At 41.1% G+C, this 228,724-nt stretch carries 252 protein-coding genes, 9 tRNA genes, 3 pseudogenes and 1 other annotated feature (2 of these 265 cut by a window edge); of the genes and pseudogenes, 155 read left to right on the top strand and 109 right to left on the bottom strand.

The window, feature by feature from the left end; genetic code table 11:
- The 6 genes from HBL79_RS08550 to hflC all read left to right on the top strand — a co-directional run.
- A protein-coding gene (locus HBL79_RS08550; protein WP_124994882.1) for an opacity family porin crosses the window boundary here: on the top strand, positions 1-327 show its 3' portion. It extends 216 nt beyond the left edge of the window; 327 of the gene's 543 nt are visible here — the last part of the coding sequence; the start codon falls outside the window, past its left edge; the stop codon is at positions 325-327.
- 156 nt (positions 328-483) lie between these two features.
- Positions 484-2,367 (top strand): molecular chaperone HtpG, encoded by a 1,884-nt coding sequence (gene htpG / locus HBL79_RS08545; protein ID WP_046097501.1) that lies wholly within the window; start codon positions 484-486, stop codon positions 2,365-2,367.
- Positions 2,368-2,435: 68 nt separating this feature from the next.
- On the top strand, positions 2,436-2,690 hold the full coding sequence (locus HBL79_RS08540; protein ID WP_035685533.1) for a DUF5339 family protein: 255 nt from the start codon (positions 2,436-2,438) through the stop codon (positions 2,688-2,690).
- Between the two features lie 39 nt (positions 2,691-2,729).
- Positions 2,730-3,464, top strand: a complete 735-nt coding sequence (locus HBL79_RS08535) for a 4'-phosphopantetheinyl transferase family protein (RefSeq protein ID WP_035685531.1) — start codon at positions 2,730-2,732, stop codon at positions 3,462-3,464.
- A 45-nt stretch (positions 3,465-3,509) separates the two neighbouring features.
- The gene (gene hflK / locus HBL79_RS08530; protein ID WP_370539152.1) at positions 3,510-4,754 is read left to right on the top strand and encodes an FtsH protease activity modulator HflK; all 1,245 of its coding nucleotides are present in this window, start codon (positions 3,510-3,512) and stop codon (positions 4,752-4,754) included.
- Entirely contained in the window at positions 4,754-5,641 is an 888-nt protein-coding gene (gene hflC, locus HBL79_RS08525; protein WP_035685527.1) for a protease modulator HflC, read from the top strand. The genes hflK and hflC overlap by 1 nt, the downstream gene beginning before the upstream one ends.
- 41 nt (positions 5,642-5,682) lie before the next feature.
- Here the strand turns inward: hflC and HBL79_RS08520 are convergent, their stop codons facing one another.
- Positions 5,683-6,315, bottom strand: coding sequence for a hypothetical protein (locus HBL79_RS08520; RefSeq protein WP_046097500.1), 633 nt, complete (start codon positions 6,313-6,315; stop codon positions 5,683-5,685).
- Positions 6,316-6,586: 271 nt separating this feature from the next.
- On the opposite strand from HBL79_RS08520, the gene rpiA reads away from it, so the two are divergent.
- Together rpiA and serA are read left to right on the top strand one after the other, a co-directional pair.
- Positions 6,587-7,246: a ribose-5-phosphate isomerase RpiA gene (gene rpiA, locus HBL79_RS08515; RefSeq protein WP_035685525.1), complete on the top strand. Its 660-nt coding sequence runs from the start codon at positions 6,587-6,589 to the stop codon at positions 7,244-7,246.
- 21 nt (positions 7,247-7,267) lie between these two features.
- Entirely contained in the window at positions 7,268-8,500 is a 1,233-nt protein-coding gene (serA, locus tag HBL79_RS08510; RefSeq protein WP_035685523.1) for a phosphoglycerate dehydrogenase, read from the top strand.
- A 291-nt stretch (positions 8,501-8,791) separates the two neighbouring features.
- Here the strand turns inward: serA and HBL79_RS08505 are convergent, their stop codons facing one another.
- The gene (locus HBL79_RS08505) at positions 8,792-13,651 is read right to left on the bottom strand and encodes a DEAD/DEAH box helicase (RefSeq protein ID WP_208743563.1); all 4,860 of its coding nucleotides are present in this window, start codon (positions 13,649-13,651) and stop codon (positions 8,792-8,794) included.
- Between the two features lie 56 nt (positions 13,652-13,707).
- Positions 13,708-13,854, bottom strand: coding sequence for a hypothetical protein (locus tag HBL79_RS08500; protein ID WP_167316900.1), 147 nt, complete (start codon positions 13,852-13,854; stop codon positions 13,708-13,710).
- A 244-nt stretch (positions 13,855-14,098) separates the two neighbouring features.
- On the opposite strand from HBL79_RS08500, the gene mltG reads away from it, so the two are divergent.
- The 6 genes from mltG to paeA all read left to right on the top strand — a co-directional run bounded on the left by mltG (position 14,099) and on the right by paeA (position 19,472).
- Positions 14,099-15,130, top strand: a complete 1,032-nt coding sequence (gene mltG, locus HBL79_RS08495) for an endolytic transglycosylase MltG (protein ID WP_035685521.1) — start codon at positions 14,099-14,101, stop codon at positions 15,128-15,130.
- A gap of 1 nt (position 15,131) precedes the next feature.
- Complete coding sequence (tmk, locus tag HBL79_RS08490) at positions 15,132-15,761, top strand: dTMP kinase (protein ID WP_035685519.1); 630 nt, start codon at positions 15,132-15,134, stop codon at positions 15,759-15,761.
- A gap of 5 nt (positions 15,762-15,766) precedes the next feature.
- Complete coding sequence (locus tag HBL79_RS08485; RefSeq protein ID WP_035685518.1) at positions 15,767-16,771, top strand: DNA polymerase III subunit delta'; 1,005 nt, start codon at positions 15,767-15,769, stop codon at positions 16,769-16,771.
- Positions 16,772-16,780: 9 nt separating this feature from the next.
- Positions 16,781-17,563, top strand: a complete 783-nt coding sequence (locus HBL79_RS08480; protein ID WP_035685515.1) for a TatD family hydrolase — start codon at positions 16,781-16,783, stop codon at positions 17,561-17,563.
- A 28-nt stretch (positions 17,564-17,591) separates the two neighbouring features.
- Positions 17,592-18,119, top strand: coding sequence for a DUF1523 family protein (locus HBL79_RS08475; RefSeq protein ID WP_017805123.1), 528 nt, complete (start codon positions 17,592-17,594; stop codon positions 18,117-18,119).
- 66 nt (positions 18,120-18,185) lie between these two features.
- Positions 18,186-19,472 (top strand): polyamine export protein PaeA, encoded by a 1,287-nt coding sequence (paeA, locus tag HBL79_RS08470; RefSeq protein ID WP_035685512.1) that lies wholly within the window; start codon positions 18,186-18,188, stop codon positions 19,470-19,472.
- An 84-nt stretch (positions 19,473-19,556) separates the two neighbouring features.
- On the opposite strand, the gene rpmE is transcribed toward paeA, so the two are convergent.
- Positions 19,557-19,769 (bottom strand): 50S ribosomal protein L31, encoded by a 213-nt coding sequence (gene rpmE, locus HBL79_RS08465; protein ID WP_035685509.1) that lies wholly within the window; start codon positions 19,767-19,769, stop codon positions 19,557-19,559.
- Between the two features lie 201 nt (positions 19,770-19,970).
- Between rpmE and priA the strand changes: the two genes are divergently transcribed.
- From priA to HBL79_RS08445, 4 genes are all read left to right on the top strand, one after another.
- Positions 19,971-22,157, top strand: a complete 2,187-nt coding sequence (gene priA / locus HBL79_RS08460; RefSeq protein ID WP_046097497.1) for a primosomal protein N' — start codon at positions 19,971-19,973, stop codon at positions 22,155-22,157.
- A gap of 189 nt (positions 22,158-22,346) precedes the next feature.
- Complete coding sequence (locus tag HBL79_RS08455; protein WP_046097496.1) at positions 22,347-23,009, top strand: SPOR domain-containing protein; 663 nt, start codon at positions 22,347-22,349, stop codon at positions 23,007-23,009.
- A 229-nt stretch (positions 23,010-23,238) separates the two neighbouring features.
- Positions 23,239-24,198 (top strand): protein-methionine-sulfoxide reductase catalytic subunit MsrP, encoded by a 960-nt coding sequence (msrP, locus tag HBL79_RS08450; RefSeq protein ID WP_046097495.1) that lies wholly within the window; start codon positions 23,239-23,241, stop codon positions 24,196-24,198.
- Positions 24,198-24,773, top strand: coding sequence for a protein-methionine-sulfoxide reductase heme-binding subunit MsrQ (locus HBL79_RS08445; protein WP_046097494.1), 576 nt, complete (start codon positions 24,198-24,200; stop codon positions 24,771-24,773). Before msrP ends, HBL79_RS08445 begins: the two co-directional genes overlap by 1 nt.
- Here HBL79_RS08445 and rlmC read toward each other — a convergent pair.
- The 4 genes from rlmC to hinT are packed head-to-tail and all read right to left on the bottom strand — an operon-like array spanning position 24,770 to position 27,715.
- Positions 24,770-25,942, bottom strand: a complete 1,173-nt coding sequence (gene rlmC / locus HBL79_RS08440; protein ID WP_046097493.1) for a 23S rRNA (uracil(747)-C(5))-methyltransferase RlmC — start codon at positions 25,940-25,942, stop codon at positions 24,770-24,772. The genes HBL79_RS08445 and rlmC overlap by 4 nt on opposite strands.
- Complete coding sequence (nagZ, locus tag HBL79_RS08435) at positions 25,942-26,988, bottom strand: beta-N-acetylhexosaminidase (protein WP_046097492.1); 1,047 nt, start codon at positions 26,986-26,988, stop codon at positions 25,942-25,944. The genes rlmC and nagZ overlap by 1 nt, the downstream gene beginning before the upstream one ends.
- An 8-nt stretch (positions 26,989-26,996) precedes the next feature.
- Positions 26,997-27,365, bottom strand: a complete 369-nt coding sequence (locus HBL79_RS08430) for a YcfL family putative periplasmic lipoprotein (RefSeq protein WP_017805113.1) — start codon at positions 27,363-27,365, stop codon at positions 26,997-26,999.
- Positions 27,365-27,715: a purine nucleoside phosphoramidase gene (gene hinT / locus HBL79_RS08425; protein WP_017805112.1), complete on the bottom strand. Its 351-nt coding sequence runs from the start codon at positions 27,713-27,715 to the stop codon at positions 27,365-27,367. Before hinT ends, HBL79_RS08430 begins: the two co-directional genes overlap by 1 nt.
- 314 nt (positions 27,716-28,029) lie before the next feature.
- On the opposite strand from hinT, the gene focA reads away from it, so the two are divergent.
- From focA to pflA, 4 genes are all read left to right on the top strand, one after another.
- Positions 28,030-28,884: a formate transporter FocA gene (focA, locus tag HBL79_RS08420; protein WP_017805111.1), complete on the top strand. Its 855-nt coding sequence runs from the start codon at positions 28,030-28,032 to the stop codon at positions 28,882-28,884.
- A 74-nt stretch (positions 28,885-28,958) separates the two neighbouring features.
- Positions 28,959-31,271 carry a formate C-acetyltransferase gene (pflB, locus tag HBL79_RS08415; protein ID WP_021723904.1) on the top strand — a complete coding sequence of 771 codons (2,313 nt, stop codon included), beginning with the start codon at positions 28,959-28,961 and terminating at the stop codon, positions 31,269-31,271.
- 124 nt (positions 31,272-31,395) lie between these two features.
- Positions 31,396-32,211: a 5'-nucleotidase, lipoprotein e(P4) family gene (locus HBL79_RS08410; RefSeq protein WP_046097491.1), complete on the top strand. Its 816-nt coding sequence runs from the start codon at positions 31,396-31,398 to the stop codon at positions 32,209-32,211.
- A 153-nt stretch (positions 32,212-32,364) separates the two neighbouring features.
- Positions 32,365-33,105, top strand: coding sequence for a pyruvate formate lyase 1-activating protein (pflA, locus tag HBL79_RS08405; RefSeq protein WP_017805108.1), 741 nt, complete (start codon positions 32,365-32,367; stop codon positions 33,103-33,105).
- 89 nt (positions 33,106-33,194) lie between these two features.
- On the opposite strand, the gene HBL79_RS08400 is transcribed toward pflA, so the two are convergent.
- The 4 genes and pseudogenes from HBL79_RS08400 to galT all read right to left on the bottom strand — a co-directional run bounded on the left by HBL79_RS08400 (position 33,195) and on the right by galT (position 37,181).
- Entirely contained in the window at positions 33,195-33,749 is a 555-nt protein-coding gene (locus HBL79_RS08400) for an autotransporter domain-containing protein (protein WP_158609868.1), read from the bottom strand.
- Positions 33,750-33,917: 168 nt separating this feature from the next.
- Positions 33,918-34,967: a galactose-1-epimerase gene (gene galM / locus HBL79_RS08395; protein ID WP_035685497.1), complete on the bottom strand. Its 1,050-nt coding sequence runs from the start codon at positions 34,965-34,967 to the stop codon at positions 33,918-33,920.
- A pseudogene (galK, locus tag HBL79_RS08390) lies at positions 34,961-36,117 on the bottom strand (galactokinase). Before galK ends, galM begins: the two are co-directional and overlap by 7 nt.
- 20 nt (positions 36,118-36,137) lie before the next feature.
- Positions 36,138-37,181, bottom strand: coding sequence for a galactose-1-phosphate uridylyltransferase (gene galT / locus HBL79_RS08385; RefSeq protein WP_017805106.1), 1,044 nt, complete (start codon positions 37,179-37,181; stop codon positions 36,138-36,140).
- 381 nt (positions 37,182-37,562) lie between these two features.
- On the opposite strand from galT, the gene mglB reads away from it, so the two are divergent.
- The 3 genes from mglB to mglC all read left to right on the top strand — a co-directional run bounded on the left by mglB (position 37,563) and on the right by mglC (position 41,155).
- Positions 37,563-38,552, top strand: coding sequence for a galactose/glucose ABC transporter substrate-binding protein MglB (gene mglB, locus HBL79_RS08380; protein WP_035685491.1), 990 nt, complete (start codon positions 37,563-37,565; stop codon positions 38,550-38,552).
- A gap of 98 nt (positions 38,553-38,650) precedes the next feature.
- The gene (gene mglA / locus HBL79_RS08375; RefSeq protein WP_046097519.1) at positions 38,651-40,126 is read left to right on the top strand and encodes a galactose/methyl galactoside ABC transporter ATP-binding protein MglA; all 1,476 of its coding nucleotides are present in this window, start codon (positions 38,651-38,653) and stop codon (positions 40,124-40,126) included.
- Positions 40,127-40,144: 18 nt separating this feature from the next.
- Positions 40,145-41,155, top strand: coding sequence for a galactose/methyl galactoside ABC transporter permease MglC (gene mglC, locus HBL79_RS08370; RefSeq protein WP_035685485.1), 1,011 nt, complete (start codon positions 40,145-40,147; stop codon positions 41,153-41,155).
- 302 nt (positions 41,156-41,457) lie between these two features.
- On the opposite strand, the gene ccmI is transcribed toward mglC, so the two are convergent.
- The 9 genes from ccmI to ccmA all read right to left on the bottom strand — a co-directional run bounded on the left by ccmI (position 41,458) and on the right by ccmA (position 48,316).
- Complete coding sequence (ccmI, locus tag HBL79_RS08365) at positions 41,458-42,351, bottom strand: c-type cytochrome biogenesis protein CcmI (protein ID WP_035685482.1); 894 nt, start codon at positions 42,349-42,351, stop codon at positions 41,458-41,460.
- Positions 42,352-42,354: 3 nt separating this feature from the next.
- Positions 42,355-42,846, bottom strand: coding sequence for a cytochrome c-type biogenesis protein (locus tag HBL79_RS08360; protein ID WP_017805102.1), 492 nt, complete (start codon positions 42,844-42,846; stop codon positions 42,355-42,357).
- Positions 42,846-43,391, bottom strand: coding sequence for a DsbE family thiol:disulfide interchange protein (locus HBL79_RS08355; RefSeq protein WP_017805101.1), 546 nt, complete (start codon positions 43,389-43,391; stop codon positions 42,846-42,848). Before HBL79_RS08355 ends, HBL79_RS08360 begins: the two co-directional genes overlap by 1 nt.
- A 10-nt stretch (positions 43,392-43,401) precedes the next feature.
- Entirely contained in the window at positions 43,402-45,360 is a 1,959-nt protein-coding gene (locus tag HBL79_RS08350) for a heme lyase CcmF/NrfE family subunit (protein ID WP_035685479.1), read from the bottom strand.
- Complete coding sequence (gene ccmE, locus HBL79_RS08345; protein ID WP_017805099.1) at positions 45,357-45,875, bottom strand: cytochrome c maturation protein CcmE; 519 nt, start codon at positions 45,873-45,875, stop codon at positions 45,357-45,359. Before ccmE ends, HBL79_RS08350 begins: the two co-directional genes overlap by 4 nt.
- Positions 45,872-46,069, bottom strand: a complete 198-nt coding sequence (gene ccmD / locus HBL79_RS08340; RefSeq protein WP_035685476.1) for a heme exporter protein CcmD — start codon at positions 46,067-46,069, stop codon at positions 45,872-45,874. Before ccmD ends, ccmE begins: the two co-directional genes overlap by 4 nt.
- 108 nt (positions 46,070-46,177) lie before the next feature.
- Positions 46,178-46,915 (bottom strand): heme ABC transporter permease, encoded by a 738-nt coding sequence (locus HBL79_RS08335; protein ID WP_035685474.1) that lies wholly within the window; start codon positions 46,913-46,915, stop codon positions 46,178-46,180.
- Positions 46,916-46,957: 42 nt separating this feature from the next.
- The gene (ccmB, locus tag HBL79_RS08330) at positions 46,958-47,623 is read right to left on the bottom strand and encodes a heme exporter protein CcmB (protein WP_035685472.1); all 666 of its coding nucleotides are present in this window, start codon (positions 47,621-47,623) and stop codon (positions 46,958-46,960) included.
- 45 nt (positions 47,624-47,668) lie between these two features.
- A complete protein-coding gene (gene ccmA, locus HBL79_RS08325) occupies positions 47,669-48,316 on the bottom strand; it encodes a cytochrome c biogenesis heme-transporting ATPase CcmA (RefSeq protein WP_035685469.1) in 648 nt (215 codons plus the stop codon).
- A gap of 525 nt (positions 48,317-48,841) precedes the next feature.
- Here ccmA and leuA point away from each other — a divergent pair.
- The 4 genes from leuA to leuD all read left to right on the top strand — a co-directional run bounded on the left by leuA (position 48,842) and on the right by leuD (position 53,892).
- The gene (leuA, locus tag HBL79_RS08320; RefSeq protein WP_035685467.1) at positions 48,842-50,395 is read left to right on the top strand and encodes a 2-isopropylmalate synthase; all 1,554 of its coding nucleotides are present in this window, start codon (positions 48,842-48,844) and stop codon (positions 50,393-50,395) included.
- An 11-nt stretch (positions 50,396-50,406) separates the two neighbouring features.
- Positions 50,407-51,483, top strand: coding sequence for a 3-isopropylmalate dehydrogenase (leuB, locus tag HBL79_RS08315; protein WP_035685465.1), 1,077 nt, complete (start codon positions 50,407-50,409; stop codon positions 51,481-51,483).
- 384 nt (positions 51,484-51,867) lie between these two features.
- Positions 51,868-53,280: a 3-isopropylmalate dehydratase large subunit gene (gene leuC / locus HBL79_RS08310; RefSeq protein WP_035685463.1), complete on the top strand. Its 1,413-nt coding sequence runs from the start codon at positions 51,868-51,870 to the stop codon at positions 53,278-53,280.
- A gap of 9 nt (positions 53,281-53,289) precedes the next feature.
- Positions 53,290-53,892, top strand: coding sequence for a 3-isopropylmalate dehydratase small subunit (leuD, locus tag HBL79_RS08305; protein WP_035685460.1), 603 nt, complete (start codon positions 53,290-53,292; stop codon positions 53,890-53,892).
- Between the two features lie 217 nt (positions 53,893-54,109).
- On the opposite strand, the gene hda is transcribed toward leuD, so the two are convergent.
- From hda to mtr, 18 genes are all read right to left on the bottom strand, one after another.
- A complete protein-coding gene (gene hda / locus HBL79_RS08300) occupies positions 54,110-54,889 on the bottom strand; it encodes a DnaA inactivator Hda (protein ID WP_199735581.1) in 780 nt (259 codons plus the stop codon).
- Between the two features lie 16 nt (positions 54,890-54,905).
- Positions 54,906-56,153: a nucleobase:cation symporter-2 family protein gene (locus tag HBL79_RS08295; protein ID WP_035685457.1), complete on the bottom strand. Its 1,248-nt coding sequence runs from the start codon at positions 56,151-56,153 to the stop codon at positions 54,906-54,908.
- Positions 56,154-56,253: 100 nt separating this feature from the next.
- Entirely contained in the window at positions 56,254-56,880 is a 627-nt protein-coding gene (gene upp, locus HBL79_RS08290) for a uracil phosphoribosyltransferase (RefSeq protein ID WP_035685625.1), read from the bottom strand.
- 260 nt (positions 56,881-57,140) lie between these two features.
- Positions 57,141-57,656 (bottom strand): chorismate--pyruvate lyase family protein, encoded by a 516-nt coding sequence (locus HBL79_RS08285; RefSeq protein WP_035685455.1) that lies wholly within the window; start codon positions 57,654-57,656, stop codon positions 57,141-57,143.
- Positions 57,657-57,665: 9 nt separating this feature from the next.
- On the bottom strand, positions 57,666-58,277 hold the full coding sequence (gene hisIE, locus HBL79_RS08280) for a bifunctional phosphoribosyl-AMP cyclohydrolase/phosphoribosyl-ATP diphosphatase HisIE (RefSeq protein WP_035685452.1): 612 nt from the start codon (positions 58,275-58,277) through the stop codon (positions 57,666-57,668).
- A complete protein-coding gene (locus tag HBL79_RS08275; RefSeq protein ID WP_017805084.1) occupies positions 58,267-58,878 on the bottom strand; it encodes a DUF2726 domain-containing protein in 612 nt (203 codons plus the stop codon). The genes hisIE and HBL79_RS08275 overlap by 11 nt, the downstream gene beginning before the upstream one ends.
- 8 nt (positions 58,879-58,886) lie before the next feature.
- The gene (gene hisF / locus HBL79_RS08270; RefSeq protein ID WP_035685450.1) at positions 58,887-59,666 is read right to left on the bottom strand and encodes an imidazole glycerol phosphate synthase subunit HisF; all 780 of its coding nucleotides are present in this window, start codon (positions 59,664-59,666) and stop codon (positions 58,887-58,889) included.
- Positions 59,648-60,397: a 1-(5-phosphoribosyl)-5-[(5-phosphoribosylamino)methylideneamino]imidazole-4-carboxamide isomerase gene (hisA, locus tag HBL79_RS08265; RefSeq protein WP_035685448.1), complete on the bottom strand. Its 750-nt coding sequence runs from the start codon at positions 60,395-60,397 to the stop codon at positions 59,648-59,650. Before hisA ends, hisF begins: the two co-directional genes overlap by 19 nt.
- A gap of 32 nt (positions 60,398-60,429) precedes the next feature.
- A complete protein-coding gene (locus tag HBL79_RS08260) occupies positions 60,430-60,915 on the bottom strand; it encodes a protein disulfide oxidoreductase (protein ID WP_035685446.1) in 486 nt (161 codons plus the stop codon).
- Positions 60,915-61,508 (bottom strand): imidazole glycerol phosphate synthase subunit HisH, encoded by a 594-nt coding sequence (hisH, locus tag HBL79_RS08255; protein ID WP_035685444.1) that lies wholly within the window; start codon positions 61,506-61,508, stop codon positions 60,915-60,917. Before hisH ends, HBL79_RS08260 begins: the two co-directional genes overlap by 1 nt.
- 15 nt (positions 61,509-61,523) lie before the next feature.
- Positions 61,524-62,537 (bottom strand): PDDEXK nuclease domain-containing protein, encoded by a 1,014-nt coding sequence (locus HBL79_RS08250; RefSeq protein ID WP_035685442.1) that lies wholly within the window; start codon positions 62,535-62,537, stop codon positions 61,524-61,526.
- 76 nt (positions 62,538-62,613) lie between these two features.
- Positions 62,614-63,708 carry a bifunctional histidinol-phosphatase/imidazoleglycerol-phosphate dehydratase HisB gene (gene hisB / locus HBL79_RS08245; protein WP_035685441.1) on the bottom strand — a complete coding sequence of 365 codons (1,095 nt, stop codon included), beginning with the start codon at positions 63,706-63,708 and terminating at the stop codon, positions 62,614-62,616.
- A gap of 48 nt (positions 63,709-63,756) precedes the next feature.
- Complete coding sequence (gene hisC, locus HBL79_RS08240; protein WP_035685439.1) at positions 63,757-64,812, bottom strand: histidinol-phosphate transaminase; 1,056 nt, start codon at positions 64,810-64,812, stop codon at positions 63,757-63,759.
- A 41-nt stretch (positions 64,813-64,853) separates the two neighbouring features.
- The gene (gene rhuM / locus HBL79_RS08235) at positions 64,854-65,825 is read right to left on the bottom strand and encodes a virulence protein RhuM/Fic/DOC family protein (RefSeq protein WP_035685437.1); all 972 of its coding nucleotides are present in this window, start codon (positions 65,823-65,825) and stop codon (positions 64,854-64,856) included.
- A gap of 45 nt (positions 65,826-65,870) precedes the next feature.
- Positions 65,871-67,169: a histidinol dehydrogenase gene (gene hisD / locus HBL79_RS08230; RefSeq protein WP_046097490.1), complete on the bottom strand. Its 1,299-nt coding sequence runs from the start codon at positions 67,167-67,169 to the stop codon at positions 65,871-65,873.
- A 41-nt stretch (positions 67,170-67,210) separates the two neighbouring features.
- Positions 67,211-68,110: an ATP phosphoribosyltransferase gene (hisG, locus tag HBL79_RS08225; RefSeq protein ID WP_035685433.1), complete on the bottom strand. Its 900-nt coding sequence runs from the start codon at positions 68,108-68,110 to the stop codon at positions 67,211-67,213.
- A 32-nt stretch (positions 68,111-68,142) separates the two neighbouring features.
- Positions 68,143-68,279: a sequence feature (His leader region), on the bottom strand.
- Between the two features lie 88 nt (positions 68,280-68,367).
- Positions 68,368-69,117 carry a class I SAM-dependent methyltransferase gene (locus tag HBL79_RS08220; RefSeq protein WP_035685430.1) on the bottom strand — a complete coding sequence of 250 codons (750 nt, stop codon included), beginning with the start codon at positions 69,115-69,117 and terminating at the stop codon, positions 68,368-68,370.
- A gap of 82 nt (positions 69,118-69,199) precedes the next feature.
- A complete protein-coding gene (gene mtr / locus HBL79_RS08215) occupies positions 69,200-70,450 on the bottom strand; it encodes a tryptophan permease (protein ID WP_174758207.1) in 1,251 nt (416 codons plus the stop codon).
- 204 nt (positions 70,451-70,654) lie between these two features.
- Between mtr and ppa the strand changes: the two genes are divergently transcribed.
- Both ppa and HBL79_RS08205 read left to right on the top strand, forming a co-directional pair.
- The gene (ppa, locus tag HBL79_RS08210) at positions 70,655-71,182 is read left to right on the top strand and encodes an inorganic diphosphatase (protein WP_035685425.1); all 528 of its coding nucleotides are present in this window, start codon (positions 70,655-70,657) and stop codon (positions 71,180-71,182) included.
- Between the two features lie 188 nt (positions 71,183-71,370).
- Entirely contained in the window at positions 71,371-72,141 is a 771-nt protein-coding gene (locus HBL79_RS08205; RefSeq protein ID WP_046097489.1) for a M48 family metallopeptidase, read from the top strand.
- Positions 72,142-72,215: 74 nt separating this feature from the next.
- On the opposite strand, the gene HBL79_RS08200 is transcribed toward HBL79_RS08205, so the two are convergent.
- The 8 genes from HBL79_RS08200 to HBL79_RS08165 form a co-directional block, all read right to left on the bottom strand.
- The gene (locus tag HBL79_RS08200) at positions 72,216-72,599 is read right to left on the bottom strand and encodes a hypothetical protein (RefSeq protein WP_035685419.1); all 384 of its coding nucleotides are present in this window, start codon (positions 72,597-72,599) and stop codon (positions 72,216-72,218) included.
- Position 72,600: 1 nt separating this feature from the next.
- Positions 72,601-73,656 (bottom strand): peptidoglycan DD-metalloendopeptidase family protein, encoded by a 1,056-nt coding sequence (locus tag HBL79_RS08195; RefSeq protein ID WP_035685416.1) that lies wholly within the window; start codon positions 73,654-73,656, stop codon positions 72,601-72,603.
- A 20-nt stretch (positions 73,657-73,676) separates the two neighbouring features.
- Entirely contained in the window at positions 73,677-73,865 is a 189-nt protein-coding gene (locus tag HBL79_RS08190) for a hypothetical protein (protein WP_035685414.1), read from the bottom strand.
- 12 nt (positions 73,866-73,877) lie between these two features.
- Positions 73,878-74,453, bottom strand: a complete 576-nt coding sequence (locus tag HBL79_RS08185; protein WP_035685411.1) for a YqaA family protein — start codon at positions 74,451-74,453, stop codon at positions 73,878-73,880.
- A 33-nt stretch (positions 74,454-74,486) separates the two neighbouring features.
- Complete coding sequence (gene surE, locus HBL79_RS08180) at positions 74,487-75,227, bottom strand: 5'/3'-nucleotidase SurE (RefSeq protein ID WP_035685409.1); 741 nt, start codon at positions 75,225-75,227, stop codon at positions 74,487-74,489.
- Positions 75,228-75,235: 8 nt separating this feature from the next.
- Positions 75,236-76,243: a tRNA pseudouridine(13) synthase TruD gene (gene truD / locus HBL79_RS08175; protein WP_035685407.1), complete on the bottom strand. Its 1,008-nt coding sequence runs from the start codon at positions 76,241-76,243 to the stop codon at positions 75,236-75,238.
- A gap of 3 nt (positions 76,244-76,246) precedes the next feature.
- Positions 76,247-76,723, bottom strand: a complete 477-nt coding sequence (ispF, locus tag HBL79_RS08170) for a 2-C-methyl-D-erythritol 2,4-cyclodiphosphate synthase (protein WP_035685404.1) — start codon at positions 76,721-76,723, stop codon at positions 76,247-76,249.
- 132 nt (positions 76,724-76,855) lie between these two features.
- Positions 76,856-77,233 (bottom strand): hypothetical protein, encoded by a 378-nt coding sequence (locus HBL79_RS08165; RefSeq protein ID WP_017805060.1) that lies wholly within the window; start codon positions 77,231-77,233, stop codon positions 76,856-76,858.
- 142 nt (positions 77,234-77,375) lie between these two features.
- On the opposite strand from HBL79_RS08165, the pseudogene HBL79_RS08160 reads away from it, so the two are divergent.
- The 4 genes and pseudogenes from HBL79_RS08160 to luxS all read left to right on the top strand — a co-directional run bounded on the left by HBL79_RS08160 (position 77,376) and on the right by luxS (position 79,766).
- Positions 77,376-77,977: pseudogene (locus HBL79_RS08160) on the top strand (beta-phosphoglucomutase family hydrolase).
- Complete coding sequence (locus HBL79_RS08155) at positions 77,978-78,586, top strand: sugar O-acetyltransferase (protein WP_035685399.1); 609 nt, start codon at positions 77,978-77,980, stop codon at positions 78,584-78,586.
- Positions 78,579-79,037 carry a YqaA family protein gene (locus HBL79_RS08150; protein ID WP_035685398.1) on the top strand — a complete coding sequence of 153 codons (459 nt, stop codon included), beginning with the start codon at positions 78,579-78,581 and terminating at the stop codon, positions 79,035-79,037. The genes HBL79_RS08155 and HBL79_RS08150 overlap by 8 nt, the downstream gene beginning before the upstream one ends.
- Positions 79,038-79,259: 222 nt before the next feature.
- Complete coding sequence (luxS, locus tag HBL79_RS08145; protein ID WP_035685396.1) at positions 79,260-79,766, top strand: S-ribosylhomocysteine lyase; 507 nt, start codon at positions 79,260-79,262, stop codon at positions 79,764-79,766.
- A 67-nt stretch (positions 79,767-79,833) separates the two neighbouring features.
- Here the strand turns inward: luxS and hemW are convergent, their stop codons facing one another.
- The 4 genes from hemW to HBL79_RS08125 form a co-directional block, all read right to left on the bottom strand.
- Positions 79,834-80,988 carry a radical SAM family heme chaperone HemW gene (hemW, locus tag HBL79_RS08140; protein WP_035685394.1) on the bottom strand — a complete coding sequence of 385 codons (1,155 nt, stop codon included), beginning with the start codon at positions 80,986-80,988 and terminating at the stop codon, positions 79,834-79,836.
- The gene (gene rdgB / locus HBL79_RS08135; protein WP_035685390.1) at positions 80,988-81,584 is read right to left on the bottom strand and encodes an RdgB/HAM1 family non-canonical purine NTP pyrophosphatase; all 597 of its coding nucleotides are present in this window, start codon (positions 81,582-81,584) and stop codon (positions 80,988-80,990) included. The genes hemW and rdgB overlap by 1 nt, the downstream gene beginning before the upstream one ends.
- A 137-nt stretch (positions 81,585-81,721) precedes the next feature.
- The gene (locus HBL79_RS08130) at positions 81,722-82,078 is read right to left on the bottom strand and encodes a ComEA family DNA-binding protein (protein WP_035685388.1); all 357 of its coding nucleotides are present in this window, start codon (positions 82,076-82,078) and stop codon (positions 81,722-81,724) included.
- A gap of 262 nt (positions 82,079-82,340) precedes the next feature.
- On the bottom strand, positions 82,341-83,654 hold the full coding sequence (locus HBL79_RS08125) for an NCS2 family permease (RefSeq protein ID WP_017805051.1): 1,314 nt from the start codon (positions 83,652-83,654) through the stop codon (positions 82,341-82,343).
- Positions 83,655-83,684: 30 nt separating this feature from the next.
- Here HBL79_RS08125 and HBL79_RS08120 point away from each other — a divergent pair, with 30 nt between their 5' ends.
- The 4 genes from HBL79_RS08120 to HBL79_RS08105 all read left to right on the top strand — a co-directional run bounded on the left by HBL79_RS08120 (position 83,685) and on the right by HBL79_RS08105 (position 87,202).
- Complete coding sequence (locus tag HBL79_RS08120; RefSeq protein ID WP_156127777.1) at positions 83,685-83,825, top strand: hypothetical protein; 141 nt, start codon at positions 83,685-83,687, stop codon at positions 83,823-83,825.
- Positions 83,826-83,860: 35 nt separating this feature from the next.
- On the top strand, positions 83,861-84,877 hold the full coding sequence (gene galE / locus HBL79_RS08115; RefSeq protein ID WP_035685386.1) for a UDP-glucose 4-epimerase GalE: 1,017 nt from the start codon (positions 83,861-83,863) through the stop codon (positions 84,875-84,877).
- 66 nt (positions 84,878-84,943) lie between these two features.
- Positions 84,944-86,212, top strand: coding sequence for an AmpG family muropeptide MFS transporter (locus HBL79_RS08110; protein ID WP_035685622.1), 1,269 nt, complete (start codon positions 84,944-84,946; stop codon positions 86,210-86,212).
- A 33-nt stretch (positions 86,213-86,245) separates the two neighbouring features.
- Entirely contained in the window at positions 86,246-87,202 is a 957-nt protein-coding gene (locus HBL79_RS08105) for a bile acid:sodium symporter family protein (RefSeq protein WP_035685383.1), read from the top strand.
- Between the two features lie 403 nt (positions 87,203-87,605).
- Here the strand turns inward: HBL79_RS08105 and HBL79_RS08100 are convergent, their stop codons facing one another.
- Complete coding sequence (locus HBL79_RS08100) at positions 87,606-89,486, bottom strand: ATP-binding protein (RefSeq protein WP_035685381.1); 1,881 nt, start codon at positions 89,484-89,486, stop codon at positions 87,606-87,608.
- A 119-nt stretch (positions 89,487-89,605) separates the two neighbouring features.
- Complete coding sequence (infA, locus tag HBL79_RS08095; RefSeq protein ID WP_005627617.1) at positions 89,606-89,824, bottom strand: translation initiation factor IF-1; 219 nt, start codon at positions 89,822-89,824, stop codon at positions 89,606-89,608.
- Between the two features lie 208 nt (positions 89,825-90,032).
- Here infA and HBL79_RS08090 point away from each other — a divergent pair, with 208 nt between their 5' ends.
- The 3 genes from HBL79_RS08090 (at position 90,033) to ndk (ending at position 93,117) form a co-directional block, all read left to right on the top strand.
- Positions 90,033-91,244, top strand: a complete 1,212-nt coding sequence (locus tag HBL79_RS08090; RefSeq protein ID WP_035685379.1) for a low temperature requirement protein A — start codon at positions 90,033-90,035, stop codon at positions 91,242-91,244.
- Positions 91,245-91,377: 133 nt separating this feature from the next.
- A complete protein-coding gene (gene pepB / locus HBL79_RS08085; protein WP_035685376.1) occupies positions 91,378-92,685 on the top strand; it encodes an aminopeptidase PepB in 1,308 nt (435 codons plus the stop codon).
- Between the two features lie 9 nt (positions 92,686-92,694).
- Positions 92,695-93,117, top strand: coding sequence for a nucleoside-diphosphate kinase (gene ndk, locus HBL79_RS08080; RefSeq protein ID WP_017805043.1), 423 nt, complete (start codon positions 92,695-92,697; stop codon positions 93,115-93,117).
- 81 nt (positions 93,118-93,198) lie between these two features.
- Here the strand turns inward: ndk and pfkA are convergent, their stop codons facing one another.
- The 5 genes from pfkA to ung form a co-directional block, all read right to left on the bottom strand.
- Positions 93,199-94,164: a 6-phosphofructokinase gene (gene pfkA, locus HBL79_RS08075; RefSeq protein ID WP_035685373.1), complete on the bottom strand. Its 966-nt coding sequence runs from the start codon at positions 94,162-94,164 to the stop codon at positions 93,199-93,201.
- A 113-nt stretch (positions 94,165-94,277) separates the two neighbouring features.
- Positions 94,278-95,201 carry a cation diffusion facilitator family transporter gene (locus HBL79_RS08070; protein ID WP_035685370.1) on the bottom strand — a complete coding sequence of 308 codons (924 nt, stop codon included), beginning with the start codon at positions 95,199-95,201 and terminating at the stop codon, positions 94,278-94,280.
- On the bottom strand, positions 95,201-95,791 hold the full coding sequence (locus HBL79_RS08065; RefSeq protein ID WP_046097488.1) for a hypothetical protein: 591 nt from the start codon (positions 95,789-95,791) through the stop codon (positions 95,201-95,203). The genes HBL79_RS08070 and HBL79_RS08065 overlap by 1 nt, the downstream gene beginning before the upstream one ends.
- Position 95,792: 1 nt before the next feature.
- Positions 95,793-96,569 (bottom strand): peroxide stress protein YaaA, encoded by a 777-nt coding sequence (gene yaaA / locus HBL79_RS08060; RefSeq protein ID WP_021723926.1) that lies wholly within the window; start codon positions 96,567-96,569, stop codon positions 95,793-95,795.
- Positions 96,570-96,589: 20 nt separating this feature from the next.
- Positions 96,590-97,258: a uracil-DNA glycosylase gene (gene ung / locus HBL79_RS08055; protein ID WP_035685367.1), complete on the bottom strand. Its 669-nt coding sequence runs from the start codon at positions 97,256-97,258 to the stop codon at positions 96,590-96,592.
- A 295-nt stretch (positions 97,259-97,553) separates the two neighbouring features.
- On the opposite strand from ung, the gene grcA reads away from it, so the two are divergent.
- The 8 genes from grcA to rlmB all read left to right on the top strand — a co-directional run bounded on the left by grcA (position 97,554) and on the right by rlmB (position 107,922).
- Positions 97,554-97,937 carry an autonomous glycyl radical cofactor GrcA gene (gene grcA / locus HBL79_RS08050; protein WP_017805037.1) on the top strand — a complete coding sequence of 128 codons (384 nt, stop codon included), beginning with the start codon at positions 97,554-97,556 and terminating at the stop codon, positions 97,935-97,937.
- 174 nt (positions 97,938-98,111) lie between these two features.
- Complete coding sequence (gene lepA / locus HBL79_RS08045) at positions 98,112-99,908, top strand: translation elongation factor 4 (RefSeq protein WP_035685364.1); 1,797 nt, start codon at positions 98,112-98,114, stop codon at positions 99,906-99,908.
- A 9-nt stretch (positions 99,909-99,917) separates the two neighbouring features.
- Positions 99,918-100,949: a signal peptidase I gene (gene lepB / locus HBL79_RS08040; protein WP_035685361.1), complete on the top strand. Its 1,032-nt coding sequence runs from the start codon at positions 99,918-99,920 to the stop codon at positions 100,947-100,949.
- A 5-nt stretch (positions 100,950-100,954) separates the two neighbouring features.
- Positions 100,955-101,638 (top strand): ribonuclease III, encoded by a 684-nt coding sequence (gene rnc, locus HBL79_RS08035; RefSeq protein ID WP_035685617.1) that lies wholly within the window; start codon positions 100,955-100,957, stop codon positions 101,636-101,638.
- Complete coding sequence (gene era, locus HBL79_RS08030) at positions 101,635-102,546, top strand: GTPase Era (RefSeq protein ID WP_035685358.1); 912 nt, start codon at positions 101,635-101,637, stop codon at positions 102,544-102,546. The genes rnc and era overlap by 4 nt, the downstream gene beginning before the upstream one ends.
- Positions 102,547-102,932: 386 nt before the next feature.
- Complete coding sequence (der, locus tag HBL79_RS08025) at positions 102,933-104,456, top strand: ribosome biogenesis GTPase Der (RefSeq protein ID WP_035685355.1); 1,524 nt, start codon at positions 102,933-102,935, stop codon at positions 104,454-104,456.
- A 235-nt stretch (positions 104,457-104,691) separates the two neighbouring features.
- On the top strand, positions 104,692-107,094 hold the full coding sequence (gene rnr / locus HBL79_RS08020; RefSeq protein WP_035685352.1) for a ribonuclease R: 2,403 nt from the start codon (positions 104,692-104,694) through the stop codon (positions 107,092-107,094).
- An 87-nt stretch (positions 107,095-107,181) separates the two neighbouring features.
- Positions 107,182-107,922 carry a 23S rRNA (guanosine(2251)-2'-O)-methyltransferase RlmB gene (rlmB, locus tag HBL79_RS08015; protein ID WP_035685349.1) on the top strand — a complete coding sequence of 247 codons (741 nt, stop codon included), beginning with the start codon at positions 107,182-107,184 and terminating at the stop codon, positions 107,920-107,922.
- An 80-nt stretch (positions 107,923-108,002) separates the two neighbouring features.
- Here rlmB and HBL79_RS08010 read toward each other — a convergent pair whose 3' ends face one another.
- The 7 genes and pseudogenes from HBL79_RS08010 to HBL79_RS07980 form a co-directional block, all read right to left on the bottom strand.
- Positions 108,003-109,529 (bottom strand): DHA2 family efflux MFS transporter permease subunit, encoded by a 1,527-nt coding sequence (locus HBL79_RS08010; RefSeq protein WP_035685346.1) that lies wholly within the window; start codon positions 109,527-109,529, stop codon positions 108,003-108,005.
- On the bottom strand, positions 109,522-110,694 hold the full coding sequence (locus tag HBL79_RS08005) for an EmrA/EmrK family multidrug efflux transporter periplasmic adaptor subunit (protein WP_035685343.1): 1,173 nt from the start codon (positions 110,692-110,694) through the stop codon (positions 109,522-109,524). Before HBL79_RS08005 ends, HBL79_RS08010 begins: the two co-directional genes overlap by 8 nt.
- Positions 110,694-111,191 carry a transcriptional repressor MprA gene (gene mprA, locus HBL79_RS08000; RefSeq protein WP_035685340.1) on the bottom strand — a complete coding sequence of 166 codons (498 nt, stop codon included), beginning with the start codon at positions 111,189-111,191 and terminating at the stop codon, positions 110,694-110,696. Before mprA ends, HBL79_RS08005 begins: the two co-directional genes overlap by 1 nt.
- A gap of 331 nt (positions 111,192-111,522) precedes the next feature.
- Positions 111,523-112,035, bottom strand: a pseudogene (gene glpQ, locus HBL79_RS07995) (glycerophosphodiester phosphodiesterase); the annotation flags it as partial.
- Between the two features lie 120 nt (positions 112,036-112,155).
- The gene (locus HBL79_RS07990) at positions 112,156-116,604 is read right to left on the bottom strand and encodes a YadA-like family protein (protein WP_167316919.1); all 4,449 of its coding nucleotides are present in this window, start codon (positions 116,602-116,604) and stop codon (positions 112,156-112,158) included.
- A 298-nt stretch (positions 116,605-116,902) separates the two neighbouring features.
- On the bottom strand, positions 116,903-117,334 hold the full coding sequence (locus HBL79_RS07985; RefSeq protein WP_081637509.1) for a MarR family transcriptional regulator: 432 nt from the start codon (positions 117,332-117,334) through the stop codon (positions 116,903-116,905).
- 185 nt (positions 117,335-117,519) lie between these two features.
- Positions 117,520-118,530: a YeiH family protein gene (locus tag HBL79_RS07980; RefSeq protein WP_035685325.1), complete on the bottom strand. Its 1,011-nt coding sequence runs from the start codon at positions 118,528-118,530 to the stop codon at positions 117,520-117,522.
- Positions 118,531-118,745: 215 nt separating this feature from the next.
- Here HBL79_RS07980 and HBL79_RS07975 point away from each other — a divergent pair, with 215 nt between their 5' ends.
- From HBL79_RS07975 to HBL79_RS07875, 21 genes are all read left to right on the top strand, one after another.
- Positions 118,746-120,506, top strand: coding sequence for a ShlB/FhaC/HecB family hemolysin secretion/activation protein (locus HBL79_RS07975; RefSeq protein WP_233570695.1), 1,761 nt, complete (start codon positions 118,746-118,748; stop codon positions 120,504-120,506).
- A 42-nt stretch (positions 120,507-120,548) separates the two neighbouring features.
- On the top strand, positions 120,549-127,835 hold the full coding sequence (locus tag HBL79_RS07970; RefSeq protein ID WP_052716803.1) for a two-partner secretion domain-containing protein: 7,287 nt from the start codon (positions 120,549-120,551) through the stop codon (positions 127,833-127,835).
- Between the two features lie 2 nt (positions 127,836-127,837).
- Positions 127,838-128,209 (top strand): Imm8 family immunity protein, encoded by a 372-nt coding sequence (locus tag HBL79_RS07965; RefSeq protein ID WP_046097487.1) that lies wholly within the window; start codon positions 127,838-127,840, stop codon positions 128,207-128,209.
- A 411-nt stretch (positions 128,210-128,620) separates the two neighbouring features.
- Positions 128,621-129,676 (top strand): VENN motif pre-toxin domain-containing protein, encoded by a 1,056-nt coding sequence (locus HBL79_RS07955; protein WP_051128144.1) that lies wholly within the window; start codon positions 128,621-128,623, stop codon positions 129,674-129,676.
- A complete protein-coding gene (locus HBL79_RS07950) occupies positions 129,660-130,073 on the top strand; it encodes a hypothetical protein (protein WP_035689312.1) in 414 nt (137 codons plus the stop codon). Before HBL79_RS07955 ends, HBL79_RS07950 begins: the two co-directional genes overlap by 17 nt.
- A gap of 227 nt (positions 130,074-130,300) precedes the next feature.
- The gene (locus HBL79_RS12545; protein WP_081637569.1) at positions 130,301-131,449 is read left to right on the top strand and encodes an HNH endonuclease; all 1,149 of its coding nucleotides are present in this window, start codon (positions 130,301-130,303) and stop codon (positions 131,447-131,449) included.
- On the top strand, positions 131,439-131,834 hold the full coding sequence (locus tag HBL79_RS07940; RefSeq protein ID WP_035689308.1) for a hypothetical protein: 396 nt from the start codon (positions 131,439-131,441) through the stop codon (positions 131,832-131,834). The genes HBL79_RS12545 and HBL79_RS07940 overlap by 11 nt, the downstream gene beginning before the upstream one ends.
- Before the next feature lie 147 nt (positions 131,835-131,981).
- Complete coding sequence (locus HBL79_RS07935) at positions 131,982-132,167, top strand: ribonuclease domain-containing protein (RefSeq protein ID WP_051128143.1); 186 nt, start codon at positions 131,982-131,984, stop codon at positions 132,165-132,167.
- Positions 132,158-132,448 (top strand): barstar family protein, encoded by a 291-nt coding sequence (locus HBL79_RS07930; protein WP_035689306.1) that lies wholly within the window; start codon positions 132,158-132,160, stop codon positions 132,446-132,448. The genes HBL79_RS07935 and HBL79_RS07930 overlap by 10 nt, the downstream gene beginning before the upstream one ends.
- A gap of 276 nt (positions 132,449-132,724) precedes the next feature.
- The gene (locus HBL79_RS07925; RefSeq protein ID WP_035689303.1) at positions 132,725-133,033 is read left to right on the top strand and encodes a hypothetical protein; all 309 of its coding nucleotides are present in this window, start codon (positions 132,725-132,727) and stop codon (positions 133,031-133,033) included.
- The gene (locus HBL79_RS07920) at positions 133,005-134,282 is read left to right on the top strand and encodes a hypothetical protein (protein ID WP_035689299.1); all 1,278 of its coding nucleotides are present in this window, start codon (positions 133,005-133,007) and stop codon (positions 134,280-134,282) included. The genes HBL79_RS07925 and HBL79_RS07920 overlap by 29 nt, the downstream gene beginning before the upstream one ends.
- Positions 134,283-134,367: 85 nt before the next feature.
- Positions 134,368-136,458, top strand: a complete 2,091-nt coding sequence (locus HBL79_RS07915; protein ID WP_046097486.1) for a colicin E3/pyocin S6 family cytotoxin — start codon at positions 134,368-134,370, stop codon at positions 136,456-136,458.
- Positions 136,455-136,703 (top strand): DUF7683 domain-containing protein, encoded by a 249-nt coding sequence (locus HBL79_RS07910; RefSeq protein WP_035688657.1) that lies wholly within the window; start codon positions 136,455-136,457, stop codon positions 136,701-136,703. The genes HBL79_RS07915 and HBL79_RS07910 overlap by 4 nt, the downstream gene beginning before the upstream one ends.
- Before the next feature lie 86 nt (positions 136,704-136,789).
- A complete protein-coding gene (locus HBL79_RS12490) occupies positions 136,790-137,002 on the top strand; it encodes an Imm41 family immunity protein (protein ID WP_306172456.1) in 213 nt (70 codons plus the stop codon).
- A gap of 125 nt (positions 137,003-137,127) precedes the next feature.
- Positions 137,128-137,229 carry a colicin E3/pyocin S6 family cytotoxin gene (locus HBL79_RS07900; RefSeq protein WP_241431808.1) on the top strand — a complete coding sequence of 34 codons (102 nt, stop codon included), beginning with the start codon at positions 137,128-137,130 and terminating at the stop codon, positions 137,227-137,229.
- A complete protein-coding gene (locus HBL79_RS07895; protein WP_241431807.1) occupies positions 137,226-137,474 on the top strand; it encodes a DUF7683 domain-containing protein in 249 nt (82 codons plus the stop codon). Before HBL79_RS07900 ends, HBL79_RS07895 begins: the two co-directional genes overlap by 4 nt.
- Before the next feature lie 262 nt (positions 137,475-137,736).
- Positions 137,737-137,934, top strand: coding sequence for a CDI toxin immunity protein (locus HBL79_RS12615; RefSeq protein ID WP_418883991.1), 198 nt, complete (start codon positions 137,737-137,739; stop codon positions 137,932-137,934).
- Between the two features lie 80 nt (positions 137,935-138,014).
- Positions 138,015-138,386 carry a hypothetical protein gene (locus tag HBL79_RS07890; protein ID WP_035688655.1) on the top strand — a complete coding sequence of 124 codons (372 nt, stop codon included), beginning with the start codon at positions 138,015-138,017 and terminating at the stop codon, positions 138,384-138,386.
- Between the two features lie 93 nt (positions 138,387-138,479).
- Positions 138,480-139,046, top strand: a complete 567-nt coding sequence (locus HBL79_RS12370; protein ID WP_051128124.1) for a hypothetical protein — start codon at positions 138,480-138,482, stop codon at positions 139,044-139,046.
- Positions 139,043-139,384, top strand: a complete 342-nt coding sequence (locus tag HBL79_RS07880) for an Imm8 family immunity protein (RefSeq protein WP_046097485.1) — start codon at positions 139,043-139,045, stop codon at positions 139,382-139,384. The genes HBL79_RS12370 and HBL79_RS07880 overlap by 4 nt, the downstream gene beginning before the upstream one ends.
- 70 nt (positions 139,385-139,454) lie before the next feature.
- Positions 139,455-139,832 (top strand): hypothetical protein, encoded by a 378-nt coding sequence (locus HBL79_RS07875; protein WP_046097484.1) that lies wholly within the window; start codon positions 139,455-139,457, stop codon positions 139,830-139,832.
- A gap of 280 nt (positions 139,833-140,112) precedes the next feature.
- Here the strand turns inward: HBL79_RS07875 and cgtA are convergent, their stop codons facing one another.
- The 4 genes from cgtA to rplU form a co-directional block, all read right to left on the bottom strand.
- Positions 140,113-141,285, bottom strand: coding sequence for an Obg family GTPase CgtA (cgtA, locus tag HBL79_RS07870; RefSeq protein WP_035688649.1), 1,173 nt, complete (start codon positions 141,283-141,285; stop codon positions 140,113-140,115).
- A gap of 8 nt (positions 141,286-141,293) precedes the next feature.
- Positions 141,294-142,214 (bottom strand): DMT family transporter, encoded by a 921-nt coding sequence (locus tag HBL79_RS07865; protein WP_035688648.1) that lies wholly within the window; start codon positions 142,212-142,214, stop codon positions 141,294-141,296.
- A 164-nt stretch (positions 142,215-142,378) separates the two neighbouring features.
- Positions 142,379-142,636, bottom strand: a complete 258-nt coding sequence (gene rpmA / locus HBL79_RS07860) for a 50S ribosomal protein L27 (RefSeq protein ID WP_017805010.1) — start codon at positions 142,634-142,636, stop codon at positions 142,379-142,381.
- A 20-nt stretch (positions 142,637-142,656) separates the two neighbouring features.
- Positions 142,657-142,968 (bottom strand): 50S ribosomal protein L21, encoded by a 312-nt coding sequence (gene rplU / locus HBL79_RS07855; protein WP_046097483.1) that lies wholly within the window; start codon positions 142,966-142,968, stop codon positions 142,657-142,659.
- A gap of 237 nt (positions 142,969-143,205) precedes the next feature.
- Between rplU and ispB the strand changes: the two genes are divergently transcribed.
- Together ispB and HBL79_RS07845 are read left to right on the top strand one after the other, a co-directional pair.
- Positions 143,206-144,177, top strand: a complete 972-nt coding sequence (ispB, locus tag HBL79_RS07850) for an octaprenyl diphosphate synthase (RefSeq protein ID WP_035688646.1) — start codon at positions 143,206-143,208, stop codon at positions 144,175-144,177.
- 24 nt (positions 144,178-144,201) lie between these two features.
- Positions 144,202-144,945 carry an epoxyqueuosine reductase QueH gene (locus tag HBL79_RS07845; RefSeq protein ID WP_035688645.1) on the top strand — a complete coding sequence of 248 codons (744 nt, stop codon included), beginning with the start codon at positions 144,202-144,204 and terminating at the stop codon, positions 144,943-144,945.
- A gap of 372 nt (positions 144,946-145,317) precedes the next feature.
- Here HBL79_RS07845 and trxA read toward each other — a convergent pair whose 3' ends face one another.
- The 3 genes from trxA to HBL79_RS07830 all read right to left on the bottom strand — a co-directional run bounded on the left by trxA (position 145,318) and on the right by HBL79_RS07830 (position 147,881).
- The gene (trxA, locus tag HBL79_RS07840; RefSeq protein WP_035688643.1) at positions 145,318-145,641 is read right to left on the bottom strand and encodes a thioredoxin; all 324 of its coding nucleotides are present in this window, start codon (positions 145,639-145,641) and stop codon (positions 145,318-145,320) included.
- Positions 145,642-145,758: 117 nt separating this feature from the next.
- Positions 145,759-146,754 carry a 2-hydroxyacid dehydrogenase gene (locus tag HBL79_RS07835; protein WP_035688641.1) on the bottom strand — a complete coding sequence of 332 codons (996 nt, stop codon included), beginning with the start codon at positions 146,752-146,754 and terminating at the stop codon, positions 145,759-145,761.
- 17 nt (positions 146,755-146,771) lie between these two features.
- On the bottom strand, positions 146,772-147,881 hold the full coding sequence (locus tag HBL79_RS07830; RefSeq protein WP_035688666.1) for a methionine biosynthesis PLP-dependent protein: 1,110 nt from the start codon (positions 147,879-147,881) through the stop codon (positions 146,772-146,774).
- Positions 147,882-148,196: 315 nt separating this feature from the next.
- Between HBL79_RS07830 and HBL79_RS07825 the strand changes: the two genes are divergently transcribed.
- From HBL79_RS07825 to HBL79_RS07815, 3 genes are all read left to right on the top strand, one after another.
- A tRNA-Gly gene (locus HBL79_RS07825) sits at positions 148,197-148,272 on the top strand.
- An 11-nt stretch (positions 148,273-148,283) separates the two neighbouring features.
- Positions 148,284-148,357, top strand: a tRNA-Cys gene (locus HBL79_RS07820).
- A gap of 30 nt (positions 148,358-148,387) precedes the next feature.
- Positions 148,388-148,474, top strand: a tRNA-Leu gene (locus tag HBL79_RS07815).
- Between the two features lie 40 nt (positions 148,475-148,514).
- Here HBL79_RS07815 and HBL79_RS07810 read toward each other — a convergent pair.
- The 21 genes from HBL79_RS07810 to HBL79_RS07705 form a co-directional block, all read right to left on the bottom strand.
- Positions 148,515-149,606, bottom strand: a complete 1,092-nt coding sequence (locus HBL79_RS07810) for a tyrosine-type recombinase/integrase (protein ID WP_035688611.1) — start codon at positions 149,604-149,606, stop codon at positions 148,515-148,517.
- A gap of 236 nt (positions 149,607-149,842) precedes the next feature.
- Positions 149,843-150,439, bottom strand: coding sequence for an N-6 DNA methylase (locus tag HBL79_RS07805; protein WP_052716802.1), 597 nt, complete (start codon positions 150,437-150,439; stop codon positions 149,843-149,845).
- 240 nt (positions 150,440-150,679) lie between these two features.
- A complete protein-coding gene (locus tag HBL79_RS12485) occupies positions 150,680-151,468 on the bottom strand; it encodes an antA/AntB antirepressor family protein (protein ID WP_244300904.1) in 789 nt (262 codons plus the stop codon).
- Between the two features lie 108 nt (positions 151,469-151,576).
- A complete protein-coding gene (locus tag HBL79_RS07795; RefSeq protein ID WP_046097482.1) occupies positions 151,577-152,077 on the bottom strand; it encodes a hypothetical protein in 501 nt (166 codons plus the stop codon).
- Positions 152,078-152,141: 64 nt separating this feature from the next.
- Complete coding sequence (locus tag HBL79_RS07790) at positions 152,142-152,360, bottom strand: hypothetical protein (RefSeq protein WP_046097481.1); 219 nt, start codon at positions 152,358-152,360, stop codon at positions 152,142-152,144.
- 16 nt (positions 152,361-152,376) lie between these two features.
- Positions 152,377-152,616 (bottom strand): hypothetical protein, encoded by a 240-nt coding sequence (locus HBL79_RS07785; RefSeq protein WP_046097480.1) that lies wholly within the window; start codon positions 152,614-152,616, stop codon positions 152,377-152,379.
- Between the two features lie 11 nt (positions 152,617-152,627).
- Complete coding sequence (locus HBL79_RS07780; RefSeq protein ID WP_046097479.1) at positions 152,628-152,933, bottom strand: Y16D family protein; 306 nt, start codon at positions 152,931-152,933, stop codon at positions 152,628-152,630.
- 1 nt (position 152,934) lies between these two features.
- Positions 152,935-153,279 carry a hypothetical protein gene (locus HBL79_RS07775; protein WP_017807489.1) on the bottom strand — a complete coding sequence of 115 codons (345 nt, stop codon included), beginning with the start codon at positions 153,277-153,279 and terminating at the stop codon, positions 152,935-152,937.
- A 14-nt stretch (positions 153,280-153,293) separates the two neighbouring features.
- The gene (locus HBL79_RS07770) at positions 153,294-153,503 is read right to left on the bottom strand and encodes a hypothetical protein (protein ID WP_046097478.1); all 210 of its coding nucleotides are present in this window, start codon (positions 153,501-153,503) and stop codon (positions 153,294-153,296) included.
- Entirely contained in the window at positions 153,500-154,396 is an 897-nt protein-coding gene (rdgC, locus tag HBL79_RS07765; protein ID WP_035689252.1) for a recombination-associated protein RdgC, read from the bottom strand. Before rdgC ends, HBL79_RS07770 begins: the two co-directional genes overlap by 4 nt.
- A gap of 59 nt (positions 154,397-154,455) precedes the next feature.
- Positions 154,456-154,851: a hypothetical protein gene (locus tag HBL79_RS07760; RefSeq protein WP_051128140.1), complete on the bottom strand. Its 396-nt coding sequence runs from the start codon at positions 154,849-154,851 to the stop codon at positions 154,456-154,458.
- Entirely contained in the window at positions 154,848-155,165 is a 318-nt protein-coding gene (locus tag HBL79_RS07755) for a hypothetical protein (protein ID WP_051128139.1), read from the bottom strand. The genes HBL79_RS07760 and HBL79_RS07755 overlap by 4 nt, the downstream gene beginning before the upstream one ends.
- 86 nt (positions 155,166-155,251) lie before the next feature.
- The gene (ssb, locus tag HBL79_RS07750; RefSeq protein WP_035689249.1) at positions 155,252-155,731 is read right to left on the bottom strand and encodes a single-stranded DNA-binding protein; all 480 of its coding nucleotides are present in this window, start codon (positions 155,729-155,731) and stop codon (positions 155,252-155,254) included.
- The gene (locus tag HBL79_RS07745) at positions 155,719-156,351 is read right to left on the bottom strand and encodes a YqaJ viral recombinase family protein (RefSeq protein ID WP_046097549.1); all 633 of its coding nucleotides are present in this window, start codon (positions 156,349-156,351) and stop codon (positions 155,719-155,721) included. The genes ssb (HBL79_RS07750) and HBL79_RS07745 overlap by 13 nt, the downstream gene beginning before the upstream one ends.
- A complete protein-coding gene (gene bet, locus HBL79_RS07740) occupies positions 156,348-157,127 on the bottom strand; it encodes a phage recombination protein Bet (RefSeq protein WP_035689246.1) in 780 nt (259 codons plus the stop codon). Before bet ends, HBL79_RS07745 begins: the two co-directional genes overlap by 4 nt.
- Before the next feature lie 10 nt (positions 157,128-157,137).
- Positions 157,138-158,364: a hypothetical protein gene (locus tag HBL79_RS07735; protein ID WP_233570690.1), complete on the bottom strand. Its 1,227-nt coding sequence runs from the start codon at positions 158,362-158,364 to the stop codon at positions 157,138-157,140.
- The gene (locus HBL79_RS07725; protein ID WP_051128138.1) at positions 158,294-158,968 is read right to left on the bottom strand and encodes a hypothetical protein; all 675 of its coding nucleotides are present in this window, start codon (positions 158,966-158,968) and stop codon (positions 158,294-158,296) included. Before HBL79_RS07725 ends, HBL79_RS07735 begins: the two co-directional genes overlap by 71 nt.
- The gene (locus HBL79_RS07720) at positions 158,958-159,233 is read right to left on the bottom strand and encodes a hypothetical protein (RefSeq protein ID WP_035689243.1); all 276 of its coding nucleotides are present in this window, start codon (positions 159,231-159,233) and stop codon (positions 158,958-158,960) included. Before HBL79_RS07720 ends, HBL79_RS07725 begins: the two co-directional genes overlap by 11 nt.
- Before the next feature lie 21 nt (positions 159,234-159,254).
- Positions 159,255-159,563, bottom strand: coding sequence for a hypothetical protein (locus HBL79_RS07715; RefSeq protein ID WP_046097548.1), 309 nt, complete (start codon positions 159,561-159,563; stop codon positions 159,255-159,257).
- A 93-nt stretch (positions 159,564-159,656) separates the two neighbouring features.
- Positions 159,657-160,322 carry a bactofilin family protein gene (locus tag HBL79_RS07710; RefSeq protein ID WP_035689268.1) on the bottom strand — a complete coding sequence of 222 codons (666 nt, stop codon included), beginning with the start codon at positions 160,320-160,322 and terminating at the stop codon, positions 159,657-159,659.
- A 651-nt stretch (positions 160,323-160,973) separates the two neighbouring features.
- Positions 160,974-161,195: a hypothetical protein gene (locus HBL79_RS07705; protein WP_035689240.1), complete on the bottom strand. Its 222-nt coding sequence runs from the start codon at positions 161,193-161,195 to the stop codon at positions 160,974-160,976.
- Positions 161,196-161,209: 14 nt separating this feature from the next.
- On the opposite strand from HBL79_RS07705, the gene HBL79_RS07700 reads away from it, so the two are divergent.
- Positions 161,210-161,380 (top strand): YegP family protein, encoded by a 171-nt coding sequence (locus HBL79_RS07700; RefSeq protein WP_017807323.1) that lies wholly within the window; start codon positions 161,210-161,212, stop codon positions 161,378-161,380.
- A 347-nt stretch (positions 161,381-161,727) separates the two neighbouring features.
- Here HBL79_RS07700 and HBL79_RS07695 read toward each other — a convergent pair whose 3' ends face one another.
- The 3 genes from HBL79_RS07695 to HBL79_RS07685 all read right to left on the bottom strand — a co-directional run bounded on the left by HBL79_RS07695 (position 161,728) and on the right by HBL79_RS07685 (position 163,868).
- The gene (locus HBL79_RS07695; protein ID WP_017807412.1) at positions 161,728-162,492 is read right to left on the bottom strand and encodes a DUF1828 domain-containing protein; all 765 of its coding nucleotides are present in this window, start codon (positions 162,490-162,492) and stop codon (positions 161,728-161,730) included.
- A complete protein-coding gene (locus HBL79_RS07690) occupies positions 162,489-163,028 on the bottom strand; it encodes a hypothetical protein (protein WP_017807413.1) in 540 nt (179 codons plus the stop codon). Before HBL79_RS07690 ends, HBL79_RS07695 begins: the two co-directional genes overlap by 4 nt.
- 174 nt (positions 163,029-163,202) lie before the next feature.
- Positions 163,203-163,868, bottom strand: a complete 666-nt coding sequence (locus HBL79_RS07685; RefSeq protein WP_046097547.1) for a LexA family protein — start codon at positions 163,866-163,868, stop codon at positions 163,203-163,205.
- Positions 163,869-163,967: 99 nt separating this feature from the next.
- Between HBL79_RS07685 and HBL79_RS07680 the strand changes: the two genes are divergently transcribed.
- On the top strand, positions 163,968-164,189 hold the full coding sequence (locus tag HBL79_RS07680; RefSeq protein WP_046097532.1) for a hypothetical protein: 222 nt from the start codon (positions 163,968-163,970) through the stop codon (positions 164,187-164,189).
- A gap of 48 nt (positions 164,190-164,237) precedes the next feature.
- The gene (locus HBL79_RS07675) at positions 164,238-164,678 is read left to right on the top strand and encodes a YmfL family putative regulatory protein (protein ID WP_017806454.1); all 441 of its coding nucleotides are present in this window, start codon (positions 164,238-164,240) and stop codon (positions 164,676-164,678) included.
- A 17-nt stretch (positions 164,679-164,695) separates the two neighbouring features.
- On the opposite strand, the gene HBL79_RS07670 is transcribed toward HBL79_RS07675, so the two are convergent.
- Positions 164,696-165,103 (bottom strand): hypothetical protein, encoded by a 408-nt coding sequence (locus tag HBL79_RS07670; protein WP_046097546.1) that lies wholly within the window; start codon positions 165,101-165,103, stop codon positions 164,696-164,698.
- A 113-nt stretch (positions 165,104-165,216) separates the two neighbouring features.
- Between HBL79_RS07670 and HBL79_RS07665 the strand changes: the two genes are divergently transcribed.
- The 9 genes from HBL79_RS07665 to HBL79_RS07625 all read left to right on the top strand — a co-directional run bounded on the left by HBL79_RS07665 (position 165,217) and on the right by HBL79_RS07625 (position 170,786).
- The gene (locus tag HBL79_RS07665) at positions 165,217-165,987 is read left to right on the top strand and encodes a phage antirepressor KilAC domain-containing protein (RefSeq protein ID WP_035689423.1); all 771 of its coding nucleotides are present in this window, start codon (positions 165,217-165,219) and stop codon (positions 165,985-165,987) included.
- A complete protein-coding gene (locus HBL79_RS07660) occupies positions 165,984-166,790 on the top strand; it encodes a helix-turn-helix domain-containing protein (RefSeq protein WP_035689420.1) in 807 nt (268 codons plus the stop codon). The genes HBL79_RS07665 and HBL79_RS07660 overlap by 4 nt, the downstream gene beginning before the upstream one ends.
- Complete coding sequence (locus HBL79_RS07655; protein WP_017807330.1) at positions 166,787-167,470, top strand: replication protein P; 684 nt, start codon at positions 166,787-166,789, stop codon at positions 167,468-167,470. Before HBL79_RS07660 ends, HBL79_RS07655 begins: the two co-directional genes overlap by 4 nt.
- 108 nt (positions 167,471-167,578) lie before the next feature.
- A complete protein-coding gene (locus HBL79_RS07650) occupies positions 167,579-168,214 on the top strand; it encodes a DUF1367 family protein (RefSeq protein WP_052716788.1) in 636 nt (211 codons plus the stop codon).
- Complete coding sequence (locus HBL79_RS07645; RefSeq protein WP_035689367.1) at positions 168,215-168,499, top strand: DUF1364 domain-containing protein; 285 nt, start codon at positions 168,215-168,217, stop codon at positions 168,497-168,499.
- Positions 168,496-168,828, top strand: coding sequence for an HNH endonuclease (locus HBL79_RS12365; RefSeq protein ID WP_051128145.1), 333 nt, complete (start codon positions 168,496-168,498; stop codon positions 168,826-168,828). Before HBL79_RS07645 ends, HBL79_RS12365 begins: the two co-directional genes overlap by 4 nt.
- Positions 168,825-169,175 carry a RusA family crossover junction endodeoxyribonuclease gene (locus HBL79_RS07635; protein WP_035689370.1) on the top strand — a complete coding sequence of 117 codons (351 nt, stop codon included), beginning with the start codon at positions 168,825-168,827 and terminating at the stop codon, positions 169,173-169,175. Before HBL79_RS12365 ends, HBL79_RS07635 begins: the two co-directional genes overlap by 4 nt.
- Positions 169,175-169,537: an antiterminator Q family protein gene (locus tag HBL79_RS07630; protein WP_035689371.1), complete on the top strand. Its 363-nt coding sequence runs from the start codon at positions 169,175-169,177 to the stop codon at positions 169,535-169,537. The genes HBL79_RS07635 and HBL79_RS07630 overlap by 1 nt, the downstream gene beginning before the upstream one ends.
- Before the next feature lie 244 nt (positions 169,538-169,781).
- Positions 169,782-170,786 (top strand): hypothetical protein, encoded by a 1,005-nt coding sequence (locus HBL79_RS07625; protein WP_035689374.1) that lies wholly within the window; start codon positions 169,782-169,784, stop codon positions 170,784-170,786.
- A gap of 296 nt (positions 170,787-171,082) precedes the next feature.
- Here the strand turns inward: HBL79_RS07625 and HBL79_RS07620 are convergent, their stop codons facing one another.
- Entirely contained in the window at positions 171,083-171,253 is a 171-nt protein-coding gene (locus tag HBL79_RS07620) for a YegP family protein (protein ID WP_017807323.1), read from the bottom strand.
- 14 nt (positions 171,254-171,267) lie between these two features.
- Between HBL79_RS07620 and HBL79_RS07615 the strand changes: the two genes are divergently transcribed.
- The 8 genes from HBL79_RS07615 (at position 171,268) to HBL79_RS07580 (ending at position 175,255) form a co-directional block, all read left to right on the top strand.
- Positions 171,268-171,489: a hypothetical protein gene (locus tag HBL79_RS07615; protein WP_017806446.1), complete on the top strand. Its 222-nt coding sequence runs from the start codon at positions 171,268-171,270 to the stop codon at positions 171,487-171,489.
- 256 nt (positions 171,490-171,745) lie between these two features.
- The gene (locus HBL79_RS07610; RefSeq protein WP_035660437.1) at positions 171,746-172,063 is read left to right on the top strand and encodes a hypothetical protein; all 318 of its coding nucleotides are present in this window, start codon (positions 171,746-171,748) and stop codon (positions 172,061-172,063) included.
- A gap of 3 nt (positions 172,064-172,066) precedes the next feature.
- Positions 172,067-172,324: a hypothetical protein gene (locus tag HBL79_RS07605; RefSeq protein ID WP_017807508.1), complete on the top strand. Its 258-nt coding sequence runs from the start codon at positions 172,067-172,069 to the stop codon at positions 172,322-172,324.
- Positions 172,305-173,012, top strand: a complete 708-nt coding sequence (locus HBL79_RS07600) for an HNH endonuclease signature motif containing protein (protein ID WP_051128146.1) — start codon at positions 172,305-172,307, stop codon at positions 173,010-173,012. Before HBL79_RS07605 ends, HBL79_RS07600 begins: the two co-directional genes overlap by 20 nt.
- Positions 172,992-173,067, top strand: a tRNA-Asp gene (locus HBL79_RS07595). The genes HBL79_RS07600 and HBL79_RS07595 overlap by 21 nt, the downstream gene beginning before the upstream one ends.
- Positions 173,068-173,244: 177 nt before the next feature.
- The gene (locus HBL79_RS07590) at positions 173,245-174,210 is read left to right on the top strand and encodes a tyrosine-type recombinase/integrase (protein WP_046097210.1); all 966 of its coding nucleotides are present in this window, start codon (positions 173,245-173,247) and stop codon (positions 174,208-174,210) included.
- Positions 174,210-174,872, top strand: coding sequence for an N-6 DNA methylase (locus HBL79_RS07585; protein ID WP_035688039.1), 663 nt, complete (start codon positions 174,210-174,212; stop codon positions 174,870-174,872). The genes HBL79_RS07590 and HBL79_RS07585 overlap by 1 nt, the downstream gene beginning before the upstream one ends.
- A gap of 149 nt (positions 174,873-175,021) precedes the next feature.
- Positions 175,022-175,255 carry a hypothetical protein gene (locus tag HBL79_RS07580; RefSeq protein WP_035688041.1) on the top strand — a complete coding sequence of 78 codons (234 nt, stop codon included), beginning with the start codon at positions 175,022-175,024 and terminating at the stop codon, positions 175,253-175,255.
- Between the two features lie 147 nt (positions 175,256-175,402).
- Here HBL79_RS07580 and HBL79_RS07575 read toward each other — a convergent pair whose 3' ends face one another.
- A complete protein-coding gene (locus tag HBL79_RS07575; RefSeq protein WP_035688045.1) occupies positions 175,403-176,380 on the bottom strand; it encodes a P63C domain-containing protein in 978 nt (325 codons plus the stop codon).
- A gap of 166 nt (positions 176,381-176,546) precedes the next feature.
- Here HBL79_RS07575 and HBL79_RS07570 point away from each other — a divergent pair, with 166 nt between their 5' ends.
- From HBL79_RS07570 to HBL79_RS07505, 14 genes are all read left to right on the top strand, one after another.
- On the top strand, positions 176,547-177,344 hold the full coding sequence (locus HBL79_RS07570; protein WP_046097211.1) for a hypothetical protein: 798 nt from the start codon (positions 176,547-176,549) through the stop codon (positions 177,342-177,344).
- Between the two features lie 101 nt (positions 177,345-177,445).
- Positions 177,446-177,706: a hypothetical protein gene (locus HBL79_RS07565; protein WP_021723952.1), complete on the top strand. Its 261-nt coding sequence runs from the start codon at positions 177,446-177,448 to the stop codon at positions 177,704-177,706.
- A gap of 249 nt (positions 177,707-177,955) precedes the next feature.
- Entirely contained in the window at positions 177,956-178,579 is a 624-nt protein-coding gene (locus tag HBL79_RS12480) for a BRO-N domain-containing protein (RefSeq protein WP_046097212.1), read from the top strand.
- Between the two features lie 92 nt (positions 178,580-178,671).
- Entirely contained in the window at positions 178,672-179,010 is a 339-nt protein-coding gene (locus HBL79_RS07555; protein WP_035688048.1) for a hypothetical protein, read from the top strand.
- Between the two features lie 218 nt (positions 179,011-179,228).
- Positions 179,229-179,495 (top strand): hypothetical protein, encoded by a 267-nt coding sequence (locus HBL79_RS07550; protein ID WP_046097213.1) that lies wholly within the window; start codon positions 179,229-179,231, stop codon positions 179,493-179,495.
- Entirely contained in the window at positions 179,485-180,432 is a 948-nt protein-coding gene (locus HBL79_RS07545) for a hypothetical protein (RefSeq protein ID WP_035688050.1), read from the top strand. The genes HBL79_RS07550 and HBL79_RS07545 overlap by 11 nt, the downstream gene beginning before the upstream one ends.
- Positions 180,433-180,441: 9 nt before the next feature.
- Positions 180,442-180,717 carry a hypothetical protein gene (locus tag HBL79_RS07540; RefSeq protein ID WP_046097214.1) on the top strand — a complete coding sequence of 92 codons (276 nt, stop codon included), beginning with the start codon at positions 180,442-180,444 and terminating at the stop codon, positions 180,715-180,717.
- Complete coding sequence (locus HBL79_RS07535; protein WP_156127741.1) at positions 180,707-180,862, top strand: hypothetical protein; 156 nt, start codon at positions 180,707-180,709, stop codon at positions 180,860-180,862. The genes HBL79_RS07540 and HBL79_RS07535 overlap by 11 nt, the downstream gene beginning before the upstream one ends.
- On the top strand, positions 180,859-181,083 hold the full coding sequence (locus HBL79_RS07530; protein WP_035688051.1) for a hypothetical protein: 225 nt from the start codon (positions 180,859-180,861) through the stop codon (positions 181,081-181,083). Before HBL79_RS07535 ends, HBL79_RS07530 begins: the two co-directional genes overlap by 4 nt.
- Positions 181,080-181,580: a siphovirus Gp157 family protein gene (locus HBL79_RS07525; protein ID WP_035688053.1), complete on the top strand. Its 501-nt coding sequence runs from the start codon at positions 181,080-181,082 to the stop codon at positions 181,578-181,580. The genes HBL79_RS07530 and HBL79_RS07525 overlap by 4 nt, the downstream gene beginning before the upstream one ends.
- 10 nt (positions 181,581-181,590) lie before the next feature.
- Positions 181,591-182,478, top strand: a complete 888-nt coding sequence (locus HBL79_RS07520) for an ATP-binding protein (protein ID WP_035688055.1) — start codon at positions 181,591-181,593, stop codon at positions 182,476-182,478.
- Complete coding sequence (gene ssb, locus HBL79_RS07515; RefSeq protein WP_035688057.1) at positions 182,478-182,957, top strand: single-stranded DNA-binding protein; 480 nt, start codon at positions 182,478-182,480, stop codon at positions 182,955-182,957. Before HBL79_RS07520 ends, ssb (HBL79_RS07515) begins: the two co-directional genes overlap by 1 nt.
- 8 nt (positions 182,958-182,965) lie before the next feature.
- Entirely contained in the window at positions 182,966-183,214 is a 249-nt protein-coding gene (locus HBL79_RS07510) for a hypothetical protein (protein ID WP_035688059.1), read from the top strand.
- Between the two features lie 42 nt (positions 183,215-183,256).
- Entirely contained in the window at positions 183,257-183,571 is a 315-nt protein-coding gene (locus HBL79_RS07505; protein WP_035688062.1) for a DUF6378 domain-containing protein, read from the top strand.
- A gap of 22 nt (positions 183,572-183,593) precedes the next feature.
- On the opposite strand, the gene HBL79_RS07500 is transcribed toward HBL79_RS07505, so the two are convergent.
- Together HBL79_RS07500 and HBL79_RS07495 are read right to left on the bottom strand one after the other, a co-directional pair.
- Positions 183,594-183,776 carry a ribbon-helix-helix protein, CopG family gene (locus tag HBL79_RS07500; RefSeq protein ID WP_035688065.1) on the bottom strand — a complete coding sequence of 61 codons (183 nt, stop codon included), beginning with the start codon at positions 183,774-183,776 and terminating at the stop codon, positions 183,594-183,596.
- A 309-nt stretch (positions 183,777-184,085) separates the two neighbouring features.
- Positions 184,086-184,295, bottom strand: a complete 210-nt coding sequence (locus tag HBL79_RS07495; protein ID WP_035688068.1) for a hypothetical protein — start codon at positions 184,293-184,295, stop codon at positions 184,086-184,088.
- A 514-nt stretch (positions 184,296-184,809) separates the two neighbouring features.
- On the opposite strand from HBL79_RS07495, the gene HBL79_RS07490 reads away from it, so the two are divergent.
- The 4 genes from HBL79_RS07490 to HBL79_RS07480 all read left to right on the top strand — a co-directional run bounded on the left by HBL79_RS07490 (position 184,810) and on the right by HBL79_RS07480 (position 187,559).
- Entirely contained in the window at positions 184,810-185,472 is a 663-nt protein-coding gene (locus HBL79_RS07490) for a P22AR C-terminal domain-containing protein (protein WP_035688071.1), read from the top strand.
- A gap of 243 nt (positions 185,473-185,715) precedes the next feature.
- The gene (locus HBL79_RS07485; RefSeq protein WP_051128099.1) at positions 185,716-186,312 is read left to right on the top strand and encodes an N-6 DNA methylase; all 597 of its coding nucleotides are present in this window, start codon (positions 185,716-185,718) and stop codon (positions 186,310-186,312) included.
- Positions 186,313-186,342: 30 nt separating this feature from the next.
- Positions 186,343-186,666: a helix-turn-helix domain-containing protein gene (locus tag HBL79_RS12475; RefSeq protein WP_081637542.1), complete on the top strand. Its 324-nt coding sequence runs from the start codon at positions 186,343-186,345 to the stop codon at positions 186,664-186,666.
- A complete protein-coding gene (locus tag HBL79_RS07480) occupies positions 186,552-187,559 on the top strand; it encodes a tyrosine-type recombinase/integrase (protein ID WP_244300938.1) in 1,008 nt (335 codons plus the stop codon). The genes HBL79_RS12475 and HBL79_RS07480 overlap by 115 nt, the downstream gene beginning before the upstream one ends.
- Before the next feature lie 49 nt (positions 187,560-187,608).
- On the opposite strand, the gene HBL79_RS07475 is transcribed toward HBL79_RS07480, so the two are convergent.
- Positions 187,609-187,684: transfer RNA gene (locus HBL79_RS07475), tRNA-Ala, on the bottom strand.
- Positions 187,685-187,764: 80 nt separating this feature from the next.
- Entirely contained in the window at positions 187,765-189,207 is a 1,443-nt protein-coding gene (gltX, locus tag HBL79_RS07470; protein WP_035688075.1) for a glutamate--tRNA ligase, read from the bottom strand.
- A 169-nt stretch (positions 189,208-189,376) separates the two neighbouring features.
- On the opposite strand from gltX, the gene HBL79_RS07465 reads away from it, so the two are divergent.
- The 10 genes from HBL79_RS07465 to glyS all read left to right on the top strand — a co-directional run bounded on the left by HBL79_RS07465 (position 189,377) and on the right by glyS (position 196,143).
- Positions 189,377-189,452 (top strand) — tRNA-Val (locus HBL79_RS07465).
- A gap of 39 nt (positions 189,453-189,491) precedes the next feature.
- Positions 189,492-189,567 (top strand) — tRNA-Val (locus tag HBL79_RS07460).
- Positions 189,568-189,632: 65 nt separating this feature from the next.
- A tRNA-Val gene (locus tag HBL79_RS07455) sits at positions 189,633-189,708 on the top strand.
- Positions 189,709-189,901: 193 nt separating this feature from the next.
- Entirely contained in the window at positions 189,902-190,807 is a 906-nt protein-coding gene (gene glyQ, locus HBL79_RS07450) for a glycine--tRNA ligase subunit alpha (protein ID WP_035688078.1), read from the top strand.
- Between the two features lie 30 nt (positions 190,808-190,837).
- Positions 190,838-191,101, top strand: a complete 264-nt coding sequence (locus HBL79_RS07445; RefSeq protein ID WP_035688080.1) for a hypothetical protein — start codon at positions 190,838-190,840, stop codon at positions 191,099-191,101.
- Positions 191,102-191,116: 15 nt separating this feature from the next.
- Positions 191,117-191,740 carry a glutathione S-transferase N-terminal domain-containing protein gene (locus HBL79_RS07440; protein ID WP_035688083.1) on the top strand — a complete coding sequence of 208 codons (624 nt, stop codon included), beginning with the start codon at positions 191,117-191,119 and terminating at the stop codon, positions 191,738-191,740.
- 39 nt (positions 191,741-191,779) lie between these two features.
- Complete coding sequence (locus HBL79_RS07435; protein WP_046097216.1) at positions 191,780-192,817, top strand: PDDEXK nuclease domain-containing protein; 1,038 nt, start codon at positions 191,780-191,782, stop codon at positions 192,815-192,817.
- Positions 192,818-192,866: 49 nt separating this feature from the next.
- Positions 192,867-193,250 carry an endonuclease domain-containing protein gene (locus HBL79_RS07430; protein WP_035688085.1) on the top strand — a complete coding sequence of 128 codons (384 nt, stop codon included), beginning with the start codon at positions 192,867-192,869 and terminating at the stop codon, positions 193,248-193,250.
- A 198-nt stretch (positions 193,251-193,448) separates the two neighbouring features.
- Positions 193,449-194,054 carry a hypothetical protein gene (locus tag HBL79_RS07425; RefSeq protein ID WP_035688088.1) on the top strand — a complete coding sequence of 202 codons (606 nt, stop codon included), beginning with the start codon at positions 193,449-193,451 and terminating at the stop codon, positions 194,052-194,054.
- A 25-nt stretch (positions 194,055-194,079) separates the two neighbouring features.
- Positions 194,080-196,143 (top strand): glycine--tRNA ligase subunit beta, encoded by a 2,064-nt coding sequence (gene glyS, locus HBL79_RS07420; RefSeq protein ID WP_035688090.1) that lies wholly within the window; start codon positions 194,080-194,082, stop codon positions 196,141-196,143.
- A gap of 118 nt (positions 196,144-196,261) precedes the next feature.
- On the opposite strand, the gene HBL79_RS07415 is transcribed toward glyS, so the two are convergent.
- Positions 196,262-196,690: an RrF2 family transcriptional regulator gene (locus HBL79_RS07415; RefSeq protein WP_017806833.1), complete on the bottom strand. Its 429-nt coding sequence runs from the start codon at positions 196,688-196,690 to the stop codon at positions 196,262-196,264.
- 138 nt (positions 196,691-196,828) lie between these two features.
- On the opposite strand from HBL79_RS07415, the gene hmpA reads away from it, so the two are divergent.
- Complete coding sequence (gene hmpA, locus HBL79_RS07410) at positions 196,829-198,028, top strand: NO-inducible flavohemoprotein (RefSeq protein ID WP_035688092.1); 1,200 nt, start codon at positions 196,829-196,831, stop codon at positions 198,026-198,028.
- A 243-nt stretch (positions 198,029-198,271) separates the two neighbouring features.
- Here hmpA and HBL79_RS07405 read toward each other — a convergent pair whose 3' ends face one another.
- Both HBL79_RS07405 and HBL79_RS07400 read right to left on the bottom strand, forming a co-directional pair.
- Positions 198,272-198,925, bottom strand: a complete 654-nt coding sequence (locus HBL79_RS07405; protein ID WP_035688094.1) for an IS1595 family transposase — start codon at positions 198,923-198,925, stop codon at positions 198,272-198,274.
- A gap of 266 nt (positions 198,926-199,191) precedes the next feature.
- The gene (locus HBL79_RS07400) at positions 199,192-201,741 is read right to left on the bottom strand and encodes a penicillin-binding protein 1A (RefSeq protein ID WP_035688097.1); all 2,550 of its coding nucleotides are present in this window, start codon (positions 201,739-201,741) and stop codon (positions 199,192-199,194) included.
- A gap of 158 nt (positions 201,742-201,899) precedes the next feature.
- Between HBL79_RS07400 and HBL79_RS07395 the strand changes: the two genes are divergently transcribed.
- From HBL79_RS07395 to HBL79_RS07360, 8 genes are all read left to right on the top strand, one after another.
- Positions 201,900-202,667: a type IV pilus biogenesis protein PilM gene (locus tag HBL79_RS07395; protein ID WP_035688099.1), complete on the top strand. Its 768-nt coding sequence runs from the start codon at positions 201,900-201,902 to the stop codon at positions 202,665-202,667.
- Between the two features lie 29 nt (positions 202,668-202,696).
- The gene (locus HBL79_RS07390) at positions 202,697-203,209 is read left to right on the top strand and encodes a PilN domain-containing protein (RefSeq protein ID WP_046097217.1); all 513 of its coding nucleotides are present in this window, start codon (positions 202,697-202,699) and stop codon (positions 203,207-203,209) included.
- On the top strand, positions 203,202-203,723 hold the full coding sequence (locus HBL79_RS07385; RefSeq protein WP_124994794.1) for a hypothetical protein: 522 nt from the start codon (positions 203,202-203,204) through the stop codon (positions 203,721-203,723). Before HBL79_RS07390 ends, HBL79_RS07385 begins: the two co-directional genes overlap by 8 nt.
- Positions 203,723-204,082 carry a hypothetical protein gene (locus tag HBL79_RS07380; RefSeq protein ID WP_017806828.1) on the top strand — a complete coding sequence of 120 codons (360 nt, stop codon included), beginning with the start codon at positions 203,723-203,725 and terminating at the stop codon, positions 204,080-204,082. The genes HBL79_RS07385 and HBL79_RS07380 overlap by 1 nt, the downstream gene beginning before the upstream one ends.
- A gap of 8 nt (positions 204,083-204,090) precedes the next feature.
- Complete coding sequence (locus HBL79_RS07375) at positions 204,091-205,413, top strand: type IV pilus secretin PilQ (RefSeq protein WP_035688106.1); 1,323 nt, start codon at positions 204,091-204,093, stop codon at positions 205,411-205,413.
- A gap of 200 nt (positions 205,414-205,613) precedes the next feature.
- Positions 205,614-206,174 carry a shikimate kinase AroK gene (gene aroK, locus HBL79_RS07370; protein WP_272487554.1) on the top strand — a complete coding sequence of 187 codons (561 nt, stop codon included), beginning with the start codon at positions 205,614-205,616 and terminating at the stop codon, positions 206,172-206,174.
- Positions 206,175-206,190: 16 nt separating this feature from the next.
- Positions 206,191-207,279 carry a 3-dehydroquinate synthase gene (gene aroB / locus HBL79_RS07365; protein ID WP_035688110.1) on the top strand — a complete coding sequence of 363 codons (1,089 nt, stop codon included), beginning with the start codon at positions 206,191-206,193 and terminating at the stop codon, positions 207,277-207,279.
- Between the two features lie 5 nt (positions 207,280-207,284).
- A complete protein-coding gene (locus HBL79_RS07360) occupies positions 207,285-208,175 on the top strand; it encodes a Dam family site-specific DNA-(adenine-N6)-methyltransferase (protein ID WP_035688112.1) in 891 nt (296 codons plus the stop codon).
- Here the strand turns inward: HBL79_RS07360 and HBL79_RS07355 are convergent.
- Positions 208,147-208,452 carry a DciA family protein gene (locus HBL79_RS07355; RefSeq protein ID WP_035688115.1) on the bottom strand — a complete coding sequence of 102 codons (306 nt, stop codon included), beginning with the start codon at positions 208,450-208,452 and terminating at the stop codon, positions 208,147-208,149. The two genes, HBL79_RS07360 and HBL79_RS07355, sit on opposite strands and share 29 nt — an antisense overlap.
- A gap of 105 nt (positions 208,453-208,557) precedes the next feature.
- Between HBL79_RS07355 and secM the strand changes: the two genes are divergently transcribed.
- The 4 genes from secM (at position 208,558) to mfd (ending at position 215,624) form a co-directional block, all read left to right on the top strand.
- Positions 208,558-208,869, top strand: a complete 312-nt coding sequence (gene secM, locus HBL79_RS07350; RefSeq protein ID WP_035688161.1) for a secA translation cis-regulator SecM — start codon at positions 208,558-208,560, stop codon at positions 208,867-208,869.
- Positions 208,870-208,958: 89 nt separating this feature from the next.
- On the top strand, positions 208,959-211,664 hold the full coding sequence (secA, locus tag HBL79_RS07345; RefSeq protein ID WP_035688117.1) for a preprotein translocase subunit SecA: 2,706 nt from the start codon (positions 208,959-208,961) through the stop codon (positions 211,662-211,664).
- Between the two features lie 80 nt (positions 211,665-211,744).
- Complete coding sequence (gene mutT, locus HBL79_RS07340) at positions 211,745-212,140, top strand: 8-oxo-dGTP diphosphatase MutT (RefSeq protein ID WP_017806821.1); 396 nt, start codon at positions 211,745-211,747, stop codon at positions 212,138-212,140.
- A gap of 46 nt (positions 212,141-212,186) precedes the next feature.
- Positions 212,187-215,624, top strand: a complete 3,438-nt coding sequence (gene mfd, locus HBL79_RS07335; protein WP_046097219.1) for a transcription-repair coupling factor — start codon at positions 212,187-212,189, stop codon at positions 215,622-215,624.
- Positions 215,625-215,628: 4 nt separating this feature from the next.
- Here mfd and HBL79_RS07330 read toward each other — a convergent pair whose 3' ends face one another.
- Complete coding sequence (locus tag HBL79_RS07330; protein ID WP_124994796.1) at positions 215,629-215,811, bottom strand: hypothetical protein; 183 nt, start codon at positions 215,809-215,811, stop codon at positions 215,629-215,631.
- Positions 215,812-215,881: 70 nt separating this feature from the next.
- On the opposite strand from HBL79_RS07330, the gene lpcA reads away from it, so the two are divergent.
- The 4 genes from lpcA (at position 215,882) to HBL79_RS07310 (ending at position 220,037) form a co-directional block, all read left to right on the top strand.
- Positions 215,882-216,463, top strand: a complete 582-nt coding sequence (lpcA, locus tag HBL79_RS07325) for a D-sedoheptulose 7-phosphate isomerase (protein ID WP_017806819.1) — start codon at positions 215,882-215,884, stop codon at positions 216,461-216,463.
- An 89-nt stretch (positions 216,464-216,552) separates the two neighbouring features.
- Positions 216,553-217,959 carry a membrane-bound lytic murein transglycosylase MltF gene (gene mltF, locus HBL79_RS07320; protein ID WP_035688121.1) on the top strand — a complete coding sequence of 469 codons (1,407 nt, stop codon included), beginning with the start codon at positions 216,553-216,555 and terminating at the stop codon, positions 217,957-217,959.
- A 568-nt stretch (positions 217,960-218,527) separates the two neighbouring features.
- Positions 218,528-218,617, top strand: a tRNA-Ser gene (locus HBL79_RS07315).
- Between the two features lie 208 nt (positions 218,618-218,825).
- The gene (locus tag HBL79_RS07310) at positions 218,826-220,037 is read left to right on the top strand and encodes a tyrosine-type recombinase/integrase (protein WP_035688123.1); all 1,212 of its coding nucleotides are present in this window, start codon (positions 218,826-218,828) and stop codon (positions 220,035-220,037) included.
- Positions 220,038-220,267: 230 nt separating this feature from the next.
- Here HBL79_RS07310 and HBL79_RS07305 read toward each other — a convergent pair whose 3' ends face one another.
- On the bottom strand, positions 220,268-220,417 hold the full coding sequence (locus tag HBL79_RS07305; RefSeq protein ID WP_156127747.1) for a hypothetical protein: 150 nt from the start codon (positions 220,415-220,417) through the stop codon (positions 220,268-220,270).
- Positions 220,418-220,696: 279 nt separating this feature from the next.
- Here HBL79_RS07305 and HBL79_RS07300 point away from each other — a divergent pair, with 279 nt between their 5' ends.
- The 14 genes from HBL79_RS07300 to HBL79_RS07235 form a co-directional block, all read left to right on the top strand.
- Positions 220,697-220,903: a helix-turn-helix transcriptional regulator gene (locus tag HBL79_RS07300; RefSeq protein WP_035688126.1), complete on the top strand. Its 207-nt coding sequence runs from the start codon at positions 220,697-220,699 to the stop codon at positions 220,901-220,903.
- A gap of 3 nt (positions 220,904-220,906) precedes the next feature.
- Positions 220,907-221,584, top strand: a complete 678-nt coding sequence (locus tag HBL79_RS07295; RefSeq protein ID WP_035688128.1) for a hypothetical protein — start codon at positions 220,907-220,909, stop codon at positions 221,582-221,584.
- Between the two features lie 11 nt (positions 221,585-221,595).
- Positions 221,596-222,561, top strand: a complete 966-nt coding sequence (locus HBL79_RS07290; RefSeq protein WP_035688129.1) for a P2 family phage major capsid protein — start codon at positions 221,596-221,598, stop codon at positions 222,559-222,561.
- 138 nt (positions 222,562-222,699) lie between these two features.
- Positions 222,700-222,960 (top strand): type II toxin-antitoxin system Phd/YefM family antitoxin, encoded by a 261-nt coding sequence (locus HBL79_RS07285; RefSeq protein ID WP_035688131.1) that lies wholly within the window; start codon positions 222,700-222,702, stop codon positions 222,958-222,960.
- A complete protein-coding gene (locus HBL79_RS07280) occupies positions 222,950-223,240 on the top strand; it encodes a type II toxin-antitoxin system RelE family toxin (protein ID WP_035688134.1) in 291 nt (96 codons plus the stop codon). Before HBL79_RS07285 ends, HBL79_RS07280 begins: the two co-directional genes overlap by 11 nt.
- Before the next feature lie 41 nt (positions 223,241-223,281).
- Complete coding sequence (locus tag HBL79_RS07275) at positions 223,282-224,382, top strand: hypothetical protein (RefSeq protein ID WP_051128101.1); 1,101 nt, start codon at positions 223,282-223,284, stop codon at positions 224,380-224,382.
- A 163-nt stretch (positions 224,383-224,545) separates the two neighbouring features.
- Complete coding sequence (locus HBL79_RS07270) at positions 224,546-224,761, top strand: helix-turn-helix transcriptional regulator (protein WP_035688136.1); 216 nt, start codon at positions 224,546-224,548, stop codon at positions 224,759-224,761.
- 10 nt (positions 224,762-224,771) lie between these two features.
- A complete protein-coding gene (locus HBL79_RS07265) occupies positions 224,772-225,077 on the top strand; it encodes a hypothetical protein (RefSeq protein WP_035688139.1) in 306 nt (101 codons plus the stop codon).
- Positions 225,078-225,180: 103 nt separating this feature from the next.
- A complete protein-coding gene (locus HBL79_RS07260; protein ID WP_051128102.1) occupies positions 225,181-225,753 on the top strand; it encodes an ash family protein in 573 nt (190 codons plus the stop codon).
- Positions 225,746-225,976 carry a hypothetical protein gene (locus HBL79_RS07255; protein WP_035688141.1) on the top strand — a complete coding sequence of 77 codons (231 nt, stop codon included), beginning with the start codon at positions 225,746-225,748 and terminating at the stop codon, positions 225,974-225,976. Before HBL79_RS07260 ends, HBL79_RS07255 begins: the two co-directional genes overlap by 8 nt.
- A complete protein-coding gene (locus tag HBL79_RS07250; RefSeq protein ID WP_035688144.1) occupies positions 225,969-226,238 on the top strand; it encodes a hypothetical protein in 270 nt (89 codons plus the stop codon). Before HBL79_RS07255 ends, HBL79_RS07250 begins: the two co-directional genes overlap by 8 nt.
- Complete coding sequence (locus tag HBL79_RS07245) at positions 226,228-226,467, top strand: hypothetical protein (RefSeq protein WP_051128103.1); 240 nt, start codon at positions 226,228-226,230, stop codon at positions 226,465-226,467. The genes HBL79_RS07250 and HBL79_RS07245 overlap by 11 nt, the downstream gene beginning before the upstream one ends.
- A complete protein-coding gene (locus HBL79_RS07240) occupies positions 226,467-226,808 on the top strand; it encodes a hypothetical protein (protein WP_035688146.1) in 342 nt (113 codons plus the stop codon). Before HBL79_RS07245 ends, HBL79_RS07240 begins: the two co-directional genes overlap by 1 nt.
- Before the next feature lie 54 nt (positions 226,809-226,862).
- Positions 226,863-228,724, top strand: partial view of a DUF927 domain-containing protein gene (locus tag HBL79_RS07235; RefSeq protein ID WP_167316918.1) — the 5' portion only. The gene runs 328 nt beyond the window's last position; the window shows 1,862 of its 2,190 coding nt (coding positions 1-1,862); its start codon is at positions 226,863-226,865; the stop codon falls past the right edge of the window.

Genomic DNA, 228,724 nt, shown 5'->3' with positions numbered 1-228,724 from the left:
GCTTCTCATAATAATGAATCCATTAGTTCTAAAGGTTATGGGATTGGTTTATCTGGGATTTATGATTTAGATTTTAATTTGCCAGTTAAACCTTACGTTGGAGTTCGTTTAGCAACCAACATTTTCCGTATTGAAAATTCTCTCCCTGGTGCGTTTGAAGAAAAAACTCAAACTAAATTTGGTTACGGTGCATTAGCTGGAGTTTCTTATGACTTAGCTCCTAATCTTATTTTAGACACTGGAGTTGAATATAATCGTTTAGGTTCTTGGGAAGATACCAAAGTAGACCAATACGGCGTAAAAGTCGGTCTTCGTTACGAATTTTAATTCCTCCTCGTTATTTTTATACCAAAGTGCGGTGCGTTTCAACCGCACTTTTTTATGAAAAAATTTGCATTTTTATTTAATAATGCGTTTTTCCTCTGTTGAAATTTCAAATTTAATTCCTATATAACATTTCATCTAAATTAAGAGGATAAGAATATGAACAAAAATCAAGAAACCCGTGGTTTTCAGTCTGAAGTAAAGCAGTTGCTTCAATTAATGATCCATTCCCTTTATTCCAACAAAGAAATCTTTTTGCGTGAGCTAATTTCTAACGCTTCTGACGCGGCGGATAAATTACGTTTTAAAGCCCTTTCTGCCCCTGAATTGTATGAGGGTGATGGGGATTTAAAAGTTCGCATCAGTTTTGATGAAGAAAAAGACACAATCACCATCAGTGATAATGGCATTGGTATGACGCGTGAGCAGGTGATCGATCATCTCGGTACGATTGCGAAATCAGGAACAAAAGAATTTTTAACCGCACTTGGGGCGGAGCAAGCGAAAGACAGCCAGCTTATCGGGCAGTTTGGGGTGGGCTTTTATTCCGCTTTTATTGTGGCGGATAAAGTGACGGTGAAAACCCGTGCCGCAGGTGTGCCAGCCGATCAAGGCGTGTTGTGGGAATCTAATGGCGATGGTGAATATACCGTAGCCGATATTGAGAAGAAAGATCGTGGTACAGAAATCACCTTGCATTTGCGTGAAGAGGAAAAAGAATTTGCCAATAGCTGGCGTTTGCGTGAAATCATCAGCAAATATTCCGACCATATTGGCTTGCCAGTAGAAATCTTGAGCAAGGAATACGATGACGAAGGCAAAGAAACGGGCGTGAAATGGGAAAAGATCAACAAAGCCCAAGCCTTGTGGACACGCTCAAAAGGCGAAATCTCTGATGAAGAATATAAAGAATTTTACAAACATTTAAGCCACGATTTTGCCGATCCGCTTTTATGGGCGCACAATAAAGTAGAAGGAAATCAAGAATATACCAGCTTGCTTTATGTGCCGTCTAAAGCCCCTTGGGATCTCTTTAACCGCGATCACAAACAAGGCTTGAAGCTCTATGTGCAACGTGTGTTTATTATGGACGATGCGGAACAATTTATGCCGAATTATCTGCGTTTTATGCGTGGTTTAATTGATAGCAACGATTTACCACTCAATGTTTCGCGTGAAATTTTACAAGATAACAAAGTTACCGCGGCGTTGCGTAAAGCCTTAACCAAACGTTCGTTGCAAATGTTGGAAAAATTAGCCAAAGACGATCCTGAGCAATATTTACAATTCTGGAAAGAATTTGGCTTGGTGTTGAAAGAGGGCGTTGGAGAAGATTTCGCGAACCGTGAACAAATTGCGGGCTTGTATCGTTTCGCCTCAACTCATACGGACAGCAGTGAGCAAACCGTTTCATTGGCAGACTATGTGGCACGAATGAAAGAGGGGCAAAAAGCCATTTATTACATCACCGCAGACAGCTACATTGCGGCGAAAAACAGCCCGCACTTAGAGCTATTTAATAAGAAAGGCATTGAAGTGTTGTTGCTTTCTGATCGTATTGATGAATGGATGTTGAGCTATCTCAGCGAATTTGATGGCAAACCATTGCAGCCAATCACCAAATCGGATCTGGATTTAGGCGACTTGGCGGACAAAGAAGCGGAAGAAGAGCAAAAAGCACAAGGTGAAGCCTTTGGCTCATTCATTGAACGCGTAAGCAGTTTGCTCGGTGAGCGAGTGAAAGCAGTGCGTTTAACTCATCGTTTAACGGATACACCAGCGGTGGTTTCAACGGATAACGATCAAATGACTACGCAAATGGCGAAATTATTCGCGATGAGCGGACAGCCTGTGCCAGAGGTGAAATATACTTTTGAGTTAAATCCAAACCACCCATTAGTGAAAAAAGTGGCAGATATGGCAGATGAAGATCAGTTTGCCAACTGGATTGAGCTTCTGTTAGAGCAGGCAATGTTAGCAGAGCGAGGTTCCTTAGAAAACCCAACCGCCTTTATTAAGCCTGTAAATGAGTTGTTATCTTAATAAATTCAGTTAGAATAGAAAGCGTTGTCTGTGGGCAACGCTTATTTTTTATTCAAAGAAGGAAGGGTATGAAAAAATTTATTGTCGTCATCAGCTTATTGTTATCGGCGTGTAGCTCAGTGGTTAATTCGCCGAAATTGGCGAGTAGCTGCCAAACGTATTTTCAGATTTTAGACGCAAATGTTGCCACTGCCAGCTTACCAGCGGAAAAATTGCAAGCATTGCAGCAAGATTTTTCCCAATATCACAAAGAATTTACTGGGCTTTCTTTAGAAAAACAAGAACAGTTTTGCCGCTCACGTTTAACCCGTTTTCTGCAATAGGGCTTTCCCCGCGTAATCCAAAGACAGAGTCATATCCGAATGAGTATTTTTATTGCGTGGGGAAATAGCCAACAGTCTTACCCTTTCCCACATCTTCCCGCTGAATTATTAACGGAAAAATTGCGTCAAATTCCGCCCGCTCAACCGCGTTTGCAACAACGTTATCGCTGTCGTTGGGTGGCACATTTTCTATTATGGCAATTAGCAAAAATGGCGAAAATTCCTACCGCACTTTTAGCGGACATCCAATACAGCTCAACGCAACGACCGCACTTTGCAACACCGAATATTGATTTTAATCTCAGTCATTCTGGCGAGTGGGTAGCCGTGATCTTGAAAGTCGGGGAAGGCACAAAAGAAAGTGCGGTGGGAATTGACATCGAATTTCCACAGCGAGAACGGGACTATACCGCCTTGCTCGCCCATTTTGCTTCCCCACAAGAACAGCAATGGTTCAGCCAACAGCCTGATAAGAAAACAGCGTTTTATCAAATTTGGTGCTTACGCGAAGCCTTGTTGAAATCGCAGGGCGTGGGCATTGCGAAATTATCGGAAGTGGAGCATCTCGCCGATGAACGCCGTTTGCACACCCTCCACGCACCACAGGGCGAAGCATTCTTCACCGCAGAATTGCCTTTTTATCTGGCTTGCTTCGCTAATGACCGCCTTGAGCCAAATCACACTTTTTGCTGGAATGGCGAAGCCTTGCAACCCAGCCAATTGCGACAAAAAATATCCTATCAAACCTACCACAAAGTGGTAAAACTGCCCTAGACTTCATTCGCTATTTTGTTTAGACTGGTAACTATCTTTTAACAAATGGAGAATAAAATGTCCTTTAACGGCTCAGATCAAGATCCTTGGGCAAAGCCAGGGAGTAACAGCAATCAGGCTGGTAACAAATCCGATCCTAATCATCAATGGAATGATCCCGCAAAGAAGAAAGAACAAACGCCCCCAGACCTTGAGGAAGTGTTCAGTAACCTATTGAAAAAGCTCGGTGGAAGCCAAAACGGTGGCAATCACAATGGCGGCAAAGGGCTATCAATGGGCTTTGGCAAACTGCTCCCTATTGCTGCGGTGATTGGGGCGATTATTTGGGGTGTGAGCGGTTTTTACACGGTGAAAGAAGCAGAGCGTGGCGTGGTGTTGCGTTTCGGCGAGCTAGAAAAAATCGTGCAACCTGGGTTGAACTGGAAACCGACTTTTGTAGATAAAGTGATCCCCGTGAATGTGGAACAAGTGAAAGAGCTGAAAACCCAAGGGGCGATGCTCACCCGCGATGAAAATATGGTGAAAGTGGAAATGACTGTGCAATATCGCGTGAGTGATCCCGCGAAATACTTGTTCAGCGTTACCAATGCCGATGACAGCTTAAACCAAGCCACCGACAGTGCGTTGCGTTATGTGATCGGCCATATGTCTATGGACGACATTTTAACCACAGGACGTTCTATTGTGCGTGAAGACACTTGGAAAGCCTTGAATAGCATTATCCAGCCTTATGATATGGGCTTAGAAGTGCTTGATGTGAACTTCCAATCTGCACGCCCGCCAGAAGAAGTGAAAGCCGCCTTTGATGATGCGATCAAGGCCCAAGAAGATGAGCAACGTTATATTCGTGAAGCGGAAGCCTATGCTCGCGAGCAAGAGCCTATTGCACGGGGGAACGCACAACGCATCATTGAAGAAGCCACTGCCTATAAAGAGCAAGTGGTGTTAAATGCGAAAGGGGAAGTGGAGCGTTTCCAACAACTCTTACCTGAGTTTAAAGCCGCCCCGCAACTGCTGCGTGAACGTTTATACATTCAAACAATGGAAAAAGTGATGTCGAACACGCCGAAAGTTTTGTTGGATAGTAATGGAAATAATTTGAGCGTATTGCCGTTAGATAAAATACTTTCGCAAAATAACGCGGCGAAAGCGGGGCAAACCAGCTCATCGCCAAATCAAAGTGCGGTCAATAATAAAGCCGTTTTTTCTGACAACCGCAGTTCTGACAATAAAACTGCGAGCGAGAGTTATTTGGAATCATCAGAAAATCGTCAAGGGAGATTTAACTAATGCGTAAAATTTTAACCCCTATTTTGCTGATCGCTATTTTGGTGATTTACTCAAGCCTTGTGGTGGTGAATGAAGGCTCACGCGGCATAATGTTGCGTTTTGGCAAGGTTCACCGCGATGCGGAGAATAAAGTGGTGGTGTACGAACCGGGTTTGCACTTCAAAATCCCATTCATTGACTCAATGAAAGTGCTAGACGCACGTATTCGCACGCTAGACGGCGCACCAGATCGCTTTGTAACCGTTGAGAAAAAAGATCTCTTGGTGGATTCTTATGTGAAATGGCGGATCAGCGATTTTGGACGCTTCTTCACTGCAACGGGCGGTGGCGATTACACCCAAGCCTCGAATTTATTACGCCGTAAAGTAAACGACCGCTTACGTTCTGAAGTGGGTTCTCGCACTATTAAAGACATTGTGTCTGGCACGCGTGGCGAGCTGATGGTTGGGGCGAGAAAAGCCTTGAATACTGGGCAAGATAGCACCTCAGAGCTAGGGATTGAAGTGGTTGATGTTCGGGTAAAACAAATCAACTTGCCTGATGAAGTGTCCTCTTCCATTTATCAGCGTATGCGTGCAGAACGTGATGCCGTGGCGCGTGAACATCGCTCACAAGGTAAAGAAAAAGCAGCATTTATTCAAGCCGATGTGGATCGCAAAGTTACTGTAATTCTCGCCACTGCGAATAAAACTGCACAAGAATTACGCGGAAACGGCGATGCGGCAGCGGCAAAACTTTACACTGACGCATTCAGCCAAGAACCTGAATTTTACAGCTTCATACGCAGTCTTAAAGCCTATGAAAAAAGCTTTGCAGAATCGAACAATATGTTGATCTTAAAACCTGACAGCGATTTTTTCCGTTTTATGAAGTCTTCTTCAAAATAGAAATTTATAAAATGGCACATATTGATGTGCCATTTTGTTTTTTACTTAACTAATTCACTGAATGTTAATTCATAATGATCCCCATCCTTATCGTAGGAAATATAACGAGGAAATTGTTCGCCTAGATACTTTTTTACCACAAAAGATTTTTCGCCTGTGCGGAATTGATAAGTGATTTCTGTTTGATTTCGATTATTTTCCTTGACCTGCTTCTCACTTTTTTTCACAAATACATTTTCCATCAGATAAAGTTTCTTGCCATTTGTAATTTGAAAGTTGTGTGGTAGTTTTCCGTAATAACTTAGTTGAAATGCTACAGTGAATAAATCAAAAATAGGCATAGTAAATGGCATATTATCTAAGCTATTTTTTACTTTTCCATAAAGGATTTCATTGCCATTAATCAGGGTTTTTGCATAGAGCTTGCCGTTACGTATATCTTGGTAGTCTAACATTGCAAATGTATTGTTCGTTTGTGTTCCTGAAGATTTAAATTCAATATTGTAGAAAGGGATATTAATGTTTGCAGTGATAGTATATTGTGAGCCATTAGCATTAAAATGCACATAAGCAGGCATTAGATAATTTGAGCTGTATTTGATTTGAGCATTTAAGTTTGCCCACGCATTTGGTAATGCAAAAAGGCTGACAAAAATTACTTTGAGTAACTTCATTACAATTCCTTAATAGTAAAATTCATAGTTTAATTGGCTTGTATTGTACAGTAATAATGTATATTGCTAAATGCCTTTATTGTTAGGGGCGTTAGCTTTCGAAATAAACTATTATCAATTTTCTTGTTTCCAGCGATTTTCTAAAACTAAACTCAATTCATATGATAGGGCTTGTATCTTCTTGTGATTAGCATTAAAGTATGAAACTCGTTCGCAAACGTTTACCTCCCATCATATTTCAATATCAGACTGATAAAAATAAGGAAAAAATATGGATCAACTCGCAATGAAAAAGCAAGCAGCACAAGCAGCATTGCAATATGTAAAACCCGATACGATTGTAGGCGTGGGCAGTGGCTCAACGGTGAATTGCTTTATTGAAGCCCTCGGTGCAATGAAAGATGAAATTAAAGGGGCTGTGGCGGCGTCTAAAGCCTCTGAAGAATTATTACGCCAGCAAGGAATAGAGGTGTTCAGTGCCAATGAAGTGTCAAGTTTGGATATTTATGTTGATGGTGCTGATGAAATCAACCCACAAAAAATGATGATCAAAGGTGGCGGGGCAGCCTTAACCAGAGAAAAAATTGTCGCCGCACTCGCGAAAAAATTTATCTGCATTGTGGATCAAAGCAAACAAGTGGATGTGCTAGGTTCAACCTTTGCCTTGCCAGTGGAAGTGATCCCAATGGCACGTTCACAAGTGGGGCGTAAATTAGTGAGTTTAGGCGGATCGCCAGAATATCGCGAAGGGGTGGTAACGGATAACGGCAACGTGATTTTAGATGTCTATAACTTCCCCATTTTAAACCCTGTGGAAATGGAAAAAACCTTGAATAACGTTGCAGGTGTGGTAACTAATGGTATTTTTGCCTTGCGTGGTGCAGATATTGTGATTGTCGGCACACCACAAGGTACAGAAATTATTGAATAATTTTTGATTATGGAGAGCAAAATGACAACCAAAGTTTCACTGGATAAATCTAAAATTAAATTTGTATTGCTCGAAGGCGTACATAAAAATGCCATTGAGGTGCTAAATGCCGCAGGCTACACTAATATTGAGTATCACAAAAAAGCCCTTGAGCCAGAAGAATTAAAAGAAGTGATCAAAGATGCTCACTTCTTAGGCATTCGCTCACGCACGCATTTAACCGCTGATGTATTGGAATGTGCCAACAAACTTATTGCTGTGGGCTGTTTTTGTATCGGCACAAACCAAGTGGATCTTGAAGCAGCAAAAATGCGTGGTATCCCCGTGTTCAATGCACCATTTTCTAATACTCGCTCGGTGGCAGAATTGGTGCTAGGCGAAATTTTGCTCTTAATGCGTAATGTACCGCAAGCCAATGCGGAAGTGCATCGTGGTTTATGGAACAAATCTGCATCAGGTTCTAACGAAGTGCGGGGTAAAAAATTGGGGATTGTTGGCTATGGACATATTGGCTCACAGCTCAGTATCATTGCGGAATCGCTAGGTATGAATGTGTTTTTCTATGATATTGAAACTAAACTACCACTGGGTAACGCACAACAAGTGGGAACATTGGAAGAATTGCTCGCCAATAGCGATGTGATTTCCCTGCACGTTCCAGAAAATGATTCCACCAAAAATTTAATGAGTGCGGAACGCATCGCACAATTAAAAGAGGGCAGCATTTTTATTAATGCAGCGCGTGGAACCGTTGTGGATATTGATGCCTTAGCTGCCGCAATTAAAGCAGGCAAAGTGCGTGGTGCTGCTCTTGATGTGTTCCCAACCGAACCCGCTTCAATCAATGAAGAATTTGTTTCGCCATTGCGTGGTTTGGATAACGTGATTCTCACCCCGCATATCGGTGGCTCAACGGCAGAAGCACAAGAAAATATCGGCACTGAAGTGGCGAGCAAGTTCGTGAAATATTCAGATAACGGCTCAACCCTTTCTGCGGTGAATTTCCCAGAAGTGTCCTTGCCTGAGCATAGCGGAACAAAACGCTTGTTGCACATTCACGAAAACCGCCCAGGCGTGTTAAACCAAATCAACCAAATTTTTGTCGGTGCAAATATCAACATCGCCGCCCAATACCTACAAACCGACCCGAAAATCGGTTATGTGGTTATTGACGTAGAAACCGATGACTGCTCACAACTCTTACAACAACTGCGTGAAATCGACGGCACAATTCGTGCGAGGGTGTTGTATTAAAACGCGTGAGTTTTTCAGCAATAAGTAAATATAAAGTGCGGTCAGAAAATAGTTTTTTGACCGCACTTTTTTTACTGGGATTTACCTCATTATTGCCATTCTTTTAATGATAGCTGTTTAAACCCCAAATCATACAACACAAAGAGCTGATAGTGGCAAAGATAGTATGGTAAAGCTAATCACTGGATTATGCTGAAACCAAAGAGCGGTAATGATTATTACGAGAAAATTACACCGAATAAATAGCTGTGTGGAAAACAAGAATATTTACCACACAGCTATTCGCATTGATTAAATCACCAATTTTGGCAAGTTATTGACAATTTTCATTGTTTCTAGGCTCACGGTGATCACTCTTAGGAATAATTCCAACGGGTATTTAGGGTTATTCATTGTTTCGTTTGCCCAGTCGTTGGCATCGTTTACCAAACCGCTGTCTTTATCCACTTTAACGGATTGACGTTCCATTACCCATTCTAAGGCGGATTTGCCGTTTACAATATAATCAAAGGTTTCTAGTGGGATATTTTCAATGGTGAATTTGTCATTATATTTCACCTTGCTTTTATCTGCTTTTTTCACAAATTTCATTTTTTCTACATAGAAATCTTCTGGTTTAAAAGCAATACCGCCACCGCTGAGCTTATCTTCAATAATTTTTAATCCACCAGAAAATAGCACGCCATCATACATTGGCACTTGATCATAATGTAAATGAAGTTCTGCTAATGCGCGTCCGGCTTGCACAAAATGCCAAAAATCTTTGATGTTTTTCACGCGTGGAATACGAGGAAGTTGTTTTTTCAAATTATCGGCATAACGTTGACGATATTCTTCGCTGTGTAATAAGCCATAAATATAGTAGAAAATATCCTCTTTCTGAATATTGAAATCAGCATAATATTCGGTGAAATAAGCCAAGCCTTGATCGGTAATAGCATCAGTGCGCTGGTATTTCCCTTGCTCTTTTTTATCCTCTTCGTATAAATAAATCGGGAAGCATTGAGAACCTGCTTTCATCATATTAAGATCAGGTATCACATTTGTTATTAGAGTGCTAAAAGCACTAGCACTCAGTCCAGTAACACAAATCACCTTATTTTCCACGGTTGGGGTTGGGAAGAGTTTGGGGATTTGGTAGGTCATGCTATTAAAATTTTTATCAAAATATAAATAGGATTTTGTAAATGGGCGATACATTGCGAAGTTAATTTTATTACTTATGAAAACATGGCTTTTATGTTTCATAAGATCTCTTTTTAACTCTCTATTCCAGCTAATTCTCTGAGGATTAAAAGTAATGATGTCATTTACATTTAAAGAAAGGTTTTCTGCAAGTTTATTTTTGTAGTTTAAAACCTCATCATTATAGAAATTAATCATTGAAGTCATATTGGTAATCAGTTTTTCAGTAGAAAAATTATAAACCCAAGTATCGCGTCCTGAAGCGACACCTAGAGAGTAAATATTAAATATAACTAATGGTTCATTGCCTGTTTTATCTCCTATAGCTATATTTTGAGTGAAACTAGTATCACGTTGATTTAACCAATCATTAAACTCATCGGGAATAATTTCTTGCCAAGCATTTTGTTGGGAAATGCCTTTAATACTTTTAAATTCAATAATTTTATTCAGCTTTTCTTGTTTTTTAAGATAATCACCAATATCACAAAAATAGATTTTGCCATTTTTTGTACTATCAGGGTTTTTTACCAAAATAGAGATAGCTGTTGGCGTCCGAATATCGAAAATATTTCCGCCTTCCTTTTTTGCTTCTTCACCTGAAGTACGAGAGTTTCCACGCATATGAAAAATATATAAACTTGAAAATTCTTCAGCGAGGCATTTACGCACCCCAGTTGCAGCATTGCTATCAATAAAGCTTGCATTAGTGATAAGACCAATAACACCTTTATTTTTTATTCGATCAGATGCCCATCGGATAGCTCGGATATAACTATCGTAAAGAGTCCTTCTACTTGTTGCATTAGAGAACTGAACATAAGTTTCACTAATGCGTTGATCCAACAATGGATAAGCGACATTCGCATTGTTATCATTGGCAGAAGTTTGTCCAGCTGAATAAGGTGGGTTACCTATAATCACCTGAATATCCAGTTTTTTCTGGCGTTTCCGGCGAGCGGAGTTTTCTTCTAAAATGGCATCAACCAAATCTTCTTTTTCATAGAGTTGGAAGGTATCGGTTAAGCAGATACCTTTAAAAGGTTGATAGCCTTGTTTTTTAGCCTTATCTGCCTGTGCATTTTGTGCTAATAAGGCATGATAAACCGATTCAATATTAATCGCAGCAATGTAATAAGCCAGTAACACAATTTCATTGGCGTGAATTTGCTGATATTTATTTGGCAGTTTATCGATTGGAATTAAGCCACTTTGCAATAAACGTGTGATAAATGTGCCTGTTCCTGTGAACGGATCGAGAATTTGCACGCCATCATCAGCTAAAGAGGCACTAAATTCTTGTTGTAGTACATCTTCAACACTGTGCAAGATAAAATCCACTACTTCAATAGGCGTATAAACAATGCCAAGACGCTCTTGCATTTTAGGGAATGCGTTATTAAAGAAAGATTCATAAAGTTCTTTGATAATGCGTTGTTTGCCTTCTGGGGATTGAATATTGCTGACTCGGAGCTGAATGCTTTCATAAAACTCTTGTAAGCGTTTAGTTTCCGCATTAGCAATGTTTTGTCCTTGTAATTTATCAATTGTTTCCTGTAATGCCATTGACATTGGGTTATGTGCACTGAAGTTATCATTGGCGAACAAAGCATCAAATACGGGTTTGGTAATTAAATGTTGTGACAACATTTCTACCACATCGCTGTCGCTAATGGCATTGTTGAGATCATCGCGTAATTCGTTTGCAAAAGCATTAAAGGCTTCACGTTGCACGGTGTTCTGTGGATTTTCTAAAATGGCATTGATGCGGTCAATATGAGTTTGTGCAATTTTTGCCACGTCAGCAGCCCAATCTTCCCAATGGGTTCGATTACCACATTTTTTTACGATTTTTGCTACTAAAGCCCGTTCAATTTCACCCACTTCAAATTGGAAGTCTAATTGTGTGGCATCGGCAAGGCTACTATCTTTTCCACCGATCGAATGTTGATTTCGTCCTGATTTATCGTATTTTTTCTTATTGGCTTGCTGTTTCTTGGTTGGCTTTTTAAAGATGTCATTAATCACTGAGATCACTTCAATCTTATCTTTTGCCGCACCATCAAATTCCATTTTATTCAGCATTGCGTCAAAGCGGTCATCGTGCGAGCGTAAAGCGTTTAATACTTGCCATACCACACGATAATTTTCGTTGTCATTCAAGGCTTCTTCCGGTGTTTTATTGGCTGGAATGACAACGGGTAAAATGACATAACCACGTTTTTTGCCTTCCGCTTTACGCATTACACGCCCAACGGATTGTACGACATCAACTTGCGAGTTTCTGGCGGTTAAAAATAACACCGCATCAAGTGCTGGCACATCAACGCCTTCTGAAAGACAACGAACATTCGATAAAATGCGACAGGTATTCTCTTCTGTTTCTGCTTTTAACCAATTAATTTTTCCTGCTTTCTCGCTGGCATTCATTGAGCCATCAACGTGTTCAGCCTTACATTTAAGCGTGAGCGATTGATCACGAGTAAGGTTAGGATCAATTGCTTTGAGCGCTTCAATTTCTTGTTCTTGATAGGCGGTTACCACCGTATCAAACATTTCAGCAATGGCTTTAGAGCTTACTTTATGCTTTGAGCCTCTATAATCTTTTTCAATAACTTGACAAAAAGCCACCGCTCTTTTCATTGGTTGGCTATCGTCAGTAAGTTCATCTTCAACCCCATATTTAGATAAGGCTTTCCAACAACCCACAATTTTTGCTGCATCATCTACTTGAATTTCATTGTTTTCTCGATTTAGTAAATATTCTAAGCGGCGATTAATATGGCTTTCTTCTACGGCTAAAACGAGAACTTTGTAATCTACAAGTAATCCTCTTTTTACCGCACTTGAAAAGTTAATGGTGTAAAGTTCATCTCCAAATAGATTTTTATCATCCATTGAATAAACCACAACACCCTCTGTTTTCTTCGCATCTTCGGTATAAATGCGAGGAGTTGCTGTCATATAAAGACGTTTATGGGCATTAATATAATCGTTGTTGTGAATGCGTACGAATGCAGATTCATTTTCGTCATCATCAAAACTTGCACCTGTTGTACGATGTGCCTCATCACAAATGACTAAATCAAAAGGAGGTAGCCCTTTTTGCTGAGCTTGATGAATAACATCTATGGAATGATATGTTGAAAAAACAACGCTCATAGCTTCATCATTGTGTCGAAATGTTACGGCTTTAAATAAGCTAGCAGCATTTGTAGTTGCGGGGTATTGCAATTCGTGAATTTGTGTTTGCACTAAGTCATTGTTATCTTTATTTTGTTTTCCTACATCACTGTCAGAGCATACTGCAAAACTATGTAATGGAATATCAGCTTCTTGAGTCCATTCTGTTAAGCTTTGAGAAAGTAAGGCAAGGCTAGGTACTAAAAAGAGTACACTTTTTCCTTTTCCAGCAATCTCTTCGGCAATTTTTAAAGAGGTGAAGGTTTTCCCCGTACCGCACGCCATAATTAATTTTCCGCGATCGGCGGTTTGTAATCCATCTTTTACAGCATTTAATGCAGAAATTTGATGTTCTCTTAATGTTTTTTTCTCACGAGTTTTTACCTCTTGGCTTGGTTGGAATGATGACCAGTCAATTAAGCTGTTTTCTAAAGCGGAGCGATCAATAACGGTTACAGGTGGTTGCTGATCATTCAGGGATTCAGCCGCATTTTCAGACCAGTGATCTGTGGTCGTAACAATCAAGCGATGAGAAAAGATTTTTTTACCTGAAGCTGTGAAAAAACTATCAATATCACTTTTTTGAATGCGGTGATCTGGAGAGTAATTTTTACATTGAATTGCAGTGAATTTTCCTTCAAAATCAATAGCAACTAAATCAATGCCAGTATCGGTTTTTCTTGTTCCTTCAGGTTGATATTTTTCCACCCAGTCGGCAAAGGTGAGAACTTCTTGATATAAATCGCGGTAAGCTGGTTCGTGAGTGAGATACTGAATAGTCAAATACTCAAAATAAGTACCTTTTTCACGTTCAGTTAAAGAAATGTCTTGATAGGTTTTTAATAGATGGGATAATCCGGCTGGCTGGCTGGCTGGCTGGCTGGCTGGCTGGCTGGCTGGCTGGCTGGCTGGCTGGCTGGCTGGCTGGCTGGCTGGCTGGCTGGCTGGCTGGCTGGCTGGCTGGTATTATGATCTAAATTTTTCATTTCACAATCCTTATTTTTAATTTAATGATCTAGATGAACTAAAATTTTCTGATTATATCAGGTTATGATAGTTTTCATAGTTCAATAAAACAGAGAGGTTTAATTTGTTGATGGCAAGTGCGGTGGAAATTTTATGAATTTTTCCACCGCACTTTGTTTTACCCTATTCTTGTTTTTCATAACATTCTGAAAATTTGCCCGTCTGTGATACACTTGCCATCAATTTTTTGATGATGGATCGATGATGAAAAAATTTCTCCTTTTTCTTTTGTTTTTGTTGCTCTTGATTGGTGGGGCGGCGCTTTGGGGTTATCAGCATTTAACGCAATGGGTGCAGCACCCTGTGAATGTGCAGGCGGAGCAGTTATTAACGGTGGATCGTGGCACAACAGGGGCGAAATTAGCCAAGCTGTTGGAGCAAGAAAAGCTGATTGATGATGCCACCTATTTGCCGTGGTTGTTAAAGCTCAAGCCCGAGTTAAATAAAATCAAGGCGGGGACCTATTCCCTTGAGGGTGTGAAGACGGTGGCGGATTTGTTGCAACGTTTAAACAGCGGCAAGGAAGTGCAACTGAATGTGCGTTTTTTAGAAGGGGATACCTTCAAAACGTGGCGTAAAACGCTGGCAAAAGCCCCTTATTTGCAACAAACTTTGGCAGATAAAACGGAAGAAGAAATTTATCAATTATTGGATTTGCCGGCGGATTTACCGCATAAAATTGAAGGCTGGCTGTATCCTGATACTTATAGTTACACACCGAGATCGAGCGATCTGGCATTATTGAAACGGGCGGCAGATCGTATGAAAGTCTTATTAGAAAAAACGTGGGCAGCGCGCGATGCCAATTTACCGCTAAAAAATGCCTATGAAATGCTGATTTTGGCTTCTATTGTTGAACGTGAAACCGCGTTGAATGATGAACGTGGCAAAGTGGCGTCAGTGTTTATTAACCGCTTGAATAAAAAGATGAAATTGCAAACCGACCCAACCGTCATTTACGGAATGGGTGAGCGTTACCAAGGCAATATTCGCCGTAAGGATTTGGAAGAAGCCACTCCTTATAACACTTATGTGATTGAGGGCTTGCCGCCAACCCCTATCGCAATGCCAACAGAAAGCGCCTTGCAAGCAGTGGCTCACCCTGAGAAAACCACATTCCTCTATTTCGTTGCGGACGGCACGGGCGGGCATAAATTTAGCCAAACTTTGCAACAACATAATCAAGCGGTGCAAGAATATTTGCGTTGGTATCGCCAACAAAAAAATGGGAAATAAAATGAAAGGAAAATTTATTGTCATTGAGGGCTTAGAGGGGGCGGGGAAAACCACCGCCCGCGAGGCAATTTTGGCAACCCTACAGCAATCGGGCATTGATGATGTGGTGTTCACCCGTGAACCAGGCGGTACGCCCTTAGCGGAGAAATTACGCCAATTAATTAAATATGAAACGGAAGAACCCGTGAGCGATAAGGCGGAATTATTAATGCTCTATGCCGCCCGTATTCAGCTGGTGGAGAACGTGATAAAACCCGCATTGGCAGCGGGAAAATGGGTGGTAGCCGATCGCCACGATTTATCTTCCCAAGCCTATCAAGGGGGCGGGCGGCAAATTGATGCACAATTGTTGCAATCCTTAAAGCAAACGGTGTTAGGGGATTTTTCCCCTGATCTCACGCTATATTTAGATCTTGATCCCGAAATCGGTTTGGCTCGAGCCAGAGGGCGTGGCGAGTTGGATCGCATTGAGCAACAGGAAATCGCCTTTTTCCAACGCACTCGCCGCCGTTATTTGGAATTGGTACAGCAAGATCCGAATGCGGTTGTCATCAACGCCGAACAGCCCATTGAGCAAGTGCGTGCCGATATTCAAAGTGCGGTGCAAAATTTCGTTAAAAATCATCAATAAAACTTATGTTACGTTATCCTTGGCTGCAACCTTATTACGACAAAATCATCAACGCCTTTGAACAGGGCTATGGTCATCACGCCTTGCTATTTAAGACTGAGCAAGGCATTGGTGGTGATGAGTTGGTTTATCAGGTGGCAGGCTGGTTGATGTGTCAATCGCCAGAAGATTATCAACCTTGTGGGCATTGCCATAGTTGCCAGCTTTTTAATGCGGGCAATCACCCTGATTTTTATGTCCTTGAATCCATTGAAAATAAAGACATCGGCATCGATCAAATTCGTGAGGTGAATGAAAAGGTTAGCCAACGCTCACAGCAAAACGGCAATAAGGTGGTGTGGATTAAACAAGCGGATCGCCTAACCGAAGCCGCCGCGAATGCTTTGCTTAAAACCTTGGAAGAACCCACAGATAGCACCTATTTTCTGTTGCAAGTGGATCTCTCCGCTCGCTTGTTGGCGACCATTTACAGCCGCAGTCAGCCTTGGCTCATTTCATTACCCTGTGAAGCCGAAGCGATGGCTTGGCTCGCGACGCAGGTAGCGGAAAAGACAGAGGAAAAAACAGCAGAAATTCGCACCGCACTTCAAGTCAGCCACGGTCGCCCGTTAGAAGCCTTGGCGATGTTGGAGCAAGGGCTATTGGAAAACCGCAAGCAATTATTACGCCAATTTTGGCTGTTTTATACTCGTCGTTCACCGCTAGAATTATTACCGTATTTTGAAAAAGAACGGGTATTTCAGCAGTTAGATTGGCTTTGTGCGTTTTTGGCTGATGCGTTAAAAATGAAATTAAACGTGCCAGCCACTTGGGTTCAAGCAGATTTTTTACAAGCTATTCAACAGTTTAACCAAAAACAAACCGCACAGGGGCTACTCAAAGCCAACCAAATTATGCAACAAGTGCGGTCTGATTTAATGCAAATTAATGCGGTCAATCAAGAATTAATCTTGCTTGATGGCTTAACCCGTTTAATTACTGAGGTGTTTGAACCTCAACAAAATCATTAGGAAAGTCAAATGTTTATTGTAGATAGTCATTGTCATTTAGACGCGTTAGATTACGAAAACTTACATAAAAATGTTGCCGATGTGGTGCAAAAAGCCAAGCAACGTGGCGTGCAACATTTGCTTGCGGTAGGCGTAACCTTGCAACGTTTTGAACAGGTGTATGACAGCCTCGCCCTGTTCCCGCAAATTTCCTTAGCTTGCGGTGTTCACCCGTTGAATTTGGAAGATGAGCCTTTTGATTATGAGCGTCTGCTCAAACTCGCGCAAGATGATAAAGTCATCGCCATTGGGGAAATGGGGCTAGATTATTATTACAGCGAGGAAAATAAAGCGGAGCAACAATCTGTTTTCGCACAGCAAATTGCCATCGCCAATGAGTTGGCGAAACCGATTATTGTACATACTCGCTCAGCAAGGGAAGACACTATCGCCCTGCTGAAAGCCCATAATGCAGAAAAGTGCGGTGGGATTTTGCACTGTTTTACCGAAAATTGGGAAATGGCAAAACAAGCCCTTGATTTAGGCTTCTATATTTCTATCTCAGGCATTATTACTTTTAAGAATGCGGTGGAATTGCGTGATGTGGTGCGAAAAGTGCCGTTAGATAGCCTTCTGGTGGAAACGGACAGCCCTTATCTTGCCCCTGTGCCTTATCGTGGAAAACAAAATCAGCCCGCTTACACCCGCGAAGTGTGCGACTATGTGGCGACCTTGAAAGGGCTGACGAGTGAGGAATTTGCTCAAATCACCACGCAAAATTTCGAGCGTTTATTTAAAATTCAGGTACAATAACTCACCACTTTAGCAGGAGAAAGAAACAATGCGACGTTTTTTTAACTATTTTTTCATCTTGGTGATATTGCTTTTTCACGGTTTTTTGTTCGCACTGGTGAACTATGTCACCCCGCATTATGATGTTACCCGCGTAACGGGCGTGGAAGTGAAGCGGGTGGATAAAGATGGCCCAATCACCAAATCCAACCCCGCTGACGGCCCAACCCGCGATGTGTATTATATTTACACGCAAAAGCCGAACGAGGATAAAGTGATGGTGTATCGCAACGAAGATACCCGCTGGAGCTTTCCATTTTATTTCAAATTTGGCTCGGCGGATTTACAAGCCAAAGCACAAAGTTTTGCGGTAGAACATAAATTGGTGCAAGTGAAATATTACGGCTGGCGTTTAGTGTTGTTTGACGAGTTCCGCAACGCCACTTCAATTAAAGAAGTTACGTTAGACGAAGGGGCTTCTTACCCGATTTTGTCTTACATCTTTTACTTCTTCTTGCTGATTACTTTATTTTTCTCAATCCAATTCGTGCGTGGTTGGTTTGATAGCGAACGATAAGCATCAAAAGTAAGGCGAAAGTGGTGTATCTTGTGATGCACCATTTTTTGTCTAAGGATAATAAAAATGGGATTATTTGAAGCAATATTAAGTTTGGCTGCCTTAATTGGCATAAGTGCGGTGATTTCTTCCGCAGAAATTTCCCTCGCAGGAGCAAGAAAATTAAAGCTACAAAGTTTAGAAAATGAAGGTGATGAGCGAGCAAGATTGGTGCTACAACTGCAAGCCCAACCGGGGCGATTTATCACCGTAGTGCAAATTGGCTTGAATATGGTGGCGATTTTAGGCGGGGTGATCGGCGAGCGTGCCATTAGTCCTGTACTGGAAAAATTACTTGCCCAATATAGCCACGCAGAATGGTTGCAAAGTGCCGCGTCTTGGTTGTCTTTTGCCATTGTAACCATTGCGTTTATTTTGCTGGCGGATTTAATTCCAAAACGCCTTGCAATGACCAATCCAGAAGCCGTCGCATTGCGCACCGTACGCATTATGCTATTCTGCATTTTCTTATTTAAGCCTATCGTGTGGCTGTTTGACGCTATTGCCAACGGCGTATTTCGCTTATTGCGTATTTCTACCGTGCGAGAAGATAACCTGACCCCTGAAGATATTGTGGCGTTGATGGACGCTGGGGCAGAGGCAGGCGTGCTAAAAGCGCAAGAACATTATTTGATCGAAAATATTTTTGATATGCAAGAACGCACGGTGACTTCCACAATGACCACGCGTGAAAATATCGTTTTTTTAGACCGCACTTTTGATCGCGAAAAAGTGTTGGCAACCATCAAAGCCAACCCCCATTCTAAATTACTTATTTGTGATAATGGGCTAGATAAAATTTTGGGCTATGTTGAATCGCATAACTTGCTTACCTTGTATTTGCAAGAACAGCAAGTATCCCTCACGGATCAGCGAATTTTACGCAAACTGCTGTTTATTCCCGATACCCTATCTCTTTTTGAAGTGCTGGAATTGTTTAAATCCGCTGGGGAAGATTTCGCCGTGATCGTGAATGAATATGCCTTAGTGGTGGGCATTGTTACCCTCAATGATGTGATGAGCATTGTAATGGGCGAGTTGGTTTCGAGCGAAGAAGAACAAATCGTCCGCCGTGATGAAAGTTCGTGGCTCATTGACGGAGCAACGCCACTGGAAGATGTAATGCGTGCCTTAGACATTGAAGCCTTTCCTGATGCGGAAAATTACGAAACCATCGGTGGGTTTATGATGTATATGCTACGCAAAATCCCGAAAAAAACCGATTTTGTGCTTTATGATAACTACAAGTTTGAGATCATCGACACCGAGAATTTTAAAATTGACCAGTTAATGGTGTCTTTGAGAAAAGAGTAATCTTCGCCAACAAAAAACCCTACCGAAGTAGGGTTTCTATCAATAATTTCGTTTTTCGCAATAATCTTGTTTTTCGCAACAATCTTATTTTGTGCTTGGAATGCTGAAACGTTTGTTGAAGCGTTCAACACGACCACCAGTATCAACAACGCGTTGTTTACCAGTGTAGAATGGGTGGCAGTTGCTGCACACATCTAGGTTTAAGTCTTTACCTAACGTTGAACGAGTTTTGATTACATTACCGCAAGAACAAGTTGCCGTAATTTCTTTATATTCTGGGTGAATACCTTGTTGCATAGAAAACCTCAATTTGAAGCCACTCCGCTCTCTAAAACTGAATTTAGCACCGAGTGTGGTTAATATTACGTTTATAGTGAATCACCATAAACAGGATCGTTTATTCAAGCCGCGAATTATACCGAAAAAAAAGGAATATTCAAGGGGCGTGAGAATTTCGCTATAATAGCCACAAGAAAACGAATAAAGGCTTAGCAATTAATGAATCTTGTCCGTGTCGTATTGGCAGTGCCGTTGTTTCAATTTTTTGATTATTTACTCCCCGAAGAGATGCAACCCGTGCGTGGTGGGCGGGTGCTTGTGCCTTTTGGACGACAACAACGGGTTGGCATTGTGGTGGATTTCCCCGCACAAAGTGAGGTCGCCTCCGAACAGCTCAAACCCATTTGCCAAGTGCTAGATGAAGAAAATCTCTTTAATGAACCCCTGTGGCAATTGATCCATTGGGCTGCGAATTATTATCAAGCCCCACTGGGTGAGGCGTTATTTCAAGCCTTGCCAGTGAAATTGCGACAGGGAGAAAGTGCGGTGGAAAATGACCGCACTTTTTTACGCATTACCCCGCAGGGCGAGCAGGCATTGCGGGAGAATTTGCTGAAACGGGCGAAAAAACAACAAGAAGCCTTGCAGTTGCTCGCTCAATCCTCGCAGGAAAAAGGGCAAACGCCGTTTGCTTCTAACATTTGGCATAGCCTCAAGGAAAAGGGCTATGTGGAGGAATACGAGCAAGCCAACCTTATTCGTCCTTGGCAAGCCCTTGAACAGCCGATCGTCAATGAAGAAAACAAACACCGCCTAAACAAAGAGCAAGCCCTCGCACTGGGGCGAATTTTGTTTCATCAAGGCTTTGCTGTGTGGTTGATTGATGGGGTTACGGGATCGGGCAAAACGGAAATCTATTTACAAACCATTGAAGAAACTTTGAAAAAAGGGCAACAAGTGCTGGTGCTTGTGCCTGAAATTGGCTTAACGCCGCAAACGGTACAGCGTTTTCAAGCACGCTTCAATGTGGAAATTGATGTGCTTCACTCCAATTTGAATGATACTCAGCGGTTGCGTGCGTGGCAGCGAGCGAAATCGGGGCAAAGTGCGGTGGTGATCGGCACAAGATCGGCGTTGTTCACCCAATTTTCTAATTTGGGCTTGATCGTGATCGATGAAGAACACGATGGCTCGTTCAAACAACAAGAAGGCTGGCGTTATCACGCGAGGGATCTGGCGGTGGTGTATGCCAAATTGCTGAATATTCCGATTTTATTGGGATCGGCAACGCCAAGTTTGGAAAGCCTGAATAATGTGAAGCTGGGCAAATATCAGCACCTTATTTTGCAAAAACGGGCAGGAAATAGCACCGCACTTCAACAATTTGTCATTGATTTGAAACATCAGCGGATTCAAAATGGGCTGTCTGATGCCTTGGCAAATAAAATGCAAGAACATTTGCAACAGGGCAATCAAGTGCTGTTATTCCTTAATCGGCGTGGCTTTGCCCCCGTTTTGTTTTGCCACGAATGCGGTTGGATCGCGACCTGCCAGCATTGTGAAAAGCCCTATACTTATCATCAACATCAGCGGGTGTTGCGTTGCCATCATTGCAGTTCACAAAAGCCGATCCCAATGCAATGCGGGCATTGTGGCTCAACCCATTTGATGACCACAGGGCTTGGCACGGAACAGCTTGAAGACACTCTCAAACAGCGTTTTCCTGATTATGTGGTTACAAGAATCGATCGCGATAGCACCGCTCGTAAAGGCACATTGGAGAAGCATTTGCAAGATATTCAACAAGGAAAAAGCCAAATTCTCATCGGCACGCAAATGCTGGCGAAAGGACATCATTTCCCCAATGTTACCCTCGTAGGGCTTTTGAATGTAGATAATGCCTTATTTTCGTTAGATTTTCGTGCGGAAGAACGGCTCGCTCAGCTTTATGTACAAGTGGCAGGGCGTGCGGGGCGAAGCGAAAAACACGGGCAAGTGGTGCTACAAACCCATTATCCCGATCACCCTTTGCTACGCTCATTATTGAAAGAGGGCTATGGCGAGTTTGCTCAGCAAGCCTTGCATTTACGCGAACAAATGGGACTGCCGCCGTACAGCTCGCAGGCGTTATTTCGCGCTCAAAGCCGTCATTCGGAGCAAGCAGAGCAGTTTTTGCAACAGATCGCCGCGACATTACAGCATTTATCCATTGAGGGCTTGCAAATTTATGGTCCAATGCCTGCCCCATTCAGCAAAAAGGCAGGGGCGTATCGTTGGCAATTATTGGTGCAACACTCATCAAGAGCGGTGTTACATCAGGCATTAAGCCAATTCCAAGCCAATATGCCGCAAAAATCCCACCAAGTTCGCTGGATTTTAGATGTCGATCCCCTTGATTTAACCTAATTACTAGCCAATTCAAGGATTTTTCAGTAGAATTGGGGCAATTTTTACTGTTTAATGCGGTGCGATGGCGAGGCGGTTTAGCAATTGAATGAAAGCAAAAGGGGCGTAAACTCAGTGTGCTGTTACGCGTAACGATTGAAAAAACGCTCAACATTCACACCGCACTTTTAACTAATAGGATTTTCGATTGTGGCTCAACGAGATTATGCAACTCGCCGTACGGGGAAAGCGAAGAAGAAAAAAAACAATACACCGCTGATTTTAACCGCGGTGTTAGTTATCATTGCCTTGTTTGCAGGCGGGCTTTATTTCTTGAAAGAAAAATCAACGGAAATCGCTCCAGTGGTGATCCCACAAGAGAAAAAAACGCCTAAAAGCGTTTTACCAAGCCCTCCAGAAGAAGTATGGAGTTATATTAAAGCCTTGGAAACAAGGACAGTGCCAATTGATAATGATCCCAAATCTTTAGAAAAAAATATGCGTTTGACTGCTGAGCAAAAAAAAGTATTACTAGAGATGGAAAAGGAACAAAAAGCTAACCATTTAAAACAAATAGAAGAACAAACTAAAGTTAGGGCAGTTGATGTCACAGATAATATGCAGACTAATTCTTTAGCGAATAAAGCATCTTCAAATGAAAAAAAATTTGGTTTGCAATGTGGTGCGTTCAAAAGCCGACAACAAGCCGAAAACATTCAAGCTAATTTAATTATGTCAGGGTTGAATGCACGAATTAATAGTACAGATAATTGGAATAGAGTTATGGTTGGTCCTGTTGGCAATAGGGATGAGGCTCAAGCAGTACTATCAAAAGTAAAAGCAATTACCCCTTGTGTTATTATTGGAATGTAAATAATGTCTATATATTTCATTATTCAGTACTGAGGCAATGTAGTAATAGCGTAGTTGTTCTATTCCAAAATGATTTGGTGTTGTTCCGTATTAGCTTCTCCTAACTGAACGTGAGAAAACAATAGTAAGCTCATCAGACCTCTTTTATTTTCACAACTATTGCCAAAAAAAGTTGTCTACCAATAAAATCGTTATTTATTTTTCCAACAAATAAAAGAGGTCACCGAAAATGAGAAAACGCATTTTAACTGAGAATGACATTACTCCCGAAGATATTTTTCTCAACCGTAGAAAATTTATCATTGGAATGAGTGCGGTGGGAGGTAGTGCCTTGTTGCCACACCTTAGCCACGCTGAAGAAACCTCTGACAGTCGCAAAGCATTGCATTTCACACCAAACACGCAAACCGAACTCCATTCTACCCCAGAGAATAAGGTGCTTGGCTACAACAATTTTTATGAATTTGGCGTGGATAAAGGCTCACCCGCACAATATGCCAAGCATTTTAAAACGGATCCTTGGAAGGTGGAAATTACGGGGGAAGTGGAGAATCCTTTAACCTTGGATTTAGATGACCTTTATAAGCGTTACCCGCTACAAGAGCGGATCTATCGCTTTCGTTGTGTAGAGGCGTGGTCAATGGTCATTCCTTGGATTGGTTTTGAATTAAATGCGCTTCTCAAGGAAGTGAAGCCTACCAGCCGAGCAAAATATGTTGTGTTTGAAACCCTTTATGACCCCGAACAAATGCCGGGGCAAAAAAATTATTTTTTCGGTGGTGGTATTGAGTATCCTTATGTGGAGGGTTTAACCATCGCCGAAGCAATGCACCCGCTAACATTACTTTCCGTTGGGTTGTATGGGAAAACACTTTCACCGCAAAATGGTGCACCAATCCGCCTTGTTGTGCCGTGGAAATATGGCTTCAAAAGTATTAAATCTATTGTGAAAATTCATCTCAGCGAAACACGCCCTTTAACAACGTGGCACAAATTAGCCCCGCAGGAATACGGCTTTTATGCCAATGTGAACCCCGATGTTGCACACCCTCGTTGGTCGCAAGCTAGTGAACGCGTTATCGGTAGCGGTGGTTTATTTGATAACAAACGCCAACCCACCTTATTATTCAATGGTTATGATGAAGTCGCCTCGCTATATAGTGGCTTAGATCTCAGGGTAAATTACTAATGAAAATGCTCCGTTTCGCTGTACATTTCGGTGCGTTTTGCCCATTTTTATGGCTGATTTATGAGATCCGCATAAATAATGGGGCTTATTTTGGTGCTGATCCCGTAAAAGAAATAATCCATTTCTTAGGCTGGTTATCGCTCAGTTTCTTTCTTGTGCTCTTCATTTTTCGGCTGATTACGCAATGGACGAATGCCAATTCGCTCCGTTGGTTACATCAGCCTTTAGGATTATGGGCGATCACTTGGGCATTTCTGCATATTTTAGCGTATTTATATCTTGAACTTGGCTTTGATGTGGGTTTATTTTTTAACGAACTGGCTACCCGCCCTTATTTATTATTCGGGGCGAGTGCATTTTTCTTATTTTGTCTTGCCGCTGGGGTGATGATCCCTGCTATCCGCCAACAACTACGGAAAAAAATCTTGCTTATTCATCAAGTTAGCTATTTTGCACTTGTTTTCGCCGCAATCCATTATTATTGGTCGATAAAAAGCTATGATCTCAATGCGGTTGTTTATCTGTTACTCAGCATCTTAATTTTTGGTTATTGGAAATATCAAAAACATCATTAAGTGAGCTTGAGCAAGGTTAAAACCTCATAATGCGAAGTATGCGGGAACATATCAAAAAGCTGGATTTTTTCCGCTTGGTAGTGGTGAAGCTCTGTTAAATCACGCCCCATTGATTCCGCGTTGCAACTGGAATACAAAATAAAGTGCGGTTGTAATTGGTTGAGAAATTGGGCGAGGGCTTTACCAATACCGCGGCGGGGTGGATTAACAATCAGTAAATCCGGCTTTTCCTCTTGAGCGAGAGCGAAATTCGCCGCATCTAAAGATTTAAATGTGATTTGAGGTAAGCCTAATTTTTCGGCGGATAGCGTGGCACAGGCAATGGCGGAGGGGGAGATTTCAATGCCCGTTAAGGCGACACTCTTTCCTTGCTCTTGCAAGATTTTTGCACAATGCAAACCAAAGCCACCCACGCCACAAAAGAGATCCCAAATTTTTTCAATCGGGAGATCCTTGATCCATTGCTGAGCTGTGCCGTATAAGCCTTCTGCCACCTTTGGGTTAGTTTGGAAAAAGCCTTGCGGGCGGATAAATAAAGGAATTTTATTAAAATTTTCTTCCATCTGTTTTTGCTTAGTGAGGAAAATTTCCTCTTCGCCCTCTAAAATTGCCGCGTGTTTAGGCTGAATATTCAGGCTCACTACCTTAATTTTTGGTAATCTGGCTAATAATTGTGGCAATTCTCGCTCAATCAGCGGTAATTTTACGCTGGAACGCAACACAAAACGTAACATTAATGTGCCGTTACTTTGGCTTTCCGTGAGCAAAATATACTTTAACTCGCCTTTGCGTTTGGCGATGTTGTAAGGCACAAGCCCCGCACGCCCGATAAATCGCTTCAATTCGGTAAAAATCTCGCCAAAATGGGGTGGGTACAGAAAGCAGTCTGATAAATCCACCGCACTTTGTGGATCATCAGGATCACGAAGAATGCCTAAAATTGGGCGTTCCACCGAACCACTTACTACCATTTTGGCTTTATTACGAAAATGTTGTAACGCCGATGTGTAGGGTGGTTGCCATTCCAATTTTTCTAAATTCAGCCCGTTAAGTTGCTGAATTAAATGGGCTTTTTTCGCCTCTAATTGCTCAGCATAGGGCATTTCTAACCATTGGCAGGAACGGCACTGATTTTGGCTAAAATGTGGGCAAAAAGGTTGGGCTGACATTACGCGTTACTCGCTAGCCAAGTTTGTTGAAGTGCGGTCAGTTTTTGCTGATTTTTTTGCCAACGTGATGATTTTTCTAAAGTTTTCCAATCTAATTGGCTACGCTTAAACAAACCTTGAAGACGTTGTTGGCGAAGGACATATTGCTCAGGGGATTCTTGCGGTTGGAAATGATCTAACACTTGGATCACGCCCTCACGCTCATTGCAAAGCAATAGTAAATCACAATCCGCATTAAGGGATTGCTGACAACGTGCCACAAAATCGCCCATAAAACCCGCACCTTTCATTCCTAAATCATCAGAGAAAATCGCCCCTTGAAAGCCGAGCTGTTGGCGTAACACCTGTTGTAACCAATAGCTTGATCCGCTTGCTGGTTGCGGATCGCATTGCGTATAAATGACGTGTGCGGGCATTACCGCATCGAGATAATTTTCTGCGATTAAACGCTGAAATGGCACAATATCTTGCGTGAAAATATCGGCTTTGGGGCGTTCATCATAAGGGGTTTCAAGATGAGAATCAGCCAGCACTCGCCCGTGTCCAGGGAAATGTTTGCCCGTGCTTGCCATTCCTGCCTCACGCATTCCAAGAATAAATTGGCGAGCCAGTTCAACAGTTTGCTCAGCTTCATCGTGGAAACTACGATCGCCAATGGCATGGCATTGATGACCTAAATCCAACACTGGAGCAAAGCTTAAATCAATATCAAGTGCGGTCATTTCTGCTGCCATTTGCCAGCCCGCTTCTAATGCCATTGCTTTTTGTTCAGCGGGATCGCGGATAAGCTGTGCGAAACTTTGCATTGCGGGCAGTTGGGTAAACCCCTCACGAAAGCGTTGTACCCGCCCGCCTTCTTGATCCACCGTAATAAGCAGCGGTTTCTTGACCTTGTGGCGTAAAGTGGCGATAAGATGTTGAATTTGCTCACGATCATAAAAGTTGCGGGTAAATAAAATCACGCCAGCGACTAAGGGGTGTGCAAGCAATTCTAATTCTTCTTGGCTAACGTCTTGTCCAGTAAGATCGATAAGTAAGGCTGACATTGAAATCCTTATTGCAATTTATTCAAACGAAGATATAAACGGTAATTGACGCTTTGTTCTGTTGGCGGAACAGGCGTTAAGTTGGTTTGTTGGCTTGGTTGCAGCAGCAAACTAGAAGGTGCGTTTAAATTCGGCTCTTCCCCTTGGGTTACGCCATTTTTGTCATACCAAAAGAAATAATAAGCCACATCAAGCTGCTGCTGACTTTTGTTTTTCAACCAAACATTGTTGTGGCGTAATTTTGTTTCAATCAACGGCGCGAGATTGGCCTCTACATTTAAAATAGGCTCATTTTCGCTCACAATATTTTGCGAAGGTGTGGAACTACAAGCCGCAAGAAATAGGCTTAATCCGCACAGAAAAAACAGTTTTTTCATTATTTTGCCAACATTTTTCCTAAAGCTTCACCACCAAGTAAGTGCATATGTAAATGATACACTTCTTGTCCACCGTGTTTGTTGCAGTTTACGATTAAGCGATAGCCATCTTGAGCAATTCCTTCTTGCTCAGCCAGCTTAGCCGCCACAGTAAATAAACGCCCTAATGCCACCTCATCTTGTTCGGTAACCTCATTCACGGTTGGGATCAGTTTATTCGGAATAATCAAAATATGCGTAGGGGCTTGCGGTGAAATATCACGAAATGCGGTAACCAGTTCATCTTGGTAAACAATAGTAGCGGGGATTTCTTTACGAATAATTTTGCTGAAAATGGTTTCTTCTGCCATAGGATAATCCTTCGTTTTCAAGGGAATGACAACGGAAAAATGAGAGTTTAGCACAAGGACTTTTGTGATAAACAGCAACTTATTTTTCCATTCAATAAAGTGCGGTTAGTTTTATCAGAAAAGGGAAAAAATAGCAATTCAGATTATTTTTGTTAAATTTATGCTAACAAAAAGTTCTTTTTTATTTCAATATATTACTTCTCTGTTACAAAGATTGATCTTGAACAAATTTTATAAAAAATAAACTTTTTTTTAGTTTAAAGTTGGATTTTTATCCCTTAGAATAAAGCCAGTTAATTTCCTTAGGGTGAATAATGAAAAAAGACGATTCAATCCGCCTTATGGCAACGCCAACAGAAATGGCTCAATTTGCCGAAGATGTCGGTACATATAAAGCAACGAAAAATCAATTCTATTCTTTTCTTTCCGCAATTTCAGCAGGGGCGTTTATTGCACTTGCTTTTGTCTTTTATACCACCACGCAAACAGGGCTAGCGAATGTGTCTTGGGGATTGGCTAAACTGGTTGGCGGTTTAGTATTCTCTGTGGGCGTGATTATGGTGGTTGTCTGTGGTTCTGAATTATTCACTTCATCAACAATGACGTTGGTGGCACGCGTAGGTCAACGAATTCATACCATTCAAATGTTACGCAACTGGGTTGCCGTTTATGCAGGCAATTTTGTGGGCGCGATCATCATTGCGGGCTTAATTTGGTTTGCAGGGCAAACAATGGCGGTGAATGGACAATGGGGCTTGACCATTTTAAAAACCGCACAGCACAAAATTCATCATAGCTGGTTTGAAGCCTTTAGCTTAGGCATTTTATGTAACATTATGGTGTGCATTGCGGTGTGGATGAGCTATGCAGGAAAAACCTTAACAGACAAAGCATTGATTATGATTTTACCGATCGGCTTGTTTGTTTCTTCAGGCTTTGAGCATAGCGTGGCGAATATGTTTATGATTCCCCTTGGGATCATTACAGCCCATTGCAGTTCAGCCGAGTTTTGGCAATCCCTTGGGCTAAATGCTGCACAATTTGCTGATTTAGATGTTTATCATTTTGTCGTAAAAAATCTTATTCCTGTTACGCTTGGTAATATCGTAGGTGGCGGGGTATGTATTGCATTAATGCAGTGGTTTACTAACAGACCACATTCACATTAGTTTGGCGTAAGAGCGGTTGTTTTTTCGCCGTTTTTACATAGTTAAAATTTTATTTACGTTAAAGGAAAATAGTAATGACTCAACTAACAGAAGCGCAAAAAAAAGCGTGGGAAGGTTTTACTCCAGGTGACTGGCAAACCGAAGTAAACGTACGCGATTTTATTCAAAAAAACTACACCCCTTATGAAGGTGATGAATCATTCCTTGCTGGCGCAACAGAAGCGACCACGAAATTATGGAATGATGTAATGGAAAAAATTAAGGTTGAGAACAAAACTCACGAACCTTATGACATTGATACAGATACGCCATCAACCATTACTTCTCACAAACCAGGTTACATTGAAAAAGACTTGGAAAAAATCGTCGGCTTACAAACTGATGCACCATTAAAACGTGCCATTATGCCTTACGGTGGGATCAAAATGGTGAAAGGTTCGTGCCAAGTTTATCGCCGCGAATTAAAACCTGAAATTGAACATATCTTTACAGAATATCGTAAAACCCATAACCAAGGGGTATTTGATGTTTACACCCCAGATATTTTACGTTGCCGTAAATCAGGCGTAATCACAGGTTTACCAGATGCTTATGGCCGTGGCCGTATCATCGGGGATTATCGCCGTTTAGCCCTTTACGGTGCAGATTTCTTAATGAAAGATAAATTCAACCAATTTAATTCATTACAAGAAAAATTAGAGCGTGGTGAAGATATTCAAGCGACAATTCAATTACGCGAAGAAATTGCTGAACAACACCGTGCATTGGGTAAAATTAAAGAAATGGCAGCCTCTTACGGTTTTGATGTTTCTAACCCAGCAACTAACGCACAAGAAGCGGTACAATGGACTTATTTCGCTTATCTTGCAGCGGTAAAATCACAAAATGGTGCGGCGATGTCTTTCGGTCGTGTTTCTACTTTCTTAGATATTTACATTGAACGTGATCTTAAAGCGGGCAAAATCACCGAGCAAGAAGCACAAGAATTAATAGACCACCTTGTAATGAAATTGCGTATGGTGCGTTTCTTGCGTACTCCAGAATACGATCAATTATTCTCTGGCGACCCAATGTGGGCAACTGAAACCTTAGCGGGTATGGGCTTAGACGGTCGTACATTAGTAACCAAAAACAGCTTCCGTATCTTACACACCCTTTACACAATGGGGCCTTCACCAGAGCCAAACTTAACCATTCTTTGGTCTGAACAGTTACCAGAAGCGTTCAAACGTTATTGTGCGAAAGTATCTATTGATACATCATCTGTACAATACGAAAACGATGACTTAATGCGTCCAGACTTCAACAGTGATGACTATGCGATCGCTTGTTGTGTAAGCCCGATGGTTGTGGGTAAACAAATGCAATTCTTCGGTGCGCGTGCGAACCTTGCAAAAACCTTGTTATACGCAATCAATGGCGGTATTGATGAAAAATCAGGGATGCAAGTTGGGCCTAAATCAGCGCCAATTACTGATGAAGTGTTAGATTTCGATACCGTAATGGCGCGTATGGACAGCTTTATGGATTGGCTTGCTACCCAATACGTTACTGCATTGAACATCATTCACTTTATGCACGATAAATATGCCTATGAAGCGGCATTAATGGCATTCCACGATCGTGATGTATTCCGCACAATGGCTTGCGGTATTGCAGGGCTTTCTGTGGCGGCAGACTCATTAGCTGCGATCAAATACGCTAAAGTGAAACCAATTCGTGGCGACATCAAAGATAAAGACGGCAACGTAGTGGCATCTAACGTGGCTATCGACTTTGAAATCGAAGGGGAATATCCACAATTCGGTAACAACGACAGCCGTGTTGATGATTTAGCGGTAGATCTAGTTGAACGCTTTATGAAGAAAATTCAAACGCATAATACCTATCGTAACGCAACCCCAACACAATCTGTACTTACTATTACTTCTAATGTGGTTTATGGTAAGAAAACAGGTAACACCCCAGATGGTCGCCGTGCTGGTGCGCCATTCGGGCCAGGTGCAAACCCAATGCACGGACGCGATCAAAAAGGTGCGGTAGCTTCATTAACTTCTGTGGCAAAATTACCATTTGCTTACGCAAAAGACGGGATTTCTTACACCTTCTCCATCGTACCAAATGCGTTAGGTAAAGATTATGAAGCACAAAAACGCAACCTTGCAGGCTTAATGGACGGTTACTTCCACCACGAAGCCACGGTTGAGGGCGGACAACACTTAAACGTGAACGTAATGAACCGTGAAATGTTGTTAGATGCAATGGAAAACCCAGAAAAATACCCACAATTAACTATTCGTGTTTCTGGTTACGCCGTGCGTTTCAACTCTTTAACTAAAGAGCAACAACAAGACGTGATTACGCGTACTTTCACGCAAGCAATGTAATTATGTTGTAGCATAAAAAGAAATTAAGGGAACATAGAGGAAATCTATTGTTCCCTTAAATTTATCTGTCATATAATAAGTGCGGTAGTTTTTTATCTCATTCCACTTTTCAACAGGAGGTGTTATGAAACACACAAAATCCAAATTAGCCGTATTGACGCTTTCCGCTCTTTTTGTACTCACAGCTTGTACCTCAAATCAACAACATGCTGAACAGCAATTACAAGAGCAAGCCGTGCTAGGCTTAAACTGGGTACAACAATCTGGTGAATATCAAGCCTTAGCCTATCAAGCCTTTAATATGGCAAAAATTGCCTTTGACCAAGCGAAAGCTACCAAAGGTAAAAAGAAAGCGGTTGTAGTGGATCTTGATGAAACAATGATGGACAACAGTGCTTATGCGGGTTGGCAAGTGCAAACAGGTCGCAGTTTTAATGGTGATGACTGGACACGTTGGGTGAATGCACGGCAGACCGCGGCTGTACCGGGCGCAGTTGAATTTAATAACTATGTAAACAGCCACAACGGTAAAGTTTTCTATGTTTCTAATCGCAAAGATGCCATAGAGAAAGCGGCAACCCTTGACGACCTGAAAACCCTTGGCTTTGTAGGTGCAAGTGAAGATGTGCTTTATTTGAAAAAAGAGAAATCAAATAAATTAGCACGTTTTGCTGAAATCGAAAAATTAGGCTACGACATCGTACTTTATGTGGGGGATAACCTGAATGATTTCGGTGATGCCACTTATCATAAATCGAATGCTGAACGTCGTGCTTTTGTACAACAAAACAGAAAACAATTTGGTAAAACATTCATCGTCTTACCAAATCCAAACTATGGCGATTGGGAAGGCGGTTTAGCCAAAGATTATTATAAAGGGGATTACCAAAACCGTATCAAAATCCGCCACGATGCGATTAAAGCGTGGAATGGAAAATAAATTTTTTCACCAAGATTAAGCGATAATATGAACAATCTGCCTATTCCCCAATAGGCAGATTAATTTCTATTTAATTCTCGCAGGGCGAGCTAAATGCTCAAGAGCATTAAATAGAAATTAACGAATTTACATTTTCTCTAACGAAGGAATATTATGTCTGTTTTAGCACGCTACCATTCTTATGAATCTTGTGGGACGGTTGATGGTCCGGGGATTCGTTTTATTCTTTTCTTGCAGGGCTGTCTGATGCGTTGCAAGTATTGCCACAACCGCGATACTTGGGATTTACACGGCGGAAAAGAAATTTCTGTAGAAGATTTAATGAAAGAAGTGGTGTCTTACCGCCATTTTATGAATGCCTCGGGCGGCGGGGTTACCGCTTCTGGCGGAGAGGCAGTGTTACAAGCGGAATTTGTGCGGGATTGGTTTCGTGCCTGTAAAAAAGAGGGGATTAACACCTGTTTAGATACCAACGGTTTCGTGCGTCATTATGATGAAGTCATTGATGAATTGTTAGAGGTTACCGATCTTGTTTTGTTGGATTTGAAAGAATTAAATGATCGCGTACATCAAAATTTAATTGGCGTACCGAATAAACGTACCCTTGAATTTGCCAGATATTTGCAAAAACGCAATCAACGTGTTTGGGTTCGCTACGTTGTTGTACCAGGCTGGACGGACAGTGATGAAGACGTGCATTTGCTCGGGCAATTTATTCAAGATATGAAAAATATTGAAAAAGTCGAACTGCTTCCTTACCACCGCCTTGGTGCGCATAAATGGGAAGCGATGGGGGAAAAATATGAACTTGAAGATGTTAAACCCCCGACAAAAGAATCTCTTGAGCATATAAAGCATATTTTACAAGGATATGGATTAGTAGTGAGCTATTAACTTATCACTCACTAGTTTTAAAGCGTAGCTTAATTTATAAAAAAACAGCCATTCTTGATTAAGAATGGCTGAGAATGACATAGTATGAATTAAAAATAATAACCTAACTGCACGGCTAGGCTTTTATCTACAATATCGTTATGTTGGCTAAATTGCCATTTTACTCCTGTTTGAATTGAAAAATCTTTTTTACGATAGCTAATACCAAGCTGAGAAGAATATCTTACTCGATCAAGCTCATAACTTCTCTCATTAAAGAACATTGATTGATCAAAGGTTTTACCATATTCCAAGGTTAAATTAGGTTCCCAATCCCCCCATTGGCTATGCCATTGATAACTCGCTTTTAATTGCATATTTGCAAAAGCATTATCTCTACGGTTTAGCCTCACATTTTTTGTTATTCCTTCGTGTTCTACTTGCACTTTTGGTGTTGTAATATGTTGAATACCTAGTTGAACAGATGGCACGATAAACCAATTATTTTTTTGGTAGCGATAACCACTTTCAATACTCGTTGCTAAGAAATTTTGCTGATAATGTTGTTGAGCAACAAGGTGTTTAAATTTCCCATAAGTCAATGCTCCTTCAACGAAAATTGGCATTTGGTGGATTTGATGAATGCCACTATAGGGTGATCGCATAACCGTTTGATTTCCCATTTTGAGGTTCAGTTTGTGCTTCACTGGTTGCACTCAAATAGTGAAATTGTCCCCCTCCCCCCACACACAAAAAAAGCAGATTGCTCTGCTAAGATGACTTAGAGCTAGTTAATATCACTATAGGTATCTTTTTATTTTCGGTTTAACTTGTTATTTCTTGCGGACACACTGAAATTTGTAATTAATCCATTGTTGATAACGCTGATGGGCTTTAGTGATGCCACCATAGCAATACCATTCAGGGTGGTTTGGGGTGTCGGGCAAACATTCTGGTTCAAGGGCGATGCCTTGATAATGCTGATAACAACCACCAATGTGATTTGGCGTGCCAGCGAGGAAATTTCCTGTATAAACCTGCAATGCAGGGTGAGAGGTGGAAACCTCAAGGGAAAGTTGCTGGTTAGCGGAAGTTAGCACAGCACAAGGTTGCGATTGTGAAGCTTGCGTTCGGTTGAGTAAGAAAGCGTGATCGTAACCCTGAGTGAGGTGTTGCTCTTGTTGTAAGAAATCCTGAGCGATCCGTTTCGCTTGGCGGAAATCAAAACTGGTTTTTTGCACCGCTTTGAGCGGTGCGTTGGGAATGCCTTGTTGATCCACTGGCAAAAACTGATCCGCGTTGATTTTTAACCAATGTTGGCGAATATCCGTGCCTTGTGTGGCATTATCCAAATTAAAATAGGCGTGGTTGGTTAAGTTTAGTGGCGTGTCTTCATCACATAGGGCATCAAATTCAATGCGAACTGTATTATTTTCCATTAAACGATAAGTTACGCGAGTTTGTAAATTCCCCGTAAATCCTTGATCGCCATCGGGGGAAAAAAGAAAAAATTGTACAAAATTATCACCGCACTTTTCAATCTGCCAACGGCGTTTGTCAAAGCCATTACCACCGTGAAGTTGATGCTTCCCTTGATTAGCATTTAAATAAACCGTTTTTCCATTAATGCGAAAGCGACTATTGGCAATACGATTGGCATAACGTCCCACCGTTACGCCAAGATAGGCTTGTTGTTCGGGGTAATCTTGCACTTTACAGCCCAGTAGCACTTCTTGTAAGTTGCCATTTACTGGCACTTGGCAAGAAAGCCACGTTGCCCCCCAATCCATAATGTCGATACACATTCCATTGCGATTGGTGAGCCTAAAACAGTGGAAGGGTTCACCATCAGGGGCAAGTCCTTGTTGATATTGTCTTAACATAGACTTACCCCCTCAGAAGCCTTGCAAACATAGAAATCTTCTTTTAAGCCGGTGGTTTTTTCGTAATTTTCAACGATGATGCTTCGCACCGCTTCGACTTTTTCCGTTGGGGCAACCACCACAACACAGCCACCGAAACCGCCGCCAGTCATTCTTGCCCCTCCTGTATTGCCGATGGCAAGTTGAGCCAATCCCACCAAATAATCAATTTGTGGCACGGTGATTTCAAAATCCTCTCGCATTGATTCGTGAGATTGTGCCATCAGTTTTCCAAGCCCTGCCAGATCGCCCTGTTTTAACGCTTCCACTGCAGCAAGCACGCGTGCATTTTCTGTGATGACGTGTCTGGCACGTTTCGCCACAATAGGATCAAGTGCGGTCAGTTCTTGCTCTCTTTTTTGAATTGTTCTAGCGACACATCACGCAAGGCTTTTACCCCAAAAAATGCTGCCGCTTGTTCGCATTGTTGGCGGCGGGTGTTGTATTCCCCTGCCACAAGATCGTGTTTTACTTTTGAATTGATGATCATCACTGCAACCTTGTCTGGCACGGGGGTCGGTTGGGTTTCAAGGGTGCGACAATCGATCATCAATAAATGATCTTTTTGTCCTAAAGCAGAAATGAGCTGATCCATATTGCCACAATTTGCCCCGACAAATTGATTTTCCGCTTGCTGACCGATTAAAGCGATCTGGGTATCCGTCAGCGGAAGCAGGGCGAGCTGTTGGCAGAATTTCCCAACTGCCACTTCAAGGGAGGCGGAAGAGCTTAACCCCGCCGAAAGTGGTACATTACCACTGATGACAAGATCTGCCCCTTGACGAAATTCTGGACATTGCATTTGAATAAATTTCACCACGCCACGCACATAGCCTGTCCATTTATGATCGGGGTTTGGCACAATGGGATCGGCAAGATCAAACTCGTCAAACGTATCAAGATCCGCTGCATAAACACGGAAAAGGCTATCATCACGCTTCGCTCCACACACCGCTGTACCATAATCAATGGCACAGGGCATTACAAAACCGTCATTGTAATCGGTATGTTCACCGATGATATTGACTCGCCCTGGTGCATAAACGCAGAGATCAAAAGTGCGGTGGTATTTTTCGTTAAATTTCTGCGTGGCGTGTTGTTGTGGGAGCATTCGTGTTCTCCTTTATTGAATTAGCGTAATTGGTAATGAATGTCGCTTAACGCACGCAATCTTTCCGCCGCCTGTTCGGCGGTGAGATCACGTTGGTTTTCAGCCAGCATTTCATAACCCACCATAAATTTTCGCACCGTAGCTGAACGTAATAATGGCGGGTAAAAATGGGCGTGTAGTTGCCAATGAGTGTTCTCTTTTCCATTAAAGGGAGCAAAATGAAAGCCCATTGAATAAGGGAAGCTGGTTTCAAATAAGTTGTCGTATTTGGTGGTTAGCTGTTTCAATGCTAATGCGAGATCCTGCTGTTGGGCTGGGGTGAGCTGAGAAAAATTCTTGCTATGGGCTTTGGGTAACAGCAAGGTTTCAAAAGGCCAAACCGCCCAATAAGGCACAAGGGCAACCCAATGTTCTGTTTCCACCACAAGGCGTTCTTTTAGGGCAAGCTCACGTTGTACATAATCCACCAGTAGCACAGTGCCATATTTTTCAAAATAGCGTTGCTGAGCTTGATCTTCTTGGGCTACTTCATTGGGCAGAAAACTGCTAGCCCAAATTTGCCCGTGCGGGTGAGGGTTGGAACAGCCCATTACCGCACCTTTATTTTCAAAAATTTGTACCCAAGGATAATGTTGCCCTAGCTCATTAAGTTGTTGTTGCCACACTTCGATCACCGATGTAATTTCTTCAATACTGAGTAGCGGTAAGGTTTTGCTGTGATCAGGTGAAAAGCAAATTACACGGCTTTCCCCCTGTGCGGGAGCAGTTTTGAATAGGGGATCATCGGAAAGTTCTGGGCTGGGCGTATTGTTGAGTAAGGCAGAAAAATCATTTTTAAATACGAAAGGTTTGCGGTAATTGGGATTTTGTTCACCGGTAATGCGTTTATTTGTTGGACAAAGATAGCATTGAGGATCATAACTTGGCTTTTGAACTGTTTCATTTTTCTCTTGTTGCCCTTGCCACGGACGTTTTGCTCGGTGAGGGGAAACCAGTATCCATTGTTCAGTTAGCGGATTGTAGCGACGGTGTGGGTGTTCTGTGGTGATGAATGATTCGAACATGATTGGCTCTCTTTTCAAACAGTGATAAAAATGAATCTTTCTATTTATTGCTTTCTGCGTAATGTGCTGTTTTATTTTTCACTTAAATGAGTATAACAGATTGCTAAAGATAAACTATTAACTTGATCACAAATTGAAAAAGAAAATCGAGTAAATGGAACTTCGCTTCGTCTTTTTTCGGTTAGATTTTGCATAGCCGTTCTCATTTATTTATGATCATTATCACATTTTCAATGATCTTCTTATGGATTCTTTTTCTAAATGTGAAAAGGATCACAGTCTTTCTCTGATTTTTTCGTTGTACTCAAATTTTGAATGAACATATGTATAACGTCGTATTTTTTCTTTTTATCTCACGTTAAGTTACTAAGGAGCAAGCTTATGAAAAAATCCCTACTAAAAAGTACCGCACTTACAATAGGTTTAGGTTTGGTAATATCTGCACAAGCATCAAATCGCATTGGCGTGACTATTTATAAATATGACGATAATTTTATGTCTTTAATGAGACAAGCTATTGAAAAAGAAGCTAAGCAGTTCCCAGATGTAGAGCTATTAATGAATGATTCGCAAAATGCTCAATCGGTGCAAAATGATCAAGTGGATGTGCTGATTTCTAAGGGAGTGAAGGCACTTGCGATTAATCTTGTTGATCCCGCAGCAGCTTCAACAATTATTGGTAAGGCAAAATTAGAAGAAGTACCCGTAATATTCTTTAATAAAGATCCAGGTGCAAAAGCCATAGGTAGTTATGAACAGGCTTACTATGTAGGCACAGATCCGAAAGAATCGGGGATTATTCAAGGGCAACTTATTGCGAAACATTGGAAAGCCAATCCTGATTTTGATTTAAATAAAGATCACAAAATCCAATATGTGTTGCTGAAAGGTGAACCAGGACATCCAGATGCTGAGGCACGAACAAAATATGTCATTGAAGAGCTAAACAAAAGTGGTATTGAAACCGAACAGCTTTTTATTGATACAGCAATGTGGGACGCTGCAATGGCAAAAGATAAAATGGATGCTTGGTTATCAAGCTCAAAAGCAAATGAAATAGAAGTTGTTATTGCAAATAACGATGGTATGGCAATGGGCGCTTTAGAAGCGGCTAAAGCTCACGGTAAAAAGTTACCTATCTTTGGGGTAGATGCTTTACCTGAGGTTTTACAGCTCATTAAAAAAGGGGATATTACAGGGACAGTATTACAAGATGGGGTAACGCAAGGTAAAGTTATCGTTCAATTTGCAGATAATCTTGCGAAAGGAAAAGAGATTACTCAAGGAACAAATTGGAAGCTTGAAAAGAAAGTATTGCGAATCCCCTATGTTGGTATTGATTCTGATAACTTAGCCACATTTTTAAAATAATAGCCATATCAGTGGGGAAACAATATTGTTTCCCCAAAGAATCAAGGGATAACATTGTGCAAGCTCAAACTGAAAAGAATAAAAAAGTTTTGCTTACAATGACAAATGTCAGCAAAACCTTTCCTGGTGTTAAAGCCTTGGATCGAGCAAATCTCACCGTTCATTCTCATTCTGTTCACGCCTTAATGGGGGAAAATGGAGCAGGAAAATCCACCTTGCTGAAATGTTTATTTGGTATTTATACAAAAGATGGAGGGGAAATTCACTTTTTAAATCAACCTGTTAATTTTAAGACCTCAAAAGAAGCCTTAGAAAATGGTATTTCTATGGTTCACCAAGAGTTAAACCTCGTGCGGCAGCGTAATGTGATGGATAATCTTTGGCTTGGACGTTATCCGTTAAAAGGTATTTTTGTTGATCACGCTAAAATGTATCGTGATACTCAAGCCATTTTTGATGAACTCGATATCGATGTTGATCCAAAAGAAAAAGTGGCGAATTTATCCGTTTCACAAATGCAAATGATTGAAATTGCAAAGGCGTTTTCTTACAACGCGAAAATTGTGATTATGGACGAGCCCACTTCGTCCCTTTCAGAAAAAGAAGTGGAACATTTGTTTAAAATCATCGAAAAACTGAAAAATCGTGGCTGTGGGATCATTTATATTTCGCATAAAATGGACGAAATATTCAAAATTTGTGATGAAATTACCATTTTGCGTGATGGAAAATGGATCAACACCGTTGCTGTCAAAGACACCACGATGGACGATATTGTCGCAATGATGGTGGGGCGTGAACTTACCCAACGTTTTCCAAAAAAAACCAATACACCACAAGAGGTGATCCTTGAAGTAGAAAATTTAACCGCACTTAATCAACCCTCTATTCAAGCGATCAGTTTTCAATTACGCAAAGGAGAAATTTTAGGTATCGCAGGCTTGGTTGGGGCGAAACGCACGGACATTGTCGAAACACTGTTTGGTGTGCGAGAACGCAAATCGGGGACAATTAAACTGCACGGAAAAACAATGAAAAATCGTACCGCACTTGAGGCGATTAACAATGGCTTTGCCTTGGTTACAGAAGAACGGCGTTCAACGGGTATTTATGCTAACTTAAATATTGAGTTTAACTCATTGATCTCAAATATGAAATCTTATCTTGGAAAATTAGGTTTACTAAGTGGAAGCAAAATGAAAAGTGATACGCAGTGGGTGATCGATGCGATGAATGTCAAAACCCCATCGCATAAAACCACCATTGGTTCACTTTCAGGCGGTAACCAACAAAAAGTGGTAATTGGACGTTGGCTACTCACTCAACCTGAAATTTTGATGCTTGATGAACCCACTCGAGGCATTGATATTGGGGCAAAATTTGAAATTTATCAGCTCATTATGGAACTCGCCAACAAAGGGAAAGGCATTATTATGATTTCCTCCGAAATGCCAGAACTTTTAGGCGTAACTGATCGTATTTTGGTAATGAGTAATGGGAAAATGGCAGGCATTGTGGAAACTGCCAACACTTTGCAAGAAGAAATTTTACAACTTGCCGCGAAATATCTCTAATTTGGAAGGAAATAAATTATGTCTGCTTTAAAACAAAATAAATCGCTGGATTTCCTGAAACAGAACGCCATTTACTTCGTACTACTCGTGCTACTTGGCATTATCATTATGCAAGATCCAAGTTTTCTCAGTTTAAGAAATTTCAGCAATATTCTTACCCAATCTTCTGTGCGTTTGATTATCGCTCTTGGGGTTGCGGGTTTACTGGTAACGCAAGGTACAGATTTATCTGCAGGTCGTCAAGTGGGATTGGCCGCGGTGATCTCCGCAACATTACTGCAAGCGATGGATAATATGAACCGTGTTTTCCCTGATTTAGGCGAAATCCCTATTCCTGTTGTCATTCTTATTGTTTGTGCTGTAGGGGCTGTGATTGGTTTAGTCAATGGGGTCGTGATTGCTTATTTAAATGTAACGCCATTTATCGCCACAATGGGAACAATGATCATCGTTTATGGTATTAATTCACTCTATTACGATGCAGTAGGTTCTTCACCCATTGCAGGTTTTAATGAACAATTCTCCAGTTTTGTACAAGGCTTTTTCCGTTTAGGCAACTTTAAACTTTCCTATATCACTATTTATGCGGCAATTTGTGCCCTTTTTGTTTGGATATTATGGAATAAAACCCGTTTTGGAAAAAATATCTTCGCCATTGGTGGAAACCCTGAAGCCGCTCGTGTGTCAGGGGTGAATGTAACGCGGAATTTAGTCGCCATCTATATGATCGCCGGCATATTCTATGCGTTCGGCGGAATGCTAGAAGCTGGGCGTATCGGCAGTGCCACGAATAATCTCGGCTTTATGTATGAACTTGATGCAATTGCTGCTTGTGTCGTCGGTGGAGTTTCGTTTGCTGGAGGTGTAGGAACGGTAATGGGGGTGATTACTGGGGTACTAATCTTCACCGTGATCAACTATGGTTTAACCTACATCGGTGTAAATCCTTATTGGCAATATATCATCAAAGGCAGCATTATCATTTTTGCCGTTGCCATTGATTCCCTCAAATATGCTAAGAAGAAGTGATTAAGAGGGATTTTTTGCAACAGTAAGAGATAAGTCAATATTATAGTCGTTTGATTTCAAAATAATACGGCGTTACATTGCCTTGCCGTACTATCTGTACTATCTGTACTATCTACGGTGCGTTGTTTAGTCTTATTTTGAACTTAAATGACTATACAATGAGGAGCTCCAAATAAAAGTCGATGAATGAAATCATCGACTTTTATTTAGTTGATAAACACCTTATGAAGTTTGTTTTAATAAGGAGCTATGCTTGGTTTGACCACCTAAGACTGTTAAAATCATTGCTTCGCCTCCGCATTTTATTTCTCGCTTTTTTCTTTTTCAGCTTGTGCATCACGAGCGGCACGGATACTTTTTTCTAGCAAGCCAACCCGTGGATCATTTTCAGGAATAAGGCGTAGCATCATCGCCCAAGTTACCGCTGCCATTTTGTATTCTTCATTTTCAAAATATTGAAAGGCTAACAAGCCTAAGGCTTGTAGATTGCTGTGATCTTTGCGTAACACGCCACGCAGCAACTCCATTCCTTTGTTCTTGTCGCTTTGATCTTCTGAGAACATTAATACTCTCGCATAGGAAAGCTGATATTCAATATTTTCAGGATCTAATTTCACCGCTCTTGCATAACTGTCATAGGCTAAACGGGCGTTATCCAAATTCATTGCGATTTGCCCAAGCGTCCACCAATCGGCTGGATTATTCGGCGATTGTTGCAATTTTAAACGCAAGGCGACGGCAAATTGTTGCAACTCCTGATCGCTCATCGGCTTGCTGTCTTCTTCTTTTAAGCGTTCATAAAAGTGCGGTAGTTTTTGCAAGGTGTTTTCCATCATTGCTTCTTGTTGCCACGCCCCCGCTTTCATATAGCCCAAGCCCGCTAAAATCGCCAATGTCAAGAAGCCCGATACAAACCAAATTTTGCCATATTGCTTGCGATCTTGTTGTTGTGGTTCGTTTTCGGGAATATCTTGTAATAAGGCTTGCTGTAATTCCGTGCGTAACGGGGCAGCATTTTCAATCAGCCCTTGTTGCTCATCATTTTCCAATTCCTTTAATCGATTGAAATAAAAGGCTTTGTTGAGTTTATCCCGCTTATGATTATCAAGAGTTTGGCGAGTAGAAAATAATAAGGGATAAAAACAAATCACCGCTACCACTAAGGTGATCCCCAAACTTGCGAGCCAAAAATTCATTGTTTATTCCTTATCTTTTAGCAACTGTGCCAAGCGTTGTTGCTCCGCTTGGGTTAAATTTTCATCATTTTTTTGCACCGCACTTTGTTCCCACACATTGGTTTTTTCCTGCGTTTTAGGCTTACGGCGTAGCACTAAAATGATCCCCAGTAAAATCAAGCCAATCGGCATCGCCCATAGGAAAAGGGTGGCAGGGGTCAATGGCGGGTTGTAGGTAACAAAATTGCCGTAACGTTGCACCATATAATCCACAATTTGCGATTTGCTTTGCCCTTGTTGCAAGAGTTCATACACCTTTTCTCGCATATCCACCGCAATGGTGGCGTTGGAATCCGCAATGTTGTTATTTTGACATTGCGGGCAACGCAATTCTTGTGTAAGGGATTGGTAATCCTTTTCTTGTTGCTCAGAGGCAAAATTTCGCACTTCGATCGCCCCATTACTATTCAAGGCAAAAAAGAAAAGTGCGGTTAGAAAATAAGCACGTTTTTGCATTATTGTTGTTCCATTAATTTTTGATAAATCGGCTGTAAGGTGGTTTTCCACACTTTTTCATTCACATCGCCAGCATAGCGATAATGAATGATCCCTTTGCCATCAATAATGAAGGTTTCTGGCGCACCATAAACCCCGAGATCTAGCCCGAACGAGCCTTTTTCGTCTTTAATCACGAGCTGATAAGGGTTGCCGAGATCCTTAAGCCATTTGATCGCTTTGTCGCTTTTATCTTTATAATCCACGCCAATAATGGTTACGCCTTGCGAATGAAGCTGGTTCAAATATTGATGTTCCGCATAGCAAGTGGGACACCACGTCGCCCACACATTCAACAAAATGGGTTTGCCTTGTTGGAAAATGCTTTGATCGTACGTTTTGTTTTCAAACAAATCTTGCAAGTTCGCTTGTGGCACAGGTTTTCCCACCAAGGCACTTTCCAATGCTTTTGGATCATCGCCGTTAGCGTTGCGTTGCAACTGTACGAAAAAAGCGAGGATCAACACTAAAAAAAGGATTAACGGAATGGCATATTTTTTCTTCATTATGACCTTCTTATTCTGCCTGAGTTTTGTTTAAAAGTTGTTTGAAACGATAGCGTCGGTCGAGCATACAGAGCAATCCGCCCAATGCCATCAATACGCCGCCGAACCAAATCCAGCGAATGAACGGTTTGTAATATAAACGCAACGCCCACGCCCCATTGCCGAGGCTTTCGCCTAAGGCGACATAGAGATCGCGACTAAAGCCCCAATCAATCGCGGCTTCGGTCATCGACATTTTGCTCACGGTGTAAAAGCGTTTTTCGGCGTATAAGGTGGTTTCGTATTTGCCGTTTTTGCTGATTTCAATTTCCGCTTTGCCGCCGAGATAGTTCGGCCCGTTGGCATCGCTAATGCCTTGAAATTTAAAGTCATAGCCTGCAATATCAATACTGTCGCCTACGTTCATTCGTACATCACGTTCAATGCTGTAGTTTTGGCTAAAGGCAATACCCCAAACAGTCATCGCTACGCCAAGATGTGCCAACACCATTCCCCAGTGAGAGCGAGAAAGTTTTGTCAGCCCAACTAAAAAGTGGTGGCGGTGGGTGGCACGTTGTTGCAATTCATACAACGCTAGCACGCTGATAATCACTGCCATCATCACGCCAAGCACTGAGGTGAGTGTAATGCGATCTTGAAGCCAATAAGGCAAGGCAAAGCCCGCAATCATCATCACTACAAGGCTGATAATGACAGGCTTTCTAATGGCAGAAAACTGATCACGTCGCCATTTCACTAAAGGCCCAATGCCTAGTAACAAGGCAAAAGGGATCATAATGTAGAGGAACATTTGATCGAAAAACGGCGCACCAATGGAAATGCTTCCCAAGCCGAGCTGTTTATGCACTAACGGCAATAATGTACCCAAAAACACCACGGAAAGTGCGGTCATTAAAAGAATATTATTGAGCAACAACATTGTTTCGCGGGAATAGCGTTCGGCATTATCGCGTGAGCGAATTTGATTGCCTTTGTAGGCATATAATGCCAGTGAGCCACCAATCACTACAATGAGATAGGCGAGAATATACAGCCCACGAGTAGGATCGGAAGCAAAGGCGTGTACCGAAACTAAAATCCCTGAACGCACAAGGAACGTGCCGAGCAAACACAGCGAAAAGGCCAAAATCGCCAGTAATACCGTCCACGCTTTGAACGAGCCACGTTTTTCCGTTACCGCGAGTGAGTGCAATAATGCCGTGCCTGCTAGCCAAGGCATTAAGGACGCGTTTTCTACGGGATCCCAGAACCACCAGCCGCCCCAGCCCAATTCGTAGTATGCCCACCAAGATCCAAGCACGATGCCGAGGGTTAAGAAAATCCAGGCTGCCATTGTCCAAGGACGCGACCATCTCGCCCACGCGGTGTCGAGCTTTCCTGTCATTAATGAGGCGATCGAAAAGGCAAATGCCACCGAGAAGCCCACATAGCCCATATAAAGCAATGGCGGGTGGAAAATCAGCCCCACATCTTGCAATAACGGGTTAAGTTCACGCCCCTCCACAGGGAAATCAGGAAAAGTACGGTCAAAAGGGTTGGAAGTAAACAAAACAAAAATTAAAAAGCCAATGGTAATCACGCCCATTACGCCTAGCACCCGAGCCACCGCTTCTTGCGGTAAGGGTTTGCTGAAAAAGGCAACTGCCGCACTCCATAGGCTCAGTAACCAAATCCATAATAATAGCGATCCCTCGTGCGATCCCCATACTGCTGATAAGCGATATGCCAGCGGTAAATTGGTGTTGGAATTATTCACCACATATTGCACGGAAAAATCATTGGTGGCGAATAAATAAAACAAGCACGCAAAGGCAAAGCTGAGGGTAAAAAACAGCCCGTAGGTCATTGGGCGAGCCAGTGCCATTAGCTGAGGGTTATTTTGTTCAGCCCCATAGAGCTGGAAAAAGGCTAATAATAGCGACACGCCCAATCCCAGTGCTAAGGCATAATTTCCTAATTCGGCGATCATTGTTTACCTTCTTGTTTTTCTTGGCGATCACGCTCGCTTTCGCCCGTTAAATCCGAAATTCCCATCGGTTTATGCACCTTTTTCATTTGTTCGCCCAGCTCTGGCGGCACATAGTTTTCATCGTGTTTCGCTAGTACTTCGCTCGCCTCTAGCACTGTCGGGGCTTTCAACACACCTTGTGCCACAATCCCCTGTCCTTCACGAAATAGATCAGGCAGAATGCCTTCATATTCTACGGTGATCGCAGGCCCAATATCGTTGAGATCAAACACCACTTTGAGGCTTTTATCATCACGTTTCACCGTACCAGCCACCACCATTCCGCCTACGCGGATACGTTGCCCCACTTTCGGCTTCGTATCGGCATCATCATTTTTGCCGTAGATCACTTCCGTTGGGGTATAAAACAAATCAATGTTTTGTCGCAACGCGTAAAGCACGAGGGAAAACGCCACTGCCACGCCAAACAGCACAAATAGCACGATTTTAAGGCGAGATTTACGTCTTGGGTTCATAGGCTTTCCCCCTGTGAAGATTGATATTTCACGCGTTGTTGCTCACGCTGAATTTCTTTGATGAGCGTTTTTTTGCGTAACATTCCTTGCACAATCAAGCCAGCCAAAGCCAAAAACGACAACCCGTAGGATAGCCACACATAAAAGCCATAGCCCCCCATATTGAGAAAATCAGTCACAGATTCAAAAAACATTTTCTTATCCTTCTAAAATCAAAAAATACGTTAAAAAACCACCGCACTTTATTTCAGCCGAACTCAATTTCAAACAACCTCAAAGTGCGGTGCTAATTTTCGCTAAATTTATTTCCCATTCACAAGGGCTTTAACCCAAGGGCGTTTTTTCTCATCATTCAGCAATGCCAAGCGATAACGCACGAGGGTTAAGCAAATGCTCAATGCCATAAAGCCAAAAATCGACAAAATCAGCGGGATTAACATCGGCGTGGCGATAGAAGGCTTTTCAAATTTAGTAATGCTCGCCCCTTGATGCAGGGTGTTCCACCATTCCACCGAGAAATGAATAATCGGAATGTTGATCACGCCCACGATAGCCAAAATCGCCGCGGCTTTCATTCCCGTGGTGCGATCTTGGAACGCGGAATACAGTGCAATCACCCCTAAGTATAAGAAAAATAAGATTAATGAGGCGGTTAAACGTGCGTCCCACACCCACCACGTTCCCCACATTGGCTTGCCCCAGATCGCCCCTGTAATCAAGGCGATAAAGGTAAACACTGTGCCGATCGGTGCCATTGCGATAATGGAAAGATAGGCTTGGCGAATTTGCCACACAAGCCCAATCACGCCAGCCACTGCCATTGACACATAAAGGCTCATTGACCAAATCGCCGCTGGAACATGGATATACATAATGCGAAAGCTGTTGCCTTGCTGATAATCCGCAGGGGCATAAGCCAGCCCCCACACCAGTGCTGTGCCGATTAACAAGGTTGAAAGCAGCACAAACCAAGGGATAAATTTACCGCATAAATGATACTGCGTTTCTGGTTTGGCATAAGGATGAAGCCATTTCCACATAAGATTGTTTTCCTTTAAAAATAAATTAAAAATCCTTCAATATTATTCAATACTAATGCGTAATGCCGCCGCAATCGCAAAAGGCGAGAGGGTTAAAGCCGCACATAACATTGCACCTAAAATCGCCAACTGTCCGTTGTAAGGAAGGGCTAACTCGGCGGCTTCTAGCACGGAAGCAGAAAAAATCAGCACGGGGATAAACAAAGGCAGCACGAGCAAACTCAGCAACACGCCCCCTTTGCGTAACCCCACCGTTAAAGCTACCCCAATCGCCCCAAGACAGCTTAAAATTGGCGTGCCAATCAACAAGGTTAGCACCAACGCCCACCAAATATGGCTATCCAAAGAAAGCAATAATGCCGCAATGGGTGAAAGCAAAATCAGCGGAAAGCCCGTTAAAAGCCAGTGAGCCACCACTTTCGCCAATGCGGTAAGGGCTAAAGGCTGCGAGCTGAGCATTAATTGCTCCAACGAACCATCAATAAAATCATCACGAAACAGGCGTTCAAAAGACAGCAAAGCAGAAAGCAAGGCTGCCACCCAAGCCACCCCTGGGGCAATTTCCGCGAGCAATTTTGGCTCAGGCCCGATAACCAGCGGAAACAGGGTAATGATAATCAAAAAGAACCATAACGGGTTAAGAATTTCCGTTTGTTTTCGCATTGCAATGCGAAGTTCTCGTTTGATGATTTGGCTAAATATTCTCATAAAAACTACTCTATTTTTCTACCGCATTTTTATCGCACTGTTGTTCTACTCGGCTGCGTTGGCTTTGTATTTTTCTAAATCAAGGCGTTGCAAGGCTTGGCTTGGGATTTCCTGATGGCTGGTTAAAATCACCATTCCCCCATTGGCAACGTGCCGTTCAAACAGTTGGGTTAAAACGCCCACGCCTTTTTTATCAATGGCAGTGAAAGGCTCGTCTAAAATCCATAGTGGTGCTTGCGACAGCCATAAACGAGCAAGGGCGATGCGTCGTTGCTGCCCTGCGGAAAGTTGCCCTGCAACAATGTCCTCACGCCCAATTAATCCCACTTTCTCTAACGCCTGCCATAATGCCTCATCGCCTTGCTGACATTGGCTAATGGCTTGATAAAACTGCAAATTTTCCCACGCGGTTAGCTCAGGTTTAATGCCCGCCTGATGTCCCAAATACAATAGCTGATAATCATATTCTTCACGGCATTGGGTGATAGGCTCACCATTCCAACACACCTGCCCCACAAGCGGTGAAGCTAAACCCACTAAAATTCGTAATAAACTGGTTTTGCCGATGCCATTATGCCCCTCAATCTGCACAAAATCACCACTTTGCCAAGAGTGAGATAAATCCGTAAATAAGGTTTTATCCCCCCGCTGACAAGTGATTTCTTTGAGTTGTAATTGATTGATTATTGACATAAAAATCCACTCCGTGCCGAAAATTCCCGAATTTTACCATAAAGCCGCGAATGAAGCGTAACGATTAACCCAAGAAATCATACTACTTTAGAAGTATTTGCGGCGATTATTGATTTAACGCAAAAACCTCTTTTATTTTACGCATAAGAATAAATTTTATAACAGGAATTTTACGAAAAGTGCGGTATAAAAAAATACCATTTTTTACCAATAAAGAACAAAACACTAACTATAATAAAAAATTCAAATTTTTCTGCTTTTTAAATCTTTCAGCAATCGTTTAATTAGGCATAAAATGCTAAAAAAGTATTTGACAGTACATTTTTAACAGGTAAGATAAACAGCGTTTTTAAGAAGGATTATGTTTTATGTTTATTCGTGTTTTACTCTCACTCCACCTGCTCCTCTCACATTTTTTGTGCGGCTAGCTTGTGGATGAAAAACACGAAATGTAACAGTTTCCCAAATTTTGCCCGCACTTTATAGTCGGGCTTTTTTTATTTCAAATTAACGAAAGGATAAATTATGACAGATCAAGTGATTATCTTTGACACCACATTACGCGATGGCGAGCAGGCATTGAAAGCCAGTTTGACAGTAAAAGAAAAATTACAAATCGCACTTGCCCTTGAGCGTCTTGGCGTTGATGTGATGGAAGTGGGCTTCCCTGTATCTTCAGCGGGGGATTTTGAATCTGTCCGAACCATTGCAGAAAACATTAAAAATAGTCGCGTTTGTGCCTTATCTCGTGCGGTGGATAAAGACATTGATGTGGCTGCGGAAGCCTTGAAAGTGGCTGAAGCCTTTCGTATTCATACTTTTATCGCCACCTCCGCCTTGCACGTTGAAGCCAAATTACGCCGCACTTTTGACGATGTGGTAGAAATGGCGATCAACGCGGTGAAACGTGCCAGACGCTATACCGATGATGTGGAGTTTTCTTGCGAGGACGCAGGGCGAACGGGGATTGATAATATTTGCCGTATTGTAGAAGCGGCGATTAATGCGGGGGCAACCACCGTGAATATTCCTGATACCGTGGGTTATTGCTTGCCGATGGAATATGGCAATATTATCGCCAATGTAATGAACCGTGTGCCGAATATTGATAAAGCGGTGATTTCTGTGCATTGCCACAACGATTTGGGTATGGCGACAGCAAATTCATTAACTGCGGTACAAAATGGCGCGCGACAAATTGAATGTACGGTAAATGGCATCGGTGAGCGTGCAGGTAATACTGCGTTGGAAGAAGTGGTGATGGCGATTAAAACACGTCAAGCCTTGTTTGGCGTGGATACGCGCATTAATACGCAAGAAATCCACCGCGTCAGCCAAATGGTTAGCCAATTATGCAATATGCCAATTCAGCCAAATAAAGCCATTGTTGGATCGAATGCTTTCGCCCATTCTTCGGGTATTCACCAAGACGGTATGGTGAAAAATAAAAATACCTATGAAATTATGTCGCCAGAAACCATTGGCTTGAAGAAAGAAAAATTGAATTTGACTGCCCGCTCTGGCCGCGCAGCGGTAAAAAATCATATGGATTCAATGGGTTATCAAGAGAACGAATATGATTTGGATAAATTATACGAAGCGTTCTTAAAACTTGCCGATAAAAAAGGCCAAGTGTTCGATTATGACTTAGAAGCCCTTGCCTTTATTGATATGCAACAAGGCGATGAAGATCGCTTAACCTTGGACGTGATTACGTCACAAATGATCAGCCATTTGCCTGCTTCCGCCTTTGTGCAAGTGGAGCTAGACGGTGAGAAATTAAGCCAAGTATCCAGCGGCGGTAATGGCCCTGTGGACGCAGTGTTTAATGCTATCTTGAAAATCACCAACATTGATTTAAAAATGTTGAACTATAACTTAACCGCGAAAGGGGAAGGGGCTGAAGCGCTCGGGCAAGTGGATATTGTGGTGGAACATAAAGGACGCCGTTTCCACGGTGTGGGCTTGGCTACGGATATTGTGGAATCTTCAGCGCGAGCGCTTATCCACGCCATTAATGCGATCTACCGCTCGCATAAAGTAGAAAATTTAAAATTAAGCAAAAATGCAATCAATTAAGGAGTGATGTGATGAAAAATTATAATGTCGCCGTATTAAGTGGCGATGGCATTGGCCCAGAAATTATGGCTGAAGCCATAAAAGTGCTTGATGCTGTACAGCAAAAATACGGCTTTCAGCTTAACTTTCGCCATTTTGATGTGGGCGGTATCGCCATTGATAAACACGGCACGCCATTGCCAGCAGAAACTTTAAAAGGCTGCGAAGAAAGCGATGCAATTTTATTTGGTTCAGTGGGAGGGCCTAAATGGGAAAACTTACCGCCAAATCAACAACCTGAACGCGGCGCATTATTACCGTTGCGTAAACACTTTGCCCTATTCTGCAACTTACGCCCTGCAACCCTATACAAAGGCCTAGAAAAATTCTGCCCATTGCGCGCGGATATTGCAGCGAAAGGCTTTGATATGGTAACGGTGCGTGAATTAACCGGCGGGATCTATTTCGGTCAGCCTAAAGGGCGTGAGGGCGAAGGAAAAAACGAAAAAGCCTATGATACGGAAATCTATCACCGCTATGAAATTGAGCGTATCGCCAAAGTGGCCTTTGAAACCGCAATGAAACGCACTAAACACGTTACTTCAGTAGATAAAGCCAACGTGTTGATCAGCTCTACCCTATGGCGTGATGTGGTGGAAGAAGTGGCGAAAGACTATCCTGAAGTGAAATTGGATCATATCTATATTGATAACGCCACAATGCAATTAATCAAACAACCTGAATTTTTTGATGTATTGCTCTGCTCAAATATTTTCGGCGACATTATTTCTGATGAATGTGCAATGATCACAGGATCAATGGGAATGCTTCCTTCCGCCAGTCTAAATGAACAAGGCTTCGGTTTATACGAACCCGCAGGCGGCTCAGCCCCTGACATCGCCGGCAAAGGCATCGCCAACCCAATCGCACAAATCCTTTCCGCCGCAATGATGTTGCGTTATAGCTTTGATCTCAATGACGCCGCCACCGCAATAGAAAGTGCGGTGAAAAAAGTGCTAGAAAATGGCTACCGCACCGCAGATCTTGCAGATAAAAGTGCGCCTGTTTCAACAGAAGAAATGGGTGATCTTATTGTGGCTGAGATTTAAAAATCTCCCCCTAGCCACCTCTTTATCAAAGAGGGGGAATTGATAAGTGAAATAGCTTAGTTACTTTCTATCAATAAGGGATAAATAAGAGAAATTGATGATGAAATCTCCCCCTAGCCCCCTCTTTATTAAAGAGGGGGAATTGATAAGTGAAAGAGCTTAGTTATTTTTTATCAATAAGGGATAAATAAGAGAAACTGATAATGAAATCTCTCACGAGATCCCCCCTCTTTGATAAAAAGGGGGAATTGATAAGTGAAATAGCTTAGTTATTTTCTATCAATAAGGGATAAATAAGAGAAACTGATGATGAAATCTCTCACGAGATCCCCCCTCTTTAATAAAGAGGGGGTTAGGGGGAGATTCTAAACAAGAGATAATAAAATGACTAAAAAAACCCTATACGACAAATTATTTGATGCTCACATCGTTTACGAATCAGAAGGCGAAACGCCGATTTTATACATCAATCGCCATTTAATTCACGAAGTAACCAGCCCGCAAGCCTTTGACGGATTGCGTGTCGCCAATCGCCAAGTGCGCCAAGTGGGTAAAACTTTCGGCACAATGGATCACAGCATTTCAACACAAGTGCGTGATGTGAATAAATTAGAGGGACAAGCCAAAATCCAAGTATTAGAACTTGCCAAAAACTGTGCCAATACAGGGATTGAATTGTTCGATATGAACACCAAGCAACAAGGTATCGTTCACGTTATGGGGCCAGAGCAAGGTTTAACCTTACCGGGAATGACTATCGTCTGCGGGGATTCTCATACTGCAACGCACGGCGCATTTGGCGCATTAGCATTTGGGATTGGTACATCAGAAGTGGAACACGTTCTTGCCACCCAAACCTTAAAACAAAGCCGTGCTAAAAATATGAAAATTGAAGTGCGTGGCAAAGTCGCCCCGGGAATTACGGCAAAAGACATTGTGCTTGCCATTATCGGCAAAACCACAATGGCAGGTGGTACAGGACACGTTGTAGAATTTTGCGGTGAAGCCATTCGTGATCTTTCTATGGAGGGAAGAATGACCGTTTGCAATATGGCCATTGAACTTGGTGCAAAAGCGGGATTAATCGCACCAGACGAAACGACTTTTGAATACTTGAAAGGCCGTCCTTATGCCCCGAAAGGCAAAGATTGGGACGATGCGGTGGCTTATTGGAAAACCTTGAAAACCGATGAGGGTGCAGAATTTGACACAGTGATCGTATTAGACGCGAAAGATATTTCACCACAGGTAACTTGGGGAACAAACCCAGGGCAAGTGATCGGCATTGATCAAACCGTGCCAAATCCCGCAGAAATGAATGATCCTGTAGTACGCGCCTCTGCCGAAAAAGCCTTGGCTTATATTGGGTTAGAACCGAATGCAGATTTAACTCAAATCCCTATTGATCAAGTCTTTATCGGCTCTTGCACTAACTCGCGTATTGAAGACTTGCGCGCTGCTGCCGCGGTGATGAAAGGGCGTAAAGTTGCTGATAACGTAAAACGCGTGTTAGTCGTTCCGGGATCGGGTCTTGTGAAAGAACAGGCTGAAAAAGAGGGCTTAGATAAAATCTTTATTGAAGCGGGTGCTGAATGGCGTAACCCCGGTTGTTCAATGTGTTTAGGAATGAATGATGACCAATTAGGCGAATGGGAACGTTGTGCTTCCACCAGCAACCGTAACTTTGAAGGTCGCCAAGGGCGTAATGGCCGCACTCATCTTGTCAGCCCAGCAATGGCTGCGGCGGCAGCGATGTTTGGTAAATTTGTTGATATTCGCCAAGTGGAATTATATTAAGGAGAAATTATGGCAGGCTTTAAACAGCATTCAGGCATTGTTGTGCCATTAGATGTGGCAAATGTGGATACCGATGCCATTATTCCAAAACAATTTTTACAAGCCATCACGCGTGTTGGCTTTGGCAAGCATTTATTCCACGAATGGCGTTATCTTGATGCAGAGGGCAAACAGCCCAATCCTGAATTTGTACTCAACTTCCCACAATATCAAGGGACGAGCATTTTGCTGGCGCGTAAAAATTTAGGCTGCGGATCATCTCGCGAACACGCCCCTTGGGCATTGGCAGATTATGGTTTCAAAGTGATGATTGCACCAAGTTTTGCAGATATTTTCTATAACAACAGCTTAAACAACCATATGTTACCAATCCGTTTAAGCGAAGAAGAAATCGAAGAAATCTTCCAATGGGTGTGGGTAAATCAAGGTGCGACCATTGATGTGGACTTAGAAAAAATGACCGTAACCGTAGGCGAAAAAGTCTATCCCTTTGAACTAGATGAATTCCGCCGCCACTGCCTATTAAACGGCTTAGACAACATCGGCCTCACCCTGCAACACGAAAACGCCATTGCGGAATATGAGAAAAATATTCCCGCGTTCTTACGTTAATTAAATCTAAGCTAGCATTATTTTATGCTAGCTTGTTTTCTCCTGTTCGTGGGATTGTGTAAGTTAAATATATGATAATGAATTGAGGATAATATGGGAAATATGTAATGTAGCGAAATGTGTTTTTCGAAATTAAAGAACGATAAGTTTTTGGATGATAGCATTACACGCTGTAGAACATAATAATTTGCTTTATTATCTTTAAAGATTAAATAATTTAGAGCTGTAAAATTTCTTTCACAAAAGGGATTGTGAGTTTTCGTTGTGCTTGCAAGGACGCCTTATCTAAATCAGCTAGTACTTGAAATAAAGTGTGCATATCACGATCGAGGCGTTTAAGAAGAAAATTCGCCGTTTCTTCTGGCAACTCAATGCCACGAGAATAAGCCTTTTGTTGTAGCACTTGGATTTTTTGTTCATCGCCTAGGGGCAGTAATTGATAGCTCTCTCCCCAAGATAAGCGGGAGGCTAAATCAGGCAGTTTCACTGCTAAGGCATTCGGCGATTGGTTCGCACTAATTAACAAAATCCCCTGCCCTTGTTCTCGCATTCGATTGATTAAATCAAAAATCGCCAGTTCCCATTCATCATTCCCGATCACGGCTTGAATATCGTCTAGGCAGACTAAATCTTGCTGCTCCAAATTCTCTAACACAGCAGGAGAAAAATATTGCGATTTGCTCAACGGCACATAAATAGAAAGCCGTTGTTGTTCTAAAAAGGCATTGGAACAGGCTTTCAAAAGGTGGGTTTTGCCGCTACTTTCCGCACCCCAAACATAGAAAAATTGCTGCTTTAACTCGGCAAAATTTTTATGCAAGGAATCGAGCAACAATAAATTATTGTCGGCATAAAAATTGTCTAAGGTTTCTTCATCAATTTGATGAATGGGAAGCGGTAACTGCAAATCTAATAACCAATGTGTTCGTAAATTAAAGTGCGGTAAGAATATACAAAAAAAATAGGGATAAATAAAGCCTACCCCTATTTTCTGCATTGAATTTGGTGGAATTTTATTCTTGAATTTCGACCTGATCTTTTGCTTTCGGTAAAATCAAGTTAAGAATAATCGCCACAACGGCACAGAGGCTAATCCCTTTGAGCGACACTTCGCCGAAGTTCACGAACATTCCGCCGATACCGAACGTCATCACCACAGAAATAATGCACAAATTGCGTGCTTCCGTTACATCAACTTTGCCACGAATTAATGTACTCATTCCCACCACGGCGATAGAGCCAAACACCAACATCATAATACCGCCCATCACGATGGTTGGAATGGTGGAAAGGAACGCACCCACTTTACCGCAGAAGGAAATGGCAATCGCCCACACTGCTGCCCACGTCATAATGTTTGGATTGAAGTTGCGAGTGAGCATTACCGCACCTGTTACTTCGGCATAAGTGGTATTTGGTGGGCCGCCTAATAAGGAAGCCGCCGTGGTTGCCACGCCATCACCCAACAAAGTGCGGTGCAAACCTGGTTTTTTTAGGAAGTCTTTACCCGTTACCGAGCTAATCGCCATAATGCCGCCAACGTGTTCAACCGCAGGTGCAATGGCGATAGGTAAGAGATATAAAATCGCTTCAAGTTTAAATTCTGGCGTGGTGAAGTTTGGCAGGCTGAACCAAGGTGCATCTAGTACAGGTTGGAAATTGATTAAGCCTAAGAATAAGCACAACACATAACCTGCGGTGATCCCAAACATAATCGGGATTAATTTCATAATGCCTTTCGCAAACACAGCCACAGCAAGGGTGGTGAGCAAGGTTACCATTGAAACCAGCACTGCGTCATTGTATTCGTAGGACGAGCCTTTACCCAGTGCCATATCCACCGCAACAGGCGCTAAGCCCATACCGATAATAATAATCACCGGTCCCACCACCACAGGCGGAAAAATGCGTTGTAAGGCTTCCGCCCCTTTCAATTTTACGAGGGTACTCAGGGCGAGATACACCAAGCCCGTACAAGCCAAGCCCCCCATTGTTACCGCAATGCCCCAAGTGGCAACGCCGTATTGGATCGGGGCGATAAAGGCGAATGACGAAGCGAGGAAAATCGGCACTTGTTTTCCCGTGCATAATTGGAAAAGTAATGTCCCTACGCCTGCGGTTAAAAGTGCGGTGTTGCTATCTAACCCCGTGATCAACGGCACGAGAACTAACGCCCCAAAGGCAACGAATAACATTTGCAAGCCCACAAAGGCTTGTTTGGCTTTGCTTTGCACCTCAGGTGCGGTTTGATTTTTTGTCATTTAAGTTTCAACTCTCTGTCTGAATTAACTTGAAAGTGCGGTCTGTTTTTTAGGCAAAAACGCACGGAAAAAAACGGCATTGCTGCCGTTGCGGTAAAAATTATTTTGTTCCAAAGATCTTATCACCCGCATCGCCTAAGCCCGGAATGATATAGCCCTGCTCATTGAGTTTTTGATCGATTGACGCGGTGTAAAGCTCCACATCAGGGTGGGCTTTTTCTAATGCTGCAATTCCTTCAGGGGCAGCTACAAGAACTAATACTTTAATTTGGTTACAGCCTTTTTCTTTCAAAAGATCAATGGTGGCAATCATCGAACCACCTGTCGCCAACATTGGATCAACCACAATGGCTAAACGTTCTTCTAAATCACTGGCTAATTTTTGGAAGTATGGCACTGGCTCAAGGGTTTCTTCATTGCGATACATACCTACTACGCTAATTCTAGCACTTGGAATATGCTCTAACACGCCATCCATCATTCCCAGCCCAGCACGCAAAATAGGCACAACGGTTACTTTTTTACCTTTAATGCGATCCACTTCCACTGGTCCGCACCAGCCATCAATAATCACTTTTTCCGTTTCTAAATCTGCCGTTGCCTCATAAGTTAGCAAACTACCCACTTCAGTTGCCAGCTCACGGAAATGTTTCGTGCTAATATCTGCTGCACGCATTAGACCTAATTTATGTTTGACTAATGGATGTTTGACTTCAACAATTTTCATCTGTAACCCCTTATCTTGACCCAATAAAATAAAATCGGCAAATTTTAAATCAAAGCAACCGAAATGAACAGCAAATTTTAGATAAAATATAGTCATTTGCTCTCAAAATAATCCAGCATTCTTTTATTTGGCTGTACTATTTATACTGTCTTCAGCTTGTTACTCTATCTTACTTATTTCGCACTTAAACTAAGATGACAAAAAAGTGCGGTACTTTTTTCAGTTATTTTTTACTAAAATCATTTGTTTAAATGTTTGAATTATGACGGAAAAGAAAAATATGGTAAAAATAACTCTTTGATTTGTAAAGGATAGCCGTTAAGTGCAAAGCTAGAGCAACGAGCATAAAGCCCCGTTATGGGATCTTGTCGCCAAAAGAGGGTGGTGCGTTGCATTGGTTGTTTAAACAGCCAAAGCCCAATAGGCTCATTGCCGAGTTGGAGTACATATTGAGCGGCATTTTCTACGGTGTGTTGTGGAAGCTCAGTTTGGGCAAAGATCCAAGCCTGCCCATCGCCTTTTAGTACCACTTCTCGCTGCCATATTTTGGCAGTTGGATTGTTAGAAAGATCGCAAAGTGCGGTGCTTTTTGATGGCAGTTTTTCTTGCCAGCCTTGCTCGATCACTTCTACACTCAACGTCTGGCAAACCTGCTGTAATTTTCGCGTTAATGAACCTTGATGTTCTAGCCATTGCTGAATATGAGGGGCGACAAAATGCCTTGAATGCTGCCAATCAGGGCTGGCGAGTAATTGACGATAATGCTCAAAATCCATTTTTTAAACTTATTTTTGATGGCGTTCTTTGAGCTTGCCGATCACATCAGCCCAGCTTAAATTCGCATCTTGTAACAAAACGGTTAAATGATAGGCTAAATCTGCCGCTTCGCAAATGGTCTCTTCACGATCTTTCACCGTCGCCGCCAATGCGGTTTCTACCCCCTCTTCGCCAACTTTTTGTGCGATACGTTTAGTACCACGCGAATAAAGATGAGCGGTGTAAGAGCTTTCAGGATCACCCCCTTTACGACTGGCAATCAAGCGTTCCAATTTGCTGAAAAAGATCCAATCCGGCTCGTTGTTATTTTCAAATTGATGAAAACAGCTTTCTGCTCCTGTATGACAGGTTTCACCGATAGGATCGGCAAGGATTAATAGCGTATCGTTATCACAATCCAAACTTATATCCACCACATTGAGGAAATGCCCCGAGCTTTCCCCCTTTGTCCATAAGCGTTGTTTGGTGCGTGAATAAAAGGTAACTCTCCGCTCTGCAAGGGTTTTCTCAAGGGCTTCCGCATTCATATAACCTAGCATTAACACTTCGCAGGTGGTTGCATTTTGTACGATAACAGGGAGCAAACCGTTCACTTTTTGCCAATCAATACTATTTTTCATTTTTTATTACTCCGATTAATTCCTTTGATAATAGCTTAAAATCTACGTCATCATAGTTTTCTTTAAATTCAATAAATGTAATGCCAGCTTTATCACATACTGTTTTTTTAACTGCATCTCTTTCATACGAGGTATTATCTTTATTGTGATTTCTCCCTTGAAACTCAATGACTGCGATAGGTGAATAAACTTCAAACAGATTATTTTCCTTATCTCGCCCTTTTTGTTTTTGAGCAATTAAAAAATCCACTCGTTTTGCGGCAATTGTGGGATAAGTAGAAGGATTTTTACACCAAATAAATTCACCTACCGAAACTTGAGCAAAAACCGCCAAGGATTGTCCTTGATGATGTTTTCTTATATGCTCAATTAATGCCCAATAAAGTGCAGTTTCGTCACCGTGCATTAACCACCTTTTTCTGAATTCATTATTAGCCACAGTGTGTAAATCACTTTCACTATTCACACACTTATTCGCTTGTAATACTTCATTAAATCTATTAATACGCGTTGCTTGTTTTGAAATAGAGCGTTCCTTATTTCTGTTCCCCAAAAACCAAAACACGCTAGCAACAACCAACAATAAAATAAGGTATTTCATAGATCTCCCTAAAGTGAATTTCTAATAATAATATCGCAATTTGCAAGATAAGTTTTCAATTCACCCATATCAATAATCCGCTTATGAAATACGCTTGCGGCTAATGCACCGTCCACATTGGCTTCAATAAAGGCATCGCGGAAATGGGCCATTGTGCCAGCACCGCCTGAAGCAATGAGTGGCACGTTGCATACATCACGCACTTTTTTGAGCTGTACTAAATCATAACCTTGACGCACGCCGTCTTGGTTCATCATATTTAGCACGATTTCACCTGCCCCGCGTTTTTGTACTTCTTGCACCCAATCTAGGGTTTGCCAGTGGGTTTGGCGGGTGCGTTTTTCATCGCCTGTGTATTGGTTCACCCAATATTTATCTTGTTCGGCATCATACCAAGTGTCGATCCCCACCACAATGGCTTGCACTCCAAAACGATCCGCCAAGCGAGAGATTAAATCAGGATCAGCAAGTGCGGGGGAATTTATGGAAATTTTATCCGCGCCAAAAGTGAAAATTTGCTCCGCATCGGCAATAGTCTTGATTCCCCCAGCCACACAGAACGGAATATTGATCTCTTTCGCCACACGTTCTACCCAGCTTTTATCTACGGTGCGGCCGTCTGACGAGGCGGTGATGTCATAAAACACCAACTCGTCCGCCCCTTCTTCCGCATAACGTTTTGCTAGCGGCACAATATCGCCGATAATCTCGTGATTGCGAAATTGCACGCCTTTCACCACCTGTCCATCACGAACGTCTAAACAAGGAATTATGCGTTTTGCCAACATTGGATTGCCTCCGCCACGTCAAATTTTCCTTCTAATAAAGCTCGCCCAACAATCACGCCAGCCACGCCAGTTTGTTTTAATGCCGCAATATCGGCAAGTGAGCCAATGCCGCCTGAGGATTGAAATTCAATCTGTGGAAAGGCGGTGCAGATTTCTTGATATAACGCCACATTCGAGCCTTGCAATGTGCCATCGCGAGAAATGTCAGTGCATAGCACGTGCTGTAATCCCACTTGGCTGAAATCTTCAATCACTTGCTCTAAAGTGAGCGAGCTAGTTTCTTGCCAACCGTGAATGGCTATGCGTTTTTCACCGTCCACGATATGAATGTCTAAGGCTAAAACGAATTTTTCCGCACCGTATTTTTGAAACCATTGCTTCACCATTTCAGGCTGTTTGATCGCTGTTGAACCAATGACCACACGGTTCGCCCCAACACGCAATAGATCCGCCACATCTTGTTCTGTACGAATGCCCCCGCCCACTTGAATATTGGCTTGCGTGGTGGCAATGATTTCGCCAATAAGTTTAGTTTGGCGTTGGCTCGGATCTTTCGCGCCTGTTAAATCCACTAAATGCAACTGCTTCGCCCCTTGTGATAAATAATGCTGAAATTGTGCGATGGGATTGTCGCTATATTGGGTTTGCTGGGCGTAATCCCCTTGATACAACCGCACAACCTTGCCGTCAATAAGGTCAAGTGCGGGGATAATTTGTGATGTTTTTTTCATTGTTGTGTTCTCTTTTGTTTTTATTAACTAAGCTATAAACGTAATTTCAACCCCCATGGGCTGCTTAATCCTGTGGTAGTGTGAACGATTTTACCGTTTTTAATAATGATAATACTTGGCGTAACCTGAATGTGCCATTGGGCGGAAAGTGTCCCCTGTGGATCATTTACGGTCAAAAAATCATATTGATGTTGCTGTAAATAGTCTTGTACCGCCTGATCATTGCCTGATTTTAACGCCACGCTCACCACTTGCACGCCATCGTTGGCAAGGCTTGCAATGCTTGGCGAAGTGAGCGAGCAAATGCTGCACCAACTGCCCCAGAAGTAGAGTAGGACAGGTTTCTCTTTGCTGAGCTTAGCTAACTGAACGCTTTCCCCATTCAATGCAAGCAAAGTCTGTTGCAAAGCATTTTCTGGAGCATTCGGTCGTCGCCAATAATCCATTGCGAAAGAAATCGCACCAAATAATAAGACAAAAATGAGCAGATTTTTCACCGCACTTTTGATTTTATTCATTACAGATTTTCCATAAAATTCCGCAATAATTGTTCGCCCACCTTGCCTGAACGCTCGGGGTGAAACTGCACGCCGTAGAAGTTATCTCTTGCAATCGCCGCAGAAAATGGCACACCATAATCACAGGTGGCAATCGTATTTTCATTCGGCAGCACCGCATAACTATGCACGAAATAGAAATAACTATCTTGCGGAATATCGCTAAAGAGCGGGTGATTATTCTGATAATGCACCTTATTCCAGCCCATATGCGGCAATGGCAGCCCTTTATTTGGCAAGCGTTGCGTGTTGCCATTAATTAATTTAAGGGTTTCTACTTCGCCTTCAGCGGAAAAATCGGTCATTAGTTGCATTCCCAAACAAATGCCTAAAACAGGTTGAGTGAGTTGTTGAATTGTTTCAATTAAGTGTCGAGATTGCATACTTTGCATTGCTGCTGACGCCGTTCCCACTCCCGGTAAAATAAGTTTTTTTGCACTTTGAATTTTGGCTAAATCATCGGTAATTTCCGCCTGATAGCCCAAACGCTCAAACGCAAATTTCACCGAAGAAAGATTAGCACAGCCTGTGTTGATGATAGTAATGGTTTGCATTGTTTTATGAATTTCCTAGCTTTCTTGTTGTTTTTGTTCAAAATTTTCGATTTCTTTGCGTATTTCTGTCAGCAATAATTCTTCTGACGGCAGATAAAGTTGATATTGGCTGGCGAAAATTTGCTGTTGATTTTCGGGTAAAGAAAATTTCACCACGCTATCATTTTTATCTGCACATAATAAGATGCCAATGGTTGGATTTTCTCGTGGCAGTTTTTCAACGCGATCAAAATAATTCACATACATTTGCAACTGCCCCAAATCCTGATGAGTTAATTTGTGGGTTTTGATTTCGATAATCACAAAGCATTGCAGCAGTCGGTTGTATAAAACGAGATCGACAAAAAAATCATCGCCATCAAGATGTAAACGTTTCTGACGAGCCACAAAAGAAAAGCCGTTGCCTAATTCAAGTAAAAATTCTTGTAAGTGAGTAATAATGGCTTGTTCAAGATCTTTTTCGTAATAAGCACTTTCACGTTGCAGACCAAGAAATTCCAACACCATCGGATCTTTAATAATATGTTTCGGATCACTGGGAACAAGCTGATTATTCGCCACTGCAAGCACGGTTTCTTTATCGTTACTCAATAATAAACGTTCGTATAAACTGCTGTTGATTTGGCGTTCTAACTGGCGAGAACTCCAGTGATTTTTAATGCTCTCCGCAATATAAAATTCGCGTTTATCAGGATCGTTAATGGAGATTAAACTTTTGTATTGCGTCCAATTTAATTGCGTCCGCAGTGCAGACGCAATTGGAAATGTACGATAAAACTGGCGGTAACGCTCTAATTGACGAGCAGAAAAGCCGCTACCAAACTCGGGCTGTAACTGCTGAGCAAGTGATTTAATCAAATAAGCACCATAATCCGCTCGCTCTTGCCCTTGCTGTTCTTCCTCAAAAATACGTTTGCCAATGTGCCAATACATCAGCACGCGCTGAAAATCCACCGCTCTCACCGCATTTTCACGGGATTGGGCGATGATTTGTTTGATGTCGGTGATGATATGGGTATCAGTTAGCATTTTATCTTCCTTGTTAAATTTGATTTCGATGTATTAAAAACATTTAAAAATCGCACCGCACTTTTCAATGCAGTGATTACAACACACCCTTACTACTCGGCATTTCATTGCCTTCAATACGAATGGCTTGTCTTAAGGTGCGTCCGAACACTTTAAACAGGCTTTCGATTTTGTGGTGATCGTTGTCGCCGCTGGCTTTTAAATGCAAGGTGGCAAGCATTGTAAAGGCGAGGGATTGGAAGAAATGTTCTGTCATTTCCGTGCTGAAATCGCCTACTTTTTCTCGTTTAAATTTGGCTTTAAATTTGAAATAAGGGCGACCAGAAAGATCCAACGCACATTCCGCTTTACATTCGTCCATTGGCAACACAAAGCCAAAGCGGGCGATGCCACGTTTATCACCGATAGCTTGTTTTAACGCTGTGCCGAGTGCAAGAGCGGTGTCTTCCACGGTGTGGTGTTCGTCAATGTGCAAATCCCCTTTGCAACTTATGTTTATTCTAAAGCCGCCGTGGGTGGCAATTTGATCAAGCATATGATCGAAAAATCCCACGCCCGTGTGAATGTGGTTTATGCCCGTTTCATCTAGCCACACTTGCACTTTGATGTCCGTTTCTTTGGTTTTGCGTTCCACTTCGGCATAACGTGGCGTGCGTTCGCCGATATTGGTAACAGGTTCAGCCAATAATTTTTCTGCGATCAGATCCCAATTCAGCTTTTCAGGGTGATATTGCAGGGCTTGAATACCCAGATTTTCAGCTAATTGTACATCAGTGGTACGATCGCCAATCACAAAACTGGTAGCAGGATCAAACAGCTGCTTTTCAATATATTTTTTCAGTAATTTTGTTTTGGGTTTGCGACATTGGCAGTTGTCTTCAGGCTTGTGCGGACAAATTAAAATATCATCAAATTCAATGCCTTGTGAACGGAAAAGATCAAGCATTGCATTATGCGGTTTATCAAAATCCTCTTTAGGAAAGGAATCCGTGCCTAAGCCATCTTGATTTGAAACCATCACAAAACGATATTTCTTTTTCAATTTCAATAGTGCAGGAATTACATTTTTTTCAAATTTTAATTTTTCTAAACGATCAATTTGAAAATCGGTTTTCGGTTCGTCAATTAATGTACCATCACGGTCGATAAATAAGATTGATTGCTGTGTCATTTTAGTTTTCCTTTTATTTTTAATAAATAAGTGCGGTGGCTTTTTTCATTATTTTTGCGAGCTAATCGCCTCAACCACCCGCAAATTTTCCTCTGCCGTTCCCACTGTAATGCGAATGCAGTTTTCTAACCCTAAGGCATTGTTTTGATTGCGTAAAATAATACCTTGATCCCACAGGGTTTTGAATATCTTTTGTCCATCTTTAAATTTCACTAAAAGATAGTTGGCTTCGCTGGTAAAAACGTGTTCCACTTGAGGTAGGGCTTGCAGTGCGTCAATCAAAAATTGGCGTTGCGATTTCACCTGTTCCACCTGTGCTTGCATTTGGCGTAAGCCTTGTTCAGATAAGGCTTGGGCTGCGAGATCTGAAACGGGTACGGGGATTGGGTAAGGGGCGATGACTTTTTGCAACACGCTGATAAGTTCCTCATTCGCTAGCGTGAAGCCACAACGCAAGCCCGCTAAAGCAAAGGCTTTAGAGAGGGTGCGAATGATGGCAAGGTGTGGATAGTTCACTAACTCCGTTACCATTGTACAATCAGGACAAAACTCAATATAGGCTTCGTCCACCACTACAATGGCACGGTCGCGGGTCATTTCTAATAATTGAATGAGATCTTCACGGCGTAACACATTGCCCGTTGGGTTGTTAGGGCTACACACGAAAATGACTTTTACGCCAGCAAGATTTTGTTCGATCTTGGCGAGATCAAGCTGGAAATCCGCAGTTAATGGCACGGTTTTGCACGCAATACCGCAGGTTTCTGCACTCACCGCGTACATTCCATAGGTAGGCGGGCAGTACAGCACGCTGTTGCCATTTTCGCAAAAGGCACGGATAATCAGCTCAATTCCCTCATCGCCCCCACGCGTAATCAGCACGTTTTCAGGTTGAACACCCGCATAGGTAGCATAAGCCTTCACCACGTTTTCGGGCTGAGCTTCGGGGTAGCGGTTAAATTGACGCTGGGTTAAATTGAAATCTGGTGAAAGCGGATATTCATTGGCATTCAGCCACACATCACCACTCCCCCCTAAACGGCGTGCGGATTGATAGGGCGTGAGTGCTTGAATGTTTTTGCGTGATAAGGTTGTGATTGTCATTTTTGTTCTCTCTAAAAATTTTTGTTTTTTTGACCGCACTTTTATTTAAGCAAAATAAAATGCTCGATCAGTTTTATCATTAATTCTTTTTGTTCGGGTAAACTTTCCGCGACTAATAATGCCAGTGCAACAAGTGTATTATCGTTAATTAATTGTTCTACTGACTTGGCAAGCAAATGCTGATTTAATCTCAAATACCAAAGGAATAGAAATGCTCCCGTTCGTTTGTTGCCATCAGTTAAAGGGTGGTTTTTAATGATGAAATACAACAAATGAGCAGCACGGCTGGCGATATTTGGATAAAACAGCTCATCACCAAAACCTTGTTCGATAGTATTTATGGCAGAAATCAATCCGTCATTGCGTGGGTTGGCGAAAAGTGGAGTGGCTTCTCCTTTTTCAATGAGCGTTTGCTTTAATTGTGCAATCGCTTTTTCTACATCTTGTATTAATAATGGACGCATTTCATTTTGTTTTTGCTGTTTAGAATTTAGGCTTTGTTCGTCATAAGCCTGTAATAAACTCCAGCTGCGTGCATATTCCTGTACGACATTAAGCACGGCTTTTCCTTCCTCATTTACTAAGGTTTGGTTGCTTAATGTGCGATCCAGTAAGGCGATCACTTGGCTAAATTCTACGCCCTTTTCTGTTAAACGTTTTTGGTTCAGCGTATAACCTTGAACCAGATATTCTTTAAGGCGTTGGGTTGCCCAACGGCGAAATGAAACACCTTCTGGTGATTTCACGCGGTATCCCACAGAAATCACGGTATCCAAATCATATAAGGTAATTGGTTTGTCAGAAGAAGCAATTTGCATTTTTTGCAAATTGCTTTTTTCTGAGATTTCTCCATCTTTTATTGCATTACGAATATGCCTTGAAATAACAGAAACATCACGCCCAAATAGGGATACCATTTGAGCTTGAGAAAGCCAAACGGTATCTTGATTAAATTGCACCTCGACTTGTGTTGAACCATCTTGCGATTGATAAATTTCAATTTGATTTTGCATATTCTCTCCGATATTTAACTGTATATAAAACCAGTAAATTATTCGTTATTTATACAAATTTTGCAACTTTTCTAACCGCACTAATACCGCATTTTTATGTGCATCAAGCTGTTCTGCTGCAGCCATTTGAATGACTGTTGGGGCAAGATCGCGGAAGCCTTGTGGGCTAAGTTCCTGCACAGTCATTCGTTTGCTGAAATCTGCTAAACCGAGGCTTGAAGTGGTGCGGGTGTAGCCGTAAGTGGGCAGAACGTGGTTGGTGCCGCTGGCGTAGTCGCCCATACTTTCAGGGCTGTATGCACCGAGAAAAATCGATCCTGCGTTATCCAGTTGATCGAGCAACGCACGGGCGTTTTCCACTTGCACCACCAAATGCTCTGGGGCGTATTCATTGCTGATTTCAATGGCTTGGCTCAAGTTTTCTGCGATAAAAATACGGCTGTGGCTAAGGGCTTGTCGTGCGGTTTCCGCACGCGGTAATAGGGCAAGTTGGCGTTCAATAGCAAGTGCGGTGTTTTTGGCTAAGGTTTCACTTGGGGTAACCAAAATCACTTGGCTGTCCGCACCGTGTTCCGCTTGGGAAAGCAAATCGCTGGCGACAAAATCGGGATCGGCATTTTCATCAGCTAACACTAATACTTCGGAGGGGCCTGCTTGCATATCAATGGCAGCACCGTTCAGTGCTTGGCTCACTTGACGTTTGGCTTCAGTAACAAAGGCATTGCCGGGGCCGAAGATTTTATCCACTTTAGCAACGGTTTCTGTACCGAATGCCATTGCGACAATAGCTTGTGCGCCGCCAACAGGGTAAATGGTTTCGACCCCGCAGAGATCTGCCGCATATAAAATCGCATCAGCGATAGGTGGCGGGGAGCAAAGCACGATTTTTTTACAGCCGGCGATTTTGGCAGGAATGGCAAGCATTAAGACGGTGGAAAAAAGCGGGGCAGAGCCACCGGGGATATACAAGCCCACCCGATTAATCGGGCAAGTTACCACTTGGCAACGCACGCCCGCTTGGGTTTCAATGTCCACCGCTTGGGGGATTTGTGCTTGGTGAAAGCGTTCGATGTTGGCTTTGGCATTTTGAATGGCGGTTTTTAATTCATCAGGTAAGCGAGCCGCTGCCGCTTGAATTTCTGCTTGCGAGATAACGAGGCTGTCTAGTTTGACTTTGTCGAATTTTTCAACTAATTCAAATAACGCTTTATCGCCTTCGCCTTGCACTTTTTCACGAATGGCGTCCACAGCGTCTTTAATGGATTGTGCTGCCGAAATGGCAGGACGCATTAAGGCTTGTTGTTTTTCTTGTTGGGTTAAGTTTTTCCAGATTAGGGTTTGCATTGTGTTCTTCCTTAAAATTTGTTGCAAAATTTCACCGCACTTTAAGCGAGCATTTTTTCAATAGGTAGCACTAAAACCGAGCTTGCACCCTGTGCTTTCAATTCTTCCATTGTTTCCCAGAATAAGGTTTCTTGGCTAACGGCGTGTAGCGCCACTTTGCTTTCATCGTGAGCGAGAGGCAAAATGGTTGGGTTTTCCACCCCAGGAAGCAGGGAAATAATGGTTTCCAGTTGGGCTTTCGGTGCGTGTAGCATAATGTATTTGGATTCACCTGCTTGTTGAATGCCTTGAATGCGGGTTAAAAGCTTATCCACAAGGGCTTGTTTTTCATCGCTTAATGGATCTTGACGCTGAATTAAGCACGCTGTCGAGCGGTAGATCACTTCCACTTCTTTTAAGCCATTGGCTTCAAGAGTTGCCCCTGAAGACACCAAATCGCAAATGGCATCGGCTAAGCCCGCAGAGGGGGCGACTTCCACCGAGCCGTTCAATAAGGTGCTTTTGAATGGCACGCCTTGCTCCGCCATATAGCGTTTTAATAAATTGGGATAGGAGGTGGCAATGCGAGAGTTGGCAAAGTCTTGCACGCCGTTGTAAGCCCGATCGCGATCAATGGCTAAGGATAAACGACAGCCACCGAAATCTAAGGTACGTAATTTCTTGTAAGCTACGCTTTCGCCTGTAGCAAGGCGACCGAGTTCTTCCTCTTCCAGCACGTTTTCGCCGATAATGCCGAGATCCACAATGCCGTCAAAAATTAAACCGGGAATATCGTCATCACGCACGCGCAGAATTTCGATGGGCATATTTTCCGCATAAGCGATTAAACGTTGTTCGTTCCAGTTAATTTTTACGCCACATTGTTTGAGCAGCTCGGAGCAATCTTTGCTGAGGCGACCTTTCTTTTGTAAGGCGATTCTTAAGCGAGTTGGGTTAGTCATTGTGTTTTCCTTCTAATTAAAAATATTGGGTATAAAAAAATCTCTCGAAAGAGACTTCCGAGAGATTTCCGTTTTTTAATTAGTCGGTTTAGCAATACTCGCTCGGAAGTCCTATCTTCCAAGCAATCGCCATCGCCTGAAAGATTATTCAGGGTGATGGTGATGATGAGTGTTGCGATTAAAATTCATTTTGTGTTTCTCCAAAAACTAACTGGTTATTAATCTATGCAAAAAAATTTTTTTATGCAAGCAAATTTTTAGCTTTTTTTCGCTTTAATAAACAGCAGCACGGGGCGATGTTGTAAATCTTTAAATTCTTGCTGCCATTGTGGCTGATCCGCTAGCATTGGTTCAAGCATTTTTTCCACTTGAAAGCCTCCATTGATGAGATCGTTGACAATGGTGGACAAGGTGCGGTGATAGGTTTTAAAAGGCTGTTTAAACCAATTTCGTTGCCGTTTGCCCTCATCGCGATAATAATTCAGACGATAGGCAAGTTGCTGTTTATTTTTATCTTTATCTTTTTCCCATCGCTCCCCGCCTTGATAGCAGGTAACGATCGGGTGTTCTTGCGAGAAAATAAGTGTGCCGTTAGTGTTGAGCTTGGTATAAATATCCGCGAGTAGCTGAGGATAATCCTGTACATAATGAAAGGCGAAAGAGCTGGTGATTACATCAAAATTGTCATCAGGCAGAGTGTTGAGTTGTTCCATTGCCAGTTGATATAACGCAAAGTGCGGTTGTTTTTCGGCGAGATTTTTTGCTGCCTGTTGCAACATTGCTTGCGATAAATCCATTCCCACTACAAACTTCGCCCCTTTTTCTAAATAAAGCTGTAAATGTTCGCCCATTCCACAGCCGAGATCGAGCAATTTTTTGCCTTGCAAATCGGGCAATAAGCTGAGCATTGTGGGCTTTTCCACAATTTCATTGAGGCTAATGGGGTTTTGGCGTAATTTTTGATACAGCTCGAAAAAGCCTTCTTTGTCGTAAACAGAGGTTTTCATTTTATTTTCTATAGAAAAAATTAGCACGGGAAAGCCCGTGCTAAAACGAGAAATAATGTGGCTTATTTTATGCTATTTGTGGCTATCTGCCAAATACGGGCAACCAGCCCACAAGATCGGCAAGCTGTACCAAAATATTGATCACGCCGAATAAAATCACGAAATAAATCATTCCACTGCCGCCATAAACTTGATAGCGTTGGTCTGGAAACCGCTTGCGACTTGCTTTTGCTAGCAGTGCGGGGGTAATCACCGCCCAAATGGTGGCAGCAAGCCCCGCGTAGCCAATGGCGATTACAAAGCCATAAGGGAAAAGCAGGCTTAAAATCAACGGTGGTAAGAAGGTGAGCAAGGCGGTTTTGGTTCTGCCTGCTCCGTTGTTATCAAATTTGCACAGATCCGCGAGGTAATCAAATAAACCAAGGGTTACACCGAGGAACGAGCTTGCGATCGCCATATAGGTGAAGAAGCGTAGCATTAAGCCAATATAATCCGTTTGAATTTGGGCGTTAAGGGCTTCTAATAAGAGGGCGATGTCGCCGCCTTTTTGGATCACAGGGATAAACTCATTGCGTGGCAAATTCCCTTGAATGGCTAACTGCCACAGCATATAGATGATGAGGGCGATGAATGTGCCGTAAATAATGGATTTGGTGACTTTGCCGCTATCGCGATCGTAATATTTCACCAAACTCGGGACATTTTGATGAAAGCCAAAGGACACCAAGCACACGGGCAACGCGGCGAGAGCGTAAGGCAAATATTGCTGTTCCCCTTGCGAGAGGCTATTGAGCAAAATATCTGTCTGCACTAAGCCGAGCAAATTGGTGATAGAGAGGAAAAACGCCACCACCATTCCCGCGATCAAAATCGCACTTAAACGATCAACGGCTTTGGTGGAAAACCACACGAAAAAGGCGAGTACTGCACAGAAAATCAGCGAGCCAAAAGTGCGTCCAATTTGCACCGCACTTTGATCTTGGCTGAAAAGTTGGTTGAGGAAACTTTCCGTTAAACCACCGCCAGAGGTGATATAGGCATAGGTGAGAATGTACAACACAAAGGCAACGGACAGCCCATTAATCACGTTCCAGCCTTTGCCGAGCAAATCTTTAACGATGGTGTCAAAACTTGCCCCAGTGGGGTAATGCAAATTGGCTTCCAACAGCATTAAGCCGGAGGTGGTCATACAAAACCAAGTGTAGCAAAGAATCAACATTGAGCCGATAAACCAAACACCCGCTGTGGAAATCGGATTGGCGAGCATACCCGCCCCAATCGTGCCGCCTGCGATAATCATCGCCCCGCCAAATAATGAAGGATTTTTTTTCATAATCTTGCCCTAATCAAAGATAAAATACGTTGAACTATTATAATAGTACAGTAATAAAAAACAATGGCTAAAAACGCCACCGCGAAAAAAATCCTAAACTCGACAATTCGCAATGAATAAGGCTATAATGACACCGATTATTTGTGATTGTTTGGGTTTAAACTCGAACAACAATACCATTCATAAACTAAGAAGGAATACAAAATGGGTTTAGAAACCGTTCCAGCAGGAAAATCGCTTCCTGATGATATTTATGTTGTGATTGAAATTCCAGCCAACTCTGATCCAATCAAATATGAAGTGGATAAAGAAACGGGAACATTATTCGTAGATCGCTTTATGGCGACAGCGATGTTCTATCCCGCAAACTACGGCTACATTAACCACACCCTCTCGCTTGATGGCGACCCAGTTGATGTACTCGTGCCAACCCCTTATCCATTACAACCGGGTTCTGTTATCCGTTGCCGTCCAGTGGGCGTGTTGAAAATGACGGACGAATCAGGTCAAGATGCCAAAGTGATCGCCGTGCCACATAGCAAATTAAGCAAAGAGTACGATCACATCAAAGACGTGAATGATTTACCCGCACTCTTAAAAGCCCAAATCCAGCATTTCTTTGAAAGCTACAAAGCTCTCGAAGCTGGCAAATGGGTGAAAGTTGATGGCTGGGAAGACGTGGAAGCAGCGCGTAAAGAAATCTTAGATTCTTTCGAGCGTGCGAAAAAATAATCCACCATTTAACTACCAAATACCGCATTAAAAGTGCGGTATTTTTCTAGGGGGAAATTTATCGCTGTTTCCGTTCAAGCGAAGGCAAGGCTTCGATCCGCAAACCGAAAAAATAACAAAATCACGCGGTATAATATTGAACGCCAACAGCGATATTTTTCTGATAGGGCTAAACCTAAGGAATTACGATGCTAAAAACACTCAAAAAACTTACCGCACTTTCGTTTCTCGCTTTATTTTTGAATGCCTGTGCGGATTCCGCTAGCATAAACCAACAATCCGCTGCGAGCTATATGCAAACGGTGAATAAAGCCAAACAGCAAGGAGTTGTGGACACCACCTCCCCCACCGCAAAACGCATTCACAACGTGTTTAACCAAATGCGTCCCTATGCCGCTCAAGAAAATCACACGGGGCAACCCTTTAATTGGCAACTCACCGTCATCAAATCCAACGAACTCAACGCGTGGTCAATGCCAGGGGGCAAAATGGCATTTTACACAGGGCTAGTGGATAAACTTCAGCTCAGCGATGATGAAATCGCCACCGTAATGGGACACGAAATGGCTCACGCCCTCAAAGAACACAGCAAGAAACAAGCAAACTTAGGTGTATTTACTAATGTGATGGCTCAAGTTGCTCAGGTTGCTCTTGCAACTCAAATTGGCTCAGAAGGAAGTGGATTCGTTGTTGGATTAACTAAAGATTGGGCATTGGACAAACCTTATTTCCGAAGTGCCGAAACGGAAGCAGACGAAGTAGGGCTATTTTTAATGGCAAGGGCGGGCTATAACCCACAAGCTGCTCCTAAATTATGGGAAAAAATGCAAAAAGTTTCATCTGGTTCACAAGGTGTGCTTGCTGCACTTTCTTCCACCCATCCAAGCGATAAAGATCGCCAACAAAATCTACTTCGCCTAATGCCAGAGGCAGTGGCGATTTATAAAGCGAGTAAATAATTATTTATAAATAGACAAAACAAAGTGCGGTGGAAAATTCGGAGATTTTACACCGCACTTATTTTTTACGTTTTCTAAGAAGGAGTTGGTTTTCTCAGTTCCCAGCCTGTTTGGGTTTTGATTAAATACAAGTTTTTATCTTTTGCCGCATAGCCGCCTTTTACCGCTTCTAAAATTAAATTTTTCGGTAAATTTGCTGAGAAAACTTCGGCTTTGCCTTGTTCTTCGGCAAGAATGACATATACCGCAAGAGGGGGATTTTCAGGATCGGTTAAACGAATGTCGGCAATTTCAAAAGGTTGTACGCATTGCTGTTTCAGTTCTGACCAAGTGTAGCCAGCAGAAGGAATACAACCTTTTTCATCACGGTCAGCACCAACTAAGGGCGTTGGCGAAGGAGAAGTACAGCCCATAAGCAGGGCTGTACTAAGCAGGGATAACGTTATGCGTTTTTTCATCTTAGCGTCTTGGTAAATAGTTTACAGGATCAACGGATTTACCTTTGTAGCGAATTTCAAAATGCAGTTTTACACTATTTGTGCCAGAGCTTCCCATTTTGGCAATTTGCTGACCTGCTTTTACTTCTTGTTGATCTTTCACCAAAATACTTTCATTGTGAGCATAAGCACTGAGGAAATCATCGTTATGTTTGATGATGATGAGGTTTCCATAACCACGTAAAGCGTTTCCAGCATAAACTACACGGCCTGCAGCAGCAGCATTAATTGCTTGACCGCGTGAACCACTGATGTCGATCCCTTTGTTGCCACCATCGGCGTTAGAGAAGCTTTGCACAATATTACCGCGGGTTGGCCATCGCCAAGCAATATTATTAACTCCAGTAGTTTGCTGTGTTTTGGTGATAACAGGTACGCTTGATTTTACTTTTTCTTGAACTTGATTATTCATTTGCGTAGGCATAGTTATGGATGGCTCAGAAATATAGGAACTGTTATTTGAGCGTTGATTGTAGGTGCTTTGTGTTGTTTGAGTAGTAGAAGCTGTTGCTATTTTATTTGATACTTTCAAGACTTGACCAACGCTTAAATTATAAGGTTCACTCATATGATTCATTGTTGCAAGTTCTTTAACATCAAGCCCACAAATGTAGGCGATTAAAAACATTGTATCGCCTTTACGTACGGTATATGTGCTACCTTTATAGAACCCTTTGCTAATCTTGCTATAATCGGGTGCGTTTGTTTGTGGATTGCGTGGAATAACAAAGTCTTGTGATACTTTTTCCATAGCGACAACGGGTTGATTTTGTTGTAACTGTTGTGCGTTCCCTTGAGATGTTTGGTAAGTTTGATGGGGTTGTGGGGTTACCATCGAAGCAGGCATATTCTGTTTTTGAATTTGAGGCTCCCAAGTAGTAGATAAATTATTATCTACAGCTCGCATCATTCCCGCAGGTAAAGCATTGTTTGCTTCTTCTACAGGAGCAGGGCTGGTTGATGAACAAGCCGTTAATACAGAGATTGCAATGGGTAACATAAAAAAAGATTTTTTCATAATGTATTCCTTATTATTTATTAATTCATTGATTCTGGCATAGGTATTGATTTGATTTTAGGTTGCCATTCTGCTCCGTCCGCTGCCCCAGAATTGGCCACAGGTTGCATTACCCCAGGCGAGAGTGCATTTTCATCGTTAGGCGATGGCGTGGTTGCACAGGCTGGCAAGAGCAAAATAATAGACAATAATGAAAGCCATTTATTCATAGTAAAACCCAATTATCTCATAATTAAGTAAATAATCGCAGCCAAGAGGAGTACCGCCCAGCCAATCCACTCAATGGATTGCCGTAGCCGATGGGCAAATTTTTGCCCGCCCCAAGCGGATAATTTCGCCACCAAGATAAACCTTGCCAGCCGTGAAACGAGGGAAATGAGCAAAAAAGGCACAAATGCCATATGCATTACACCCGCACAGATAGTAAAAAGTTTATAGGGTAACGGCGTAAAGCCCGCAAGAAACATCACCATAACGCCCCAGCGTTGAAACCAACTGAGCAGGGTGTCAAATTGTGCTTGATAACCAAGGCTAACGAGATAATGCTGAATACTATCAAAGGCATAATAGCCCAATGCGTAGCCCACAATCCCGCCAATTGCAGAAGCGACGCCCGCATAAACGCCAAAACGCACAGCACGTTTGGGTTGAGATATTGCCATTGGGATTAACATCACATCAGTGGGAACAGGGAAAAAAATGGATTCAATAAAGCTAGTAAAAATCAACCAACCCGTTGCATAGGGGTGGGTTGACCATTGCATCACTTTATCGTACAGCGTACCAAAAATTTTCAATCGACTATCCTCAAGCTGTTGTAAAACATTGCATTATTCACTTTTTAACCAATCTTGTAAAGATTGGAGTGAGTGATAAGCGGTCATATCTGCTTGGATTGGCGTAATGGAAACATAGCCATTTTTCACCGCGTGAAAATCCGTGCCTTCTTGCTCATATTCCGCCAAGCCTGCAGGGCCAATCCAATAGATTGTGTCGCCACGGGGATCTTGCTGTTTAATCACTTCCGCAGCCGCAGCGCGATAGCCTAAATGGCAAACTTTAATGCCTTTAATTTCTTCATAAGGTAAATCTGGCACATTAATATTAATGATTTCGCGGCTTTTCAGTAACTGATTATGCAATTTCGGCACAAGTTCGCACACAATGCGTGCAGCGGTTTCATAATGCTGACGTCCATCAAGGGATACCGCAATGGCAGGCAAGCCAAGATGACGGCCTTCAAAGGCGGCGGCTACCGTCCCTGAATAAAGCACATCATCGCCTAAATTTACCCCTGCGTTAATGCCGGATACCACCAAATCAATTTGCCCTGAAAGAAAACCGTTTAACGCCAAATGCACGCAATCTGCAGGTGTACCATTAATGCAATAATCGCCATTATCCAATTTCATTGGGCGTAAAGGCTCAACTAAGGTGAGCGAGCTTGAGGCGGCACTACGATTGCGATCGGGGGCGACCACCGTAACTTGTGCGATTTTACGCAATTCTTTGGCAAGGGCTTTGATGCCTTCGGCGTGAATGCCATCATCATTAGAGAGTAAAATATTCATTGCATTTCCTATTCAATAATCTGTACTAATTCGCGAACGAGCGCCGTGGCATAACTGCCAGCAGGCAAATAAAACGCCAGTTTTAGCCCTTCGGGTAAAAATTCCCAATGCAAATGCTGTGCTTGCATTAAGAGCGGGCGGCGGCTTGGCTTCATTCGTTCCTTTTGCATTAAATTTAAAATATCTTGATGTTGCTGCACGATCGCCATTTCACGCGGATTGGCTGGCTGAATGCTTTCCCCAACTAAAGGCGCGGTGAGCAAAATATCTTGATTTTCTAACCGCTCTTTTAAGGCGTTTAAATCTTCATTTTCATCAATTTGAAACCAACTGTGCGAACCGTTGAGCTGCACAATGTCGCCCAGTAAAATTTGCTGTGTGAGCTTTGTTTGAATGCGATCAGACACCACTAAATTAAAAATTTCACTGCGCGCGGCGGAAAGATAAAAACTCCGCTTTTTGCGATCTTTCACCTTAATTTCGCCTTGCGCCCAACGCATCGCCTGAGTGAGATTATGCCCATCACGCCCGAAACGTTGTTCGGTGAAATAATTGGGAAAGCCAAAATTTGCTAAATTTTCTAACCGCACTTTAAGATCGGCTGTTTCCGTTGCACCGCGTAGCAAAATCTCAAAATGATTGCCATCTAGGCTGCCTGTACGAATTTTGCGGTTATGCCGTGTTACGTTGAGAATTTCCACGCCCTCTAGCTGAAACTGGCTGAAATCGGGCGTGGGCTGGCCTGCCATATGTAAGCAGAACCATTGTTCCGTAACTGCTTTGCGATCTTTTAACCCCGCATAACTCATATTTCTCGGCGAAATGCCCGCAAACTCTGCCAATTTTTCCCCCACGAAAAGGGTGTTAGCATCGGTTTTCCGCACATACAGGGCGACAAATTCCCCCTCGCCTGTCATCTCATAGCCCAAATTTTCTTTAACGATAAAATCCGTACATTCCGCTTTCAAATGGGCTTGTTGAGTAGGCGGAGATTGCAAATAAGCCAGCTCCAGCATTGATTACCCCTTAACCAAAAGGGCAACCGCTTCGCACGCAATGCCCTCGCCCCGCCCTGTAAAACCGAGCTTCTCACTGGTGGTGGCTTTCACATTCACTTGCTCCACATCACAAGCTAAAACCTGAGCAATGGCAGCCCGCATCGCATCAATGTGCGGACGCATTTTCGGTGCTTGCGCAATGATCGTAATGTCCACATTGCCGATTTTATAGCCCTTGTCTTGCACTTGACGATAAGCTTCTTGCAACAACCCTTTGCTATCTGCCCCTTTATATTGCGGATCGGTGTCTGGGAATAATTTACCAATATCGCCCAATGCCACCGCACCCAATAGAGCATCTGTCAACGCGTGCAATGCCACATCACCATCGCTATGAGCGATCAATCCTTTTTCATAAGGAACAGCTACCCCGCCAATGATAATCGGCCCTTCGCCACCAAAAGCGTGTACATCAAACCCATGCCCAATTCGTATCATATTCTTTCCTATTATTAATAAAATGTTATTAATGAAATGGTCGAAAATTATAGCACCAATGCGGGTATTCAAAAATGAATAATTAACGCTATAGTGTTTCTCATTTTTTAGCCTATAGTGCAGAGCCTGATTTTAAAATGAATCTAAAATATGCGGTTGTGTAAGTGAAAGGGCGTAAATATTTGCAATAAGATGCGTTTGTTCATTCTCAGGTATTATTAAGGGGATAAGTGCTAGCAACTCAGAATGACGTTGAAAAATTTGGGGAAAAGAAACCGCACTTTGTATTTCTGATAATATTTCAGCATCTAATGGATTGGCGATATATCCTCGTTTAATACGTCCTAATGCCATGGCTAAATGATTAAAGAGCATAAAAACTTGGCGATTATCTACATCAGCGTGCCATTGTGTAATCAAATGTTCCTGAATGTGCAAGATCCATTGTACAATTTCTTCATCTATGAGTTTTCTCTGTAATAAAAACGTTAATTGTTGCTGTAATTCCATTTTTACCTTCTGTTATTTATTCGAAGATTTGGACGTAGTGATTATAATTCTATATATGCTAACTTTACTGGAATCTCAGAAAATAAAACAGTGCAGAGATCACAAATTTGTATCAAAATAATAAAATTTTAGGAGAGTAAAAATGATAGATTTTGAGTGTTTTTCAGGCTATGAAGGATTAATTTTTGATATGGATGGCACAGTGATTGATACTATGCCGAGCCATAAAAGTGCGTGGGATAAGGTGGGAGAGACTTTGGGATATCCTATTGATGGGCAAATGCTTTATGAATTAGGCGGTGCTTCGGTAAGAGAAATCGCGAAAGTAATGATGCAAAAAGCAGCGATGCCAATGAGTTTATTTGATGATGTTATAAGATTAAAACGACAATATGGTATTGAGTTAATTATGCAACATTCAAGCCTACTTCCTACTTTTGATGTTGTGCGATATTTTTCTGATAAAAAGCCTTTAGCACTGGGTACAGGTTCTCATCAAGCAATAGTAAATTTATTATTAACAAAATTTGATCTTTATTCTTATTTTGATGCTATTGTTACAGCTGATGATGTAGAAAAACATAAACCTGCTCCAGATACATTTTTACGTTGTGCGGAGTTACTCCACGTTAATCCAAAAATTGCTTGGTATTTGAAGATGCTGATCTTGGTATAAAAGCGGGACTTGCAGCCGGAATGGACGTATTTGATGTGCGTATCAATCAGCTAGTAAAGGGGAAATAAATGTTATCCAATAAACAAAAAATGCTAGCGGGATTTGCTCATAAGCCAAATGATCGTGAATTAGCCCAGCTTCGTTTAGAAAATAAAAAACGTCTTTTCCAATATAACACACAAATTTGTCCTTCCGAAATAGAAAAAAGGACAGCATTGATTCAACAGATTTTAGGTAAATCCAAAGGGATTCCACATATTAATGCACCATTTTTTTGTGATTATGGTTGTTTTATTGAAGTGGGAGAAAATTTCTTTGCCAATTACCACTGTACGATGTTAGACAGTGGAGGGATTAAGATTGGGGATAATGTGATGTTTGCTCCAAATGTGAGTCTTTATACCGTTGGGCATCCCCTTGATCCAGAATTACGTCAGCAAGATTGGGAGCAAGCTTTACCTATTATCATTGGTAATAATGTTTGGATTGGAGGAAATACGATTATTTTGGGCGGTGTAACTATTGGAGATAATTCAGTCATTGGGGCGGGTTCTTTGGTTAATAAAAATATTCCAGCCAATAGTTTGGCTATGGGAAGCCCTGCAAAAGTAATTCGACAAATCAACGAACAAGATCGAATTAATTATATGAATAAATATATGACAGATTATGTTTGATTTGGTTGATTACAAGTTGTTTGACCAACAACATAATAGCCTGTGGATAATGTTTATTAGTGCGTTTTTAAGCTCAACAGTATTGCCAGGCAATTCAGAAATTATGTTTCTCTTTTTGACCGCACCTTTTGATGAGACATTTTTTTCTGTTGATATTTTTAAATTAGTTATTGTTGCAGTAATAGGGAATACCCTAGGGGGGATGACAACTTATATTATTGGACGATGTTTCCCTCATTTAGAACAACGAAATTTGCAACATAGCTGGGCATTAAAGAAAATCCAACGTTATGGTATTTGGACATTATTGTTCAGTTGGTTTCCTATTGTAGGTGATGCGTTTTGTGCATTGGCAGGTTGGCTAAGATTAAATTGGTTTAACTCATTGCTATTAATACTGATAGGAAAATTATTTCGCTATTTTCTACTACTTATCTTTAACCAAGTTTAGGTGTAGCCATTTTAATAAACAGTGAAGGTTCGCAATGTCTATATTGATTGTGGACAACTAGCCATAAAAAAGCCATTCTAAATAAGAATGGCGAAATAATTAAGGAATCAAATTTATTAAAACAACTGCAAGTTGCTATATCGTATGACTCTTTAATAGCAAGAAAGTTCAAAAATACAGAGATTTTTTTACATAAATTTACATTTTATAAGGAAGGATATTATGCCGTTACTTGATAGTTTTAAAGTCGATCATACGAAGATGAATGCTCCCGCCGTGCGTGTTGCAAAAATAATGCGTACACCAAAAGGTGATGACATTACCATTTTCGATTTACGTTTTTGTATTCCAAATAAAGAAATTTTACCGCCGAAAGGGATTCATACTCTTGAACATCTTTTTGCAGGTTTTATGCGGGATCACTTGAATAGTGAGCAAGTTGAGATTATTGACATTTCTCCAATGGGGTGCCGTACAGGGTTTTATATGTCATTAATTGGTAGACCGAATGAGCAACAAGTCGTAACAGCTTGGCTTGCGGCAATGAAAGATATTCTACAAGTGCAAAATCAAAATGATATTCCTGAATTAAATGAATACCAATGTGGCACTTATACAGAGCATTCCTTAGATGAAGCTCATCAGATTGCACGCAATATTCTTGCTCGTGGTGTTGGTGTGAATAGAAATGACGATTTATTGTTAGATGAGCGTTTGCTTGCACAATAATTCATTATCACTAAATGAGTTCTACTTTCATACAAGCTGGTTGCTCCTGTATGAAAGTGGACTGGATTTAGTGATCTTCAGATAAAAATTCTGTTAATAACTCATTGAGAAATAATTTGCCTTGTTGCGTAATTTGCCAAGTGCGGTCAGTTTCTTGAACATATTTTTTCCTTTTTGCCCAATTCATTGGCTCTCTGATAACATCGGAGGAAAGCCCCGTTAATTGTTGAAATTCCGTTTTGGGAAAGGCTTCCAGCAAGCGAAAACGGTTCATAAAAAATTCAAAAGGACGATCCGTAAGTGTGATCGGTTTTTCTTCATATAAATATTCCCCTCGCATATAGCCTTTAGGGTGCTTGGTTTTACTAAAACGTATAATATCGCTATTTGTAAAGCTCAGTTTGCCGTGAGCTCCACAGCCTATCGCCAAATAATCGCCAAATCGCCAGTAATTCAAATTATGCTGACACTGATCGCCCGCTTTGGCATAGGCAGAGGTTTCGTATTGCTGGTAGCCTGCGGTGGTTAAAAGCTGATGGCCTTGCTCGAAAATATCCCATAAGGCATCGTCATCAGGCAAAGTCGGCGGACGGTAGGCGAACATTGTATTGGGTTCAATGGTGAGCTGATACCAAGAGAGATGGCTTGGTTCAAGGGCGATGGCTTGGCGTAAATCCTCAAGGGCTTGGGGTAAAGTTTGCTCAGGCAAGCCGTGCATTAAATCCAAATTAATGCGGTGAAATCCTGAATCTTTCGCCATTTGCACCGCACTTTGGGCTTCTCGAGAATTATGAATACGCCCTAAGCGTTGCAATTTTTCATCATCAAAACTTTGTATGCCTAAAGAAAGGCGATTTACTCCCGCCTCTACATAACCTGAAAAACGGCTCGCTTCTGCCGTACCAGGGTTAGCTTCAAGGGTGATTTCAATCTCAGGCTCAAAAGGAATTTGTTGTTCAATACCTTGTAAAAGCTGAGAAATCGCTGTTGCTGAGAACAAGCTTGGCGTACCGCCGCCGATAAAAATCGAATGCAGAGAGCGATGAGCAATGCTTTCTTGATAGCGTTCAAGATCTTGACGTAAATCTGCTAGCAAATGCTGGACATAGTCTTGCTCGGGAATATTGCCTTTTTGAGCGTGCGAGTTGAAATCGCAGTAAGGGCATTTTTGCACGCACCAAGGGATATGGATATACAAACTTAACGGAGGCAATACGAGCATTATTTTAACCGCTCTTTTAATACTGCTAACGCCCTTGCACGGTGCGAGATTTTTTTCTTTTCTGCGGTGTCTAGCTCGGCAAAAGTGCGGTCTTTTTCTGGATAGAAAAAGAGGCTGTCATAACCAAAACCATTTTCTCCCTTTTCAGCAAAGGTGATTTCGCCGGCACATTCCCCCTCCGCAATAATCGGAGAAGGATCGGTTTCGTGTTGCAATAATACAATACAACTAACAAATTTAGCTTGCCGTTCTTTAGCTGGCACGTTAGCTAATTTTTGTAATAACTTTTTACGATTTTCGGCATCGGCTTGCTCGCTATCAACCCCAGCATAACGTGCTGAATATAAACCCGGCTCACCATTCAATGCGTTTACCACTAATCCGCTATCATCAGCAATCGCCGGCAAGCCAGACATTTTTGCCGCATAACGAGCTTTTAATAAGGCATTTTCCACAAAAGTTAAGCCTGTTTCTTCGGGGCTTTCAATGCCCAAATCAGTCTGTGCAATGACATCGAAACCAAATTCCGCAAGCACATCAGCCATTTCTTTCACTTTGCCTTGGTTGCCCGTAGCAAGCACAATTTTTTGTTTCATTTTTCAATCCTGTAATATGAAAAAGGTAGCTTGCACTAAGCTACCTTATAAGGATAAAACAGAAAGTTATCGTTAAAATGTTCTGACGATAATCTTTGACTTAGCTCAAGTAGTATAGTGCATTTTTTAATTTGTCTCTATTGGCTATTACTATTAAATGAAGATAAATCTATGCGATCTTTATTTTTTTCAAAAATCGCTTTTCCAATTCCCTTTACTTCTAATAGTTGTTCTGGTGCGATAAATTTACCGTGTTGTTCTCGATATTCCACGATAGCTTCTGCTTTCTTCGCCCCAATGCCTACTAAGGCTTTTTGAATTTCACTTGCACTTGCCGTATTAATATTGAGCTTTTCGCCAATAAATGTGGTGGCGATAGTTTTATTATCCGTCACTTGTGTCGTGGCTGGTGGATTCACTGTTTCATCAGCATAAACCGAACCAATAAATGTTATTGCCAAAATGAGAGAAGATAAAATCGTCTTAATTTTCATTGTGAGTTTCCTTTTTTCATTCCATATTAAAGTATGTTTACTGAACAATTCAGTATTTCCTACTTTGCATTGTAAGGAAAGAATAGACAAGAAACACACCGCACTTTTGCGATCGAGATCGTAAAATATTCGTGACTGAAGTATTCAGCCTGTCGGTGAGGAGTTTGTTTAAAGGTTGTTTTAAGAACAATTTGAAATGATAAAAAAATCCTACGATAACTATCGTAGGACTGTCTGTATTTCGAATGCTATTGTCGTGTTTTTAAATATTCCACCCGCCCAAATAAAAAGCGATTAACGCAATCGCGATTAGCACTGTACCGAGGTTGAGTTTTTTCACATCACCGCTGATGAGTCGTCCGATGACAAGGCAAGCGAAACCAAGCATAATGCCAGTTACGATATTGGCGGTTAGCACGATGAATACCGCACAAACCAAGCCACTCATAGCACCGATAAAGTCATTGAAATCTAATTTGCTGACATTGCTGAGCATTAATAACCCCACATACATCAAGGCAGGTGCAGTGGCGTAGTTTGGTACGAGAGTAGCGAGTGGTTGGAAGAAGATCATTAATAAGAATAATACGCCCACGACAATGGCGGTGATACCCGTTTTCCCGCCCGCAGCCGTACCCGCAGCAGATTCGATATACACCGCCGCAGGGGCTGTGCCGAATAGACCTGAGAAAAGGCTACTGACAGAATCGGAAGTTAAGGCTTTGCCGCCGTTGATGATTTGCCCGTCTTTATCCAGCAAATTGGCTTGCCCTGCAACCGCTCGGATTGTCCCTGTGGCATCGAAAACGGCAGTCATCACTAAGGCGAAAACAACGGGCAGAATGGCAGGTTGCAATGCTCCTGTGAGGTCTAATTGTAAGAACAGCGATTGCTCGCCGAAACTTGGCATTTTGAACAATTCACCGTTGAAGGTAACGTTCGGATCAACCGCTAAGCCGATCAGCGTGATCGCGATAATCACCCACAAAATGCCGCCTTTGATTTGCATTTTTTCTAGCCCGATAATCGCCGCAAGCCCAGCAAGGGAAATCAACACGGGGAAGCTGGTGAAATCGCCGAGTTTGATCGGTAGCCCTGCTTGGTTGCCTACCACAATACCTACGCCGTTGGTGGCGATTAATAATAAGAATAAGCCGATACCGATACCTGCCCCTTGTGCAATGCTAGCTGGGAGGTTGCGTAAAATCCACGCTCGCACGCCAGTAGCAGAAATTAGGCTAAACACGATTCCCATTAAAAACACTGCCCCTAAGGCAACGGGAATGCTCACCCCTTGCCCTAAAACGAGGCTGAAGGCGGTGAAAGCGGTGAGGGAAATGGCACAGCCGATCGCCATTGGGGCGTTTGCCCATAAGCCGATTAAAATTGAGCCAAGCCCAGAAACTAAACAGGTAGCGATAAACACGCTTTCAGGCGGAAAACCTGCCGCCGCGAGCATATTCGGCACGACAATCACGGAATACACCATTGCTAAAAAGGTGGTTAAGCCCGCGATAATTTCTTGACGTAAGGTTGAGCCACGCTGGGTGATCTCGAAAAGTTTTTCTGTAAGCATAAATGTCCTTTACAAGTGAGGGAAAGAAAAATGGCGTTATTTTACAGAAAAGTACGCAATAGTAAACGTTTGCGGTGTCAGGAAAATCGGGATTGGCGAAAAAGTGCGGTGTTTTCTGGACGAGTTTTTTTCGCGATGATGAAAATCTGGCGAAAAAATGGTTTATACTAGCCAAATTTATGACAAGTAAGAAACTGAGGAACAAAATGACTATTTTAGTAACAGGCGGAGCAGGCTATATTGGATCGCATACGGTAGTGGAATTAGTAAACGCAGGATTTAACGTGGTGGTGTTGGATAATTTAAGCAATTCCTCACCAAAATCTTTGCAACGCGTAGAGCAAATTACCGGTAAAGCGGTGAAGTTTTATCAAGGCGATGTGTTAGATCGTGCGATGTTACAGCAAATTTTTGCCGAAAATGCGATCAACTCAGTCATTCACTTCGCGGGCTTAAAAGCGGTGGGCGAAAGCGTGCAAAAGCCAATGGCGTATTATCAAAATAACGTGGTGGGATCGCTGGTTTTGGTGGAAGAAATGAAAAAAGCGGGCGTGTGGAATTTGGTGTTTAGTTCTTCTGCCACCGTGTATGGCGATCCTGAAATCGTGCCAATCACCGAACAATGCAAAGTGGGCGGCACAACCAACCCTTACGGCACATCAAAATTAATGGTTGAGCAAATTCTCACCGATGTCGCAAAAGCTGAACCACAATTTAGCTTCACCATTTTGCGTTATTTCAACCCTGTTGGCGCGCATCACAGCGGTTTGATTGGCGAAGATCCAACAGGCATTCCGAACAATTTATTGCCTTACATCAGCCAAGTGGCGATCGGCAGATTACCGCAACTTTCTGTGTTCGGCAGTGATTATGATACCCACGACGGCACGGGCGTGCGTGATTATATCCACGTTGTGGATCTCGCCATTGGGCATTTAAAAGCTTTAGAACGTCATCAAAATGACGCTGGCTTGCACATTTATAATCTCGGCACGGGCGTAGGTTATTCCGTGTTGGATATGGTGAACGCCTTTGAGAAAACGAATGGCATTCAGATCCCTTACAAACTGGTGGATCGCCGCCCAGGGGACATTGCCACTTGTTATTCCGATCCGTCCCTTGCCGCCGAAGAGCTAGGCTGGAAAGCGGAGCGGGGCTTGAACGAAATGATGCAAGATACGTGGAACTGGCAAAAAAATAATCCTAAAGGCTATCGGGATTAGGCGTTTATGCGGTGGCATTGGCTGCCGCATAAATTTATCTGTTTTTCTCACCGCACTTTTATCGCTATGACAACGACACCACCCCTCTGGCAGCAGATTTTTAGTCGCAATATGCTCATTTGCGTGTTCACGGGTTTTAGCTCAGGGTTGCCGCTGTATATTTTGATTTCCCTGCTGCCAATTTGGCTGCGTTCTGAGCAAATCGACCTCAAGGCCCTCGGCTATCTCACCCTCATCACCTTGCCGTTTTCGTGGAAATTTCTCTGGTCGCCATTGCTTGATCGTTTTGTGCCACCGTTTTTAGGACGGCGGCGGGGCTGGATTTTTATCTCGCAAATTCTCTTACTCGTGAGCCTTGCCTTATTTGGCTTTATCGATCCCAAACAGCAAGGGGGCTTGAGTTTGGTCGCGGGGCTAGGCACGCTTTGTGCGTTTTTTTCCGCCACGCAAGATATTGTGCTTGATGCCTATCGGCGGGAAATTTTATCCGATCAAGAACTCGGGCTAGGCAATTCCATTCACGTCAATGCGTATCGCGTAGCGGGCTTAGTGCCAGGGTCGCTATCGCTGATTTTATCCGATCATTTTGCTTGGCAAACCGTGTTTATCATCACTGCACTGTTTATGTTGCCGGGCATTTTTATGTGCCTATTTTTAAGCACTGAGCCAAAAATTGAGCTGAAAAAACACCGCACTTTACAAGATAGCGTAGTCGAGCCGTTTCGCGAATTTTTTCAACGCAAAGGGATTTGGTCGGCATTGGGAATTTTAGCGTTTATTTTCCTCTACAAACTTGGCGACAGTATGGCAACGGCGTTGATTTCGCCATTCTATTTGGATATGGGATTCAGCCATACACAAATTGGCGTGGTGGTGAAAAATGCTTCCCTTTGGCCGATGATCGCCGCCAGTATCCTAGGCGGGGTGATAATGCTGAAAATCGGTATTAACCGTGCTTTATGGCTGTTCGGCGTGGTGCAAATGATCACCATTTTGGGCTTTGCGTGGCTAGCAAGCCAAGGGCCTTTTACGGAGGTGGACAGCACCGCGTTGTGGTCGCTTGGCGTGGTAGTGGCGGCAGAATATATCGGCATCGGCTTAGGTACAGCCGCCTTTGTCGCCTTTATGGCACGCGAAACCAACCCGCTTTACACTGCCACCCAACTCGCCTTATTCACCAGCCTCGCCGCCTTACCCCGTGCCACCTTAAACACCCAAGCGGGCACATTAATTGACTGGCTCGGCTACTATGAGTATTTCTGGCTTTGCTTCTGGCTCGCGATTCCCGGAATGTTATGCTTATTTAAAGTTGCCCCTTGGAAGCAAGCAAAGTAGCACGTTTATTGACGAAAAAATTAGGAGAAAGTAATGCAATTTCTGAAAAAACTCAGTTTTTTATTAGCAAAATTCACCGCACTTTTTATTATCGTGCTGGCGTTAATCACCTTTTATAAACCTGAATTATTCACTTGGGTAAAAGGCGATACGCAAGTGTTCATCATCAGCATTATTATGCTTTCAATGGGAATGACTTTAGGTAAAAAAGATTACCAAGTGTTAGCACAACGTCCGTTAGATATTCTTATTGGTACGATTGTGCAATATACCGTAATGCCTTTTGTGGCGATTGCGATTGCAAAAAGTTTTGAGCTTTCTCCAGCACTTACCCTTGGTTTGGTCTTAGTTGGTTCTTGCCCTGGTGGCGTAGCGTCTAACATTATGGCGTTTCTATGTAAAGGCGATGTGGCGTTTTCAGTGGGAATGACCACTGTGTCCACCCTGATCGCACCCGTGATGACCCCGCTCTTGCTCAATTATTTAGTTGGACAAAGTATCGAAATGAACGGCTGGGCGATGTTTAAATTTATGTTGCTTGTAACCGTCTTGCCTGTTGCTGTGGGGTCAATTTTGAATATGGCATTTCACCGCAAACAATGGTTTCAAGATATTAAAGCCTTAATGCCTGGTGTGGCAGTGATTAACTTTGCCTTTATCGTTGGCGGCGTGGTGGCGATTTATGGCAACTATTTTTTGCAATCTGGGCTGGTGATTTTGCTGTGTATTGTTGTGCATAATGTGATTGGCTATGCCTTGGGCTATTTAGTAGGCAAAGGCGTTGGAATGAGCCTCGCGAAAAAGAAAACCCTTTCGCTCGAAGTGGGCGTACAAAACGCAGGGCTTGCTACAGGGTTGAGTATGAAATTTTTCCCCGCGATTCCTGAATCTGCCGTAGTGTGTGCAGTGGCTTGCGTATGGCATTCTGTAGCAGGAACAGTGTATGCGAATTTTTTATTGTGGATCGATAAGTATCGGCAAGCAGAGTAATAATGAAAATATCGATTTAATCAAAACAAAATTATGTTGATACTTGTAGGGAGATGTGTTCACCTGAAAAATACAATATAGCGAAACTTCTTTCACTTTCCTACGGCGTTATAGTCGTTTGATTTCAAAATAATACGGTGTTATTTCGCCTTGCCGTACTATTTGTACTGTCTGAGACTTGTTGCCTTGTCTTATTTTGAACTTAAACGACTATATTTCTCCTCTCCGTATGCTTGTATTGTCATCGGAGCAGAGTGTTGTATAAAAGTGAACTCAATTGAGCTATATAAGCGAAAAAACGTAGATTAGTAAAATAGTAAAATAGTAAAAAGTGGGAAGGCGACGCTATTCATATTCTCTTAGGCGTTTCCCTAAAAGGGAATGCAAGGAGCCCAAATAATTGTCAAGCGACATCAGCATTACTTAACCAATCCATTAATGTTTTCAAATCTTGTTGCCAATATTCATTCAGTTGTGCGATCCAATCATCAATCTTCGCCTCCCAATCTGAAGATTGCCATTCTTGCACTGACGCGGCGAGGTGTTGAATGCGTTTTAAGCCCACAGACCCTGCGGCTCCTTTGATTTTGTGGGCAAGGTCGGCTAGGGGTTCTTTTGGGTAAGGAGCGTTTTTGTATGCCTTGTATGCGGTGTTCAGTTCTGCAATATAATCAGGCATTTGCTGTTCAAACAGTGCGGTGTTATTTTTCACTGTTTTTTTGCCTAAGAGTGCCATAAGCTCATTCAAAAATGGGAAATCCAGCGGGCTATCGTACGATGCGGATAGCCTTTCTGCCTGATAAGGCACAAAGCTCGGAGGCGGTGAGCTTGGCGTGAGGTCATCAGCAAAATACTGATACAAACATTGCGTTAGTTCGTCCAAGGAGAGAGGTTTGCGGAGAATGTCGTCCATTCCCTGTTGCAAATAATCTTGCTTATCGTGCATTACATTAGCAGTTAAGGCGATCAGCGGCGGGAGATAATCATAGTGATCATTTTCATAATTTTGACGCAACTGTTGGGCGATGTCGAAGCCAGACATATCTGGCAGTTGAATGTCGATCAGCAATAAGTCGTAGTCATTTTGTTCAAATTTCTCAATGGCTTGCTTGCCCGTCATTGCCACATCAACCTGATAGCCCAATTTTTCTAAAATAGATTTCGCCACCACGATATTCACTTCAATATCTTCAATCAACAAAATGCGTAGCTGATGAGGTAAATAATGCTGATATTCTAAAGGTTTACTCACAATTTCCGCTTGGATCTGTAATGTAAAAACAGAGCCTTTTCCCACCGCACTTTGCACGGTGAGATCGCCGCCCATTAGGTTGGCGATGGTTTTGGAAACTGCTAAGCCAATGCCACTGCCCGCGTGCTGATATTGTTTGGATTTCACGCGATAATACATCGCGAAAATATGTTCTAGCTCGGCTTGTGCAATGCCAATGCCCGTATCAGAAATCGCAAAAGCGAAAGTTTGTTCTGCTACTTGTGAAACACGGAGGCGAATCACGCCTTTTTCGGTGAATTTCACCGCATTATTAATTAAATTCCACAGAATTTGGCTTAATCTGGCGTTGTCGATGTAAATCCATTGCGGTAAGTTTGGCTCATATTGCAATTCAAATTTCAGGTGGTTTTGCTCTGCCATTAAGGTGGCAAAATTGGCGATGTCATTGAGAAAAGCGTAAAGATCCGTTTCTTTGCGGTTTAATTCGATTTTATGTGCATCAATTTTTTCTAGATCGATAATATCGCTAAAAATATGCCCTAAAGACACCGCACTCATATTGATGGTTTTGAGATAATTTTGTTGTTCGGGATTCAAGGGGCTGTCTAGCAAAATGCGACTTAAGCCGATAATGCCATTGAGCGGCGTGCGTAGTTCGTGGCTGATGGTGGTCATTAAAGCGGTTTTGTTACGGCTACTTTGTTCTAAATCATTTAACGCAACAGATAATTTTCGTTCCGCAATCATTCTTTCTGATACTTCACGACGTAAATTATCTACCAATTTTGCCAGTTCAAGGCGAGATTTTTCTAGTTTTTCTACTAATAAGGTGAAGAAATAAATCACAAATGGGGCGGAAATTAAGCCAAAAAATACAGAACGCCCTACATCGTGCCAATATACTGTGCCGACTACACATAAGCTCAACAAAAATTGCGTGCAAAGGGCAAGCACCGCCAAAATGACTACACCAAGCAAGGAAAATTTTACCCTGCCTAAGCGGATCACCCAATCTACATAGCGTTGTGCAAAGTGTTTGATATTCTTCATTTTATCGCCTTATTGTTAGCTAGAAATAACCGAACTATAATGAGAAATGGCAGAAAAAGGAAGTCAGAAAAGAAAAAATCTGCTTCATTTCGAAGCAGATCCTTAAGAAGGAAGCTAAATTAACGACTGCGGAAAATAATACGCCCTTTACTTAAATCGTAAGGTGTCATTTCCACCGTTACTTTATCGCCCGTTAAGATACGGATATAATTTTTACGCATTTTTCCTGAAATATGTGCAGTAACAACGTGTCCATTTTCTAATTCAACGCGGAACATCGTGTTCGGCAAGGTTTCTAAAATCGTGCCTTGCATTTCAATACAATCTTCTTTTGCCATTAATTCCTCTAATGTTAATAAAATAAGTCAAAAAACGGGCGAATTATACTCTTTTCACCCGCATTCACCAAGTTTTTTCTAGAAATTTAGTGAACTACTCAGAAAATCAAAAATTGTGATAGAATCCCCGCTGAAATTTTGCACCACAGGTTAATAGCTAAATTATTTTTCAACTTAGCTAAGTTTTTATTTGTATTCGGAGTTTTTAATGATTCATAAAATAATGCGTTCCCGCGACCACCACGAACCGCACCGTGTCGCTACCACCTTGGAGCTTTATTTTGATTTAGTTTTTGTTATCGCCATTGCTGCCACCGCGAGCGGTTTACACCACGCTTTAGCAGCTCATCATTTCAGTGACGGATTAATTCGTTTTGCCACCTCGTTTTTCTGCGTATGGTGGGCGTGGATGAACTTTACTTGGTTTGCTTCAGCTTATGATAACGACGATTTTCGTTACCGCATTGTTACAATGGTGCAAATGTTCGGGGCGATTATTTTAGCCATTGGCATTAATAATGTGTTTGAGCATAATGATTACACAATGATCCTCATTGGTTATACCGTAATGCGTATTGCTATGGCATATCAGTGGTTTCGTGCTGCCAAAAGCGATCCTGAGCGTCGAACGACCTGTTTACGCTATGCGTTCGGTATTATTATTGCACAGCTTTTTTGGGCAATTATTGTTATCTATATTCCTCATTTGTTTAATCAAATCTTCCTATTTGGTGCTTTACTCGAATTATCTGTTCCCGTTTGGGCGGAAAGTGCCAATAAAACTGCGTGGCATCCGCATCACATTGCCGAACGTTATGGTTTATTGGTGATTATCGTACTCGGCGAAGGTATTCTAGGGGCGACCAACGCCATCACGCCATTATTCCACAGTAATGAAGCGATACTTACTGAAGCATTCCCTTTAGGCTTAGGGATTTCAGCGTTAATGTTCTCTCTTTGGTGGCTTTATTTCAAAATGCCGTGGGGGGAATTTTTACATTCACAACGCACCTTAAATAACGCGTTAGTCTATGGCTACGGACATTTGCTAATTTTCATCGCCCTCACCGCCTTAGGTTCAGGCTTAGAATTGCTCGCCGATTCAGTAAAAGAATTTGGCACAATGGCGGAAGTCGCCGAACACAGCACAAACGCCCATTCAGTTTCGCCTTTATTTGCAATGACCGTGTTAAGCCTCTGCACTGCGATTTATCTCATCGCCTTAGCATTCTTGCGTTGGTATTTAGATAAAGATACCAATTACAGCGTAATTGGCTTTACCCTCGCTATTGCTGCCACTTTCCTCGGTGTGCTATGCGTATATTTAGGAATGCCATTGCAATGGTCAATTTGGTTCACCGTGATCGCCCCGATTGCGATGATTTCTTTTTATAAAACCAAGCCCATTCATTTAGACTAAATCACTTCTCGGGCGGGCAACTTGTCCGCCCTTTTCATTTGTGATAAAAACACACCTCTCATCATTATTCCGTTGGATTTTTCCTTTTCTTATATTAGGATACAGAAACCACTTTTTATAAAGGATAATCATTATGTTAGTTCGTCTTTCAACACAACCCGCGTCCCCCGTTTGGGGGGGAAATGCGTTGCTTAGCTTTGCCAATGAGGAAAGCATTATCCATCTGCAAAAAAATGCTTCAAATTCTGACCGCACTTTGATCCAACAAGCGGCACGCAAATTACGCAATCAAGGCATTCACAACGTGGAACTCAGCGGCGAGGGCTGGGATTTAGAAAACTGCTGGGCGTTTTATCAAGGCTTTTATTCCGCGAAACAAGATTATGCTATTGAATTTCCTCATCTTGACGATGAGCCACAAGCGGAATTATTTGCACGTATTCAATGTGGTGACTTTGTGAGAGAAATCATTAACTTACCTTCTGATGTGATTACTCCGAAAAAATTAGCTGAGCGTGCGGCTCAATTTATTGCCGAGCTTTCAGCCGACTACGCCAGTGAAAGTGCGGTCAGTTTTGACATCATTTCTGGCGAAGAATTGCTCGCAAAAAATTATCAAGGTATTTGGCAAGTGGGGAAAGGCTCGGCAAATCCCCCTGCAATGTTGCAACTCGATTTCAACCCAAGCCAAGATCCCAACGCCCCTGTATTGGCTTGTTTAGTAGGTAAAGGGATCACCTTTGACAGTGGCGGATACAGCATTAAGCCAAGTGATTCAATGTCCACAATGCGAACGGATATGGGCGGGGCGGCGTTGCTCACAGGTGCATTGGGAATGGCAATTGCCGGCGGGTTAAATCAACGCGTAAAACTTTATCTATGCTGTGCGGAAAATATGGTGAGTGCCAATGCCTTAAAACTGGGCGACATCATCACCTATCGCAATGGCGTAACGGCGGAAGTGTTAAACACGGACGCAGAGGGTCGCCTTGTGCTGGCAGACGGTTTGATCGAAGCGGATAAACAAAACCCACAATTTATTATCGACTGTGCCACCCTAACAGGGGCGGCGAAAGTGGCAGTGGGGAACGATTATCACAGCGTACTTTCAATGGATAACGAATTGGTTACCGCCTTATTGAATGCGGCACAGACCGCCAATGAGCCTTTCTGGCGTTTACCTTTTGAAGAATTTCATCGCGGGCAGATTGCTTCGCAATTTGCTCAAATCGCCAATATCGGCACCGTGCCAGTAGGAGCGGGGGCAAGCACCGCAACGGCGTTTTTGTCCTATTTTGTCAAAAATTATCAACAACATTGGTTGCACATTGATTGCTCAGCCACCTATCGCAAATCCGCTAGCAATTTATGGGCGGCAGGGGCGACAGGTATCGGCGTGCAAACACTGGCTCATCTTTTACTTAATCAAGCCAACTCATAGGAGGAAAATATGGAACGGACGTTGTCAATTATCAAGCCCGATGCGGTGGAGCGTAACCTTATCGGCAAAATCCTAACTTGTTTGGAAAATGAAGGCTTTCGCATTGTGGCGATGAAAATGGTTCATCTCACCCAAGAGCAAGCGGAGGGCTTTTACGCTGAACATCAAGGTAAACCTTTCTTTGCGGGCTTGGTGGAATATATGACTTCTGCCCCTGTGGTGGTTTCTGTTTTGGAAAAAGAAAATGCGATAAAAAACTACCGCACTTTAATGGGGGCAACGGATCCAGAACAAGCCGAAGCTGGCACAATTCGCAAACAATTTGCCTTAAGCAAGCGACAAAATTGCGTACACGGTTCGGACAGCCCTGAAAGTGCAGAACGCGAAATTGCGTATTTTTTTAGTGAAAATGAGCTTTGTCCAAGAAAATAGTCAATAAAAATGCCAATTATAAAAAATTGGCATTTTTATCATATTACTTGTTTGATTTTAGAACATTCAATATCACAAAAATTAATCTAAACGCTTAGCAACTTCTAACCATTCAGCTTTAAATTCGCGACGCATATTATTGATTGCATCAATAATATCATGATGAACAAGATGCTCATTTTGAATTCCTACGCAGTATCCACCTTTACCTTGTAATAAGAGAGCTACCGCATAAACACCCATACGAGAAGCTAAAATACGATCAAACGCACAAGGTGTTCCACCACGTTGAATATGCCCTAAAATCGTTGCTCGAGTTTCGTGTTTCACGCGAGCTTCAATTTCTTTAGCTAATTCATTTACATCACAAATATGTTCTGTGATAGCGATAATAGCGTGACGTTTACCTTTAATAATACTACGTTCAATTTGCTGAATTAATTCTTCTCGGTTAAATTCTACTTCGGAGGCGACAATATACTCACAACCACCTGCAATACCTGCTGAAATAGTTAAGTCACTACAATGTCTGCCCATTAATTCCACGATTGAAATACGTTGGTGCGAGCTTGAAGTATCACGCAAACGGTCAATGGCAGTTACAGCAGTTTCTAACGCGGTTTGATAACCGATAGTGTAATCTGTTCCAGCTACATCATTATCAATGGTGCCAGGAATCCCCACACAAGGGAAGCCGTGTTCTTCGGTAAGCAATTTCGCTCCCATATAAGAACCGTCCCCGCCGATAACTACGAGTGCATCAATGCCGTGTGAACGTAAAATTTCCGCACATTTCGCCCGCACTTCAGGTTTTTTAAATTCTGGGAAACGTGCTGAACCAAGGAATGTACCGCCACGATTGATTATATCTGATACGCTATAACGCGTTAATTGTTTGATTTTATTATGATAAAGTCCGTGATAGCCATCATAAATGCCATAAACTTCTAAGCCTTCTCCTAATGCAGCACGGACTACTCCACGAATTGCTGCGTTCATTCCTGGTGCATCACCACCACTGGTTAATACGGCAATTTTTTTGATCATAATGCAAATACCTTTATTGAAAGTTAGTAATATAGAAATTGTGCGTAGCTTACACTATTCCCAATTATCGCTCTAGAAAAATTTTGTGAATTACTTCACATTTTGATTTAGGTCTAAGTATTTTTTGATAAGTTACCCATTATTACTTTATCTTGCTCTTCATTTTTCACTACACTAGTAGGTTCGTGGTGAATCACAATATCGACTCGAGGAAAACATTGACGTAAACGCTGTTCAAGATGATCGGTGATTTGATGAGCTTCAATAAAAGAAAGGTGATCATCAAGTTCCAAATGAAATTGAATAAAGCGGATAGCCCCCGAGCGTCGAGTGCGGAGATCGTGAAAGCCTAAAATATTGGGTTGCGATTGGATAACTTGTTCAATTTGTTCGATTTCCTCTGGAGGCAAGGCTTGATCGAGCAATAATTGAATAGCATCGTAAAACATCTGTCCCGCATTAAACAAAATATATAAAGCGATCAAAATAGCAAAAATCGCATCAGCCCAAAGCACGCCCCATAGGGTTAGCCCGAGCGAGCATAAAATCGCGATATTCATCAGCAAATCGGTTTGATAATGCAGTCGATCCGCTTTGATTGCGGGGCTGTCCGTTTGCTTGATAATGTGGCTTTGATACAGCACCAATAGTAACGTCGCTGCAATGGAAATCAGGGTAACGATCACGCCTAAATAAGTTTGCGTTAAGGGCTGCGGGGCAGTGAGGCGATAAATGCCTTGAAGCAACAGGAAAATGGCACTGCCCGAAATAAACGCACTTTGAATTAAGGAAGCCAAAGACTCCGCTTTACCGTGTCCAAAGGAATGGTTGTGATCCGCAGGCATTAGGGCAAAACGCAAAATCAGCATATTCATAAAAGAGGCTAATAAATCCAGCGTGGAATCGGTGATTGAGGCGAGCATACTGACGGAATCCGTTTTCCACCACGCAAAGCCTTTAATTAAAATTAAAATAAAGGCGGTGGCAATCGCCAAATTCGCCGCACTTTTGACTTGTTTGGAATAGACTTCTTGCATTATTTTTTACAATTCCAAGAAAAATGGCTGTTACTCAAATTTTGTATTTCTTTATTTACCACATATTTTTGCAAATATTTGATAATCTTCTCTTTTTTCATATTCATTAATTTTTTGTTTTTGGCGATTTTTAAAGAATATTGATACTGCACAAAGCCACAAAAGGGAAGATCTTTGCCTCTGGCAACATTCACTTGCCAATCTTTATTTTGTTCGGTTGGCTCATAAATCACGAAAGTGAGCAATTCATTGTTGTGTGGATAAAGATCAAAATGAGTAACGCCCGTGTTTTGATACACTCGCTTACGCAAGGCGATCCGATCCGCTAACGTGCGTTGCTGCCAATTTCTATCTTGCAACAGCTCGATTGCACTGTGCCAATGCTCTACACTTTCCCCTTTTTGCACATAAAAATAACGTGCCACGCTGCCTAAATCCTGTTGCGAAATCAGATAATAAGAGCTGTTATTATGCGTAATGGCTTCAGGCACGCTGAGTTGCGGCGAGGATACGCAAGCCGTTAATAAAAGTGCGATGCTAAAAAATAACGTTTTTTTGATATTGTGAAAAAAGGCTAACAAAGGCTTCATTTTATTCGCTCACCTCTCGTTTAAACACAAATTCTTTCTCGCTTGAAGCCGCTTCATCAAACCAATATCCGCCAAGATCAAAGGCTTTTAATTGCTCAACGTGAGTGAGTCGATTTTGAATGAGGTAACGACACATTAAGCCGCGTGCTTTTTTCGCATAAAAACTGATGACTTTATATTTGCCGTTTTTGTAATCTAAAAAGACGGGCTTAACGATATGTGCCTTGAGCTGGCTTTCTTTCACAGATTTGTAATATTCGTCAGAGGCTAAATTCACCAGCACGTTATCCCCTTGCTCGTCTAAGGCTTGCTGTAAGGTTTGGGTGATCACATTGCCCCAAAACGCGTAGAGATCCTTGCCTTTCGGGTTGGCTAATTTTGTCCCCATTTCCAAACGATAAGGCTGCATTAAATCTAGCGGGCGTAACAAACCATAGAGTCCCGATAACATTCTTAAATGCTGTTGAGCGAATAAAATGTCTTCGCGAGATAAATGCTCCGCGTCTAAGCCCGTGTAAACATCGCCTTTAAAAGCAAAAATGGCTGGGCGTGCGTTTTGTTCATTATGATCCGCCGTCCATTGGGCGAAGCGTGCCACGTTGAGCGAGGCTAATTTATCGCTGATCGACATTAACGAGGCGACATCTTGCGGGGCGAGGGTGCGGCAAATGTCGATTAATTGCTGACTGTAGTCAGTTAAAGCGGGCTGAAAAACCTCAAATTTTTCTACCGCACTTTCAAAATCAAGAGTTTTGGCAGGTGAGATAATTGCTAACATTTTGAAATCCTTAAAATTTGTTAAACCGTTAAAGGTAATTGCCATTCAATCGGCGAAATGTGGTGCTGCTGTAAATACTGGTTGGTTTGAGAAAAATGCTGACAACCAAAAAAACCGCGATGTGCCGAAAGCGGCGAGGGGTGTGGGGCGGTGAGAATGCAATGTTTTGTGCGGTCGATAAACTGCCCTTTTTTCTGGGCGTGGCTTCCCCACAGCAAAAAGACGAGATGCTCTCGTTGCTCGTTTAATGCGGCAATAACGCGATCGGTGAAGGTTTCCCAACCAAATTGCGAATGGGAATGGGCTTTGCCTTGTTCTACAGTGAGGACGGTGTTGAGAAGCAACACGCCTTGCTCAGCCCAAGACAATAAATAGCCGTGCGATGGAATTTGGAAGCCCACATCAGCAGCCAGTTCTTTATAAATATTGACGAGCGAGGGCGGCGGTGCAATGCCAGGTTTAACAGAAAATGATAAGCCGTGGGCTTGGTTTGGACCGTGATAAGGATCTTGTCCTAAAATCACCACTTTCACTTGATCAAATTCGGTTAATTTGAAGGCGTTAAATACTTCATTACTGGGCGGATAGACAATTTTACCAGCCGCTTTTTCACGCTGGACTTGTTGTAAGATTTGCTGAAAATAGGGTTGGCTTTTTTCGTTGCCAATCACATCTTTCCACGTTTTCATTTTGTTATCCTCTGCACTCATTCGCACTAAAAATAGTGTCGAGATTATAAAGAACCTCGCCGCAAATGAACAGCCTCAATGCGGATTTAATTCTTTAATTATTTTTTAATCAAAAGTTAATAAAATGTTAAATTAAAATTTTTAAAAATAGATTTATTTTGATATGTATCAATTTCATTATTTTTATTTGTTAAATTCAATCTGACCTATATCAAAATAATTGAATTGATCAAATTTTTTGATAGAATCTCCTTCAATCCGTGATTAATTAACAAACAAATTTAGGAGTTTTTTTATGATAAAGGGTATCCAAATTACACAAGCTGCCAATGACAATCTTTTAAATTCATTTTGGTTATTAGACAGTGAAAAAGGCGAAGCACGTTGTTTATGTGCAAAAGGCGATTTCACCGAAGATCAAATCGTTGCAGTAAGCGAACTTGGTCAAATCGAATATCGTGAATTGCCAGTTGATGTTGCCCCAACAGTAAAAGTAGAAGGCGGTCAGCACTTAAACGTGAACGTATTACGCCGTGAAACATTAGAAGATGCGGTGAAACACCCTGAAAAATACCCACAATTAACAATCCGTGTTTCTGGGTATGCTGTGCGTTTTAACTCATTAACCCCAGAGCAACAACGTGATGTAATTACCCGTACTTTCACTGAAAGCTTATAATGCATTCTAAAACCCTAAGGTAAGTGCCTTAGGGTTTTCTTTGCCCCTTTCTAAATAAATACGCCTATTTATTTCACCGCACTTGTTCGCTATTGCTAGCGAATAGCACAAGATTCAGGTAAAATCGAGAGATTAATCTTATAAATATATTCACCTTGAATTTTATTATTACTTATGAAAAATATTCGCAACTTTTCAATTATTGCTCATATTGACCACGGGAAATCCACCCTTTCCGATCGTTTAATTCAAACCTGTGGTGGGCTTTCTGACCGTGAAATGGCTGAGCAGGTTTTAGATTCAATGGATCTTGAGCGTGAACGTGGGATTACCATTAAAGCACAAAGCGTTACGCTCAATTACAAAGCCAAAGATGGCGAAACTTATCAACTTAATTTTATCGACACACCGGGACACGTTGATTTTTCTTATGAAGTATCCCGTTCTTTAGCCGCTTGTGAGGGGGCATTATTAGTAGTGGACGCGGGGCAAGGGGTGGAAGCCCAAACCTTGGCGAACTGTTACACCGCTATTGAAATGGATTTAGAAGTTGTTCCGATCCTGAATAAAATTGACTTACCCGCCGCTGAACCTGAGCGTGTTGCGGAAGAAATTGAGGAGATTGTCGGCATTGATGCCATTGATGCGGTGCGTTGTTCTGCTAAAACAGGACAGGGCATTGAAGATGTGCTAGAAGAAATTGTGAAAAAAATCCCCGCTCCTGAGGGCGATCCTGATGCCCCATTACAAGCTTTGATTATTGATTCTTGGTTTGATAACTATCTCGGCGTGGTTTCCCTTGTGCGGATTAAAAACGGCACGTTACGCAAGGGCGATAAAATCAAAGTGATGTCCACTGGGCAATCTTATAATGTGGATCGTTTGGGGATTTTCACGCCGAAGCAAGTAGATACCCAAGTGCTGAACTGTGGCGAAGTGGGCTGGGTTGTGTGTGCCATTAAAGATATTTTAGGCGCGCCAGTAGGGGATACTTTAACTCTACACAATAATCCTGCAAGCACCGCGTTACCGGGCTTTAAAAAAGTGAAACCTCAGGTTTATGCGGGGCTGTTCCCGATTAGTTCGGACGATTACGAAGCCTTCCGCGATGCCTTAGGTAAATTGAGCCTAAACGATGCGTCATTATTCTATGAGCCTGAAAATTCCACCGCACTGGGCTTTGGTTTCCGCTGTGGTTTCTTGGGCTTATTGCATATGGAGATTATTCAAGAGCGTTTAGAACGTGAATATAATCTTGATTTAATCACCACTGCCCCAACCGTAGTGTATGAAGTGTTACAAACCAATGGCGAAGTGATTTATGTGGATAGCCCGTCAAAATTGCCGCCATTGAATAATATTAGTGAAATTCGCGAGCCAATCGCCGAATGTAATATGTTGTTACCGCAAACCTACTTGGGCAACGTGATTACGCTGTGCGTTGAAAAACGTGGCGTGCAAACCAATATGGTGTATCACGGTAATCAAGTGGCATTGACCTATGAAATCCCGATGGGGGAAGTGGTACTCGATTTCTTCGATCGTTTGAAATCCACCTCACGCGGTTATGCTTCATTGGATTACGGTTTTAAACGTTTCCAAGCGGCAGATATGGTTCGCGTTGATATTATGATTAACGGCGAGCGGGTTGATGCCCTTGCCTTGATCGTACACAAAGATAACGCCCCATATCGTGGACGGGAATTAGTGGAAAAAATGCGTGAACTCATTCCACGCCAACAATTTGATATTGCGATTCAAGCGGCGATCGGCAATCACATTATCGCACGTTCAACGGTGAAACAGTTACGCAAAAACGTATTGGCGAAATGTTACGGTGGGGATGTGAGCCGTAAGAAAAAACTGTTACAGAAACAAAAAGAGGGTAAAAAACGAATGAAATCTTTAGGTAACGTTGAAGTGCCACAAGAAGCGTTTTTAGCCATCTTACACGTTGGCAAAGACAAATAAGGAAAGCTTATGTCAAAATCAAACTTATTTTTTATTCTACTGATTGCTGTCGGATACGGTATTTGGAAATGGTTAGATCATTTAGGCTTGCCTAACACCTTTACTATTGTGTTGATTTTATTGACCGCACTTTGCGGGGTGTTATGGTGCTACTATCGCTTTTCTGCTTTGCCAAAACGCGAACGCCAAATTGCACGAGCAGAACAACGCAGTGGTAAGCCTTTGACGGAAGAAGAAAAAGCCAAAATCGAGCCAATTTCAGAGAGTGGCGAGTTTTTATCTTCTCTCTTCCCTGTTCTCGCTTTTGTGCTGATTTTACGTTCCTTTTTCTTTGAGCCTTTCCAAATTCCATCAGGCTCAATGGAACCCACATTGCGAGTCGGTGATTTTCTGTTAGTGGAAAAATATGCTTATGGCATTAAAGATCCCGTTTTCCAAAACACTTTAATTGAAACAGGCAAACCGCAACGTGGCGATATTATTGTCTTTAAAGCCCCGCCTGAGCCAAATGTGGATTACATTAAACGCGTGATTGGCATTCCCGGTGATCGCATTCAATATAACGAGGCGGATCGCCATCTCACCATCACCTACGGAAAAGACGGCAAAGAATGCACAGAAGATTGCGTAACCAAAGAATTTACTTACAGCACGCCAGAGGCGGATAAAAACTTCAACATTATCATTGGGCAAGATCGTGCGGGCAAACCGATTTATAGCAATCAAAACCCATTAGTGCTTACTGAAAGTGGTGATGTTACCCACCAAATTCATTGGGATCCGCAACCGCCTAATGCCACTTATTTATACCAAGGCTACCGCCAACAGCACAATTACATCACCGAGTGGGTTGTGCCTGAAGGGGAATATTTTGTTATGGGGGATAACCGTAATCACAGTGCAGACAGCCGTTTTTGGGGCTTTGTGCCAGAGAAAAATATTGTCGGCAAAGCGAAATATATTTGGCTAAGCCTTGATAAAAAACAAGGCGAATGGCCAACAGGTCTGCGTTTTGACCGAATGTTTAGCAAAATTCAATAATGACAATGAATAATTTAGATCGCTTACAGCGTAAAATCGGCTATCAATTCCAAGAAATAAAATGGCTAAAGCAAGCCCTCACTCACCGCAGTGCGGCGAAAAACCATAATGAACGCTTGGAATTTTTAGGTGATGCCATTTTAAACTACACCATTGCTGATGCCTTGTATCAGCAATTCCCTAAATGTAACGAGGGCGAGCTAAGCCGAATGCGTGCTACCCTTGTGCGTGAACCCACCCTTGCTCAGCTTGCCAGAGCTTTCGAGCTTGGCGACTATATGCTACTTGGACAAGGAGAACTCAAAAGTGGCGGTTTTCGCCGTGAGTCCATTCTTGCCGACTGTGTGGAAGCCATCATTGGAGCGATCTCATTAGATCGCGATCTGCCTACCAGTACCGCCGTTGTTCGCAACTGGTATCAAACCCTACTCAGCCAAATTAAACCGGGTGAAAATCAAAAAGATCCGAAAACCCGTTTACAAGAATATTTGCAAGGTGCTCGCCTCCCTCTCCCAAGCTATGAAGTGATAAACATCAAGGGGGAAGCCCATAATCAAATCTTCACCGTAGAATGTCGTGTGGAAAACATCAAAAAAATTGACCGCACTTTTATCGGCGTAGGCTCAAGCCGCCGCAAAGCGGAACAAGCCGCCGCAGAACAAATTTTAAAACTATTGGATATCAAATGACAGAACATCAAGATCACGAAACCTATTGTGGATTTATCGCCATCGTTGGCCGCCCGAATGTGGGAAAATCCACCTTACTCAATAAAATTCTTGGACAAAAAATTTCTATTACTTCCAGAAAAGCCCAAACCACCCGCCACCGTATTGTCGGCATTCAAACTGAAGGGGCTTACCAAGCTATTTATGTGGATACGCCAGGGCTACACATTGAAGAAAAGCGGGCGATCAACCGCCTAATGAACCGAGCGGCAAGCAGTGCGATTGGTGATGTTGATCTCATCATTTTTGTGGTTGATGGCACACATTGGAATGAAGATGATGAAATGGTGCTAAATAAACTTCGCCGAGCCAAAGCCCCTGTAGTTCTAGCAATTAACAAAATTGATAATATTAAAGACAAAGAAGCACTTTTGCCGTTCATCACTGAAATTAGCCAAAAATTTGAGTTTAAAGCCATCGTCCCAATTTCTGCACAGCGTGGAAATAACGTTCAAGAACTGGAAAAAATCGTGCGTCAATCCTTGCGTAAAGGCGTGCATCATTTCCCTGAAGATTACGTTACCGACCGTTCACAACGCTTTATGGCATCGGAAATCATTCGCGAAAAATTAATGCGTTTTATGGGCGAAGAGCTTCCTTATTCGGTTACCGTAGAAATTGAACAATTTAAAACCAACGAACGTGGCACTTATGAAATCAACGGCTTAATCCTCGTTGAACGCGAAGGGCAGAAAAAAATGGTCATCGGTCATCAAGGACAAAAAATCAAAGTCATCGGCACAGAAGCCCGTGCCGATATGGAACGCCTCTTTGATAACAAAGTCCACCTCGAACTTTGGGTTAAAGTCAAATCTGGCTGGGCTGACGATGAAAGGGGTTTGCGTAGTTTAGGGTATATGGACGATTAGGCTAACGTACCTATATGTAAGTACGAAACTTAAACCATGTATTTGTACCGTGTTTCGTAAGGACATCTCGTTTGGTTTTGGAGATAAACAATGATATTGCTAAATCAATTTCACTTTCATATAAGGCGTTGCTTCTAAGGCAGTGCAAGCAGTACGGTGAGGCGAAGTAACGCCGTAGGAAAGTGAAAGAGTTTAGCGATATTTTGGAAACTTTCATACCTATCTAATAATAACGAAGCTGTTTGGTTACAACCAGGTACGAATTTCAAGAAGTTTCTCATTGTTCCTAAAATCCGCTATAATTAGGTTATTTTAAAAAGCACTTCATTTTACACCGCACTTTATTTTCGCGTTGTACAAAAAAACGATTTAAACAGAGGTTTTTTATGACAACTCCCGTAGTTGCCCTTGTGGGTCGCCCAAATGTGGGGAAATCCACCTTATTCAATCGCCTTACCCGAACCCGAGATGCCCTTGTTGCCGACTTTCCTGGCTTAACCCGCGATCGCAAATATGGTCAAGCACATATTGCTGGCTATGATTTTATTGTCATTGACACCGGCGGGATTGACGGCTCCGAAGAGGGGGTAGAAGAAAAAATGGCAGAGCAATCTTTGCTTGCCATTGAAGAAGCGGACATCGTGTTATTCCTTGTGGATGCTCGTGCTGGGCTAACTTCCGCAGATATTGGCATCGCTCAATATTTACGCCAACGCCAGCATAAAACCACCGTATTGGTCGCAAACAAAACGGACGGCATTGATGCAGATTCCCACTGTGCCGAATTTTACCAACTTGGTTTAGGGGAAATCGTGCAAATTGCAGCTTCTCAAGGGCGTGGTGTGAATGCGTTAATGGAGCAGGTATTAGCTCCACTCGCAGAACTGCAAGCCGTTGAGTCAGAAAATGAAAGTGCGGTGCAAAATCACGATGAAAATTCGCAAGATGAATGGGATCACGAGTTTGATTTCAACAACGAAGAAGACATTCAACTTTTAGACGAAGCTCTTGCGGAAGAAGAAAGTGAGCAAGAGCAAAATATCAAAATCGCCATTGTGGGGCGACCAAATGTTGGCAAATCTACCCTCACTAACCGCATTTTGGGCGAAGAACGCGTGGTGGTTTACGATCTCCCTGGTACAACGCGTGATAGCATTGCCATTCCAATGGAACGTGATGGTCAGCACTATACCATCATCGACACCGCAGGCGTGCGTAAGCGTGGCAAAGTGCATTTGACGGTGGAAAAATTCTCCGTTATCAAAACATTACAAGCCATTCAAGAAGCCAATGTGGTATTACTCACAATTGATGCCCGCGAGGGAATTTCCGATCAAGATCTCTCGCTCTTAGGCTTTATTTTGAACGCTGGACGTTCTTTAGTGATCGTGGTGAACAAGTGGGACGGCTTAGATCAAGACGTGAAAGATCGCGTTAAATCAGAATTAGATCGTCGTTTAGACTTCATTGATTTTGCTCGCGTGCATTTTATCTCGGCATTACACGGCAGTGGTGTAGGCAATCTATTTGATTCAATCAAAGAAGCCTATGCTTGTGCGACGCAAAAAATGACAACCTCATTGCTCACCCGCATTTTGCAGATGGCAACGGACGAACATCAACCTCCAATGATGAGCGGTCGCCGAATTAAACTGAAATATGCTCACCCAGGTGGCTACAACCCGCCAATTATTGTGGTACATGGCAACCAAATCGACCGCCTGCCCGATAGCTACAAGCGTTACCTATCCAACTACTACCGCCGTAGTTTAAAAATTATCGGCTCGCCAATCCGCTTGCTTTTCCAAGAGGGAAGCAACCCATTTGCTGGCAAACGCAACAAACTCACCCCAAACCAACTGCGTAAACGCAAGCGTTTGATGAAGTTTATTAAGAAATCGAAAAAATAATTCAACATAAATCTATTGGTTTAGTCCTTTGATTGTAATCAAAAACCCAGCATTTGCTGGGTTTTATGATTTTATGGATACATATTTTTTAATATCTACGATTTGATACACGCTTATCACATTGAAAACCATCTTTGACGCTTTGCAGGAGAAACATTTTAAATAAATCCATTTCTTGTTTTTTTCTTCTTCAAATGTCAAACTTACCCATCTCCGCCACATTAAGGAAACCACTATGGCTCGAAAAATAACAAAAAAAACCACCGCACTTTCTGATCCAAATTATCAGCAAGAACTCAAAAAATATGGAAATCCCGTGCCAAGCCGTGAGTTTATTCTTAGTATTATCCGCGATCACAACGCCCCGATGTCCAAAGAAGAACTCCTCTCCGCTTTAGACATTCGCGATGAGGAGCGGCAAGAAGCAATGCGTCGCCGATTGAGAGCGATGGAAAATGACGGGCAGCTCATTTTTACCAAACGCAAACGGTATGCCTTGCCAGAAAAATTAGATTTGCTGAAAGGAAGTGTCATCGGGCATAAAGACGGTTATGGTTTTCTCCAAGTGGAGGGGGCGAAACAAGATTGGTTTATCCCAAATGCACAAATGCGTCAAGTAATGCACGGTGATTATGTGCTGGCTCAGCCCAATGGTTTTGATCGAAAAGGTCGCCAAGAAGTGCGAATCGTGCGTTTATTGGAGGGGCGTAAAAAACATATTGTCGGTCGTTTCTTTTTGGAAGAAGGGATCGGCTATGTTGTGCCTGATGACAGCCGTATCCATCAAGATATTTTGATCCCCAATGAACATCGACACGGGGCAAGAATGGGGCAAGTGGTCGTGGTGGAACTCAAGCCCCGCACCGCAATGTTCACGCGTCCAGTAGGAATGATTATTGAAGTACTCGGCGAAAATATGGCAAAAGGAATGGAAACGGAAATCGCCATTCGCAATCACGATATTCCTCACGTTTTCCCAAGTGCGGTGCAAAAACAAGCCAAAAAATTTACCGAAGAAGTGCCTGAAGTGGCGAAAAAAGGGCGGGTGGATTTACGCCAACTTCCTTTAGTCACCATTGATGGTGAAGATGCACGAGATTTTGATGACGCGGTGTATTGCGAACGCACCAGCAAAGGGGGCTGGAAGCTTTGGGTTGCCATTGCCGATGTGAGCTATTATGTTCGGCTACGCACCGCCTTAGATAATGAAGCCTATAATCGCGGCAATTCCGTCTATTTCCCTACGCGAGTTGTGCCGATGCTGCCTGAAGTGTTATCCAATGGCTTATGCTCGCTCAATCCCCAAGTGGATCGCCTTTGTATGGTGTGCGAGCTTTCGATTTCTGCCAAAGGAAAAATGACGGGCTACCAATTTTATGAAGCGGTGATGAACTCCCACGCCCGCCTCACTTACACCAAAGTGGCAGCCATTTTAGCTGGCGATGACGAACTGCAACAGCGTTATGCCCCGCTCGTACCGCATTTGCAAGAACTCCATCAGCTTTATCAAGCCCTCGTGAACGCCCGCCAACAACGCGGAGCGATCGACTTTGAAACCATTGAGAGTAAATTTATTTTTAATGAAATGGGGCGGATTGAACGCATTGAACCGGTGGTTCGCAATGATGCCCATAAAATCATCGAAGAATGTATGATTTTAGCCAACATCGCCGCGGCAAATTTTATGGAAACCCACAACGAACCTGCGTTATACCGTGTTCACGCCACGCCAAGTGAAGAAAAACTCAGTGCTTTCCGTGCTTACCTCGCAGAGCAAGGGTTAAGTTTAGGCGGTGGTGCGAAACCAAGCACAGAAGATTATGCCAAGTTACTGGCACAAGTGAAAGAACGTTCCGATCACGAGCTGATTCAAACAATGCTTCTGCGTTCGCTCAGTCAAGCCATTTATTCCGCCGACAACATCGGACATTTTGGTTTAGCCCTTACGCAATACGCCCATTTTACCTCCCCAATTCGCCGCTATCCCGATTTAACCTTACATCGTGGAATCAAATACTTACTGGCTAAATTGCAAGGCTCAAAACGCAAAACCACCGATTCAGGCGGTTATCATTATAGCCTTGAAGAAATGGACACGCTTGGCGAACATTGTTCAATGACCGAACGCCGAGCCGACGATGCAACGCGAGAAGTGGCAGATTGGCTCAAATGTGAATATATGCAAGATCACGTTGGCGAAGAATTTACGGGCGTGATTTCTGCCGTAACAGGCTTTGGCTTATTTGTGCGTTTAGATGATTTGTTCATTGACGGGCTTGTGCATATATCGACTTTGGATAATGATTATTACCAATTTGATGTAAACCGCCAGCAGCTAATCGGTGAAAACAGCGGACGGATTTATCGTTTAGGCGATAAAGTGGAAGTGCGTGTAGAAGCCGTTAGCCTTGAACAACGGCAAGTGGATTTCTCACTTATCCGCACTGAACGCAAGCCACGACGCGAAGGCAAAACCGCCAAGGATAAAGCGAAAAAAAGCTTCCGCTATGCTGAAAGTGCGAAAAAACAAAAAGAGAAGTCTGCCACTCAATCAACGAAAAAAGCGAAAAACAAAAGTGCGGTGAAAAAATCAGAAATTTCTGCTAAGAAAAATAAGCGTAAATCGCACCGCACTTAGTTAAAACGCACTTGCGAAAAACTGGCGGAAGGACGGTAAACAAGCGTATAATTCCGCCTTATTTTAGGTATCAATTAAAGGATAACAATGTCTGAAAATATCTATGGAATCCACGCGGTTAATGCGTTTTTGGCAAATGCACCTGAACGCTTGATTGAGGTTTATGTGCTAAAAGGACGTGAAGATAAACGCTTACAGCCTGTTCTCAATACGCTTTATCAGCTTGGCATTTCCGTGCAATTTCTTAACCGCGAAACGCTGGATAAAAAAGCCAATGGCGAAGTGCATCAAGGCATCATTGCCCGCGTGCAACCTGCCAAAGAATTAAATGAAAATGATCTGGATCGCATTTTACGCGATCAGCAAAATCCTCTTGTATTGGTGCTAGATGGCGTTACCGATCCGCATAATCTGGGGGCCTGTTTGCGTACCGCCGATGCGGCTGGCGTGTGTGCGGTGATCGTGCCAAAAGATAAATCGGCACAGCTTAATGCCACCGCACGCAAAGTGGCGTGTGGGGCGGCGGAAGTCGTGCCACTTATTCGCGTAACCAACTTAGCACGCACGCTTCGCGATTTGCAACAAAGCTATAATATGTGGGTTATCGGCACAGCAGGCGAAGCCACAGAAACCCTTTATCAAGCCCAATTAACGGGGGCATTGGCCTTAGTAATGGGCGCTGAGGGGAACGGAATGCGACGCTTAACCCGTGAAACCTGCGACCAATTAGTTAGCATACCAATGGCGGGATCGGTTTCTTCCCTGAATGTTTCCGTTGCTACTGGCGTGTGTTTATTTGAAATTGCAAGACAGCGTCTAATGGAATAAAGTCATTTTCTCATCAATATAGTCTCTTTAGTTTTTCAAAATAGCTTGTAAAAACGTAATGAAAAAGTTGATGACTGACTTTATTGATGAGAATTTCCAAAAGGTGGCTTTGCGAACCACACCACGACAAAAAGTAACATAAACATCACACCTGATAGCCAAAAAATTTCATTTGCCCCGATAATGAAGCCCTGGGCGGTAATGTTTCTTGCTAAAGACATTGACGTTTGCGTATCGCTCAAGCCAAGCTGTGCCATTGTTTCGTAATAGGCTTGTGCATTGGGATTATAAGGATTAATTGCTTCAGTAAATTGAGTATGGTGCATTGCTTCACGGTTATACCATAAAAAGGTGGTGAGCGATGTACCGATTGAGCCAGCTAGGGTTCGCAGAAAGTTAAATAAACTTGAAGCAGATGCCATTTTCTCTGCGGGTAAACCTGATAGTGTAATGGTCGTTAGTGGCATAAAGAAGCAGGCTACGGCGATTCCTTGAATGAGCTGTGGCAATGCGACATCGGTGAAAGTCATTGCGGGTTCAAAGGTTACCGCTCGCCAATGGAAGGTGAGGGCATAGACCATAAAGCTGATGGTTACTAAAATTCGCATATCAATTTTATAGCCAAAACGCCCGATAATTGGCGATAGCAAAATCGGAAATAAGCCCACTGGGGCGGCGGCAAGCCCAGCCCAAGTTGCGGTGTAGCCGTAAACTTGCTGGAGCAATAGCGGAATGAGGACGACCGAGCCTAAATAAATCAGAAATGCCAAGCTGGTGCACAGGCAGCCCACACTGAAATTACGCGATTTGAATAGGGAAATATCTACTACGGGATTGTCGTCGGTGAGTTCCCAAATAATCAGGGCAACTAACGCGATTGCGGAAACTACTGTTAGCACCACAATTTCAGTGGAGTTAAACCAGTCTTGTTCACGCCCTTGATCGAGCATTAATTGCAAGCAGCCCACGCCAATCACAAGCAATATTAAGCCAATAGTATCAATGGGTTGCTGAGAAATCTTGGTTTCCCGCTTACCTAAAATTTTCCAACTGAGGAAAATCACGCTCAGCCCGATAGGTACGTTAATAAAGAAAATCCAGCCCCAATGTAAATTATCACTGATCCAGCCGCCTAAAATCGGCCCAAAAATCGGGGCGACCACCACCGTCATCGACCAAAATGCCAGTGCCATACTCCGTCTTTCAGGCGGATAATTATTCAGTAATAAACTTTGCGAAAGGGGAATAATCGGCCCTGCCGCTAGCCCTTGAAAAATACGGCATAAAATCAGCATTTCCAAGCTATGGGAAATTCCACATAGCCACGAGGCAAGCACAAACAAGCCCGTTGCGATCAAAAACAACCGCACTTCGCCAAAACGTTTGGCAAGCCAGCCTGTGATGGGGATCGAAACCGCATTCGCCACGCCAAACGATGTGATCACCCAAGTGCCTTGACTGGAGGAAGCCCCAAGATCTCCCGCGATGGTTGGAATAGCAACGTTGGCGATGGTGGAATCCAGCACTTGCATAAAGGTTGCCAGAGATAACGCAATCGTCATTACGGCTAATGCTGCCCCTTGCACGGGTTTTTGTGTACTATTCATCGGCGTTATTGCTATTTTCTAGGATAATTTTTTCTGCTAATTCATTGACTGGGCGAAGGTCGTAATCCAATGTTTGTGTTTGATACAGCACGTCATTTGGACGCGGTTTACGTAGCACCTCCCCTTGCGTTTCAGCCACATTCACTTCCACATTGGCAGAAAGCCCAATCCGTAGCGGGTATTTTTTCATTTGTTCAGGATCGAGATCAATCCGCACTGGCACGCGTTGCACCACTTTGATCCAGTTTCCTGTAGCATTTTGTGCTGGCAGAAGAGAAAACGCACTCCCTGTTCCCATTTCAATCCCGCTCACTTTGCCATCAAATTTCACATCATCGCCATAAAGATCAAAAAACACTCTCACAGGCTGACCGATCCGCATTTTGCGTAACTGCGTTTCTTTGAAATTCGCATCAAGCCACATCTGTTGCGTAGAAACCACCGCCATCAGCGGGCTGCCCGCTGCCACTTTTTGCCCCACCTGCACGCTACGCCGTGCCACATAGCCCTCAACTGGGCTGAGGATTTGACTGCGTTGCAAATTTAACCAAGCTAGGGTTAAAGCACTCACTGCTTTTTTCACTTCGGGTTGCTCTCGCAACGGTAGCCCTTTTAGCAAGGCTTGATTTGCCGCAAGCTGATTTTGCGTGGCTTGCCAATCCGCTTCGGCAAGTGCCACCGCCTCTTTGGCGTGTTGCAAACTTTCTTTATCGATCGATCCCGTTTTTGCCAGTTGTTCACGGCGTTGCAAATCCCCTTTGGCTTTATTAAGTGCGGTCAGTTTTGCATTCAACATTGCTTGCAGTTGCTTCACCGTAAAGCCTAATTGCTCAATTTGACGCACGGCACTGGCGAGATTGTCCTGTGCTTGGGCAAAATTGAGCTTGAGATCCGTATCATCAAGCACCAGCAACACATCTCCCGCGTGGACAAAATCCATATTATCCACCTTGATTTGACGTACATTGCCGCTTATCTGTGCCGAGATCATCACCTGATTGCCTGCCACATAAGCATCTTCCGTTTCTTCATAATTTCGCACGAAGAAGAACCAATATAGCCCCGCAATAACGGCAAGGATTAACAAAATCGTAACAAAATAAGCCAAGGCTTTTTTGCGTTTTTTATTCGTTTTATGCTCAGTTTCTGTCATCATATTCACCATTAAAGATGTTCTAAACGCGTTACCAATTTCAGCAACAGTTGTTTCAATGTGATTTGTTCTTGCTCATCAAGGACGGAAAAAAGTTGCTCCACCTGTTTCCACTGATTTGGCAACAAGGTTTCTAAAAATTGTACCCCCTGCGGCGTTAATTTCAGTAAAAAACTTCGTCGATCGCCCGCAATCTCGCTTCGCTCCAACCATTGACGCTTCACCAATTCATCGGCAATTCGCGTTGCATTGGTTTTGGAATAACCGAAAATTTCACTTAATTTGCTCGGCTGCAAGGCGTGGTTCGGCTGGCAATACAGTACCACTAACGTCATAAACAGCGTATCGTTAAGCTGATAGGCTTTTAATAGCTGATTCCGTTTTTCCAAATAACGGCTGCTATTGTGCAACAACAAACGAGCCAGCAAAATTTGCTCCACTGGCATCGCGGGATTATTCTGGGCTGAATGACGAATCAGCCTTTCTTGTTCTGAAAAAGAGAGTGACATAATTGTTTTATCAAAGGGAGAAAGTAAACTGGTGAATAGTAACTCAGGTTACTATTTGAGTCAAAAAATACCGCACTTTAATTTTTACTCCGTTTGATTTCAACACCGCATCGCCCTGCTGTATTTGAAACCCGATTAAAGTGCGGTGTGATTTTGAGCCTGTTTTTTTGCAGGGAGATAAATTTTTAGAAATTTTGGGCGGGTGGCTGATATTTTTTATTTTCATAGGCTGAAATCATTCAGCCAATGGCAGGGGCGTATGGTTACGCCCCTGTGTTGAGGTTTTACTATTACACCGCCTTTTTGTTGTGTTAAATGGCGTTAATTTGAATTACTGTTTATGCAAAAACTCCACTGCTGTATCTGGGAAGTCGGTGAAGATACCCGTTGCTCCAGCGTGGTTGAGTAAGGCATCGTACATTTGGTTTACGTTGTTGAAAAATGCGGGCAAGGCATCTTTGCGGACGGTGTAAGGGTGTAGCTCCATTTGGTATTTTTTCAATTCTTGCACCAGTGGGGTGTAAACCACCTTATCTTTGGTGGAGTTTTCTTGAGCGATAAGCATATACCAGCCCGGGCCTACGCCATCAGCATATTTTGCCACTTCTGCCATTGCTCCCTCTTTAAACATCCAACCATAGTCATAGTTCACCCAGTCGCCTTGCGGATTTTTTTCTTCCGTTTCGTGCCAATCGGTGTAGGCGATGAGCTGGACTAATTTGAGATCCATTCCTAGGCTTAGCATTAGTTCGGTTTTAATCCGTTTAAGTTCATTAAAGTCAAAGATTTGCAGGTAAACACGGTCGGATTTTTGCGTATAGCCGTATTTTTTCAGCACATTCAATAAAGAAAAAGGAGAATGGGCATAGTCCCATCTCCTTTTATTTCTAATTTTCAATATATGGATGATACTAGCTGTTTACTCTACTTTATATGCCTTAAACAGACGTATTAATATGCCATTCTACCATTTAAATCCAATACTAACCGTTCCTCCCATATCGCCATTACTCGTACTCATACCAGAAAGACGAAAGCCAATTCTACCGTTATCAGACAATTTGGAAAAACCAAGTGCAATTGCATTTTCTCCTTTGAAGGTAGAAGAACTAACCGAAATGACGGCTTCTCCGGCTTGTGTGGACTGTAGCAAACCTGCTGTTGCCATTGCTCCAGCAATACCACTTCTAGATTCTTTTCTTACGCCCTCAATATTACGCTCTAAATTTTCCATTTGGCGAACTGTTACCGCATCACTTGGTGCTACGCCATCTTTTAAATTGGTGATTCGAGTCCCTCCCATATCAATGGCTTTTTCACTGCCTTGATATTCTGGTTGATGCACTAAGCCTATGCTAGTTTGATGTTCTCCAGTTTTAAGCGTAATTTTTTCTACCGAAATTTCTTTGTTCAAAGATAATTTATAAACTGCTGCGTCTCCGCTATTAATGTCATCTTCAACAATAATATTTCCATCTTTGGATTTTACTTCCGTTTTAACTGCCTTAGCTTTAATTACACGAAGAGCTTCATCAATGTTATTTTTTCCTGTTCCACCAATTCCATCATCTTTATCCTTAAGCTCACCTGTCTCATTAAGTTCAGCACCGAGAATCTTCGCTAATTGCCCACCATTAATTGCCTGTTTGCTATCCTTTTCTATTTTCCCATCAGCAATATCAATAGTTGCTAATTGATCATTCTCAATCGTCTTATTCGTTAATTTTGTACTATCTTTTACAATTTTTATACCATTTGGTACAAGTGGCTCTGTGTTTTTTTCCTTAAAATCAACCTCACCATTGCTTTTAAGATGATAAAACTGATCTCCTACCAATACTAATGGTTTGCCATCTTTATCAATGTAAGTCATAGGAATCCCCTTTACATTAATGGTATAACTAAATACTCCACTTTCATTATCTTCTTTTTTGATTTCTGAAATTTCAATATTAGTTCCATTTTTCACTTTAAGAGTATTTCCTAACTTAAGCGTTTCTCCTTGTTGATTATTAGTTGCAAACTTCAAGCCTTTATCTAATTCTATCGCTTGATTTTTTATATTTTTAGCTACCTCATCTAATTGCTTTTTATTTACCGCATCAGAATCTTTTTCACCATCCGCAACGCCTGTGATCTTCGCGTTATTAACATTAATCCCTTCTTCTTCAAAAGAAATTATTTTATCGTTACCCGCAATACTTGTAATGTCTGTTAATTTATCAGCTAATGTAATATTAACCTTGCCCTCTTCTTCTACACTAGTGGTAATATTTTTATCGCCAACAAAATTCAATCCTTTTTCTAAGGACACACTTGGGGAATCTATATTTTTTTCTGTATCCCCCTCTGTTTTTTTATACCCCTCACCGTTAGCTTTATAGGTTAAATTTGGAGCGGTTTTAAGCATATCTTCAGTGATAATTTTAGATGCACTTTTATCATCGTTATTATCTTTATTCTTATTAAAAACAATATTCCCCTCATCATCGAGACCAAGATAACCCTTTTTATTATTGTCTTCCTCTCCTTTATTGAGTACTAAAGCATATAGGGAAGGCGTTCTCTTCATTTCAATACGAAGTATTCCCTCATCATTATGGGTAATTAAATTCTCGGCAGAATAAAGATCTTTTTTATATTTATGCACATCTTTACTTCCTTGAATATATACTGTACTCCCTAAGGAATAATGAATTGGATTATTCGTATCATTACCAACAAAATTTAATCCCGCGGAGGCAACAGTTTTTAGATCACTTAAAGTTACTGCCTGGCTTAGCCCTCTTTCGTTATTATTTGCTAATAACTTAGTAACTGCATCTGTACTTACTTTTTGTATAAGCTTCTCTCGTATTTTTGCTTTCTGCCCCTCATTAAGCTCTTGCAAATTATTATCCGTCTTTACTTGTTCCTCAGCCTGTTTAAGTTCTTCTTCTGTTGGGCTGCCAATAAGGTTGTGCTTCAAATTCCCCATTGATATTGGCTCAGTCGTCGAACCGTCAAGGTTCACCGTAGAAAGCATGGCTTCAGATTTTGGTATCTCCTTACTTTCTGCGGATGCTATATTTAATTCAGATAACGTTTTTCCATCATTTTTTGCATCATCAGCAACCGTCCCATCTGCATTAACCTTACCTTTATCATACCACTTACCGTCTTTAGCTTTTGCCTTATCGGAAACCAAAGAATCACTGTAATATTTACCTCCCTCTTCTAAGAGCCTATTTCCATCTTTGTCAGTAGGAACAACCGTAGAAGGTTTTTTGGCAGTATCTAGAACCTGAGCAATAGCCTTTTTAATATTTTTTTCATCCGTTCCCCCTATTCCTTCACTATTTTCAGTCAGCTCTATCGAACCATCTGGCTTTAATTGAAAACTTGGTCCTAAAACCGTTGAAAGAGATGTTGCGACATTATGCAAAATCAGATTTGTCGCATAGAGTTGAGAGCCATTAATCGCGTCAGTGGATGAGGCAGAAATTGTTCCTGCAGCAACGCCTTGAACCAAACGTTGTAAGTTATCATTTCCAACAGTTACAATACTGCTCGGGTTCGAGCCAGCAAATGTACCAAATTCTAATTTTATTCCATCCTTACCTAATGAAACTTTATCATATAATGTTTCCAAATTTCGGCTACCTGAGTTATCCCCATCGCCACTTACTTTTCTACTGGTGTTACCTAAATAAACGGAATTTTTAAGTGCCGCCGTTACCCCGCTGCCGAAAACAAAAATATTAGAATCTGATACAGTATTATTATTCCCTATCGCGAAACTATTGGTATTTGAATCTGATATCGTAGCATTAGGCGTTGAACCTCTGGTAAGAGCAGGAGCCTTACCAATCGTATTATTATTCCCAAAAGAATAAGAATTGCTAAAATACACCGCACTTGGATCTCCAAATGCTCCAGAATTTTCCCCTGATACAGTTAGGCGATATCCCAGAGCAATCGCATTTGTTCCATTCACTGAATTTGAATTCCCAATACCGATCGCATTAGAACCTGCTACCGTATTTTTTCCGCCTATTGCGATCGCACCTGATGAACTTTCTGCGATTGTACTATTAGCCCCTAATGCGAGACTGTTTGCTGAACGAGAACGTGCTGCATAGCCTGCTACGATACTATTTTCCGCACCAGCATAGGCATATTTACCTAACGCAAGAGAACGAGAAGCACCATTTTTCACATAAGCATAACTTCCCATCGCGATACCATCTATCGCATCAGAAATTGCACTATATCCTTCTGCAATACTATTTTCTTGTAATGCAAATGCGTAACGTCCAAGAGCAATCGCATTAGATGAGTTCTGATTTTTCTTCGTTTTTTTAATATCAACATTCTTCCCATTCTTAGCCAACGTTAAATAAGCACTATCTTCAGACTCATAAAAAGAACCATCTACAGTCTTCACCCCTTCTTTTAATACATTAACGATAGCAGAAGCGGCATTATTTAACTGTGTCGCATTATTATCATCAGTCGAAGCATTTCCCAATGCTTCCATTTTAGTTCGAATATCATTTATTTTAGCTAAGCTAGTTCCAGCAGAAGATCCGTAACCAAAAGCCAGAGTCCCCTCACCAACTGCCTTGGCATAAGTACCATAAGCAAATGCCCCTTCTGCACTCGCTTCTGTCATAGGACCAATAGCTGTTGCTCCACTAGAAAATACACGAGCTTCATTCCCAATCGCCGTACTCCCATTTGCATCACTCGAAACAAAGGCTCGGGTTCCTAATGCTGTTGAACCTGGGGCCAATGCAAACGACAATGTCCCTATCGCTGTAGATACATCTCCTCCCGCAACAGAACGCATACCAAGAGCAATCGCTGCCGTCCCCGCAGCGTATGTAGGTGAATATATCCTAAGATCAATGTTATCCGATTTAATATATGTTTTAGTAAATTTCTCTTCTGTAAGAAACCCTTTTTCCCAAATATTGGCATAAGTTGTTTGAATCGTCGCCTCCGGCAACCTATCACAATAGGTACAATTATCCTGCGGAGGCCAATCAAAGCTTTGCGTTAAATCATCGCCACCAATCGCAATAGAGCCACTTCCTGCAGCAAAAACATTGGCACCAACAGCAACAGATTGTTCATTAGCCCCTGCCTCATTACCAATCACTACAGCTTGATCCCCTTTAGATGTCGTATCATTTCCGATAACTACCGAACGTGTTTCCTGTGTAGCAGTAGCCTTATCACCTATTTTGATATTCTGCCATTCTGGACCTTTACCATATACTGATGGGATATTTAGAGAGATAAGAGAGACAAGAAAAAGAAGAAGATATGAAGAAAAAGGAAAGTTAGTATTTACCCCCCCCCCGCATATTATCAATTTTCGAGCAAAGGTAGGTTTTAAATTATTCACATACGAATGAGTGCGATTCATTTTTATATCCTCATTAACTGCTCGCTTTAGATCTACAAAAAAGCGAACATTACTCTAAAGCCAAATGATTATTTATAAGTCTTTTTCTGGATAATAAACATCCTATATGCACAAGTATAAAACAATTTCTTATAAATTAGGTAATCATTTTTGCGTAATATTCATTTTTACGTTTTTTATTCGGTGTTGTCGATAAAGTTTTACGTGCTGTTTCAGTCATCATATTCACCATTAAAGATGTTCTAAACGCGTTACCAATTTCAGCAACAGTTGTTTCAATGTGATTTGTTCTTGCTCATCAAGGACGGAAAAAAGTTGCTCCACCTGTTTCCACTGATTTGGCAACAAGGTTTCTAAAAATTGCACCCCCCTGCGGCGTTAATTTCAGTAAAAAACTTCGTCGATCGCCCGCAATCTCGCTTCGCTCCAACCATTGACGCTTCACCAATTCATCGGCAATTCGCGTTGCATTGGTCTTGGAATAACCGAAAATTTCACTCAATTTACTCGGCTGCAAGGCGTGGTTTGGCTGGCAATACAGTACCACTAACGTCATAAACAGCGTATCGTTAAGCTGATAGGCTTTTAATAGCTGATTCCGTTTTTCCAAATAACGGCTGCTATTGTGCAACAACAAATGAGCCAGCAAAATTTGCTCCACTGGCATCGCGGGATTATTCTGGGCTGAATGACGAATCAGCCTTTCTTGTTCTGAAAAAGAGAGTGGCATAATTGTTGTATTAAAGGGAGAAAGTAAACTGGTGAATAGTAACTCAGGTTACTATTTGAGTCAAAAAAATACCGCACTTTAATTTTTACTCCGTTTGATTTCAACACCGCATCGCCCTGCTGTATTTGAAACCCGATTAAAGTGCGGTGGTTTTCAATGATGTTTTTTTACTCATTACAAGGCGGCTAGGTGGCACAATATGCCATAAACCAATTCACGCCAAAGCCGCCGATTACAAGCCATAGCCAAATTATCGCCCCTAATAAAAGCGGTTTTGTTCCAGCTTGCTTGAGGGATTTCATATGGGTGGTTAGCCCCAATGCTGCCATTGCCATCATTAATAAAATGCTGTCGAGCTGAACTAAAAAATTCACTAATAATTGGGGTAATAAATTGAAAGAATTAAAGATTGCCACGCTAATAAACAATAAAGCAAAATAAGGAATGGTGATTTTGCCTTGAGCCTCCGTATTTTCTCGGCGTAAAAAATAGGACAATGCCAATAATAATGGTGCGAGCATCATCACTCGTATCATTTTAGAAATAACTGCGGTATCTGCCACTTGCGGGCTAATATTTGCCCCAGCGGCATAAACTTGAGCCACTTCGTGGACGGTTGAGCCGATATAAATACCAAACGCCTGCTCTGGCAAATAGGCTTGCAAATAAGGATACAACACAGGGTAAAGAAACATACTCAGCGTACCGAAAATTACGATCAACGCCACCGCAACGGATACTTTGTAAGATGGTGCTTTTACAATTGGCTCTGTCGCCATAATTGCCGCTGCCCCACAAATACTACAGCCTGCCGCCGTGAGTTGGACGATCTGACGATCGATTTTCAGCCATTTAATCCCTACCCAACAAGTAAGCAAAAAGGTCAAAATCAGCACGCTAGCATCGGCAAATAACGCACTGAATCCCACTTGACTAATATCCTGAAAGGTTAAACGAAAGCCAAATAACACAATCCCACAACGCAACAAAAAGCCTTTGGCAAACAACACGCCCGTTTTCACCCGCGCTTCAATCATTGGATAAATGCTATTGCCACACACAATTCCCAATACAATCGCCAAGGTTAAGGCACTAATGTGCCATTGTGTAGCGATGTGGGTTTGAGCGAGAAACATTGCGGCTGCACTCAGAACGAACGTAATACATAACCCTGCAATCAAGGAAAAATATTTCATCATATTTTCTCTCATTAGAAATTTTATAACTACATTACCCTATTTTTAAGACAAATAAAACTGAATAAATTTTATCGATAACCTAGGGTAACGAGCGATAACACATTGAGAATATACATAGTAAAATTTGACATCATTTTTAATTTTATCTTGCTAAAATTTGCCTATCCGTTAGGCTTTGAAATATGCTGTTATCATTTGTAGAACAATAAATTATGATGAAGTTTTCCCGTTTATTGCTTTTAGGAATAGTTTGTTTCCCTTTATTTCTTCGGGCAGAAGTTGAACGCCTAGCAACCCCTGAAGAGCAACAAATTAATAATCGGCAACGGCAACAGCAAAATGCACTTAATTCGTCAATTCAGGCTCAGCAAGTGAAATCGCCTGATATTCATTTGCAAAGCGAGAAATTACAATCTCGTGATTTTCCCCGTAACGAAGCCCAATGTTTCCCTATTCAGCAAATTGTTCTCACTGATATTCATCGCAACGAAGCTAATCCCTCCCTCATTCAACCAAGCCGTTTTTCTTGGGCATTAAGTGCGGTCTATTCGGCGGGGGATTTTTCGTTGCCTGCTTGTATTGGCTCGCAAGGCATCAATGTGCTACTACGCCGCATTCAAAATCGTTTGATTGATTTTGGTTATATCACCACAAGGGTGGTGGTTGAACCGCAAGATTTACGCTCGGGAATGCTCATTCTCACCGTTATTCCTGGTCGAGTTGGGCATATTCAGCTTCAAGATCACAGTGCGATCCCCTTCGCCACGCGTGGAACGCTTTGGTTCGCAATGCCAATGGCACAGGGGGAGATTTTAAATGTGCGAGATTTAGAGCAAGGTTTAGAGAACCTTAAACGAATTCCTAGTGCCGATGCGAATATGGAGTTACAAGCCACGGAAAATATTGGCGAATCTGACATTATTATTCAATATAAACAGAGCTTGCCGTTTCATTTAACTTTAGGATTAGATGATGCGGGTTCAAAAGCGACAGGGCGTTTGCAAGGCTCGGCGACGTTTTCTTGGGATAATGTAACAACGCTAAATGATCTGTTCTACTTCAGTGCGAGTCGAAGTTTTAAACGTCATAGCGATAATGCTCAAGGAGATTATGGCAGTAAAAATTACAGCCTTTACTATTCTATTCCTTGGAAAAACACGCTACTGACCTTATCAGGGTCAAAATATCAATATCACCAAACTATTGCGGGAGCGTTTGAATCCTATGATTATTCGGGTGAAAGCCGTCAAATGAATGCGACGCTCAAGCGTTTATTATGGCGAAATAGTCGCTCGAAAACCTATTTGAATTTTTCTCTGTGGACAAGACAATCATCTAATTTTATTAATGATACAGAAGTTCAAGTACAACGCCGCCGTACGGCTGGTTGGGAAGCGGGGCTTCAGCACACGCACTATATCGGCAATGCCACACTACAACTTTCTGCCAATTACAAACGTGGCACAGGAGCAAATCGAGCCTTGCCTGCCCCTGAGGAAAAATTTGACGAAGGCACGTCAAGAATGCAAATTATCACTGCCTCAGTGGATTTAGCTTACCCTTTTATGCTAGGTAAACAACCATTCCGTTTTACCACCCATTGGAACGCTCAATGGAACCAAACGCCCCTTGTTCAACAAGATAAGCTGAGCATTGGCGGACGTTATACCGTACGCGGTTTTGATGGCGAATTATCCCTTTCTGGCGAACGGGGCTGGGTGTGGCGAAACGAGCTGGCGTGGAACATTGCGAACAAAGGGCAAGAACTCTATCTCGGGATCGATAAAGGCATTGTTCGCTCATCACAAGAAGAATTACAACTTGGTGATAGCTTAACAGGCGGCGTGCTGGGGCTACGCGGTGAACTATGGAGATTAAATTATGATTATTTCATTGGAATCCCGATCAAAAAACATGAAGGCTTCCGAACCAGCCATTTAACCACGGGTTTTTCTTTTAGCTACCGTTTTTAAACACGAATTTCGCATTGAACGCAAAGAATTAAGGAAACAACGATGAATAAACAAACTTATCGCGTGATTTTTAGCAAAACATTGAACCGAATGATTGTGGTTTCTGAGCTAGCAAAAACCTGTGGCAAAGCGGCGAGTGAAAATCTTGGCATAGAAAAAACCTTGCAAAATCTGACCGCACTTTATTCATCGTTGAACCGCCATTCCTCATTGCACTGGACAATCAAACCCTTGCAATTCAGCCTTTTCCTTGCTTTAGGCTATGTCTCTTTTTCGCCTGTCGCGATGGCGGATGAAATGGCGGTTCGAGCGGATAAATCTGCTCCAGCCACGCAACAAGCCACCATTTTAAAAACCGCCAATGGCTTGCCACAAGTGAATATTCAAACCCCAAGCCCTGCAGGTGTTTCTCGCAATACCTATTCGCAATTTGATGTGGCAGAAAAAGGGGCGGTGTTAAATAACGCTCGTAAAGCCACGCAAACCCAAATTGCAGGCTGGGTGCAAGGCAACCCAAATCTTGCCACAGGCGAAGCCAAAGTGATTCTCAATGAGGTCAATTCAACCAACCCAAGCCGTTTGAAAGGTTATATTGAAGTGGCAGGGAAGAAAGCTGATGTAGTGATCGCTAACCCCTCGGGCATTCATTGCGATGGCTGTGGCGTGATAAATGCGGGGCGTTCCACCTTAACCACAGGCAAGCCTGAAATGGAAAACGGAGAGCTTAAAGGCTATCACGTCAAAGGCGGTAAGGTGAACATTGCGGGCAAAGGGTTAGATAACCGTCAGGCGGATTACACCGATATTATCGCCGAGAAAGTGAAGGTTGAGGGGGGCGTTTGGGCGAAAAACTTAAAAGTAACCACAGGGAAAAACAAGGTCAATCGCACCAATGACGCGGTGGTCTATGTTGGCGACAAAAATAATGAAAAAAACGACCGCACTTTAACAACGCCTGAAACAGCAGAAGCCACGCAAACCTATCGTGTTGATGTGAGTGAGCTAGGCGGAATGTACGCCGAACGTATCCAATTAGTGGATAACGGCACGGGGCTTGGTGTGCGTAATGCGGGACATATCGGAGCTTCAGTGGGCGAAGTGCAGATTGACAGTCAAGGGAGGATTGTTAATCAAGGGCAGGTACAAGCTAAACAGCAAATCGGGATAACAAGCGATGATAATATTGACAATCGAGTCGCTGCTAAAGTGGTGTCACAAGAAAATCATATACAATTAAAAAGTAAACAAACCATAAATCAATCTGGTGTAGTCGCCACACGAGCCGCAGTAAAGATTAATGCCCGATCTATTGAACAAACTAAGCAAGGTGAAATACAAGGGGGACAGGTTACGTTTGATGTGAGTGAACATCTTGTCAATAGAGGATTAATTAATGGACTAAGCACCGGCGATACGGCGGCTGAAATCCTGATTAAAGCAGGCACAATCACGAATGTTGGAACAGGACGTATTTATGGCGGTCATACCGCACTACAAGCTAATAAAATTATCAACAGCGATGAATTACAAGATGATGGCACAATAAATTCAGCGGTGATTGCAGCTACCCAACGCTTAGATATTGCAGCCCCTCAGATTGAAAATAGCAAAACAATCTTTACTCAAGATTGGGCGTTTAACGGCATTGGTGGCACGCTGGCATCTGAGGGAAAAATTGTCTTTGGGAAAACCCTTGATGCCAATCATCAGGCTCAAGGATTAAGTGATATCTTAATCAACCGCGGTGGCTTGATTGAAGGAAATGGGATTCAGTTTGGTGTAAAACAGCTGAATAATGAAAATGCACGTTTACGCACTAATCTTGAGGAAGTCAGCAATCAAGCGGTTAATAAACATTACTTAATTGTTGATGACCCTAAAATTGGAGAGCGTATTGATTTTGATCAACTTCGTTGGATTTCCTTTAGTCGAGCAGGCAAAGTGATTTATAAAAATAAAATCATTCCACTTCGTCCGCAAGATGGCAATATTACAGGCTATATTTTGCCAACCCCAAATGAAGAAACCTGTGTGGATGAACAAACGCGTACGGGGTGCGTTCCTGTTCCGCAAGGGATCTATACTAATCAAGATCCTGTTTGGGCAGCATTTCATATTAATCCACCAGAAACGCCAGCTCCTAAATTGCCTGATTTATCAGGGCTTGCTTCAACGCTAACAGAACCCGTAGAGCCGACTAAGCCGATCAGGCGTTTTTCTAATCGCAATGGATACGAGCAAGAACTTAAAGATTATGAAGCGAAAATGGTGGAATATCGTAAAGCAATGGCGGAATATGAAGCCAAACTTATTGCTTATTCTGCTGAGATGAAACCTTATCTTGATTGGGTCAATACCAATGCGGAAAAATTTGAACAACTCGATGCGGCAATTCAAAAACATAATGCTCGCCTACTTGGGCGAGAGTTTTCTCGATTTTGGGATGTTTATGTCACACAACGTATTGAACGGCAAACTAAAGTGAAAGAAACGCATCCTGGAAAAATTCTCAGTGGTGGTGATATTGATTTTTCAGGCGAGGTGGAAAATAACCGTAGCCAAATCATTGCAGCAGGTGTGATCCACAACACCGCTGATCCCGTAAAACGAATTAACAATATTGAAGAAATAGGGATGACCCAAATTGATGATATTGGTAATCAAGAATGGACCTATTCTCGCTGGCGTGGTGGATTTAAACGTTACTACCAAAGAGAGTGGACAGGACGACACGCACATAGGCGACGCACAGAAACTCCATTGCCGTTAAACCTAGCTCAAGTAGAAAGTTATTCGGCATTATATGCCTCAATGCAACAAAACGAGAATGAAATTCGACATATTCAAGCTAATATAAGCTTGCCAATCTCAAGCTTGTATCGAATTCATCCAGAGGGGCAAAAAACATTAATTGAAACTGATCCGCAATTTACCGATCGCAAAAAATGGTTGAGCTCAGATTATATGTTCGATGCCCTACGCAGTGAGCCACAAAATATCTTGAAACGCTTAGGTGATGGGTATTATGAGCAACGTGTAGTTCGTGATCAAATTAACCAGCTCACAGGGCGAATGTTCTTGGATAACCAACAAGATCTTGAAACGCAATACAAAGCCTTGATGGATAAAGGCATTTCCTTTGCAAAACAATTTCATTTAACCCCTGGTATTGCCCTGAATGCTGAGCAAGTTGCTGCTCTCACCTCAGATATTGTTTGGTTTGAACCTCAAACCGTCACCCTACCCAGTGGCAAAACTGTTGAAGTGATTGCCCCGCGTGTTTATGTGGTGGCGAACAAAGGCGATTTAAACGGCGAAGGGGCGTTAATCTCCGCCAATGTGATTGATTTACGCACCGCCCATTTAAACAACCTTGGCACGATTGCAGGGCGAAAAATCGCCTTGTTAAACACCGACACATTACGCAACGAGGGAACGATTCAAGGCGAAAAAGTTGGCATTAAAACCACGGGGAATTTTGATAACATCGGCGGAAAAGTGGAAGCCGAACGAGGGTTATTTATTGATGTTGGCGGCGATTTCACCCACCAAAGCACCACCCATAGGACAGAGGTGGATCTTTCCCATTTCAAACGCAGTGAAACCACCCTCGCCCGCAAAGCCTTGCTTTATGTGAAAGGCAAAGAGGGGGAGTTGCATTTAAGTGCCAATACTATCCTCAGCCAAGGGGCAGACATCATTAACGAGGGGCAAGGGGATACGATCGTTAAGGCAAAAACAGGGCTAAATCTAACCGCACTTTCTGTCGGTTTTGATGAAAAAATGGGTAAAGGCGACCATTACCGCAATGAAAAAGTTCAAGAGGCGGTGGTAAGCCACATCAAAGGCAACGGTGATGTGCTATTAAGTGGACGAGATATTACTGCCGAAGGGGCGAACCTTGAAAGTGCGGCACATTTAAAAGCAGTGGCAGAAAATGACATTGTGTTGAATGGGGCAAAAGAAAGTCGCCATTTTGAAGCCTTCCATAAAACGAAAAGTGGTAGTGTTGCAAAAGTGACTAAAACCTGTTTTGACCAACAGCAATCTGAAACGCTCGTGGGAACACAAGTAAGTGGAAATCAGGTGTTGCTGACAGCCGGTAACGATGTTAAAGCCAAAGGCGTGCAAGCGATTGCTGAGAATGATTTGCAGGTTCAGGCAGGTCACGATGTGGATATTGCCGCAGACACCAATCACTTCAAGAATATTCATAAGGAAACCAAAAAAACCTCAGGGGTGTTTACCAGTGGGGGCGGGATAACCTTTGGCTCCAAATCAGAAAAGCATGATTATCAAACAGAGGGTTGGACACAATCCGATGCCCGTAGCACATTAGGTTCGATGAATGGCAACATTCGCATTGATGCGGGAAACCACGCCAATGTCTTAGGCACAGAGATGATAACCTCGCGTTCTCATCAAATTGACCTTGAAGGGACAAGTGCGAAAGTCGAAGCGGGGAAAGACATTATTGAGACTAACACGAAGCATGAGTATAAACAATCGGGGGTAACCCTTTCGGTAAGCACACCGGTAACGGATATGGCACAAGCCGCGTATAACAGCCTCAAACGCAGCCAACAAGTGAGCAATCCTAAACTCAAAGCCCTTTATGCAATGAAAGCGGCAGAAGAAACCGTGATGGCAGCACAAAATGTGAGTAAAGTGGCAGAAACGGTTGATGCCTTACGCAACGGTAATATGCAAGGGACTGGCACAACCGCCAGCCCAAGTGTAAAAATAAGCATTGGCTACGGTAGCCAAAAACAAACGCAAACGAGCGAAACACAACAGATTGAGCATCAAAAATCCACGATAAACACAGGTACCTTCAATGCCACCGCACGCAGTGAAAAACTCCGCTTTGAAGGCGTAGAGGCAAACGCCGCCCTGATGTCGCTGTCAGGTAAGCAAGGTATTGAAGTTAAAGGGGTGAAAGATGAAGAGCACCAACGCACAGAAAATAAATCTGTTGGGGGCAGTGTGGGGGTATTTGTTGGTACCAATGGCAACAGCTATGGCTTTGGCATTGAAGGCTCAGTGAATGTAGCGAAAGGCAAATCCAACTCAGATAGCGAGCGTTGGCAAAATAGCCATTTGACAGCGGAGAAGGTCATCATTCATAGTGAAGCGGGAGGGCTTACGCTTGATGCGGCTAACCTCAAAGCCAAACGTCTTGAGGCAGAGGTGCAACACCTCAACATTACCAGCCGACAAGACCGCGAAAAATACGAATCAAAACAAGTGAGTGCAGGGGCAAGTGGCTCGGTTGCGTATGGTTCAGGCGGCGGGGCTTCCGTGAATGCGGCTTACAGCAAGGCGAAAGTGGATTATGCCCAAGTCAATGAACAAGCAGGGATTTCAGTGGGTGAAGAGGGAATGAATATTAAGGTTCATCAGCACACCCAACTGAATGGCGGGGTGATTGAAAGCGAGGCGGAAACAAGTAAAAACCATTTGCAAACGCACTCGATTTCAAGCACGGATATTGAAAACCACAGCGAGATAAAAACGGAAAGTGCGAGCATCAGTGCGGGAAGTGGCGGCATCAACCCAATGCAAGCCCTTAGCAGTGCTTTAAGTTTATTGGGGAATAGGCACGAGAGCAGTCGAAGCCACACGAAATCAGCCATAAGCCAAAACATCGCAATCCAAACAAAAACGCCAGAAAATCTGACCGCACTTTCTCGTGACACAAAAAATGCCAACGAACAAGTGCAAAAACAAGACTTGCAAAAGGTGCAAGAACAGCAAGAAATGGCGAAAGTGATAGGGGAAATCGTTGATAACGGAATAAGTATTGCCACCTTTGAAAAACGCGAAGCGTTGAATAAACTGAGTTTAGAAAAATTCCAAGCGGAAGAAAGATACGGCAAAGACAGCCTACAAGCAAAAGCCTTAGGCACACAAATGCAAGCCTTACAACAGCAGCTAGACCAAGAATTTGGGCTAGGCAGTGAAAAAGGGATGGCGATTCGGGCAGTCACGGCGGCATTACAAAGTGCGGTGCAACAGGACAAAGCAGGGGCAATCACCGCTCTCGCCTCGCCTTACCTCAACCGAGAAATCCACAAGCTGACGGAAGGCGACAGCACAAAAGAAAAAGCCGCCAACCTCATGGCTCACGCCTTGCTTTCTGCGGTGGAATTTCAAGTTACGGGGAAAGACCCACTTACTGGTGCGATAGCGGGCGTAACAGGGGAAGCTACAGCACAATATCTCACCAAAGCCCTATACAACAAAGCCCCGAGTGAACTCACGGCAAGTGAAAAAGAAACCATCAGCAGCCTAAGCCAACTGGCAGGAGGCCTAGCGGGGGCATTCACAGCGAAAGCGAATGGAAGCAGTGAAAAGCAAGGTGGAAGTTTCCTCAGTGGTATGGCTGGGGCTGAGACGGCTAAGAGGGCGGTGGAGAATAACTACCTTAGTAGCCTAGATGTAGAGCATTTTGTTCAAGAATTGGAGAAAGCCCAAAAAGAAGGGCGAGATACAAAACCGATTATTGAGAAATACCAAAAAATCAGTGCGGAAAATCGTCAGGAATTGCTAGCTTGTAACGGAAACGTTCTCTGCGAGTCAGGGCATTTATATCAAATGAATGCGGGAGCAGAAGAAGTTGAACGCAACCTAGGTTTCTTTAGTCGAATGACGGTACCTTATCCAAATAATCTGAATGAGAATAATCGAATTCTATTATCAACACTAGTTGAGCAAGAAAATGCAAACAGCTTTAATCAGTTGTCAAGTGGCACAAAAATTGGATTAAGTGCAATAGAATTAGGTGCAGCAATAGGCGGAACAGGTTTAATAACAAAAGATAGTTTAGGTAAATTTAAATTATCCAACGCAAATGCGAATAGTAAATTGCCTGTTGTTGGAAAAACGGGGAATTATGAAAATCAAACATCGAAGATTCATATTTCTTCTGGAGCTGAGAATGTTGCATTGTATCCTAAGTTAAAAGAACAATTAATGACGGAAAATCTTATTAATATAGGAAAATTAGATCCGACATTACAAGAAGTTACTTCGAAATTAGGAAGCAAATTGGACTATGGTATTGATGGAATGCGTTCTGTATCTGAATCAAATAGATTAGGAATGCTATGGGTTGGAGAAAATTCAACAGAAATGAAAGAAAGAGGAAAAGTTATTGGTTTGATAAGTAATGATGGAACTCGACATTATCGTTTTCCAGCGGATAAACCGAAAGCCAGATTATCCGTTACTAAATTTCAATCTAACTTTGAAACATATAAAATTGATCCCATTTCTAAAAATAGAATTAAAATCGGTAACGCACACTTAGATATTAATAAGGAGTAAAAATGAAAGCCAAATTACACAGAATGATGGATATAGCGGGGCAAATTGATTTAGAAACCTATAAACCAGAGAATGAAAAGTTAGTTAATGTTTATATACTCTTGGATATAGGTCCTGATGATGGAACAGATGCAGCAGATTACTTTGAATTTAAAGTTCACTCTATAGAATGGCTACGCTTGTATCAACCTAAACCAGAGATATTAAGGCATATAATGGTTGTGGATAGATATGATTTTAAAGCGATAAAAGATTATGTACATTATTGTATAGAAAAATGTGATGGTGATTCTTGGGACGAGATTGCATTGAAATTATCAAGATATTTCCATTGGGAGTTTGAGGATTATGTTCCTGGTAATCCAAACTGCTAAATAATAAGGGCAAATTGGTGGTAATATATTTTTTAATAGAGATAAAAAACTACCAATTTCAGAGGGAAGAGTTTGGAGAGAAGCTGATCTTGGTATTAATAATCAAGCTGGAAGGGAGCAATATATCGCCAAAGAACAAACTAAACCTACAGAGGAGCAAGATACCCAAAACTGCAACAAAAAACCACCGCACTTTTAAAGGCAAGGGAAACACAGACACAATGGAGCGAAGGTAATTATAAACGCACGCTAGATACGGCAACCACTATCGCCAGCGGTTTACTGGCAGGACAAAGCGGCACACAAATTGCCACAAGCCTTGCTTCGCCGTACCTAAACCATCAAATCAAGCGTTTTACCACGGATGAAAAGGGCGAAGTCAATCTTCTCACCAACACCATCGCCCACGCCGTGTTAGGTGCAGCGGAAGCAGCGGCAGCTAAAGGTGATATTACCGCAGGGGCGATATCTGCCTCCGCCAGTGAACTCGCTGCCCCAGCCCTAACAAGGCTTTTAGGCAAAGACAACGCCACCCAACTTAACAACGACGAACGCCAAACCATCATCGCCCTAAGCTCACTAGTTGGAGCATTAACGGCTGGCTTGAACGCTCAACAAACAGGCTCAGGGAATAATACAGTTGGCATTCTCAACGCCGCTGCATTAGGGGGCGAGATTGGGAAAAGGGCGGTGGAGAATAACTACCTCTCACCAGAAGAAAGCGAGTTTTTGATTAAAGAATACAAAGAAGCAACTTCAAGAGAAGATAAAATAAAAATCTTACGGAAATATTTACAGAAATCTTATGATAATGATGCTTTATTTGATTCTGCGTGTGACATAGATCCTGTAAGCTGTGTAGATTTAGTTAATGAAGCTAAGATAGGAAAATCAATATTACTAGATAATCAAAATTTATTTGGTTTGTCTCCATATTATTCAGCTATTTTGTCATCTAATTATAAAGCTTCAAATAATACGGATTGGACAGAGTTTAGACTATCTAATTTAATTCCAAGTATGAATAAAGTTGAACCAAACCAAGAATTGGCAGATAGGTTAGCAGAAGGAATTAGTAGCAAAAAAATACTTTTAACGAAAAAAAGTTCAGATATTATTTATCAATTAAATACAGATCCAGAATTCAAGGTAAATATAGATCCATCTAATATTTATGTAGTAGGAACTACAGGGAAAGATAATTCAACTTTCTCAGGTAGAGTTAGTTATTTTGATCTGAATAATTGGTCAGTATTTGGTAGTGTTGCGGGGAGAAAGAGAAATGATGGAAGTTATCATATTTTTGATGATAAATATGATTTTGACATAAGAGGAAAATACTTAGAGAAACCATTTAATTTTATAAGAGACATTGAAACATTTATTGGAGAACCTAGAGGTAAAGGTACACCTTATTTATTTGAGTTTGATAGAAATAAAGAGGTGAACTATGAAGAAAATAATTAAGTTTATTACTGGATTAATAATTATTTTTACTTTATGGTTATTTTCGGAAGAGATATATCTATATGTTAGAACTGGATGTGAAATTAAATGGGGTGCTGCAGGAATATATTCAGATTATGCTGTTTGCAATGGAAAGTATATTGCTGATGGTGTTATAGACTATAAAGTTATTGGAGGAAAACTTCTTATATTTTCTGTTGAAATAGAAGATAGATTTCCACGTCTTTGCTTTACAACAAATAAATTAATATATCTATATTCTCCTAAGGAGAAAAAATATAAGTTTCTTTCTGAAATTGAGGTGTTAGATATAAATAAAAAATATAAAATTAATGATGCTTTTTATACTTTGCCAGAACAGTATATACAAAAATATGCGAATAATTGTAAAAATTAGATTTTATAGTAGAAAGACATTAATGGCTATAGAGGTGAAATTGTTTTAGCTAACAATATCGCTTCCACAGGTCGAATAGTCATTAAGTGGGGAAATTCAACAGGTACACATGGTAATGACATTATTTCTATTAATCCACGAACAGGTGAAGTTGAACTTTGGGATAATAAATATCGTAGTAGTGCTTCACAGAGGACAACAGCACAAAAGAAAAAGCCGCCAACCTCATGGCTCACGCGTTACTTTCAGCGGTGGAATTTCAAGTTACGGGGAAAGACCCACTTACTGGTGCGATGGCGGGCGTAACAGGGGAAGCGACAGCACAATATCTCACCAAAGCCCTATACAACAAAGCTCCGAGTGAACTCACGGTAAGTGAAAAAGAAACCATCAGCAGCCTAAGCCAACTGGCAGGAGGCTTAGCGGGGGCATTTACAGCGAAAACGAACGGCAGCATTGACAATCAGGGAGGAAACGTTCTCTGCGAGTCAGGGCATTTATATCAAATGAATGCGGGAGCAGAAGAAGTTGAACGCAACCTAGGTTTCTTTAGTCGAATGACGGTACCTTATCCAAATAATCTGAATGAGAATAATCGAATTCTATTATCAACACTAGTTGAGCAAGAAAATGCAAACAGCTTTAATCAGTTGTCAAGTGGCACAAAAATTGGATTGAGTGCAATAGAATTAGGTGCAGCAATAGGCGGAACAGGTTTAATAACAAAAGATAGCTTAGGTAAATTTAAATTATCCAACGCGAATGCGAATAGTAAATTGCCAGTTGTTGGAAAAACGGAGAATTATGAAAATCAAACATCGAAGATTCATATTTCTTCTGGGACTGAGAATAATGCATTACCTCCTAATTTAAAATACCAACAAGAAGCAACAAGATATATTAATAATTCTGTTAATGGATTCTATGATTCAAAAGAATATAGAGAATTATTAACTAGGAAATATGGCGAAAATGTTAAATCAACAACTGTTCCACCAAGTAATGCAAAAAATGTTAATTTGGCTAGTAAACGACATCCAATAACAGGTGTGCCATTTGATAATAAAGGGTTTCCTATATTTGATAAATATGTAGCTTATGATACTCGATTGGATATTTCTAGTTTCAGAAATAAATCTTATATAGAACAGATGAGTATGGCGACTAGAGATTTAGCTAATTCGATAGAAAAAGGATATATCAATAAAAACAATTTTACATCGGAACAACTTAATGCTATTTATCGAGGAGAGAAAAAGATACCTGGCTTTACATGGCATCATCATCAAGATACAGGAAGAATGCAATTAATCGATTCTGATATTCATAAAAAAACTGGTCATATAGGTTGGAGAGGACTTAAAAATGAGAAATAAATTAAAATTAACTAAAAATGAAAGTAGTGATATTGGTTTTGCTAAATCAAGTCTAATTTCAGAAGCAATAACATTGGACGAATTTAATGAGTGGGTAATATTTATTATTGACAATTATCCAGTAGATGAATTACCTATATATCTATTTGACTTAGTTGATTTCCAAGGATACTTATGTGATTTAATAGGCATTATTGGCTTTACCCCAAATTCCGAATTGAATGAGAGTGAAAACAATGCTTTGTATGGAATAGCTATAAAACGTTTTGGAAATATTATTGATTGTCCTATATCTTATGATTGTGCTTTAAATGCACTAAATAACAATCCTCATGTTTTAACTAAGTTTAGAGAAATATTTCCTTTTATTGATTTAAACTTTTAATTTAAATATTCAAGTGTTAAATTTTATTTATTGAGAACAAAATGAAAGCCAAATTACACGCAATGATGGAGATAGCTGGGGGGGGGGATTATGTTCCTAGTAATCCAAACTGCTAAATAATAAGGGCAAATTAGTGGTAATATATTTTTGAATAGAGATAAAAAACTACCAATTTCAGAGGGAAGAGTTTGGAGAGAAGTAGATCTTGGTATTAATAATCAAGCTGGAAGAAATAAACAACCAGGGACAAGGTTATTATATTCTAATGACGGGTTATTATTTATCACAAATGATCATTATGAGTCATTTAAGGATATTGGAAAATGGAAATAATTATTGATTTAAACAAAATTAGATGTGAATTAGATTTTTATACGCAACTAATGTCGCAAGAAAAAGAATTTGGTATCTATTTTGGTAAAAATCTAGATGCATTATGGGACTATATTGGATTACTCGGAGGAAAGAAAATAAATTTTATAAATTATAATTTTTTGAATAATGAGCTAAGAAAGTTTTTTTTTAATGTAATTGATATTATATATTCTTATAATTTAGGAATAATCAAAAACAAATTAAGTTCAGATCATTTAATATCTGTATCCGTTAAATGACATTTAACAATAATTAAATAATTTTTTTTCGTAAAAATCAGCTTTATTAATACTAAGTATAAAGTCAAATGACAACTTCCCTCTCATACAGGAGGAAATCAATTAGAAAATAAACCAATTCAAAGCCACACGGGCGGAAATCAAATCATTGATAATGAATTACCGAATAATACAGGTGGAGTTCCTATTGATGTTAATATTCCTTCGCATACAGACGGAAGCCCAATTCTAGAGCAAGATAAAACAGGACATATTTTATCTGGAAGTGAAGTTCAGGTGGGGGATTGGAAAGATAATATCTTACATTCAACCAATTATATCGATAAACCTAAACAAAAAGTTAATTCTTCTAGTATTGGTGATATTGTGAGAACACCTGATACAAATCCTGAAGATTTTCTTCGTTTAAAAGGAAATCAAGGATTAAAAAATAGATATACAGGAGAAATATGGGAAAAAAGTGAAACACAGCATTCTGATAAAAATGGAGAATGGAAAGTTGGTATCGGAAAAGATACCCCAAATAAAACAAGAAAAATAACTATAGGAAGAAGCGATGGAAAAATTATCAAAATTGATAAATAATAATGTTAATCTAAATGATATTGACTTTGTCTTTTTGCAAAATAGTAAATCATGGGTTGGATATATTAATTTTATAGGAGGTGACTCTCTAAGAGGTATAGATTTAACTATGGACTTATTCTGTAAGTTTTTTGAAAAAGATAGCATGTCTTTTTTCTCATTAAACACACTTGCTTATGATGAAAAAGATAATTTTTCAGACTTAGGAGAATATTCTGATTTATATTTTGATGCTCTAAAAAAAAACTTAATCCATAATAATTGGGATGAGGTTATTAAAATCTCTTATGAGAATTTATTACATTCTGGTTTGTGCCGACTAGATTTTAATTGGGATAATATTATTTCCATATCTAAACTGACTATGGCAATAGATTTATTCTCAGATATTAGCTTATTAATAGGAAATTTTTTAATAATAAACCCAAGTTTAAATATAGCATTATCTCCAAGAGGTATAGGTTTTGATATATTTTGTTTAAATGAAGATCTAGAAACATCTTTTAATTTTATAGAATTTTTTTCTAAATTTAATAACTTTAAATGTTTTGTGTCCATGAGATATCTATTAACATTAAACAATGGGGGAATTAGAAAAATTTTCTCTATATACAAACATGGAGACTATGAAAACACAGTAAAACAAAAAAAACACTTTTTTAAAACCAACAAAATTGTCAATTTAAAAAACATTAATTTCTCTTCATTTTCAAAGAGTAAAAACTGGGTTGGTAGTTTTGAAGCGAAAAATAAAAGAGATAATATGCTAGTAAAAGAATCTACATCCCTTTTTAATAACTTCTTCAAGTTTGAAGTTAATCATTTTTTTTTACTAAGTTCTCTAATGTACTATGATAATGGTGCGATAAGTGAAGAGTTAATTAATTATATCGACACATACAAAAATGCTAAAGAAAATAACTTGCTTAGACCTTTTACAGAAAAACTCTCTAGTAAAAAAAATATTAATATAAATTTATTGAATTTATGCTTTGATTATAATACCTCTATATCATTTTGTGAGTTAATAATGGAATTATCATTTAACAATATTATCGGTCAAACCTGTTTTCTTATTAATCCAGAATTACAAATTGCATTATATCCACATGATGATATTGGCTTTGGTCTAATTGCATTAAACGATGATCCTACTTTAGGTATTGAATTTCTGAAATTCTGTGAAAAAGATAGTAGATTTAGAGTAAATATTGCACCTGAGATATTAAGTAAAATATCAGGGGCATAATACAGTATGCTAAACTTCCTTGTGAGAGCTATTAACTCTTGTCGGCACCAATGGCAACAGCTATGGCTTTGGCATTGAAGGCTCAGTGAATGTAGCGAAAGGCAAATCCAACTCAGATAGCGAGCGTTGGCAAAATAGCCATTTGACAGCGGAGAAGGTCATCATTCATAGTGAAGCGGGAGGGCTTACGCTTGATGCGGCTAACCTCAAAGCCAAACGTCTTGAGGCAGAGGTGCAACACCTCAACATTACCAGCCGACAAGACCGCGAAAAATACGAATCAAAACAAGTGAGTGCAGGGGCAAGTGGCTCGGTTGCGTATGGTTCAGGCGGCGGGGCTTCCGTGAATGCGGCTTACAGCAAGGCGAAAGTGGATTATGCCCAAGTCAATGAACAAGCAGGGATTTCAGTGGGTGAAGAGGGAATGAATATTAAGGTTCATCAGCACACCCAACTGAATGGCGGGGTGATTGAAAGCGAGGCGGAAACAAGTAAAAACCGTTTGCAAACGCACTCGATTTCAAGCACGGATATTGAAAACCACAGCGAGATAAAAACGGAAAGTGCGAGCATCAGTGCGGGAAGTGGCGGCATCAACCCAATGCAAGCCCTTAGCAGTGCCTTGAGTTTATTGGGGAATAGGCACGAGAGCAGTCGAAGCCACACGAAATCAGCCATAAGCCAAAACATCACAATCCAAACAAAAACGCCAGAAAATCTGACCGCATTTTCTCGTGACACAAAAAATGCCAACGAACAAGTGCAAAAACAAGACTTGCAAAAGGTGCAAGAACAGCAAGAAATGGCGAAAGTGATAGGGGAAATCGTTGATAACGGAATAAGTATTGCCACCTTTGAGAAACGCGAAGCGTTGAATAAACTGAGTTTAGAAAAATTCCAAGCGGAAGAAAGATACGGCAAAGACAGCCCACAAGCAAAAGCCTTAGGCACACAAATGCAAGCCTTACAGCAGCAGTTAGACCAAGAATTTGGGCTAGGCAGTGAAAAAGGGATGGCGATTCGGGCAGTCACGGCGGCATTACAAAGTGCGGTGCAACAGGACAAAGCGGGGGCAATCACCGCTCTCGCCTCGCCTTACCTCAACCGAGAAATTCACAAGCTCACAGAGGGCGACAGCACAAAAGAAAAAGCCGCCAACCTCATGGCTCACGCCTTGCTTTCTGCGGTGGAATTTCAAGTTACGGGGAAAGACCCACTTACTGGTGCGATAGCGGGCGTAACAGGGGAAGCAACAGCACAATATCTCACCAAAGCCCTATACAACAAAGCCCCGAGTGAACTCACGGCAAGTGAAAAAGAAACTATCAGCAGCCTAAGCCAACTGGCAGGCGGCTTAGCGGGAGCATTTACAGCGAAAGCGAATGGAAGCAGTGAAAAGCAAGGCGGAAGTTTCCTTAGTGGTGTGGCTGGGGCTGAGACGGCTAAGAGGGCGGTGGAGAATAACTACCTCTCACCAAAAGATGTTCAAGCCTTTTATAAAGACTTAGAACGGGCAATTAAAGAGGGTAAAAATGTCGGTGAAGTTTATGACTATTACAGCAAACTCAGCCAACAGCAACGTGATGAACTTTTAGCTGAATGTGATGCAACTTGTCGATTGACGGTAAAAAATGCCATTAATAGCGGTACGGAATTAGCTTACACTAAAGCAGATTTACTTTCAGGTTGGTTATCAGGCTTATCTTCTGAAGAACGTTCTCGGTTTTTAACATTAGTTGAAAATGAGAATAACCAAACCATTTCAGCATTAAATGAACAACAAACGTTATTTGAAAAAGGGTTAGAGCTGGGATTAGATACAGCAAGGTTCTTGAGAAGAGAAGAAGGATTAACGCCTAGTAACCAGCATTCTTTTGCGAAAAAGGCTAAGAACCCCAATATTAATAATAAAGATTGGAAATATATCCCAGCCCCTAAAAAAGAAGAGATAACAGGATTTAAAGATTTAACTAGAGTGAATCCTAAAACTCCTATTCGCGGGGGAGGAACGCTTCGTGATCGTTGGAAAGATAAAGAAGGGAATATTTATGAGTGGGATTCTCAGCATGGAGCAATAGAAAAATATAATAAGAGAGGTAAACATTTAGGAGAATTTGATTTTAAGACTGGAAAACAAATAAAAAGTGCAGATCCAACAAGGAGAATAGAACCATGATTGAAGTAACTAGATATATAGAAGTATATGATAATGTAACAGAGGAATTAATAGATTCATATGAAATAACGTTACCTGATGAAGAAGCTATTTTTTATATTAATCCTGATGATGATGATCGTTATGCTATTGCTGGTATGTATATGTTAAATCTGGAACAAGTTATTAATTTGGGAGGAAGTCATTTAGTATCTTTATATAATAACAAAGATGTATCATTTTATGCTGCTTGTTTTCAAAAGTAGATATGAGAAACAAAGTAGCATATGATAAAGATCTTAATCTCATAAAGGATTAAAAATATTGGAAACTAGAAAAAGATCTACTAAAAATCGCTTATGAATATAGAAAAACACATATAGCTCATCAAGATATCTTAATTGGCATAATGCGTATAATTCAACTATTGATAATTCCTGACTGGAATGTATTTATAGTATCAAACAAAGATGATATGAATATTTATGATAGATATGAACGCTTTAAATACATTATATTTACTGATTCAGAAATAAATCTGAATGACCATTTTTATCATGAATAAATAAAAAATTTAAAGATTCAATCAAAACTAAAGGGAAAACATCTGTTCAAGATGGGTGTAAATAACTTGCTAGCTGGAAAGATCGTGAGGGAAATATTTATGAATGGGATTCTCAGCATGGAACAATGGAAAAATATAATAAGAGAGGTAAACATTTAGGTGAGTTTGATTTTAAAACAGGAAAACAAATAAAAAGTGCAGATCCAACAAGGAGAATAGAACCATGATTTATGAAGTAACTAGATATATAAACGTTTTTGATAATATAACAGAGGAATTAATCGATTCATATGAAATAACATTATCTGATGAAGAGGCTATTCGTTATATCAAGCCTGATGATGACGATGAACATGCTGTTTTTGTATATGTATTAAATAAAGAACAGGTTATTAATTTAGGAGGGAAACACCTAGTTTCTTTATATAGTGATAAAGATGTATCATTTTATGCATCTTGTTATCAAAAATAGATCTTAAAGAAAAAAGCTATCAACAAGTTATCCCTTTTGACGGAAATGAGAAAGATTTTGAGAAAATCTTAAAACAACTAAATAGGTAAAAAATGTCTTTATTTGATGAGGTTATAGAAACATTAAATCATAATATCAGAATTATCGATTATCCTGAAAAAAATACGTATCAGAATTACTGTTAAAATTTACTAATGGAGATGTGAATAGCATTTATTTTTCAGAAAATTTTAAAGACGTTAATTTTGAAGAGTTAAAAAGAATGAATCTTAAAGGGGGCTTTTATATATTGACAGATAACATAGACATACCTTTATTTGAGAGTGATATGAAATCTATTATAAATAATATTTATGATATTGTATGCTTATCAACAAAGATTATTATCTTAAATCAAGATATCTTAATGTACAGGTTATTTCCAGATGATATTTTTAGAATAGTTTTTAATAAAAATTAGAAATGGGGAACAAACTACCCTTTTTCTAAAGCAATTTATTCCATCTCAGCTGCTTATTTTGATGGAGAGGTAATGAAAAAATGGTAAAGATAAATGGCTTTATGGGGTTATTTTTTCTAATAGTATTTTTTATGATTACTTTATTTCATTCTTGTAGTCAAGAAAGTAGAAGTCTAGAATATAAATCTCAAGCAGGTCAAAGACTACTATATCAACTTAACAAAGAGGGATTATCAAAGAATATAATAGATATAGATGGGTTTAAATATTATAAAATAGTTATCACTTTCTCAGGAGATAAAGAAAAATATGAAGAATTCCTAGAAAAGTATAATTATTTAAAAGTTAATTCCAATTATTACTGCAAAGATGGCAATTTAATTGAGATATATAATAATGATATTAATACTGTTTTAAAATATACATATAACTCACACCAATGCCCAAGTTAAGTAGATTATAGGTCCAGAGCTTCAGGCTTAACGGCTCAACAAACTGGCTCATCAACACTAGTTGAGCAAGAAAATGCAAACAGCTTTAATCAGTTGTCAAGTGGCACAAAAATTGGATTGAGTGCAATAGAATTAGGTGCAGCAATAGGCGGAACAGGTTTAATAACAAAAGATAGTTTAGGTAAATTTAAATTATCCAACGCGAATGCGAATAGTAAATTGCCAGTTGTTGGAAAAACGGAGAATTATGAAAATCAAACATCGAAGATTCATATTTCTTCTGGGGCTGAGAATGTCGCATTGTATCCAAAATTAAAAGCAGAGTTACAAAAGGAAAACTTAAAAAATATAGTAAGTAAAAGACCAATTTTAGAGCATTCGGCATTTGGTTATGATAATAAAACCGTAGAAGGAACTATAACGTCAAAAGAAGCGGAAATACTGGGGATAGATTGGGTTGGAGATGGAGCAACAAAAACTTCTCAAGGAGGTTTACTCAGTGCCGATGGTACAAGATTATATAGACCACCAACAACGAAAAAACATTCTAAATATGCAATTACTGGAGTACAAGCAAATTTTGAAAGAGGTCATCAAGATGAGAATGGAACGTTTATTTCTGAAAGTAATTTACACATTAATATTGAGGATAAAAAATGATATTTGCTGACTTGAAAGAAATTAATTATTATTTCCCAAGTAAATATGATGCTCAATTAAAGATGTTAGAAAAATCTTATATTCTACAACTAACTCTTTCCATTGGAGAAAGACTAAAAGATGGAGCAGATTATTTTGATGTATTTATTTACAATATTGATTATGTAAAAGAAAAAAAAATATTATTAGGACATAATAGTATAATTGTTGACATTGATGACATTGATGAATTAGAGAAAGAAATAAAATTATTTGTAAACTCTATATATGGGTACTCTTGGAATGAGGTATTAAATAAATTAAGAAAGTATTTTAAATGGGAATATGAAGATTATTAAATTGTAATGAACCGAATTTTGTTAAACAGTTCCTCTTACAAAGTGACACTGGCATCAGCTTTGGCAACGCGTGGGGGGGGGTAATATAGGCTTCAGTGCCGACCGAGCCAGTGAAAACTACCGTCAAGTGAGTGAACAATCGGGCTTGTTTGCTGAAGAAGGCGGCTATCACATTAACGCGAATCAGGTTCACCTTAAAGGCGGATCGATTGCAAGCCAAAATGCCAACCACAGCGAACTTGCCACCAATCATCTCACAGCGGAAGACATTCAAAACCGCTCTTCAAGCCAAGCGATGAGCGGAGGGGCAAGTTTTGGAATGAGCCATCAAGAAGGGCATTATGAGGAAAAAGGCACGGGCAAGGTGGTGAAAAATCCTGAAGCCTCAAACCTTGACACCAGCAATCTTAAATGGGTAAAGGAAAGCACTTCCCCAAGTGTTATATAGTTTAGAGATGAAAGAATGGTATCACAGAATTAATTATGCCATTTTATTGCGGATATATTTAACCAATACTTAGAAGCAGAAGTGCCGAAAGATATTCATGCAAATATGAAATCACGGAATAAAGATGCTTTTGGTATGATAGGATATAATGATGAGATATTGTTAGAATAAAACTTGAGCGTTTCCTTCTTTGTTTAGATTGATTTGAATACTCATATTCTAAACGGGGAAACGCTCACTTTTTATAGTGAATTGTCAGATTAAGTCTGATCTTTTACAGCTAAGGTTTATAGATAATTTCTACCCCTTCCTCATCGTCTTCCGACCAATCGTCCCAATCTTCATCGTCTTCATCAAATTGATGTTCAGCAAGTTGTTCTTGATGATAGTCATCCCATTTGAACTTCACTTCTTCTGGGTTCTCTGGTTGTTTTTCTTCCTCTCTTGGGTGAGCGTCTAAATAATCCATAATATCACGGCAGAGTGCTGGCACATTTTTTCCTGTTGCAGCGGAAATGAGGTAATAATCGCCCTCCCAACCTAAGCGTTCAAGGATTTCTTTTGCTCGCTCGTGTGCTTCTTCATCGGACATTGTGTCGATTTTGTTAAACACGAGCCATTGGGTTTTATCGGCAAGTTTTTCGCTATATTGGAAAAGCTCGCTTTCAATAATGGCAATGTTATCCGCAGGATCGCTACCATCAATTGGGTTGATGTCCACAAGGTGAATGAGGACGCGACAACGCTCTAAATGTTTTAAGAAACGAATACCTAAGCCAGCCCCTTCAGCTGCACCTTCAATCAAGCCTGGAATATCCGCAATTACAAAGCTACGGTTTTCATCAACCCGAGCTACGCCTAAACTTGGCACAAGGGTGGTGAATGGGTAATCTGCCACTTTCGGTTTGGCTGCGGAAACAGCACGAATAAAGGTAGATTTTCCTGCATTTGGCAAGCCAAGCATTCCCACATCAGCGAGCAACATTAATTCCAATAACAAATCACGTTTTTCACCCGCTGTGCCGTTGGTTTTTTGCCGTGGTGCTCGGTTTACGGAAGATTTAAAACGGGCATTGCCTAAACCGTGATAGCCACCTTTGGCAATCAGCATTTTTGCTCCGTGTTTGGTTAAATCGCCCAACACTTCTTTGGTATCGTTATCAATGGCTCTTGTTCCCACTGGTACGCGTAAGGTGATGTCTTTACCGCGGCGACCTGTGCAATCTGAGCTGCGACCATTTTCACCACGTTCAGCGGCAAAACGCTTTTCAAAACGGTAGTCCACGAGGGTATTCAGGTTTTCATCGGCGATTAAATACACATCGCCACCATCTCCGCCATCACCACCGTCAGGCCCCCCTTTGGGGATAAATTTTTCGCGGCGGAAGCTCACACAGCCGTTTCCGCCATCACCAGCCTCAACGCGAATCAAGGCTTCATCAATAAACTTCATTTTTTCTCCTATTTCTTATTCTTTATAAATTTGTGTCCAATTGCTGAGAACATCGCACCAAGCACGACGACCAACGCTCCGATATAGCTCAGGCTATTAAGTTCTGGTGCAGCAAAATCTTGTGCGTCAAGAAGATGCAGCAAATGGGAAAATAAAATAGTAAATAAAGGGACGAGGGTTACCACCACACTGACTTTCGCCACTTCCCAACGATTTAAGGCTTCGGCGTAAGCACCGTAGCCGATTAATGTGTTTAAACAACAGTAAATAAAGCAAATTAGCGTTAAGCCGTTTAGTTCTTTCACTTGATTAAATTCAGCGAAAGGAGTAAAGAGGACGGCACAGCCGAAATAAAACATCAACAGAATTTGTTGTGCAGTGAATTTGCGTAACATCAATTTTTGTGCAAGCCCATAAGCCACCCAAATGAGTGCGGCACAAATGCTCAGTAAAATCCCAATTAGGTAATTATTCAGATGAGTAAATTGATCAAATTTATTATTAAAAAACAGTCCCAGTCCGACGATTAAAATTCCTAAACCGATTTTTTGGTGCAAGCCCAGCCTTTCTTTGAAAATCACCACACCGCAAAGTAACATTGCAAAGGAAGACAAATGGATAAATATTTGCGTTACTGAGGGTTCGGCAAATTTAAGTGCGGTGTTAAATAATGAGAAATTTCCCGCCAGCCCAATAATGCCAAACACGAGCAGCCCGACATAATATTTATTAAATTCGGATAATTTCGGTAATTTTTTCGTTACGCCAAGTAAGAGAAATAAAGCTAAACTCGCCACAATAAAGCGATACCAAACGATGGTTTGTGGACTCATTACACTCACCACTTGTTTTAGTGCAATGGGTAATGATCCCCAAGCCATTGCGGTGATTAAGGCAAATGTAAATCCAAGTAAAGGCTGTTGTTTCATTACATTTCCTCCTTAATATGGGATCTTTGCGTAATTTCAAGTTGCTATGCCAAGTATGCCAGCACGTTGAATAGGTTAAATTAGGATTTCATTAAGATTGAATGAGTATAAATAAAAAAAGCCTCACGAAACTGTGAGGCATTTTATTCTGTCTATTTGTAAAATTAGTCAGCGATGATACTAACGTATTTGCGATTTTTCTCGCCTTTCACTTCAAATTTTACTTTACCATCAGCAGTTGCGAATAAAGTGTGATCTCTACCCATACCTACGTTAGCACCTGCGTGGAATTTTGTACCACGCTGACGAACGATAATGCTACCTGCTAATACTGATTCGCCACCGAAGCGTTTAACACCAAGGCGTTTAGCTTCAGAATCACGACCGTTACGAGTTGAACCACCAGCTTTTTTAGTTGCCATCTACTTGATCTCCTCTGAAATTATGCTTGAATCCCAGTGATTTTCACTTCTGTGAACCACTGACGATGACCTTGTTGTTTACGACTGTGTTTACGACGACGGAATTTAACGATTTTAACTTTATCGCCACGACCGTGTGAAACCACTTCAGCCACTAGTTTCGCACCATCAACAACTGGCGCACCAATTTTAACATCTTCACCATTAACGACCATTAACACTGAGTCGAATTCAACGCTTTCGCCAGTTGAAATTTCAAGTTTTTCTAAACGAACAACTTGACCTTCGCTTACTCGGTGTTGTTTACCGCCACTTTGGAAAACTGCGTACATAAATACTCCGCTAGATATTGTGCTTTAATGTTTAAGTCATTTCGCACATCAAAATTCATATAAATAGGTCGCAAATTCTACGGAAAAACAATGCCGATAGCAAGAATTTATTTGCAATAAAATAAAAAAAGTTAGATTTATGCGTGATTGATTTCAGAAAGCGAAGAAAATCAGGTAAAATCAACCGCACTTTTAAGATAATAATGAACGTTCGCAATGACAGAGAAAAGCAAACTTATGGATATTAAGGCAATCCAAGCGTTAATTAGCGAGGATATGCAACAAGTGAATGCCACCATTTTGGCACAATTAAACTCCGATGTTTCGTTGATTAATCAGTTAGGTTACTACCTCATTCAAAGCGGTGGGAAACGCATTCGTCCAATGCTCTCTGTGCTTGCGGCAAAAGCCTTGGGGTATCAGGGGACACAGCATATTACCTGTGCAACGTTCATTGAATTTACCCATACCGCCACCTTATTACACGATGATGTGGTTGATGAATCAGAAATGCGTCGCGGCAAGCCAACCGCCAATAGTGAATTTGGTAATGCGGCCAGCGTGTTAGTAGGCGATTACATTTATACTCGCTCTTTTCAGCTAATGACGGATACTAACTCGCTGAAAATTCTAAAAATAATGTCCGATGCCACCAATGTGATTGCGGAAGGGGAAGTGCAACAATTAATGAATATGAACGACCCTGACACCACAGAAGAAAGCTATATGCGTGTTATTTATAGCAAAACCGCACGTTTATTTGAGGCTGCCACCCAATGTTCCGCCATTGTGGCTGGGGCGAGCGAAGCGCAAGAGTTTGCGTTACAACAGTACGGACGCTATTTAGGCACGGCGTTTCAACTTATTGATGATGTGCTGGATTATCAAGCCAATGCCCAAACCTTAGGCAAAAATATCGGCGATGATTTAGCCGAGGGCAAACCAACCTTGCCTTTATTACACGCAATGCACAACGGCGATGAAACCCAACGTCAGCTCATTCGCAATGCCATTGAGCAGGGCGGACACCGGGATATTCTTGAGCAAGTGTTAGCTATAATGGCACAGCACGGCTCATTAGCCTATACTATCGAAAGAGCAAAACAAGAAGCGCAAAAAGCCATTGATGCCATTGCCATTTTGCCTGAAAGTGAGTATAAACAAGCACTGATTTCTTTGGCTTATTTATCTGTGGATAGAACAACCTAATTTTATTTTTAGCTATTATTTATTATGGAACAACAAACTAATCACGAAACCAACAAAAGTGCGGTGGAATTTTCGCAAAAATCGCACCGCACTTCGCGTAAAGCGAAAAAAGATCCGAACGCGCCTTTTGTGCGTGAAAAATTAACCCTACCAAACGGACACCAAAAACTATTGCTCCATTCTTGCTGTGCCCCTTGTTCGGGTGAAGTGATGGAAGCGATTTTGGCTTCAGGCATTGAATTTACCATTTATTTTTACAATCCCAACATTCACCCGCTGAAAGAATATTTAATTCGTAAAGAAGAAAATATTCGTTTCGCAGAAAAATTTGGTATTCCATTTATTGATGCTGACTACGACCGCCAAAATTGGTTTGACCGAGCTAAAGGAATGGAAGATGAGCCAGAACGTGGCATTCGTTGCACAATGTGCTTTGATATGCGTTTTGAAAAAGCCGCACAATATGCGCACGAAAATGGTTTCCCTGTGTTTACGAGCTGTTTAGGCATTTCACGCTGGAAAGATATGAATCAAATTAACGGCTGCGGACACCGTGCCGCAGCGAAATATGACGATGTAGAATATTGGGACTACAACTGGCGTAAAGGCGGTGGTTCACAGCGTATGATCGAAATCAGCAAACGCGAACGTTTCTACCAACAAGAATATTGTGGCTGTGTGTACTCTTTACGCGATACCAACCGCTGGCGAGAAGCCAACGGTAGACAAAAAATCGAGATTGGGAAGTTGTATTATTCCAATGATTAATTAAGAAAAAAATCCTTAAAAAATGATCTGCCCCCAAAAGTTGGACTAAACAACCAACTGATTAAGGGCAGATTTTTTTATGACTAATGTACTCAACGTTTCAAACAGTAACTGCTCGACTTTTATCTTCAAAATGGAAAAAATCGTTCACTTACTCGCCAGTATTTTCAACTTACCGAAAAAATGTTAAATCGCTGGATTGCCAAATTTAATCATATGAACAGCTTTAATAAGTGATTCACGAGTGGATTCGCGACTACAATAATGAGTGTATTCAAATGAAGTGAAAAGGACTGAGTCCGCTGGAATATAGAACTCAGTCCTTGAATTAAAATGTCATCTAACTTTTTAGGGGCAGATCATATATTAGACTTAACTATTTTGAGCAATGAATGTGGCTAATTGATTTTTAGGTAATGCACCCACTTGGGTTGCTACGGCTTTTCCTTCTTTAAACATTAATAAAGTTGGAATGCTACGAACGCCAAATTGGGCTGGTGTTGCTTGGTTTTCGTCAATGTTGATTTTCACGATTTTCACTTTATCGCCTAATTCCGCCGCTAATTCATCAAGAATTGGGCCAACCATACGACAAGGGCCACACCAAGGCGCCCAGAAATCTAATAATACAGGCACATCTGATCTTAAAACATCAGCTTCGAAAGTAGCGTCAGTGGTATGTAATACTTCACTCATTTTATTTTCCTTATTTTCTATTATCTAATTCGCCATAGGCTATGGCGTTTTCCTTAATATGGGGCGATGATAGCATAAATTCAAGCTATCATCACTAATCAATGTAATTGCTAAAAGTTAAGAGGGCAGCACTAAATTTGGGCAAGGTTTGCCTGTTTTTAGGCTGTAAATATTTTCTAAGGTTACGTTAGAAATACTGGTTAGTGCTTCCTCCGTTAAGAAGGCTTGATGTCCTGTAAGCAACACGTTATGGCACGAAGATAAACGGCGGAAAACATCATCTTGAATCACTTCATTCGACTTATCTTCAAAGAAAAGATCTCGCTCGTTTTCATACACGTCCATTCCTAATGCACCAATTTTACGCTGTTTTAAGGCATCAATCGCCGCCTGTGTATCGATCAACGTGCCGCGGCTGGTGTTAATAATCATTACGCCATCACGCATTTTGGCAAAAGCATCGCGATTGAGTAGATGATAGTTTTCTGGCGTAGCAGGGCAGTGCAGGGTGATGATTTGCGATCTGGCATATAATTCATCAAGCGAAACATATTCTGCACCCAATTCTTCCGCAACAGGATTTTTAAACGGGTCGTAAGCCAAAATATGCATACCAAACCCTTTTAAAATACGCATTACGGCAATGCCAATTTTCCCTGTGCCGATCACGCCAACTGTTCGCCCGTGCATATTGAAGCCAGATAATCCCTCAAGGGAAAAATTCGCTTCACGAGTGCGTTGATAAGCACGGTGGATTTTGCGGTTTAGGGTGAGCATTAAGCCAACGGTATGTTCTGCTACCGCTTCAGGGGAATAGGCGGGTACACGCACCACTTTAATACCAAGATCTTGTGCGGCTTTTAAATCCACATTATTAAAGCCCGCACAACGTAATGCCACCATTTTGACGCCAAGTGCGGCGAGTTTTTCCAACACTTTTCGGCTGCCGTCATCATTCACGAAAATACACACCACATCGCAATGTTCTGCCATTTTTGCGGTGGATTCGTTGAGCATAAAATCGAAAAATTCCAGATCAAAGCCGTATTTCACATTCACCAGTTCAAAATATTTGCGATCGTAATTTTTCGTACTATACACTGCAATTTTCATCGTTGCCTCTCATTTCACTATTTTAATTGAGCAAAGGCTTGGCGGAGATCGGCTTTCAGATCTTCCACGTCTTCCAAGCCTACAGAAAAACGCAACAGACAGTTGCACACGCCACGGGCAATACGCTCCGCTTCGGGAATATCCATATGGGTTTGCGTAGCTGGATAGGTGATGAAACTTTCTGTGCCACCTAAACTTTCCGCAAAAGTAATCAATTTAATGGCTTTTAAGAACGGATTTACCCAAGCCTCATCTTGCAAACGAAAAGAGAGCATTCCCCCTTTGTTTGGGTAAAGTACATCTTTCACTTGTGGCTGTTCAGCAAGGAATTTCGCGAGTTCTTGCGCATTTTTTTGATGACGTTCCATTCGCAATGCCAAGGTTTTCATTCCACGAATCGTCAAAAAGCTATCAAATGGCGAAAGCACTGCTCCCGCACCATTTTGAATATAGAATAGACGATCACAAAGTTCCTGCCCATTAGCAACCACCAAGCCCACTAAGGCATCATTATGCCCTGCGATATATTTTGTTCCGCTGTGGATCACAATATCCGCGCCACATTCCAAAGGACGGAATAGCACCGGCGTTAAGAATGTATTATCTACAATAAGTAATAAATTGTGCTTTTTCGCCAATTTTGCAATGGCTGGCACATCACATTCTTCCATTAACGGATTTGATGGCGTTTCCACAAAAATCGCTTTGGTATTTGGCGTGATTGATTGCTCGATCGCTTCTAATGAAGCGGTGTTCACGTAAACGGGTTTTACTCCGTGGGTATTTTTATAAGCAAAATCCAATAAACGATAAGTTCCACCATATACATCGCTCGATACAATCCATTCATCGGGCGCGGCGAATAATTGCATAATTAACTGAATCGCCGCCATACCAGAAGCGCAAGCAAAACCGCGTTCACCGCCTTCTAATTTCGCAATGGTTTCTTCTAAAACAGTGCGCGTTGGGTTTTTCGTGCGGGTGTAATCATAACCCGTGCTTTCCCCAATACCGTGATGACCATAGGCGGTAGAAAGGAAAATAGGCGTGGAAACTGCGCCTGTTCTTTCATCTGTGCGATTGCCTGCTTGTGCGAGTAGAGTTTCGATATGGTATTGTTGTGTCATAAAATCCTCAAAAAATACAAAAAAACTGACCGCACTTTTAATCTCAATGAAATAGAAAGCACGGATAGAAATTAGTTTCATTTTGGCATAAAGCGATAAGGCTTTAAAGTAGATTTTATCTTTAAACAAATTAAGAGGTGGGCGTGAAAAAATATGTTGCATTAAAAATAAACGCAAAACGCCATTATTTTAGCAGAATGATTTCGTTGTGAGCTTTTTTTGTGCGATTAAATAAAATTTTTAATTTACAGCATTGACAGATTTTTATAAGTCAGTAAAATGCACGCCACTGACAGCGAATGTGTTGCAGCGAAAGCGGGAATAGCTCAGTTGGTAGAGCACGACCTTGCCAAGGTCGGGGTCGCGAGTTCGAGCCTCGTTTCCCGCTCCAATTTACGCTACGGCGTGTTAGCAAAGCGGTTATGCACTGGATTGCAAATCCATGTAGCTCGGTTCGACTCCGGGACACGCCTCCATAATGCAACCGCAGTCAGCAATATCACTCAGCCCGAGTGGTGAAATCGGTAGACACAAGGGATTTAAAATCCCTCGACTTTCGAGTCGTGGCGGTTCAAGTCCGCCCTCGGGCACCATTAAGGATTTAGTATTAAGTCGTAAGTTAATCCTTTCAAATCAGTAACTTACGGCTTTTTTCTTTTCTGGCTCTCCCTCCAAAATATCATTTTCAGCGTCAAGTTTTGTAGTGTCTAAAATGCACTTTGACGTAAGTTTGACGTGATTTGCGTAGCTCAGTAAATGGTCGGCATTAAGATGGGCATAGCGTTTTACCATCTCAAGTGTTTCCCAACCGCCTAGCTCTTTTAAAACCATCAATGGTGTGCCATTTTGAACGTGCCAACTTGCCCAAGTGTGGCGTAAATCGTGAAATCGAAAATCACTGATGTTGCACTTTTTAAGTGCCTGATTAAAATCAGGATAGCTAATTTCTTTGATTTGCTTATCTCGTCCACGGTGGAACACATAACGAGAGAGGCGTTGGGATTGCCGTTTTTCGATTACGGCTAAGGCATCTTTGCCGAGCAATAAGGATCTTGCACGCCCTGATTTGGCAACATCGCTACTGACAATGGCAATATTGCGAGAAAGATCGATTTTATCCCAGGTCAGCGATAAAATTTCGGTCATTCTTGCTCCTGTTGCTAATGCAAAAGTGCAAACGTCTTTCATCCACTCTAATTGCAATGCGTTGATCAAGTTCAGGGCTTGCGTTTGTGTGATCCATCTTACCCTGACTTTTGGCTCTGCATTGCGTGGTACATAAGGGATATGGTCGATCCAACCTGCTTTTTGTGCAAGCGATAACACTCGCATTATAGAGCTACGGTAGCGGTTTTGTGTGGATAATGATAGCTTTTCTCCCGTACTGATTTTGTGGGTGGGGAGATTATTGACAATATCATCAGTTGTTAAAGAGCTAAGCGTTCGCCCTGCCAGCACAGATCGCCAATATTCCGTATGGCGGATTTTTGCATTGAGATTTTTTTGCCCTTTTGACGACTCAAGAAACCGCACAAGGGCTTCTTCGATGGTTCTTTCAGGCTTTTTATTGAGCTGTTCGACTTGCCAATATTCGTGTTTTAGCTTGTCGTGTAACTCTTGGGCTAATTTCTTTTCAGTTGTTTGAGCAGAGCGTCTAATTCTCTGGCCGCTCGGTGTGGTAATATCGATTTGCCATACACCGAATTCATTTTTTCTGATCGGCATAATTTCTCCTTATCGCCGACCTGATCGTCTAATCGGCAAACATTTTGCGTGTTTTGCCGTTTCTGATCAAGCGTTGTTTTACTTACTCGCCATACTCGAGATCCTTCCATTTGAAAAAATCCCCAATGAAAGCGATGAGCATAAACTGCTCCATAGCTCATTTTGAGTTTACTGGCGACCTCTGAAATTGTTAGGGTTTCTTCCATATTCCCTCCAATAAAATAGGCTTTTTAGCCTTAGGTTGCATTTCTAGTAATCCCTATCTCATCTTCAAATGCCAGCAATCGCACGGCTTGGAGTTGAGAGGTGTTCTGTTGCAAATGGCATTCATATTCGCTAAGCAAAAAGCTATCTTTCTCTACCTTAATACCTATATCACGATCTTTGAAAACGATCTCGACATCAATAAAGGTGAATGCGTCCTCAAGGGCGTTTCCTAGTCTGATGTTGTTAATTAAGACGTGATCGACAAAATAGTCAAAAGGCTTAACGTGCAGCATTGCGAGGCGTTCGTAAAATAGGGATTTGAGGCGAGATTGGCATTCAATCACGTTATCAAGTTGAATATCTACGCCGTACACGCTCGCTAGTGCTTGATACATATTCAGCACTTTGTAATAAGGACGCTTTGGACCTACGAGGATTTTGCACAGCTTGCGGTTTAGAATGTCGTATAAAAAATTCCCCGTGCCACAGCTGGGTTCGAGGATTTTCTTTTCAGGATCAAAGCTCTCTTCGGGTAAAAGTGCGGTCATTTTTTGCACCAGTTTTTGAGGTGTGTACACCTCGCCAAACTCTCTTACCCTCGCTTTGGATTTGGTGAGTTTTTCCATAGGGTTTCCTAATAAAAAAGCCTACAACGTAGGCTTGGGTTGCGTTAATTTTTTGTGATTAAATCTGTGGCTGTTCCGCAATAATGCCCATCGCAGTCAGCCCTCAAATCAAGTTCGTACGCACACCACAACAAGCCGATAATCATTAAAATTCTGAACATAATTTCACCTTTTCACTGAATTTAGGTTGAACGAAACCGCCACACGTTTTTTAAAGTGCGGTCGGTTTTGGATTAGATGTTAAAACTCGGTTCGTTTTTTATGTTGGGCTTTAACGTGTCGATTGATGATTTCTCTTGCTTGTTGTAAGTCTTGCTCGATGTTTGGCGTGAAGACGAACAAGAAGCCTTTTTGTGCGGGTTCGCCCTCTGTGCAGAAATCACCGATCAACTTGCCTTTCCCTACCTCATCATTGAGAGAGGTCTCAAGTACTGCACGCTGATAATCAGAATATTGCAAGCCGTAGCAGTAGATCCGCATTAATAGTTGCAATAATTCGTTATCTTGTGGTTGCAAAGCTCTACGTTCGCACTCGATGAAGTATTTGCGAACTTGTCGCCCTTTTTCGTTGCGTTCGACCATTGCGAGTTCTTTGCCCATATCAAGGGTGATGTGATATTCCTTGCGTGGTCTGCCGTTGGTGCGTTCGGTGACGATGATGTAGTCTTCGTCTTGAACAAAGCCGTAGTCTGATATACGCTCTGCGATCCAGTTAGCATATTGTCGTTTGCTTTCTACAAATGCGTGTAGTTCACGAGCATTACAGAGTTGTACGGGTTGATTTGCAATTAAACCGTTGAAGACTGGGATTAAGTTAGAATTTGTCATTTTGATTGTTCCTGTGAATAAATTTTTATATTCACCACCGCAGAGACCAATCATTGGTGATGAGCTGAACAGAATTGGTCTTACCGCTCTCACAGGTACACGGCGTCCTTTCGGACTTCCATTCAGCCCACCATTGAGCTTTTTAACAAATTTGTTAAAAAGGTAGATTTGCTGATTTTCGGCTATAAAAAAAGCCACCATATAGGCGACCTATCATTTACCGCCCTGTGAATATTCAGGAGACCAATCCCGACTTTCGTTTGAAAGTGGGTATATCCTAAATTAAAGGGCGGGGCGGTGTCAATAAATTTAGCTTTTTAGCGAAAAGGTTCGCATTACGGCTTGTTTATAGCATTCTACAGCATAGTTAAATTTATTGTCTGTATTTAAATCCACGTTAATCACTGACGCTTCTTCAAAATCAATAAAACAAATACTGAGTTGGTTTTTTTCAAGTTTAAATTCAGTACGCAAAAATAAGTTTTGTTTGGGATAGGTATTTGATGATTTTTCTAAGGTGATTGCAATACCAGCAAGGGCCTGTGGATTGTTTTGGTTATCAAAAGATACAGGCAATTCCATTATGTGAATATGTTGATTTTCACCACTTTCAAGCTCAAGGAGTTTGATGTATGGTGAGGTGGCGGACTCATCATTTATGACGCCGCGGTAGGTTTTGCCTGTTAATCCTAAATCATCGCTAATTGCTTGGCAGTATTCACCGATTAGATGGCGTAGTTTATGGCGGCGGTTGGTGAGTTCTTCGTTATATTTTTGTTGTTGGTCACAAAGTTGTTGATAGGTGATCATTTTGTTCTCCTGTGAATTTTAGATATAAAGTCTCGTACGTGTAAGGTTTCTTTAATTTCCATAATCAATCCTCCACTGGCACAATCAATAAATTTTTAGGGCTAATATCACGATATTTAATTTGATATGCGTGTACTTGTTTTATTTCATCCAGTGGCAAGCCGTATCTTGTTTCTCGGACTATATCCCAACCAAATGAGCGTGATTTTTCTAAAATAATATTTTTTTTACCATCTCCCATAATTAAGTCAGGTTCTTGTGGCTTAAATATTGATAGCTTCATACTCTCTCCTTTTCTACTACAAATAAACACCAGTCAATTCTTCAAATAATTTGATAAGGTTTGTTTTTTCACCTTGTAAGGCTCGTAGCTCCCGCATTGCTTCAATAGCAACAAAATTTAAGTTGCCACACCGGTGATAGAAAAACTCTTGTAAGGTTATATCTGGCATATAATCCGAAAGATCTAAATCATCAAGATCAATATCTACATCAACGTCAACATCAACAGTGACGGTATGAGTAATGATTTTCCCCATTTTATTTTCCCTTAATAAAGCATTTCTGAATACAATTCATCTGATTCATAACCAATATCAAATTTAATTTGATTATTATCTTTTGCGATTTTTAATGCTTCTTTTCTATCTACAAACCGACTTTTATTAGTAAGAAATCCTTGTTCAACTTCTGCAAGTTCTTTATTTTCAAGGGTTTCAATAACATCTCTGCCATCAGGTGAATAATGACGAACCATAGGAATAATTAATTCAGTACCTTTTCTACCTAAGTTAATCTCTTTTTGGTTTCGCTCAATAAATTTAATGGCAGCACAAACAATAAGTTCTGGGTGCATTTTATTTCTCCATTTGTTTCCCTGTTGAATGTTCTGCGTGTTTTTGGTGAGCCTCTTGCATTTCTTTTTCTGAATTATGCGAACTGATTTCTATTCGATACCCAAATATCGAGGCACAAAAAAACAGAATAGCAAGCCAACCAAATAATCTCGTTAAGTAATCAAAAACAAAGGCGATCACATAATAAGACCAAGCAAAAATAAGACCGAGATTACTCTCACCAGCATTTGCTTGAGTAATATAAGCCTTGCCTATACCTACGGAATTAATGGTTAAAATGACAAGTGCTGTTGCAATTAAAAGTAAAGCTAATAAAAACCAACCAGAGTCAATTTTAAAAGTCATAATATTTTCTCCAATTATTTTCTTTTACGTTTAAAGTGCGGGCGTTTTTGTGCTTGTTTTCTTAATTCAAGAATATCGATTTTTTGATTTTCAATAATTTTTTGCAAGCCGAGCATTTGTTTAGTTTGCTTGCTGATTGCGTCTTCTAATACAGCAATTTGTTTGGCATAAGCATTAATTTCAGCTTTTAATATTTTTGCTGCCAAGCGTTTTATAATGTTCATACTCTTTCCTTTTCTCCACCAAATTCATTGAGCAATCTCTTAGTTAATTCTGAAATGGTTGCAGCCATTAATAAAAAATCCGCGTCAAAGCATTGAGCAATATCTTCTTTGGCAATGTCATCATTTTTCTCTTTGATTTCATCAGCAAATTTAAGGCGTTTGAGTGTGCCATCATCACAAAGTACAAAACTTAAATTCCCTTCCCATTCTAGAGCGATTTTTGTTACCACTTTTCCCGCCTCAAGTAATGAGTAAATTTCGTTGCTATCTAAATCTTGTCGCTTAAATTTAGCTATGCCATCTTCTTTTAACCCCGTCAATTCGGCTTCTTCCAGCACGGTTAGCCAATCAGGTGCTTCATTTACCCAGTTTGTCATAACTAGCGATGCGTCATTTGCAAAGGCGAGTGGAATAACTGGCAATGAGCCTAGGGATTTACGTAGTAACGCTAATGCATCTTCGGCTCGTTTAGCGGAAGCCGCGTCCACATAAATCAACTGGTTTTGCGTATCAATCCAAAGTGCGGTGTAGGTGCTACGGGTAAAGGCTTGAGGCAAAAGAGAGGCAACCACATCATCTTTAATAGACAGCCTTTCGACTTTTTTGAGTTTACGCCCTTCTTTTTCTTCTAACGCTTTTACTCGGTTAGTTAGCTCTTTGGTTACGACATAATTTGGCAAGATTTTTTCTTCTCGCTGGGCCACAAGTAGGATTTGCCCATTTGCCTCAAAGCAGAGCTGTTCACTCGTGCTAAGTGGTGCAATCCAGCCAAATTTACTTGCCTCACTACTACCGCAAGGCGTAAATTCACAGGCCTCAAGTTGGCTTGAGAGGTTGGAAAAATCCATCGCTTTTGTTAAGCGGTAAATCATTGCATTTTTAAACCAAAACATTTTCTTTTCTCCAATAAAAAACCGCTATTTAGCGGTTAAATTTTATGAATTTTTAATGATCATTCACTGCAACCACCAAAGAACTGATCAAATATTAATTTGTTAGGCATATTGGTAACCTTACCCGCTTCATCAATATGTAAATCAATATAATCGCCATAATCATTAGGTAAACAATCAGGAATATAATCATTAATCAGTGAGCTAATAACATTTTTATTTTCATCTAGTAAATAATATTCTCCCTCATCACAGATTTTCATATTCATTTTTGCGGGATGGTTTTCTGGCCAGTTTTCAATTTTAGATGCATCTAAATCAATTATTCCGCACCATTGATCACCATCGCGCAACGGAAAATTATAAGGGATATCTTCGTCGTCATATCTAACAGGGATTACTAGTTTTATATATTTGATATTAACTTGTTTTGTTGTTGGTATTTCGATAATCATATGTTTTCTCCTCCTAAGTCTGGATGAATATGTTGAGCAAAAGGCAGACTTACTGCCGAAGTTGGCTCAAATTGCTTGCCCGTTGCTAATTGAGCGTAGCCGATAATGTCGTCCCAGTGGTCGGGGAAGTTTTCATCACCGTTGCAAATTCGGGTAAGTTTGGCGGCAATCATTGTGGCGGCGTAGGCTTTGACTTTGTTGCGTTCAAAAAGCTGGCTGTCAATAATCGGTTTCATCAGGTGATAAAAGGTTTCTGCACCGCTGATAAAATCGCCGTGCGTTTTTGCTCGTTCGTTGAGTAGGTCTGTGTTCATTGTTACCTCGTAAAAAAGCCCTCAACTGAGGGCATTTGTCTAAAAAATTGTCTAGATTTTGTCTAGAATTGTCTAAATTAGACAACTTAGAACGGAATATCATCATCTAGCTCATCACCATTATTCTGCGCTGGTGGCGTGTAGTTGCCGTTTTTAGCGTTGGCATAAGCATTGGATTTTGTTGATTGCGTTTGACGTGGTGGTGCGTTTGTTTGCGCACCTTGTCCATCTTGGCGACTGTCTAGCATTTGCAATACATCGCCTTGAATTTCGGTGGTGTAACGCTCAATGCCTTGTTGATCTTGCCATTTTCTGGTTCTGATACGACCTTCCACATAAACTTTTGAGCCTTTTTTGAGGTATTGCCCTGCAATTTCCGCTAACCGCCGATAAAGTACAATTCTGTGCCATTCGGTGAGTTCTCGCCGTTCGCCTGTTTGTTTATCCGTCCAGCTTTCTGATGTCGCCACGCTGATTGTTGCAACCTGATCGCCATTTTGCATTGTGCGGATTTCTGGATCGTTGCCTAAATTGCCGACGATGATGGCTTTGTTTATGCCTGCCATTGGTTTTCTCCTTTAAGTGCCTTAAGTGCGGTCAAAAATTCGGGAATATGGTAATCAAACGCTTCCATCAATGCTTGATTTCGTTCTACCGTGAATAAATAAAGCGGCTGCTTTTGATATTCGGGGCAGTAGCTGACGAAATCCCACGTTTCATAGCCTGTTACCCACAGATTCGCTTGCACTTGGATAACATATTCAAGCGGTATGCCCCCTTCAATAATGTAAGTAATGTGTGTGCTCATTTTCGGGCATTTAATTTCTAACCCTTTTTTCAGTTCGGGAATGAGTCCATCAGGGCTAACCATTACTTCTCGTTTCTCATCAAGGTACACGCCGCCGACTTGCTGTACTTTGTTGCCAGTCAAGAACTCATAAGCACCGCGTGCAAGCGGTTCAAGCTGGTTGCCACGCTCCATATAATCAGATTTATAACGGCTATCAGGTAAACCTAAAATGCTTTCTTCGACCAACTCGGCAAGGTATTTTATATAGGTAGCGGATCTATCACCGCTTATTCGAACGATATTTTTGAACCCCGTACCGGTAGGAATGCCTAACCGTGCGGTTAGCCATTCTTCCGAACCTTGTTCACAATCAAGGGTGATCAAACCGTCTATCATAGTGGAACTTCCTCGCTCGCCTTGTTGTTGTCATTTTGTGCAGATTCATCTAATCGCCCGTTAAGGGTCTTGATAAAATGCTCCGCTTTCGCTTTTGACAACTGCTCAATACTTTGCACACTGTAGTAGGCAAAGGCTTTTTCAGTGTCAGTGTTCGTGAGCTGAATAAGCTGATTGAGGGTGTCGATTTGTTCAGATGTGGCTAATTCGACTGCTTGCCCTTCAATCACATTCGGTTTTGGCGTTACATTTAACGGTTCTTTTTGATTTTCTACAATGCGTTCAGCTTCGTCTTGGTCATAAATACCAGTAAAGCCAAAAGCTAACCTTGCACATTGGATCATCGCTTTGTGGCGTAACATTCGTTTTGGGTGCGATTTCCACGGTTGCGTGTTGCGGCTACATTCGATCATATATTCCGTAACTGTTGTTGGGCGAGTGCGGTCTTTGCGGTAGATATTACAGGTGCAACTGTTATCATCATTAAAGGTAAATTCAATACCGTCAAATTGTGGGTGGTCGTTCATAATGCGAGACCAACCATCCACGCCGACAATCGGCACAATGCCACCGTTATTTGGGAATGCGTAGATTTCATTTGTCCAAGGGTTTAAGCCGTGTTGGTTAGCAACAACCAGTAGGGCGGTCATTTGGTCGGGGCTTACATTTTGCCCACGAAAGGCAGTTGCCATTAGGGTTTGTGGTAGATTTTCGCTACTGCCCATTTCAAAGCGTTCAGCGAGTTTATTTGTTAAGGTTTGAAGTGCTGTTGTCATCGTATAATCCTTATTGTTTAACAATCGTTGCAGTAATTCCCAACGCTTTCACTGGAGCGAAATATTCTCTTAATTGTTCAAGCGTTCCTGTAAATGGGATTTCTTGAGCTGGGATTTTGAGAATAAATTGCGTTGCCGTTGCTGCCGTTTCTTGTGTTGGCGTTTGCGGTTCAATATGCGCCGTGTTTTCATTGGTTTCTGTTTTCTCGTTGGTTTGTAATGCGTTAAGGTTTGCTTTCGCTTCTGCGCGAGCTTTTGCCTCTTGCTCCGCTTTGGCTTTGATTTTCGCTTCACGTTTTTCTTCATCAGCAATGCGTGCTTGAATGATAGGTTCAAGGTCGTCATCACCAGTAATCAGGTTGAGCCAATCCTTAAAGAGATACTCATAAGAGATAGGGATTAGCTTGCGGCGCGCTGAAAGGCGTGCGGCTTCTGCTGCAATTTCTGCCCCGATAAGGGTTTCTTCGGCATTTACAGCTTTCGTGAGAGTAGCAAGGGTGCTACGGCGTTTGGTTGCTTCGTCTAAGCGTTTTTTAATCGTGGCTTTTGAGATAACCTGTTCAAGTGCAATGCACACATCATTTTCAAAGCCTGATTTAATGACGGCAAGTCGCTCAAATGCGTCATTAACAATGCTCGCTTTGATTTCCGCTTCTTTGGTTTTCACCAGCTTTTCACGCTCTAAACGAGCTTGGCGGAAACGTTCTGCCATCGCTTGAGCCTGTTCAATAAGCTGTTTAATTTCGCCATTTTGAGCATTGGCAATGGCTTCTTTAGTGCGTTTTTCTAGCTCGGTTAAATCTTTAATGTCTTGCTTTGCTTGGGCGAAGTCGTCATCCGTTTCAAATCTGTTGCTAAGCCCGGCAAGATAGTTTTCGGCTTGTTGTTGGAAGGTGGAAATGTTGGTTGAAAGCACTTTGCTTTCGGTGGATAAAATTAAATTGAATTCCATTATTAAATCCTCTGAATGATTTTTTTGCTTGGCTAATTTCTCGATGGTTTGTTGTCGGTAGGGGAGGTAATCCGCTCCGCTTCCTACGGCAAGCCAAAATAAATCGTTGTCGCACAGGGTTTGGGTGAACTCGTCAAAGAGCGTTTCATCGCCCTTTCTGATTTGCTCGTCAATGCGTTGGATTTCTGCTTGTAACCGTTCTTCAAAGCCATCTTCAGCGTAATGGGCTTCTAACAATCGTTCGCTTTGGCGATCGTAGGCTTGTGCGATTTGTAGGTAATTCATTGTTCCTCTCCTGTGCTTGTGTCGCCTTGACCATATCCGCAAGCATTGCGAACATTTCAGGTTCAAGCGTGATGGTTTGGGCGTTGGCTTTGCGGTCAAGCATTAGCCGTACTTTGCCGTTTTTGTCCACGAGATAACCATTCAAGCCATAAGGCGTAAACGGCTTGCGTGGCGTGACTTTTTTACGTTGGGTTTTAATCGTTACGGTTTGGATTTCTTGTGGGCTTTCGGTGTTCATTGTGGCTTCCTTTGTCTGTGTGGGTTCTTCTTTTCGCATTGGAATAACGGGCAACTCAGGCGTATTTTTGGGCTTTGGTGTGGCAGTTCGCCATTTATCATCAGGTATTGCGGGCAGAATAACTTGATAAGGAGAAGTTTTTTCAAGGTCGAAGTTTGGAATAACCGTTGAGGTTTTCACCGCTCCTGAATGTTGTAAGTTGTAGCTATCAATAATTTTATTTAGACGGTTGATTGCCACTTTTTGATTCACCATTTTTAATGTGGCTTTCCATAATTTGTCATTAATCCAACATTCACCGTGCCAATAAAATGAAACAGGGTCTTGAATGAGTTTGTAAAGATACTTGCGTTTTTTACTTGCCATTGTCTAACGCCTCCTGCAAAAGTGCGGTGTAATTTTTGAGGTATTTTTCAGCCTCAACGGTTAAATTGGGCTGTAAGTCGCCTTGTTCTTGTTGCCACTCAAGGTTGGCTTGGCGTTCCATTTCGGCGAGTTGTTCAGTGCTGAAACCTTGCATTGCGTAGTAATCTTCCGCTGTTTGTGCGTAGGCTTCGGCAAGGCTAAGCACAACGATAGTGGCAACAAGAAAGAGTAGGGTTTGTATTGTGTGTTTGATAAGGTCGTGCATTTTTTGTTTCCTCTGTGCAGGCTAAACTTCAACAAATCCACTATAGGGATAGAGGGAATAAACGGGCTGAATGCCTCTTGCTTTGAGTTTGCTTTCAAGGGTTGAAATTAAAAACAGAGGTGCATCAACCAACACATAATCGGCATTAAGTTGTGCCGCCATTGTGGTTAGATAGGCGGCACGCTCTTCAATCAATGCTTTGCTCGGCTGGCTGAAGAAGGTTAATGCTCGGTTGAATTGATGGCGTAACGCTGGATCGACATCAATAACACCAGCAGATTTTTGCTCTGGTGTTGCTTCTTTTGCGGTTAAATTAATAAAAATTTTCATTTTTTTGTACCTATAAAAAAGCCCACCTGTTACAGTGGGCAAACTTAGGAGTATTTATGTCTGCACGGGTTTAACGCCTTCCGTGTGGGCGTATTATTCACCTAATCTGGATTTAGCCACTTCGATCAAGAGTTGATATTCTCTTTTCGTTTTTTCATCGTGAACTTCCGCGGATTTTTTCAAAAACTCCTCAACAGAGCCACTAAAACATCCTCTAGTAGCCCACAATACTCCTTGCTTAGTTTTAAATACGGTTAATGTTCCGTACTCCGTACCAACATTCGAAAACCATACAATATCAGATCTCTCGGACACTTTGGCATCACCGCACACCACGGCATTACCGTACACCTTGGCATCACCGCACACCACGGCATTACCGTACACCACGGCATCACCGCACACCACGGCATTACCGTACACCTTGGCATTACCGTACACCACGGCATCGCCATACACCTTGGCATTACCGTACACCTCGGCATCACCGGACACCACGGCATCACCGGACACCACGGCATCACCGTACACCACGGCATCGCCGTACACCTTGGCATCACCGTACACCCAGGCATTACCACTCTGATCTAAGTTTGACTCTTTCTCGACATATCCACCCAAATCACCAGCACTAACGCCGATTGATGCGATTGCTACTAAAGCTTTTATGCGATAGAGTTTAATTTTAGTTACAAATCCGATCTCGATATATTCATCGGTTAATTCATATTTTTTCACTGAGTTTCTCCTATTTCTCATCTCATTCAGAACCACACTCAAAGCCACGAGGAAAAAAGACTAAAAACGAGTGGCTAAGAATGCGGTTTTGAATGGGCGACTGTGATTATTTAGGCTTGCCACAGTCAGCAAGAGACACGCCTTGTCATTCGGCTCACGCTGTAAATCGTTTCGTGCAGTCTTGTAGCAGACTGTTATCACCTCTGAAAATCCCCGTTAATCTGACTAAATTAATGGTTAATCAGGCTTTTGCTACGCGGTTGCCTGAAACCGCACCTTACGGTCGGTTTAACCTGCTAGAAAGCTGTCTCTCCAAGCTGTCACGCCCTTATAGCCGCGTTTGCTAGATTATTTTTTCGTTAATTCCGCTTTGGTAGTTACCTCGCCCTTGCTTCAACATTCCTTTCAACCTCACTACGAGTCATCGGTTCGGTCAAAAATAATCAAAAAGTCCTACTGTTCTTTTCGGCTACTCCCTTGCACCTTATTATGTGCGACCAGCTTTCACCTAAACACCTTGTCGGATTATGTCTGTTTCCCCTATTGGGCATAATGCTGTTGTAGCGGTGGGGCTATAGGGTCTTCCACGCTTTGACTAACTACTCACCATCAGGCGACAAGGTGTTTTATCTAAATTGTTAAAGAGCATCATCACCAAGATGAAATATTGAATTAGCTAAATTTATGTAGTAGCTTTAAAAGCAACCTTGCAATGCGTGATTGTGGCTTGACTGGAACATATATTGAACAGTAAAGTTCACCATCAATAGTTGCTTGGGACATTGCTTTGACTTTTTCTTGTGCCTCTTCAAGCGAGTTGGCGTAGACATCTGAACACCACTTCTTTCCTTTGAAGAAATAAGAAATTGCGTAGCGTTTCATTTCGTTTTGCATAAGGAGTTACCTCTATGTATTTTGAAATTTTCAAAGGTGTTAATGGTCAGTGGTATTGGCGACTAAAAGCCGCCAATCACGAACCTATAGCTCAAAGTGAAGGTTATACGACCAAACAAAACTGCTTACATTGTATCGGTCTTGTTATGGACACTAACCGACAAACACCTGTTCGCGAAGTTTAATTATCCAAGCCCTGTTACCGCAGGGCTTTTTATTTCATCTTGATTGTTAAAGAGCATTAAACGTTGTTTCGTTTTGATGGGTGTATTATGTACCATTGGTTCATATATGTAAAGAACTTTTTGTTCATCTCATAAAAAGAAAAGTACCAAAAGTACACATATTGTTGATTTATAAAGAAAAATAATTTCAAAAAATCTGTTTGATTGCTTGTTTTTTGAGCAAGAAAGTATAAAAAAATAGAAAACAGGGGGGTAAATCTGAGTGAAGTAGCATTTTTGTGGTGTCACGAAAATGGTTCTAAGGGATTTGAGGCAAAAGAAAACCGCCGTGGGGGCGGTTTGATGTTTTAAGCGGCGAGTTTTTCAAGCCAAATATCTTTTTTATCATAAGGCAGAATCTTTGCCGGAGATTGATTAAAGAGCAGAATAAGTTTATTTAATTGATCACCTACTGCTTTATCATCAATGACCACATAAGATTCATCATTTGTTTGTGCTGTTGGATTGGTCAGATCCATTATTTTACCTAGAACGCCATAAGCACTGCTCCAACTGCCTTTTGCTTTTACACTCGTTGTAAAAATCTGTTTGGTGTGTCGCTCTCCGCCGGTTAATGAAATTGGGATTGTAATTTGATGACCGCTCAATCCTGATTTTTTCACATCAAATCCGATATTTTGAGGGAATTGATGATGGCGAAAATCAGACTTTACCATCATCTCGAATTTATCTATTGGCACGTTGTACCAATCCATAGCAAGCGTATCTGTGATAATTGCCGCTTGAATGATGCGTTGCAAATTATGTGTAAGCATTTCACCGCTTGTTGTCGTGTTGATTTCCGCTCGATCGTTCAAGTTTAATCCGTAACGTTTTAACGTGCTTTTTATTTGGTCGATACGGTTAGTGGTTAGATTGATTCCTCGAGCGTTCATTTCCCACAAAGTTTGAGCATCGTCAGTGACAGTAAAACGATTTTCTCCCACTTGTTCAATGTATGCCTGAATAACGCTACCATCTTCAAGAGTGAAAGGGGTATTAATTAAAATCAAATCATCGGCAATAGAATGACATTCATAGCCTAGATTGGATAAGACTGTGCTGCATATCATAATAGCTCCATTTGTCCGTTGTTTGATAAGATTGGGTGAGGAATTTGCCCCACTGCGACAGTATTAAATTTTGCTAGAAAATAGCACATCAATTCAAAAAAATCATTTGATTTTTGATATTTTTCATCTAGTAAATAGCCCGTTTCTTGGTTTTCTTTACCGTGTAGAATGTGGTAGTGAGCACCACAAATACGGCTTTCGGCTATGGGCTTTACATGAGTTATTTTATTTACATGAACTAACTTTTCACCTTGATCAATAGCAAATAACCGTCTGTTTTTATAAAAAGCAATAAAGTTCATCGATGGCATTAAATTTTCTCTACGAGCAGGACGATAGGCAAAATAGGCCCTAAGCTGAGGTATAGGTAATCCATCACTATCGAAGAACGGAAGCTTTAACTCAAGCCAATAAGGATAAGGCTGAGTTTTTTGTTTTTTCCCCCATGTGGCTCCTTTAAAATGAATTTGTTTTTCTATCGCCATGATATGATTGATTTCTTGCTGGGGAATAATAATATCTTCAATACTTGCCATATCGTTCCTTTAAACTTTATATCATTGATATTCGCTCTTCTAGTTGCTACAAAGCTCTATTCGTTCTTTTACCTAGCCCACAAAATTCAACTTCTGGCTTTGGTGGACTATTGTTACAGCTCCAGCCTATGCTCAACCGCCACACCCAATAAAATTCAATTACTGGTTTGGTGGTTACAAATAACTCCTATGCTCAACCACCACGCCGATGATGCGGATATCTTGTCTCATTGAGCTAAGGGTTGGGAAATCAGGGTTAAGTGGAACAAGTTCAAAGTGCGGATGACCTGATTCGGAAATCTCACCTAATTCACGATAGCGTTTTAAGGTGGCTTCACCGTTTCCATTGACGGCTGCTACAAAGTCACCGGGGTGAGGGCGTTTGCGAATGTCAATTAACACTAAATCCCCTTCGCTAAATTTAGGCTCCATCGATAAGCCGCTTATCCTCAAAAAGAACGCGTCTTCGCCTGCATCTATCTCTGTGTCAATATAGTCATAACCCATACTATCGTGAAAATCGCACGCATCTGTCCACGTTCCTGCTTGAATTGAACTAATAAGGGGATAAGAGTGGGATTTTTTAACGTTCGCAGGAACAACGTTTTGATCGCCAAATGTTAGCCATTCTGGTGTTACTCCTAAATATTTGGCAAGAGCATAAGTTTTACTCGGTGAGGGGGTTGTTTCTCCGCTAAACCATTTACTGACCGCTTTAGGCGTTACTCCAAGGATTTTAGCAATTTCTGCACCACGCCCCCATTCTGCTAAACCTTTTTCTTTACAAGCAAGATCTAATCGTTTAGCAAAATTCTCTCTGAATTTTTCTTCTGTAATCATTTTTTATCTCCGTACCATTGGTTCAATTATAAATAAATATTGAAGTACTTTCAGTTCTGATTTATTATGTACTTAATGTTCATATTTTTATGAGGAATTATGAAAACACTTACACAAATTATTGACCATATTGGAGCTTCAAATGTTGCTCAATTATGCGGTATTACTTCTCGGGCTGTGTATAAGTGGCGAGCTTCAAATACATTGCCAAGAACAGATTACACGGGAGAAACGCAATATGCAGAGAAACTAGCTAATGCTCTCAATAATAAAATAACGGCTGACGACATTAAGCGACTAGCGAATCCAGCTAATCCATAATTTATCAACCCCACCCAAAAACAAAACCACAAAATCCACAAGGAATTTATGGCAATGAAGAAAACGATTATTGAAATGATAGAAAAGTGCCAAGGCGGAAAAGCAGCCGTTGCAGGCTTTCTTGGAATGACAGAACAGGCATTGAATAACCGCTTGTATCAAACCAAAGGACAGCGTTTCACCTGCGAAGAATTGATTGCCATTGAGCTTGAATATGGCGTAAGTAATTGGTCGGATGAAATCAATCGGCGTTTAGGCAAGGTGAGTTTTGCTGTACCGAACGAAAACGAAACTGACTTAGTCGAGCTATCGCAGTTACAACTGCAAGAACTGGCAGAGCGTGGGATTTTATTTGCCAAGCTCAACGAGTTTTTGAGCGACGGCGTACTGACGCAGGAAGAGCAAGATGTGTTGCATAAGTTATTGCACAAATCACAACAGACCACGGCAAAAGCGATCGAAGTGGCGATTGCTATTCATAAGCAATAGGGAGATAGAAAATGAGCTTACGGCAGAGATTTAAAGATGCCTTTAAATTCAGAAACCTTAAACATGCTTCGCCACTTACATTTTCCACACTGAAACGGGAATGTGCTGAAACTTCCTCCTGCGACCGTGAGACAGTTTGGGCAATAAACCGCTTCGATGTACCCGCTAGAGGTTTTTTTAAACGCCGCACCATGTTCAAAGATAAATTGTTCAGCTTGGCGATAACTCGCTATTTCATTCTCAAGTGCGGCACACTTTTCTTTATATTCGGACAGTTCTTTTTGAGCCGTTTCGTGAGCATATCTGAGTATTTCAATTTGATCCTTGAGCAAAGCAACTCTCTCATTCAAGACAGCGTTGCTTTCAAGACCAGAGAGCAAATCAAGAGTAGTTTTGACAGACGTGAAAATAGGGGAAATATCCATAGCGAACCTACTATCTGCAAAAATAATTCGGATTGTAAGAAAAAAGTAAATTTTAAGCAATAAAAAACCACCGTTGCCGCGGTGGCAATTAAGAGCTATAAGGAGCTACATAGATGACAGAATTATTACCGATAAATACAGAAAAATCAAGTATTACGATGAGCAGTCGCGAAATTGCGGAGTTATGCGGAAAACAACATAACCACGTATTAAGAGATATTAGAGCTTATGTTGGAGCTATTTTACAAATAGAACGAGGTATCAATGTTAAATCTCTTGATTGGAGTGAGAAAGAGGGTGTAGAACTTTTTGGACATACCCCCATTGGCGGTGTTGTGTGCCAGTATGAAGTTAATTCTCAAAATAATCAACGCTATCCAATCTATTATTTAGACAAATCTGCAACGTTAACAGTTATTTCTGGTTATAACGTCATTCTGCGTAAGCGAATTATTGATCGCTGGCTTGAACTAGAAAATCAGCAACAAAGCACCGCACTTTTGCCTCAAAACTATTTGCAGGCATTAGAGGCGTTGGTTGAGAAAGAACGACAAAATCAAGCTCTTGCATTAGAAAACAAGGAGCTAAAACCTAAAGCAGCATTTGTTGATCATTATGTTGACGTTGGCACAAGCAAATCCCTGCGAGAAACCGCCAAAATTTTAAATATGCCGGAGAAAGCAATGATTATCCGCCTTATTGAAGATAAGGCGTTATATCGTCAATCTGGCAACCTCTTACCTTATGCAGATAAACAGCAACAAGGTTTATTTACCGTGAAAACGGGGACAACTGATCACGATCACAATTACACGCAAACGCGAGTAACGGGCAAAGGTATTGAGTGGATCGCACAACGTTATGCTTCGGAGTTAATGCTATGAGTATGTTACTAATGGTTAAAGCAATGCAGTGCAAAGTGGGTAACCCTACCCGCAAATTAGTATTATTGAAATTAGCGGACAACGCTAATGATGAGGGCATTTGTTTTCCGTCTTACCAAAACATTGCGGATCAGTGTGAAATTACCCGTCGCAGTGCGATCTCGCATATTGAGGCATTGATAGAAACGGGCTTTGTTGAGAAAAAAACACGCAAAACACCAGAGGGTAACACCTCAAATTTATATGTGTTACACCTTGATCGAGATGGTGAAAATTCTGCACTACCTAGTGAAAATGATTCACTAAGGGTAGTGAAAAATTTACACCACCCTAGTGAAAATATTTCACCAACCCCTAGTGAAAATATTTCACCCAGAACCAGTCACTCTATTAACCAGTCAATTAACCATACTTCTTCGTCCGAAAAAATTTCGGACGGCAGCGTGGGCAAAAAATCTCGGTTTAAATTTTCCGATGACGATATGACTGCCGCACAGTGGATTTTTGGATTAATCCTAAAACTTAACCCCAACACCAAAACGCCGTCTTTCGAAAACTGGGCGAATGAGATCCGCCTGATGCGTGAGCGTGATAAGCGAACGCATAGGGAAATTTGCGGACTGTTTCAGTGGGCAAACCAAGACTTGTTCTGGAAAACCAATATTCTTAGCCCTGCCAAGCTGCGGGAGAAATGGGATCAGCTCACGGTGAAGAAAAACAACTCAAAACCACAGCGTAAAACGGCTTCAGAATTGAATGCGATTGAATGGAACACCGAGGAAGGTTGGAGAGGAATGCTGTGATCAGACAAGTTAATCCGCAAACAATGCAAAACGCAATGGCAAGACAAGCTAAATTTCCCAGCCAGCCACAGCAAAAATCGCAACGCTTGCCCAATGAGATTGAAAAATTGGTTGATCAGATTTTTTCGCAATTATTCGCTGCTTGCCCAGCAATGCGTGGTCAATTTGACGAAGTGCAGCTACCCATCACCAAGCGCACTTGGGTTTTAGGCTTTGCGGAAAACAATATTCGCACCATTGAGCAAGTTCGTGCGGGAATGCGTAAAGTGCGGTCGAAACCTGATGATTATTTCCCCGGTGTGGGCAAGTTTATTTCTTGGTGCAAGCAAGATCGCTTTGAAGCGTTAGGTTTGCCGAACGAAGAAGAGCTTTACCAACGACTCAAGAAATTCCAAGGCTACGGAATGCTGGAAATCCACAAATTCCAATTTGAGAGCGATGCGGAATATTGGCTGCTGACGGATTTGTATTGCGACAATCGTGAGGCAACAAAAAAAGAATTGAGAAAGGCGGTGGGAGAAGCATTAGACTCAATGGCAACACGTTTGGAAGCGGGCGAAACGTTGCCTAAACCGCAAATCACCCTGCCAGCGAAACCGAGCTTTGTTCCGCCTGAAGTGCAAAGAAAAATTAATCAACACGGCATTGAAAAATGCAAAGCGATTTTAGGGATGAAATGATGACCGAACAACAATTCGACAAAGACACGTGGTGCACGCCGAAATATGTTTTTGACTGGCTCTTACAGCGTTCGGTTACGTTAGATTTTGTGAAGAAGTGCGGTGGGTATGGCAAGTAAAACACGTCGCAAAACTGAGATCCACGCCGTGAAATACGCCAACGGGGCGATTGTGGCGGAAACGGATTACGATCGCAATTTGTTGAAGTCGTTACCTATAGGAAGTGCGGTGAAAATTGTGCCGTTATCTCATAATCGCAATTATCAGCATCACAAGAAATTTTTTGCTTTGCTTGATGCAGGCTTTGAATATTGGCATCCAGAATTTAGCGTTTTAACTCAGGCGGAAGAATGGGTTGCCCAAGCGGTGGCAAAAGAAATTGCGATAGCGGCTAATGATGAGAATTTGTATACCAACATTACAAAACCCATTGCCGACAAAGTATTAGCAAAAGTGCGATCAAACCGTGAAGCAAAATTAGATTATGAAGGAATGAAAACCCTTGAAGCCTATCTCGATCACGTGATGAAAAAAGCCGGGTTTTACGACATTAAACCAAACCAAGACGGAGGCACAATCAAAATACGTTGGTCAATCGCTTTTGATAGGCTACCTCAGGAGAAATTTAATGAAGTGTACAAAGGCGTGTATGGCGTGATTTGGAATGAAACCCTGTGTCACATCTATCAAAATGAATGGGAATTGGAAAACAAAATTAATCAGTTGATAGCGTTTGGAGGTTAGATGAATTTACGCAAAGAAGCCAAAGGACGTGAATGCCAAGTGCGGTTGCCAGGCATTTGCAATTTTAATCCTGAAACGGTGGTCCTAGCACATTATCGTATGGCTGGGATTAATGGTGTAGGTCAAAAGCCTGATGATATTTTCGGTGCGTGGGCTTGCAGCAGTTGCCACGATGCTGCCGACTTCAGAGTTAAAACAAGTTATTCAAGAGATGAATTACGGTTGGCTTTGGCGGAAGGGGTTTTTAGAACACAGGCTATTCTTAGAATGGAAGGCAAGCTATGACAAATTTGAGTTGGAGAAATAACTATATTCGTGGAATTGGTAAAAGACAGCATTTAGAAGTTAATCATAAAGATGGAGATAAAAATAATAATTTAGTTATGAACTTGGAATGGGTAACAGCGAAAGAAAATAATCACCATATGATTCACGTTCTTAAAAATTATAAGTGGAGTAAGAAACTTAAAGCAGAACAAATAAAAGAAATCTTTTTTGCGGAAGGTAAATACAAAGATATTGGTTGCACTTTTGGTGTTTCAGCCCAAACAGTATGCAATATAAAGAAAAAATCGACTTACCACCGTGAATTGGAATCAGTGGGGTTGTTATGAGCGAACTAATCCTAACTCTCCCTTACCCGCCTACGGTCAATCATTACTGGAAACACACAAAATCAGGCCTGCATTATGTGACGACACAAGGCAAAGCCTATCAGCAAGCGGTAAAAATCCTCAGCCAAAACGCACCGCACTTTGCGGGAAAGGTCGCGGTAAATATTAGCATTTACCCACCCGACAACCGCAGGCGGGATATTGATAATATTTTTAAAGCCTTGCTCGACGCCCTCGTTAAAGCGGAGGTGATCCAAGATGACAGTTTGATTGTTAAATTGGTGGCTGAAAAACTTAAGCCAGTGAAAGGGGGAAAAGTTGAAGTACATATTGAAGGAGTAAAATAATGCGAGCTATTGATGACATCCACACCACTGCAATACGCTACGGAAAATGGGCGAATGAAGGGCACGGCTTAGGCTACCCCGCTATTGAGCCCTTTTTAAAAGAAGCAGAAAAATGGCACCACGGCATTCCCGTGCTTGATGATGATACGGCACTAAAAATCAACGCTTGCACAATCAAAATGCGAGCGGTTACCCCAGAACTATTTCAAGCGTTTATGCTCCGCTTTGTTTCAGGTAAAAGTATTAATCAAATTTGTCAAGAAATGGACGTCAGCGACGGCACCGTGAAAAAATACATTTATGCCGCATTGCAATCGCTAAAACTCCTCCTAACCGAAAATCAATGTATTTTCATTGCCTAAACGAAAAAACTTTACTTGACAATAAAAAATTAGACACTATTATACAGCACAGAAGCAGAGAATGATTAGAAACGATTTTTATGATTCTTTGCTGCTGATTCCGGGACACAGTTCCTGAGACAGAATATGACGGAACCCATAGCAGCTCACAGACCATTTTTACTATCTGTACGGTTGTTATGGGTTTTTCTTTATCATCTCAATGAGTTCCCCAAAAGTTAGTTTTCAATAAGGAAAATAACATATGGTAATAACAAATGAAACTGAGTTTTTAGATTATATTTCCTCCATTATCATTGATGAAGGTCAAAAATTAAACAGTAAAGATTTTGAACTTCCCAATATAGAATTTAATGGATACCCCAATTTATTCTTTAATGTAAAAGGAAGTACCTATTCATCGACACTGACAACGCCATTACTTAATGCGTTATCAGAACTTATTTTAGAAATTCAAAAATCTTATTGCTTGATTAAATATGAAACCTCCAATCTTCAGCGTTTAACTTTGGAGGATAGAAAAAATATTGATATAATCTTTAAAATTAAAGAAGGCTCTTCCGAAGGTGAAAGTGATAACACTCAAATTGCTAACGGAATATTTAGTGTGATAAAAGATGGGATGGTGGGTATGAATGGTTGGCAAAAATTAGCTGTCTTAGTCACTTTTCTTGGTATTATTGGTGGGCTTGGTTATAAATGGCTTGATAACCAAGCTATTGAGCAGGCGACTTCAGCAGCAACAATTAACAATGCAATTACGGCACTTTCAGACACAAATAAACAAGCTTTCGAATTGCTAAAAGAACGCGGCAAAACTGAGATCTCAAATGAGATTGAACTGCATTCTGAGCAAGCTCAAGCCCAATTCTTCAAAGAAGTAGCAAAAGACCCAAATGCGGAACAAGCAACATTAAACCAGATTACTGCAGATAGGACATTACTAGATGACTACAAAAAACGAACCTCTAAACACAGGACAAAAACCCCCAAAGTTGATTGGTTTATGATTAAAGGTATTGAGCTTTACGCTCCTCAATATATCGAAACAGATATTGATGTTAGTGTAATAAGGGAATCTGATGATACCGAATTTACGCTTAGTACCTCATTAACTCTTATGAGTGACGAAGAACTATCAGCCTTAAAAGATGCCTTAGGTACAAATAACCTTGTAAAGATTGCCTATGAAGAACTTAAGGAAAATGGGAAAATCACAAAAAGCCAATTTGTTAGAATAGAGCAATAAACAAACCGCCCTAGTGGCGGTTTTCTTTTCTCCCCCCCCAATCTCACCCCATTAAATAAATCCCCTCTTTTCTTTCATAAGCCCACGGCCCCTATTTAGGGGCTTTTTTATTTTCCGTCCTTATCCAATCGGTTAAAAATCAACCAATCAAAATAAAAATAAAGTTTATTTTAAAAATAAAACTTTACAAATAAAGAAAACTTTACTATTATACACCCATCAAAACGAAACAACGTTTAATGCTCTTTAACAATCAAGATGAAATAAAAAGCCCTGCGGTAACAGGGCTTGGATAATTAAACTTCGCGAACAGGTGTTTGTCGGTTAGTGTCCATAACAAGCCCGATACAATGTAAGCAGTTTTGTTTGGTCGTATAACCTTCACTTTGAGCTATAGGTTCGTGATTGGCGGCTTTTAGTCGCCAATACCACTGACCATTAACACCTTTGAAAATTTCAAAATACATAGAGGTAACTCCTTATGCAAAACGAAATGAAACGCTATGCAATTTCTTACTTCTTCAAAGGAAAGAAGTGGTGTTCAGATGTCTACGCCAACTCATTTGAAGAAGCACAAGAAAAAGTCAAAGCAATGTCCCAAGCAACTATTGATGGTGAGCTTTACTGTTCAATATATGTTCCAGTCAAGCCACAATCACGCATTGCAAGGTTGCTTTTAAAGCTACTACATAAATTTAGCTAATTCAATATTTCATCTTGGTGATGATGCTCTTTAACAATTTAGAACCCACTCCCCTTTTTACAAAAGGAAGCCGAAAGGTTGGCAAGTCTGTGCCAGTGGGGCTGAGGCAAACAGGCTTATTTATTCAATGCCGTATTTACGGAGAACCAAGGCAGCAGAACCGAGAGGAATGCAATGCAAAGAATCAACCGTGATACCGAGCCGAGATGAACGTTAGACAAGTGCGGCATTGAATAAATAACAACAACGGAGGTGAATGATGAATATCGTCATTGAACGTAACCCAGCGAGCAAAAAATACTGCGAAAAGGCAGAAATTCGCTCAATGGGCAAGGCTGGCAGATTAGCAAGAATGTTTGCCAAATCTCGCCAGAAAAAAATCAAAACGGGAAAACCTGACCGAATTAAGACCGCACTTGTAATGTTGCCGATTCCGTCAAAATCCCAAATTGAAAAAGCGGCGGCTCAATTTCAAGCCGTCAAACCGAATTACCACAAAGGCGAAATCGGCGTAAATACCGTGCGGGCCACACAAAAAATCCGCCGTGGTTGTCAGGAGTTAATGAGGATTTAGACGATGAAAAATAAAATTACTGATTTAAACAACCATCTTTTTAGTCAATTAGAAAAATTGTTAGATGAAGATTTAACAGATGAAGAATTAAAAAGGGAAATTGCTAGAGCGAATGCGGTATCTGGTATTGCATCGAATATCATTCAAAATTCTAATACAGCCATTAAAGCAATGCAGCTTTTCGGTGACCGCACTATTGAGGCAGATGCACCCGATTTTTTAAGAATATCAAAGGCACAAAATGACAAAAAAACGCTTTAGGTTTACTGATGAACATATTGCTTTTATCCGTGAACATAAAGATTTAGCTCCTAAAGATCTCATTCAGGCCTTTTATCAACAATTTGGTTTGCTAAAGAATAGGCAGGTTTTTAGAAAGCTAAAAAAACGATTAGGAATTATCTCAACGGTTCAACATTGCAATCGATATACCAAAGAAGAGTTAGCCTTTATCAAAGAAAATTGCACTTTACCGCAAGCGGAATTAACCAAACTATTTAATCAAAAGTTTAACCGTAATCAGACCGCACAAGTAATTAGGGTACTGTGTGCTAAAAGAGGTTGGCTGACTGGTAGAAATGGGCGATTTAAAAAAGGAGAACATTTAAAGCCTATTGGTTACGAGCGATTTTGCCCTATGGCAAAAGCCGTGTTGATAAAAACAGGAGTTAAGCGTTATGAAAGAAAATCACGTGTTATCTGGGAGCAAGCCTTTGGCAAAATCCCTCAAGGATTTGTTTTGTGGTTTAAAGACGGCAATATTCAAAATTGTGAGTTATCTAATTTAGAACTAATCAGTCGTAATGAAATGCTATGGCGACATAAGCTGAATTACCACGAATTAGACAGCAGTGTGAAACAAACTTTTAATGTGTTTATTCAACTACGAGAAAAATTGATAAAACTCAAAAAGCAACAGCAACAAAAGGACCGCATAGCAAAAGGATAAGCTAAGGTGCTGTCACCACCTGAGATTGTAGGTTCAAGTCCTACTGCGGTCGCCAATTTATCACAAGGCACACTGAGTCATTATCTACGGATTATTTTAGACCAATCTTCTTGCCGTAGTTAGTGTGCCTTGTCATAACTTTCATTCAAAACCGCATTCTTAGCCGCTCGTTTTTAGTCTTTTTTCCTCGTGGCTTTGAGTGTGGTTCTGAATGAGAAATAGGAGAAACTCAATGCAGAAATTAGAAAATCCATCGTTTTCAAACTATTTTGAACACTGGATAACCACCTACAAAAAAGGAACGATTCAACGCGTAACTTATCGAAAGTACGAAAACTCTCTCGTAAAATTGAGAGAGTATGAAGAACTTAATGATATTAACGATTACGACAAAATTAACTATCAGCAGTTAATTAATCGTTATGCTCAAACGCACTCAATTCAGACAGTAAAAGATTTCAACATTCATTTGCGTTCCTGCGTAAGAGAACTCATTGACGAAGGTATCTTACTGCGAGATTTTACCTCAAAGGTTAAAATTACCGGCAATCCGCCGCCAGTAAGGAAAAAGTTCCTTGAAGAAGATGAGCTAAAAAAATTGGTGAGAGCCCTAAATCTTGACAGAAAAGAATTAAACTGGGATCACTTTATCTATCTACTGCTGACAACAGGAATGCGCTTTGCCGAAGGAATGGGGCTAACACCTGAAGATTTCGATTTTGATAATCTCACTGTCTCAATTAATAAAACCTATGACTATAAAGCGTCTTCTATCAAGAAAAATGCTGATTCAAGCAATTTCACCAGAACAAAAACGCTTTCATCCGTGCGAGTGGTTCGACTGGATTTTAGAACTGCTTATATCCTTAGAGATTTAATTGAAAACGCTCCGCAAGGAAAATCAATCTGGGCGGATTGGTACTATTCCAATAGCAACGCAAAAGCCATTTATAACACAACAATCAACGATCAACTTAAACGCGCTTGCAAGCGTGCAGGTATTGACCCAATTTCAGTCCATAGCCTAAGGCACACCCACGCAAGTTTATTGATTGCCAACGAAGTGGATATGCAGGTGGTTTCTAAACGTCTTGGCCATTCAAAGACTTCGATCACTCAAGATGTTTATACCCATTTAATGGGGACTGCTGAACAGAAAGCCCAGTCTAAAATTAACGCAGTTATGGCAGGTATTTAATGACAATCACCCAAAAGCAATTTTTTGAATGTGCCGATGTCCCCATTGAGCAACATATTCAATTTGAAAAGTATCTAACTGAAATTCTTTTTAATAAACAAAGAAGAGAAACCTTTTACAAAGCCTTGCAAGCCTACCAATTAGGCGACGCCGAAGATACATTCAAGCACTATTTTGAAACTTATTCTGCCGAACGTAAGACTTTCCGGCAAGATTACACGCCAACTTCAATTGCAACAATACTTAGCAAAATAACACATCTGCACCAATCTGTTTCAGACTATTCTGGGTATGATCCAACAGCAGGCACAGGCGGCCTGATTATTTCAAAATGGTGGGAAAATATGACCTCACAAAATCCATTTGACTACAAACCTAGTCAGCATTTCTACCTTTGTGAAGAAAAAGCAGACAACGTCATTCCGTATCTCTTGCACAATCTTGCAATGCGCGGAATGAATGCTATCGTCATTCACGGTGATGTATTAGCACGGGCTACAAAGCAAATTTATTTTATCTTCAATTCAAAAGATGACTATTTAGCTTTCTCAGATATTAATGTTATGCCACATACAGCGGCTATAACAAAAGAATTTAATATCCACATTTGGCAAGAAGAAGCAATAAATCACATAGAAAGCCCCAAAATTCAACTTCGATGATTTACGCCCACACGGAAGGCGTTAAACCCCGTGCAGACATACATACTCCTAACCTTGCCCACTGTAACAGGTGGGCTTTTTTGAGTGGCAAAAAGTAGTATTGACACTAAATAGGCTTCTTTCTAGAATGGCGAAACAAGGAGAATACAATGATCAACTTATTTAAAAGACCTATCGAAAAAGAAACCCTAGATGATTGGGCCAAAATCGCAAATGACATCGCCAAAGTTGCAATTCTGGCTATTCCTGTTATGCTGTATGGCAAAGACCCGATTTCTTTAAAAACATTTAATTCACTGATGTTACTTATTGGTGCTTATTCAGCATTACAAAGCGGTCGAATTATCCGCAGATACAAACTAAAACAGGAGGAAAGCAAATGACATATGGTTTAATTATTTTTGCCCTTGTTATGGTTGGCATTGCTGTTACCCTTAGCAAAGTCTTAAAAGTTTAAATTTCAAAAAGCCTGTTTAAAATACAGGCTTTTTTTATTTGATACCGCCAAAAAGGATAGTAAATATTACTGCTTATGCTGTTTCAAGATCAAAATTGGTTGTTTCATTTAACTTGGGGTGAATGGTATCTAAATTTTGATAAAAAGTTTCTTTATCCTTTGATAATTTCAATATAGTGATTACTGATGATAGGTGTTCTCGCAATTTAGGATGTCCAATATCTTCTGTTAAAAATTGATGTAATTTCGCTTTTTTGGCTTGTTTATTTGCCATTTTTTTTAACTCGGGTAACAATTCTGGAGCTAACCTCTCATAAATAGCATTATTCGTGATATGTCCAAAAAACTGTGGAAATTGATTACCTGTTTTAGGTGGAAACTGAATACCATATAAACGGCATAACTCTTTATAATAATCAATTGGGAATGTTTTCACCCACGGTTGTAATTCTTTTGCGACAAAAGCCTCAAAAATTTTTGCTAATGCGTCTTTAGCTCTAGCATCTTGATATCCAGTTGCCTCATCAACTAAAGCGGTAATCCCAACTTTAGCTAAAGATCTAACTAGAATTTCAGCTTTTTGTGCTGTATCAAATTGAACTTTAGTGAGGACTTTTTCTTCCCTAGCTTTTAAGTAAACATCACAAACTATAGGAAGAATTGTTGCATCATACCCCTCTTTTATCTGACCATCTTTAGTTTTAAATTTGATACGTTTGATCACATCAATAACATCTTGATTTATAAATGGTTTTAGGTTTTTTGCGTCCATAAAAGCAGGTAAGTTGATCACCTCTTCATTTTCAACGATTGAAGCACCTCTCGTCCCACGAGTAGGGCGATTTAACGCCTGAAAAACGGACGCAGTAGAAATAATGCGAACATCATTTTCAAGAACAGCAACATCAAGTGATGTTTCACCTATTTTTAAAATTCCTTCGTAGATAGCTAAAGGCATTTGATCTAACTGTTTCTTTTTATCCCAACGGGATTTAGCAGCTTTTTCAGCACGATCTTTGCGTTGTTTAGGGGTTAATGTTTGCGTTGTCAAGTTAATCTCCTTTTTACTAATTTATTAATTAAATATAGCATAATGCTAAATATATAATAATTCAAGCATAAAATATTATTGACACCGCCCAAACTTCAGATTAAGATAATCACACTTTCAAGCCGTCTTATACGGCTTTTTTTGTATCTAAATCTTGAGGTGCGGTATGGTAGCAGAAACCCATTACACAATAGACAAAAATATGAAACTACTCATCGAAATTGATAACAGCGAACCCCTACAACTTTCCACATTTTGTCAAAGTATGGAAGGTATCGCTGCTGAATACCGTCAGTTCATACACAATAACAAAATTGATATTGAACCTTGCGACCAGCATATTTATGTAGAAAAAATCACCCAAGGTTGTTTTCTTGTTGAACTCGCCGCACTTGTATCAAGCACTTATCCGCTTATTGAACAAGCAAGTGCTATTCTTGAATTTGGAGGTCATCTCAAAATGCTTTTTGATTGGGCAACAAATAAAGGCGAAAAGCCAGAACACCTAACTAAAAACACCCTAAAAAACGCACACAATATTCTAGAACCTGTCGCAATCGATCCAAAAGCTCAATTCAATTTTCAAGTATCAAATAATCAAGGTGACGTACATATTCATTTCCACGCAGACAATGTACAAGCGGGACTAGCTCAAAATAACATTAACCGAGAGCTACAACGATTAAAAGAGCGTGATGACAATACGATACCAAACACTGCACTATACTGGTCATCTACCGCCGATGCAGAAAGCAAAGCTCACGATAAAGCGATTATTCCCGCAGTATCACCAAAACCAGTCAGAGTGAAATTTGAAGACAGATCGCTTAAAGAAACAATGATTTTAAATGAACCATACCCATATCAAAAAATTTTCTTAGTCGATGTATTGGTTGAATATATTGAAGATGAACCTGTTATTTATAAAATTCTTAAATTCAATAATTCAATGAATAAAATCTAATTGACAACCACCGCCCTTTAATTTAGGATATACCCACTTTCAAACGAAAGTCGGGATTGGTCGCACGTTAGCGGCTTTTTTTGTATCTAAAGGGATAGAATATGAAAGTGAGCAAAGAAAATCAGGAATGGATTAAACAATACGCCCAAATTCACCAACTCACCGAAGAAGAAGCTGTGAATAAATTAATTGGTGAAGTGCGTGATACACAAGAAACAGCACGCCAAAATATGCAAAAGGAAATCATTGAAAGACTGCCAAATTTAAATTTTGAACAAATGCGAGAAGTTCGCCAGCTTATCGAACGACTTTACCCAACATTTTTTCAAGTTTTATCACAAGCATCAAAAAATAATCCCTAAATCCCACTTTACAAGGTGGGATTTTTATTTTACTATTCCGCTAACGGTGCTCAACACACCTTGACCTAAAGCGGAATGAACCGCATTTAAAGTGCGGTATTTTTTTATCCTGATTTTATGATCGGGTGGCGTTTCGTACATACAATACCGTAAGGAAAAACGAAAGGCTGACTTTAGGCAGTGTTGAAGCACCCGATCGCCCTATCTCAACAGTAGGGAAATATAAAATACCTAAAGGATAAAAAAATTATGTCAAATCAAACCTCAACTTTCGATTTCAAATCAACCCCTGTTCGTATAGAACTTTTCAAAAATGAACCGCACTTTTGCTTAACTGATGTATGCCTTGCCCTTAACATAAGTAACGCAAATGCAAGCCGTTTTAAATTTAATGAAGCTGGTGTACATAAAATGTATATCAGCTTTCCAAGTGGCAAAAAAGAAGTAACTTTCATCAATGAACCTAATTTATATCGGATCATTTTCAGATCAAATAAAGCCGAAGCGATCGAGTTCCAAAACTGGGTATTTGAAGAAGTCTTACCGCAGATTAGAAAAACAGGTAAGTACAGTTTAGAACAGCAACAACTCGCCCTGCCTGAACCACAAGATAACGAACTCTTGCAACTATTAATGCGGATCTACTGCTACGGCACACAATACGCCGATTACCAACGAGCGGCACTCGGCACGGCCCACAATGATTTCATAGGCAAAAGCAAGCTGATTGGGGATTTCTGCACAGAGGGCGAACCCGCACAAAAAGGCTTCTTGTTCGTCTTCACGCCAAACATCGAGCAAGACCTCCAACAAGCAAGGGAAATCATCAATCGACACGTCCACGCCCAGCATAAGACGCGAAGCGAATTTTAAAATCTAACTCAAAACCGACCGCACTTCCCTGTGAACCGTGTGGCGGTTTTCTACACCCTAAATTCAGTAATTTGATTAAAAAGGAAACAGAGATGAAACAGCGTGGTTATGAAACATTGGTGGCAGATTACGTTAAATCAAAATTAGGTGAGAACATCACCACAAGTCAGATTGCAACGCAATATGGTGAGGTTAGTCTTTATCACAACAATAAACTGTATATCGTAGTGTTTGATAATCCAACCACCCTACAGATAGACGACATTAATCGCCAACTCTTCGCAGTACATTTCACGCATGAGCTAATTTATCGAACGGGACGAAAACTACTGACCTTTGAAACCCAACGCTTACTAAAACCAGAAGTAAGTTATTTACTCAGACATCTAAAACAGATGGAGAAGAACAATGCCAATTTATCGCGTACATAGCAGTGCTTACCACGATGGCTCAACTAAAGGATTTCGCCACGACATTAAACATAAACGGCACGACTGTTTTCGTGGTGATGTGAGGATATTTCAAATCATTGATGGATATCCACATCAAATCTCACGGAAGCGAAAACGTTTTACAAATAAAGAAGAGGCTTATCAGTGGGCAAAGCAATTTGCTCAAACTATCACAAAGCAATTAAAAAGGAAACAAAATGGCAAAAGTTCAGCTACGAGATCTAAACGAACATCTCTTTGCCCAGTTAGAACGCTTGAGCGAGGATAACGCAAGCGAAGAGCTAATTGAAAAGGAAGTTAAGCGGGCGAGGGAAATCGCTAATATCGCCGATAAGATTTTAACCATCGGCAAATTAGAACTTGAAGCAGAAAAACTAAGAACCTTAGGCGATATTCAAATCGTACCTAAAATGATTGATGTAAAAAGACCGCTTGATGTATTGGAGGTTAAAAATGACGATTGAAACGCAAACAGAACTGATTGTCGGGCAAGTATTAACCCAACAAATCAAACAACAAACACGGCTTGATTCAATGCGAAAAAGTGTTTCTAACTATTTGCAGCGAAAAGAGGTAGCACCACCAACACCTGCAGTTGAACCGTTCCCTAAAAAAGAAAAGACAACCAAACCTGCCTGCCAGAGCTTGCCCCAAGAAATGGAAAACGCCATTATCGCGTGGGCGAAATGCCATTATAACGGCATTGATGATATCAAACGCTGTGCAACCGAAACGGGCATTGCGACGGGGAAAGTATACCACACCTTAAAACACCATAGCTTTATCCAACAAAATGAAACCACAGAATATCGTGTGTTAAACGGCTATTTTAAACATAACGGACGGCTCGCAGATATTACAGAAGAAACAGGCTTGAGCGTTTGGATCGTAGCAAAAACCATTGAAAAATTGGGTTATTCTCCAAAATGGCAAGAATATCGTGATTCCCGCTATGTCACCAAAACCAGCTCTGGCATTGGAGCGGAAGCAAAATTTAAAGAACTTGTCCCTAGTGCCTTAGATGCCAACGAGGAGCTACGGGAAAATATGCCCGGTTACGATTTTATTATCAACGAGAAAACCGTTGATGTGAAAGAATCCATCTTATATTCAGTGCCAAGAAAAAAAGAGAAATCGTGGCGATTTTATATTCCTGCTTTACTGGAAGACCGAGCAGATTTCTATTGCTTTTTTTGCTTACACGACAGAGAGGAACGCACCAATGGAGCTTATGACCTGCTCCTCTTGCCAAAAGAAGTTCTGCCAGAATGCCCTAACAATAAATCAGGAAAAAGACAGGTCTGGATTGGAGCAAACCAGCAATTAGACAGCCACCAATTTTATTTTCAATTTAAAGTCGATCCCGTCGCATTGAGTTATATGCTCACCGACGAATTATAGGAAAACAAAATGCACGACCTCATCAAACACACAATACAAACCCTACTCTTTCTTGTTGCCATTATCACCGTGCTAAGCCTTGCTGATGCCTACGCACAAACAGCGGAAGATTACTACGCAATGCAAGGTTTCAGCACTGAACAACTCGCCGAAATGGAACGCCAAGCCAACCTTGAGTGGCAACAAGAACAAGGCGACTTACCGCCCAATTTAACCGTTGAGGCTGAAAAATACCTCAAAAATTACACCGCACTTTTGCAACAGGAGATAACCAATGAACGATAGCGAACTTGCCCGAGCTTACGACGATTACAGCGACCGCTTGCTTGAGGAGTATTACCGCGAAGACGAGCAAGACACGGAAGAGCCTGAAATCGATGAAGACGATGATTTTTGCCATTACCACTGCATAGGAGCGGGCGGATTATGATTGATTTGAATAACAAAAACCTAGATGCATTAATGGAAAGCCTCATTCAGCAAGATAGGGTGGGCAAAGCCTACCGCAAAGCTGAAGCTACAAGGCACATTCAAGAAGCCCTTAAATGGGTTGAAATTAATGACCTGATTACCATTGCCGAAGCCCTTTACGCGGAAGACTTTGCCAATGCCGAAATCGCCTATCACAATCACAGAGGAAACACACAATGAAACTTTACGAAATCGCAGAAAGCTACAACAACGTAGCAGAACTCTTAGCTAACCCAGAATTTGCCGAAAATGCGGATATTATCACCGCACTTGATGCCATAGAAGATGAGTTTAACAACAAAGCCATCAACACCATTAAAGCCATTAAACGCGTGGAAGGCGATATTGACTTACTTGATGCCGAAATCAAGCGACTAACGGCAATGAAAAAAGCCCGTCAAAACCGTATTGAGGAAGTGAAAAACTACCTTAAATACAATATGCAAAAAACGGGGATTTTCAAAATCGAAAGCCCGCTGTTCAAAATTGCCTACAGCGAACGAAAACAAAGTGCGGTGGAAATTGACGACAATTTATTCCTTGCCAATAACCTTGATGAAAACCTTGTCAGCGTCAAAATCACCCCGAACAAAACCGCCATTAAAGAGGCGTTGAAACGGGGTGATGATGTGATTGGGGCAAGGTTGGTTGATAGCCAAGTGTTAAGCATTAAATAGGAGTAATCAAATGCAATTTCAAAAAGCAGAACGAAAAAAATCAAAGCTCAGACTTGCCTTAACAGGTCCAAGTGGATCGGGTAAAACTTATGGGGCTTTGCTTGTTGCGAAAGGGCTAGGTGGAAGAATTGCGGTAATTGATACCGAAAAAGGGAGTGCTTCCCTTTATTCTCATTTGGTCGATTTTGATGTGCTAGACCTAGAAGCCCCTTACACCCCTGAACGCTATCGCCAAGCAGTTAGATTAGCCGTTGAAAACGGGTATGATGTCGTAATTATTGATAGCATTACGCACGAATGGTCAGGAGCTGGAGGTTGCCTTGAGTTAAATGACGAAATCGCCAAAGCGAAATTCAAAGGAAATACTTGGAGTGCGTGGAGTGAGACCAAAGCACGCCACCGTGCTTTAATTGATGACTTACTTGCCAGCCCAACTCACATCATTGTTACAATGCGAAGTAAAACTGAGACCGCTCAAGCAGAAATAAATGGTCGCAAGCAGGTTCAAAAACTTGGAATGAAAGCGGAACAAAATGACGGTATTGAGTATGAATTTACTACTGTATTGGATTTAATCCACGACGGCAATTTTGCTCAGCCGAGTAAAGACCGTACAGGCTTATTCCCACCTAATGGAAATCCATTTAAATTATCCGCTGAAATAGGGAAACAGCTTGTAGAGTGGTTGGAAAGCGGTGTTGATTTAACCTTTAAAAGGGCTGAGGTTCACAGAGATAAAATGCTACAAAAAATAACGACTGCAGAAACGCTCGAATTGCTAGGTGAAATGAGTAAATATGTTACTGATAAATTTAAAGATTATCCGATTTTATTAACAGAGTTAGAACAAGCAATTTTAGCTCGCAAAGCGAGTTTAGATAATCAAGGGGGAGAATAATGGCAGGCATAAACAAAGCCATCATCGTCGGCAATTTAGGCAACGATCCAGAAATCCGCACAATGCAAAATGGCGATCAGGTTGCAACAATCAGCGTGGCAACCTCAGAAAGCTGGACTGATAAGCAAACAGGCGAACGGCGAGAACTCACTGAATGGCATCGCATTGTTTTTTACCGCAGACAAGCAGAAATTGCAGGGCAATACTTGCATAAAGGCTCAAAAGTGTATGTTGAAGGACGTATCAGAACCAGAAAATGGCAAGATCAACAAGGCATTGAGCGTTACACCACTGAAATTCAAGGCGATGTATTGCAAATGCTAGACAGTCGCCAAGATGGACAAGGTGCGCAAACAAACGCACCACCACGTCAAACGCAATCGACAAAATCCAATGCTTATGCTAACGCCAAAAACGGTAACTACACACCACCAGTGCAGGGTGGTAATGATGGATTAGATGATGATATTCCATTTTAGGAGAGAGTATGGACAAATTAAAGTTTGCCGACGTAACATTAGTTAATGGAGGTAGAGCGTGGATTAATTTTCACGAAATAGAATGCATTAAAGATTGTTACTATCGCTTTGATGAAGAAACAGATGACATCATAGAAGGTGACAAATGGGAATTTAAAGCAACTAAAGTCATAATGAAAAGTGGGCGTATCTATTATGTAGATTTCACTTTAGACAGTTTCGACGATAAATTCAATCTAGACCAATTTAGATTATAGACAAATCGCCCTTATTTAAGGGCTTTTTTTACGAGGTAAAAAATGAACACAAACGAGCTACTCAACGAACGAGAAAAAACGCACGGCGATTTTATCAGCGGTGCAGAAACCTTTTATCACCTGATGAAGCCAATTATTGATAGTCAGCTATTTGAACGCAACAAAGTCAAAGCCTACGCCGCCACAATGATTGCCGCCAAACTCACCCGAATTTGCAATGGTGATGAAACCTTCCCCGACCACTGGGACGACATCATCGGCTACGCTCAATTAGCCACTGGCAAACAATTTGAGCCACAGCAAGCGGTAAGTGTGCCGGTTGTGGATTATATGAAAAAGCCTAACTCCAACTGTTAGGCTTTTCCGAACAGTTGCGAAGTTATGAATGGGCTTGTTTAAGTAACAAAATTGCTTGTTCTAATATCTTTCCTTTTGAAATACCAAGCTCAACAGCAAGCCTATCTATTTCATCTGAAACAGATTGTGGAATTTTAAAAGACTTCGTTACAATGCCCCGCTTTGCCTCGCTACGAGCATTTATTTCGGTTCTTGACAATGCCATAATTATTCCCTATGATTTGAAGAACTGGGGGACTGGTACTCCCCCAGTAAGTTATCAGATTAATAAACTGGCAAAGACCAGAGTAATAAAACGATAACTAGGATAATACGGATTAACATATTATTATCCTCTTCGTTATCGTGAGGATTAAGCCTCACACTCACTTTCAAGCTATCCCTTGAAAGTGAGATTATTATAATGTATGTTTACATACAAGGCAAGTAATATTTTAAGAAAGCCCGCAATGTTTATTGTGGGCTTTTTATTTGACACTGCCCAAAATCATTTAGGATAACCAAACAGGTCGCATTAAGCGACCTTATTTGTTTCAGCAAACAGCTTAATTCCCTCTGAAACAATCTGCGTTTTAGAAAGCCCCGTTTGGCTGCTAAGCTGAGCTAAAAGAGCGATAGTTTCCTCGTGAAGTTTATAAGATTGCAAACGCACGCCGCGTTTTTTATCGCTTTTTTCTTGCTGTTCTTGACGCGTTAAACCTGATTTAGGACGACCACGAGACATATTAACCTCTTGCATTTAATGAATTAACGGTTTATAGTAGGAGCCATTGGGGGACACTTCCACATATCCCCCGCAGGTTTATCCTAGAATGCTGGCATTGCCACCATTAGCAGGATAATTAGGATTGCGAGCTTCAAACACATATCCTAACTCCTTTTTTGATGCCCGATTTCAGTCGGGCTTCTCATTTTTAGAACCATTCCAAAAACAAGATTATTGTAGTTTATACTTCATAAAGAAGCAAGATTTATTTAGTATTTACTAATTATTTTTTATTTGACACCGCCCAAACTTCGGATTAAGATAACCGCACTTACTTTCCAAAAGCGGTTTCCGCCTCCGATATAAAGCGGTTTTTTTGTACCTAAATTTAGGTTTAATCCGATGAGATCGGGGCGAGAGAACGATATACAATACATCTGAATAAGTTCCGCCCATCTTTTGGAGGGTAAGTTGAACCCCGATCACCACTTAATGATCGGATTAATTACTTAAATCCAAAAGGTACAAAATTATGTCAAACTTACAAATCTTAAATAACTCTATCCGCACTTTGGATAATCTTTATTCATTAAATGATCTTCATCTTGCTAGCGGTAATGATCCAAAACATCGCCCTAGTTTGTTCGTTCGTAATGAGCAGACAAAAGAATTAGTCAAAGAAATTGAAAGTGAAAATACCCGAAGCACAAAAACGATCTTCGCTCTAAAAACCATCAGAGGTGGCAAAGATATTTCTGTTCAAGGCACTTGGGCTTGCGAAGAACTCGTCCTATCCTATGCAATGTGGATAAGCCCGAAATTTCATCTTGTTGTCTTGCGTGCTTTCTTGGCAATGCACAAAGGCGAAGTGAAACAGCAACAACTCGCCTTGCCCGAACCAGAGAAAAAATACACATTCGAGTTCACCGAGTACGAACTCGAACAACTCGCGTGGCTCTGGTTCAGTCACAAACGAATGAACACCCTACTTGCTGACCTTTACGAGCCACTCAACGCCCTTGGCTCAACCTTTAGTGGCACGGTTTACAGCCACGCTCACGAGTACAGACATCACTACGAACACACCCAAGCCACAATGCAACGCCTAATTGAGCCGTTCAAACACTCAACAAAGCTCAACTGGCAACGGGTTATCCCAAGAATTAGCCCAACGCAAAAACAGCTAGGCTTCTAAAAACGCCCCAAAAACCGACCGCACTTCCTCGTGAACCGTGTGGCAGTTTTGCTCAACCAAAATTCAGCAAAAAGGTGAAATTATGTTCAAGATTTTAATGATTATCGGCTTGTTGTGGTGTGCGTTCGAACTCGATTTAAGCTCAGACTGCGATGGGCATTATTGTGGAATAACCACTGATTTAATCACAAAAAATTAACTCAACCCAAGCCTACTTTGTAGGCTTTTTTATTAGGAAACCCTATGGAAAAACTCATCAAATCCCAAACGAGAGTAAGAGCGTTTGGCGAGGTGTACACGCCGCAAAAACTGGTGCAAAAAATGACCGCACTTTTACCCGAAGAGAGCTTTGAGCCTGAAAAGAAAATTCTCGAACCTAGCTGTGGCACGGGGAATTTTTTATATGACATACTCAACCGCAAGCTATGTAAAATCCTCGTAGGTCCAAAGCGTCCTTATTACAAGGTGCTGAATATGTATCAGGCACTAGCGAGCGTGTACGGCGTAGATATTCAACTCGACAACGTGATCGAATGCCAACAACGTTTAAAAAGCCTATTTTGCGAACGCCTCGCAATGCTGCACGTTAAGCCTTTTGACTATTTTGTCGATCACGTCTTAATTAACAACATCAGGCGAGGCAACGCCCTTGAGGACGCATTCACCTTTATTGATGTCGAGATCGTTTTCAAAGATCGTGATATTGGTATTAAGGTAGAGAAAGATAGCTTTTTGCTTAGCGAATATGAATGCCATTTGCAACAGAACACCTCTCAACTCCAAGCCGTGCGATTGCTGGCATTTGAAGATGAGATAGGGATTACCAGAAATGCAACCTAAGGCTAAAAAGCCTATTTTATTGGAGGGAATATGGAGTTTATAAATACAGAAAAAGCTGGAAAGCTCCTTAATATGCATCCAGCAACAGTGAGAGAAAGAGCGAAAAAGAAAGAAATACCCGCTTATAAAATTGGTAAGTATTGGAGGTTTGATCCTAAAGAGCTTGAGTTTTTTGTAAAAAATAGTCAAAATCGCCCCGAACAAGAGATGGGGCATAAGGAGAATTTATGTCGCGTCAAATCATCTCCCTCAAGAAAAGAGGGGAAATCTGGCATTACTCGTACACCTCACCAACGGGTGAGCGGGTACGCCGAAGTTCTCGGACTACCGATAAAACCCAAGCAATGCAATTAGCCTCGAAAGAATATAATGAATGTTGGCGAGTATTTAAACTTGGTGAACGTCCAGAATATTCTTGGCAAGAGGCGGTTATGCAATGGCTTGAAGAAAAGCCGAAACGTAAACAAGATCGCAATATGATTTATGGATTACGTTGGCTGGATCAGTATCTTGGAAATAAAAAATTAAATGAAATCGACCGTAATCTGATTAAATTTATCCAATCTGAAAAAGCAAAAGAGGGGGTTAAAAATAGGACTATTAACGCTATTTTGCAACAGATTAGAGTGATACTCAGAGCGGCAGTTGAATGGGATTGGCTAGATAAATGTCCCGCAATAAAACTCTTGCCCGAACCTAAGCGACGCATTCGTTGGCTGACGGAAAGCGAAGAAATGCGGTTAATGCAAGAATTGCCAGAGCATTTAAAAGCCATTGTACAATTTGCGATTTTAACTGGGTTAAGAATGTCGAATATAACGCAATTAAAATGGTCGCAAATTGATTTACCGAAAAAACTTGCTTGGATAAACTCAGACGAGTCAAAGACGGGAAACAGCATTGGTATTCCGCTCAATGACAAAGCAATTGAAGTTATTGTAGCACAGTTTGGTAAACACAAAGAAAACGTATTTACTTATAAAGGGAAGCCTGTAAGGATTGCAAATACAAAAGCATTCCGTAATGCGTTAAGTCGTGCGGGCATAAAGAATTTCCGGTTCCACGACCTAAGGCATACTTGGGCTACAAGGCATATTATGTCTGGAACACCTTTATATGTATTGCAAGAACTTGGTGGCTGGAGTAAAACAGATACTGTCCGAAAATATGCACACCTATCTGTTGAGCATTTACATAGCCACGTTAACAATGTTCAGCTTTTTGGTACAAAATTGGCACAACACTAGATATAAAAAAATCTTATCAACGATAAACTATTGATAAGATTAAGAAATTTGGTGGAGATAATCGGGATCGAACCGACGACCTCTTGAATGCCATTCAAGCGCTCTCCCAACTGAGCTATATCCCCGTAAATATGGCATTTATGATAATAATCTGAATGAATGCTGTCAATATTAAATTCACAACATTCATTCACTAGCTTAAATATTAAGCGGCTTGCGATTTAATAAACGCAATGGCTTTTTGAATGCGTGCTAAAGTGCGTTTGCGTCCAATGCCGACAAGGGTTACGTCCATTGAGGGGGATTGTCCAGAGCCAGTTACCGCAACTCGCAATGGCATTCCCACTTTCCCCATTCCTACGCCAAGTTCTTCGGCGGCTTGTTCAATAGCTTGGTGGATGGGTTCTGCTGTCCATTGAGAAAGTGCGGTCAGTTTTTCATACACTTTTTCTAAGGCTTCTACGGCGGTAGATTTGAAATGTTTTTTCACCGCACTTTCTTCAAAATGCTCAACGTCTTCAAAGAAGTAGCGGCTGGAGGCTGCCATTTCTTTGAGGGTTTTGCAACGTTCTCTTAGCATCACCACAATATCCGTTAATGGTGGGCCGTTGTGCGTATCAATGCCTTGATGTTGATAGTGCCATTTTAGATGCTCCGCGACATATTCTGGCGGGAGTTCACGGATATAATGATGGTTGAGCCATAATAATTTTTCCGTGTTGAACGCACTTGCGGATTTACTCACTTGGGTGAGCTCAAAGAGTTTGATCATTTCTTCGACGGAGAAAATTTCTTGGTCGCCGTGTCCCCAGCCTAGACGTACTAAATAATTTAGCAAGGCTTCAGGCAAGAAACCGTCGTCGCGATATTGCATTACACTCACCGCACCGTGGCGTTTAGAGAGTTTTTGCCCATCATCACCTAAGATCATCGAAACGTGAGCGTAGGTTGGAATAGGGGCATTTAACGCTTTGAGAATATTAATTTGGCGTGGTGTGTTATTGATGTGATCTTCACCACGCACAACGTGGGTGATGCCCATATCCCAGTCATCAATCACCACGCAGAAATTGTAGGTTGGCGACCCATCTGTACGGCGAATGATTAAATCATCAAGCTCGCTGTTGCTGATCTCAATGCGTCCACGTACCGCATCATCAAAAATCACCGATCCTTCTTTAGGATTTTTAAAACGCACAACGTGTGGGGCATTCGGATCTTCTGGCTGATGATGTAAACAATAGCCATCATAACGCGGTTTTTCTTTGTTTTTTTCTTGTTCGTTGCGTAAGTTTTCTAAACGTTCTTTACTGCAATAACAACGGTAAGCTAAGCCTTGCTCAAGCATTTGATCGATAACTTGATTGTAGCGATCAAAACGTTTGGTTTGGTAATAAGGCCCGTGTTCCCAAGCTAAATTCAGCCATTCCATTCCTTCCAAAATGGCTTGAGTGGCTTCTGGGGTTGAACGTTCTAAATCTGTATCTTCAATGCGTAAAACAAATTCTCCTTGGTTATGTTTAGCAAATAACCAAGAATACAGGGCGGTTCTCGCACCGCCAACGTGTAAATAGCCTGTTGGGCTTGGTGCAAAACGCGTGCGGACTTTTACCGCAGGATCTAAATTAAATAAGGGTTCAGCTTTCATTTTATAACCTTTGTGCATAATAAAAGTAAATCGGCGATATTGTACTATGAGTTGAGCAAATTCACGATAAAAAACGTAAGTTATGCCTATTTTTAAGGCACTTAAACCAAAAAGACGAAAAATGTATTGACTGTCTGCGAGGAATATTTATAATGCCACCCACAACGCAGGGCGATTAGCTCAGTTGGGAGAGCACCTCCCTTACAAGGAGGGGGTCACTGGTTCGAGACCGGTATCGCCCACCACTTTTTTAAGGACTTGCGTTGTAATGCTTAAACTAACGTGGGCGATTAGCTCAGTTGGGAGAGCACCTCCCTTACAAGGAGGGGGTCACTGGTTCGAGACCGGTATCGCCCACCACGCTTAGTTTAAGTTCCCATTTAACTTTTTAAGTTAAAACCGATGGCTAGAAATAGCATTCTATCGGGCGATTAGCTCAGTTGGGAGAGCACCTCCCTTACAAGGAGGGGGTCACTGGTTCGAGACCGGTATCGCCCACCACTATTATAACAAAATCACCTTTTAGGTTATATCAAACGTTCGAGTAGCTTTCAGTAGGCTATACATAGAGTATTTGAATTTATTTTACAGTAACCTGATTTATCAAACTATATTCCATTCGGAACTAGGATAATTTCCCATAATCCAGTACAATACCCCCATTTCATTCACCTAATTTAACGAAAATCTAGCTATGAATACAAAATTTAACGTGAAAACCTTTCAAGGAATGATCCTTGCTTTACAAGATTATTGGGCGAATCAAGGTTGTTGTATTGTTCAGCCTTTTGATATGGAAGTGGGGGCGGGAACCTCTCACCCAATGACGGCTTTGCGTGCTATCGGGCCTGAGCCAATGGCATTTGCCTATGTGCAGCCATCACGCCGCCCAACCGATGGTCGCTATGGCGAAAACCCAAATCGCTTGCAACATTATTACCAATTCCAAGTGGTGATTAAACCTTCCCCAGACAACATTCAAGAGCTTTATCTTGGCTCGCTCAAAATGCTTGGCTTTGACCCAACCCAACACGATATTCGTTTCGTGGAAGATAACTGGGAAAACCCAACGCTAGGCGCGTGGGGCTTAGGTTGGGAAGTGTGGCTAAATGGTATGGAAGTTACGCAGTTCACTTATTTCCAACAAGTGGGCGGCTTAGAATGTAAACCTGTTACAGGCGAAGTCACTTACGGCTTGGAACGCTTGGCGATGTATATTCAAGGTGTGGATAGTGTGTATGATTTAGTGTGGTCAGACGGCCCACTTGGCAAAACCACCTATGGCGACGTTTTCCACCAAAATGAAGTGGAACAATCCACCTATAATTTTGAATACGCCGATATTGATTTTCTCTTCAAAGCCTTTGAACAATATGAAAAAGAAGCGCAAGAGCTATTAGCCCTAGAAAAACCATTGCCATTGCCAGCCTACGAACGCATTTTAAAAGCCGCACACAGCTTTAACTTGCTCGATGCACGCAAAGCCATTTCTGTAACCGAACGCCAACGCTACATTCTGCGTATCCGTGCGTTAACCAAAGGTGTCGCAGAAGCCTATTACGCCAGCCGTGAAGCTTTAGGGTTTCCGGGGTGTAAATAAAAGTGCGGTCAATTTTTGAGGTGTTTTTTTATGGATAAACCGATTTTATTTTTCGTAGAAACCTGTCCTGACACCGCCCCTTTTGTGGCAGAGTTGAAACGATTAAATGTGGATTACGAATCAGTAGAAATTCTGTCTTCATTAGCCAATTTTAAACAATTTCTGCGTTTGCGTGATAAGTCAGCGGTGTTTGATAACGCTAAAGCAAATGGCTATGCGGGTATCCCCGCGTTATTATTGCCAAATGAGCAAGTGATCCTAAATGTCGATCAACTCAAAGATATTTTAGGCTAACATTAAGGTGGAAAAATGAAACTCTGGCATTCTAATACAAGCCCCTATGTTCGCAAGGTGATGGCGGTGATCAAGTATCATCAACTTGATGATCAAATACAATTACAGACAATCCAATCGTCTTTTGATCCTCATTCGCCACATAACCAAGACAACCCGCTAGGTCGTGTTCCCACGTTACAACTGGATAATGGCGAATGGCTATATAACAGCCACATTATTTGTGAATATCTCGATCATTTGGGTTCACAAAATCAGCCAGAGCGTCATTTATTGCCACGCAATAGCCAGCGTTGGAAAGTGTTGCAACTGCACGCCTTAACGGACGGCATTATGGAAAATACGTTGCCAATCATTTCGGAACGTTTACTTCGCCCTGAAAATGAATGGTGGACGGCTCGTCATCAGCAATTAACAGAACGTAATCTTCGTAGTTTTCAAGAATTGGAACGTTATCTTGTCCAATTTGGTGATGAATTCAATTTAGGCACGATCGCAGCAGTTTGCTTGATTGATTGGTATGTTTTACGCGGCGAAAAGCTCGGTGTAAACCTTAATGAAATTGCACCGCACTTAGTGCAATGGGCTGCAAAGATGAATGAAAAATACACCGAATTAAGGGAAACACAGCCGAAGTAGGGCTATTTGAAAGTGCGGTAGGTTTTGCAGAGGTTTTAGATGACGACAAAAAAGCCACTTGTGAGAAGCGAACAGCAATTAGTTGGTGAAATTAGCCAACTTATTCAAGCCAGTAAACAACGTGTTGCGGTAACCGTTAATGCGGAACTTACCTTGCTTTATTGGCATATTGGACAGCGAATTAACCAGCATATTCTCAATAATGAACGGGCGGAATATGGCAAAGAAGTGGTTAAGAATTTGTCTAAAAGCCTAACAGAGCAATTTGGGAAGGGCTGGGGACGTTCTCACCTTAATTATTGTGTGAAGTTTGCGGAAACATTTAGTGATTTAGAGATTATCCACGCACTGCGTGGAAAATTGAGTTGGACGCATTTTAAAGCGTTAATTTATATTGATGATCCACTCAAACGAGATTTCTATGCCACAATGGCGGCACAAGAGCGTTGGAGTACAAGAACACTAGAAGAGCGTATTGGCTCATTGCTGTTTGAACGCACTGCAATCTCGAAAAAGCCTGATGAAACCATTAGCCAAGAATTAACGTTATTGCGAGAAAAGGGCGAATATAATCAATCAATGATCTTAAAAGATCCTTATATTTTGGATTTTTTAGAACTTAATGATCGTTATTTAGAAAAAGATCTTGAAGATGCAATTTTAAGAGAAGTTGAACAATTTCTTTTAGAATTAGGAGCGGGTTTCACTTTTATTGCTCGGCAGAAACGAATTCAAATTGATAATGATGATTTTTATATTGATTTGCTATTTTACAATCGTAAATTAAAACGTTTAATCGCCATTGAATTAAAAACCGAAGCATTTAAACATTCCCACAAAAGCCAAATGGAACTTTATTTGGCGTGGCTTGCGAAATATGAGCAAGAAGAAGGGGAAAATCCACCCTTAGGTATTATTTTATGTACTTCTAAAAAGCAAGAGCAAGTTGAATTATTAGATTTAAACCATTCAGATATTCATATCGCTGAATATATGACGGTGTTACCGAGTAAAGAAATATTAGAGCAGCGATTGCATTTGGCGGTATCACGAGCGAAAGAACGGCTTGCTAAATAATATATTGTTAGCTAATAGAATATTTTTGAAATAGTAGATTTTAGTTAGAATGCAGCCTTACTCTAAGAATTTAAAGGAACTTTCACAGAAATTACGTTCAAATCAGACTGATGCTGAACGTAAATTATGGCAACGGATTAATCGAGATCAGTTATTAGGCTTTCGCTTTAATCGTCAAAAGCCGTTGCTGAATTATATCGTAGATTTTTATTGTGCAAAGGCAAAGCTGATTATCGAACTAGATGGTTCTCATCATTATGAGGCTGAGCATCAAGAAAAAGATCGATTAAGAGATGATGAGTTAAGATCTCTAGGTTTTACAGTGATGAGGTTTAGCAATGACGAGATTTATTATGAGATTGAGGCTGTTGTAGAACAGATCTATTTATTTTTAGAACAAGTACAAATCTCTCTTAGTGGTGCTGAGGATTGACAAATCTCCCCTAGCCCCTCTTTACTAAAGAGGGGGACTGGTTAGTTAGAATAACAAAAATGGAACTTGTAATATACAGTACCCAAAATACAGAATGGTTCACAAAGCGTTTTTACTAAAGGATAATTCCCCTCTTTAGTAAAGAGGGGCTAGGGGAGATTTGTCCAACAGTAGATATATTTAAAAAGAGAACATAAAATGATAAGAAATGAAAGATTACAATTTAAACCTTTAAAAAAATTATGGTCTGTAATTTTTATTCTCTGCTTTTTTAGCATAGGGTGTTCAAGTCATAGTTCATCAATTAGAAAAGAGATTACGCATGCAAAATTTACTGATAATTGTGTTGTAATAGAAATAGGCAATGAATCATATGAGTTACAAGCGAGCAGTCATACAATACAAAAGTTTAAAGATTTTTATCGTGATTATTCTTCTAAAATTACAAAACAATCATTAAATTTAACCATATTAACTAACAGAAAAACTGATTTTACATACTCATTTTTTATTGAGGCTAATCGGTTAGATAAAAAGACTAAGTCAAAACTCGAATCCTTATACCAAGCCAAGCTTTACAAAGATAAATATATAATGGTAAGTTTTATTGCAAATGCCAAATCATATTACTATGGTAAAGAGAAAGAAAATATATCTGTGAATAAGTATAAATTAGAGAATCCAATTCCTATTTTAATCACTGAAAACACTCCATTTGTAGAAACAGGCGGAGGTCAAGCTTTATTATTGTTAACGATGCCTGTTTGGGTTCCATTTATGATTTTATTTGGGTTAAAAGTTTAGAAATTAGATTAAAGAGAAAACCAAAATGACAAAAACCTTCCTCGCCGAGATCGGCACTGAAGAGCTACCACCGAAGGCTCTGAAAAAATTAGCGGTGGCATTTAAAGACAACGTAGAGCAAGAGCTCACTCAAGCGAGTTTGGCGTTTGATGCGGTTGAATGGTTTGCTAGCCCTCGCCGTTTGGCGGTGAAAGTATTGGGGGTGGCGGAAGCACAACCGAGTAAAGAAGTGGAAAAACGTGGACCTGCGGTTGCGGCAGCGTTTGACGCGGAGGGCAAGCCAACCAAAGCGGCAGAGGGCTGGGCGAGAGGCTGTGGTATCAGCGTGGATCAAGCGGAGCGTTTGGTAACGGACAAAGGCGAATGGCTGATTCATCGTGCTGTGATTGAGGGGCAACCGACCAAAAATCTTCTGCTAGGTATTATCAGCAATGCCCTTGCGAAATTGCCAATTCCAAAAACAATGCGTTGGGGCGATAAAAGCGAGCAATTTGTGCGCCCTGTGCATACCGTAACCCTATTATTTGGTGATGAGCTGATCGAGGGTGAAATTCTTGGCGTAGCCAGTGGTAAAACTATTCGTGGACACCGTTTCTTAGGTGAACAAGAATTCAACATTGATAATGCCGATCAATATCCTGAGATTTTGGAGCAAAAAGGCAGCGTGATTGCCGATTTTGAACGCCGTAAAGCGATTATTTTGGAAAATTCTCAACAAAAAGCCACCGCACTTGGTGGTGTGGCAGATATTGAGGAAAGCCTGCTTGATGAAGTTACCGCCTTGGTGGAGTTTCCAAATGTGCTAACGGCGAAGTTTGAAGAGCGTTTCCTTGCTGTGCCTGCGGAAGCCTTGGTTTACACAATGAAAGGCGATCAAAAATATTTCCCGATTTACGATAAAAACGGAAAATTATTACCGCACTTTATTTTCGTGTCGAACATCAACCCGCAAGATCCCACGGCGATTATTGAAGGAAATGAAAAAGTGGTGCGTCCACGTTTAACGGACGCGGAGTTCTTCTTCAAAACCGATTTAAAACAACGTTTGGAAGATAACCTACCACGTTTAAAAACCGTCTTGTTCCAACAACAGCTTGGTACCTTGTTTGATAAAACGAAACGCATTGAAAAACTCAGTGGCGAAATTGCCGCCCAAATTGGGGCGGACGTGGCGAAAGCAGAGCGTGCAGGCTTGTTATCAAAATGTGATTTAATGACCAATATGGTGTTTGAATTCACTGATACGCAAGGCGTGATGGGTATGCACTATGCACGCCACGATGGGGAAGATGAAGAAGTGGCAGTGGCGTTGAATGAGCAATATATGCCGCGTTTTGCCGGTGATGAGTTACCACATTCTCTTGTGGCTTGTGCAGTGGCATTGGCGGATAAATTAGACACCTTGACAGGGATTTTTGGCATTGGCCAGCACCCGAAAGGGGATAAAGATCCGTTCGCCTTACGCCGTGCCGCATTGGGTGTGTTGCGTATCATCGTAGAGAAAAAATTACCGCTCGATTTAACGGATTTAGTGAAAAAATCCACCGCACTTTTTGGCGATAAATTAACGAACAGCAATGTGGTTGATTATGTGGTGGACTTTATGCTTGGCCGCTTCCGTGCGTGGTATCAAGAAGAAGGCATTGCGGTAGATGTCATTCAAGCGGTGCTGGCTCGCCGCCCTACTCGCCCAGCTGATTTTGATGCGCGTGTGCGTGCGGTGGCACATTTCCGCACCCTTGACGCGGCAGAAGCCTTAGCGGCCGCGAATAAACGTGTAAGCAATATTTTAGCCAAAGCAGAAGGTGAGATTGGCGAGATCCATTTAGATCGTTGTGTCGAGCCTGAAGAAAAAGCCTTGGCGGAAAGTGTACTAGCGCTACAAAGCGAAGTACAACCGTTGATTGCCAAAGGGGACTATGTGGCAGTGTTGGATAAACTCGCCAACTTACGTCAACCGGTGGATAATTTCTTTGAGAAAGTGATGGTAAACGCGGAAGATCCACAACTTCGCCAAAACCGCTTAGCGATTTTTAAAACTTTACAAGGATTATTCTTGCAAGTGGCGGATATTTCCTTATTGCAATAGTTTCTCTTTTTAAGCCTAGCCCCGTTCTGCAAAGTGCGGGGCTTTTTTTGTAAATTTTTCTGAAAAAAGCACCGCACTTTAAATAAGCTAGACACAAGATTTTCGCTACTTATTGAAATTACAGATAAGAAATAAAATTAATCCTGTCTTGTGAATGATTGCTAATGACTTTTCGCAATGGGTATTGGTTAAGATTTTGGTAAAACTGCTCGAGGGCATTGTCCAACAAATGCTTTAATTGGCATTGTGGTTGTAATCCACATTTAGGAGAAACGCAGTTTACCAACGGCTCATTGCCTTGAAAGGTGCGTAGCATCTCGCCTAAAGGCAAATCTAATGTGCTTTCCGCCAAACGAATACCGCCGCCTTTGCCACGACTGGTAATCAGCCATTGTTGTTTCGCCATAAAATGGACGATTTTGACCAGATGATTTTGTGAAAGGTGAAGCTGCTTGGCAAGGCTCGCGATTGTGTGCGTGCATTCCTGCTGACGCGCAAGATAGATCAGCACACGAAAACCATAATCAGTAAATTTATTAATTTGCATTGCAACTCCTTGGGTGGTGTATTGTAGTCTATTTCACCACTTCTCGCTAGATTATGGATTATTGATAAATTATTGCTTGCCAGCCTAGTATTAAAAGTGTATTTTAAATACATCTTTAATAAACTAAAAGGACTTTCTATGTCATTAACAGCAAATCAAATTGAATTAGTGAAAGCCACAGTGCCAGTGCTACGCGAAAACGGTGTTGTGCTCACTTCTTATTTTTATAACAGAATGCTCACCAATCACCCTGAATTAAAACAAGTGTTTAACCTTGGACACCAACGCAGCGGTGCGCAAGCGCGTTCTTTAGCGAATGCGGTATTAGCTTATGCGGAAAATATTGAAAATCCAGCCGTGCTATTGCCAGCCGTTGAATTAATGGCGCATAAACACGTCAGTCTTGATATTCAAGCCCCTGATTATGCCATTGTGGGCAACAACTTACTTCATTCGATTAGTGAAGTATTGCAAATTTCAATGGACGATCCATTAATTGAAGCCTGGACCGCCGCCTACAATCAATTAGCGGATATTTTGATTAGCACAGAAAAAGCCATTTATGACGAACATCAGCAAACTAAAGGTAGCTGGTTAGGCTGGCGTAAATTCAAAATTGCTAAGAAAGTGGAAGAAAGCAGTGAAATTACCTCTTTCTATTTGCAGCCTGTTGATGGCGGTGATTTGCCAACTTATAAAGCAGGGCAATATATCTCGGTGCGTGTTTTCGTTCCAGAATTAGGCTTAAAACAGCCGCGTCAATATACCCTTTCTGATAATCCAAAATCAGACTATTTACGCATTTCAGTTAAACGTGAAGATCCAAAAGGTGAGCTAGCAGGCGGCTGGGTTTCTACCACCTTGCACGGGTTAAATGAGGGTGATGAAATTGAAGCCACTGCGCCAACAGGCAACTTCTTCTTAATTGATAGCCAAAAACCAAATGTGTTTATCAGTGGTGGCGTGGGCTTAACTCCTATGATTGCAATGCTTAACCAGTTAGTAGAACAAAATGTGCCTTCGCCTGTGAGCTTTATCCACGCTTGTCGTAATGCCGATGTACACGCAATGAAAGCGCACGTTGATGGGGTAAAAGCGCAATATCCAAATGTTAGCACCTTTACCGTTTATGAAGTGGAAGATGTGCAAGCAGATGCCACAGGGCGTTTAGATTTAAGCCAAATTCCAACCGCACTTTTACCGAAAGACGCGGATTACTACCTATGTGGCCCAATGGCATTTATGCAAGCACAGTATAAATCTTTAGTAGATTTAGGTGTGCCAGCAGAGCAGATCCATCTTGAGGCATTTAATACAGGTGGCGTTAAATTGGATTAATGCTTTCGCGCTAATATAAGAAAACAGGGTGGAATGGAATATTCAGCCCTGTTTTTAGTGAAACGTTAAGCCTGTTAGGTATGGCTTTAAAAAGTTTAACTCAACGAGAGAAAATTCTCACTATATATAGTAAATGCCATTGATAACCCAAATTCAAAATATGAAAAGCAAGTTATGGTAAGCAAATTCAATAATGATAGAAGCTTACCACATAATAAATGAAGGGGCTGTAGTAGATTAGCCCTAAATTTCACACCATTTTCGCAATATTTTTAACTGCTCTTTTGGTGTCCCAAAGTTAAACCGAAATTCACATTCCTTCAAGAATAAAGGAAAGTTTTTTCGGTTAATTCCATTATATTTTCGCAGTATCCGCTTCGCCTGATTCCAAAAATTTTCAATGCCATTAATATGATTTTGTTTCACCGCAAATAGCTCGGAATGATTGATTCGTTCGTGGTGAAATTCACTCACATCAAGCGCATCATAACTGCGATAAGTGTCCGTATAAACCCAGCTATCAGGCTTGATTTTTCTTTTAATAACAGGGAGTAATGTTTCACTCTTGGTGTTTTCAACCACAACAGTAAATACCTTTCCTTGTCGTTTTAGTAATCCAAAAACAGCAACTTTTCCAGCCGCTCCTCGTCCTCGTTTTCCCTTTCGATGACCACCAAAATAGCTTTCGTCTAGTTCAATTTCCCCCTCAAAAATCTCGTTAACTTCAAGGGATAAATGATAGCCAATCACAAGCCTGATTTTATGGTAGAACAAAGCGGCTGTATTCGGTTGAATATCTAGCAAATTTGCTGCCGTTCTTGCAGTAATTTCTGCGATAAAAAACTCCAGCAGTTTTTTCTGTATAGATTTCTTTAATTTACAATATGTTATCTTCATTTTTGTAGTATAGCATTGTTGCTAATCTACTACAGCTCCAAGATATATTATTGCCTTCTGAATATGCTTATCAAACTATAAATTCATTTAAAGATTTTTTTACTGGCGTGCAAAGAGATAAACGGAAGAGTTTGATTAGTAGAATTGTTAAATTTATTTTGAAGCACTAATTTTTTATTAGCGGTTTTTTACTGTTTATTTTAAAAGCTAAGATATTGTTTTTATATCTTAGCTTTTTATTATAAAGAGTTATTAGTTATGTTTAATTAAAATAACTCTTGAGGTGCCGAAGTATCGATGTTTTGACTTTCTGGCGAGGAGAGTTCTGCTGGAATATAGTATCCTCTTTCTTCTATATAGGTTTTCTTTGGTTCGGTGTCTTTGATGAAATACTCTTTTTTCCCTCCTTCTTTTGCTAGGAGACCTGAAGAGGTATCTATGTTCCTTTCTACAATATTTGGAGGAATAGGTAAGTTTCGTATAGGAATATTTTGTAATGCAATTTTCATATAATTAATCCAAGCTGGCATTGCTGTTTGTGCTCCTGCTTCTCCTCTCCCTAGATCTCGTTTATTATCATCAAATCCCACATAGATAGTTGTTGTTATATTGGCTCCAAAACCGGCATACCAAGCGACTTTAGCATTATTAGTTGTACCAGTTTTCCCACCAATATCTTGTCGTTTAATCTGTTGTGCCATTCTCCAGCTTGTTCCTTGCCAATTTAAACCAGGTTCTCCATAAATTGCCGTATTTAATGCACTACGGATTAAAAAGGCAAGTTCACCACTAATTATTCTAGGAGCATATTGTGTTTGCGTGTTGTCTGTTTTAGCTTCGGCCCTAAAATCTAGGGTATCCTCATCGAGTATTTGCGATTTAAGATCTAATTCAGGAATGAGATCTGTTTGCTCGTTGAGTTCTTCTGTACTAGATGAATAGTCTGGGTTAACTAACTCGATATTTTTAAAGCCATCTAGTTTTTCAGTTTCACCATAAATTGTTGGGATATCATCACAGCTTATACAAGCTATTTTAGGAGAAGCTATAAATATTTCCTTTCCTGAATTATCCAGTATTTTTTCAATTAAATAAGGATTGATTAAAAAGCCTCCGTTGTCAAATACTGCATAAGCTCTTGCCATTTCAAGAGGCGTGAATGAAGCTGCTCCTAAGGCTAATGCCTCACTAGCAAAATATTGATCGCGTTTAAAGCCAAAACGTTGCAGAAAGTCTGCTGTAAAATCGATCCCAGCCATTTGAATGGCTCGAATTGCAATCATATTTTTTGATAGACCTAGCCCTACGCGTAAACGCATAGGACCATCAAATTTATTTGGCGAATTTTTGGGAGTCCAAGGCTTTTGTCCCGCTTTTTGAATAATTATGGGAGCATCTGGTAATACACTAGATAATGTTAATCCTTTTTCAAGTGCTGCGGCATAAATAAAAGGTTTAATGGAGGAACCAACCTGTACAAGTGATTGTGTTGCTCTATTAAATTTACTTAGCTCAAAACTGAATCCTCCAACAATCGCTTTAATTGCACCATTATCGCTATTTAATGACACTAATGCCGAATTTGCTTCAGGAATTTGTGACAGTACCCATTTCCCATTGTCGTCTTGTCGTAGCCAAATTTGTTCTCCTACAGTAGGTTGTTTTTTTCCTGCCCAACGTACTGATGAGGATGGAAGCATATAGTTATGCCCGTTACTTAATAGCACTTTTATTTCGGCTTTATTTTTTTCTATGACTACGGCAGGTACTAAAGGCGAAACATCTGGTAGTTTTTTTAACTCATCAATGATTTTTTCATTATTCCAAGGATCAGAGTTAGGCTCCCATAATGTTGTTCCACCACGATAGCCGTGTCTCATATCATAAGTAAGTAGATTATTCCTTAGTGCTTTTTGTGCAGCTTCTTGGTCAGTAGAAAGTATAGTTGTATAAACTTTATATCCACTAGTATAAGCATTTTCTTCTCCAAAACGTTTAACCATTTCTTGGCGAACCATTTCGGTAACATAATCTGCTCTAAAATCTAACTGTGTTCCGTGATATTGGGCAATAATAGGTTCTTTTAGAGCTTGCTCATATTCTTCTGGACTAATATATTTCATTTCTAACATTCTATTTAGTACGATATTACGTCTTGCCGTAGCTCGTTTTAAAGAATAAATAGGATTCATTGTTGATGGAGCTTTAGGGAGTCCCGCAATTACAGCGATTTCTGATAATGTAAGTTGGTCAAGAGGTTTTCCAAAGTATGTCTTAGCGGCAGCTGCGACTCCATAAGCACGGTAGCCTAAATAGATTTTATTTAAATATAGCTCTAATATTTCATTTTTACTCAAGGTGTTCTCAATTTCTATCGCTAGGATAGCTTCCTTGGCTTTACGGATGAGGCTTTTTTCTGGTGTTAGGAAAAAGTTTTTTGCAAGTTGCTGGGTAATTGTACTTGCACCTTGAGAGGCTCCTCCTTTTGTGATTGCAATAGTAATCGCACGCATTATTCCAATAGGATCTAATCCGTGATGTTCATAAAAGCGACTATCTTCTGTTGCAATAACGGCCTCAATCAGTTTTGAAGGGATTTGATTCAGCGGTACTGGAATTCGTCTTTGTTCTCCAATTTCTCCAATAAGTTTTCCATCAGCAGTATAAATTTGCATAGGCTGTTGTAACTCTACTGTTTTTAAGGAGTTTACATCAGGTAAGTCAGATTTCAATTGAAAGTAAAAAATAGCAGCTATGGTGAAACCCAAAATACTGACAGTGAGTAGGCTACTGAAAATTAATTTTGCGATCCGCATCGAAAAATTCTCTCTTAGTTCGTGAAATGTTACATAAAATCAGAAAAACTTAAAACTCAAGGAGTTTAGGTTTGTACTTCCTTAATGTGTAAGTATAAAGAGTCATTAAAAAAATCTAAAGCTAAATATATCGAGAAAACGGAAGATTAGGAAAAATAATGTTAAAAAGAAAAATTTCTTGTAAGAAACAGCTGCAAATTGGTATCTGGAAAGGTATCAGAACTTGTGATTTTGTCTGGTTTGATGAGGAAAATCGTCCTCGCTTTTGTGTAATTGAGAATGATATTTCGTTTGAGCGTTTGAAACCTAATTTGTTAGTTGGTGAATGTAATTATTCATTAAAAACTTTGAAATTTGTAGCATCTATTACATCGCAATATACTTGGATAAAAACATTGTTGCTTCCTCATTCTCTAACTATTTCTGAATATGAACAGCAATGCCGTTTCTTATTGTCTCAAGAATTACCTATTATTATCGATGATATTTGGTTTGATTATCAAGTAGAACAGCTAAAAGAAGGTGTTAAATTAACTGTGTATGCGGTTAAAAAAAAGATAGCCGAAGATTATCTTAAGATATATCAGCCTTTATCTATTCAAGTTTTAGATTGTATCTCAAATACTGTAATTAGAGCGTTTCATTATTTTATTGATTATAAAATAGAGAAAAAATCACTGTTTTTTTATCAAGATGAAGTCTATGTATTTATTATTAATCCTAATACAAATCAAATCCAAACTATACATAAAACAAAGATTTCACTTACCACTTTGTATGAGAAATTTTGTCAACGCTATTCATTTGATTGTGATCAAGTTTATTATTATTCTTCGTTAAATAATACACAAGAATATTCTCCAGATTGGATTAGAATAAATACAGATATTCCATTTATAGCATTAGGAAATGCATTATGGAAGTAATTATTTCTAATAATATAAAGGAGTAGATAGTGGGCGTAAATTTATTACCTTGGAGACAAAAGCAATATTATGAGAACTTAAGGAGGTTTATTTTTATTCTTATTGTTTGTTTATTATTTGAAGGGGGATTAATTATAATAACATCTGATTTATATCAAAATGAACAACATATATTACAAAATAATAATGAGAGATATCAATCTATTTTACAGGATATTCAACAGGTTAAAGAAAAAATTTCATTATTGCGTAAAGATCATAGATATCAGGATGAAGAATATGTATTAGAAAACACTGAAATTAAGAATTTTTTGTCTTTTTTACATAGCTTACCTTTAGAGCAAGGAGAGTTAACCTCAATTAATCTAACGAAGAGAAATCTCATTTTGAAAGGAGAAGTTATATCACAAGAAGAATTTATAGCTTTGCAAAAAACACTGATGAATAGTAATCTCTTTAAATATAGTAAGTTAACAAAATTTGAGCCAAAAGGTACACGAATTTTTTTTGAGTTTAATTTTAATAATAATGGATATGAATAATAAGTTTTTTGAGAATAGAAATAATTTAATAGGAAGATTTTTTAACTTGAGAAGAGGAAAGCAATATCTTATTTTATTATTTATATTATTAATACCTTTTTGTTTTATTTTTATAGAGTATCAAAAGGTATATTGGGATAATATTCAACTAAGTTTGCAAATTAAGCAGGAAGAGGAAGAATTATTTTTTCAGAAACGTATATTAAATAGCTTACAGCAAGCAACACAAAAAGCGTTTACGCCTGAAGTAACTAATAATATTTCTAAAGTTAACGAAAGTTTAGAATATCTTTTATCTAACTTGCAAGTTAAGAATAGTCAATGGAGCTTATATCAAGATCCTTACATTGATCTTCAGTTGATGGGGGATTTTACCGAATTGACAGATTTTTTGACAGAATTTTTATATGAAAATCCTCAAATGTATTTATTACACTTTATTATTTATAAGGATATTAATAAAACTCTTACAGCAGAATTTAAGTTTAAATTAATAATTGATGAGGTTAAATAATGAAAAAGCTAATTCTATTTTTATTTTTTGTTAGTTATACAGTATTCGGTCAAGATCCTTTTGATAGAACTAGACGAGGTATCAAGAGTGATACATCTACAATCAATAATAGTTATTCTTGTTCTTCCAGTCATCGTATTTTTGCAGAAAATACAGCATTTCAGCTGCTAAAATTGATTGGAGTTATTGAATTTAAAAATGAAAAAAATGTTATGTTTCTCGATCAAGAGAAAAAAATTATGATGTTAAGAGTAAATGATATTTTCACCCAAGAAAAATTACGGATTGAGGAAATATCCTTAAGTAAGGTAAAAATATTTGATTGTATTCAATCTAAGATTATGTATTTAGATGTATAGGAGAAATAATGAAGTTACCAAATATAATAAAGAATATTCTTTTATTTTTTCTTATTCTATCCTATCCATTTAGACAGGTTAATGCAAGTGACGAAAATAATACATTCTCTGTTCATTTAAAGCAGGCTCCATTAGTAGATACTGTACAATATTTAGCTGGGTATCAAAAAATCAATTTAGTCATAGATGATGAATTGTCTGGTTCAATATCTTTGCAATTGCAAAATACAACATTACTTCAATTATTAAAATCTATCGCTGAAATCAAACATTTGCGGTTTTGGGAAAATAATGGGATATATTATTTAAGTCAGTCGCAAGCAACTAATCAAGAAAATGTAGTGTTAAATTCATCAACAGAAATAGCAACATCAGCAGATATGTTAATAACTTCAATAAAGTTGCACTATGCCAAAGCATCCGAGGTAATGAAAGCCCTCACTTCAGGGAATGGCTCTTTATTAACAGCAAATGGAAGTATAAGTTTTGATGAACGCAATAATTTACTCATTATCCAAGATGAAGCTAAAAAAATAAAACAAATTAGGAAATTGGTAGCGGATATGGATAAACCCATTCAGCAAATTATTATTGAAGCTCGTATTGTCACAATTAGCGATGAAAGTTTAAAAGAATTGGGAGTCAGATGGGGAATTTTTTCTCCCTCAGATATAAGCCATAGCGTTTCTGGAAGTTTAAATGCAAATGGATTCTCAAATATTACGGATAATCTAAATATTAATTTTGCGACGAGTTCAAATCCTGCAGGTTCGGTAGCTTTGCAAGTAGCTAAAATTAATGGAAGGTTATTAGATTTAGAGTTGACAGCATTAGAAAGAGAAAATAACGTTGAAATTATTGCGAGTCCACGATTATTGACCACAAATAAGAAAAGTGCAAGTATCAAGCAAGGTACAGAAATCCCCTATGTAGTGAATAATGGAAAAAATGATACGCAGTCTATTGAATTCCGAGAAGCTGTACTTGGGCTTGAAGTTACACCTCATTTATTAAAGCATAACGGTATTTTACTTGATCTTGTTGTTAGTCAGAATGCACCTGGAGGACGAGTATCTTATGGAGAAAATGAGGTGATTTCTATTGATAAACAGGAAATTAATACGCAAGTCTTTGCACAAGACGGCGAAACGATTGTATTGGGCGGAATTTTCCACGATACGATTACTAAAGCACTTGATAAAGTACCAATTTTAGGAGACATACCTGGAATAAAAAGGCTATTTAGTAAGGAAGTCGAGAGACATCAAAAGAGGGAACTCGTTATTTTTGTTACACCACGCTTAATTCGTAGTGGTACAGTAGAGGAATGATATAGTGAGATGGATGTAGTAAGGCATTCAACAAAAGTATATTATTTTTGAATATTTTACAGAAATCTCGCAAATAAATCTCTTTGAAGGTTGAAATCGGTGGGCATTTATTGCGATAATCGCACTTATTTTTTGGGTGATCTTTTAACAACCATAATGAAGATTTGTGGTTGTCTTTTTATTTATCGGAAAGATCAATAATTTTAAATTTTGTTAAAGAAGAACAACGAAAAATGGCAGAAAAACGTAATATTTTCTTAGTTGGTCCAATGGGAGCTGGGAAAAGCACAATTGGTCGTCAGTTAGCACAATTATTGGGAATGGATTTTATTGATACCGATGCTGAAATTGAACAGCGTGCGGGGGCGGATATTAGCTGGATCTTTGATGTGGAGGGAGAAGAAGGCTTCCGTAAACGTGAAGAGCGTATTATTAATGAATTAACGCAGAAACAGGGTATCGTGCTTTCCACTGGCGGTGGTGCGGTGATGTCGAAAGAAAACCGTAATCATCTTTCTGCTCGCGGTATTGTGATTTACCTTGAAACCACGGTAGATAAGCAGTTTGAACGGACACAGCGAGATAAAAAACGCCCGTTATTGCAAGATGTGGAAGATCCGCGTCAAGTGCTTGAAGAATTGTCGAAAATCCGCAATCCACTTTATCAAGAAGTGGCAGATATTACCTTGCCAACCGATGATCAAAGTGCGAAGGTAATGGCAAATCAAATTGTTGATTTAATTGAGAATATCAACGGTTAATTAAAAAGGAAAAACAATGTTGTGCGTAAATGTTGAATTAAAAGATCGTCGTTATCCTATTTATATTGGTGCGGGATTGCTTTCTCAGCCCGATGTGTATCCCCTTAACGCGGGCGATAAGGTGATGATCGTAACCAATCCAACGATTGCACAACATTACCTTGCCCCTGTAAGTGAAACCCTTACTCAATTAGGCTGCCTTGTTGATCACGTATTACTGCCTGACGGTGAACAATACAAAAATTTGGATTCCCTAAACCTAATTTTTACCGCACTTTTAGAAAAAAGACACGGTCGCGATACCACCATTATCGCATTAGGTGGCGGGGTAATTGGTGATGTGGCAGGTTACGCGGCGGCAAGCTATCAACGTGGTGTGCGTTTTATCCAAATTCCAACCACATTGCTTGCACAAGTAGATTCCTCTGTGGGCGGTAAAACAGCGGTGAATCACCCGTTGGGTAAAAATATGATTGGGGCGTTTTATCAGCCTTGTACGGTGATTGTTGATACGCTCACCTTAAACACCTTGCCAAAACGTGAAGTCAATGCGGGCTTGGCAGAAGTGATTAAATACGGGGCGATTTTGGATTATTCTTTCTTTGAATGGCTTGAACAGCACATTGATGAATTGGTTGCCCTTGAGCAAGCCCCGTTACAGCAATGTATCGCTCGTTGTTGTCAAATCAAAGCCGATATAGTTGCCCGCGATGAAACAGAAAAAGGCGATCGTGCCTTACTGAATTTAGGGCATACTTTCGGACACGCCATTGAAACTCATTTAGGCTATGGCAAATGGTTGCACGGTGAGGCAGTGGCTGCGGGGGCAATGATGGCTGCAGCACTCTCTGAAATGCTGGGCGATTTGTCTGTACAAGAGGTTGGTCGTTTGGAAAAACTCTTCGCCCGTGCCAATTTGCCGACAGTTTCCCCTGATACAATGCAGCCTGAAGATTACCTACCGCATATGATGCGTGATAAAAAAGTGCTAGCAGGCAAATTACGCCTTGTTTTATTGAAATCTTTAGGGCAAGCCTATGTCGCTAGCGATAGCGATAAAGATCTTGTGCTTGCCGCTATTGCTCGCTGCACGCAAACTGACTAATCTCAATGTCCCCTAATGCTACAATTTTCCCTCAACAAAAATACCGCCCTTTTTTAAAATGGGCGGGTGGGAAATTTCGCCTTACAGATCAAATCAATAAATTGTTTCCGAAGAAAAAACAATGTCTTATTGAACCTTTTGTGGGAGCGGGAGCGGTTTTTCTTAATAGTCAATTTGAGCGGTATATTTTGGTCGATATTAATGCTGATTTGATTAATCTCTTTAATACAGTAAAACAAGATGTCAATTTGTATATTGAGGCCGCAAAAAGTGTCTTTTTTCACCCTCAGGCGAATACGGCAGAATATTATTATGCCCGCCGAACCCAGTTCAATCAATCCACCAACAACTTTGAACGTTCGGTTTTATTTTTATATTTAAACCGCTTTGGTTTCAATGGATTATGTCGCTATAACAGCCAAAATGAATTTAATGTGCCTTTTGGAAGCTATAAAACCCATTATTTTCCAGAAGCTGAATTACGCTATTTTTCCTATAAAGCACAAAGTGCGGTGTTTATTTGTGCTGATTTTCACGAGGCTTTCAAATTCGCCGATGAAAACTCGGTGATTTATTGCGATCCGCCTTATGCCCCCCTCAAACAGGAAACCAATTTCACCAGCTATTCAGGCAATGAATTTTCTTTAGCTCATCAGCAAACTTTGGCGGAATTGGCACAGCGTACGGCAAATGAACGGCAAATTTCAGTGCTGATTTCCAATCACGACACCAAATTCACTCGCCAAATTTATCAAGGGGCGAAAATTAAACGCTTAAAAGTGCAACGCTCCATTAGTCAAGCGTCTCATAAACGGATTAAAGTCAATGAGCTGATTGCTACGTTTAACGGCAAAAATTCGCCTGTGCTTAGCGAAGCAAGGCAGGATTCACTTTAAAATTCAGTTGCTGAATCTGCGGTTGGAATTGCTGAATTTGAGCTAATAATTCTTGTTGTTTGAATAATAGCCCTTGTCGTACCATTGCATTGGCAACTTCAATAACAAGGCTATTTTCAGCGATATTGGCAACCCGATAAAACCCTTTAAACTGGCTAGGAAATAACCGCTCTAACTGTTCATTTAACTGCTGTAACAAAATGCCTTTTTGCATAATCTTGCCAAGGCTCGAATTTTCTAGCACATCTTGCACATTCGTGGGTTTACTGTATCGCATTACTTGTTTTCTGCTTTTTTGACCTAATATTACGGATATGAAAAAGACATTGTAGTGATTTTCCGTTACAATAACAGCAATTTTTACTTTAACCTCAGCGAAAAAATGATTTCATCGAAAAGCACCCAGCATTTTTGGTCGCAACTCATACTCAGTATGATTGCGATCTTTGCCTTGCCTCAAGCACAGGGCTTAAACAATGCAAACTTTGCTGATGAAAATTATGTGAAACAGTCGCGTCAGCTCGCTATTCAGCAGAGCCAACAACAAAGCCAGCAGAAACAGCAAATTCAATCACAGTTTGTCTTAAATAACAGGCAAATCCCTGCGACAAAAATTCGACTAAAAAACATACCGCACTTTTTATCAACCCTAAACGCTCACGCCATTATCATTCGGGCTGGGCCTTTCGCCTAACCCCATTCATCGGCAGAAAATGCCCCTTCTTCTCAGTTTCAGGCAAGCCTGAAATAATGTATAACCTATTAATATTGAAAGAAAAAAATATGTTTGGAACAATTTTTACAAAAATTTTTGGCAGTCGTAATGACCGCATTTTACGCCGTTTAAATAAACAAGTAGCAAAAATCAACAAAATGGAAGCCGAGTTTGAGGCCTTGAGCGATGAACAGCTACAAAGCAAAACGGCAGAGTTTCGTGAGCGTCTGAAAAACGGAGAACGCCTTGATAACCTGTTACCAGAGGCCTTCGCCACAGTGCGAGAAGCGAGCAAACGTGTACTGGGTATGCGTCATTTTGACGTGCAACTTATCGGCGGAATGGTGCTAAACAACCGTTGCATCGCTGAAATGCGGACGGGGGAAGGGAAAACCTTAACCGCCACCCTACCTTGTTATCTCAATGCCTTAACGGGCAAAGGGGTTCACGTGGTTACGGTGAATGATTACCTTGCACGCCGCGATGCGGAAATTAACCGCCCGCTCTTTGAATTTTTAGGAATGACCGTCGGCGTGAATATTCCAGGGCTTTCTGGCGAAGAAAAACGAGCCGCCTATGCCGCCGACATCACTTATGCCACAAACAGCGAGCTGGGTTTCGATTATCTGCGTGATAACCTTGCACATTCTGCACAAGATCGCTTCCAAAAAGAATTATATTACGCATTGGTCGATGAAGTGGATTCCATTTTGATCGATGAAGCAAGAACGCCATTGATCATTTCAGGGCCTGCGGAAGACAGCTCGGAACTGTATATCGCGGTGGATAAATTAATTCCTCATTTAATCAAACAAGATAAAGAGGACACGGAAGAATACCAAGGTGATGGCGATTACACCCTGGATCTAAAAACCAAACAGGCTTACCTCACCGAACGCGGGCAAGAAAAAATTGAGCAACTACTCATTCAGCAAGGGTTAATGCAAGAAAGCGAATCCCTGTATTCCCCAGCTAAAATCAGCTTATTACATCACGTTAATGCGGCATTGCGGGCGCATACCTTATTTGAGCGTGATGTGGATTACATCGTGAAAGACGGTGAGATCGTGATCGTTGATGAACATACGGGACGCACAATGGCAGGTCGCCGCTGGTCTGATGGCTTGCACCAAGCCATTGAAGCCAAAGAGGGCGTGCAAATTCAAAATGAAAACCAAACTGTTGCTTCCATCACCTATCAAAACTATTTCCGTTTATATGAAAAACTGGCGGGAATGACTGGAACGGCAGATACGGAAGCCTTTGAATTTCAACAAATTTATGGTTTAGAAACCATTGTGATCCCAACCAATCGCCCGATGATTCGCGATGATCGCACGGATTTAATGTTTGAAAATGAGCAATACAAATTTGAAGCGATCATTGAAGAAATCAAAGATTGTATTGCACGCAACCAACCTGTGTTAGTGGGAACGGCGTCAATTGAAAAATCAGAATTGCTTTCCCAACTGCTCACCCAAGCGGGCATCAAACATAATGTGTTAAACGCGAAATTCCACGCCCAAGAAGCGGAAATTATCGCTAATGCGGGATACCCAGGGGCAGTTACCATCGCAACCAATATGGCAGGTCGCGGTACTGACATTGTACTCGGCGGTAACTGGAAAGCGGAAGTGGCAAAACTGGATAACCCAAGCGAAGCCCAGATTGAAGAAATCAAAGTCAAATGGCAGGAACGCCAAGATATTGTGAAACAAGCGGGCGGCTTGCATATTATCGGCACAGAACGCCACGAATCTCGCCGTATTGATAACCAGCTTCGTGGACGTTCAGGTCGTCAAGGCGACCCAGGTTCATCACGCTTCTACTTATCTTTAGACGATGCCTTAATGCGAATTTACCTCAACGAGGGTAAATTGAATATGATGCGTAAAGCCTTCAGCACACCGGGTGAAGCAATGGAATCCAAATTGCTCACCAAAGTGATTGCCTCCGCTCAAGCCAAAGTGGAAGCCCATAACTTTGACGGGCGTAAAAATCTGCTCGAATTTGACGATGTTGCCAATGATCAACGCCACGCCATTTACGAGCAACGCAACGCGTTATTAGACAATGATGAAATTTCCGAAACCATCAATGTAATTCGTCAAGATGTCTTTAATCGTGTGATTGATCAGTATATTCCACCGCACTCACTGGAAGAAATGTGGGATATTCCAGGGCTAGAATTACGTTTACAACAAGACTTCGCATTAAATCTTCCGCTCGCTCAGTGGCTTGAGGAAAATAACACGCTCCACGAAGAAGCCTTGCGTGAACGGATTATTCAAGCTGCGGAAGAAGAATATCAACGCAAAGAAGCGCTGGTTGGCAAAGAGTCAATGCAACACTTTGAAAAAGGCGTGATGTTACAAACCCTTGATGAGCTTTGGAAAGAGCATTTAGCGGCGATGGATCACTTGCGTCGAGGGATTCACCTCCGTGGTTACGCACAAAAAGATCCAAAACAAGAGTATAAAAAAGAATCTTTCCAAATGTTTATGGATATGCTGGATGCCTTAAAACTCAGTGTCATTACCACGTTGAGCCGCGTACAAATTCGCACTCAAGAAGAAATTGAACAAGCGGAAAAATTACAGCAAGAAATCGCGGCTCGCGAGCAGGCTCAAATGCAATATAACAATGCGAAAAATGAAGGTGAGGGAGAGGATTTAGACAATCCTTCGCGTAAAATTGGACGCAACGAGCCTTGCCCTTGCGGCTCTGGCAAAAAATACAAACATTGCCACGGCAGCCGTGCTAAACAAGTCTAATTCACGCAATCGATAAAGAGCGGTCGAAATTTGACCCTATTTTTCACCGCTCTTTTCGTCATAGTCATAGGGGAAACAAAATGAGCAAACCCATCATACAAGTTGCGGCGGGCATTATTCGTAACGAATTTGGGCAAATTTATCTCACTCAACGCCTTGAGGGGCAGGATTTTGCCCAATCGTTAGAATTTCCTGGTGGCAAAGTGGATAAAGGGGAAACGCCAGAACAAGCGTTGGCACGAGAGTTGGAAGAGGAAATCGGCATTCATCTGCTCAATGCAACATTGTTTGAGCGTTTTGTCTTTGAATACCCAACCAAAATTATTCAATTCCATTTTTATCTTGTAGAACAATGGGTTGGAGAACCTTTTGGTCGCGAGGGGCAAGAAGGAATGTGGATCGCTCAGTCTGAACTTGATGCTAGCCAATTCCCTCCAGCAAATGCGAAACTTATTCAGCGTTTATTAGCGGAATGAGATAATTATTTATGTAAGAATATATAGCAAAACACCGCACTTTATGATGTACTTCGATATCAATCTCCCAACCCAATCCAATGATCACAAAATTTTAGCCAATGTGATTGCAGGTAGCGATACCTTAGCCCTTGCAGAAATTGCACAGAGCCATCAAGGACTTACCGTAGTTGTAACGCCAGACACGCGAAGTGCGGTGCGTTTATCGAAAGTTTTGGCGGAATTCGTTTCGCAGCCTGTTACCTTTTTCCCCGATTGGGAAACCTTACCTTATGACAGCTTTTCACCGCATCAAGATATTATTTCTTCACGGCTCAGTGCGTTATTCCATTTGCAAAATTCAAAAAACGGCATTTTTATTTTGCCGATCAGCACTTTAATGCAAAAAGTTTGCCCGCCTGAGTATTTGCAACACAACGTTTTACTGATTAAAAAAGGCGATCGCATTGTGATTAATGATTTCCGCTTAAAGCTAGAAAATGCAGGTTATCGTGCGGTGGAACAGGTGTTGGAACACGGTGAATACGCGGTGCGTGGCGCGTTGCTAGATTTGTTCCCAATGGGAAGTGCGGTGCCTTTTCGCTTGGATTTTTTTGATGATGAAATTGATAGCATTCGCACGTTTGATGTGGATACGCAACGCACGCTGGAGGAAATTCCCTCAATTCGGTTGTTGCCCGCCCAAGAGTTCCCCACTGATCACAAAGGTATTGAATTTTTCCGCACCAAATTCCGTGAAACCTTTGGCGAAATTCGCCGTGATCCTGAGCATATTTATCAACAGGTTAGCAAAGGCACGCTGGCAGCAGGGATTGAGTATTGGCAACCGCTGTTTTTTGAACAAATGGCCACCTTATTTGATTATTTGCCTGAACAAACGCTATTTGTTGATTTTGAGAGTAACCAGCAACAAGGTGAGCGTTTTTATCAAGACAGTGAACAGCGTTATGAAAGCCGCCGTGTTGATCCAATGCGTCCTTTATTACCGCCAGATCAGCTTTGGTTGCCCATTGACCAAATAAATCATCAGCTCAAACATTTTCCTAAAATCACCTTGAAAGCGGAAAGAGTGGCTCGAGCTTCTGTGCGTCAGCAAAACTTGCCTGTGCAAGCCTTGCCAGATTTAAGCCTAAAATTGCAACAAAAAGAACCGCTCTTACCTTTGCAACAATTTATGACGCAGTTTAATGGTGATATTGTCTTTTGTGTGGAAACAGAAGGGCGGCGCGAAACCTTGCTTGATTTGCTCAGTCCGTTGAAATTAAGACCAAAACAAATTGCGCATCTTTCAGACTTGCAAGAAAAGCAAAGTTTGCTGATTTGTAGCCAAGATCGTGGTTTTATTGTGGAGAAAGGGGCGGATTCCCTTGCGTTGATTACGGAAACAGAATTGCTCGGCGAACGTGTACAGCAACGTAGTCGCGATCGACAAAAATCCGTCAATCCTGATACTTTAATCCGACATTTAGCAGAGCTGAAAATTGGTCAGCCAGTGGTGCATTTAGATCACGGCGTAGGGCGTTATGCGGGACTGGTTACCTTAGAAAACGCAGGCATCACCTCCGAATTTTTGTTACTCGACTATGCCAACGATGCCAAGTTGTATGTGCCAGTTAGCTCATTGCATTTGATCAGTCGCTATGTAGGTGGCTCGGAAGAAACCGCTCCCTTGCATAAACTGGGTAGCGATGCGTGGGTGAAAAGTCGGCAAAAAGCAGCGGAAAAAATTCGCGATGTGGCAGCGGAATTGCTTGATGTGTATGCCTTGCGAGAGTCGCAAAAAGGCTTTGCTTTTCATTATGATCGCGATGAATTTATGCAGTTTTCTGCCACTTTCCCTTTTGAGGAAACCCTGGATCAAATGACCGCGATTAACGCTGTGATTTCCGATATGTGTCAGCCCAAAGCGATGGATCGTCTAGTTTGTGGTGATGTGGGATTTGGTAAAACAGAAGTGGCAATGCGTGCCGCATTTTTGGCGGTAATGAACCATAAACAAGTGGCAGTGCTTGTGCCGACCACGCTTCTTGCCCAGCAACATTACGAGAACTTTAAAGATCGTTTTGCCAACTTGCCAGTAAATGTAGAAGTGCTTTCACGCTTTAAAACGGCAAAAGAGCAAAAAGCCCTGCTTGCTGATTTAGCGGAAGGCAAGATTGATATTCTAATCGGTACGCACAAACTGATTCAGCCAGAAGTGAAATTTAAAGATCTCGGCTTGCTGATTATTGATGAAGAACACCGTTTCGGCGTGCGTCAAAAAGAAAAAATCAAGCAACTGCGCGCCAATGTGGATATTCTCACCCTGACGGCAACGCCAATTCCACGCACCTTAAATATGGCGATGAATGGCATTCGTGATCTTTCTATTATCTCCACGCCACCTGCGCGCCGTTTAACCATTAAAACCTTTGTGCGACAGGCCGATGATTTAATTATTCGTGAAGCAATTTTGCGTGAAATTCTGCGTGGCGGACAAGTTTATTATTTGCATAATGATGTGGCGAGCATTGAAAATTGTGCGGAAAATCTTGCCGCACTTGTACCAGAAGCACGCATTGTGATCGGCCACGGGCAAATGCGAGAGCGTGAGCTAGAACGTGTGATGTCTGATTTTTATCATCAGCGCTATAACGTGCTAGTTTGTTCCACTATTATTGAAACAGGGATTGATGTTCCAACGGCGAACACCATCATCATTGAACGCGCGGATCGCTTTGGCTTGGCACAATTACACCAACTGCGTGGGCGAGTGGGGCGTTCGCATCATCAAGCCTATGCCTATTTACTCACGCCACCGCCAAAAGCAATGACAAAAGATGCCTTGAAACGCCTTGAAGCCTTGGAAAGTCTGGATAATCTCGGGGCAGGCTTTATGTTGGCAACGCAAGATTTAGAAATTCGCGGAGCGGGCGAATTGCTAGGCGATGAACAAAGCGGACAAATTGAAAGCATTGGTTTCTCGCTATATATGGAGCTGTTAGAAAGTGCAGTGCGTGCCTTGCGGGAAGGACGTGAGCTATCCCTTGATGAACTCACGCAACGCCAAGTAGAGATTGATTTACGTATTCCCGCTTTGCTCCCAGAGGATTATTTAGGCGATGTGAATATGCGTCTTGGCTTTTATAAACGCATTGCGGGGGCAGAAAGTGAGCAAGAGCTTGAAGAATTAAAAGTGGAACTCATTGATCGCTTTGGTTTGTTGCCAACGCCAGCCAAAAATTTATTACGCATCGCACAGCTCCGCTTACAAGCCAAGCCATTACAAATCATTCGTATTGAAGCCACCGCACAGGGAGGATTTATCGAGTTTTCACCCAAAGCAAGCCTTGATCCAACAAAATTCTTGCAACTTATTCAGCAATCGCCAGCAGTGTATCGCTTTGACGGACCAACGAAATTTAGGTTTCATCGGGATTTAACTGAAAGCAAAGTGCGGTTAGATTTTGTGGCAGAATTGCTCCGTACTTTGCGGGCTGAATAAAAACTCAAGTAAAATAAGGCGTTATGGGCGAATAATGGGTTGTGATGTTGCCTCGCGGTATGCCTTGTACTGGCAGTGACACCAAGCCTTGCAATCGGTATCGCAGGGAGGCAACGCGGGCTTCTGTGGAAATCTGGCAACGACCTAATGAATTAATGCCTAAATCGTGGTAGATTAACGCCACCATTTGTACGGTTTCGATGCGTGAAGTAACGCACTATGATTAACATCGAATAACAATACTCACGGAGAAAAAAATGTATTTAGATCAAATTAAAGCCGAACTGGTTGAAGCACAAGATGTTCTTAACAAATTTATTAGCGATGAAAAAAATATCGAATTAATTCAACAAGCTGCATTGTTAATTGCCGATAGCTTTAAACAAGGCGGAAAAGTGCTGTCTTGCGGTAATGGCGGCTCGCATTGTGATGCGATGCACTTCGCTGAAGAATTAACAGGGCGTTACCGCGAAAATCGCCCTGGCTATCCTGCCATTGCGATTTCAGATGTCAGCCATTTGAGCTGTGTGAGTAATGATTTCGGTTATGAATATGTCTTTTCCCGTTATGTGGAAGCTGTAGGGCAAAAAGGCGACGTGCTATTTGGATTATCCACCTCGGGCAACTCAAAAAATATTCTCAATGCGATTAAAGCGGCGAAAGACAAAGGAATGAAAGTGATTGCGATGACGGGCAAAGACGGTGGTCAAATGGCAGGGCTTGCTGATGTGGAAATCCGCGTGCCACATTTTCGCTATGCGGATCGTATTCAAGAGATCCACATCAAAGTGATCCACATTCTAATGATGTTGATCGAATTTGAAATGGCAAAAGCCTAAAAGTGCGGTCGGATTTTTAGGTGTTTTATGATTTTACGAAGGACGATAATGCACATTAACCCATTGTTTCTTAAAGAGAAAGAGGTAAATTGAAAGGCTTATTTTTGCGTATTGTTACCGCGATTGCCTTGTTGCTTTGGGCGATTGATATGGTTTTCCCTTGGCAGCGAATAATGCAGTCGGAGGAAAATCCCTATGCGGTAATCCAATCAAGGGGCAAGCTGGTGGTAGGAACGCTGAATAATCCCATTTCCTATTTTATTGGGAATGACGGGGCTTCAGGCTTTGACTATGAGCTGGCAAAGGCTTTCGCCGATTATCTTGGGGCAGAGTTAGAAATCCAAGCAATGGAGAACGCCGAACAGCTTTTTACCGCTTTGTCGGCGGGGAAAATTGATATTGCGGCGGCGAATTTGTTGTATCACCCCGACCGCTTAACGCATTTTCAAATAGGTCCCGCCTATTATTCCGCTTCTTGGCAACTGGTCTATCGTAAAGGCAGCCCCCGCCCTGCAACGTTAGCGAATTTAACGGGAAAGTTGGTGATTAGCAAAGGGGAAGCACTGAATCATTTACTCACTCAATTTAAAGTTGATGTGCCTGAATTGGCTTGGCAAGTTGCGGAGCAAAGCCCCGAAGAGCTGTTATTACAAGTCGCAGAGGGGAAAATTGATTACACCATTGCCAATTCGGTGGACATTGCAATGTTACAGCAGATTAAGCCCCAGATCAGTGTGGCTTTTGATGTTACCGATGAAGCCACGATTCATTGGTATTTGGCGGAAAGTAGTTATAGCGAGTTGCAAGCTGCTTTGCTTGAGTTTATGAACAATGCCATTGAAACGGGGATAATGGCACGCATTGAAGAAAAATATTTTAATCATCTGGCACAGTTTGATTATGTGGATACCCGATCTTATTTAAACGCGATTGAAACTACCTTGCCTAAGTATGAAAAACTTTTTGAAAAATATAAAGGCGAACTTGATTGGCGTTTGCTTGCAGCGGTCGCTTACCAAGAATCCCATTGGAATCCAGAGGCAACATCGCCAACAGGCGTTAGAGGGATGATGATGCTAACTAAAGCGACAGCAGATAGAATGAAAATAACGAACCGTGTAGATGTAGAACAAAGTATCAAAGCGGGTTCAGAATATTTACATTTGCTACTCGCTCAAATACCCGAAACGGTTCATCAAGAAGACCGTATTTGGTTTGCGTTGGCTGCATATAATATGGGGTTAGGCCATTTAATTGATGTTCGTCGTTTAACTAAAGAATTGGGCGGCGATCCCGATAATTGGCTTGATGTGAAGAAAAATTTACCGTTATTAGCGGAAAAACGTTATTACACTCATCTTAAATATGGCTATGCGCGGGGTTATGAAGCATTGCAATATGTGGAGAATATTCGTCGCTATATGAATAGCATTGTGAATTATCATCGTATCCAGCAAAATAAGGAAGAGCAAGGTCCAACTTCTCCAGCAGAATAGTGAATAATTTACAGAAAGATTTTCTCTTATTTAATAATTTTAAATAAAGGTAGAGGATATTATGGCAGTAAAAAGAAAGACTTTTTTGAAGAAGAAAAACAATAAATTATTTCGATTATCACAAGTTCGAGCTTTAAGATTAAAGCGGTTAAAGCAACGTAAATTTCGCCTTGCAGAGCGTCATTCTTTACAGTTTGTTGTACAGGATATTTGTTGTTAGATGCCCGTTAAAAATCTCCTATATTTTAGAGCATAATGTTTTTATAAAGTGATAAACCTTTGCTGTTCTGATGAAATGGCTCCATTTCATTTATGCCTACTTATAAGTAGGTTTGGGAAGTGAATTATTTGGCTATGTTACTAGTTTTGCTGCCGTATAGGAGTTTAGTACTCCATTTTGGAGAATTTTTGAAAGAAAGGATTTGAGGGATTGAATACCATTTGGCGATATTCTAATGATCTGTCGTAGGCTTACTATAGCTTCTCTATGTAGCTTTTAGGGGATAAATAGAAAAAATACTTGACGAACTTTCCATAAATCTTTATATTCACGCCCTGATTCTTAAATGGTGAGATGTCCGAGTGGTTGAAGGAGCACGCCTGGAAAGCGTGTATGTGCGAAAGTGCATCGGGGGTTCGAATCCCCCTCTCACCGCCACGGTGCTTTGTCTATGTTGTTTGATAACGTCTATTTTGTCTTTAAATCATTGAAAATTAACAATTTATAGCTTTATTGTTTGTTGTTTTTGTTCATTGATGTTTGTCTTTGTTTCCGTTTTTAACTCCCTTTTTAACTCCCTCACTATTTTGGGGATTTTATGAGGGAGTTAAAACGGCTAAATTTTAACCAAACAAAGGCTTTTTATATGAAATTAATCAAACCTTTTTCAGACACTTTTTTACAATCCCTTAAACCTCAAACGAAAGAATACACTAAGCACGATGGCAAGGAATCAGGGCTACTGATCCGCGTGAAGCCTAACGGCTCTAAATTGTGGTATTTATCCTACTCATTCGGCGGCAAGCATAAAAAAATGAGCTTAGGCGCTTACCCAACCCTTTCTTTGACTTTTGCCCGTCAAATGGCTCAAGAATATAAAGGGCTGATTCTTAGAAATATTGATCCGCAGTCTTACCGTAAAATGTTATTGAATCCTGTTGAAGAAAAGAAAATCACATTTGCGGAAATGGCTGAAAAATGGCGTGATAAGCGCTTGAAATTGGGCAAGTTGAAGGTGCAAACAGTCAATGAAGCATTTCGCCGAGTAGAATTGCACTTGTTTGAGAAAATTGGGAACTTGCCGATTGATGAGGCGAATTATTCTACTTTTTCGGCCGCATTGTTACCCCTGAAAAATTCGAATACGTTGTATAAAATCAATATTGCAATCAATCAGATTTTTAGAATGGCAGAAGATGAAAATTTAATTGTGAAAAATCCTTTTCGAAATATTCACGATGAATTTACTTATGTGGAAACTAAAAATCATCCAACCATTTCGCCTGAAGAATTGCCGCGTTTGTTTGAAGTGATGAATGGTGCAAATTTAAGCAAGCCTACCGCGCTATTAATTGAATGGCAGTTGTTGAGCATTCTGCGCAGCTCTGAAGCCGTTAGTATTGAGTGGGCTGATATTGATTGGGAGGCAAAAGTGCTACATATTCCTGCCGAGCGAATGAAGGGCGGGAAACGGCCTCATAGTGTTCCGCTTTCTTCGCAGGCGTTGAATGTGTTAGAGCAAATGCGCCGTTATTCTGGAAACCGTCGCTTTGTGTTTTGTTCACGCGTTGCGCCTTATAATAAGCCAATGAGCAGCGGCGCGGCGAATGTAGCACTCAAGCGAATGGGCTTTAAGAATTTGTTAGTGGCTCATGGATTGCGCAGCATTGCCAGCACCTACTTGCATGAATTAGATCGTTTTTCGGCTGAAGCCGTGGAATTATGTTTATCTCATGAAAACCGCGGAAAGGTTCGCGCAGCCTATGATAAATCCAAAAAATGGAAATCTAGACAAGTGATTATGCAATGCTGGGGCGATTATGTGGAACAGTGTAAACTGAAAGCGATGAAAGCTTAATAGCACAACAAGGGCGGGCATTCCCGCCCTTTCTTCTTTTGTACGCTTAATCATTGCGATCCTTATCATTATTAAATTTATATTCAACAATGGAATATGAAAATAATTCATATATCAAAACTAGCTCATTCTTATTGTATTTATATACAGCCATCAAAAACGCTATAAAACGCCTATTTTGGGGCGTTTCTTTTAGCTTAGCCTATTTACATATTTCTTATTTTCCCTTCTTAACGGGCTTCTAGTTGCGCTAAATGCTGGAAAACGCACGGCTGAAAAATCGCTGACATTTCCCCGCCACGCCCGCGCATTAAATGTAGTGTTTTCAACGCAAATTGCGGTGATGGTTCAAGCCAAGCCCTATCTAGCTTGAATTGCATTCATCACTTACATATTTTCAACGCAAACCAACGCAAAAAAACGCAACATTTTTTCGCTTTGGTTATCAGAAAGTGCGGTGCTTTTTGGCTAAATTTTGCCCTTATCATATTTCTAGCCTTATTTTTGGCGTTGCTACATAAAAAATAAGCCTGATTTTGTGATCATCACCCTCACAATTCAAACAAAATGACAAAAAAACGCCCCTTTTTTATCCTTAACACGAACAAAAACGAACGCCAACGAAACAGGGCGGAAACAAAAGACAAGGGGCTAAAAATGTGAGTGAAAACCAAAGAAAACAGCGATTTATCAGCCTTGAGCAAGTGATCGACCGCACAAGCCTGAAAAAAACGACCATTTACACACTAATGGCAAGAAATGAATTCCCACAATCTATCAGCATTTCAGCAAATCGCCGTGCTTGGCTGGAAAGCGAAATAGAAGACTGGATAGAAAGCAAAATCAACGCACAAAAAGAGATTTAACCAATGGAAAAACCAAAAACCGAATTTAAACAACATAAAACGAAATATCTAGCTGAAAAACAAGCCTTAGATAATCTGCTGAAAGAAAAAAGCAAAACGCAGAATATTATTGCCGCACTTCAGCAAGATTTAATCGAACAAGCGAATAATGCAGAAAACAAGCTAGAAAAAGAAAATTTTATTTCAGCTGATGATTATGTTGCATTAAAACAGGCTGAAACGGGTATAAAAACACGAATTGAATATTACCAAGCCTATTTAGAAGAAATAGACGCCAAAATATATCAACAGAAAGAACGTTTATTTAACGAATATCAGCAAATTTTGCAAATGCGAGAAAAAAGCCTACTGGCTGAATTTAACGCATTATTTGAACATTTTTTAAATGAACAAAAAGACACCCTAACCCGCCTTTATTCATTGCTCAAATATAGCGGCGTTGCACAACCTAATCCCCTTGATGACAGCTACAAAGGCACGCTTGAATATGCCGTAAAACAAATGCTACTTAAAAAGATTGAAAAAGGAATAAATAGCGAAATTCCGCTAGATAATGAATGGGAATTGCCTCTTTTTGTGAACCGTGATGAATTAAAAACATTGGCACAAAAAGAGAAAGACAGCAAAGAACAAGCCACAACCAAAAAAGGCTTTCAAAAATTAATTGATAACTTATATTAGGAATAAAAACAATGGAAAACTTCACAGCAAAACAATATAACAACTACATCCAACATTTATCTACAATGCTTAAAGTCAATATTGACGGTGCATTAGCCGTTTTTGATTTAGACGGAAAAGTAGAAAAGGAATTTTTTAAATCCCTAGAAACTTCACCATTTTTAGGCTTAATCAATATCATCAAAACAACAGAACACAAAGGCGAAGCGCTAGGGATTAGCGTGCCAATGCCTAGCCAGACGGATATTAACCAACACGACCGCACACCAGAAAAAGGGCATATTTCACCGCCGCAGAAATTCCATTGTGAACAAATTGATTTAGATACCTCTATCAGCTATCCAAAATTAGATCGCATTGCTGGCGTGCTAGAAGTTGATTTCAGCCGAAAATTTGATGAACACCTAACAACTGAAATTTTATTAAGTTTATTATTAGTTGGCTGGAATGGTAAAAACCGCCTTCAAACCTCTAACCCAGCAATTAATAAATTGGCTGAAGATGTAAAAAAAGGCTGGCTACAAAAAATTCGAGAAAACGCCGTAGATAAATTGATTAGCGCGGCAAATGTAGGGGCAGATCAAGAATATAAAACCCTAGGCGCCCTAGTAAAAGCAGGATTAGCCAAAATTGGTGATCCAATCAAAGGCGGCGGGGATATGATCGCAATTTGCGGGCGAAACGTGCTTTCAGATTTCCCGATTGACGCGAGTTTATCCAGCCCAAGAATGACCGTATCACAAAAACTTATCGGCGGATTAAAAGCGGTTGGCGTGGATTATTTCCCAGCGGATAGCATTTTGATCACCCGCCTTGATAATCTTTCCCTTTATGTACAAAAAGGCACAATCCGCCGCATAATGGAACGTAACCCAGCCAAAGATCGCCTAGATATTTATAATTCTTTAGTGGCTGATTTTATTATCGAAGACTACAACGCTGTAGCATTAATTGAAAATATCAATATCATAGATTAGCTTTCGTTACGCAGTAAGCTTTGGGCGGATTTATTACCGCCCTTTTTTATTGCTCAATTTTACCAATCATAAGACTTTTACAAATCTTTTATTAGTGCTAATATTAGAACAAATTAACTACAAGTAAGGATTAAGAAAATGGCAATTCAGCAAATTTTAACCCGCCACACGGCAAGCATTAGCGACTTGAAAAAAAATCCTATGGGGATTGTATCAGAGGGAACAGAGCAAGAAGGGGCGATCGCTATTCTAAACCGTAATGAACCCGTGTTTTATTGCGTAAATCCCTGTCTTTTTGCGGTTATTCAAGAAATCCTTGAAGACAAAGAACTAGGCGAACTCGCCACACAACGCCTTGCAACCCTTGACCCCGTCGAGGTGCGTTTAGATGACCTATAAACTTTCTTTTGATAAACGGGCATTAAAAGAATGGCATAAATTGGGCGATACCCTACGCCAGCAATTTAAAGCAAAATTAATCGAGCGGCTGGAAAATCCCCACGTTTTAAGCGATAAATTGCACGGTTATCAAACGCTTTATAAAATTAAATTGCGATCAGCGGGCTATCGGCTTGTTTATGATGTCAATGACAATGAAATTAGAGTTATTGTGCTTTCAGTAGGCAAAAGAGAACACCTACAAGCCTATAAAAAAGCCCTATCAAGAAAAGCCCAATAATGGGCTTTTTTGCTATCAATAAAATCAAGGATTAAATCAAAATGGCACAACAAAAAATAAATTTACCGCCTAGAAAGTGGTACACCCTAAAACAAGCCGCCGAAAAACTAACTTATGAAATAAATCATCAAACTACCGTAGATGATATGATTCATTATTTATTTAATGGCTATTTTCTACCTTATATTCATATAAAATTTAAGTTAAACCATTCCATTATACTTAATGGAAAATATTGTATTGATTTAAAAAATGGAAAAAATAGGCTTAGAGAAGATATACATTCAACCTTAGAATTAGATTATAACGATTTAACTATCTTTGATGACTATTGCAAGCTAGCCGTGCTTAATATTGAACGCCCTAATATTCCTTCTGAATCTTGGGTGAAAGAACATACAGAAAACTTATTCGATATTCTTGGCATAACCCCAGAAACACAAATGAATGATGAAATATTAGATAAATTCTTTAGTAAAAATAGAGTGATGACTTATGGGATTGATGGATTATTAGGGCTAAAAATAGAAAGTTTATATAATGGGCATTCATCAATATTTGAAGAAATGCAAATTATAGAAAACGGCTTAAACATTCAGAGAATAGATTTATTCACGCCACCTATTGAAGGGCTTGAAAATAATAAAGGGGCATTTTATCAATTAAGGCTAGAAAACCCGCTTTTTATTCCAGCTGATGAAATCATAATTTTGTATGATGACTTACTAAGAATTATCGATAATGTGCAAGTCAATTTGAAGCGGCTAGCCGATGAAAGAATAGAAACGACAGAAACAGCCGAAAAAACAAACAAAACGATTAAAAATAAATCGAATGAAGAATCGAATAATGGAACAGATGAAAAAATCAAAAACAAGAAAGACTTTTACAACAAAGCAATTTTTAACGCAATCAAGCTCACCGCAGAGGCAAATCCAGAAAGCGGCGGCTATCAGATAGTTAAAGCCGTAATCGCTGAAATAAAGGCGCGTTATAATTTAAAAGATGTTACAGATCTTTATTCTGATCGCCATTATCTCGATAAAGCTAAGAAAGAACTCAAGCTAACCTTTCCAAAAAATAGCGGAAATCGAAAAACCAAAATCAACGTTATCTTAGATAGCGAACAGCCTAATAAATAATCGAACAAAGTCTATAAAATAATCGAACGGTGCAATTTTTGCCGTTCGATTTTCTCTTTCTCTTTTCGATTTTTCTCACGCTCTAACCTTTCTACCATTCCCCCCAGACAAACAAGACAAAACTCACTAGACGTTATCGAACAACATAGACACAGGGGCAACTATGGAAAAAAACAGCAACGGCGAAAGCCGTTTTTATTCAAGCGCAACTATTTGCAAAATGCTTGACGTTTCCCGTAGCTGGTTATGGGAGCAAACAAAAGCGGGCAATTTTCCACAACCGATCAAGCTAGGCAGACTGGCACGCTATCCCGTTGAAGCAGTAGAACGTTTTATTGCACAACAGCAGGCACAGGCAAGCCAAGAAAAGCGAATTTAAGAGGTTAAAAATGGCAATCAATATCAAATGCCCGTTTTGCGGGGGCGATACCAAAACCCGATCAAGTAATAAACCATCACTATTAAGCGTAAAAGCGACCATTTATTGCCCGAGTTGCGGGCAACTAAAGGCGCAATTTATGGGGCAACTTTACGAAGTGAAAAGAGCCGTTTATATCGATTGCCCAGAGGCGCAAAAGTGGAATGAAACAGAAAAAGAACAGATAGACAAAGGCACGCTAAAAGCCGTGAGCAATCAAGAACGGCTAGATAGCCTAATGAAAAAGGAAGAACCACAACAGAAATTCAAATTTTAGCCAATAAAAAAGGCTCACACCCCAATAATGTAAGCCTTTTTTCTCTATGCCATCAATTAAATCAAAATGAGATTAAAACAATTCATAACAAGAAAGGAACGCTATGAATAACTTTCATAATACACCAAAACGCCTTAAAATCAAGGCATTCACGCCATTTTTTTATAAGTGCGGTGCTTTTTTTGCAGATTTTTGCTTGACAGAAAACACGCTAAAAAATTACAGTAATACCGCTACAGCAAATTCTGTAGCCGAGCCTCGAAACTCGAACGATATATCAGTGGCGTATAGTAACACGCCTATTAATGCGTGTTTTTTTATGCGTAGCACAAACACACCCAAAGAACGCCTAAAACAGGCGTGTTCTTCTATGGTAGCGTGTTATGGGAAAGGTTTCGCCCTTTGCTGTGTTCCACTGATCGCAGTTTTCGAGCCCGTAACACGTTACCGCCCAAAAGCCTCGAAACTTCAAGCGGTAACTTCTAAAAATTTATTCAGTGGAGTTACAGCAATGCTTTATCTATTCAAAGCCGTGAGCCGTTCAGACTTACGCAATACACGCAAATTAATCTCATCTTTCCCACGTTATACCGTGCGCATAAATGCCGACAGTATCGAGCAAGCCACCGCACAAGTCGCCCCGTTTTTTGTGATCTTGGAGGTGAACAATGCGTAATATCCTGAATTTACACGATGAACTAAGCCAGCATTTAATTCAGCTTGAAGGCGTCATCGCTTATTTAGAAATTGATTTAGCCGAAAACAGCCATTTCACCGTAAGCAATGAAATTGTTAGTGCGATGTTATGGAACGCCTCAACCTTAGCCAGCAACGCCCGCAAAACCTTAGAAGCCTTAGAAATGGCAATAACGCAATTGAAAGGGGGTAAAGATGACTAATTTCACTAAAGCTGATCTTTTAGATGAATTAATAACGATAGAATTTTTGTTTCATCAGGCAAAAGAAGCACTATCAAAAGAAGATCTTAATATTGCATTTAATGCGATTAAGGAAATTCGATCCGCAAAATATAGCAACGTTGCATTAAATGCGTATTCAAATCAGCAAATACTAAAAGAGATGATGAAAATCATAGAGCAAGGAATAAAAACCTCTACACCAGCAGAAAAGGAAAACGAAGGGGGCGATTATGTGCATTAAAAAGATGATCACTAAACGCATCACCCTACCAGATGGCACGCTTATCGAGTTTTTCGCCAATAATACGGAAGAAATGGCGCTAATGCTGCCAGAATACGCCGAACAGCTCGCCCAAAAACGGGCGGCACGCTTGCAACAACTAAAAGAAACCCAACGCAACCAGAAAAAAGCCCGCAGAAAGCACCTACAACGCCAAAAGCAGGCAAGACGCAGAACAAGGGGGCAATAATGCGCAATAGTAAATTCAAAACGATTTTAGGCGTAAGAGTTCAAAAGCAAATTTATTCTTTAATAGATCAAAGTGAAATGTTATCAAATGACTTTGATTTAATCCGTTCCTTATTAAATACCGTTGCTTTTACACGAAACAAAGCCGAAACCGAACAAGAACGCATTTCAATGGTTATGGAAGCCTTACCCAAAACCCTATACGAAGCTAAAAAAACGCTTCAAATTATTGATGAATGGTATCAAGAGCAAAAAGAAACTATTCAAAAGGAAGTGCGCAGCGAAGCAACAGAAAAATTCAAAGCAACCATAAGGGCAAAACGCGGGCAAATGTTTATTTAATCTATGCCGCCTCAATAAACGAGGCGGCAATCAACGCAAAAAAGGTTAGAAATTATGATGAACGGAAAAACAAAATATAAAGCCACAAAACCCCAACCGATGGAAGATCAGATCATTTTAATTGGTGAAGAGGCGTGGGAAGCGTGGGGCAATGGACAAGGCACGCTGTGGCAAATGCTCAACGAAAATCAGCTTAAAGAGCCGTGCGATTTTAAGCCCTATATTTTTGGGCCGAACCCTTTAAAAAATATTCCAGAAATCACCCTTGCCCCGAAAAATCAGCAATATATCAAGCTCTTTGAATGCGGGAAGCTCACGGAAGAACAAAAAACGGCAATTTGTCATAATTTAGCCACCAAAACCGACGCGAAAATCGTTTCATTGCATAGCGTTGTAACGGGCGAATTAATCGAGAATTTCAGTAATTACATTGAAAAGATCCGCAAGGGGGAAGCGGAGGCGGCGAAACTGATCGCACAAGCTAGCATAGACCAGACCGCCCCGAAAACCTCGCCTTATATTGATTATCGCGAAAACGGGCTACTTGAGGGGCTATTTTATGTTGTACCAAAGCTAGACAAAGATACGGGCGAAGTGCTGCGGGAAGATTTGAAATGGATCTGCGATAAACTGGAATTAATCGGCAAAGGTAAAAACGAAAACGGCGATTATTTCTATATTTTCCAATGGCACAACCCAGACGAAAAAGAACCCCGCATTGAAGCGATAAATTGCGGTGATTTTGGCACTGATACCGCTTGGCGATTGCTCAAAAACCAAGGCTTTAAAATGACACCCAAAACGGGGATCGCCCAAAACCTTGTGGAGCATTTCCACGCCTTAGGGCTAAATGTGGAAAGCTGGACGGTTACCCATTCCACAGGCTGGCATAATGGGGCGTATTTATTGCCTAGCGGGGAGATTTTAGGCACACCGGAACACCCTATTATCTTTAAAAATAAAAGTGCGAATGCCAACGGCTACGACACTAAAGGCACGCTTGAAAGCTGGCAACAAGAGATCGCCCAATATGCCAATAAAAACACGTCGATGATGTTAGGGATTGCCACCGTCTTAGCTAGCCCACTGTTACGCCTGATTAATGCAAAAAGTTTTGGCGTGCATTTATTTAATTCTTCAAGCAAGGGGAAAACAACCACGCTTAACATTGCCAATAGTCTTTATGGCAACCCTGATTTAATTGATTTAAGCTGGAACACCACCGCCACCGCATTAAGCAACGAAGCGGCGGCAAGAAATGACGGCTTTATTACCCTTGATGAATTGGGGCAAGCCAAAAAGATTTACGATGTGGAAAATATCGCCTATTCACTTTTCAACGAAAAAGGGCGAGCCAAAGGAATGAAAGAAGGCGGTAACGATGAACTTTCACGCTGGAAAATTACCGCACTTTCAACGGGCGAAAAAGACGTAGAGGGCTTTTTACAATCGAAAGGGGTAAATATTAACGCGGGGCAATTAGTGCGGCTTTTGAATATTCCTTTAATCGAAGCCAATCATCTTCACGGCTTTGCCAATAACAAGGCTCACGCCGATCACCTAAACGAAGCGAGCCTAAATCATTATGGCGTAGTAGGGCGAGAATGGATCAAATACATTTCAGAAAACCAAGCCTTTATCAAAGCCGAATATCAACGCTATAAAGCGGAATGGGCGGAACGCTTAGCCAGCAACCCCGCTTCACAGGTGCAACGGGTAGGCACAAACTTCGCCATACTCGAAACCGCACTACAAACCGCCCGCCATTTAACCCAGTGGAGCGAAGCGGATAACCGCGAATGTTTGATCCAATCTTTCAACGACTGGCACACAGACTACGGCACGGGCGAGCGGGAAGAAGAAAAAATCATAGAGTTCTTTAATGGCTGGCTTGATGAAAACGCGGAAAGCGGCTT

The organism is Avibacterium paragallinarum (assembly GCF_011765605.1).
GTDB classification, from domain to species: Bacteria; Pseudomonadota; Gammaproteobacteria; order Enterobacterales; family Pasteurellaceae; genus Avibacterium; species Avibacterium paragallinarum.
The sequence above is the reverse complement of the archived record's forward strand: the minus strand, read 5'-3'. Positions and strand labels throughout refer to the sequence as shown.

Coding starts and splice junctions, on each gene's coding strand:
- rdgC (WP_035689252.1), bottom strand. CDS start 154,396: ATGTTTTGGTTTAAAAATGCAATGATTTACCGCTTAACAAAAGCGATG.
- HBL79_RS08090 (WP_035685379.1), top strand. CDS start 90,033: ATGATTCATAAAATAATGCGTTCCCGCGACCACCACGAACCGCACCGT.
- HBL79_RS07295 (WP_035688128.1), top strand. CDS start 220,907: ATGGAAAAACCAAAAACCGAATTTAAACAACATAAAACGAAATATCTA.
- HBL79_RS07950 (WP_035689312.1), top strand. CDS start 129,660: ATGAAGAAAATAATTAAGTTTATTACTGGATTAATAATTATTTTTACT.
- HBL79_RS07845 (WP_035688645.1), top strand. CDS start 144,202: ATGGAACAACAAACTAATCACGAAACCAACAAAAGTGCGGTGGAATTT.
- HBL79_RS07965 (WP_046097487.1), top strand. CDS start 127,838: ATGAAAGCCAAATTACACAGAATGATGGATATAGCGGGGCAAATTGAT.
- rnc (WP_035685617.1), top strand. CDS start 100,955: ATGAATAATTTAGATCGCTTACAGCGTAAAATCGGCTATCAATTCCAA.
- mglB (WP_035685491.1), top strand. CDS start 37,563: ATGAAAAAATCCCTACTAAAAAGTACCGCACTTACAATAGGTTTAGGT.
- yaaA (WP_021723926.1), bottom strand. CDS start 96,569: ATGTTAGCAATTATCTCACCTGCCAAAACTCTTGATTTTGAAAGTGCG.
- HBL79_RS08295 (WP_035685457.1), bottom strand. CDS start 56,153: ATGACAAAAAATCAAACCGCACCTGAGGTGCAAAGCAAAGCCAAACAA.
- HBL79_RS07565 (WP_021723952.1), top strand. CDS start 177,446: ATGAAAGTGAGCAAAGAAAATCAGGAATGGATTAAACAATACGCCCAA.
- rhuM (WP_035685437.1), bottom strand. CDS start 65,825: ATGCAAAATCAAATTGAAATTTATCAATCGCAAGATGGTTCAACACAA.
- HBL79_RS07680 (WP_046097532.1), top strand. CDS start 163,968: ATGAAAACACTTACACAAATTATTGACCATATTGGAGCTTCAAATGTT.
- HBL79_RS07665 (WP_035689423.1), top strand. CDS start 165,217: ATGACAGAATTATTACCGATAAATACAGAAAAATCAAGTATTACGATG.
- HBL79_RS07970 (WP_052716803.1), top strand. CDS start 120,549: ATGAATAAACAAACTTATCGCGTGATTTTTAGCAAAACATTGAACCGA.
- nagZ (WP_046097492.1), bottom strand. CDS start 26,988: ATGTCAGCCTTACTTATCGATCTTACTGGACAAGACGTTAGCCAAGAA.
- lepA (WP_035685364.1), top strand. CDS start 98,112: ATGAAAAATATTCGCAACTTTTCAATTATTGCTCATATTGACCACGGG.
- ispF (WP_035685404.1), bottom strand. CDS start 76,723: ATGATACGAATTGGGCATGGGTTTGATGTACACGCTTTTGGTGGCGAA.
- HBL79_RS07810 (WP_035688611.1), bottom strand. CDS start 149,606: ATGCCGATCAGAAAAAATGAATTCGGTGTATGGCAAATCGATATTACC.
- lepB (WP_035685361.1), top strand. CDS start 99,918: ATGTCAAAATCAAACTTATTTTTTATTCTACTGATTGCTGTCGGATAC.
- HBL79_RS07795 (WP_046097482.1), bottom strand. CDS start 152,077: ATGATCACCTATCAACAACTTTGTGACCAACAACAAAAATATAACGAA.
- rnr (WP_035685352.1), top strand. CDS start 104,692: ATGGCTCGAAAAATAACAAAAAAAACCACCGCACTTTCTGATCCAAAT.
- HBL79_RS07865 (WP_035688648.1), bottom strand. CDS start 142,214: ATGAAACAACAGCCTTTACTTGGATTTACATTTGCCTTAATCACCGCA.
- HBL79_RS08195 (WP_035685416.1), bottom strand. CDS start 73,656: ATGAAAAAATCTTTTTTTATGTTACCCATTGCAATCTCTGTATTAACG.
- HBL79_RS08335 (WP_035685474.1), bottom strand. CDS start 46,915: ATGTGGAAATGGCTTCATCCTTATGCCAAACCAGAAACGCAGTATCAT.
- HBL79_RS08205 (WP_046097489.1), top strand. CDS start 71,371: ATGCTAAAAACACTCAAAAAACTTACCGCACTTTCGTTTCTCGCTTTA.
- pflB (WP_021723904.1), top strand. CDS start 28,959: ATGACTCAACTAACAGAAGCGCAAAAAAAAGCGTGGGAAGGTTTTACT.
- mutT (WP_017806821.1), top strand. CDS start 211,745: ATGAGCAAACCCATCATACAAGTTGCGGCGGGCATTATTCGTAACGAA.
- leuA (WP_035685467.1), top strand. CDS start 48,842: ATGACAGATCAAGTGATTATCTTTGACACCACATTACGCGATGGCGAG.
- ung (WP_035685367.1), bottom strand. CDS start 97,258: ATGAAAACGTGGAAAGATGTGATTGGCAACGAAAAAAGCCAACCCTAT.
- hisB (WP_035685441.1), bottom strand. CDS start 63,708: ATGACACAGCAATCAATCTTATTTATCGACCGTGATGGTACATTAATT.
- HBL79_RS08275 (WP_017805084.1), bottom strand. CDS start 58,878: ATGAAATACCTTATTTTATTGTTGGTTGTTGCTAGCGTGTTTTGGTTT.
- HBL79_RS08105 (WP_035685383.1), top strand. CDS start 86,246: ATGCAATTTCTGAAAAAACTCAGTTTTTTATTAGCAAAATTCACCGCA.
- HBL79_RS07305 (WP_156127747.1), bottom strand. CDS start 220,417: ATGCAATTCAAGCTAGATAGGGCTTGGCTTGAACCATCACCGCAATTT.
- HBL79_RS08475 (WP_017805123.1), top strand. CDS start 17,592: ATGCGACGTTTTTTTAACTATTTTTTCATCTTGGTGATATTGCTTTTT.
- HBL79_RS07250 (WP_035688144.1), top strand. CDS start 225,969: ATGACTAATTTCACTAAAGCTGATCTTTTAGATGAATTAATAACGATA.
- HBL79_RS07510 (WP_035688059.1), top strand. CDS start 182,966: ATGGACAAATTAAAGTTTGCCGACGTAACATTAGTTAATGGAGGTAGA.
- hemW (WP_035685394.1), bottom strand. CDS start 80,988: ATGCTCGTATTGCCTCCGTTAAGTTTGTATATCCATATCCCTTGGTGC.
- secA (WP_035688117.1), top strand. CDS start 208,959: ATGTTTGGAACAATTTTTACAAAAATTTTTGGCAGTCGTAATGACCGC.
- HBL79_RS07615 (WP_017806446.1), top strand. CDS start 171,268: ATGCAAAACGAAATGAAACGCTATGCAATTTCTTACTTCTTCAAAGGA.
- HBL79_RS12480 (WP_046097212.1), top strand. CDS start 177,956: ATGTCAAATCAAACCTCAACTTTCGATTTCAAATCAACCCCTGTTCGT.
- surE (WP_035685409.1), bottom strand. CDS start 75,227: ATGAATATTTTACTCTCTAATGATGATGGCATTCACGCCGAAGGCATC.
- HBL79_RS08355 (WP_017805101.1), bottom strand. CDS start 43,391: ATGAAGAAAAAATATGCCATTCCGTTAATCCTTTTTTTAGTGTTGATC.
- HBL79_RS07760 (WP_051128140.1), bottom strand. CDS start 154,851: ATGATTATCGAAATACCAACAACAAAACAAGTTAATATCAAATATATA.
- HBL79_RS08250 (WP_035685442.1), bottom strand. CDS start 62,537: ATGCTAACTGATACCCATATCATCACCGACATCAAACAAATCATCGCC.
- HBL79_RS07785 (WP_046097480.1), bottom strand. CDS start 152,616: ATGGGGAAAATCATTACTCATACCGTCACTGTTGATGTTGACGTTGAT.
- HBL79_RS08535 (WP_035685531.1), top strand. CDS start 2,730: ATGAGTATTTTTATTGCGTGGGGAAATAGCCAACAGTCTTACCCTTTC.
- HBL79_RS07600 (WP_051128146.1), top strand. CDS start 172,305: ATGACAAAAAAACGCTTTAGGTTTACTGATGAACATATTGCTTTTATC.
- HBL79_RS07425 (WP_035688088.1), top strand. CDS start 193,449: ATGATAAGAAATGAAAGATTACAATTTAAACCTTTAAAAAAATTATGG.
- HBL79_RS07620 (WP_017807323.1), bottom strand. CDS start 171,253: ATGTATTTTGAAATTTTCAAAGGTGTTAATGGTCAGTGGTATTGGCGA.
- hinT (WP_017805112.1), bottom strand. CDS start 27,715: ATGGCAGAAGAAACCATTTTCAGCAAAATTATTCGTAAAGAAATCCCC.
- rpmE (WP_035685509.1), bottom strand. CDS start 19,769: ATGCAACAAGGTATTCACCCAGAATATAAAGAAATTACGGCAACTTGT.
- upp (WP_035685625.1), bottom strand. CDS start 56,880: ATGAAAATTGTTGAAGTCAAACATCCATTAGTCAAACATAAATTAGGT.
- HBL79_RS07930 (WP_035689306.1), top strand. CDS start 132,158: ATGGAAATAATTATTGATTTAAACAAAATTAGATGTGAATTAGATTTT.
- HBL79_RS07650 (WP_052716788.1), top strand. CDS start 167,579: ATGGCAAGTAAAACACGTCGCAAAACTGAGATCCACGCCGTGAAATAC.
- HBL79_RS07500 (WP_035688065.1), bottom strand. CDS start 183,776: ATGGCATTGTCAAGAACCGAAATAAATGCTCGTAGCGAGGCAAAGCGG.
- mtr (WP_174758207.1), bottom strand. CDS start 70,450: ATGAAAAAAAATCCTTCATTATTTGGCGGGGCGATGATTATCGCAGGC.
- rpmA (WP_017805010.1), bottom strand. CDS start 142,636: ATGGCAACTAAAAAAGCTGGTGGTTCAACTCGTAACGGTCGTGATTCT.
- HBL79_RS07505 (WP_035688062.1), top strand. CDS start 183,257: ATGAACACAAACGAGCTACTCAACGAACGAGAAAAAACGCACGGCGAT.
- HBL79_RS08410 (WP_046097491.1), top strand. CDS start 31,396: ATGAAACACACAAAATCCAAATTAGCCGTATTGACGCTTTCCGCTCTT.
- rdgB (WP_035685390.1), bottom strand. CDS start 81,584: ATGAAACAAAAAATTGTGCTTGCTACGGGCAACCAAGGCAAAGTGAAA.
- HBL79_RS07780 (WP_046097479.1), bottom strand. CDS start 152,933: ATGCACCCAGAACTTATTGTTTGTGCTGCCATTAAATTTATTGAGCGA.
- HBL79_RS08190 (WP_035685414.1), bottom strand. CDS start 73,865: ATGAATAAATGGCTTTCATTATTGTCTATTATTTTGCTCTTGCCAGCC.
- HBL79_RS08120 (WP_156127777.1), top strand. CDS start 83,685: ATGGCGTTATTTTACAGAAAAGTACGCAATAGTAAACGTTTGCGGTGT.
- HBL79_RS08100 (WP_035685381.1), bottom strand. CDS start 89,486: ATGAAGAATATCAAACACTTTGCACAACGCTATGTAGATTGGGTGATC.
- HBL79_RS07375 (WP_035688106.1), top strand. CDS start 204,091: ATGAAGTTACCAAATATAATAAAGAATATTCTTTTATTTTTTCTTATT.
- rpiA (WP_035685525.1), top strand. CDS start 6,587: ATGGATCAACTCGCAATGAAAAAGCAAGCAGCACAAGCAGCATTGCAA.
- HBL79_RS08360 (WP_017805102.1), bottom strand. CDS start 42,846: ATGCAAAAACGTGCTTATTTTCTAACCGCACTTTTCTTTTTTGCCTTG.
- hisG (WP_035685433.1), bottom strand. CDS start 68,110: ATGACTAACCCAACTCGCTTAAGAATCGCCTTACAAAAGAAAGGTCGC.
- HBL79_RS08285 (WP_035685455.1), bottom strand. CDS start 57,656: ATGGATTTTGAGCATTATCGTCAATTACTCGCCAGCCCTGATTGGCAG.
- HBL79_RS07525 (WP_035688053.1), top strand. CDS start 181,080: ATGAAACTTTACGAAATCGCAGAAAGCTACAACAACGTAGCAGAACTC.
- HBL79_RS07940 (WP_035689308.1), top strand. CDS start 131,439: ATGAGAAATAAATTAAAATTAACTAAAAATGAAAGTAGTGATATTGGT.
- HBL79_RS07260 (WP_051128102.1), top strand. CDS start 225,181: ATGAATAACTTTCATAATACACCAAAACGCCTTAAAATCAAGGCATTC.
- HBL79_RS07405 (WP_035688094.1), bottom strand. CDS start 198,925: ATGAAGATAACATATTGTAAATTAAAGAAATCTATACAGAAAAAACTG.
- HBL79_RS07790 (WP_046097481.1), bottom strand. CDS start 152,360: ATGAAGCTATCAATATTTAAGCCACAAGAACCTGACTTAATTATGGGA.
- HBL79_RS07290 (WP_035688129.1), top strand. CDS start 221,596: ATGGAAAACTTCACAGCAAAACAATATAACAACTACATCCAACATTTA.
- HBL79_RS08110 (WP_035685622.1), top strand. CDS start 84,944: ATGACAACGACACCACCCCTCTGGCAGCAGATTTTTAGTCGCAATATG.
- leuB (WP_035685465.1), top strand. CDS start 50,407: ATGAAAAATTATAATGTCGCCGTATTAAGTGGCGATGGCATTGGCCCA.
- HBL79_RS07285 (WP_035688131.1), top strand. CDS start 222,700: ATGGCAATTCAGCAAATTTTAACCCGCCACACGGCAAGCATTAGCGAC.
- HBL79_RS07570 (WP_046097211.1), top strand. CDS start 176,547: ATGGTAGCAGAAACCCATTACACAATAGACAAAAATATGAAACTACTC.
- HBL79_RS07490 (WP_035688071.1), top strand. CDS start 184,810: ATGTCAAACTTACAAATCTTAAATAACTCTATCCGCACTTTGGATAAT.
- hda (WP_199735581.1), bottom strand. CDS start 54,889: ATGCAGAAAATAGGGGTAGGCTTTATTTATCCCTATTTTTTTTGTATA.
- HBL79_RS07745 (WP_046097549.1), bottom strand. CDS start 156,351: ATGATAGACGGTTTGATCACCCTTGATTGTGAACAAGGTTCGGAAGAA.
- HBL79_RS08165 (WP_017805060.1), bottom strand. CDS start 77,233: ATGGAATTACAGCAACAATTAACGTTTTTATTACAGAGAAAACTCATA.
- ppa (WP_035685425.1), top strand. CDS start 70,655: ATGGGTTTAGAAACCGTTCCAGCAGGAAAATCGCTTCCTGATGATATT.
- HBL79_RS07755 (WP_051128139.1), bottom strand. CDS start 155,165: ATGAACACAGACCTACTCAACGAACGAGCAAAAACGCACGGCGATTTT.
- mglA (WP_046097519.1), top strand. CDS start 38,651: ATGACAAATGTCAGCAAAACCTTTCCTGGTGTTAAAGCCTTGGATCGA.
- HBL79_RS07705 (WP_035689240.1), bottom strand. CDS start 161,195: ATGCAAAACGAAATGAAACGCTACGCAATTTCTTATTTCTTCAAAGGA.
- gltX (WP_035688075.1), bottom strand. CDS start 189,207: ATGAAAGCTGAACCCTTATTTAATTTAGATCCTGCGGTAAAAGTCCGC.
- HBL79_RS07670 (WP_046097546.1), bottom strand. CDS start 165,103: ATGGATATTTCCCCTATTTTCACGTCTGTCAAAACTACTCTTGATTTG.
- HBL79_RS08350 (WP_035685479.1), bottom strand. CDS start 45,360: ATGATCGCCGAATTAGGAAATTATGCCTTAGCACTGGGATTGGGCGTG.
- focA (WP_017805111.1), top strand. CDS start 28,030: ATGAAAAAAGACGATTCAATCCGCCTTATGGCAACGCCAACAGAAATG.
- mprA (WP_035685340.1), bottom strand. CDS start 111,191: ATGTCACTCTCTTTTTCAGAACAAGAAAGGCTGATTCGTCATTCAGCC.
- HBL79_RS07770 (WP_046097478.1), bottom strand. CDS start 153,503: ATGAACATTATAAAACGCTTGGCAGCAAAAATATTAAAAGCTGAAATT.
- leuD (WP_035685460.1), top strand. CDS start 53,290: ATGGCAGGCTTTAAACAGCATTCAGGCATTGTTGTGCCATTAGATGTG.
- HBL79_RS07775 (WP_017807489.1), bottom strand. CDS start 153,279: ATGACTTTTAAAATTGACTCTGGTTGGTTTTTATTAGCTTTACTTTTA.
- HBL79_RS07270 (WP_035688136.1), top strand. CDS start 224,546: ATGGAAAAAAACAGCAACGGCGAAAGCCGTTTTTATTCAAGCGCAACT.
- HBL79_RS08485 (WP_035685518.1), top strand. CDS start 15,767: ATGTTACGTTATCCTTGGCTGCAACCTTATTACGACAAAATCATCAAC.
- trxA (WP_035688643.1), bottom strand. CDS start 145,641: ATGAGTGAAGTATTACATACCACTGACGCTACTTTCGAAGCTGATGTT.
- HBL79_RS07545 (WP_035688050.1), top strand. CDS start 179,485: ATGACGATTGAAACGCAAACAGAACTGATTGTCGGGCAAGTATTAACC.
- hisD (WP_046097490.1), bottom strand. CDS start 67,169: ATGCAAACCCTAATCTGGAAAAACTTAACCCAACAAGAAAAACAACAA.
- HBL79_RS07990 (WP_167316919.1), bottom strand. CDS start 116,604: ATGAATCGCACTCATTCGTATGTGAATAATTTAAAACCTACCTTTGCT.
- htpG (WP_046097501.1), top strand. CDS start 484: ATGAACAAAAATCAAGAAACCCGTGGTTTTCAGTCTGAAGTAAAGCAG.
- HBL79_RS08430 (WP_017805113.1), bottom strand. CDS start 27,365: ATGAAAAAACTGTTTTTTCTGTGCGGATTAAGCCTATTTCTTGCGGCT.
- HBL79_RS07685 (WP_046097547.1), bottom strand. CDS start 163,868: ATGATTACAGAAGAAAAATTCAGAGAGAATTTTGCTAAACGATTAGAT.
- galM (WP_035685497.1), bottom strand. CDS start 34,967: ATGTTAAGACAATATCAACAAGGACTTGCCCCTGATGGTGAACCCTTC.
- HBL79_RS07555 (WP_035688048.1), top strand. CDS start 178,672: ATGAAACAGCGTGGTTATGAAACATTGGTGGCAGATTACGTTAAATCA.
- ccmD (WP_035685476.1), bottom strand. CDS start 46,069: ATGTTTTTTGAATCTGTGACTGATTTTCTCAATATGGGGGGCTATGGC.
- HBL79_RS07835 (WP_035688641.1), bottom strand. CDS start 146,754: ATGAAAATTGCAGTGTATAGTACGAAAAATTACGATCGCAAATATTTT.
- serA (WP_035685523.1), top strand. CDS start 7,268: ATGACAACCAAAGTTTCACTGGATAAATCTAAAATTAAATTTGTATTG.
- HBL79_RS07890 (WP_035688655.1), top strand. CDS start 138,015: ATGGTAAAGATAAATGGCTTTATGGGGTTATTTTTTCTAATAGTATTT.
- glyQ (WP_035688078.1), top strand. CDS start 189,902: ATGAATACAAAATTTAACGTGAAAACCTTTCAAGGAATGATCCTTGCT.
- HBL79_RS07830 (WP_035688666.1), bottom strand. CDS start 147,881: ATGACACAACAATACCATATCGAAACTCTACTCGCACAAGCAGGCAAT.
- HBL79_RS07255 (WP_035688141.1), top strand. CDS start 225,746: ATGCGTAATATCCTGAATTTACACGATGAACTAAGCCAGCATTTAATT.
- der (WP_035685355.1), top strand. CDS start 102,933: ATGACAACTCCCGTAGTTGCCCTTGTGGGTCGCCCAAATGTGGGGAAA.
- HBL79_RS08065 (WP_046097488.1), bottom strand. CDS start 95,791: ATGAAGCCTTTGTTAGCCTTTTTTCACAATATCAAAAAAACGTTATTT.
- truD (WP_035685407.1), bottom strand. CDS start 76,243: ATGCTGGAGCTGGCTTATTTGCAATCTCCGCCTACTCAACAAGCCCAT.
- HBL79_RS08150 (WP_035685398.1), top strand. CDS start 78,579: ATGTTTGATTTGGTTGATTACAAGTTGTTTGACCAACAACATAATAGC.
- HBL79_RS07520 (WP_035688055.1), top strand. CDS start 181,591: ATGCAATTTCAAAAAGCAGAACGAAAAAAATCAAAGCTCAGACTTGCC.
- HBL79_RS07535 (WP_156127741.1), top strand. CDS start 180,707: ATGAACGATAGCGAACTTGCCCGAGCTTACGACGATTACAGCGACCGC.
- mglC (WP_035685485.1), top strand. CDS start 40,145: ATGTCTGCTTTAAAACAAAATAAATCGCTGGATTTCCTGAAACAGAAC.
- HBL79_RS07445 (WP_035688080.1), top strand. CDS start 190,838: ATGGATAAACCGATTTTATTTTTCGTAGAAACCTGTCCTGACACCGCC.
- aroB (WP_035688110.1), top strand. CDS start 206,191: ATGTTGTGCGTAAATGTTGAATTAAAAGATCGTCGTTATCCTATTTAT.
- HBL79_RS07280 (WP_035688134.1), top strand. CDS start 222,950: ATGACCTATAAACTTTCTTTTGATAAACGGGCATTAAAAGAATGGCAT.
- infA (WP_005627617.1), bottom strand. CDS start 89,824: ATGGCAAAAGAAGATTGTATTGAAATGCAAGGCACGATTTTAGAAACC.
- HBL79_RS08200 (WP_035685419.1), bottom strand. CDS start 72,599: ATGAAAAAACGCATAACGTTATCCCTGCTTAGTACAGCCCTGCTTATG.
- hisIE (WP_035685452.1), bottom strand. CDS start 58,277: ATGAAAAATAGTATTGATTGGCAAAAAGTGAACGGTTTGCTCCCTGTT.
- HBL79_RS07715 (WP_046097548.1), bottom strand. CDS start 159,563: ATGAAAATTTTTATTAATTTAACCGCAAAAGAAGCAACACCAGAGCAA.
- HBL79_RS07590 (WP_046097210.1), top strand. CDS start 173,245: ATGCAGAAATTAGAAAATCCATCGTTTTCAAACTATTTTGAACACTGG.
- HBL79_RS07895 (WP_241431807.1), top strand. CDS start 137,226: ATGATTTATGAAGTAACTAGATATATAAACGTTTTTGATAATATAACA.
- HBL79_RS12545 (WP_081637569.1), top strand. CDS start 130,301: ATGGCTCACGCGTTACTTTCAGCGGTGGAATTTCAAGTTACGGGGAAA.
- HBL79_RS07900 (WP_241431808.1), top strand. CDS start 137,128: ATGGAAAAATATAATAAGAGAGGTAAACATTTAGGTGAGTTTGATTTT.
- HBL79_RS07440 (WP_035688083.1), top strand. CDS start 191,117: ATGAAACTCTGGCATTCTAATACAAGCCCCTATGTTCGCAAGGTGATG.
- ccmE (WP_017805099.1), bottom strand. CDS start 45,875: ATGAACCCAAGACGTAAATCTCGCCTTAAAATCGTGCTATTTGTGCTG.
- HBL79_RS07630 (WP_035689371.1), top strand. CDS start 169,175: ATGCGAGCTATTGATGACATCCACACCACTGCAATACGCTACGGAAAA.
- hflK (WP_370539152.1), top strand. CDS start 3,510: ATGGAGAATAAAATGTCCTTTAACGGCTCAGATCAAGATCCTTGGGCA.
- HBL79_RS07985 (WP_081637509.1), bottom strand. CDS start 117,334: ATGCCACTCTCTTTTTCAGAACAAGAAAGGCTGATTCGTCATTCAGCC.
- HBL79_RS07605 (WP_017807508.1), top strand. CDS start 172,067: ATGAAAAATAAAATTACTGATTTAAACAACCATCTTTTTAGTCAATTA.
- HBL79_RS07710 (WP_035689268.1), bottom strand. CDS start 160,322: ATGAGAAATAGGAGAAACTCAGTGAAAAAATATGAATTAACCGATGAA.
- ssb (WP_035689249.1), bottom strand. CDS start 155,731: ATGGCAGGCATAAACAAAGCCATCATCGTCGGCAATTTAGGCAACGAT.
- ispB (WP_035688646.1), top strand. CDS start 143,206: ATGGATATTAAGGCAATCCAAGCGTTAATTAGCGAGGATATGCAACAA.
- HBL79_RS07530 (WP_035688051.1), top strand. CDS start 180,859: ATGATTGATTTGAATAACAAAAACCTAGATGCATTAATGGAAAGCCTC.
- ccmI (WP_035685482.1), bottom strand. CDS start 42,351: ATGAATTTTTGGCTCGCAAGTTTGGGGATCACCTTAGTGGTAGCGGTG.
- HBL79_RS07720 (WP_035689243.1), bottom strand. CDS start 159,233: ATGCACGACCTTATCAAACACACAATACAAACCCTACTCTTTCTTGTT.
- paeA (WP_035685512.1), top strand. CDS start 18,186: ATGGGATTATTTGAAGCAATATTAAGTTTGGCTGCCTTAATTGGCATA.
- tmk (WP_035685519.1), top strand. CDS start 15,132: ATGAAAGGAAAATTTATTGTCATTGAGGGCTTAGAGGGGGCGGGGAAA.
- rplU (WP_046097483.1), bottom strand. CDS start 142,968: ATGTACGCAGTTTTCCAAAGTGGCGGTAAACAACACCGAGTAAGCGAA.
- hisA (WP_035685448.1), bottom strand. CDS start 60,397: ATGAAAAAAACATCACAAATTATCCCCGCACTTGACCTTATTGACGGC.
- HBL79_RS07550 (WP_046097213.1), top strand. CDS start 179,229: ATGGCAAAAGTTCAGCTACGAGATCTAAACGAACATCTCTTTGCCCAG.
- HBL79_RS07540 (WP_046097214.1), top strand. CDS start 180,442: ATGCACGACCTCATCAAACACACAATACAAACCCTACTCTTTCTTGTT.
- leuC (WP_035685463.1), top strand. CDS start 51,868: ATGACTAAAAAAACCCTATACGACAAATTATTTGATGCTCACATCGTT.
- galE (WP_035685386.1), top strand. CDS start 83,861: ATGACTATTTTAGTAACAGGCGGAGCAGGCTATATTGGATCGCATACG.
- HBL79_RS08260 (WP_035685446.1), bottom strand. CDS start 60,915: ATGAATAAAATCAAAAGTGCGGTGAAAAATCTGCTCATTTTTGTCTTA.
- hisH (WP_035685444.1), bottom strand. CDS start 61,508: ATGCAAACCATTACTATCATCAACACAGGCTGTGCTAATCTTTCTTCG.
- HBL79_RS07805 (WP_052716802.1), bottom strand. CDS start 150,439: ATGGAAAAACTCACCAAATCCAAAGCGAGGGTAAGAGAGTTTGGCGAG.
- HBL79_RS07240 (WP_035688146.1), top strand. CDS start 226,467: ATGCGCAATAGTAAATTCAAAACGATTTTAGGCGTAAGAGTTCAAAAG.
- HBL79_RS07380 (WP_017806828.1), top strand. CDS start 203,723: ATGAAAAAGCTAATTCTATTTTTATTTTTTGTTAGTTATACAGTATTC.
- priA (WP_046097497.1), top strand. CDS start 19,971: ATGAATCTTGTCCGTGTCGTATTGGCAGTGCCGTTGTTTCAATTTTTT.
- HBL79_RS08480 (WP_035685515.1), top strand. CDS start 16,781: ATGTTTATTGTAGATAGTCATTGTCATTTAGACGCGTTAGATTACGAA.
- HBL79_RS07695 (WP_017807412.1), bottom strand. CDS start 162,492: ATGATATGCAGCACAGTCTTATCCAATCTAGGCTATGAATGTCATTCT.
- ccmB (WP_035685472.1), bottom strand. CDS start 47,623: ATGAGAATATTTAGCCAAATCATCAAACGAGAACTTCGCATTGCAATG.
- galT (WP_017805106.1), bottom strand. CDS start 37,181: ATGTTCGAATCATTCATCACCACAGAACACCCACACCGTCGCTACAAT.
- HBL79_RS07395 (WP_035688099.1), top strand. CDS start 201,900: ATGTTAAAAAGAAAAATTTCTTGTAAGAAACAGCTGCAAATTGGTATC.
- HBL79_RS07265 (WP_035688139.1), top strand. CDS start 224,772: ATGGCAATCAATATCAAATGCCCGTTTTGCGGGGGCGATACCAAAACC.
- HBL79_RS08010 (WP_035685346.1), bottom strand. CDS start 109,529: ATGAATAGTACACAAAAACCCGTGCAAGGGGCAGCATTAGCCGTAATG.
- HBL79_RS12475 (WP_081637542.1), top strand. CDS start 186,343: ATGGAGTTTATAAATACAGAAAAAGCTGGAAAGCTCCTTAATATGCAT.
- HBL79_RS07355 (WP_035688115.1), bottom strand. CDS start 208,452: ATGCGATACAGTAAACCCACGAATGTGCAAGATGTGCTAGAAAATTCG.
- HBL79_RS07580 (WP_035688041.1), top strand. CDS start 175,022: ATGATCAACTTATTTAAAAGACCTATCGAAAAAGAAACCCTAGATGAT.
- HBL79_RS07400 (WP_035688097.1), bottom strand. CDS start 201,741: ATGCGGATCGCAAAATTAATTTTCAGTAGCCTACTCACTGTCAGTATT.
- pfkA (WP_035685373.1), bottom strand. CDS start 94,164: ATGATCAAAAAAATTGCCGTATTAACCAGTGGTGGTGATGCACCAGGA.
- HBL79_RS07585 (WP_035688039.1), top strand. CDS start 174,210: ATGACAATCACCCAAAAGCAATTTTTTGAATGTGCCGATGTCCCCATT.
- HBL79_RS08125 (WP_017805051.1), bottom strand. CDS start 83,654: ATGCTTACAGAAAAACTTTTCGAGATCACCCAGCGTGGCTCAACCTTA.
- era (WP_035685358.1), top strand. CDS start 101,635: ATGACAGAACATCAAGATCACGAAACCTATTGTGGATTTATCGCCATC.
- HBL79_RS08005 (WP_035685343.1), bottom strand. CDS start 110,694: ATGGTGAATATGATGACAGAAACTGAGCATAAAACGAATAAAAAACGC.
- pepB (WP_035685376.1), top strand. CDS start 91,378: ATGTTAGTTCGTCTTTCAACACAACCCGCGTCCCCCGTTTGGGGGGGA.
- HBL79_RS07330 (WP_124994796.1), bottom strand. CDS start 215,811: ATGGTGGCGTTAATCTACCACGATTTAGGCATTAATTCATTAGGTCGT.
- HBL79_RS08445 (WP_046097494.1), top strand. CDS start 24,198: ATGAAAATGCTCCGTTTCGCTGTACATTTCGGTGCGTTTTGCCCATTT.
- hflC (WP_035685527.1), top strand. CDS start 4,754: ATGCGTAAAATTTTAACCCCTATTTTGCTGATCGCTATTTTGGTGATT.
- secM (WP_035688161.1), top strand. CDS start 208,558: ATGATTTCATCGAAAAGCACCCAGCATTTTTGGTCGCAACTCATACTC.
- cgtA (WP_035688649.1), bottom strand. CDS start 141,285: ATGAAGTTTATTGATGAAGCCTTGATTCGCGTTGAGGCTGGTGATGGC.
- hisF (WP_035685450.1), bottom strand. CDS start 59,666: ATGTTGGCAAAACGCATAATTCCTTGTTTAGACGTTCGTGATGGACAG.
- hmpA (WP_035688092.1), top strand. CDS start 196,829: ATGTCATTAACAGCAAATCAAATTGAATTAGTGAAAGCCACAGTGCCA.
- HBL79_RS07920 (WP_035689299.1), top strand. CDS start 133,005: ATGGAAAAATTATCAAAATTGATAAATAATAATGTTAATCTAAATGAT.
- ssb (WP_035688057.1), top strand. CDS start 182,478: ATGGCAGGCATAAACAAAGCCATCATCGTCGGCAATTTAGGCAACGAT.
- HBL79_RS07435 (WP_046097216.1), top strand. CDS start 191,780: ATGACGACAAAAAAGCCACTTGTGAGAAGCGAACAGCAATTAGTTGGT.
- HBL79_RS07645 (WP_035689367.1), top strand. CDS start 168,215: ATGAATTTACGCAAAGAAGCCAAAGGACGTGAATGCCAAGTGCGGTTG.
- HBL79_RS08130 (WP_035685388.1), bottom strand. CDS start 82,078: ATGAAAATTAAGACGATTTTATCTTCTCTCATTTTGGCAATAACATTT.
- HBL79_RS07275 (WP_051128101.1), top strand. CDS start 223,282: ATGGCACAACAAAAAATAAATTTACCGCCTAGAAAGTGGTACACCCTA.
- mltG (WP_035685521.1), top strand. CDS start 14,099: ATGAAAAAATTTCTCCTTTTTCTTTTGTTTTTGTTGCTCTTGATTGGT.
- HBL79_RS07660 (WP_035689420.1), top strand. CDS start 165,984: ATGAGTATGTTACTAATGGTTAAAGCAATGCAGTGCAAAGTGGGTAAC.
- luxS (WP_035685396.1), top strand. CDS start 79,260: ATGCCGTTACTTGATAGTTTTAAAGTCGATCATACGAAGATGAATGCT.
- HBL79_RS07980 (WP_035685325.1), bottom strand. CDS start 118,530: ATGAAATATTTTTCCTTGATTGCAGGGTTATGTATTACGTTCGTTCTG.
- rlmC (WP_046097493.1), bottom strand. CDS start 25,942: ATGTCAGCCCAACCTTTTTGCCCACATTTTAGCCAAAATCAGTGCCGT.
- HBL79_RS07495 (WP_035688068.1), bottom strand. CDS start 184,295: ATGTCTCGTGGTCGTCCTAAATCAGGTTTAACGCGTCAAGAACAGCAA.
- HBL79_RS08520 (WP_046097500.1), bottom strand. CDS start 6,315: ATGAAGTTACTCAAAGTAATTTTTGTCAGCCTTTTTGCATTACCAAAT.
- HBL79_RS07975 (WP_233570695.1), top strand. CDS start 118,746: ATGATGAAGTTTTCCCGTTTATTGCTTTTAGGAATAGTTTGTTTCCCT.
- HBL79_RS12365 (WP_051128145.1), top strand. CDS start 168,496: ATGACAAATTTGAGTTGGAGAAATAACTATATTCGTGGAATTGGTAAA.
- HBL79_RS07635 (WP_035689370.1), top strand. CDS start 168,825: ATGAGCGAACTAATCCTAACTCTCCCTTACCCGCCTACGGTCAATCAT.
- grcA (WP_017805037.1), top strand. CDS start 97,554: ATGATAAAGGGTATCCAAATTACACAAGCTGCCAATGACAATCTTTTA.
- HBL79_RS07725 (WP_051128138.1), bottom strand. CDS start 158,968: ATGGCAAGTAAAAAACGCAAGTATCTTTACAAACTCATTCAAGACCCT.
- HBL79_RS08500 (WP_167316900.1), bottom strand. CDS start 13,854: ATGAAAAATTTAGATCATAATACCAGCCAGCCAGCCAGCCAGCCAGCC.
- HBL79_RS08540 (WP_035685533.1), top strand. CDS start 2,436: ATGAAAAAATTTATTGTCGTCATCAGCTTATTGTTATCGGCGTGTAGC.
- HBL79_RS07385 (WP_124994794.1), top strand. CDS start 203,202: ATGAATAATAAGTTTTTTGAGAATAGAAATAATTTAATAGGAAGATTT.
- msrP (WP_046097495.1), top strand. CDS start 23,239: ATGAGAAAACGCATTTTAACTGAGAATGACATTACTCCCGAAGATATT.
- HBL79_RS07625 (WP_035689374.1), top strand. CDS start 169,782: ATGGTAATAACAAATGAAACTGAGTTTTTAGATTATATTTCCTCCATT.
- pflA (WP_017805108.1), top strand. CDS start 32,365: ATGTCTGTTTTAGCACGCTACCATTCTTATGAATCTTGTGGGACGGTT.
- HBL79_RS07910 (WP_035688657.1), top strand. CDS start 136,455: ATGATTGAAGTAACTAGATATATAGAAGTATATGATAATGTAACAGAG.
- mfd (WP_046097219.1), top strand. CDS start 212,187: ATGTACTTCGATATCAATCTCCCAACCCAATCCAATGATCACAAAATT.
- rlmB (WP_035685349.1), top strand. CDS start 107,182: ATGTCTGAAAATATCTATGGAATCCACGCGGTTAATGCGTTTTTGGCA.
- HBL79_RS07310 (WP_035688123.1), top strand. CDS start 218,826: ATGAAATTAATCAAACCTTTTTCAGACACTTTTTTACAATCCCTTAAA.
- HBL79_RS07700 (WP_017807323.1), top strand. CDS start 161,210: ATGTATTTTGAAATTTTCAAAGGTGTTAATGGTCAGTGGTATTGGCGA.
- ccmA (WP_035685469.1), bottom strand. CDS start 48,316: ATGTCAATAATCAATCAATTACAACTCAAAGAAATCACTTGTCAGCGG.
- HBL79_RS07735 (WP_233570690.1), bottom strand. CDS start 158,364: ATGAATTACCTACAAATCGCACAAGCCTACGATCGCCAAAGCGAACGA.
- HBL79_RS07610 (WP_035660437.1), top strand. CDS start 171,746: ATGATGAATATCGTCATTGAACGTAACCCAGCGAGCAAAAAATACTGC.
- glyS (WP_035688090.1), top strand. CDS start 194,080: ATGACAAAAACCTTCCTCGCCGAGATCGGCACTGAAGAGCTACCACCG.
- lpcA (WP_017806819.1), top strand. CDS start 215,882: ATGTATTTAGATCAAATTAAAGCCGAACTGGTTGAAGCACAAGATGTT.
- HBL79_RS07430 (WP_035688085.1), top strand. CDS start 192,867: ATGCAGCCTTACTCTAAGAATTTAAAGGAACTTTCACAGAAATTACGT.
- HBL79_RS08070 (WP_035685370.1), bottom strand. CDS start 95,201: ATGCAAGAAGTCTATTCCAAACAAGTCAAAAGTGCGGCGAATTTGGCG.
- HBL79_RS07415 (WP_017806833.1), bottom strand. CDS start 196,690: ATGCAAATTAATAAATTTACTGATTATGGTTTTCGTGTGCTGATCTAT.
- HBL79_RS07360 (WP_035688112.1), top strand. CDS start 207,285: ATGTCCCCTAATGCTACAATTTTCCCTCAACAAAAATACCGCCCTTTT.
- HBL79_RS07690 (WP_017807413.1), bottom strand. CDS start 163,028: ATGGCAAGTATTGAAGATATTATTATTCCCCAGCAAGAAATCAATCAT.
- hisC (WP_035685439.1), bottom strand. CDS start 64,812: ATGACAATCACAACCTTATCACGCAAAAACATTCAAGCACTCACGCCC.
- bet (WP_035689246.1), bottom strand. CDS start 157,127: ATGACAACAGCACTTCAAACCTTAACAAATAAACTCGCTGAACGCTTT.
- HBL79_RS08400 (WP_158609868.1), bottom strand. CDS start 33,749: ATGCGATCACCCTATAGTGGCATTCATCAAATCCACCAAATGCCAATT.
- HBL79_RS08155 (WP_035685399.1), top strand. CDS start 77,978: ATGTTATCCAATAAACAAAAAATGCTAGCGGGATTTGCTCATAAGCCA.
- HBL79_RS07675 (WP_017806454.1), top strand. CDS start 164,238: ATGGCAATGAAGAAAACGATTATTGAAATGATAGAAAAGTGCCAAGGC.
- HBL79_RS07880 (WP_046097485.1), top strand. CDS start 139,043: ATGATATTTGCTGACTTGAAAGAAATTAATTATTATTTCCCAAGTAAA.
- HBL79_RS07245 (WP_051128103.1), top strand. CDS start 226,228: ATGTGCATTAAAAAGATGATCACTAAACGCATCACCCTACCAGATGGC.
- HBL79_RS07485 (WP_051128099.1), top strand. CDS start 185,716: ATGGAAAAACTCATCAAATCCCAAACGAGAGTAAGAGCGTTTGGCGAG.
- HBL79_RS12485 (WP_244300904.1), bottom strand. CDS start 151,468: ATGGTGGCTTTTTTTATAGCCGAAAATCAGCAAATCTACCTTTTTAAC.
- HBL79_RS08220 (WP_035685430.1), bottom strand. CDS start 69,117: ATGAAAACCTCTGTTTACGACAAAGAAGGCTTTTTCGAGCTGTATCAA.
- HBL79_RS12615 (WP_418883991.1), top strand. CDS start 137,737: ATGAATCTTAAAGGGGGCTTTTATATATTGACAGATAACATAGACATA.
- ndk (WP_017805043.1), top strand. CDS start 92,695: ATGGAACGGACGTTGTCAATTATCAAGCCCGATGCGGTGGAGCGTAAC.